The following is a 230,686-nucleotide window of genomic DNA, read 5'->3' as shown; positions in this document are numbered from 1 at the left end:
CCCGCAAACAGGTCAATATTTTACACCCATATCAGGAGAGCCAGTCTGTCCATCATTGCAGAAAGTTGACAACAAAGCATTTGGTTGGCTACCTATAGATTTAACAAATGACATCAACTGGTTATCATCAATCACCAACCATAAAACAATTACTAACAATCAAGTACACTGGAGTAAACTTAACGATTTTGATTTAAATGTGGGTGATATTAAAGCGGTTTGGGAAATGTCCCGCTTTAACTGGTTATTTGCTTTATCCATCGACTATCTCAACACGCATGAACAACAATATCTAGCCCGAATCAACCACCATATTGCTGATTGGCAAGAACAAAACCCAACGAATCAAGGCGTTCATTGGAAATGTGGGCAAGAGGCTTCAATTAGACTTATGCATTTAGCAGCAAGTGCCCATCTTTTACAACAAGACTTAACCCTTGCTCCAGCCCTGAAAGAAATGCTATTTGCCCATTTACAACGAATCGCGCCTACGATGAGTTATGCAATAGCACAAGATAACAATCATGGAACCAGTGAAGGTGCTGCACTTTTTATTGGCAGCGCGATGTTATTACAGCAAGCAAATATTCGTCAGAAAAAACAGCTCAAAAAGTGGTTGGCATTAGCAGTAAAAACGATAGAAAATCGTTGCGATAAATTAATAGCTGATGATGGCTGCTTTAGTCAATACTCAACAAATTACCATCGATTAATGTTAGATAGCCTGTCACTTGTAGAGTTTTTCAGACAAAAATATCAGCTTCCTACTTTTAGTAAAAACTGTTATAAGAAATTGCAATTAGCCACATTATGGTTACAAGCAACAACTTGCCAAAAAACAGGCAAAACCCCCATATTAGGGCTTAACGACGGTGCTCAACTTCTCACTGTTACTTCATGCGATTATTTGGATTTTCGTCCATCCGTACAATGGGCATTTCAGCTTTTTTTTGCACAAACATGTTACAGCATTGACGGTACCTTTAATCAGTTAGCAAGGCTTTTCCCCGCTCAACACAGTGACAAGCCTGCAGCGAGAGTCGCTCCGGCAATATTATGCAGTGATTACCATTTATTGCATAACGATGAATGGTGTATTTTTATTAGAACACCAACTGCGAAATTTAGACCCTCTCAATGTGATGCATTACACATTGATCTATGGCATAAACAATACAATATTTTCATTGGTTCTGGCAGTTACAGTTACAACTGCGAGCCTAAATGGCAAGATTATTTTCCTAGCGTCAAAGCACAAAACACTGTTAGTTTTGATAATGATGAGCAAATGCCAAAACTTTCACGCTTTCTATATACGCAATGGATTAAGGCAAACACGAGAATATATAAAAGCAATGAGCTTAACGCCAGCTATCAAAATAAAAAAGGGCATTTTCATCATAGAAAATTAGTCATAAGCAACACATGCATTACGATTGAAGATCGCCTTAAAGGCTTTAAAAAGCAAGCGACTTTACGCTGGCATATACCAAATGACAATTGGCAGCTCACAGGTAATACCTTACAAAATAAACATTTCATCGTGCGTTTTAGCAGTAATGTTAACATTGAGCAACTTGCGCTTGTTGATGGCTGGCAGTCACGCTACTATCTGAAAAAAGACCCAATTAACATCTTGGAATTAACCATTGTTGAGCCTGGGATAATAACAACGACAGTAAGCAAAGTTGAATGAAAATTCTGTATTTACACCAACATTTTTCCACACCTAAAGGGGCAACAGGCATTCGTTCCTTTGAAATGGCAAAAGCACTTATCGCTAATGGCCACCAAGTTACCATGATTTGTGGTTCGTATAGCGGTGGCAATACAGGTTTACATAGCTCTTTTGTTAGCGGGCAACGCAGCGGTTCAGTTAACAACATCCATGTCATTGAATTTGAATTGAATTACGCTAACGCACAATCTTTCATGCAACGAAGCATTACTTTTCTAAAATTTGCCTATCAATCTATAAAAATGGTAATGAAGCAGGACTATGATCTCGTTATAGCGACTTCAACTCCACTTACCGCCGCAATTCCAGGATTGGTCGCTCGGTGGTTAAAGCGCAAAACATTTATATTTGAAGTAAGGGACTTATGGCCAGAACTACCTAAAGCTATGGGTGTTATTAAAAACCCCCTTATTTTATCTGCAATGTCATGCCTAGAATGGCTGGCTTATCGCTCAGCGCACGGCCATATAGGTTTATCTCCTGGTATTGTCAACGGTATTAAACGTCACTTACCAAATAAGAGCCACACTGTTGCACTTATACCTAATGGCTGTGACCTGAATATATTTTCACCTACAGAATCTTGGCAACCCGAAGGTATTGCTGATGATGATTTTGTCGCGGTATTTTCTGGTACTCATGGTCAAGCAAATGGGTTATCCGCGGTGATAAATGTTGCTGAAGAGTTACAAGAAAAGACAAAAAAAGTTAAATTTATACTTATAGGTCAAGGAAAGCTCAAATCAGATCTGATCGCTCAGGCGCACTATAAGAAACTAACTAATGTGATATTTATTGACCCTGTAGAAAAAGAAACACTCGCAAAGTTATTTGTACGCGCTAACGTAGGGCTACAAGTTCTTGCTAATATTCCAGCATTCTACGATGGTACATCGCCAAATAAGTTTTTTGATTATATCGCCGCTGGGTTACCTGTGATCAATAACTATCCGGGGTGGTTAGCTAAAGAAATTACCACAAAGCAATGTGGTATTGCAGTTCCCCCTGAGAACAGCAATGCCTTTTCACAAGCCATTTTACAATTAGTCAATAATCCAGAACAGTGCAAAGCAATGTCAAGAAACGCGAAACAGTTGGCAATGGAGAAATACGCGCGTGATATATTATCAACGCAATTTGTCGACTATATTGAAAAGGTATTTAAAACACATGATTAAACGCCTATTAGACATTCTACTCTCAGGGTTCGCACTCATACTTTTATCGCCGCTAATCGGTTACATTGCATGGAAAGTATCGAAAAACTTGGGTAAACCCGTGTTATTCAAACAACCAAGACCTGGACTAAATGGCAAAGTGTTTAATATGCTTAAATTTAGATCTATGCGCGATATAACTGATACAGATGGCAATGTATTATCTGACGATGCACGTTTAACAACCTTTGGTAAAAAGCTGCGCGCAAGTAGCTTAGATGAACTACCAGGTTTGTGGAATGTGTTTGTTGGTCACATGAGTTTGGTTGGCCCGAGGCCGCTTTTAGTTGAATATTTACCGCTTTATTCTCCTGAACAGGCACGGAGACACCTTGTAAAACCGGGCATCACAGGTTGGGCACAAGTTAATGGTCGAAATGCTATTAGTTGGGAAGAGAAATTTTCACTTGATGTTTGGTACGTTGATCATCAATCATTAGGGTTAGATATAAAAATCTTATTATTAACAGTAAAGAAGGTTTTTTCTAAAGCTGATATAAATGCCGAAGGACAAGCCACCATGAGTAAATTCAAGGGGAGTCAACATGAGTAAATTATTAATTATTGGTGCCGGTGGCCACGGTAAAGTTATTGCTGATTGCGCTGAAGCAAGTAGTCAATACTCTGACATTGCTTTTTTAGATGACACCTTTCCAGAAAGAGGCTCAAACCTTAATTGGCCTATCATTGATAAGTCATCACAATGGAAGTGCTATCAAGATGAATATGATTTTGCTTTAGCCATTGGTAATAATAAAGCACGTCTTGCAATGTATCGTGCGTTATCAAGTTCGAGCGCCAGATTACCCAATATCATTCATCCAAGCGCCGTGATAAGTAAGCATGTTAGTTTAGGTGCCGGTAATGTTATCTTTGCAAATGCGGTAATCAACCCAGGTAGCCAAATAGGTAATGCTTGTATTATCAATACTGCGGCAACCATTGATCATGACTGCCTTCTAGCAGATGCAGTGCATATATCCCCTGGCGTTCACTTAGCCGGCATAGTAAGTGTGGCTAAAGCCAGTTGGTTTGGCGTCGGCAGCTGTTCAGTACAAAACATTGAGATAGCCGAAAATACACAAGTTGGCGCAGGCGCTGCCGTCACTCAATCCACCACAGCAAATGGCCTTTATGTTGGTGTACCGGCTAAACGCATTAAAGATATTGATTAAGGAAGTCATGTGTTAAATACCACTATGTCACCGTGGCCAAGTTTCAGCCAAGAAGAAGCCGATGCCGTCTCAAAAGTCTTATTATCTAATAAGGTGAACTACTGGACAGGTAACGAAGGTCGGCTGTTTGAAAAAGAATTTGCACAATTTTCTGACAGTAAATACGCAGTGGCTGTGGCAAATGGAACGCTCGCGATTGACTTAGCTCTTCGTAGTTTAGACATTGGTCAAGGTGATGAGGTGATCGTTACCTCAAGAACCTTTATTGCATCTGTAAGTTGTATTATTAACGCTGGCGCAACACCTGTATTTGCCGATATAGATCTAGATTCGCAAAACATTACAGCTAGCACTATTCAAGCTGTGTTATCTCAGCGAACAAAAGCGATCATCTGCGTGCATTTAGCTGGGTGGCCATGTGATATGGATTCCATTATGTCATTGGCTAAAAAGCATCAGCTTTATGTAATAGAAGATTGCGCACAAGCACACGGCACTAAATATAAAGGTAAAAGTGTTGGCAGTATTGGTGATGTTGGCGCTTGGTCTTTTTGCCAAGACAAAATCATGACCACAGGTGGCGAAGGCGGTATGCTAACCACCAATAATGAAAAACTATGGCGAACTGCTTGGGCATTTAAAGATCATGGTAAATCTTATGCTGCGGTGTACGAAAAATCACACCCTCCTGGGTATCGTTGGTTACATGAGTCTTTTGGCACAAACTGGCGTTTAACTGAAATGCAATCCGCTATTGGCAGGCTACAATTAACGAAAATGCCAGAGTGGCATCGCTTAAGAACACAATATGCCCTGAAAATTCTTTCTACTTGTCGGCAATTTTCATTTTTACATGTACCCGAAATCCCCCAAGATATTGAGCACGCTTTTTATAAATGTTATGTGTTTGTAAAGCCTGATTTATTACCGAAACCATGGTCACGTGATCAGATAATTGACGCGATAAATGAGCAAGGTATACCGTGTTTTTCAGGCAGTTGCTCTGAGGTATATTTAGAGAAAGCATTTGATAATAAATCATACAAACCCAAGCAACCGTTAAAAAATGCCCAGCAACTTGGTGCCACTAGCTTAATGTTTTTAGTGCATCCAACATTAACCGCTGAAGAGATAAATAAAACTTGTCAGGTTATTGAACAAATTTGCAACAAAATTGCAGACAGTTGAAAATATCCTGTTAATATAACAAAAAGTTAACATGTTTATTGATGGAACACAGTAAGATGGCATCAAAGTGTTAATTTAAGTTTGTATACACACAGGGTTTAACCCGATGATAAGAAAAATAGATTTAATTCCAAGTTCAGCAAAGCTTTTACTTGCGCTTACTTATGATATAACCGCTTTAGGCGTAGCGTTTTTTCTTGCCTATTTATTACGATTAGGCGCGTCTAATATTTCCTTCGATTGGCCAGAATGGGCGGTATTCATTCAAGTGGGCATTGGCACCATGTTAGCCTTTTATTTCATGGGTGTTTATCGTTCTGTGGTGCGTTATTTTAACGCTCGTTCAACGCTAAAAGTGATTGGTATTCTTGGCATTTCAACCCTACTTTTTTATTTATCAGGGTTGTTTTATGACGCCTTTGTACCGCGCTCTGTGCCCATTGTATTCTTTGTACTTGCTGCCATGTTTATCGCCGGTGCTAGAGCCATTATAGGCGTGATCACCAATCACAAATTGTTTGATGAACGTGAAGCCGTAGTTATATACGGCGCAGGCAGTACTGGCCGGCAACTAGCAAATACACTATTAGCTGGTCATCAGTATCAACCGGTTGCTTTTATCGACGAAAAAAGCCGCTACCATGGTAGAGAAGTAGTTGGGTTAAACATTTTCTCATTAAACCATATTGAAAAACTAATAAAACAATACGGACAATTTAAAGTATTAATTGCTGTGTCTAATGTTGGACAAGCGCGCATGCAAGAAATTGTTGGTGCGATTGAGCCTCACGCCTTAGAACTGCTAGCGATTCCAGCAATGGCTGATATTGTTTCTGGTAAACGAAAAATAGATCAACTTCGTGAAGTATCCATTACTGAATTATTGGGCAGAGAGCCAGTAGAGCCTATCCCTGAATTACTTAGCGCCAATATTTGCAATAAAGTGGTAATGGTCTCTGGTGCTGGTGGCTCAATCGGTAAAGAACTCTGTAGACAAATAATCCACCAACAACCCAAAAAATTAATTCTACTTGATGTCAGCGAAGCCTTTTTATACGAGATAAACCAAGAACTCACTGTCTATTTACAAGAGATAAGCAGTGATATCCCATTAATTCCTCTTATTGGAAATGTACAAAATGGCATGTTAATGAGCAGCATTTTTCACAGTGAAAAAGTACAAACTATTTATCATGCCGCCGCATATAAGCATGTGCCATTAGTTGAGCATAATGTTATGGCTGGTATTTCAAATAATGTATTAGGCACTTATGAAATCGCGCAAGCGGCAATTTACTGCGACGTTGAAACCTTCGTTTTAATATCAACAGATAAAGCTGTTAGACCAACCAATGTCATGGGAGCGACAAAGCGATTAGCAGAGTTAATTTTGCAATCTCTCGCGCCACGAGATCATAATACTCGGTTTGTCATGGTACGTTTTGGCAATGTATTAGGCTCATCGGGCTCAGTAGTGCCTTTATTTAAAAAACAAATACGTGCGGGCGGTCCAATTACTATTACCCACCCTGACATTATTCGTTATTTTATGACCATACCAGAAGCTGCTCAGTTAGTGATCCAAGCAGGTGCTATGGGTGCCGGTGGTGATGTTTTTGTATTAGATATGGGTGAGCCAGTAAAAATTGTTGATTTAGCGTATAACATCACTCATTTAATGGGCTTAACTATTCAAGATGAGCAAAATCCTCACGGCGATATCCCCATCCAATATAGTGGTTTAAGACCCGGCGAAAAACTTTATGAAGAATTGCTCATTGATGATCATGCTAAACCCACACAGCATCAACGTATTTTAACAGCAAATGAGCGTTCAATTTGTTGGCCAGATGTTAATCGAATATTAAATGATATTAATGATGCAATGCGCGCTGAAGATACCGCTAAACTTCGTGAAATTTTACTTGCTGCACCGTTAGATTACACCCCTGAACTAAAAGCAGAGCAACTCGAAGGAAACTCAAATAGCCCCATGTTTAACCACCAAAATAATACCGCATCTGAGCCATTAGCTACAAAGACTAAGCAGCATTCAGTGGCAATATAATCATCAACAGAATTTGCCCTAATTGTGGTTAAGTCAATCTTGATATGGCAAAAGCAGTAAATCATCACTCTTGTTTTTTAAGTAAAATCCAGGCGTGAGCATAATCAGCATAAACTTTATTTTCTTGGTAATAGTCTTGCCAACCATAATAACTACCTTTTAACCAATCCAGTTGGAATAAGTTATCATCAAAGGCACCACCCTGATCGGCTAAAACACCGAGTTGCAGCTGTTGTGTGTCATCATTAGCCACTTGAATTAAAAAGAGTTTCCCTAAACCTAACTGCTTAACGTTTCCAGCAAAAGCAACATTTTTATCGATAACAATTTTATTCTTAATTGTGGTGCCATAACCCAAAACACTCGGTACTTCAGCAAAATACCAGTAACGTGCTTGTTCTCGTTTACCTAAGGTATAATCATAGCTAATGCCATTGTTTCGGTGCACATTAAAGTAACGACGTTGACCGTCAACATCTACTACGCCAGTGCCTTGTAACAACACATCATGTAATGCTTCCTCTGTTAGCCATACGAGTGGCTTCGCTAGCTTTTTCTCACGTAAAACGCCAGCAATAATGTCTTGTCGTGTATAAGCAAAGCGCGTCAATTCACCGTGCTTTTCTTGTGCTTGTTCTTCCGTTAGGCCTTGCTCGTCATAAGGTAAAGCATATAACGCTTGGTCATAAACCTCTGTAGCGCTTTCGCTGGCATCAAGCAGTTTCGTATAATACTTAGTCAACAAAATTTGATCTTTAGGAATATTCGTTAACAACCGTTTTTTAACCGAATTTGTACTTTTATTCGCTAAAAGATCTGCGGTTTTTTTATCTGGGATCCATTGGTAAAAGTCAAAATGATGCTTTAAAAACTGAGCATTAAGAGGCTTATTTTTTAGCTGGCAAACGAACGCTAACGTCTCTTTAACTCGTGATAAATTCGCTTGCGGTAAAACATGATTACCCGCGTGAACAGCGAATGCATCATTTGGCTGCTGCTTCATATACGTTAAAGTATTCGTAGCAACTTGGCACAGCGCATTAGCAGATACAGAGAACTCTCCGGAAAGCTTTGGTTGCTTGTCTAATATAAATTGTGCATGCGCTGATAGAGACATACATAGCAAGATGAAAAGATACTTCAATGTTACTTTCACTTATTAAAACGGAATGTCATGACGGTAATCGACAATGTTCTATAATCACGAACATTGTCGGTGGTTAATCCTTATAACATTACTCTGCAGATAACGTTGCTTCAAGCGCAGTAATAAACTCTTTACTATCGGGCGCTACTTTCGGACTAAACGCTTTCACTGTTTTTCCGTTAGCATCTACAAGATACTTATAAAAATTCCACTTTGGCGATGTTGATTTTTCAGTTAAATATTGGAATACATCATTAGCATCACTACCTCTTACCGGACTTGTCGATAACATAGTAAAGGTAACACCATAATTAATATAACAAACTTTAGCAGTGTCTTTTTCGTCATCTTCTTCTTGGAAAAAATCGTCAGAAGGAAAACCAATCACAACCAACCCTTGTTTTTGATACTTTTGATGAATTGCTTCAAGCTTCTTAAAGTGGGGGGTGTAACCACAATTACTCGCCGTATTCACGATAAGCACAGGCTTGCCTTGGGTTAACTCACAAAGATTAACTGATTTCGAGGAATGTAATTTTTGTTTAGTCGTTTTAAGGTAATCAGGACAACTAGCCGCTTCTACCTTGGCTTCTGTCGCATTAGCATTTACCCCAATACATAGTAAAAACACCAGAACTAAATTTTTCATCACACAACTCCATTCCAACAAACATTAACTTGCCAAACCATTTTTTAACATTGCACAGTAGCACACCGCTAACAAAGGAAAAAATAAGTATTAGCCACACAATAAGATTTATCTAAATTACGATGCTTTTTTACTAAAAGATCAAGTACAATCATATTATCTTCAATCATTTATGGAAAATTATTGTGGGATCTAAACACTTGTTAGCCGCTGCACTAATAACGGTATCGCTATCGGCCATTGCAAATAACGAAAATAAAAGTGAAGTCTATCAATATCTTGAACTAATATCTGGCACTAAAGGCATAGGGGCAAGAGAAGCAGGCACTGCCGAAGAGAAAAAAACCGCTGACTTTATTGTTAATACTTTCCGCTCCATGGGGTATCACCCCATAAAACAAACCTTCACCTTTGGCTTATTGCAAGATTCAGCCAATATCATTGTTGATAGCGCACCTGACGCTAAAAAAACTATTATATTAGCTGCGCATTACGACTCTACTGCGGCAAATAAAGGCTCATTAGGTGCGATTGATAACGGCGCGGGTGTAGCTGCTATGTTAGCGATTGCTAAAAATATTGCACAACTGAATACTCAACCAAGCATTAATATTCGTTTTATTGCCTTTGGTGCAGAAGAAAATGGCTTAAAAGGTTCAAAGCATTATGTGAAACAATTAACACAGCAACCTGAAGAACGGTCACAAGTGATCGGAATGATCAATTTTGACACCATTGCAGGAGGTGATATTACTTATGTGCACAGTGCGCATACCTCACCTTATAAATGCGCTACCGATGATATAACCTTTAATAGTGAAACCATCATTCGAGATGCATTGTTAACAGCTTCAGAAAAGAAACTAGGAAATCAGCATAAGTATACAATTCATCCTGCTTACCCTGGCTACCCTGAAGGCGTAACAGGCGAATGGTCAGATCATGCCCCTTTTGCTTGTGCTGGTATTCCAATCGCCTACGTTGAATCAACAAATTTTACGATAAACGGTGAAGACGGCTTTGATGGTTATTCGCAAACCACACATAGCGAAACCTGGGATTGTTTTGAACAATCAACTAAAACCGCCTGTCAGCGAGAAGATGAAAAACAATGGGGTAAAATGTGGCACACGAAATTTGACCAGCTTGATACTATCAACCGCTTGTTTCCAGGTAGACTCGCGCGACAATTATCACAAAATGTTACGGTTTTAACTGAAGTTCTCAGTAAACCTGAGCTATACTTAACGCGATAAATTGCGTGCTAAACCATGAGTTTTTAACATGCCAAATACGTTTAATAACCAACATATTTGGCATCGCACGGTAAGATGAAATTATTAGCAAAACGAACATTTGAACGAATTTCATCGATAGGGACATAATTTTAACGATGTTAGCCACCATCATCGTGCTAACAATAACGAATGAGTTGTCATTAACAATGAATTTTTTTCACTTTTCTAAAGTACTCACTGGTGGGCTTTTACTACCATTAATTTTTCTTTCTTCTTCATCTCAAGCTTTTCAGGGACGCGCTGCCAATGTCAACGTAACAGAAGTAAAAAGCACAACATTATCCCCTGTGGCTTGGGTGTCAGGCTCTGTGGTAAGTAGGAATAATTCTAATATTGCTGCCAATGTATCAGGCAGATTATTACAGCTTGCCGATTTAGGTGCTGAAGTAAAACAAGGTGATGTCATTGCACAACTTGACGACAAGCCCTTAAAGCTACAGCGACAAGAAGCTAAAGCAAACGTAGAAGATGCAAAAGCAACGCTTGAGTTTCAACAGTCAGAAAGCACGCGAAAAGAGTCTCTTGTAAAACAAAAATTAATTGCACAACAATCTTTAGAAGAAACCAACGCGAGTTTCAGCCAAGCTAAAGCCCGTTTAGCGGCAGCAAAAGCCCGGTTATCGCAAATCGAACAAGACCTTGCCTATACAAAATTACGTGCCCCCTTCGATGGCATTGTTGCCAAACGCTTAAGCAACCAAGGTGAGTTTGTTAATAATGGTAATGCCATTATACAACTCGTTGAAACCGCTAATGTTGAAGCCTCGTTATTTGCTCCCTTAACCGCGTATCGTTTTTTAAAACAAAGCAGTGCTCTGGCAGTAAAATCTCCGTTAGGTGAAGGCCAAGCACCTATCAAATCACTCATTCCTGTTGCCGACTCTCGCTCACACTTGATGGAAGTTCGTTTAGATATGACCCATTTAGATTGGCCAATAGGACTAGATATAAAGGCCGCTGTTGCAACAGGCGACAGCAAAGAAACTCTTGCCGTACCACGAGATGCATTAATATTAAGACGCAATCAAACCTCTATTTTTATTGTTGATGATAATAACACGGCTCGACAAGTACCTGTCACTATTGGTATCAGTCAAAACGAATTATTAGAGGTCATTGGCGATGTTAAAGCAGGTGATTTAGTGATCATTCGTGGCGCTGAACGTTTACAGCCAGGCCAAGCCGTTAACATTAAAGATAATAATCATGCACTTGTTTCAGGCACAGCCGTTGCGGAGAAATAGTCATGACATTAACCTCTGCTTCACTTAGAAACCCAACAGCTGTTGTTGTAGCTGTGTTACTGATAGCTTTATTTGGCGCCATCAGTTTATTTAAATTACCAATACAATTAACACCAGAAATTAGTCAGCCACAGATTGTTATTTCTACCAGCTGGCGAGCAGCTGCGCCAGAAGAAATAGAAGCTGAGATCATTGAGCGCCAAGAAGACGTATTAAAAGGCTTACAAGGGCTAGAGTTGCTTGAATCAAGCTCCAATCAAAGCCAAGGTAGTATTACCCTACGTTACAAAACGGGTATCAACTTAGAGCGTGCGTTAATTGATGTCATGAATGCGCTTAATCAAGTGCCCTTTTATCCGCCAGATGCTAATGAGCCTACGATTGCTGTAGGTGGCGCAAGTACTTTCGAAGCGATTGCTTGGTTTGCGGTAAAACCTACCGATGGTAATACCCGTGATATTGTCTCGTACCAAGATTATGTTGAAGAAATCATACAAACACGTTTAGAACGCGTAGAAGGTATTTCTCAAACGAATGCCTTTGGCGGCTTGCCAACAGAGTTACGCATCACTTTTGATCCCTATAAAGCGGCGAATTTAGGACTTAACATTCCAGAGATTGCCTCAACACTAACAAACAACAGTGATACATCAGGCGGTTTTAATGATATTGGCCGCCGTAAATACACATTACGCTTTTCAGGTAAGTACGGTGTAGAACAACTACAAAATATGGTATTAGATTGGCGCGATGGCCAGCCTATCTTATTAAAAGATGTTGCTGATGTGGCATTAACGCTATCAGATCGCACCGGTATTCTCACACTTGACGGTGAACCTGCTATTGCCATGAATGCGCAAGTTGAGCAAGGCGTAAATGTTATTCAGGTCATGGATGGCTTGCAAGCTGCCATGAAAGAACTTAACGAAGGGCCATTAAAGCGAGCAAATTTAGAATTAATCCAAATGTATGATGAAACCATCTACATTGGCCGCTCAATGAGTTTGGTAAAGAACAATTTATTACTCGGTATTTTCTTAGCTGTTATCGTGTTGTGGTGGTTCTTACGTAAGTTCAGAGCAACATTAATTGTTGCTATTGCTATTCCTATCTCGTTAATTGTTACTCTTGTGGTCATGTATAGTGCAGGTCGCACATTAAACATTATTTCAATGGCAGGTTTGGCGTTTGCTGTTGGTATGGTACTTGACGCCGCAATAGTCGTACTGGAAAATATCGTACGACTGCGTGAAAAAGGGGAAGATGCGCACCAAGCGTCTTTTAAAGGCACCACCCAAGTGTGGGGAGCGTTAATGTCGTCAACGGCAACGACTGTGGCGATTTTCTTACCTATCGTTTTTTTAGAAGAAGTGTCCGGCCAACTGTTCGCAGATCTCGCTATTACTATTGCTGTGGCCATAGTAGCGTCACTCTTAATTGCCGTAACGGTATTACCCACCGCCGCACGCCGACTTCTAAAAGAAGTAAATTCTGACGACCCCCATGAGCGATGGTGGCAAGACATTACCCAAACGATCATGAACATTACTTCAACCCCCAAAAAGCGCTATGCGTGGGTGTTTGGTTTAATGTTATTTTCATTTGCTGGCAGCTACTTACTTTTCCCGAAAGTGGATTACTTACCTAAAGGTAATCAAAACTCTTTCAATGCCTTTTTACTACCACCACCTGGGCAAAGTTATGCTGCGGCTCGTGAAGAAATGAGCGATGAAATCAACCGCCGCTTAATGCCTTATTTGACCGGTGAAAAAACACCTAAAATTGAACATTCATGGCTTGGATTTTTTGGTAACTTTGGCTTTATGGGTGGGCGTGCTGCTGAATCTGATAGCATTAAAGACATCATTAATATCATCAATGGCGAAGTACTTGCTGGTTTTCCAGATACTATTGCTTTTGCTTCTCAAGAAGAGTTATTTGGCAACCTAGGCGGGGGGCGCCGTATTGATATTGATATTCAAGGCAATGAAGTAGACGAACTACTCAACGCTGCTCGTGTTGGTTTTGGTGCCGTGAGTCAAGCACTTCCCGGCGCTCAGATACAACCAACACCAGGCTTGTCATTAGCAGAGCCCGAACTTCGTATGCTACCCAATGAACGAAGAGTAGCTGAAGCGGGTTGGACACGTCAGCAAGTTGCTTCTATTTCACGAGCATTAGGCACTGGTATGTATGTGGGTGATTACTTTAATGGTCAAAAGCGTCTTGATGTTTTTCTGCGTTCTACTGACTGGGATTCTCCTGAAGAACTCGCGGGCATTCCACTATACACGCCAGAAGCAGGTATTCAGCCTGTAGGCGAATTAGTCGAAATAGTAAGAACCGCAGGGCCAAGTTCTATTCGCCGTGTTGATCGCAGACGTACTATTACTTTACAAGTAACGCCGCCAGATAACATTAGCTTGGAAGAAGCTATCGCGATGATAAAAACGAATGCTGAACCTGCAATTATGGCGCAACTGTCGCAAGATGGCGCCGTTAGCTATCGAGGTTCAGCAGAAGCTCTTACCGAAGCGCTGTCAAGCATGAGTCAAAGCTTTTTGTTGGCACTGGCAATTCTATACTTATTGATGTCAGCGCTGTTCAGATCGTTTAAAGACAGCTTATTAGTAGTACTGACCATCCCTCTTGCCACGGTTGGTGGCATTGCATTATTACAAATAACCAATCTATTTATCTTTCAGCCATTAGATTTATTAACCATGATTGGCTTTGTTATCTTACTTGGCCTCGTAGTAAACAACGCGATTTTATTAGTCTATCAAACACGTATAGGTGAAGGAGAAGGATTGTCTCGACATGATGCTGTTCAACAAGCCGTTAGATTACGTTTACGACCAATATTAATGAGCACACTCACGAGTATATGTGGCATGTTACCATTGCTGATGATCCCCGGCGCTGGTGCAGAACTTTATCGAGGTATAGCTGCGGTTATTGTTGGTGGAATGTGTGTAAGCACCGTCTTCACGCTTATATTCTTGCCAAGCTTATTACAAATGGGTAAAGCAAGTGAAACTCAATTAGCACCAGAGCTAGGTGCTGTGAGTAAATAACCGCTTTAATAAACACGGTGTTGTATAAGCTTCAACCTGGGTTAATTGCTGTTCAGCATGTTTCAAAAAAGTCGCCTTTTGTGGCGACTTTTTTGCTTTTGCAATAAACCAAAGCGCGTTGATTAATGCACAATAAGGGATGTATGTATTAACAAGCTGTGAAGACAATCTTTTACCCGAGCATTGCTGATATGTTTGTAGCATTGTAGAAACCGCGTTGTCATTTAATTGGTTGATCGCAATGCACATAGCAATATCAAACTCAGCATCGGTAAAAATACTACACTCGAAATCAATCAACCAATGTCTGTAAGTATCATCGACTAATACATTGCTAAAGTTAGCATCTCCATGGCAAATCACCGGCGTAATGCTACGTTCAATAGCAGGTAGTTGCGCTATAACATGATTAACATCATTTAAATGTGCAGAGTTAAAATGACAATCAGCTTTTAATGAGGATAATAGTGCCAAGATATCAAAAGGCTCTACCATGTTACTAGCAGGCAATTGATGCAACTGAGCTACCAAGGAAACCGTTTGCTCTACTGCTGATGATAACTGTGATGGTTGCTTTAATAATATGCTTTGCAGGGTTTCCCCTTGAACAAAGTCAGTGACAAGGTACTCTTCAGATGAATAGATCACCATAGGTGCAAGGCCATATTGCATTGCAAGTCTGGCAATTGCAACTTCACCTCTAGCTGCTTGCTCTGCACCGCTAAACCATTTTACAAAGTATTGAGCAGTTACTTGTTGCTGAGGATCAAAGGTAGTTACTTTTACGTTATTACTGCTTAAACCTTGGTCGAGAAAGTCAATATCGCATGAAAGCGAGGCAAAACAGCTTAACTGTTTAATATCAGCGAGCACTTCCTTTTTATCGATATCAACATTCTTCATCGTTAACGTGAAGAAGGTATAGAGTCACGCTCAAGAGCGTTATCATTCATATTCATACGCTTAGACCATTGAATGTAACCATAAATAGCCATGAAGACATACAATACAAAAAGTACCGCTGTTGGCGTTAATTGTTTTTCGATATATAAATAAATGGATACCGCATCAATCGCAATCCAATAAATCCAATTTTCTAATACTTTTTTTGCCACCAAGTAGGTCGAAAATACCGCAAACACCGTGGTAGCCGCGTCAATATACGGAAAATGCGTGGGTGTATAGTTTGCCATCACCCAGCCAACCAATAAAGATAACGCACTTAACAGCACAATCGCTTTTGCATGCCAACTCATTGGCCATTGTTGAATGGCCAGCGCTTTCTTACCCACCACGTTATTCCAACAATACCAACCGTAAATGGCCATCGCAAAGTAATACACTTGTAATAGGCCGTCCATCCATAAGTACACATCATAAAATATTACGGTGTAAATTACGGTACTTATTAATGCAGCTGGCCAGCACCAAATATTTTCTTTAGCCGCAAGTACCACGTACAATAACGCGGTAAATACGGCAATTAATTCCCAAAAAGGTAAGGTAGTGTAATACTCAACAATGGCTTGCATTAGCTTTCTGCTTCCACTTGTGAACGATCGCCGCCAATAAATTTACAAACAAATACTGCAGCGTCTACCGTTTCATGCACATGTTTAATTTCAGCCATTACCGTTTGTACGGCTAAATCGTACTCACCAAAGACCTGAGTGCTCATACCATTGGTTACAACCTTTAAACCATCAACAGCTCTTAATTTATGAATAAAAGCCCATATTTCAGGTTTAAACTTTTCTTGTGCTAATGGATAAAGACTAATTTCAATTGAAATATCCATAAAGTCTCCTTCTATAGGTTATCGTGTTTAAAATTGGTAATCTAAGGTTACACCAAATACCGCGGGTTCACCGAGTTGATAATATGCTTTTGGCGTATAACCGTCACGTGGATCATTTCCAAAATAAAAGCCACGTGTTTCGTAGGTTTTATCGAATACATTACGCACCCATAGTTTTGCTTGCCAATTTGGCTGTACATAACGAATTGCACCATGCAATAACGCAACATTCTGTGATTTTTGATCATGGCTATCAGAAAAATAGAAACTGTCTTTGCCATCAACGCTCACATTGACATGCCATTGTTCACTAGGATAATAATTAACGCCGAAGCTAAACTGATAATTTGGCGCATGCGCTTGTTCTCGACCTGTTTCAATGCTGCCATCTTCATATGAAAAGCCTTGATATTCAGTTTCTAGTAAACCCGCACTACCATAAATATTCACGGTATCTAATACATCCCACGAGAACTCTGCTTCTACACCGTAGTTTTTGCCGCTGGCTGCATTCGTCCAATAACTGATAAACTCTGCGCTACCGTCGCTGCGTTCATCTAGGTGATAGCTGCTGATCTGTATATCATCGCGATCCATATAAAAGACTGCAGTACGCACAAAAGCTTTGTCATTTAAAAATGACGTTTTATAGCCAAGTTCGTAATTCCATAAAAATTCTGGTTCAAAACTACGCAAATGTTCTGACAAGCTGCCATCGCTATTCACACTACCTGCTTTAAAACCACGATTAATGGATGCATAAGTCATAGACCTTGAATCAATTTGATAAGCAAGTACTAACTTACCACCTAACACTGAATCACTTGGAGAAAAAGCAACATTGTCACTATTATGATATTGTGTTTTACGCTGTTCAAAGCGTAAACCAGAGGTAAGTGACCACTTATCGTTTAATTGACTGTCTAATTGTCCGTATACGGCATAGTTATCAGCGTCGAAGCTTGAGGTAAAATCACCAGTTAAGTAAGTGTATTCTCGGGTTAATGCTTCTTGATCATTTTTTACGTATAAACCAAACACCCAATCTGAATGACCGAATAGCTTTGCACTGTCTTTTGATACAAAACGTATTTCGGCGGTGGTGTTTTCTCGTTCACGGAAGTAATAATCCTTAGATACATATGACCCAGGATGAATATCAGCATAGCTCCAATCTTCGTCAAATCCATATGCTAAATCAGAATTTGCATGAGTGACAATCGTTAACATATCCATGTTATCAAAACCACTGTATGTAAACTTACTGCTCACTGCGCGTGTTTTTTGTTGATCAAAACCTGGTTCATCAGACAACGTGGTACGATTATTATCCAATGAAAACGCATCATAGCCATTGTCAAAATCTGCATACAGTACAGTTAAGTCAACTTGTAAGTTATCTGTTGCAGTAATCGCTAACTTACCTCGTAAGGTCAATTCATCACGGTTATTTGTGTCATCAACACCTAAATATTGATTCTCCATGTATCCATCACTGATATTCTTTTCAGCCACAAATCGATAATTAACCGAATCTGAAGCCGGGCCTGATAACATTAAAGATGTACCGTATGTACCATAGTTACCGATACTTGCGCGTACCGCACCTTCAAAATCGTCGCTCGGCGCGTTAGATGTCATATAAATTAGACCTGCAAGCGCGTTTGCACCAAATCTTGTCCCTTGTGGGCCACGGAAAAACTCTACTTGTTCCATATCAAAGGTAGATGAAATACTGGCAATACCTGCTAAATCAATATCATCAACCAACACACCTACTGACTGGTTTATCGGCTCTTTAAATTGACTTCGTTCACCAATACCACGAATTTGATAATAACGTGCTCGTTGAGAGCCACTCGCAAAATTAACATTCGCTACGGCACCAATAATATCTTCTAGGTTTTGTGCATGACGATTACTGATGTCTTGTGTTGATAAAATAGATAACGAAGCGGGCGTTTTCTGTAAATTTCTCGCTCGGTAGTCCCCATGAACTGTCAACACTTCAACATCTGAAACTTGGTTTTCTGACAATTGATTTTCAATTTTTTGCTCACTAGCAATAACACTATGGGCAAAAAATAAGGAGGTAATAGCAAGTGATATTTGTGATAACTTCATTCAACTCTCGACTTAGCCGGAAAGGAGGAAGCAATTGAGATGAAATATACAGCAGAGTGCATAAAGGTCATTCAATTAACCATCCCTACATCGGCATTATCCGCATCAGGTAATAAGGGTAAATTCTCTCAGCAAATGCTCGTAAAAGCATTGCACCCCTTGGCTTGGCGGCGATACTAACAAGTTATAACAAAAAGTACAGTATTAAATAGTCACTTCGACATAGGTAAAGTTATATAACGCTGTAATCAACTGATTTTACTCTACTAAAAAAGGTGGTGTTTTTTTATTATCAGTAGGGAAGTAGAATCGGGCTGGCGGTGGTAACAAAACGCTAAGGTGCACACGATATAATCCTGTGCACCTTATGTGTAACTACATTTGACTACGTAACTTAGAAATATCACGTTGAACATCTGCATTTTTCACGGCGATATTATCTAAAACTAATTTAGCTTTATCGTGATCACCCTTGCGAATTAACACTTCAGCATAAGCTAATTGAGTTTTAACATCAGTGCTGCCAGCATTTACCGCTTGCTTCAAAATGTCTTCGCTTTTCTCATCTTGTAACGCATGTAATATAACGCCATACGTTTCCAAAACGGGTAAGTAATCAGACTTAACGTCATACGCTTTTGAAATATATTGCTTCGCTTTAGCTAGATTATTTTGCGTATAATGGGCCCACGCCAGATTATTTAAGATAATTAAATTATCTGGTGATTCTTGCAAAGCTAATTCATATTGATCGATTTTCTTATCAGCGCTGTTTTCAGTATATAAACTCGCTAATAACATGCGCATTTTCACATTTGGCTCTGTTGCTAAATGTTTTTCAAGCACGGTTTCCGCTTCTTTCTGTTTACCGGTAAATCGTAACGCCCTCGCTAAATAGATTGCATTTTGCGCACTATTTTCTAACGAATAGGCTTCAGAAAAGTGTTCCACCGCCGCTTCATAATCTTTCTCAAGTACTGCTACTTGCCCGGCAATGGCATTAATAAACGGGTGTTCAACACCTTTATCGGCTAATTTAGTTAAATATTTTTTACTGCCTCGTTCATTTTTGTTACGTGCCTCATAATAAGCAATCAACATTTCTATTCTTGTATTGCCAGGAAACACTTGATAAGCATCTTCTGCCGCTTGTAAGGCAAGATCAAACGATTGCTCTATTTCTAAGACGCCTATATAGCGTAAATGCAAGATAAAGTTCTTTGGAAACTGTTCAATTGCTTTAGAAAACGTAGCTTTCGCAGCAGATAAGTTCTTATTTTGAAGATAACTATCACCTAATATGATCCAATAAGCATCGGGTAAATCATCTCTGTTTTCAATATTCGTTAACGTTTCAATGGCTTTTGGTAAATCATTATTAAGGCGATAATTTTGCGCTAATCCTAACATTAAATTAATGTTGTCTTTTTCTTCTGTTATTAGCCTTTCTAAAAAAGTGATCGATTCAGCAGAGTTGTTTTGCCCTTGTTGCAATAAACTATATCGGTTCAGCCCTCCTAAGTGACTAGGAGACAATACGATTAACTTTTCGTATAACGTTTTTGCTTTAGCAACATCGTCTTTTTCATTTAACCTTGCAAGGTTGTATAACGCGGAAATATTCTCTGGTTCTAACGTTAATACTGTTTCGAAGTCTTCTTTAGCGTCATTAGTAGCGCCTTTTTTAGTATTAATAATACCTTGCAGTAAATGACCTGTTGATTTTTTATCGGTACTTGCGATCCATTCCGTTGCAATTGATTGTGCTTTTTCAACTTGATCAAAACGTAAATATTGTAAAGCTAATGAAAATTCAACATCGGCTAATGATGGATCTATGCTCAAAGCTTGCTCTAAAGAGCTTAACCCTGAAACATCTTGCTGAGATAACAACATTGCCCCTTTCTGTGCTGCCACATTCGCATTTTCAGGATCTAGTTGTTGTGCTTTTTCTAATAAATCTTTAGCGGTATTAAAATCATTAGAATCAACCAGAGCGGCACTTGTTTCTTGTAAAAAAGCGACATCAGCCTCCGTTAAACCTTCCATTAAATTAAAGGTTTCGGCCGCTTCATCGGTATATCCTAACTTCACACGTACAATTGCTAATAATTTTTGTACGGGATGTGTTAACGGCAATGCATCTTCTACCATTTTTAAGTTGGCATATGACTGTTCAATTTCATTTAATTGATAAGCGCTCACCCCAGCAATCATACGCGCCACTGCAAATTCTAAACTACCTTTGTTCGCCTCTTCAGCATGAAATAAAGCATCACGATAGTTTTGCTTATGATATTCGATTTGCGATTTATATTGATGTGCCAACGATAAACTTTTGAAACGTGACATCACTTTATCTAATAGCGGCTCAGCTTCGGTAAATTTTTCAGCGTGTAATAATGAGTTAATTTGAAAAAGTAAAACGGGATAATCTTCTGGAACCATTTTTACGTGTTTTGCAAAAGTATCATTAGCGTCTGAGAAGTTCTTTTGGGCAAAGTAAGTATGACCTAATATAACCAGTGCTTCCGCATCTTTTGGCGACTTTTCTAATAATGCTTTGGTGATTTGTTCACTTTCAGCATATGATTTTTCTACATAAGATAAGTACGCCTTTGATAGCTGACCAAAACGACTTTCTGGTGCAATAGAGATTGCTTGGCCTAGTAAGTCTTGGCCAGTCGCTAAATCGTTTTCATCTAAAGCCGCAGTGCCCGCATAATAAAGCACCCCTTGATAGGTTTCATCACTCATGTTGCTGTTATTGTCGATAAGTAATTGCAACCCGGTATGATCTTCTAGCTTACCTCTGGCAAGTGCTAAGTTCACCACCACACTGTCATCACTTGCCCCAAGTTCGAGTGCTCTTTCTAATTCCTTTTCAGCATTAGCGTATGCACCTTGTTTAACGTAGGCTAGGCCTAAGTGCGTTCTGGCCGCAACACTTTTAGGCTCGACCCTTACCGCGTTTTTAAATTGTACAATAGCCTCAGCAGTATTTGCGTTCTCAATCGATTTTTCACCCATCTGGATGTATTCTTGCGAAGATTTATCACCGCATGCTGATAAACCTAGTGCAACTGCTACCGCAATAGAAAGGGTTAATTTTTTATTATTATTCATGATCGTTCCTTCAATACTAGATTTTATTTAACAACTCAGTGGTTTTCGTTTTTTGTGCTTCTGTTACTGGTTTTACTTTTAATAGTACAGATTTCGCTTCATTCTTACGGCTATTTTCAAGTAAGTGTTCAACGTAATTTAACGAAATGTCTACGTCTTGTCCTTTAGATAAATCATAAGCTTCTTTCGATTTATTTAGCGCTTCACGCTTATCACCAGATGCCCACAATACTTTTGCATATGTGTCGGCAATATTAGGCACATTGGGTGCGAGTTCATATGCTTTCTTCGCATAAGTTTCCGCTTTATCTAGTTGGTTATTTTCTAATGACAACCACGCCAAATTATTTAACGCGACGACGTTTAAAGGTTGCTTACTCACTAACTGCTCATATTGAGCAATAGCTTTTGAACTGCTTTGTTTCACATAATAATTGGCAAGCAGATTACGTGCGGGTAAATCATTTTCATGAGTTTCTAAGTGTTTTTCTAGCCCAGCTATCGCCTTTTCTTGATCACCAGAGCGACTTCGAGCAATTGCAAGTAATACCGCATTTTGACTACTTGGATAACCTTTATAGTACTTTGTTAACCCTTTTACCGCCTCAGGTAATTTATTGTCAAGCAGTGCAATACGTCCGTGAATGCCGGCAAGCAAGTTTTCATTTAATGCGTCAGTATCCATCTCATTCAACAACCTTTTAGCCAGTGCTGCATCACGATTATCGAGTAACAATTGCATTTTAACTAATTGAACATTCGTATTATTTTCGTGAGGGCCAGCTAATGCATTATTGATAACCGTTAATGCGCGACCAGCATCTTTTGCTTTCACATAATAATCAGCTAATAAAAACACCGGTTCAACATGATAAGGGTTTGCCGTTATCCACTTATCTAGGGTTGCTTTTATTTTCGCGCCTTTTTTCAACTTGTGATATGCAAAAATTTGTAACTGCCACACTTTTTTCGGTGTTTTAAAATCAAGCGTTAGCTTATCTGCAACGTTTAAAAGGGCTTGTATGTCGTCGGCATCAAGCAACGCTTGCATGTATAACGGGGCATAAGTATTTTTATTTTCAGCGGCTTCAAATGCCATTTTTATTGCGGCTAACGCTTCTGCATTTCGTTTTAATGCATAATTGTTATGTAAAGCTTTCAGGTTATTTGGGTGTTCTTGAATAGCTTGTTGCGCGATTTTTTCTGCGTCGGCTTTTTTATCAAGCTTCATTAACACTGACGTTATTTCAGTTAATGCGAATGCATTATTTGGCACAACGTCTAAGCTTTTTTTCAACATATCATGTGCTTGTTCAAATTCATTTTGGCGTATATGAACAGCTGCTAACATGTTATAGCCATCAGCTTTTTCAGGATTTTTTTCTTGCCATTGCCTTGCAATATCGGCGGCTTCTTCATAGTTTTCACGATCTAAAGCAACGTAAGCCAGTGCTAATTCAGCGCCAATTAAATCCGGGTTTTTCTCAAGGGCGGTTTTTAAATCATCAACACCTGAGAAATCGTCCATCAATAGTTTTAACAACCCTTTACGGCCAGACGACTTAGCAGAAGAAAGTTCAGAATCAGCTACTCGTTGAGCAATAATTTTAGCTTCTTCTTTTGCCCCCATACTAAATAAGCTAAAACTAAGCGAGGATAAGAATTCCTGATCTTTTTCAGAAACAGGTGTATAGCCCTGTAAAGAATCAGTAATATTTTCAATAGCACCTAAATGAAACTGGCTAACCGCGTACATTTTACGGGCCGAATGCTCAGGAATTAACTGATGAACAATAGCCCCTAAATGTAAGTTGGCCTGTTCATATTTTGCTAAATAAAAAGCACTTGCGCCAGCAACTAAGCGTAAATGAGGCTTCATATATTGGCTATTGAGGCCAACCTCAGCATATTTTAAAGCTTCTTCATAATCTTTTTCAGCAAAGCGAACTAGCGATTTAACATAGTTGGCTACAGGCTGTTGAGACATTGCCGATAAAATTAAATCTGCATACCTTTCTGCTTCTAGGTATCTATCGGTTTTCACTAACGTGTCGGCGAGTAATAAGTAAACTAATTTTGATTGTGGTTGCAATGCTAAATATTGTTCAAAATGTTGAGCAGCGGTTTCATAATCAGCTTTTGCTATCGCAATTTGCCCTTGCAACATCACCGCTTCTGGAATGTCAGCTGTTAAATTTAAACTTTTATTCACTAATGCAGAGGCTCTATCGAGCTCTTCATCTAACATTGCTACATACGCATTAGCTAAGATGGCATAAGGGTTAGCAGGTAAACGTTTATCAGCTTCTTTTGCTGCTTGTTTCGCTAAATCAGGCTGTTGTGTTTTAATTAGCGCTAAAGTTTTATATGACAAATATTCAACTTGCTGTTCATCTGGAAGTGCTGTTGATGCTTCGGATAAGCCAATCACACCCTCGTTATCATCAGCAATAAGGTATGCTCTGGCTAACGATGGCACTAAATCTCGCCCGGTAAATTTCAAAGATTGTGCTTTTTCTAATTCTTTTATTGCGCCAGCACTTTCACCTTGCGACAAGTAAAGCTTACCTAAGCTAAACCTTGCTTGTGGGTTTTTCATGTCTAATTGAATGGCATTTTTTAGCGCTATTTCAGTTTCTTTTAATTTATTTTCCGACTGATATTGTTTTGCTTGCGCAAGATGATCTTCAACAGTAAGGGTTTCACCACAGCCAGCCAGTGCGACCATAACGGCTAATGATATTGCTGCTTTTTTATTTAACATGAGAATTCCCTCTTTCGTTCTATTTATTTTTATATTGTGTACTTGGCGTCTAACAGCGAAGGTAGCCTGTTGATAATTTACTCTATTTGTATAGCAATTACCGTAAAACTGCTAGTCTAAACCTTTTTTAATTTTGCTTTAATGTCATTACTTAACTTATAGAAAAGCTCACATTACGTGAGCTTTATTATGGTTAACCGCGAGTATTAAGCAGCGGAATATTGACCTCTAATTTACTGTAACAGGTATGGTCTGTTACGAGAATGAGCACATCAGCCCACGCTTCAATATCAGCAATGCTATCTTTTCTAGGGCAGTCCCACTTAGGAACAAACGGGTCATGGTAACAAACGTCAACACCGGCTTTATTAAAGCAGTCTAAAATAGCGTCAGCGGGTGTTTCTCTACAATCATCAACATTCGCCTTATACGCGACACCTAAAATACCAATACGTTTTCCCTTAACGGCAGAAAGCATTTCTAACGCTTTTTCACCAATCACATAAGGTCTTTCATCATTGATCTTTCTTGCTAATCGAACAAAATCACCTGATTTAGTGTTTTCAACTAAGAACCATGGATCGATCGGTATACAATGACCACCCACTCCAGGCCCTGGTGTTAAAACATTCACACGCGGATGGCGATTTGCCAGTTTTATCACTTCGTACACATTTACATCTAATTCTTCAGCAATTTGTGCAAGTTCGTTCGCAAAGGCAATGCCCACATCTCTTGAGGTATTTTCAACTAATTTAACGCATTCGGCTGTTGTCAGGTCAGTTAAGAATACTTCACCATTCACAAAACTCTGGTAAATGCGTTTTACTTTTTGTTGCGCTTCACTGCTTGATGCACCAATGATTCGATCATTGTTAACTAACTCATGCAATGTTTGGCCAGGTATTGCGCGTTCAGGGCAGTGCACTACATCAATTTGCAATCCCGCATCAGCAAAGCGTTGCTCAACCGCTAAACTGGTTTGCGGCGAAATAGTAGATTCAACAATAACCGTTTGACCATCTTTGGCTACCTTTGCAATGGCGTCAGCAGCACTGAACACATAGCTACGATCACAAGCATTGTCTTTGTGGGGAGTGGGTACTGCCACTAAGTATGTATCAGAAGAAGGAATAGACGTTGATGCTTTTAAAAAACCTTGTTCTACGACTTTCTTAATCAGTTCAGGCATGCCTACTTCATCAAACGGACATTCACCACGATTAATTGAATCTACTTTGTCTTGGCTTAAATCAATACCGGTTACCGAGTATCCAGCTTGTGCGATTAAACTCGCAATGGGTAAGCCCATATAGCCCATACCGACAACAGCAAGTGTTTCATTCTTAGCAACAATCTTCTCTTGCAAGTCGACTTGTTCAGTACCGGTAATAATATCTAGAATCGTTTCGGCTACATGGCCATCGCCAAAAGGGTTTTCCCAAGAAAAATCACCTTTTGCTAACCATTTTTCTGCTGCTGCTAATGCTTTATCGCCATCTAAACCGACTAATACATTAGCGCCAACTTCAATTGACTCTGGTCGTTCTGTATTTTCACGTAAGGTAATACATGGCACGCCTAATAAACAGGCTTCTTCTTGTATACCGCCTGAATCGGTAAGAATTAATAGTGCATGTTTTTGTAATTGAATAAAGTCTAAATAACCAATAGGTGGTAATAGTTTTAAGTAACTTGGAACTTCAATGCTAAATTCTTTTAACTTGGCCTGCGTTCTAGGATGAATAGGCCATACGATAGGTTGGCTATATTTAGCGTGTAGCTTATCAAATAAAGCGAGTAGCGCTTGTAAACTTGCAGGTGTGTCAACATTAGATGCACGATGAGCGGTAACTAAAAAATAGTTTTTATCGGTAACACCTAGGTCGGCTAAAATCTTACTTTTTTCCGCTGAAATTTCTAAATGTTGAAATAGTGAATCTGAAACCGTGTTACCCACAGTGAAAATATTGTCAGCATTAATCCCCTCTTTAGACAATATCTTATGTTGATTAGGCCCAACTGCGAATAAATAATCACTGATGTGATCCGTCATGATACGGTTGGTTTCTTCAGGCATGGTACGATCATAACTACGTAAGCCTGCTTCAATATGTCCGACTTTAATACCTAATTTTGATGCCGCTAAGGCACCAGCAAGAACCGTATTGGTGTCACCTTGTACAAGAACAACATCTGGCTTTTCATCCAGTAAAATCGGTTCCATTTTAATTAAAATATTACCGGTTTGATTACTATGTAAACCAGAACCTACACCTAAATTGTAATTGGGCTGTGGTAAGTTCAACTCTTTAAAAAAGATGCTATCCATTTCTTCTGAATAATGCTGGTTTGAATGAATAATAAAGTAAGCCACACCACGCTTTTGACACTCACGAATTACTGGTGCCATTTTGATAATTTCTGGGCGTGTCCCAACAACAATCCCTACTTTCATGCTTCAATCCTTACTAATAAGCTTATCTTTGACTTAAAAATGTTATTTAACATTGTTTAGATACCAAGGCATCGCTTCTAAGATGCCCTGTTGAATTTTATACCCTGGCGCATAGCCTAATTTCGTTGCTGCTTTTGATATATCAGCTTGCGAATGTCTTACATCACCAGCACGAAAGTCTCGATATTCTGGCGCTTGCTCTACATTCACCCCGTTATCGATTAACGCGGTTTTAATTGATGCAAATAAATCATTTAATGTAGTGCGGTCACCTACAGCAACATTATACACTTCATTTTTCGCATCTTTCGCTGCCGTTGCTGCTAAGATGTTCATTTGCACCGTATTTTCAATGTAACAAAAATCACGGCTGGTTAAACCATCGCCGTTAATAAATACTTGCTCGTTTTTAATCATCGCAGCCGTCCACTTGGGGATCACCGCTGCATAGGCACCGTCTGGGTCTTGACGCTTTCCAAAGACATTAAAATAACGCAAACCTATGCAGTTAAAATCATAGGTTCTCGCATACACACTTGCGTATAACTCGTTAACATACTTAGTCACAGCATAAGGAGACAATGGGTTTCCGATATTTTCTTCAACCTTCGGTAATGCTGGGTGGTCGCCATAGGTAGAACTACTGGCTGCATAAACAAAACTAGTGACCGAATGCTGTTTCGCGGCTTCGAGCATATTGAGAAAGCCGGTAATATTAGCTGCGTTAGTAGTAATAGGGTCAGCAATGGACCGAGGCACTGAACCTAATGCCGCTTGATGTAAAACATAATCAACGCTATTGGCAGCATTTTGGCATGTTTCAAAATCTCGAATATCACCCTTAATAAAGTGAAAGTTTTGCCATTGCTCACTGCTAACGCTTTGTTGGACTTCGTCTAAGTTTTTCTGATAACCGGTGGCAAAATTATCTAACCCGATCACTTTCTGGTTCAGTTTTAATAACGCTTCTAATAAATTAGAGCCAATAAACCCTGCAACACCGGTAACTAGCCAGGTTTTAGGACTGGCTAATAATTGCGTTTTTACTGTTTCAAATGATGACACTGTTTAATCCTTTGTACGTTTACAGACGCATATCTACGTGTGATTTATCCAACACACATTTTAAGTCATACAACACATGGTTTTCTCGGCCAAGTGCTTTAATTTCATTAATATCCATGTCTTTAAATTCGCTGTGTGCGACCGCAAGAATAACACCGTCGTATTTACCTTTTTCAGGCGTTTTAGTGAGCGAAATACCGTATTCTTTTTGTGCTTCTTCACTTTCACATAGCGGATCTACAACATCAACGTTAATATTGTATTCTTTTAGCTCATGAATAATATCGATTATCTTTGTATTACGTAAATCAGGACAGTTTTCTTTAAAAGTTAACCCCATAACGAGCACATTTGATTGATCAACCTGAATACGCTTTTGCAACATACCTTTAACTAATTGCGAAACCACATATTGCCCCATGCCATCGTTAAGGCGTCGGCCAGCAAGTATCATTTCAGGGTGATACCCTACCGCTTGCGCCTTATGGGTAAGGTAGTATGGATCAACGCCAATACAGTGGCCACCAACCAAACCAGGACGAAATGGCAAAAAGTTCCATTTTGTACCCGCCGCTTCAAGCACTTCTAACGTATCAATACCTAAGCGATTAAAAATAATCGATAGCTCATTAATAAGTGCGATATTGACATCACGCTGGGTGTTTTCAATGACTTTCGCTGCCTCAGCAACACGAATAGATGATGCTTTGTAAGTACCGGCAGTAATAATACTGCGATATAAGGCATCGACTTTTTCAGCAACTTCAGGCGTAGAGCCTGAAGTAACTTTTAAAATTGAGGGTAAACGGTGTGTTTTATCACCCGGATTTATACGCTCTGGAGAGTAACCTACGAAAAAGTCTTGATTGTACGTTAAGCCAGATACTTGCGCTAAAATAGGCACGCAATCTTCTTCTGTGGCCCCAGGATAAACCGTTGATTCATATATCACTGTCGCATTTTTTGCGATAACACTACCAAGCATTTCTGACGCTTTAATCAGCGGAGTTAAATCAGGTTGCTTGTGTTGATCAATCGGCGTTGGGACGGTAACGATATAATAATCGCAACCAATAATATCTTGAGTGTTAGATGAGCAAGTAAGTTGCGTTGCTTCATTTAGCTCTTCTCGATTTACTTCGAGTGTACGGTCAATACCTTGATTGAGTTCTTGAACACGAGGACCATTGATATCAAAACCAATAGTTTGAAACTTTTTACCAAATTCGACCGCTAAGGGTAAACCGACATATCCTAAGCCAATAATTGCAATTTTAGGCTGAAAAACTGATTCCATATTCTTTACCAAGCAAAATGTGATTCTTTTTTGTTTTATCTATCCGAAACAAAACCGCTGTTTACTTACGTTAATAAGTTGCTACAAAATATTAACACCTTCACCATTGTAGCGATAATGATTAAAATTAACTAGATATAATCGCATTAAAGGTTTGTTCTGCCACTTGTTGTTTCCAACGGGGCGACGCAAAGGTGTGATTAGCACCCGCAATAGTGATTTCACTACTGAAAGTTAGCGTTTTCCACTGAGCGTTATGCTGCCTTAGCTGGCAAAACTCTTGTGCCGTTAAGTCTTGCTCTGCCAAAATGAGATGAGATTGACCAGTATACTGTTGTAACCCCGCTAACATGCCATCAACAAATGAGTCTTCCTGCTGTTGATTGGCCAATGCTTTTTGCTGTGCGATACCTTGTGCACTTCGAAATATATTTAACTTACCCGTGATAAGCTTTTTCCAAAAACTGATATCACGCAGTCGATGCCAATAATAATGTGTTAAATACGCTTGGGCTTCAGTCGCTGGCTGTTTTACCCATGGGTTTAGTAACACCACATGATTAATCGAAGTTACTTGCTCTGTTTTTAAAAATAAAGCGATAGCAGATGCTGCATCACACAAACCCCACAGGGCGATGTTTGTTTTGGGGTATTGGGTCTTAAAAAAGGTTACTGCCGCTGAAATATCAGCAACAGTATGTTCAAAAGATTGTATTTCACCTTCGCTATCACCAGCACCACGATAATCAAATCGTAAGACACTTAAACCTTGGCGAGTCAAATGTCGCGCAATTTGAACAAACATTCGATGGCTGCCAACCCGCGTTTGTGGGCCCCCAACAACCATGATCACGCCCTGTTTAGCATGTTCTACCTGATGTAAAATACCCTGTAGTTGGGCTTCACCACATTTAAAATTAACAGGAGTTTCTTGACTATTTTTCATCATCAAGCCATTGCATTGTTTGTTTGAGTAAATCAAGAGGTAGAGTCAATTCAGAGGCCTGCCAAAACTTTGCTTGTTGAAACACTTCAAGCGAAAAATTGCGATTTTGCTCTACTGATTGATATAAGCGGCTACGTGCTGCTGATACGGGCACTTGCATGGAAAACTCGCCCCAGAAAATATTTGTATTTATTGGTAAACTTATATTGATCGCAGCTAATTCGTTCAATAACAACGCTGATAATTCATACCCGGCAATAAGTGATAGCGATGCTTCACCAATGTATTGGTCATCATAAGGTTGCAATTTAGCCATACGCTTTAATTGGTTAAGGTATTTTTTACCATTAAGCTCTGGGTGCCACAGTATAATTTCGTGAGCACATTCAAACAGTGTTTCATTTAGCACCAGCGCAGCAGAACAACAGGCGAGTAAGGTAACATTCACGTTAGGATACTGTTGTTTAATACTGGAAATTTGTTGAGTAAGTTCAGAACGCCACGTAGCAATGGAAGCCTCTGCCAACTCTCCTTGACTATCTCCTGTGCCGGAATAATCAAAAATAACTGACGCGATTCGCTCAGTTGCTAATTGCTGTGCAAATTTACTATAGACGTGACGAGTGTTATTCGCGTCTTCAAACAATGGCGGACAAAACATCACTAAACGGTCAAATAACGCAGGTAAACGAACAAAGCGATATAATTCAGTTGAGTGTGTTGAATAAAAATGTGCGCCAGATTGAAGCATTAACGTTCGCTACTGACAAGCGCAACAATAGTATCGACAGATTCAAAGTTTTCAGCCGTTACATCGTCATCATCTAAGGTTAAATCAAACTGATCTTCTAATTCACCGATAAGATTTACGATGGTCATGGAGTCAAACTCGGGCACCACGCCAATAAGTTCAGGATTGCTTTGCCAATACTGTTGGTTATAACTCGGCATTAAGCCAGATAAAATTTCTATGAGTTGTTGTTTAATATCACGTTGAGTCATCCGAGTTTTTTCCTAACCATCCTGTTAAAGTTTTTTTAAAGCTAGCCATTACGCTATATCTTAACCACGCCAGTATGCCAATAATCGACTTGGTATTAAACACCAAATAACAATAACGGTACTGCTTTTCACTCATCCAATCTTGTTTATAGCGCTCATCACCCATACCAAATTCTATGTGACGCATACCACAATGCCTTAACACATGTTTTGTCATATATTCAGATAATAAACTCCCTACTGACAATGATGAAAATTGCGGGTCGTAGGCTAATTTAAAAATAGAAACCTGATCTTGTTGCGTAAACCATATTTGAGACGCTGCTGGAGTGTCATCAATGTATAAGGTTGCAAAGCATAATTTTTGTTGTGCTTGTGCTTGCAAGCAAAGGTCAAGAATAAAATCATCACTAAATTCTTGCCCTTTCCAGCTTTGTTGATAAATTGCTTGATAGTCAGTAAACATTTGCTTAACGCTTGTTGGATCTTGTGCAATTTGAAAACGATAATTATGTTTAGTTAGTTGCTTATTTTTACGTTTAAGCGTGTTTTTTAATCGACTTGGCCTTGCTGAAAAATAGGCTTCTTCAGAATCAACATCGCGAATAAACCAATTCGTTTGCTGTGCAACCACCGTATTGAAATAATGAAGTTTAAGACGATTGTTAACGATGGGGCCAAGTTCAAAAAAATGCCAACGATTAGCTTCAATAATGTGGTCATATAGTAATTGCCCACTTTCTGGAAAGTCACTGTGAGTTAATAAGCTGATTTCTGTTGAATAAAAGCTCATTAAATTTTTAAACACCTTTGCGCCTAAAAAGCCTTGCTCTTGATAAAGTGGTAGTGCCGCAACCAGTTGTTCATCACACCATAAGGTATGTAACTTACAGCGCTTTTTCGTTACATATTGCTCGGTAGCTTGCAACCAAACAAGCGAATGTTCAAACAGTTGCGGTGATAAGCGCTGTTGCCAATATTCTTCACTTAAGTCACTCAGCGATAGAATACGATATTCCATGTTCATTACTATTGTCGTAATAATTGAAGTACTTCATCAGTTTTTATTTGCATCAACGCAAGATCTCCCTTGGTTTCTACATTTAATCTGACGACTGGCTCAGTATTGCTTGAACGTAGATTAAAGCGCCAGTTATCAAATGACACACTTATACCGTCTACGTACTCAATCTCAACTGCTTGTGCTTGGTAATACTCAAGCACGCGAGCAATGGCCTTTTTCGGTTCAGCAATGGTGCTATTAATTTCGCCTGGGGAAGGATATTTAGCAATGCGATCTTGCACTAAAGCAGAGAGTGGTTGTTTTTTAATACACAGTAACTCCGCCACTAAAAGCCAAGGGATCATACCGCTGTCACAATAGGCGAAATCTCGAAAGTAATGATGTGCACTCATTTCACCACCGTATATTGCATCTTCCTCGCGCATACGCTCTTTGATAAAAGCATGGCCGGTTTTACTCTGTATTGCTTGACCACCACTTTGTTCAACAATATCGATGGTATTCCACGTTAAACGCGGATCATGAATAATTTTCCCGCCTGGCTGCTTAGCTAAAAAGTTTTCGGCGAGTAACCCAACAATATAATAACCTTCAATAAAGCTACCGTTTTCATCGAACAGAAAACAGCGATCAAAGTCACCATCCCATGCAATGCCCATATCTGCTTGATGAGTTTTTACAGCATTTGACGTAACTGGTTGGTTTTCATGCAGTAAAGGATTAGGTATTCCATTGGGAAAGGTACCGTCAGGCTGATGATGAACCTTGATAAACTCAATTGGAATATTGCGTGTGTTAAATGCTTGTTCTATGCAGTCTAACGCGGGGCCAGCTGTCCCATTACCAGCATTCACGACAATTTTTAACGGTTTGATATTCTCAAGTTCAATATAACTTAACAAGTGTTCAGTATAAGCGTCAGAGATATCATGAGGCGTTATCGTTCCTTTTAAAACAGGAGTAACAAACTCACCACTTTCTGCTAGCGCTTTAATATCAAATAACCCAGTATCACCAGAAATTGGCTTAGAATGCTCTCTGACTAATTTCATACCGTTGTAATCAATAGGGTTATGACTCGCTGTCACTACAATACCGCCATCACATTTTAAATGGCTGGTGGCGAAATAAATGTGTTCAGTACCGCTAAGACCTAGATCAATGACGTCAGTGCCACCATCCATCAAGCCATTCGCCAGCGCTAACTTTAATTCTTCACTGGTTAATCGAACATCACCACCAACCACAACAGTTTTCGCTTTGGTGTGTTGAGCAAACGCTCGGCCAATACGATAAGCAATATCAGCATTAAGCTCTTCGCCTAACTTGCCACGAATATCATAAGCTTTAAAACAGGTTAAATTTTCTTTTGTCATCATGATTTATCTACTATTAACTACGTCCGTATCTATCTTCAAAGCGTACAATATCATCTTCACCAAGGTAACTACCTGATTGTACTTCAATCATTTCTAAGGGGAGCTTTCCAGGGTTTTCTAGTGCGTGAACTTCACCAATCGGAATATAAGTAGACATATTTTCACTCAAAAGCGATGTGGTTTCACCAATCGTCACTTTTGCTGTACCTGAGACAACAATCCAATGTTCAGCACGGTGGTGATGCATTTGTACTGAAAGTTTTGCCCCTGGTTTCACGGTAATGCGTTTTACTTGGAAGCGCTCACCCATGTCGATAGAGTCATACTTACCCCATGGTCGATACACTTCACGCTGAAATGACACTTCGCTTCTGCTTTGTTGCTTTAATTGTTCAACAATGGCTTTAACATCTTGTGCTTTATCTTTATTAGCCACTAATACCGCATCTGGCGTATCTACAATAACCAGATTTTCGACACCAACAGTAGCAACCAATTTATGTTGGCTGTTGATATAACACTCCGAGGTTTCATGCGTTAATACATCACCAACGAATACATTCGATTTCTCGTCACTTTTATCAAGTACATCAGCTAACGCCCCGTATGAACCCACATCGCTCCAACCCGCATTTAGAGGTACAACCGCGGCATTTGACGTTTTTTCCATAACCGCATAATCAATTGATTCACTGACACAAGATAAAAAGGCAGACTTTTCTGGTCGAATAAAATCTAAATCTTGTTCAGCACCACTGAAAGCTTGCTGACATGCAACTAATATTTCTGGACAGTATTTCTCTAATTCATCAATGAAGCATGACGCTTTGAACAAAAACATACCGCTATTCCACAAGTAATCACCAGAAGCGACGTATTGTTTAGCGACATCAAGCGCTGGCTTTTCAACAAACTGTTTTACTGAATGAAATTGTTCGCCATCGTTGCCATGTTGAATGTAGCCATACCCTGTTTCAGGTTTATCCGGCACAATACCAAAGGTGGTTAATTTATCTTGCAACGCTGCTGCTGTTGCATGTTCAATCGCTTGATGAAATGCGCCATGATCAGAGATTACATGATCTGCTGCTAGCACTAATAACATCGCATGCGGATTATCTTTCATTGCCTGCAAAGCAGCTAAAGCGACTGCAGGTGCAGTGTTTCGACCTTCGGGCTCAAGCAAAATTGTGCTGTTATTGGCATCAATTTTCCTTAATTGCTCAGCAAGCATAAAGCGATGTTCTTCATTACAAATAAAAATACCTTGGTTAATCGTTTTAGGTAATCGAAGAACTGTTTCTTGCAACATTGAGTAAGAAGAGGTTAACGGTAAAAATTGTTTCGGGGTATAGGTACGTGATAATGGCCAAAGTCGAGTACCACTTCCACCACACAACACCACAGGAGTAATGACAGGTTGATCCATTTGTCTTCCATAAACGATGAATTTAATTATAATGTCATCATAAGTGATTTATTAATGCTTCGAAAGTACATTTACTAAATGTATTATCAATCATAAGCAGATAGTTAAATTGCAATCACGAAACATAATACGAAACGCAAGGAAGTTAGGTGTTATTTAATTCGGTTGAATTTCTTTTCTTTTTTTTACCATTAACCATTTTGTTGTTTTTACAAATAGCAAAGCGTTACGGCAATGAGCCTGCAATTGCGGTGCTGGTGGCGTGCTCTTTATTTTTTTACGGTTGGTGGAATCCGGTTTATCTTTTATTGTTACTTGCCTCTATGGGGTTTAATTACCTATTAGGCGGTATGTTGGGTGGTCGCTCAAAACATAAAGGGTTACTCATTTTCGGTATCGCGGTAAATTTGTCCGCTATCGCGTATTTTAAGTACGCTGGATTTATACTCAATAATGTTAATAGTGTATTTGATGTTGATTACTCTATTGGCAATATTATTCTGCCACTGGCAATTTCATTTTTCACCTTCCAACAAATTGCCTATTTAGTTGATTCATACAAAGGTATCACCAAAGAATACAGCTTTTTACACTATGCGTTATTTGTGTCATTTTTTCCGCAACTTATTGCTGGCCCCATCGTTCACCACAAAGATATGTTGCCGCAATTTGAACGAAATAAAGCCTTTCAGTTAAACGCGAACGATGTCGCCATTGGCTTGTCTATTTTTGCCATTGGCTTATTCAAAAAAACGGTGATTGCTGATGGCATTGCCATTTATGCTACCCCAATATTCTCAATGGCGGATGCTGGTGAAAGTATCGATTTTTTTACTGCTTGGGGAGGTGCACTAGCCTATACTTTTCAATTATATTTTGATTTTTCTGGTTATTCAGATATGGCCGTCGGGCTTGCAAGAATATTTGGCATTGTGCTGCCGCTGAACTTTTATTCCCCCTATAAAGCGGCCAATATTTCAGAGTTTTGGCGGCGATGGCATATGACCTTATCTAAATTTTTACGCGATTATGTGTATATTGCCTTAGGCGGTAACCGAAAAGGCCAAGTTTCTCGCTATACCAATTTATTAATTACCATGTTACTCGGTGGCTTATGGCATGGCGCAGGTTGGAATTTTGTCATTTGGGGCGGTTTACACGGTTCATACTTAATTATTAACCACAGCTGGCAACACATGATAAAGTCTAGTGGGGTTTCTTTTGTAAACAGTATGTTATACCGGTATTTGGCCTGGTTTATCACGATTATTGCCGTGATCATCGGTTGGGTATTTTTTAGAGCCGTTACATTAGATGGTGCACTAAACATGTTATCTGGTATGGCTGGGTTGAACGGCATATCCATGCCAAACGCGATTTATGTTAAATTATCTCCGCTTCATCAAGTATTAGATTCTTTAGCTATTACTCCTACGCTCGGCGGCGGTGCAGTTTTTGTTAAAACTTGGCTATGGATAATCACATTAACGCTCGTGGTATTAGTACTGCCTAATATACAAGATATGTTTGCCAAACATAAAGCGACTTTAAGCACGCTACAGTTTGATACTACGAATGCTATTTGGCCCGCAAAAAAAATAGCACAGCAGCTTCAATTTTCGTATTCAACAAAATTTGCTTTTCTTTCTGCGTTAGCGTTTGTTTTAGGGTTATTGACGCTCAACCAGGTAAGTGAATTTCTATACTTTCAATTTTAACTATGACTTATTTAAAGAAATTCAGCTTCATTACCATTCTTTTGCTCATTGGGGTTGGCGGTATTAATTGGTTTATTGATCCCTTTGGTATGTATTGGTCACCAACGATTTCAAATATCAATAAAGTGAAACCAGAAGCAAGCAACCGAGTGCGCATCAGTAAACCTTATCGCGTTGAACACGTTAAGCCTGATGTATTATTGATGGGTAATTCCCGAGTTGAAATGGGACTGTCGCCCTACCACCCTGCTTTTGAAGGTAAAAAAGTCTATAACCTAGGGTTAGCTGGCGCTACGCTGCATTCACAAATTGATCACATCTATCACGCAATTAATACCAGTCCCAACCTTGAAACCATTGTATTTGGTTTAGATTTTTTTGATTTTCTGGTTACCCCCACAGGCAATGAAACCAATGCCACAAAAACGAGTTACGGACACCGTTTATTTTCAGCCGAAGGTTTTAAGCACGCCAAACAACGTTATACAGAACGTTTAGCATTAGTCTATTCAGTCGATGCGCTCATCTCATCGCTTTTTACCATGAGCCAGCAAAATTCTGTTGTGGACAGTATTGGACCTTTCGGTCTCAACAGTGCCCAATCGTATATTAATATTGTTAAATCTGAAGGGAAAAAGCCTCTTTTTAAACAAAAGCTGGGGTTTGTAAAAGAAAAGTTAAGCCAAAAGCCATGGCAGTTAACCAGTAACGAAGGCACACCTATAAGCCCTAAATTTGAAAAGTTACTTGAATTAATAAACGTGGTGCAGAGTAAAAAAATCACCCTGCATCTTTTTATTAATCCCTACCATTACAGCTACTTACACGCTATTAATCAACAAGGTTACTTTGAGCTCTATTTACAATGGAAAACAACTCTTGCAAATGTGGTTCGAGATCATCAATCTCAATACATAACGTTGTGGGATTTTAGTGGTTTTAATCAATATACGTTAGAACCCGAAAAACTAATGCAGCCACATCAAGCAATGCAATGGTATTGGGAACCTGCTCATTATAATGTGGAGCTTGGTAATATACTGATAAGTAGTATCTTTTCAGGTAGCTCATCTGATTTTGGTCAGCGCCTTGATAATCAAGCACTAGCGCCTAATTTCAATACAGAAATTCAGGCTCTAAAAAACTCAGTTCATCATTGGCATCAACTGCGTGAGCAACTACAATTAATAGTTATACAGTGACGTACATTTTTCAGCAATTTTAGGATATATTTTTTATGTTTTTTATTCGGCAACAATTGTCTCGAATACTCTCTATTTTCATCACCTGTACACTCGCTGCTTGTGGAGGAGGAGGTGACAGCGATTCAAAAGCCATTATTACGCCAATTGACGACTACTCAATTAATATTCAGTTTGTTGGCGATGGCGAAGGCAAAGTTGACATCGTTGAATTAAACCAAAGCTGCTCCCAAGATTGTACGATTAACGCTAAAGCACACTCAACCGTTACGTTGATTGCCACACCTAATACAGATGACTTCCAATTTAATGGTTGGCAAGGTTGTCAGCAGCAAGAATGTAAACTTACCCTAAACAGTAATAAAAACGTTAAAGCAGAATTCACACCAAAGGAAGCGACTCAACTTCTCGTATTAGCATTGGGTAACGGCAGCGTATCGATTCCTCAGCTTGCTGAAACATGTGATATTGAGTGCGAATATGATCTTGCGCCTGACACTGTCGTCACTGTGATTGCACAACCAGATGAAGGGGCAGAATTTTCCGGCTGGAGTGAGGGCTGTACTACCACTGAACTAACCTGCAATGTCACTGTAAATGGTTACACCATTGTTCGCGCTGACTTTGAAACATTAAGTCAGAATGAAGTTGATGTAAGGCTTAATGTGAGCGGTAATGGTAGTGTGTATATTGAACAGTTAGATGAAACCTGTACCAATTACTGCCAATACTCTGTCGAAAAAAACACACAATTAACCTTTGAAAGTACAGGCGATAACGGCTTTGATTTTTTGTCTTGGGAAAATTGTCCTGCTTCAGCAGCAACATGCACAATAAATATTTCTGACGTACTGACCATTTCAGCATTTTTTGAAGAAGAACCTATTGAGCCTACTACCAATACGATAATCATCAAAGAACCTATTAATAAACAGAGGACAAATTTACCGATTCAAATTGCACGCCCTTTTATTAAAGGGGAAATTGCTGATAGTCCAACAATTAGAATTAATGGTCAAAATGTTTCAGCTCAAGCTACAGTCAAACAACGCTATGATGATGGCTCCGTCAAACACGCAATTCTTAGCTTTGTAATAGGCTCATTAGAAGAGAATACAGACGTGACTGCTAATATTGTTAACGATAGCCCTGAGTCTTTCACTCCTTTTTCTAAAAGCCAGTTACTCGCTGATGGTGTTGGGTTTGATGCAAGGTTTACTTATAATTTTGATGGCGTTGAACATACAATATCTGCACGTAGCTTATTAACTAATAATCATTATACGTTATGGCAGGATGGTCCTGTGGCGACAACATTGTTACTCGCAGACCATTCAACGCAGAGAAATTATGACATTGGCAGCGATGAGTATAAATCTATTAGGCCGTTATTTTATGTAACCTATTGGAAAAGCTTAGGCGAATACTCTGTACGTTTTGTAAGTGAAAATATCAACACAACAACATTACAAGATCAGCTTTACGATGTAACGTTACATTTAGGTACTGAACAGGCTTTAGTTTACCAAAAAGATGATATCAACCATCAAGCAAGAACAAGATGGACAAAGAGTTTTTCTACCTATGACGACTCACCTATTTCCATTGATCATAATCTAGCGTACCTAGTACAAACACCGTCAGTACCACACTTTGATACCAGTAAAGAGATCCCAGCCAATAAGATAACCGCCTACTGGAATGAATGGCAGTCGAGGGATACCGACATTTATCAAAAAGGCTTCTGGCAACCGGCTATGGCAACTGCCGGTGGTAGACCTGATATTGGCTTATACCCTTCTTGGACAGTAAAGTGGTTATATACAGGTGATTGGCGTTTAGCGGATATTGCTTTTACTCAGGCAGATCTATCTGGAAATTGGCCAATGCACTACCGTGAGGGTGATGACGAAAGAACCTTTGACTTTGAAAAGGAAGTATCAGGTTTAGGACGTATAGTGTCGATGGCGCCAGGTGCTCGCCCAACACATTGGACGTACCGACCCACTTGGCATGAAATTGATGACGACGATAAAATACCTTATGTCGGTGAGGTTGATTCAACACCTTGGCGACCAGATACTGCGCACCACCCTGATATTTCGTCATTACAATACTTATTAACTGGCGATTATTACTACCTAGAACAAATGCTATTTTCTGCTGCATTTGTTAGTGGTGACAGCAATGCAAAAGCCTATAAACGTAGTTATGGTCGAGGCCCAACAGGCAGTGAAGGAGCAATGTATTCTGGCGAAGTGCGCGCTCAAGCATGGCATTTACGCACCCGTGTTCATACATACGATATTATTCCTGACGGCTTTCACGAAAAAGCATACTTTGGCCAGTTAATTTCAAATGGTATTGCTCTTTGGGAAGGTAAGTACCGCGTAGGTAATAGCCAACCAGCTTTACAAGATTTATATGATTTTTCTTTTGACAACATATCAACCTCGTTTGTAGGTAACGGCGAACCTTCTGAACTAGGTTATTGGGGTTCTGGGATCACTAGTGCCTCATATGTTAGTGATAAATTTGTTAAGACTGAGAATGTATCACGCGCAACCGCACCATGGATGCAAAACTTTATTGTCAGCGCGATGGGTCGCGCTGCTGAGTTAGGTTGGCCAACTGAGAAATTGCTAGAATATTCATCACGCCCAATAAGAGGCATTTTTTCATACGACATAGAGCCTAACTTATTATTTGCTTACGTTTTACCGACACACGATAATCAGACGAACTGGTTTACTAATTGGCAAAACGTTTTTGGTAATTACCAAGCGTCATACGTAACACAACTGATAAAAAACGTTGCTGCCGGACAAGATACAGAACACGGTTATTATTCAATCGCAATGTGTGCAGCATCTTATGTTAAAGATCAAGAAAATGGTTTACCGTTGTGGCGATTTATCCAAAACAATATTGCGATTAAGGAAAGCTATCATTCAAATCCTAAATGGGCTTTAACACCAAGATAAATAACTTTGAAATTTTAATTATGGAAGATAATATGAAAAAAAAGCTCGTGAGTATTTTACCTGATAATATTTACCTTAGATTGTTACGATTCGCTTATAAAAAACACAACCCCAAAATATTCGACTCGTTGCAAACTAAGAGAAAAATTGAAACAAATGACGGTTATTCTTACAAACCTTTTGATGATAATAAGGCAATATTTGTTCACATTCCAAAATGTGCAGGCGTTTCTGTCTGTAAAAAGTTATTTGGAAACCTAGCTGGGGGACATACATCAATAAATGAGTACTTAGTGATATTTGAGCCCAAAAATATTAAAAACTATTATAAGTTTACTTTTGTTAGAAACCCTTGGGATAGATTGGTTTCTGCCTACTTTTTTCTTAAAAAAGGTGGTTTTGGCGAAAAAGACAAAGCATGGTTTGAAAAAGAGTTGTCTATGTTTTCTAGCTTTGAGCAATTTGTAACTGAATGGGTTAATAAAGAGAACATTCAAAAATGGCACCACTTTCGCCCTCAAACACACTACATTATTGATAGACACGAAAAGGTGTCATTAGACTTTATTGGTTTCTTAGAAAATATGGATGATGACTTTCAATTCATATCAAATAAACTCAACATCGATGCGGAAATCTCTATTCAAAATAAAAGCCAACATAATAATTATATGACTTATTACACAGAAAAAACAAAAAAGATAGTTGAGCAAGTCTACGAACAAGACATAAAAACGTTAGGCTACAACTTCGACAATAGTTCTATAAGTGAACAGGTAAAAAATAGAGCATAACTTTTAAATTAACTTCAAAAAGCTTGTTTTAATAAAATGAAAAAATTACAAAATGATTATTACCCTCATTTTTCCGCCGAAGATTATTGTTTAGTTGTTAATGATCACATTGTTTACAAATATATCTATAACACTGAAAAATTTGAACGTTATTTCCAAATTCCGCCAAACGGTGAAGGTCTTGTAGCAACAATTAAAGATAAAATCGCCAGAAGTGCATTGGTACGAAAACTCAATAAAGGAATGGGGCTAGGTCATGTCATTGAGCTGCCATCAAAAGTCGTGCTGGTGATTTATGACAAAGTGTATCGATTTGACCCTGCGAAAGATAAAAATGTCGCAACGCCAATCTTCGATTTTTCCAACAGCAATATACTTCCACCCCTTAGAAACGGTATCGCAATTACGCCAGATGGAAATGTATATTTTGGCGAGTATGCTAATCAAAAAGGCAGAGAAATCAATATTATCGGTATTGTGAACAATGGTACTGAACTACAAATAGAACACACGTTTTCTGGCGAAGAAATAAAGCATATTCACGGAGTTTATTGGGATGAATTCCGTGAAAGAATTTGGATCACCACCGGTGATTCTGATCAACAATCATGGTTTTATTATACTGAAGATAACTTTACCTCAATAGAAAAGTTTAACGGCGGTAGTCAAACTTGGCGCGCAGTATCACTGATGTTTTTTAACGATGCTCTAGTTTGGGGGATGGATGCAGGAAAAGACGCTGCCGCAGACGACATTAATTATATCTATCGGTTTGATTTACACACGAATGAATTAGCGCAAGTCGCCAAGATTGACGCTCCCGCATATCACTGCACGAAAACACAATCTGGTGGTTATTATCTCGGTGTTAATTACGAGCCGGGCTGCCAACAAGCAATCGCTGAAGAGGCTGCAATTTGGTTCAGCGCCGATGGGAAAAATTGGCGTAAAATAAAAGCTTTTCCCTATCAAGCATCACCTGAAATTAATGGTTCTAAGTATGCGTATGTTTACCAACCTATTGGCACTGTACCCGACGATAAGTTTTTATTTACTACAACCAATACAGCGCACTTTAGTGGGAAGCTTTTTACCCTAGAGAAACATTAATGCTTCATCGGTCACCTATCCTTAAAAACATTGGACTTATAATGAACGAAAAACAAAAGTCTTCCAGAAAGCTAATCAACGTTATAGCCGTTATTTTACTTAGATAACGGCTACCTTTTGAGTTACTTAAAACTCCCTATTATCACATGTCGGGTGTATAAGACATACTGACAGAAGCCTTTCCATGTTTTCATCGACGCAAAATGCGTTTTCCAGCTTTTATACATTTTACCTTCACTAAGGTAATGAACCGACAGAACATGGCATGTATCAATCAATTTATCGTTAAATAATGGCATCACTCTAGCGGGTAATTGCATACTCTTTAATGCCTCAAGCAAAGCCATTTGCCCTTCTAAATACGCACTATGACTAGACAGTGAACCAGGTTGAATATTAACGCGATGACAAGGCTTATTAACAAACCCTACTTGATGGTTTAGCGCAATTTTAAAGGCTAAATAACTCCACTCTGCGTATTTTATATAGTCAGAAAAATATTCAGTTGGAATTGCAGATGTTCTAAAAAGACCCGCGCAACTTGATAACCACGTACCGCTTTTTCCAAATAACGCAAGCATGGGGTCTTGTTGGTAATCATCAAAATAAGGGTGTGAAATCACTTCTTCTTTTGTTTGCGTATCACATCTAACACCATTACCAACAACCACGTCTAGCGAGTTGTCGAAACCATCTAGCCGGTATGATAAAGAGTTAGGTAACAGCTCATCATCATCATCAAGAAAACAGAAATAGTCTGTATCGATCACTTGCCTAGCGTAAATTAAGGCTTTTGGTAAGTGCCCTTCCTCACGATAAAAACAGGTGAATCGTTGATCTTGTTCTAATTGTGCACGAAACGTCTTGTCGAAACGATTACCGTTAATAATGATGTGTAATTTAAATGAACACCCTTCCTGAGACAACACACTCGCTATTGCCCGTTCAAGTTGATGTTTACGCTTTCCTTCCGCGGTTGTCGCGATACTTACCGTTATATCCTGTTTCACGTTTACTCTCTTTAAATCACGTCTAATTTGAATAGGCGAACTCGCACAATGTTCAAGAATTTTTTTTCTATTCCGTCAGGGCAACCATTTAAACGCCATAAGAGTGCAATCATGCCAATATAAGTAATACCACCTGTTATCACCAATATCGCCAATAACAAGGTCTGATTAATCCCCGATAATTGTATATGAGCAAGTGTGGCCGTGGCGAACATCACCACAACAGAAACAAGTGGATTAAAAACACTGCGGATCATTGCCACTATACTTAGTTTTAAGTAGACCCAAACAAATATATACGAAAAAACAAAGCCAATAACAGAAGCAATTAGCAGTCCTGCTGCCGCACCAATCACACCATGCAGTTGGCTTAAGGTAATGACGGCTCCTAACATACAAGCAGCGCGAATAAACCCTATCAGCGTTGATATCTGGGGTTTTCCTAATGCCATCATTAAATAACCATTAGTAGATTGTAACCCTAGAAACAAGCTGGCGATTGATATAGCCTGAATTAAAGGGATAGTTTCTAACCATTTATCGCCCAACAAAACAGGTACTAATAATGGCGCGGTTAAATAAATACCGATGACCGCAGGTAAAACAATCAATGAAACCATATTTAATGATTCCAAATATAACTTTGTTAATCGCGCTATATTTTCTGCTGCTCGTGCGTAGGCTGGATAAGCTGCTTTATTAATGGGGGCAACCATTTCTGTCACAGGGAAAGAGGCCATTTCAACACTGAGCCCCATTAAACCGGCGGCTCTTGAAGATATTGTTTTACCTACAATAAGAGAAATTGAAAAATTATTAAAAAAGTAAAGCAGTTGGTTCAGTATGATCCACTTTGAAAAAGTAAATAATCGCCTAAAGCCTTTCAAAGTAAAATAAGGGCGAAATTTATGCATCACGTAACTGGTGATCAAGGTTAGCATTTGATGAAATAACATGCCTATCACTAGCGCCCAATATGACCGAAGCGTAAACGCTAATCCAAGTGTTATAAAAAACGACAATAGTTTAGGTAACACCTGAAAGTAAAACTCTTGCCTAAAGTTTTGACTTTGTTGAAAGTGAACAACGCCGGTATTATAAAAACCTTGTAATAAAAATGATGCGGCAACCGCGTACATAATATTTTCTAAGCGTGCATCTTCATAGTAAGTCGCAACAAAGTCAGCCGATACGATAAAAAGAATAAATGCCGATACTGAAAACAGCACACTTGTCGTCCAAACCGTACTATAGGCTTGAGGGTCAAACTCTTTCCGTTGAATCAATGCAGAATTAAAACCCGCGGCACTAAAGATATTAAAAAAAGCATATATGGCCATTACCACTGCTACTAAACCAAAGTCTTCAGGCACAAGTAATCTGGCAAGCACCACAGAGCTAACAATACCTAGGGACTTTATAATCATTCTAGTGACTAACATCCATACGGCACCGCTAATAAGCTTTTGACTATCTTGTGACATTATTGTTTTCCACGGCTTTTTCGTTAGTTAGGTGTTTGGAGTACTGTTGACAAACAGCACATATTTTTTGAACATCTGCAGTAGAGATATCCTGTAAAGGCAATTCAAGCAACCCTGAATCAGCGTTACCATTGTACAATTTCGAACCCTTTAAGTAAGTCAGTTTTGATGCAACACCATGTTCTTTAAGGAACTGACGAAACGCTATCGGCGGATCTGATTTAAGCCTGACAATAAAACGAGATAAATATCGCGTTTCATTAGATATTTGCGGTAAAGATAGAAATGGCAGCAGGGAGAGTTCTCGACGATAGATAGCCAAACGATGCAAAGTTTGGCTATAACGATGATCAAAAGAATCAACTTGGTTCAATGCAATGGCAGCATCCATATAGGCTATTTTACGTGGTTCATAGTCATCAGTTGGTTTATTCACGTGCAATAACGTTTTAATTCTTGTGAGATAATAATGTGCAGTTTCAAATATGCCTCGCCATTTATAGACACATAAAAACTCAACGATACGTGAAAATCTGACACGATTACGTTCATAAGATGCAACTTGACCGTCAACAAACCTTTTTAATTCTGGGTCAGATATAAGTAATGCACCACCAGAGCCTTTTATGCCCGTCACGATAGATTTTGCTTGTGCAAAACTTAGTACACCTGCATTTCCAAAAGTACCTAATGGTTTGCCTGCATGCTTTACACCAAAAACCTGTGCAGCATCATCTATCAAAAAAATATTTCTCTCTCGCGATAGTGAAGCTATCGCTTCAATGTTTGCACTACAACTATACATATGCGGCGCAATAATAGCCGCTGTACGGTCAGAAATAAGCGCTGGTAAAGCCGTTATATCTAGATTTAATTCATCGTCAACAGGAGCATGTATCGCCTGAAGGCCGCACTTTTCCACAGTATCAATCACACTTGTGCAAATATATTGAGGGATAATAACTTCCGTTTTACCTTTTTTTGTCTGACGTACAAACTGTAAACACAACGCAATTGCTGCTCGTCCAGAGTTAAGTAGCACGACATCGCGTTGAAAATACCGAGTAAGACTACCTTTCAAGCGTTCAGGTGCTTTTTTATGAGATGACACTAAAGCGGTGAACAATATCCACCATTCTTTATAGCTCCATTGGCATACACGTACTTTTATCATTAGGATAGTTTCAGCCGTCTTTTTACTTTTTGTTTAAAAGCAAAAAAGTAAGGGCCTAAGTCAGTAAAGCGAAAAAGTGCGCCAAATTTTTTATTAGGTTCATCGGCCATTGTTACCCCACCATGCGCTAATGCATTAGCGTCGGAGATTTCATCGAACCAAAGTACTTCTTTATAACTTGAGGGGCTTACAAGATCTTTGATGCTGCCGCCCAGATGAAAATCAACAATTGCTTTCAATATGTTGCAATCCGATAAAGCAGCTATTTCATGTTGATAATCTGTGCGACCAACCGTGGGTTCTATCATGTAAAAACCTTTTCGGTTAACATCAAATTTATATTCCATTCCTATTAAACCAACATATCCTATGCTATCGACAAACTTTTTCGTCTGCTGATGTAAGGTATTATGATGTTCTTTTGTAGAAGTACAGCTTGCCGTTCCTCCAACATTAAGCGGCCAAGAGCGAACTTTTCTGCCGGAAAAGCTGGTCACAACTTCACCACTTTCGGCGACATACATTAAATTGAAATAAATATCGCTGTCTTCACCTTCAATCCACTCTTGTAGAATCATATCCGGCATGATCGGTGAAATATCAGCATATAATGCTTTTACATCAGCCCAGTTATGCATTTTGTATGCTTTTTTGAATCGCTGACTATATGCTTTATCTTGATACAGAGGTTTGAATACGCAGGGAAACGTTAAGGTCTTAGCTTCAACATCGGTCGCTTCTGTCATAATTAACGCTTTGGGGATCAAACTACCTGATTTTTCTGCCATTAATTGAAAGTCAGACTTTGATTGCAATCCAAGTAGCTGTGTATGCGTTGGCAAGAGAAATTGAAAAAATTCTGCGAGTATTTCTCGATTCTCACTGACAAGGGCGACTGTTTTCTCTTCTGTTAATAGCAATAACGGACGGCCACTTATTTGAGCGCCTAACTGCTTAAGTTGATCAATAATCACGTTATCAGTTGTTGATGATACAAAATGCTTCTTACCAAACTTAGTATAACGCGCCGCAACATTTTCTTGCGTCACTAATATCGACTGAACATCATGGCCTAATGAACGCATAACACCTAAGGCATTTAAACCTGAGCCTACAACTACTACTTCTACTGTCATTATTAAATTTCCATTTTACACATCATTAAGGCGAATTTTTTGACACAAACGGCCAGCGGTTCAGCAAACGGTTCGCTAAGCCTGCACTTGATAATAAATCCCGTAAGTAATACAGATCTTTACGCCTAAAGAACACAATCCATACAAAGTAACTCAATGCACCTAAAATCACTTGTATGATAAGTGAAGTTATCTCCAACAATGGCCAGAGAGATAATACCATCGTTTTCGTTAAAATTAATACAATCGACATCACAATAGCACCTGATACAGGCGTTTTAAGCAGGAATAAATATTGCGATATTGATAACCCTAAATGGCGTTTCGCACAAAATAACAAATAGCTAAATAACAAAAGATAGGTAGCACTTAGTGCAAATGCAGCACCATTAATTTGATAAAAGTAACTGCCAATAAAAATCGTGATTGGAATAACAACCGCACATATTGACGTGTAATGTGCCGCAACACTTGCTCGACCTGACGAAATTAAGGCTTGCGTAATAAGGGGGTCAATCGCTTTACAAAAGCCCATTACGCAAAGAAATTGCAAAGGTATAACAGCACTTGCCCATTTATCACCTAATAAAACAATAACGAGTTCTGGCGCAGTTACAATAACGCCAGCAAGCATTGGAAACGTTAAAAATGCAATGCCCGCGGTTAGGCGACATAATGCGTTAGTTAGCGAAGTAAGGTTTCCTTGCACTTTAGAAAATAATGGTGAGGCTACTTGTACGACTAAGTTGGTACAATGCTCTGTAGGAAGGTTCGCTAAAGACTGAGACATTGAAAATATCCCCGTCTGTTTTTCTCCATTCATTTTGCCTAAAATCAAAATTGAAATATTAGTATACACAAACCACGTTACTCGCGAGTAAGTGACTGAAACGCCGTATCTCAATAACGAAAAGGCGGCACTTACCCCCTCAAAACCACATGGTCGCCACTTTGACAACATAAAAAACAACAGCAGTTTAATCACACTTGCCGCCATCGTGCCAATAACTAACGCCCATACTTGATAATCATAAATAGCTAACATTAAAGTAATCGCGCATTGCAATATAATCGTAATGAATTCAACAAATGAAATCAGTTTAAACTGCATTTCTTTAGCTAACAGTGATTCAGGTACTACAAACATCGCATTTGTGATCATCAACCATGCCATCGTAGCAAGAATAGGTGCAAGCGCTTCACTTTCCATCCATGATGCAATATACCCAGACATTAAAAACAATAAGGTAGCTAGCAGCACACTGTTTACAATGGCTAAATAAAAAACGGCAGTCGTCTGCTTTTTGGTAACATCACTTTTTTGGATAATGGCCATACCCAGGCCCATATCGCTGAAAAAGCCAAGAATACCGATAAATACCATCGCCATGGCAAGCAAGCCATAATCTTCTGGTGCTAAGATCCTAGCCAAGATCAATGTGTTAACGAATGAAATCAACTTACCGGCACCTTTGCCTAGCGACAAAAATGCGACACCACTAATCGTCTTTCGTTTTAATTCAGACATTAGCTGTTTAATTCATTCAGTAATGTTACTAATTGACGTGTTTTTTCATAACGAGAATATGTTTGGTAATTTTCTCTTGCTTTAGTGCCTAATTGTTGAATTTTTCTAATACCATCGACCAGCTCGTTCGAAAACTCACCCGAGTAAGCCATATCTACGTTTTGCAATAAATCAGCCGTTGCACCTGTTTTCGATGTTAAAGCTAATATCGGTAATGTAGAGCGAATATATTCAAATAGCTTACCTGGAATTTGATTTCTAAAAAGTGGCCCCTGAATTACCAGCAATGCATCTGCAGCCATCATTTCTTTCAGTGATTCCATATAACTAATTGAAGGTTTAAATAAAATCAAATCAGTTATATTTAACTCAGTAATTCTTGACTGGTAACTTGCGCCATCAATACCTCGAAAGACCAACTCAAAATTGTCGGAAGATATTTCATCTTTTTGCTTTAATGCTGCTAAGGCTTTAAATATTTCATCGGGATCCCTGCCATTCACATAAACGGCACCACTGTGAAGCAAGGTTAATTTTGATGTTTTGTTTTCACGACCTGATTTAACTTCATCTAATTGAAAGTTTCCTTCATCATAGCCGTTCTCAATCACATGAAATTTTTTAAGGGGTAAGTCAGGATATAACGATTGATACAATATTGAAGCTCTATCGGTAGTAAACACAACCGCGGAAGCATTATTAATGGTTTTTTCTTCAATCGTGCGGGAAATATTCAATACAGGCTTAATGGTATCATCATAACGGCTTTGTACAGGATCACGGTAATCAGCAACCCACGGCAAACCGCTATGTTTTGCTAAGTAATACGCAATATTATGAGCGGTTGATACCGGGTAAGTAGACCAAATCACATCAGGTTGATATTGTTCAATAAGCTTTTTACCTAATGGAACGGCCGTAAAGCGCCAAGTCCACCAGCGATCAGGCTCTTTCATGACACTTAAATACTTACCTCGAAAAGAAAAGTCACGCGAAGCGTTATAGCTAAAACTTCGGTGAACGTGTTTTATTTTTTCAGAGACTATTTGGCTTGTATCTATTTGCTCATGTGCGCTTTCTTCTACCGTTAATATGATAGGCTCCCAGCCAAAGTCGAGTAAGTACTCGGCAAATTTCAATGTACGTTGTACACCGGCACTTTTACAAGGAGGAAAGTCTAAGGCCACCATTAAAATTCTTTTCATGGAATTAATTATTCTCCTTAATAATTGTTATTTTACCTAAACATTGCCGATTCATCGCGCCAACTGCACTGAACTTACCACGATTATCGCCGCATAAGTCATGAGTGGCTTCACTTTTCGTCAACGGAATCTCTTCAACATTAACCTCTCTAATAACAACATCTTCGTGGCTGATTAACTGCCCGCCATCACGCTCTCGAATTGCTGCAGTGGTTAAGTTGGCGCGACTGACAACATCACTCGCGCTAAAGCGTACATCAACGCCAAGATTATTGATGATGGTATTATGAATTAATTGACTGTTGTTGGCTTTGTTTAGATACACTCCAACATCTCTTTGACAGTTGAGGATCAAATTATTGCGCATAACACCGTTTCGATGTTCTGCGGCGCAATTTGCATCACGACAATAAGCTGTACCGGTACCGCCGCCACCGAAAGACAAACCTATTCGAGTAGAACCATCTTGCTCTAGGCTTTTATCGCAATCAACAATATTTCGTTCAAATAAGCCATTTGAAGAATTGCCTTTAAGGAAAGCTGCATAACTGGTGCGATCACTGCCATTTTTACTATTTCCAGCGATAATATTTTTACGAACTAACCAGTTATCTCCAGCAACCACATCAATCAACGTCACTGCGGTATGGGTATTTCGTCTACTGGTGTTATAAAAACTGTTTTGCTCAATTAAGATATCATCAGGGTATAAGCGTTGATTCGACTTACCTCGACCATTCGCTTTAATAATTGAATTAAAATTAGTGATTTCATTATTGCGAACGATAATGTTTTGACCACCAACAATATGTAAGGCGTGTTCACATGATAGGTGTTTTTTACATTCACCATTAATTTTTAAATTTTCAATCGACCAATAATTACCTTGCATCACAAAGCCTTCATAAGATGACAAGCTGATGGTCACATCGCCAAAACGCTCTGCTCGTATGCGAATCGGTTTGTATTGTTCACCATTTACAGTGAGGTAAATACGTGGTTGTTTAATAAAATAATCGCCCCGAGCAATAACAATATCGTCACCTGGTTGTACTGCTTTTATCGCTTTTAATAAAGCTTTAGTAGAATTGACATGAACAGTTCGAGCGTAGCTGCTAGCAGCTAGCTGCTGATAGTGTGGGTATAGTCGTTCTTCTTTGCCGCGATAGTCAGGTACATGTGAATGTAGTTCATGAGCGCCGATAATTTGCTCATGACCGCTAACTGATAAGCGCTTGCTATCACTGATCGGAGACAACCACTTTGATAATACACCCGCTGGCAACGCTAATTTATTTAATAATGGCGACTGGTTGTTCGCTAAGCTTTGTTCTGCTTTTTCAAAAAAAACATAGGCCGGAAGTTGGTATGAGCGATAAATATAAATACTAGAAAATACGCCTATCACTGCCGCTAAAACTAAACCAACATTAAATAATATACCGACAATATATAAATAACGTATCACTGCACGCTTGATATAATGAATAAACTTATTCATACAAATGCTCTTGTCGATCAAAAACTGCACAACCCTGCTCAGTGGTTTCAGTTGCAATATCACATTGATAAATGGCTGTGATTGATTTATCGAGGCTCTTGACAATATTCGGTTCAATTTCACCGAAAAACACAGCGGTATTCTCTACTTGTAACCAACGCTTTCCATTCTCTAAAGTATGTAAAGTGCTACGTTCATTACTGAACGTTTGTAGTGAAGGTCGGTGAATTGTAAAGACCTCTTGCTTGGCATGACTTTTTGGCAGGATTATTTCAAAGCGCCATTTCGGTGCTGAATCCATAGTATTAATAGAAAGACCTTCATTTTTATTTTCACCAACACTGGTTAAATAGAATTGAAAATCTTTGCCGCCCACTAATTGAATATGTTCAACATCTCCCATCACTTCAGTAACCAATTTTCCCTTACCATTTTCTATGAACAACTCTTTATTATCAGTGCTTATGACGCCATTATTAATATCGCCTTTGACTAAAGCTTGATGTTCAACAATCGGTTTATTAACTGTATGATATAAAAGCTTTGCTTGTTGTTCATTATTACCAGTATGTATTTTGTCTCTGACAATAAGTACATCAAGTTCACGTAAATATAAAACTTCTCGCTTGATACTATTTACGAGATCGTTTGTGCTTGTATTAGGTAGCCAAGCACTATGGTAAGCCTTTGTTAAATCAGAGTTAATATAAGCATAAGTTGCCGCATTGAAAAATTGCTTTATCTCCCCACCAATGAGGTATTGGCCTTTATTACGATTATTAAGCCAATGTTTAGGACTCAAAATGGCACTACCCGTTGGTAAAACAACTCGCTGACCTCCATCAACTTCTGTCAGGTCATCACCAGAAATGACGATCGAATTTTTAGCAATAGTTCGAATGGAGTAATCGAGTCTATTTGCTTTTTGAAAGCCTTGATATTGGCTACTATTAACCAACAGAGGTGCACCTTTAAACAAGGATATATGACCACTGTCATAATGACCATGATGGGTAAAACTACTACCACTACGATAAGACATAAAACTTGCGTCAGACTGCCAATGTTGACGTATATAAGCCTGACCAAAGTAAGGTAACCCAAACACCTCAGCTTTAGGTAACTCAGCAATAAGTTGTCCTTTATCGTAAATCGGTAAATACCATTGGTTGAACAAGCTAAAGCCCCAACGATAGCCTCGATAATAGCTTTCCCGCCCATGCACCCCTTCAAGTTGCAACGAAAACTCATGAAACACAGGATTGTTAGTCGTTTGTGCAATAATATCTATGACTCGACGTGTTTCGTCTTTTAGATCTAACCGAGGGCCTTCATCACCAAGAGGTTCAACGCGATTATCTGGCCGTGTCGCATAGATATGCCAAAGGCCAACCTTGTTCATAATCGCTTGAATTTTGTTATGCCATTTATCTGGCTGTGTGCCCTGTATATAAGCTGAAAGTGCTAAGGTTATTGGATACGCTCGCGAATTTATCCAGTAATTATAACCTTCTGGCCATGCTTCCGTTAATTCCATTGCGCTAACTAACGCATACAAATGTGGAGCGGTGTTGCTTAATTCTTCAGCTGTGGGTTGATCGAGCGCTAAAACACAAAGCCACATCTCGGCAATTAAACTTGCACGTCCGTGCCACATCGAAGCGCTTTTATCATTAAGCAATAACAAATAATGGTTTATCGCAACCCGTAATTTTTCATTGATGATACCTCGCTGTTCAGCGTTAATATTTATGGTGTTTTTTACTGAGCTATATATAAACGCTAATTGCCAACCATTGCCATAATGGCCTGATGCGTTAGGGGTGGTAAGCGTAAACTGCTGCAAACTATTGACCACTAACGGAGACAATGATTGATCTTTGGTTGTTAAATAGCAGGCAAGGTTCCAAAACATGCCAGAAAATAAACAGGGGTCATAATGTTTAAATTGAGGGGTTTTTAAACGACTAACCGCTAAGCCATTCGCTTGTAATTGCGCTATTTGCGGTAAGTATGTTCGTGGTACTTTGAGTTCAGGTATGTCAAATGTTGTTAAATGCTGCTCAATAAAACCTTTATTTAGCAACACATCATCAACAAGTTGACTCTGTGCGCCTGACCGTTCAAATAACTTAAACACAAACTGCCTTGGCGACAAATCATAAAACTTAGCCACCAAAATAATGAAAATCACAATGCTAATATGCGCAATGATTCCAGAACTGACAAAATAGGCGTGTTTGAGCCTCATAATAGGATTAATTCCTATAGTTAAATGCTAATCGAATACAGAACCGCCACTTGGTATCATCCCATGGGGTAAACCGTTTAATTCTATATCGGTCTTCCGTCAGGTTTTCTAATGTTCCCCAATCAGTGGAAAGTGCAGCTTTAATGCCTATATTTTTTAATAAGTGACTATGCTCTTCACGAAAATCAATACCAAGTTTGCCGTTGGGGAAAGCAAAATATTTCACTTTCTCCCCAATAATACTTTCTAAAATACCATGACATTGCATTATTTGTTGATCGACAACCTCGTTATTTTCCACCGCTAATATTGGGTGATTATGGGTATGTCCGCCGATAATCATGCCATTGTCGTGCATTTCTTTAATTTGCTCTTTAGACAAAAAGCTATGTTGTGGCTTAGTTGCACCCGTTTGCTTATATAGTGCGTCAATCATCACATCACGTTCTTGCAAGGTCATATACTTAATTTTTTCAATAATGACATCTCTACTTTTCAATCGTTGATTAAACGTAGAAATATCAAATATTTGATTATTTAGACTGAGTTCAGTCAGTGACACTGGTGCTTTGGCAAAGGCATGACGAATGAATTCATCCCACAACGCTCCACTTTCTATACCGCCCGTGGCAATAAAGAAGTTAGCAACGAGCCCTTCTTCTTTTAGTAGCCTGAAAATATGGTGATAACTATCATTGTAACCATCATCTATGGTTAAACACACAGCACCAAATGGCAATTTACCCACTTCCATTAAGCTAAGTGCTTCGTCGATAGACAACACAACGAAATGTTTTTTTAACCACTTTAATTGATTGTGGAAATCTTTGACGGATAATACCGTTGGATTAAGCGGATCTTCAAATTCATCAACACGGTGATAAGTCAAAATATTTAATTTATTACCGTGACGTCCTTTGCTGTAATGTTTTATTATTGTTTTTAGCAGCCAATTCAACACTTAAACCCTCCGTCCATCGAGTGTGAATGTTCTCTTTTTTTCTTTTTTAATAATTCTATGTTCTATAGCAAACAATATCGCAAGTATGGCGTAGAGCATATCAAAATATGCCAAACTCACGGCAGCTCCACCGGCACAATAAGCAATAAGTGATACTTTGATCATGCGACACAATAACTGCATATCTTCATTATCTTTTGTTTTCTTTAAGTGTTGTACAATTTTCGATGCTTTCCTATAGGCAACAAAAATCAACAACATAAAGATAAAAAAGCCAATATAGCCATGATCACCTAATACCTGAAAATAAATACTATGTGCAGCTTTAAACCGCACATGTGACAAATGAGACGTATCAACAATGTTATTGAAATAAGCATAACCTTCATAACCATCCCACACTATTGAATATTGTCCAGATTTAAAGCCGCCACCCGTGATAAAATTATCATTGGCAATAAGCACCGCTGTTTTCCAAGCTAAAACCCGGCCTAAAAATGAATTATCTTCTGTTGCCGTTTCAATCGTATTCATACGATTCATCCAATCGTCTGGTATATATTTACTGCCTAAACCAAGCGATACAGTCAACAATAAAGCATAGAGAACTTTACGATTACTTTGCCACCAAAAATACCCGCCAACCACTATTAAAGCCAAAAGGCCGCCTCGTGAATGCGTTCCAATAATAGCAACGACACAAAGTACTATTACGCAATTAATACCAAACTTAAAAAGCTTGGATTTACTTATTTTCACTAAATAAAACATTAATGGCAGCAACATATTAAATGCTAAAGCCAATTCATTTCGATCACCTAACACATGACCAATAAAGCCATGTATTCGGTGCCCACCACCTGAAGAAATATATTTAAGGCCCTCAAGCGCTCCATAAAAGCCAATTGAGAGCATCAGTGCCCATATCATAACGTTGATATGGAGCTCTTTTTTAATCACTAAAATACAAAAATAAAACAATAAGGTTATTTTTAGAAACTCAACCCATTCAGTCCAAACAACAGCCGATATGGAAATAGTAAATATACTGGTGATGAGTGTCCAAAGTAGGAACATGAATACTAGAATAGTTAAACCGTCGGACGGCAGTTTACCCTTTTTCTCTTTGCTAACAATATAAGAGACAAATGCCAAAATAACGACGATCAAATTATATCTGAATGAACCAGCAAAACCATATACCCAACCTTTAGGGAAAAACATGGCGACCCAAAGCCACATGGCAGCTCCGATAAAAGGCTTACGTAACACAGCAATGAAAATGGCAAGCATTACGCAAACCATTAATAGATCTCTCATCGACGAGTATCCTTCTTGTCTTCTTCGTCAGTCTCTGTCGTTTTGTTATCTTCTTTTATTGCCCAAAAGCAAAGGTAAACAACAGCAGCAAGGTTACACGCCCATAGAAAGCTTTCCACGTTATGCCTCTACTTTACTGATAACGTAACGAAATTTACCTGACTTTTCAGCATCAATTTTCGTTACTAATTCTATTTCAATGGTGACTTGCTCACCTAAGCGCTTTTTAAAGTCGGTTATGATTTTAGACGATAACTCTTCGCTTAAATCGCCGGTGTCTGTCACTATTTGTACTTTCGTTAATGTTTTAGTTTCTTGAATTATTTTAAATTCACCAACGCCTTCAAGCTCTCTCAACACATAAATTAATGCAAGTCCGTGCATAATGGTGCCATCGTAAGCGACGATGAAATCAGTGGTTCTTCCTTCGATATCCATCAAACATGGTAGCCCACGTCCACATGTACATGGCTCAGGGTCAATGGCTGCCACATCGCCTGTACGATAACGAATAAAAGGGAAGTCAGATGTCGCCATATGGGTTACCACTATTTCCCCCTTTTCACCATCAGGTACTGGGTTACCCTCACGATCGATGATTTCAACCACAATATCTTCAGCACTTAAATGCATTTTACCGTCAGGGCATTGATGCGCAATAAACCCCGCATCTCTACCACCATAACCGTTGGCTACAGGCGCACCAAACGTTGTTTCAATGGTTTCCCTTTGATAGGGATATAAACGTTCAGATGTCACAAACACCACTTCTATGCCAAGGTTGTCTACCCGTATATTATGTTTTTGCGCTGTTTTTGCGATCAAACTAAACACCGACGGGTAACCAAATAGCATTTTGGGTTTTTCAGCTTTTATCGTGTCAATAAAATTCAACAGCTTAGTGTCATTCATATCAAAAGCTGGTACTAAGGTGGAACGGAATAATTTGTCGCGAAACAATCTAACTTTATCTTGAGCGCCCAATTCAATTGGCGAGCCCCATGCAACAATTTCTTTATCACCTATATCGACTCCCCACCAACGAGTTGCACGCCACTTTTCAGCGACATCATGACTTACGCGTTCATTACTCAGCAAAAACGTTAACGGTGTACCGCTAGAACCACCCGTAGTGAAGGGGCTGACAGGGCCAGCACTATCAGCCTTTAATTGTTCGAAATGCTCACGTATAACAGGCTTATCTAAAAAAGGTAGCTTTGTTAAATCAGCTTTACTCTTGATATCCTGCGCACTAAGGCCCAAACGTGTAAACAACTGACGATAGTAAGGCACTTGCTCAACAGCTGTCTTTAGGAAGCTATGTAAGCGCTTTTCCTGTTGCGCTAAAATTTCTGTTTTGCTCTGCCATTGCGATTTCTCTAAGGCGTTTTTTATCGTCACCGTATCATGCTTTTTTAATTTTTCATGCAATGGAAACAACAATGACGAAACAATTTTAGTATACATAACGAGGCGCTTATCCTTTTTCTGCAATAGCCTTTAAATAATGCTGTTGTAAGTTACGCCAGACATTTTCCCAGTAAAATTTACTGATCGTGTTTTGACCATTTTTAATCAGTGTCACGCGAAATGCGTCATCTTGCAAGAGCTTAATCACACCATCAGCAATGGCTTGTTCATTTTCTATACCTACCAGAATTGCATCGTGCTGATCTGTTACTAAGGTTGGTATACCGCCTACATTTGTTGATACAACGGGTGTGCCACACGCTAACGATTCAATAATCGAGTTTGGCGAATTATCAACAATACTGGTATTGACCATCACATCTGCTGCGCGATATAAATCTGCAATCTCATTTGGAGATAGTCTTCCGACAAAAGTTACCTGACTTTCAATACCTAGCTGTAACACTAACGCTTGTAAATTGTTAAGTTCTGGCCCGGTCCCCGCAACAGATAATCTTGCTTGCGGAAAGTACTCTTGAACAAGCGCAAAGCCCTTAATAGCCGTAGCCACATCGTAAATGTCTTCTAGGTTCCGGGTCACAATAATATGCGGCTGTTCATTAACAACCTTTTGTTCCATTGGATAAAACTTCGTTTGATCCAATACGTTCGGTACAATGTCAGCGTGTAATTCAAACTGTTCAAAGACTTGCTGTAAAAAAGCAGAAGGAACTAATATTTTTTGGCATTTACGAAGACTTGGTTTGACCCAAAACCATGATTTTTCGAAAAACGTTTGCGCATATCCACCACGGTAATTTAACACTACTGGTTTGTTTAAGCGATGAGCAACCCAAATTGCTGGTGCGGCAAATAAATGCCAAGACCAACCAGAATTCGCCATTATATGTACGACATCTACGTGTTTAAGTTGTCGTTTCAGTGAAACAAGATACTGAATTAACCGAAAACCAGCGCGAATAACAGGTACTTTGCCAATGAACGCTGGAAAATAAGCAGGGTTGACTTGAATAATATCAACCTCAAGCCCTTCTTCGGTTAAAAACTCACCAAGCTTTCTTGTTTGGTTCGCCATCCCGCCAGCAGGTGGCGGTAAAGGCCCAACAATCGCTACGCGCTTTAATGTACTCACTTAACTAACTGCCCTGTTAATTTTTGATAAATGTCAATATAGTTTTCAACACTATTCTGCCAGTTCCTGACTTGCTCTACATAGCGCCTTCCTTCGGCAATCACTTCTGGCCATTGTGCTTTTTCTGTTAATACTTGTTGTATTTTTTCAACCAAGTTATCGACATTATCCGCTTTGAACAAATAACCATTGCTATGATCTGTGATCAATTCATGGTGACCACCGACATCAGACGCTAACAACAGCTTTCCTTGAGCCATTGCCTCTAATGGCTTTAACGGAGTTACAAGTTCAGTTAAACGCATCGATTTACGCGGGTATACCAACAGGTCAACTAAGCTGTAATAACGCCCAACTTCACTGTGTGGCACTCGGCCAGTAAAAGTCACATAATCAGTTAGTCCTAATTCTGCTACTTGCGCCTTTAAGTTGTCTTCTTGTGGACCACCACCAACCAACAGTAAATGTATATCTTGTCGTTGTTTTACCACTTCCGCTAATGCATTGATGGCTAAATCTAACCCTTCATAAGCGTAAAAAGAACCTAGAAAGCCTAGCACCGTTTTATTCGTTAATGATAACGCTTGTTCTAATGCTTGATTTTTCTCGGTAATCACATCAAATTGCTCAACATTTACCGCATTAGCAATAACGGTAAACTTATCCTCGTTAAACCCTCTACCGATTAAGTCTTTTCTTAACCCTTGGCAAATTGTTGTTACCGCATCTGCATGCTTTACCACGTGTGTTTCCATTGCACGGGTTAACTTGTAACGTAAATCATCTTCTTTGCACGTACCATGATCAACGGCAGCATCTTCCCAAAAGGCACGAATTTCATAAACCACAGGCAAGCCCGATTTTTTACCGGCTTTTAGCGCTGCTAAACCGTTTAAGGCTGGTGAATGAGCGTGAATTACATCGGGCTTCTCTATCGCTATTACTTCTAATATGCGCTCAACCATGGGTTCGATAAATGCTAACTGATTCAATACAGGTAATTTTGACAACACGCCACTTGGTGGCGCACTACGATAAAACACTAGATCATCGACCGTTTCTATTTCTTTTACGCTATTACCATGTTTGGGGCTAGTGACATGACAAGTTTCAATCCCTAACTGGTGTTGTTTTTTTAAGATCGAACGTGTACGAAAGGTATACCCGCTATGTAAGGGTATTGAGTGGTCTAATACGTGTAATGCTTTCATACAATTAACTCGTTGCTTGACGATAAAAAGAGGCAAACATTAGTAAGGTCCAAAGTGGAGCGCTGTATTCTTTTCTGCCTGACTGGTGATCATCTATCCATTGACGAATAGTATCCATATTAAATAATCCTGATTCGTGCATTTCTTCACTTAATAATGCGTCTCTTAGTTTTTGCTTCAACGGGCCTCTAAACCAATCGGTAAGAGGCACTCTAAACCCCATTTTACTGCGATACAGTACATCGTGCGGCAAGTGATCTTCCATGGCTTTTTTCAACACGTATTTCCCTTGCCCTGCTTTTAATCGCATCCGTGGTGGAACTTTCGCCGACCACTCGACAAATTCGTGATCTAAAAAGGGTACCCGTACCTCTAGACTATGCGCCATACTCGCGCGGTCTACTTTGGTTAAAATATCCCCTACTAAATAGGTTTTAATATCTAGGTATTGGATTAAAGAGAGTGGGTCATCACCATCAAAATTAGCTTCATGTTCTCTAAATACTTCAAGTGCATGATAGCCCGCTAATTGTTCGTGAACTTGTGGAGAAAACAACGCCTTACGTTGTTCATCATTCATAATCGAAACACCATGGAAATAACCTTCTACAATATCCATGGCAAGCGATTGAAAAGTGGTTTTCGCCCGAAGAAAGCGCGGAGCCCAATCAAGCTTAGGGTATAACTTCCCTAATGGTTTAAAAATGGCCTTACGCACTGCCGCTGGTATTTTATCGCGAACTTTTTGTTCATTCATCATTAATGCGTAGCGACGATAGCCCGCTAAAAGTTCATCAGCACCATCACCTGACATACAAACGGTGACTTTTTTACGAGCGAGTTCACATACGCGATATGTTGGCATTGCTGAGCTGTCTGCGTAGGGTTCATCATAAAGCTCGGCCAACATATCTAACAGATCAAAATCATCACTTTTTACGATATTTTCTTGATGATCGGTGTTGTAGCGCTTAGCAACCATACGCGCAAAATCAGTTTCATTATAATCTTTTACATCAAAACCGATTGAACAAGTTTTTACTTTTTGTTCGCTGACTTGCGACATCATTGCTACCACAGCGCTTGAGTCAACCCCACCTGATAAAAACGAACCTAAAGGTACTTCTGCCATCATATGACTATCAACAGATTTCTTTAACTGCGTCACCGCTTGTTCGATATATTCTTGTTCAGATAGATCAGTTTGTTTGGCATAGCTCACATCCCAATATTGATTAATCTTCATTGGGCTTTGCGGCGTTTCAAAATAGATAGTATGACCAGGCTGTAGTTTTTGAACAGATTGATAAATGGTACTTGGTTCAGCAACGTAGCCAAATGCAAAGTATTGCTCTAGCGCTTTTACATCAACTGTTTTATCAAGATTAGGGATGAGTTTTAAACTTTTCAGCTCTGATGCAAAATAAAAAACTTGATCAATCACCGTATAGAAAAGCGGTTTAATACCAAGGCGATCACGGGTGATAAAAAAAGCATTTGTCGATTTTTGCCAGATCACATAAGAAAACATACCGTTAAGTCGTTCAACGCTTTGTGGCCCCCACTCTATGTAGGCATTTAAAATAACTTCTGTGTCGGAATGCGTATTAAAGGTATAACCAAGCGAGATGAGTTGTGCTCTTATTTCAAGGAAATTATACACTTCACCATTAAACACAATAACATAATCACCACAATTACTCTTCATCGGTTGTTGGCCAGATGATAAATCAATAATCGATAAACGTCGGTGTGCTAGACCAACATACTCGTCAACATATTGATCTCCTTCATCAGGTCCACGATGAAACTGCGCTTGGTTCATTTTAGCGAGTAATGCATCATCAACTTGTGCTTGCTTATCTAATTTTAAATAACCCGTAATACCACACATTCTTCGTTTACCTTTTCTATAGCAGCTGCTCGTAGCATGCTAAATAATCTTTCACCATGCGTTGTTCGTTATATGAATTCAACACTTTATCGCGTGCTTGTTTCCCATGCTCTTTTGCTTTTTCTACATTTTTTAGATAAAACGCCATCGCTTGCGCAAGCGCGATTGCATCTTGTTTTTCCACGAGAATCCCTTCTTTGTGCTGCTCAATGACTTGAGGTATACCGCCAACTTCCGTTGCAATAATGGCGGTTGACGCTGACATAGCTTCTAAAATAGTCATGGGGATCCCTTCGGCAATTGATGATAAGACAAACACATCAACTTCCGTTAAAAGCTCGGCAATATCATCACGTGCACCAAGAAAATTTACCCGTTCGTTAAGCTGATATTCTTGCGTTAATAAGGCGAGCTCTTCACGAAGCGGTCCATCACCAATGATTGTCAGCGTCCATGGCATTTCGTCATGCTCTTTTTGAAGTAACTGGCAGGCTTGTAGCAAGTTTTTATGGTCTTTAATCGGTGACAAACGGGCTATATTAGCAAAACGTATATTTTCGCTAGGTTGTTTAGGTAGATTGAAAAACTCGGTATTGATCCCGTTTGTGATCAACTGCGTTTTAGTCTTTGAAATGCCCACGGTTGTATTCAACCATTGAAACAATTCATCACTGACTGCAACATATCGATGAATAAAAAAGGACATCAGCTTTCGCAAAAAATTATGCTTTTTATTTAAACCTTTTGGATCATTTATATCTCGTCCGTGCTCTGCATGTATTCTGCCTTTCACGCCCGCTAACATCGCAATTGGGTGATATTCAATAGTCGACAAGTTGTAGGTATGTAAGATATCAGGCTTAATTTCTTTTAATAGCTGAAACAAGCGAAAATGTAACTTCCAGTCGTTGCCAGCTTTTTTATTTAAACAATGAACAGCCACCTTTTCGCGCAGGTCATCTTGAGAAAAGTCATTCGCCGTAGTCAATGAGATAATGACATGCTTAACATCGCTTTGTTGCTGCATCCGACGAATGCAATTTAGCATGACACGTTCTAGCCCGCCTATATCAAGCTGTAAAATGAAATGCGCGATGATCTTTGGTTTACTCACAAAGGCAATCCCAAGCGACTTTTCTCGACACTCAGTTTTTCGATCAGTTTTTGCTTATCTTGCTCTGTTTCATTGCTTGGTGCTAACGATACTGCAATAACATAACTGACATGAGCGCTACCGGTTAACGACGACATTACCTGATACAACTTCGCCCACATTGAAGACACACTTGAATACTGACCAATAACATATTGGTAAACATAACTACGCGTTTTGCCCGAGGTGTTACGTAACAACACAAATTGCAATTGCCCTAGTTCATTCTTAATTTCTTGCTGTTCAATAACAGTCCAACGTTCTGCATCGTGCAATTTATTAGTGAATGAAATCAACTCACCTTCGGTTTGTTTATTGGCATATTTTGCGGCAAATACTTCAAACGTGCCGTCAGTAATAAACGAATGGGCAATGGGTTTTGAAAAGGTGATACCCCAATTAGATTGCTTAACAACAGTACCATTTAGCATAGGTTGTGGGGTGTTTGGTGTTTCAGCCACTGGAATTTGTCTTAATAATAAAACTGCAATGATCATCAAAACACTTGCACTGATGATACTTGTCATTTGGTAACTACCGGTTTGTGTTGGCAAGTCAGTCTTATTTTTTTGTTCTTCATCAACAAATTTACCGCCAACCCAAAACATCATCATGATGACAAAACCAAAGAACAACCAACCATACACAAGATGATCGGCGCCTGTAGCGTATTTCATATCGGAATAATGGGCGATCGCCACAATCAAATATGCACGAATGCCATTCGCTAATATCGGTAAGATCAACGCGAACAAGAAGAAAATAATTTGTTTTTTAAGTTTGGTGTAATTTAAGTAAGCAAATAAAGCGCCAACAGCTGCTGAGGCGATTAAATAACGAATACCTGAGCAAGCTACAGCAACTTCAAAAAGACCAGACGGCGTTTGAATATAAAGACCATCTCGAAATACAGGTACGCCAGTTAACTGCAGAAAAAATACGGTAAACCATGCCGTTACGTCTTGCAGCCATGGGATCAAGTTCTCTCCCATCGGCACGAGAAATAAAAGGTAAATCAGTGGAAACTTATAAACACGAGCTAACTTATTACCAATCACTAACCAGAAAATAGCAATTAAGGCAACAACCGCTGCAAGTTGGCTGACCACATTAACGTCGGCTACGGCAGCTATTAACCCTAAACCTACAGACCCTAACAATACAACGAGTGCTTGCCAACTCGTACTTAACGGAACAGTTAATAAAGGCGCTCTATTACGCCATACTAACCACATGGCAATCGGTAAAATAAAATAGCCATGTGCAAATGTGTCAGAACGTCGCCATATTGCTTCCATGCCCATTAACGCGTCAGCAAAAAGCCAACCCCAACATAACATCAGTAGACTAAAACTCAGCAAAACCTTCGCATTTCTACTTTGCATTTCTCTCGTCCTAATTACTTACCGCTAAAATAGTCTGGCAAATTTGCCAGTGTTGCTTGCCATGTAAAGTTATCAATCACCCACTGTCTATTCGCCGGCTGGGCTTTATCCGCCAAGAAATTAACACATGCATTAGTAAACTCAACGGGATCATCTGAAATAACTAAATGTTCATTACTTGGCGCGTTAATGCCTTCCATGCCCATCGTTGTAGTAACAATAGGTTTATTTAAAGACATCGCCTCTAATACTTTATTTTGTATGCCCCTAGCGATTTGCATCGGTGCAACGACACACGCCGCGTGAGCAATATAGGGTCGAATATCATGTACTCGTCCGGTCACAATAATACCTGATTGCTCTGCAAGCTTTTCTACTTCTGCGGAAGGGTTACCACCAACGATGTAGAATAAACAATGAGGTGCTTGTTCTTGTATTTTTGGCCACACGTGTTCAGCAAACCACAGCACTGAGTCAACATTCGCCCAATAATCCATTGCGCCTGTAAAAGAAATGAAAGGACCTTCTGGTAAAGATTCATTAGCCATTTCAGCTTCTGGATCAAAAAACTCGACATCAACGCCATTGAGTACACCATGTATTTTGTTTTGTACATGTTCGGCTTGCAGGGATTTAAAGAGTGCCGCTTCGTCAGGTGATACAAATAAACTATGAGTAAACGTTTCTGTTACTTCAGCTTCATATTGTGCGAGCTTTTCATGTTCCCGTTGAAAAACCCACTTAGCAATTCCTGATTTTTTCTCAGCATATTGACGCCACTTGTCGGAATCTACGTCAACAAAGTCAATCACCCGTGTTGCTAACGAAAACGCATCATCTTGGCAATATTGCGCCATAGATGACGAGTAGACAAAAATATTCTTAATGTTTTGTTGGTGGAAAGTGCGATTAACCCAATGCTTCATGGCCGTATCAGCATAATAAGGTAATGTAATGGCTTGCCCGGTAAAAAAAGCTTTTAGCCCTTTAATTTTAGATAGGGTTTTATTTTGAACAATGGCACACACATCTACACAATACTTATTGAGTGCCGATACATATTGCTTATCGAAGGGGTCATCAATAAAACAGCCTAAGTACACATCATAACTTTCACTCAATTTTTTTAAAATATTAAACGAGCGGATCTTATCGCCTTTATTTGGCGGATAAGGAATACGATGGCAAAGATAAAGTAACGGTTCCTTGTTCATAATTGCTTATCCTAAGTATTTTGAAAGAAATGGGCCTAAATATTGGCTGACCTTTAACGGCAGCTTCTGCCAAAGATTAATAAACACTTTATATTTAGGATTATTAGGACTTAAGTTAGGTAATTCTTTAGCATTAACTAAGTGATAATAATAATGGAGAGGCTCTGGCGCCATCCCCCAATTTTTCTTATATTTATAAGGGCCACTATCATGTTTACTGCGGCCAAAGTCATACCATTTGCTCGCTTTATTTTCGTTGGCATGACACATCACTTGATAATACATATAGTCAGCACTTTTAATGGCACGAGCAGCACTATTACCCCCGCCGTAATAAGGTAAAACTTGATCGTTAAAGTAAAAGTTCATTACTGCATTTGATGGATTACCTTCACTATCACTTACGATAAGTATGTCGGCATGTTGGGAAAATTCATTTATTAAGTGTTCAAAGTACTGTTTACTGAAAATCGGTGTACCAAGATTTCGATAACTTTCTGAAAGCAGCTGATAAAACTGATCAATATCTTGCGTCACCTGATGCTGCAATTCATTTTTTAATGAGTGCCGAATAACAGCACGTTGCTTTTTCTTCACGTTAGCAAGTATTTTTTCGCTATCTTCCGCTAATTCACAACCAAACGTACTGTGTTGTTGTTTCAGTAATAAGCCATTGTTTTGAGCATGACGGTAGCGTAATTCAAGGTAATCAACCTGTAGCGATTCACTTAACTGTTTCGCATGTGACTCTAGTTCACGAAGCACATCATCGTTATCAGCAATTGCTCCGCCATAAACACAGAAAGGTGTTGAAATAAGCGCATGACCAAATAATGCGCTTTTAACTTCTACTAAAGGTAATATCCCTAATACCTGCTTGTCATCTTCCGCCATTAAGTAATAGCAAGGATGGCTAAAGCTTTTCGAAATAACTGACATCCAACCAGATAAATGAAAAAATGAGCCTTGTTTATGCGCTCTTACATAGTTATCCCATCGGGTAAAATCTTGCTCTGTTATTGTTATTACGCGTGCAACCAATTTTCAATCCTCGTTATTGAGTGCGATTTCCTTTTAGATATACATTTTCCATGGTATCCCACTGGTAATCTTGTAAAAGACGCTCAATTTTACCTGCCATACGTGACAAATTAATGTAGTGCCTTACTTTCGATTTAAAAGATGCGCCCGCCACTTTGGGCTGTTGCGCATCTATTTCCCAAGGGTGGAAATAAAAACTATAAGGTTGTTGTTCTACCGATAAATATTTTTCAATGCGTTTTTTCGACATCCAATACGGATAAAGCCTGAAATAACCGCCGCCGCCAATGCCTGTATTGGCGCCATTTTGTCGAATTGTCGGAATAGGAATTTCCGTAATACCTTCAGGCCGCTGATAAATAAACCTGGGCCAATCAGGTACGCCATACAAATCATGTTCAATGGGGTAGGTGCTTGAACTGTATTGAAAACCAAGCTCAACTAATACATCGTATACCCAGGTATTTTGGTCTTTGACTGAGAAACTTGGCGCGCGATAGCCTTTAATTGCTGTCCCCGAAATATCTTCTAATGCTTTTTTAGAACGGTCTACGTCTTGAAAAAATTCCTCTTTCGTCATTTCTAATGCACGTTTGTGTGCATATCCATGACTTGCCAGTTCATGCCCTTGTGCGACTATTTCTTTAATCAGGTTCGGGCATTGTTCAGCAACCCATCCCAAAGTAAAAAATGTAGATTTAGCATCATACTTGGCAAATAACTCCAATAATTTAAAGGTATTTTGTTCAACCCGCATTTCATATTGCGACCAGTTATCTTTAGTAATGATGTTTTCAAAAGCAGAGACATGAAAATAGTCTTCTACGTCAACCGTCATCGCGTTTACATTGTTAAGTTGTGTCAAAATTAACGGCCTTTTCCAAACAATACGATTTCCACAGTGCGGATTAAAATTAATAAATCTAACATGAAACTGCGATGTTTAATGTAATAAAGATCGTATTTCAATTTTTCTAATGAATCTTCTTCCGTAGACCCATATGGATATTTTAATTGTGCCCAACCGGTTAAGCCCGGTTTTACATTATGACGTTCATTATAATAAGGAATCGTTTTAATTAATTGCTGCACAAATTCAGGACGTTCAGGGCGAGGACCTACAAAGCCCATATCACCACGCATCACATTATATACTTGCGGTAATTCATCGATACGATATTTACGAATAAATTTACCAATACGTGTCGTTCTATCGTCATTTTCTGATGCCATTTGCGCACCATTTTTTTCAGCATCTACACGCATACTTCTAAATTTGTATATTTTAAATGCTTGGCCATCTAAACCGACTCTTTCTTGAAAGTAAAAAACAGGTGCTTTAAAGCCTTCGTCAAGTTTTATCAATAAGGTTGTAATCAACATAACCGGCCAAGTAATTAAGAAGAGTACAAACGCAATACTCGCATTAAATACCCAATCTAACGTATTACGTAAATGGTTGCTGCTGGCAAAGCCGTTTGAATATATAACCCAGCTTGGATAAATTAAATTTACCGCTATTTGCCCCGTTTCACGTTCAATAAAATCTAAAATTTCAGTGACTTCAATACCGCGAATTTTACAGGCAAAAAGTTCGTCAACGGGCAAGTTATCGCGTCGCTCATCACTAGCAACCACTATTTCATCAATTTCATGCTCTATAGCATAGGTGACTAACGCACCATCGAGCTCAATACGATTTTCATTCACGATACCGTTTACATCAGCATCACCATTCATGACCAAAAAGCCATGCATAGAAAAACCTTGCCTGTCTACATCACGGCGCATACGCTTTTCAATAATAGAAGCTCTTTCACCTGCACCAAGTACTAACACTTTGCGCTTATTTAGACCAAAAAAGTCTATCTTCAAGGTGTAATAACGGAAAATACAGCTAAAAATAAAACTAATAATAGACGCGATTGCTAATAATTCAGTGGCAATGCCGCCATTAGGATAAAAAGGGTTAAGCAAAGTAACCACAAAAAAACCAATGGCGACTGACATTAGTATGCGTCTAACTAAACCACGAAAACTTTCTCGTAATTTGGTGTTATAAAGCCCTAATGCGAGAAAGGAAAGTTGGATGACGAGTGCATACACAATGGCATAAATAAACATGATATTACTTTCTAACGGATAGTGACTCACGATAGAAAAGTACTGGTTTAGCGTATAAGCACTGAGAAAAGCACCAGCAAAAAGTATTAGTTCAATAATAACTAATGATTTACTTCCCGTTGATAAATTACGAAAATTACTATTAGACATAAAGTAAAAACAATCCCTGAAAAAAGCGCTTTAAATAGCTAAAAATATCTGTGTTTTTTGTTATTAACAATGTAATTTCTTTTGTATTAAAATCAACAAATACAATAGAAGACGAGAATATACCAAAATTCATTATTTTATGACAGATGTTAAAATTAAATTTACAGTCTGTAAAAAGTGTTAAAAATCTGTTAGCTTAGCAATTAACTTAAGTATCGACTAACCCTAACTCAAGGTTGAAGCCATGGAAAACAAAGCCTTCGTGAAAATAAAAGCAATATTAGTATTAAGTGCGATGTATATTTTAAATGGATGTAGCTCTACTTCGCTCCCTCCTGCAACATTACATCAATCTGAAACAAGTGACGTAGCCTCTTATAAATACCTTATTGGTTCAGGTGATGTGCTAAACATTTTTGTTTGGCGTAACCCTGAAGTTTCGGGTTCATTTGTTGTGAGACCAGACGGTATGATCACTACCTCGTTAGTGGAAGATATTCCGGTTTCAGGTAAAACACCAACTGAACTGGCCCGCTCTATCGAAGAAATTCTTTCAACCTATTTGAGAGATCCCGTTGTTACGGTGACTGTAAACAATTTTGTTGGACCATTTAGCGAACAAATTCGTGTAATTGGTGAAGCAACGCAGCCGCAATCGGTTAACTATAAAAAGAATATGACCTTACTTGATGTGATGATTCAAGTGGGTGGCTTAACTGAGTTTGCAGACGGAAACGATGCAAAACTAGTCCGCATTGAAAGCGGTCAACAAAAACAGTATCGAATTCAAATTGAAGACTTAATTAAGAATGGTGAAATATCAGCTAACGTTGATGTATTGCCCGGCGATATTATTGTCATCCCTGAAACCTGGTTTTAACTGAACCGTTTTTGATAATTAGTTACCTGTTGTACAGAGGTCAGGAATGCAAGAAATTATAGAACAAGCCTTAGATTACTTAAAAGGAATTTGGCTAAAGCGTCGTTATATTATTGTAGCGACTTGGATGATATGCCCACTCGCATGGGTGATTATCTCTCAAATGGATGATGTTTACGAATCTGAGGCAAAAGTCTATGCAGATACTCAATCTATTTTAGGACCACTTTTACGTGGATTAACCGTACAAACGGATCCAGATAAGCAAATATCTTACATGGTAAGAACCTTGCTTTCTCGAGAAAACCTCGAGCGTATCACGCGTATGACTGATTTAGATGTACAAGTACAAACTTCTGATCAATATGAAGCACTTATAAACACATTAAAAAATGGTATAGAAATCAGAAAAGCTGGGCGTGAAAACTATTTTACTATCTCGTATCAAGATAAAGATCCAGAGATGGCGAAAAATGTTGTGCAATCAGCGTTAACGGTTTTTATCGAAAATACCTTAGGTGAGAATCGAAGCGAATCTGATACCGCACAGAAGTTCTTAGATACCCAAATTAAAGAATATGAAAATCGGTTATTAGCTGATGAAGCAAAGTTAACAGAGTTCAAACAAAAATATAGTGAAGTATTACCCAACCAATATGGCGGGTATTACAGTAAATTGAATAACGCTAAGGAAAGCCTTAAATCAATCGAACTCATTCTTTCTGAAACGCAATCTCAGCTTAAAAACGCAATAGCTCAGCTAGGTAGTAATAAAGCAGACTCTACTGATCGCTCTAACGCGGTTGTTGATTCAAATACCGTAAACACTAGCTACGATGACCGTATAGTTGAACTTGAGTCAATGTTAGATTCATTGTTACTCAAATATACTGAGCAGCATCCAGACGTTAAAGAAGTGCAAAATCGCCTTGCACATTTAAATAAGCAACGCAAAAAAGAAATAGATGAATATTTAACAGCACGTAGTGATTCTTCGTCGCTTTCTTTATCGCAAAACCCCGTTATACAAAATTTGCAAATTCAAATAAACCAGTTGGAAAACCAAATTGCTTCAATAAAAGTGCGTCGAGATAATTACGCACAAGAAGTAAAAGATTTAGAAAATAAAATACATATTCTTCCTGAAATTGAAGCTCAACTAACTGGTTTAAATCGTGGTTATGAAATCACCAAAACTAAATACGAAGAGTTATTAAAACGGAAAGAAACGGCACAACTAGCCAAACAAGCTGATGAAACCACCAGTAAAATAAACTTTCGTGTGATTGACCAACCAAGAGCGCCAAAAGACCCTAGCGGGCCGCCTCGTATTCTGTTTTTAATTGGTAGTACAATTTTAGCCTTTGGTGTTGGGTTAGGGTTATCTTTATTAGTAAGTCAAATAAACCCTGTAGTTACATCACGTAATCAAGTAACGCGTGAAACAGGCATTCCTGTTTTCGGTATTGTTTCTGCAACAGAAAACTTAGGCTTGCAAAAATGGAATAAGAAGAAAACGTTAATTTTTATTGCTTCTAACTCAGTATTGGTTTGTTTATTAATACTTTTCATCTTATATGCGATGTTTCCTGAGCAAATTCAGGCTCCGTTAAAAGGAATGCTATAACATGAGTACCATAGAAAAAGCACTTGCGAAGAAAAAAGACAAAGCACTTGATAATAGCACTCAAGATATTACCAATGAGCAAGTTGAAGCTGAAAAAAAAGCAGGTGATAAAACAGCACCGAAGAGCGTATCAACGACCAACCTATTAAATATTGATAAAAGCGGTCTTACGACCAAAGGTTATTTAATTGATACTGGCGCACGTAAAAGTATTAAAGATGAGTTTCGTCAAATAAAACGTAAGCTATTAAACAATGCTTTTGGTGTAGCTTCTAAAATGCTGAATCACCCTAATCTTGTTATGATTAGTAGTGCAAGACCTAATGAAGGTAAAACTTTTGTCGCCATTAATTTAGCGTTAAGCATAGCATTAGAACAAGATAAAACTGTTTTACTGGTTGATGCTGACGTATTACGCCCAAGTATCAATAGAGAGTTAGGTGTAGAACAAACAGAAGGACTCATAGAGTTTTTATTAGACCCAGATAAAGACGTTAGTGAAGTGATTTTTAATACTAATATCGACAAACTCAAAATCATTCCAGCAGGTAACCCTCATCATTTATCAAATGAATTACTTGCCAGTGAAAAAATGGCAGCGTTAGCGAATGAATTAGCAAACCGTTACCCTGATCGCGTCGTTATTTTCGATTGCCCGCCACTTGTTGGTGTTACTGAAACCTTAGTACTTGCTAATCTCATGGGGCAAGCATTAATTGTTGTAGAAGAATCTAAAACTAGCATTGCTAACATTAAAGAAGCAACTGAATCGCTAAATGAAGATTTAGCGGTAGGTCTAGTACTCAATAAAGCAATAAGATCTCATAAGGATTTGTATGGCTATTATGGCTACGGATACGGTGAAAAAGAATAAGCTCGCCGTTGCGATAACCCTTTGCCTTGCTGCACTTCCGAGTGTTGCAGGTGACTGGCAGTTTACGCCAACATTATCGCTTGATGAAACATACTCAGACAATGTAGAGCTTAACCAAACAAATGAAGTATCGAGTTTAGTTAGCCAAGCTGCGGTGTCTCTAAATTCAACGTATAAAACGCGATTATTGAATTTTGATTTTAAATCAACCAGTACAAATGTTTGGTATAGCCATGATCATGACTTAGATGACGACTTTCATTCACTTAGTTCAAATGTAAACCTAAGATTAGGTTCAAGTGGTTTTAGTGTTTTTGGTGGTGCAAGTATCACTAATCAAGCTCAAAATGGCGCGAGAAACTCCTTAGCAGACATTGTTTCTGGTGATGTTGTTCAAGTTGAACGCTACAATGCAGGTATTAATTACGACGTCAATAATAGCGACTTTTCACTAAGTAGCTCACTTGCAGCTAATACTAGCGAAACAGAAGATCGCATAGGAGAACGGGATGGTTTTTCTGGCAATATCATCACGTCAAATGGTTCTTCTGCACGTCATATTTTTTGGAATGCTAATGGCAGCTATCAAGAGCAAGAAAATAATGACCTTACTAGCCGTATTTACCAAACCGAGATAAAAATTGGTTATATTACCGGCTGGAAATTCAACCCTTTTATTCGCTATTACGATGAAGATAATAAAGGAAGTTTAAACCAAGGTAGAACTAACGAATCAAATTCAGTTGGTGCAGGTTTTCGCTGGGAAGCAACCCCAAGACTAAACATCGATCTTTCATACAACACCCCCATTGGTGATGATCTCGATATTGACGGTAACGAGCAAGAAGAATATATAGACGCTAACATTAATTGGCAGCCAAGCATTAGAACACAATTATCAGCGAATTATTCACAACGCTTTTATGGTGATAGTTACGGGCTTAATCTAACCCATAGCAACCGTAGGTTAACCAACACAATAAGTTATCAAGAACAATTACAAAGTTTTACTCGAGATAACTATAACCTTATTAACTTAGGCTTTTTTTGGTGCCCAGAAGGTGATAACACCGAAATCGCTAATTGTTACTTACCTGGCAGTGGTGATATTTCTTTTGATGACTATCAACTCGTTAATGTATCTGATTACGAATTAATTGAAGATAACGTATTTTCCTTAAATAAAGGTGGAAGTTGGCAGTCAACATTAGCATTGCCGAGAACCACTTTTAATTTTTCATTGCGTGCAAATGAGAGAGAAAATTTAGAAACAAGCGAAATCGACGAAACGTTGTCGACATCTTTTGAGGTGTCTAGAAAAATTGGTGGACGTTCTACAGTAAAGTTTGTGGCTTCTTATACAGAGCGTAAATTCCAAGTAAATAGTGATAACGAGCGTGAAGATAGATACAGAACTATCACCCTAGGGTATAATAAGTCACTCAATAAAACGTTAAATTTATCGGTAGATTTACGTCATTTGAATCGTAGCTCTACATCCCAGTTTAATTATGAAGAAGGTCGAGTGACCTTAAAAATCACCAAGGATTTTTAACCACCATGTACGAAAGTCATTATGGGTTTACGGAAAAGCCCTTTCAGTTAAGCCCTGATCCGCGTTTTTTCTTTGCGTCTAATCATCATCAACGCGCCTTGTCATACTTACAGTACGGCTTGGATCAAGGCGAAGGCTTTATTGTGATCACAGGTCCTATTGGCACAGGGAAAACCACGATTGCACGAAACTTATTAAATCAACTCGGTGATGAAAGCATTGTTGCTGCGCAGTTAGTGACTACTAAATTAGATCCTCACGAATTACTTGCCCTTGTGGTATCTGAATTTCAAATTAAAGCAAAAGGCGAAAGTAAAGCAGACTTAATTCAATCGATTGAAGAGTTTCTTATTTCATTGAATAAGCAAGGAAAACGCGCACTGCTAATTGTTGATGAAGCACAAAACCTGCCTTCAGAAACCGTTGAAGAACTACGCATGTTGTCTAATTTTCAATTAGATAACAAACCGTTAATACAAAGCTTTTTATTAGGTCAAGAAGAGTTAAAACCGATTATTCAAGCGCCTAATATGGAGCAATTTAGACAACGCATTATTGCCTCAGCACATTTAAGACCGCTTTCTGTTGAAGAAGTAAAAGAATATATTAACCACCGTATTCACCAAGCAGGCTGTGAACGAGATGATGTGTTCTCTGATGATGCCTTTGAACTAATTCATGAAAAAACGCTAGGTGTGCCCCGTAAAATAAACATTTTTGTCGACCGTCTTTTGTTATTTGGCTTTTTAGAAGAGCTTGAGGTTATTAACTCAGCTGCCATTTTAGCAGTAGCCGAAGAAATGGACGTTGAGTTAACAGGTTCGTTAAACAATAAAACACTTGCTAGCCAAGAGCCCAACAAACAAGTTGTCGTCAATTCAACAGAAAATGTTGAAAACATGAAAGAAGTACTTAGAGATGTTGAAGAAATTTTAGAGTCATCGATTAAGCAAAAAGTAAAAATGGCCCGTTATGTTGATAAGCTGTTAAAGCAAAAAAGTAAACAATATGCTGAAACAAATACCCCTGAGGAAAAGTAATTAGATAGTTAACTAAGACTAAAATTATTCACTTTTAAGGCATAATTACATTGAGAAGAGATATACAGTTTTTACGGGGCATTGCTGTTCTTTTCGTAGTCCTTTATCACAGTAATATAGGCATTTTATCTCAAGGTTACCTTGGTGTTGATATATTTTTCGTACTTTCTGGCTTTTTAATCACATCGTTAATTTTAAAGCAGTTAGATAAAGAAGAATTTTCATTTTCAGCATTTTATTTAAGACGGGCAAAAAGGCTATTACCGGCACTATATAGCACGCTATTTTTCACCTCTTTATTATCACTGGCTATTTTGACACACCAACAATGGCTCGATTACCTTCAACAATTAATTGGCGCATTAACCTTCAGTGCCAATATGGTTTTACCAACCCAAACAGGTTATTTTGAAAGTACTTCTGAAGGTAAACCATTATTACATATTTGGTCATTATCTTTAGAGGAGCAATATTACTTCCTACTACCCATAACACTATTTCTAATACCAAAAAAATTGCGATTATTCGGTTTATTTGTTCTTTTTATCGTTAGTCTTTATTGGTGTCTAACTTGGGTTTATAACGGAGGTGGAACAGCTCCTATATTGTGGCGATTAGCTGACGCGTCTATGTCTGAATGGGCATTTTATCTCCTTTTTACTAGAGCTTGGGAGCTATTGGCAGGTTCTTTATGTGCATGGTTTGTACTGAATAAACCAAGTATACGCCCTCACGCTATTGTAAAATGTGCATGCTTACTTATTATTTTTATCATTTGCACAGTAAATGTAAACAATGAACACCCAAGTTTAGAATCATTCATTATTGTCATAGCAACTTCATTGATTTTACTCGGTGACAAAGAGTGGTTGCCAGATCTGAATGTTTTTAAATATATTGAAAAAATTGGGGATTGGTCATACTCAATTTACCTCGTCCATTGGCCATTATTTGCATTTGCGTACTTAAGTTATGTCGGCCATGTTCCATTTACGGCGAAAGTTTTACTCATTTTTATATCTATATTTCTTGGTTATGCTCAATTTGTATTCGTAGAAACACCATTTCGATTAGGCCGCTTTAAAAATAATTTTACTACTTGGAGAATGACGTCAATAACAACGGCATTTTTGCTAACTATTCCCCTACTTGCCGGTGTAGTTAGCTCTTCAACAATCGACGAGTACGCACATATCAAACGCAACAATTACGGTCTATCTCAATCATGCAATGGATCTTTTGAACCAGACGGTACTTTAAAAGAAAAGTGTATATCAGGTAAACCAACCATGGCTATTTGGGGTGACAGTTACGCCATGCATCTAGTTCCTGGACTAGCTGTAAATAATAAAAATTTTGTACAACTAACAAAAAGTATGTGCGGCCCAATATCAGGTGTAGCGCCAATTAAAGGTAACTATGACTCTATTTGGGCAAAAGAATGTCTTTATTTTAATGAGCAAGCGCTTAACTACATACTTAATAACAATGATATTACACATGTTGTGCTTAGTTCTACTTTGATTACTTATTTAGATTTTGAGAACGGCCAATATCAAACAACTGATGGTACTATTACTGCTGATTTAACATTTTTTCTTAAAAGCTTCATCGCTACTCTTCGTACATTACAGTCTCATGGAAAAACTACGGTAATTATCTCCCCCCCCCCCAAATCAGGGTTTGATATAGGCGAATGTTTAGAAAGAAAATATGGTGGTGCTCTTTTATTACGAGACTCATGCAAAATCGACTTTAATGAATATGCATCTCATCAAAAACTAGTTAATGAAGTACTCCAGTCTATTGAAAGCCAATCTACCGTTATTTGGTTAAAAGATTATTTATGTAGTGAGAAATCTTGCCGTGTAGATGATCAAAGTACTTTTCTATATCGTGATTCTGGCCACCTATCGGTAGGTGGCTCAATCCTTTTATTAAAGAATATAGACATTAAAACCTATTAATAAATGTTAAGTTCCACCCTGACCAACAGGGAATCTGTTTATATTTACCTAGGAACTTATAGCTAATAAATTCAAAAAGTAGATCATTGTAGCAGTTAATTTGGCCCATTCGGATCCAACGCATGATTAAAGTTTGTTTTTAATAAATATTTCTAATTTTCCACCAAAAGTAATAGCATTCAGCGCTCTAAAAACTTTTGCTTTTTTAAGTAAGCCTTGTAATAGCTAAACACGTTTCTTTATAACTCTACCTAACTTATCAATACATTGCCGTCACGATTTTTTCAATTTACTGAAATATTACTGTCACAAACTCCTAATAGAATGTGTATCAAATAATTGGTCTAGACCAGAAAAGGTTTAGTGAATACATATCATAAAAATTTTAGGGATTAACATGACAAAACTTACACCAATTGCAGCCAGCTTACTTGCCTGCTTTAGTTTAAGTGCTTTTGCCGATGGTTCTGTTTCTGGAACTGTCATGGATAAAACAGGTGCTTTATCCGGAGCTAAAATTACATTAATTGGCGGCGACGGCAAAACAGCCACCAACAATCAGGGGCAATTCACCTTAAACCGTTTACCTGCTGGTGAGCATACAATTCGTGTGGACTACTTAGGCTACCCTTCGGCTGAATTCGGTATCAGTGTGATTGACGATAAGTTAACTCAATTAGGTAACTTAACTTTAAATGTCGATAAAACCACGCTCGAAGAAGTAGTTGCCATTGGCTACATGCGTCGTGGCCAAATGAAGGCAATGAACATGCAAAAAGAGTCAGACAACATTAAAAATGTAATGTCTGCTGATGGAATTGGCAAATTACCTGACCGAAATGCAGCTGAAGCGGTACAGCGTATGCCCGGCGTATCGATTGAACGTGACCAAGGTGAAGGGCGATTTGTTGCTGTTCGTGGCCTTCCTGCTCAATGGAACTCAACATCAATTAACGGCGATCGGTTACCGACAGCAGAAGAGGAAACAACAAGTCGTGCAGTTGCATTTGATTTTTTCCCCACTGATATGATTGAACTGGTAGAAGTATCAAAAGCCATAACACCGGATATGGAAGGCGATGCTATAGGCGGTAATATTAATTTTACTACGCGTCGTGCTCCTGATGAACAGCTACTTTCAGTAAACATTGGGGTTGGTGATTCAGAAAAAGCCGAAGGTGGTAGCCACTCGTTCAATGTACTTTATGGTGATCGTTCAGATGACGGTAAATTTGGTTTCTTAGTCAACGCTACCGCCTGGGAACGAGATTGGGCGACAGACAATTACGAACCTAGACGTGAAATAGATGAAGATGGTGTGGCTGGTATTCACCGATTAGAGCTTAGAGATTATACCGGTACTCGTGCAACGTACGGTCTGAATTTAGCTGGCGAATACCTATTAGATAGCGGTCTTGTGTATGCTAAAGCAATGTACGGCACCTTATCAGACGAAGAAACCCATTATAAACACCGTGTCCGTTACAACAAAAATCGTGTTGAACTTCAACATATCTACGATGAACTGATTACCGAAATGCAAGGATTTGAAGTAGGTGGTGAGCATGATTTTAATATCGACACACGCCTCGAATGGAAATTAAGCACCTACGAAAATACATTTGAATACGGTGATATACCAAATGCCGAAGATAACGCTTACTACGTTGTTAAATTTAAGCAAGGTGTAGATTTTGACGGTGATGTAGGTGTCAGGAATGGTGTCGATACGGGCAGCGGATTAATTTATAACGAGATAGATGGCGGCACTGATCCTGCCTTAGACATTGGTATGCATTTACCTAATAACTGGGTAATGGATCCAACACAAGCAGTGTTAGCAGATGTAGAGCTTTACGGCATTGATATCAAAGAACGAGATAAAATTGTTGCTCAATTTGATATTTATCATCAGGCCAGTGAACAACTCGAAATTAAAGCTGGGGCAAAATACCGAAGTAAAGAACGTAACGCGAGCTTTTATGACAAGTTTTATGGTTGGAATGAAGCAGAATATGGCGCAACACCAACACTAGCAGATGTCGCCAATGAACTAGGGGTAAGCCTTACTGACCAGCCTGGTCGCTCTGATTATTTAAATAATTTTAACATTGATTATCAACAGCACTTTTCGCAGGTGATTCCTGTAAAAGAACTTAAACGTTGGTGGGTTGATAACAAGCACAAACTTACCTTTTTATCAGGCGATTCTGAAGTTGTTGAAAATGGTGGTGGTTTAAGCCGAAATTTTGATCTGGAAGAAACCCACACTTCTTTCTATGGTATGGCTACGTATAAGCCTTCAAACCAATGGACAGTCTTAGGTGGGATCAGAGCAACGCAAACTAAAACCGATGTTAACGGTTATGTTGCGGTTCAAAATGATGACGGCACATCAGTCGAGCAAGAAAAAGGCGGCAAAGATTATTGGTCGGTATTGCCATCTCTACACATTACTTATCATCAAAGTGACTTAAGCAATATTCGATTAGCATTAACACGTAGTTTTGCACGTCCTGATTTTGGCCAACTTTCGCCAGGAGCAACCTATCTAGAAATGGAAAATCAGCTCAAGTCTGGTAACCCTGACTTAGATCCAACCTATGCGAACAACTTAGACTTGATGTATGAATACTATTTTGATGATGCTGGTGTGATTACCTTAGGCTATTTCTACAAACAAATTATTGATCCCGTGTTTTCACAAAGTTATCAAGGTACTTATCGTGGCCAATCAGTGACCGTTAAAAGTCCACTTAATGGTGATGATGCATGGTTACATGGTATTGAATTTGCTACAAATTCAAGCTTAGGTTTCATTGATGATTCACTCGATAATTTTGGCCTTTCATTCAATTTTACCCTGATGGATTCTGAAATGGAGATCCCAGGTCGTGAAGATAACGTTAAAATATCACGACAAGCGGACATGCTGTATAACCTTGCAGTTTATTACGATAATGGAGATTTTGCCGCGCGTGTAGCTGTGAACCATAAAGGCGAATACATTGAAGACCATGGCAGTAATACCAGTTTAGACACTTACTACGGTGATTACACCAGTGTTGATGCCACAGCCTCATACAACATTTCAGACAATGCCATGATTTATCTCGAACTCAATAACTTAACCGATGAACCATTACAATATTTTACCGGTTCAGAGCAGCGACCAAATCAAATTGAATACTACGGTATCCGTGGTCAAATCGGCATTAAGTACGATTTCTTTTAATGTGATTGTCACCTGTGGAGAGTAGTCTTCACGTTAATGTGCCACCTGAACACCTCAGGTGGCTCTATTCAATATTACAGGTAAGTGATCAATGTCTGCTGTACATAATTATCTTCAACGCTGCCATACTCTGTTATTCGTAATTTATGCTTCTTCAGCAGCATTCATGACTTACTTTTGCATGTATGCCTTTCGTAAGCCCTTTTCAGTTGCTACCTACCAAGAAAGCGGCGATATTTTTGGCGCATTAGATTTCAAAGTCGCGATCGTTCTAGCGCAAGTACTAGGGTATATGTTATCTAAATTCATTGGCATAAAAGTAGTATCTGAACTGCCAGCCGCGCGACGCGCCTTTATGTTGCTGAGCTTAGTCATGCTAGCACAATGTGCGCTCATGCTATTTGCAGTGGTACCAGAACCTTGGAAGCCCTTAATGATGTTTGCAAATGGTATACCTCTAGGCATGATTTGGGGGATTGTTTTTAGCTTTTTAGAAGGTCGAAAAACATCTGAAATACTCGGGGCCTTTCTCAGCGTTACTTTCATTGTTGCATCGGGTTTAGTTCGAACGGTTGGACAATGGTTATTAACAGATTTACAAGTAACTGAATACTGGATGCCAGCAGCTACGGGTGCGTTATTTATAATTCCTTTATTTATCTCAGTGTATTTTCTTGCACAAACACCGGCACCTTCGGCAAGTGATAAATTCGCTCGTCAAGCCAGGAAACCAATGACAGGAAAACAGCGTTGGCAGTTTTTTACGCAATACGCCCCTGGTATTTTACTCCTTATTTTCAGCTTTTTATTATTCACTGGACTTCGAGATTTTCGCGATAATTTTTCTGCTGAAATTTGGCATGCACTTGGGTATGGAGAAGAACCTGCCATATTTACTTACGCAGGTATACGAATTGCTGGAGTAGTCTTAGTGGTGTTAGCTGCCATGGTATTAGTAAAAGACAATCGCAAAGCTTTTCTCACTAACCATGGCTTTATTTGCTTTGGTTGCTTGTTACTTGGCGCGACTACTTTTGCGTTTCAACAACAGTGGATCGACGGTAAAAGTTGGATGGTATGGTTAGGTGCAGGCTTATATATTGCCTATATTCCCTATAATTGCTTTTTATTCGACCGCATGATTTCTGCAGTGGGTTCTACCGCCAATGCAGGGTTTCTGATTTATTTAGCTGATTCTGCCGGATACGTTGGCAGTGTTGGCATGCTGCTTTACCGCACCTTTGCGACGCCAGAAATAAGCTGGTTACAATTTTTTATTTTTTTGTGTTACTTCGTTGCCTGTGCAGGTGCATTGTTAGTTATCACTTCATTAATTTATTTTTCATTTCGTTTACGCCAACACAACGCCAAAAAAACAGTGGATGTTGTCATGCAGAGCAATGCAAGCCATTACTCAGTCAACTCAAATGCGTAAATAAACATTTAAACAGAGGAACAAAAAAATGTCTAAGATAGAAGCCGTAGTATTAGATTGGGCTGGCACCGTAGTTGATTATGGTTCAGTTGCACCAACAACCATCTTTGTTGAAGCCTTTAAACAAGCGTTTAATTTTGAGGTGTCGCTTGACGAAGCTCGTGTGCCGATGGGTATGGGGAAATGGGATCATATTAAAACCTTAGGCCAACTATCCAGTGTAGATGCGCGATGGAAAAAGCAATTTGGTCAATCGATGACAGATACCGTTGTTGATGAAATTTATCAAACATTTATGCCCCTACAAAAAGCAAAAGTAGCTGATCATGCACAACCCATCGCGGGTGCTTTACGCACAATTGAATGGTTAAAAACACACGATATCAAAGTGGGTTCTTGCTCTGGTTACCCGCGTGAAGTAATGGAAATATTAGTACCTGTGGCAGCCGATTATGGCTATCAACCCGATGCATGGGTAGCAAGTGACGATCTACCCGCGGGCTCTCGACCTGGCCCATGGATGGCTTTACAGAATGTTATTGAGCTTGGTGTAACAGATGTAGCAAACTGTATTAAGTTTGATGATTCTGCACCAGGTATTACAGAAGGCTTAACCGCAGGTATGTGGACCGTAGGGCTTGCATTAACAGGCAATGCAGTAGGTCTTACAGAGTCAGAATGGCAAGCATTAACAACGCCAGAACAAGCCGCATTAAAACAAAAAGCTTATGATACCTTGTATCAAGCTGGCGCACATTATGTGGTCGACTCTTTAGCTGATGCCATTCCAGTTATTCAAAAAATTACTGCAGCAAGAGTTAGGCATTTACGCCCTTAACATAGTTAAACTAATAGGCGGCAAGCGTGAGCAATCAACACCAAGCATTTTGGTTTAACGATGCATTAACATCATGTGAAATACCCAACATACCTATTTTACAAGGAAAAATCACAGCCGATGTCTGTATTATAGGTGGTGGATATACGGGATTGTGGACAGCAATAAAAATCAAGCAGCAAGACCCTACCTTACAGGTTGTTATTGTTGAAAAAGGGGTATGCGGACAAGGTGCATCTGGCCGTAATGGTGGTTGTATGCTGACTTTTTCAACTAAATTTGCTTCATTAATACAATTATTTGGTATTAATGAAGCAAAGCGCTTGGTACAAGCGTCAGAACAAGCAGTGCTTGATATTGCTAACTTTTGTAAACAGCACCATATTAATGCGGATATACGAACTGATGGTGCCATTTATACAGCAACAAATTCAGCACAACAATCAATAGTGACACAACCACTTCCTCTACTAAAAGCCCACAATATAAACCAATGGCAACAGAAAACAAAAGACTACTTATCCCAAGTAACAGGATCAAAACATGCCATTAGTGGCATTGAATCACCTGCTGCTGGTAGTCTTCACCCAGGGAAACTTGTATTAGGGCTGGTTAAACATGCCTTATCGATGGGTATTTTCATCTATCAACAAAGCCCTTATTTATCGCATAAAGCTACAGAACAGAACATTCAGGTAAAAACCCCTCAAGGGGAAATAATATCTGAAAAATTAGTGTTTGCTGTTAATGCTTGGATGGGACAATTATTTAACGACTTTAACCGTTATTACACCTTAGTATCTTCTGATATGGTGATCACCAAACCCATGCCTAAATTATTAGCAAATGTGGGACTAGACCATGGTAAAGCGATCGCAGATTCACGTATTTTTGTGCATTATTATCGAAGCACGCCCGATGGCCGTTTAATGTTAGGTAAAGGCGGGAACCTCTTTGCATTTAACAACCGAATGTTGCCGGCGTTTGATCAACCAAGCCGTTACCAACAACAATTAACCAATGCATTTAAACAGTTTTTCCCTCGTTTGCCTTGTGATTTCACCACAAGTTGGACTGGTGCATCTGATCGTTCCACCACAGGCTTACCTTTTTTTGGCACTCTGGCAGGTCAAAAAAATGTGTATTATGGGTTAGGTTATTCAGGTAATGGCGTTGTGCAAAGTTATCTTGGCGGTGATATTTTATCCTCTATGGTATTAGGTATCGATAATGAATGGACCCGTTCACCGATGGCGAAAGGCCCTATTTCTAAATTTCCACCAGAACCCATCCGTTATCTAGGAGCACAATTAGTCAAGCGCTCGATTATGCGTAAAGAACAAGCAGAAGCGCTAGAACAGCAGCCAACGTGGTTTGATATTCAGTTAGCAAAATTCGCTGCAGCTGCAGGCAAAGCTGATAAATAAGGGCAGATGATGAACGAGCGTAAAATAATGTCGACTATTCACGACATTGAACAATTATTCACAGAGTATGGGCATTTACACTATGGTGAACAATGCAGTCAACTCATCCATGCGGTAAGCTGCGCATGGCATGCACAGCAAGATAATGCCAGTGCCACTTTAATCACCGCAGCACTACTGCATGACATTGGTCATTTTATCGCAGACAAGCAGAAATTTACGGGTGTTGATGACTTCGGTCATAAAGAGCATGCCAGCATAGGGGCAAACTGGCTTAAAGATCGCGGTTTTCCTGCTAGCGTTTATCAGCCAATTCGTTATCATGTTCAAGCGAAACGATATTTAGTGACGTTAATTAACCAAAACGAAAAAACGGCTCACTTGTCTTTAGCAAGTCAACACACATTGCAGCAACAAGGTGGAAAAATGTCGAACGACGAACTGAAAGACTTTGAACGTCTCGCTTGTTTTTCTACGGCATTGACGTTAAGACAATATGACGATTTAGGTAAACCAAACTTGCATGTTTCACTAAAAAGCTTCACCACGCTTAAGCCTTGGCTACCTTTGATCATCCAAGTTCTTAAAGAAGAAGTAGGCACAAGTTCAACATTGGAGTACAACAGGTAAATGTTACTTTACCAAGAAATTCGCGATTATTTGTTTACATTAATTGCACAAGACAAAACCTTGAAGAAATTACCTTCAGAGCGTGAATTACAGGAGCATTTTAATTCAACGCGAATTACCGTTAGAGAAGCACTCATGCGGTTAGAAGTGGAAGGCATAATTTATCGACAAAACAGAAAAGGCTGGTTTATTTGCCCTCCCAGATTAGAATGGAACCCAGTTAATAAAGTAAATTTTTATCAATTAGCCAAAGAACAAAGCTTTGATGCAGATACTCGTTTAGTATCCATTGATTGCTCTGCGCTTGTCGGTGAAAAATCTCAAGCCATAACGTCGGCATTTTCCTTAAATAGTCATGCTGAATTTTATCAAATTTGTCGTGTTCGCTCTTTAGATGATCGACCTGTGATGGTGGAAGAAATTTATTGCCAAGCTGAGCATTTCCATGGTTTAGCAGAAAAAGAGTTAACAGGTTCAATTACTGCTATATTCAAGGATGATTACAATGTAAATGTGACTGCTGAACGTAGCAGTATCCATGTAACCGCCTTACCTGAAAGCGTCGCCAAATTATTACATTTAAACAGTGGCGCATCATGTTTAAAAATAATTCGCCAACGCTTTTCACAGCACAAAGCGTTAGTAGACTATAACATTGAATATTGGGTACATGGCGCCATAGAAATTAAAGTTGATAGTTATTAAAAATCAGCGATAAGGTGAAATTTTCGCCTTATCGTGAATAATAATTACCAATACATAGCTTTTTCTATTGCATTAAGTAGTTTGGAAATATCCTCAGGATACACCTCTCCAATATTACCGATTCTAAAGCAATCAGCATTTGAAACTTTACCAGGATAAATAACAAACCCTTCTGCCTTTAATCGTTGATAAAACGATTTAAAATTGTAACGTTCAGACGTTGGCGAGATGAACGAAGTGATAATCGGTGATTGCATTTCATCAGGTAGTAAGGTACTAAAGCCCAACTTGCGCATACCATCAACTAATACTCTCTGATTTTTTTCATACCTTTCAGCTCGTTGATTAATTCCACCTTCTTGTTGAAGTTCAAGCAAAGCTTGATAAAAGGCTCTGACAACATGGGTAGGAGAGGTAAAACGCCATTTACCATTTGAGGTTTGCATGGTGTGCCATTGATCATACAGATCTAAACTGAGTGAATGTGCCTTTCCTTTGCACTGTTCCATCAGTGTTTGTTTTGCAATAATAAACCCAAAGCCTGGCACACCTTGAATACATTTATTTGCAGAACTGATCATAAAGCCAATATCTAATTCACCAATGTCAAATGTTAAGCCTCCAAAGCTAGACATGGCATCCAAAATAAACACCAGATTCTGTTCTTGGCACAATTGCGCAACTTGCTTTATAGGATTCAACATACCTGTAGTTGTTTCACAATGCACCATTGCTAAATGCGTAACATTACCATCTTCGATGATTCGTTTTTTAATGTCAGCTACATCAGGCATTTCTGTTTCTGAAAAGGAAACCACGGTATGATTTATACCCGCTAACGTGCAAATTTCCGCCATACGAAGGCCGTAAGCGCCATTGTCAATAATAAGCACTTTGTCATGCTCACTAATTGCGCTTCCAAGCACCGATTCAACTGATGCGGTACCACTTCCTTGCATTAAAGTACAAGTATAACCTGCTTTCTTAGTTGCTAGTTCAACTAAGCTTTTTCTGATACTTTCAACAATTTCAATATTGTAATCATCGTCCCAAGTACACCAGTCTCTCAGCATAGCCTGCTTAACTGACGTAGATGTAGTCAAGGGGCCCGGTGTCAGAAGTAAATAATGTTCCATCTTTAGATCTCAAGGTTGTTTGTTTTGGTCTAGACCAGATAATAATGGAGCGTTATAGAGGAAACAAGCTGTGTAGGATAAATTTCATTAAATTGTCATATACAGACCGACTTACACCTACGTGTAACAATCTCAGTAATGGAAAAATTAATGCTTTGAGCATGAGAAATCGGTTCAACAGACCTTAGTTAATAGAGGCTTCAGTACGTAATAGTAATGTGTATATTTTTTTAAGCTCTGTTGGTGTGTACCCTGTCCACTTTTTGATCGCGCGACGAAAGTTCGTTGGATCTGAAATATCCATAACCGATGCGCTTTGCTCATTATTTAAGTCTCGTACTAATAAACATTCAATCGCTAAATGTTTACGCATTTCATGATGTAATTGCCTATAGCTCACAGTCAATTCGTTAAGTTTACGTTTAACCGTAGCAGGACTTGTATTTAATGTACGTGCGATATCTGGCAAGGTGATATCCGGTGTTGATTTAAATTGAAGGCGAATAAGTTCTAGTAGTGTCGGTTGAAATACATATTCAGCTTTTGCTTGGTGAACGGCATGCCACTTCCGTAGATCATTACGTTGTTTATTTTGCAGTTTCAACCACGATAGGTCGAACGCAATAAATGCGGTAGGTTGTGAAAATTGAATGTCAAAACCGAGGTTTTCTTCATATTCTTGTATATAGCTAGGTTGCGGCCACTCAAAACCAAAATGGAAAGGAAGTTTACGCCCAATTAACTGCTGGCTAAGGCTGACAAGGGCTGTTATGAATATTTCAGTAATAAAAGGTGTGAGTTTATTAAGGCCAAATTTTTGTCTTAGTAAAAAATACCCCCTACTTTTTTCTTTGATAAAGCTGGCACCGATAAAAGGGGTGAAAATATGCTCAAATATCCCTATTAAACGGAAAACTTCTTCAATATTTCGGCTATATTGAATCGCCTGCAAAACACTATTTTGCTGGTTCGCGATTAACTGATGGCCAATTTGAAATGCACAATCATAACCTGGTGTCATCTTTTGGGCGTGAGCGAATAGAAGCAATAATTGTTTTGCGCTGGCTTGTCGCCCTTCGACAATATCAGCAATAAAAATTCCTGTCCCCCTTAGCAATTTTTGTGGATCCACGCCTCTGGCACCACAAACTTCAATAATAGGCGTCGCAAAATGCTGTAAGGGAAAACACTTATCTTGATAACTTAAATAAGTCGTTTTACTCATGCTGCATCAACCACCTGATGCATAGAGCCACTCTTCTGATCTAGTTGAGTATTTATTTTTTTCAGTTGTACCTGTAAATCATCCGTGGGGGTTAAAATTAACGAAGCAGTTCTAATGCTTTGAAAAATTGCCATATTATGTTCATTACAGCGAAACGCAACATGCTCAATACTGCGTTCAACTTGCTGAGCTATATCTTCAGCGAAAGCATTATCTGCATCAGGTAAAAGTGCAATAAAACGGTCGCCAGCATAACGACATACTAAATCAGAAGGTCGTAAATTCATTAAAATCAGATGTGCGATTTCATGTAAAAAACGATCACCTTCTCGATTTCCTAACTGTGTATTCAATTGCGTGAAATTATTAATATCAAGCGCAATAATCGCAGCCGTTTGTTTTTGTTGTTGAAGGTCTAAAACACGTTCACGCCAATAATCCGCTCGATATAATTGTGTAATAATGTCTATTTTTTCTACCGCACGGTATTGCAGCTCTCGACGTTGTAATTGTTTATTTAAAGCCACCTGTTCTAAGTGCCAATAATAAAGAGCGGCCGTCATTATAATCATACCGACAGCAGCAGGAAATGACTCTACCACTGAAAGCCAATTCGCACTTGGATGGTATGCAAAAAATTCATCGAGTACGTCCAATAAACTAGAAAACATAAAACAAGCAAGACCAAGCACAAGTAAACGAGTGACCTTACCAGGTGGTCTACTCACTAAAGCAGCAACAAGCCAAAAGGTCGTCAGCAATGTTACGCTACCTTCACCAATAATATCGGTCCATTTATAATCAGATTCTACTTTAGGCTCACCTAAATATAGGCTCAACCATATTGGAATCATTAAACATATGAAAAAAAAGGCCAGTAAGCCTCGATGACGAAAAATCAAAGAAACATTCATTTCGTTCACTTTATTCTTGGTTGATAAAAGTTCGAGTGTAAACGCTGTTAACATGAACCACTCACTTTTTGCAGGTCAGTTTAGCTCACACAAATAAAGAAAACGGTTAAAGTTTAATGACAACAACATAGTTAGTTGTTAATACACCATAAAAATCAATAGATTACTCAAAGGTACAATTGGCTCTAAAAAGTATTAAACAGGCCTAAATTATGCGGTATTGAGTTAAATTCAGCGGCCTTCCGAAAGGTCCGTAACCAAACTGTCATTTTCACTTCCTATATTGTCGGCAACTTAAAAACAACACAATAACTGGGAACATACAATGAAAGCCAAACTTTCTGTTTTAGCGTTTGCCTGTGCAGCAGCGCTTTCAACGAATGCTTTTGCTGAGCAATTATCATCAACCATTGTTGGTAAGGTGACAGACTCAGCCAATAGCCGAGTTTTTGCTGGCGCAAGCATCGAAATTGAAGAACTTAACGTAAAAACTCAAACCAACTTAAGTGGTAGTTTTAATTTTAAACAATTACCCGTTGGCCAGTACACACTAAAAGTGACTTATGTCGGCGCAAAACCGTTAATTAAAGTGATTAATGTAACAGCCGGCGACAATGCACCACTAACACTAACCTTATCAAATACAGGTATAGAAGAAGTGTACGTGCGAGCACAACGTTCAGGTCAAGCAAGTGCTATTAACCAAAAGCGTGTGGCTGACAGCATTCGTTCGATCGTGTCAGCAGACGCTATCGGTCAATTTCCCGATCAAAATGCCGCTGAATCTTTACAACGTTTACCAGGCTTGTCAATTGAAAGAGATCAAGGTGAAGGACGCTTTGTCGGTATTCGCGGTATAGACCCTAATCTGAATAATGTCACAATTAATGGTTTGAATGTTCCTTCACCTGAGGGTGGCGTTCGTTCAGTAGCACTTGATGTTATTCCATCAGAGCTAATCCAAACACTGGCTGTTTCGAAATCTGTTACTGCCGATATGGACGGCGACGCTATAGGTGGTACCGTGGAAGTGCGTAGTGTTAGTGCCTTTGATCGTAATGGCGATAGCGCTACCATCAGCGGCCAACTCAGCCAAAATAACTTACGTGATGACAATAGCCCCAAATTATCTGGCAGTTTCACTCGTCTTTTCAATGATACGCTAGGTGTTGCAGCTGCAGTGTCTTGGCAAAATCGCGAGTTTGGATCTGACAATATCGAGTCGAATGGTGAAGATGAAGTAGAACAACGTTTTTATGATATCACACGTGAACGCCTTGGCAGTGCCGTCAATATTGATTATCGCCCAGATTTTAATCATTCTTACTTTCTTCGCACTATGTACAGCAAATTCTCAGACGATGAATTTCGCTTAGCGAATACTTTTACCTTCGACGGAGAAGACTCTGAAATTGTCGCAGGTACTAAAGATAGAAAAGAAACTCAAACCATATTAAGTGTCGCCGCTGGCGGTGAACATATTATTGATTTATGGAACGTAGATTATCAATTTGGCTATGCAAAGTCTGATGAAAATGAACCTAGTGCACTTTATTATGACTTTGTAACTGAAAACAGCAGCATAAGTGCCGACTTAGAGACACAAATTCCCATCGTGACTCAAGATAGCTCAGCGACAGATTTGTCACTTTATGAATTAGATGAAGTCGCATTTGAAGATAATCAAGCAGAAGATACAGAAGTAAGCTTCAAGTTTGACCTTAGCCGCCAAGTCTCTTTTGGCCAATATATTGGTGAAGTCAAAACGGGTGCTAAATACCGTCGTCGTGAAAAAACAGCAGATGCAAACATTGCTATTTTTGATGGCGACTTTGATGACCTGTTAGGTAGTGACTTTCAAGGAAAATCACCCGATTGGGGTTTAGGTCAATTTGGCCCGGCTCTTAGTCGTGAAGCGTTACGCCTTTATTTTAACGATAATCGTAGCTCATTATCACGAGCTGAACTCGACTCTGAATTAGAATCTAACGGCGCCTCTTATGTCTCAAATGAAGATATTTTTGCCGCCTATTTAATGACAAAAGTCGATATAGATAAATTGCGCATTGTTGCGGGTTTACGTTACGAAAATACCGATTTCAGTACTCAAGGGATGCGTGTAGAACTCATTGAAGATGAAATATCAGATATTGAACAAGTGGTTAATACCGATTGGCACGTCGACAAAGATTATTCACATTTACTGCCTAGCATAAACTTACGTTATGAGTTTTCAGATAAGCTCATCGCACGGGCGGCCTTTAGCGAAACAATTTCTCGTCCTAATTTTGAAGATGCAGCAGCCTTTCAAATTATTGAAAGTAAAACAGAAGAAGACGATGGTGACATCGTAACTGAGCGCGAAGCAGAGGTGGGTAACCCTGACTTAAAGCCATACGAATCAACCAACCTTGATTTCACTGTCGAATACTACCCAGGCCATATTGGCATTATGTCGGCAGGAATATTCTATAAAGAAATTGATAACTTCGTTGTATTCGCAGATGTATCTGACACACCTGCATGGCAAGGTTTTGACGAAGTAATACAGCCAATAAATGGTGAAAGCGCCAACTTAAAAGGTATTGAGTTATCTTGGGTAAAAGCCTTTGACAATGGCTTATTACTGGCTGCAAACGGTACATTTTCTGATTCCGATGCGGTTACTTTTTTAAATGGCGAACGTTACGAAACACGTTTACCTAATCAATCAGACACTATCATGAATTTCACTTTGGGTTATGAAACTGACACAGTAAATCTACGCTTAACCATGGCACATAAAAGTGAAAATTTTGAAGAAATTGATGGTGAAATGTTGCGTATGGAAGACGAACATCAACAACTTGATTTCACTTCAAAATATTATCTAAACGAACAAATCACACTGTATTTTAATATTGTTAATTTAACCAATGAACCATTCTATCACTATTTTGATAAACGAAATAGAAATGCGCAATATGAAGAATATGGCCGAACTTTAGAGCTTGGTTTCCGTTGGCAAATGTAATTGTTAACTGTTTATAAAATTCTAGGATCTGTTGATTTTTCGTGTTTATTTTTGCAGCAGTTTATGGGTATTTAGACAAGGCATTGCGATTAAAAGTGTGGTTATTCCACATGAGAGAGCAATAACGACGTATAAATGACATAAAACGCTGCCCTCGGGGTTCAACTAAATTTAATCTCGAAAGATCAACAGACCCTAAAGGGCTTAGCCCCTTTTTACTTTTTGAGAGAAGAAATGAAAAACGTTATTTTTAGTGTATTGTTCCTATTAAGCCTTAGTGCCTATGCCGATGTGTATAACAGTGAACATTACCAGCGCAACCATATAGCGCAACTTGCTGCATTTGAAAAAGGTCAACACTTTTTTGTGTTAGGCGACTGGGGACGAAACGGCCACTTCTATCAACGTGATGTTGCAAAATGGATGGACATCGCCGCTTATCAAATTGATCCTGATTTTATCACAACGACAGGCGATAATTTTTATGATAATGGTATAGCTTCAATACAGGATCCTTACTGGGTAACCGCCTTTGAAAATATTTATCATGGCCCACATTTATTCGTTGATTGGTATCCAACGCTAGGAAACCATGACTATCGTGGCAACTGGCAAGCACAAATTGATTACTCTGACGTTAGCCGTCGCTGGCAAATGCCTGAGCAATACTACGCGAAAACCACCGTATTGAAGGACGGTACAGAAATCCTTTACTTATTCATTGATACTAGCCCATTGAACCCCGCTTATAAAAACGAAGCTAAGTATGCTGAAACACAGAAGCAGGATGCGGCAAAACAGCTACACTGGATAACCCAACAGCTTGCTACGACGACCGCCGATTGGAAAGTAGTCATCGGCCATCATCCACTCTACTCAAGCGGTAAACGTTTTGGAAAAACCAGTGAAATTCAGCAAGTACTTGAACCAATATTAGAAAAGTATCAGGTAGATGCATATTTCGCAGGTCACGAACATGACATGCAACACAATAAACCACAACACACTACCGTTGATCATTTCATTTCTGGTGGCGGCTCAGAGGTGCGACCCGTTGCGCAACGAAAATTCACTAAATTTGCAAAAGCCACAGGTGGATTTGCTGCTGTAGCCATAAATAAAAAAGCACTTTTAGTCCAGTTTATCGATCATCAAGGCAAAATTATCTACCGTTATAAACGTAATAAGGCACTATAATCATGGCAAGTTACATAAAGTTTTTTTATACGCTATGCATATTATCTTTTGTGCTGTTAATCACGCCTCATTGTTTATCAGCTGAGCAAAATAATTGGGCTAAAAGCTCTCAGTTCTTCACAAAAATTGCTAAATCAAATAGTAACACTCACTACTTTTTAGCCATTAATGAGTCTCAAGGTATTGCTTTATTAGATGAAAACTATCAAGCATTGAGTATTATTTCACGAAACGCTGAACATTTAGATTTTCGATGGTTACCGTCTCAAAATAGCGAGGGTATCATAGCAACACTCGATGTTGATAGCGGTGAGATACTGCTAATAAGTGTTAATCTCAATACCCCGTTGTTAACCATTAAACAACAATTTAAGCCTTTAATGACTTCATTCGAAGCAATGTGTTTACAAAGAAGTCGTTCACAAATCGATTTATTTACTGTCGATTCCCAAGGAATAGCAACACATTACAACGTATATAATAAAAGTCGCTTGTTAGCCCCCATTGAGATAAATCAATTCGCTGTTGGGCCTAATATTAACGCTTGTGCAGTTGATGATCAGCAACAAACACTGCTAATAGCAGAAGAAAATATTGGGGTGTGGCAATACTCCACAGATCCTGAGCATGAAGTTGTACGTGAACTGATAGCCTTACCACAAGGGTTAGAAGTCGAGTATATTGACACTACCTCAGAAGGTGATATTGCTATAGTTTCCCCTGATGTAAATACATTTTGGTATTATCATAGTAGAAACCAAACACTTATCGAAAAGCCTTTACCCAAGGACATTTCACCAAAAACGATACAGCTATATCGTAACGGCGATAAGTTACAGGCATTTATGTTTGATGACAAAAGTAGCTCAATTATTGCATCGCAGTGGCACACTATCATGCCACCTGTTTTACACGAAACAGACGTTATTGAATCATTAACACCTTTCGCACAAACACAACCCGTAAACGCTTATGGTGATGCGGCAGACGACCCCGCAATTTGGGTAAATAGTGAAAATTCAGCGCAAAGTATCATCTTTACAACCGATAAAAAGTTTGGCTTAAATACTTATGATCTAACAGGAAAACGTAAACAAAGCATCCCTATTGGCCGTATTAATAATATTGATATTCGGTACGATATACATTTTGCAGGTAAACGTGTTGATATCGCAGCTGCAAGTAATCGCACTACTAATAGCATCAGCCTTTTTACCATAGATAAAGCGACGGGACACGCTACCTTTATTAACGACATTAAAACTGATTTAACAGATCCTTATGGCTTATGTATGAGCAACATAAATGAACAGATCTCCGTTTGGATTAATGATACTGATGGCCGCTTTCAGCAATATCAACTAAGCTTCGATTCACCTATGATAAAAGGCAAAAAGGTGATGGAGTGGCGTGTACCTTCTCAGCCTGAGGGGTGCGTGGTTGATGATAAAACAGCGCGGTTATTTTATGGTGAAGAAGCAACGGGTATTTGGCTAAAACACATTGATTCAACGCAATCGAGCGAGTTCATTATAGGTTTACATAACGGTGTAAAGGCTGATATTGAAGGTATGGGGCTATATACAGTTGCCAGTAACCATTACTTGATTGTATCTAGCCAAGGAAATAATCGTTACGCTGTTTATGCTATTGATCAAAACAACAGCTTTTTAGGCGTATTTCGTATTTCAGCAGATCTAAACAATCGGATAGATGGTGCATCGGAAACCGATGGATTAGCTGTTACTAGCGTCGCTTTGGGTAGTCAACATCCAGATGGGTTACTTGTCGTGCAAGATGGTCATAATGTTATGCCAAAAAGGCCGCAAAACTTCAAATTTGTAGATGGGTCATTACTTAAAAAGTGGATAAACTCAAAAGTAGCTGCTCAGTAAAACAGGGCTAATACCAACTCAATTAAGTATTTAGTCACTTAGCGAGAGTTAAAAGGGTAGTATCAATATTTGATACTACCCTTTGATAACACGTTTACTTGTTATTCTGCGCCAATAGTTAATGAATATTTTTCAATTAACGAGTACAACGTTGGTCTTGTAACCCCCAACAGTTCTGCGCATTTAGACATATTTCCTTCAGTCAACGCATGTGCTTTTTGAATCGCAATAGATTCTGCTTGTTCACGTACTTTGCGTAAGTTTAAATCTAACTGTAATGCTTGTCCGTCATGATCAAAAAAGCCTAAATCAATTGCGGTGACTTGAGTGCCTGTTGCCATGATCACAGAGCTTTTTACTTTATTTTGTAACTCACGAATATTGCCTGGCCATCTATGATGTCTGATTGCATCTAACGCATCATCAGCAAAGCTTTTTACGTTAGATTTATACTCTTGCGCATAGCGTTGCAAAAAAAACTGAGCCAATATTAAGGTGTCTTCCTCGCGCTCTCTCAATGGCGGAATATTTAAGGTAATTTCACTCACCCGATAAAACAGATCTTCACGAAACTGTTTTTCAGCAACCATTTCTTCAAGGTTTTGATTCGTCGCACATACCACACGTACATCAACGTCTATCTCTTGTCGACCACCTAATCGTTCTATTTTCTTTTCTTGTAGGAACCGCAAGAGTTTCGCTTGCAAGTTAAAGGGCATGTCACCAATTTCGTCTAAAAAGAGGGTGCCGCCTTCTGCACATTCAATTTTACCTTTTGTGGTGCGTACTGCTCCAGTAAAAGCTCCTTTTTCAAAACCAAACAACTCGCTTTCTAGGAGTGTTTCAGGAATTGACGCACAGTTAATCGCAATAAAAGGTTTTTTACTACGTTCGCTAGCAATATGTATCGCGTTGGCGGTGACTTCTTTACCGGTGCCACTTTCACCTAATAATAAGGCCGTAATTTGCGTTGGAGCGATACGTTTAACCATAGTACGTAATCGTTCAATACTGCTGCTATTGCCAACAATACCAATGTCATTACCACCAACAGCCCGCATTAGGCGGTTTTCTTCTTCTATCGACGCCACACTAAATGCGCGAGCGACAATAACATTAATAACTTCTGGCTCTATCGGCTTTTGATAAAAATCATACGCTCCCATTGAAATCGCTTTAAGGGCATTTTCTCGATCATCATTGCCAGTAATAACAATCACTTTAGTATGCGGCGCTATACGCAATATTTCATCTAATGCCGCTAACCCTTCTGATGCATTTGCAGCATCAGGCGGTAGGCCTAAATCTAATGTCACAACTTTAGGTTCATGGCGACGTACAGCTGCTATCGCGCTTTCACGATCCGCTGCTAAAATTGATTCGTAATCAGACAAGCTCCATTTTAATTGTTTTTGTATTCCTTTATCATCATCGACGATTAGTAGCTTTTCCATGAAATAAATCCTTGCTCTTCCTGTTTATTCATTATCTGTTGCATTAATAGGTAATTGAATAGTAAATGTTGTGCCTGAATGTTCGGTACTTTTGACCGCTATCGTGCCAGACACACTCTCAATAAACTGTTTCGCTTCATATACACCAATTCCCATACCAGCATTGCCCTTTGTGGTATCAAACGGCTTAAATAATCGGTACTTTATAAAGTCTTCACTCATACCAGAACCTTGATCAGTGATAGTGATGGTGACAATATTTTTATTATTATTTAGTGATAATTCTACGGTTGTGTCTTCGCTACTTGCTTCTTGCGCATTTTGAACCAAGTGATTTAATACCGAATGTAATTTTTCTTCATTAGTTGCCAGCTTTGTTGGCACCGCCTGTTTAATTATCACTAACGGTTTTTCTACATTACGTTGTTCCACAACTTTTTCAAGTAACTCAACCAGATCAATCTCGGAATCTGTAGATTTTTCTACGCGTTTATTACGCAATTGAGAAAGTACTTTACCTAGCCTATCTGTTGCAGATTCAACCGTTTCAAACACATCGTCAACGAACTCAGGGTTATCTCGGTGTTTTTCCGCATTTGTCGTAATTAACGCTAATTGCGCTTGCACATTTTTTAAATCATGCACTAAAAAGGCTGACATCCGGTTAAATGCGTCAAACTGTTTTGATTCTGCCAGCTCGTCATTTGCTTCATTCAAAGAAATAAAATTGCCTAATTGTTTAGACACGGCAAAAAGCAAGTCTCTGTCTTCCCAATTAAGTTGCTTCATTTCATTGATGTCGCCAATTAAAAACAAACCATAAAAAGCTTTACCAATAAAAATTGGGATAATAAAGCGTACATCAAAGCTTTGGCATAAATCTAAATCAAGGTTCAATTCTGGGTACATTGTCGGGGTAATTTCATACTCTTCAACATCAATAATCCAACCTTTTTTCTGACAAAATTGGCTAATAAACGTCAGTTGTAAGTCAAATGCTTCGGTCAGTTTTAAACCGTGAGAGTATTTATTATCGAAATGTAAATCGCTTTTACGTTTAACAATGGCACCGCTATGGGCATTGAGTTTTGACATCATAATAGATGTTGCCATTTGATAATAACTTTCTGCGTTGGTTGTTTCTATTTTTTCGATGAGATTTAGCCATTCATCACGGTACTCATAACGATTAGCAAAAAAGTTTTTCGCAATAAAAACTTTAAGCTTTCGTCTAAGTGATTCTGTGATCAATAGCGCGACTAATACAATACCACTGAGCATTAAAAAGCCAATACTAACGACACTACCCCATTCGCCACCAACATAATTAATCACATAGCCGGCAAGCGCCATGATCAATAAATATACCCCGGCCATCATTAAAATGGAGCTATAAAAAACGACTTGTCTTGACACAAAAATACGTACAGAGCCATTTTTGATTCTTCTGGTACTTACCAAGAGTAACGGCAACACTGCAACCGCGATATAGCCACGACTAAACCAAAAATCGAAATCAATACTCCCCACCATTGTTGCTTGGGCATACATAACAAAATCAAATATCGCGATACTCGCTAACGCGATAATTAACGGCCATATTGCCCAGCGAATTTGATCATCAGCACTGCGATATAACTGCTCCATCAGTACTAAGCTCCAAAGGTTTAGTACAATGAACAGTAGATAAATGTATTCATAAGAATAGTTTAATAAGAAAGACGCTAACCAACAGACCAACATTAATGCTGACCAAACGCTAACATATTGCCTAATATGGTAATTTGATAATAACTGGCGAATTGAAGTTAGCTCAGTATTACATATCAGCACCAAAATCGCCCAAGAGGCCACTTTTAAGCCGTCAGCTAACAGTACCCACTGTAAACCAAAGCCAAGTTTAATTTGCAAAGCCGCCAAGGCAGAGGCAACCGTGGTCGTTAATACGGAAACAATTGTCCAACGAGCAAGTAGTTGTGTGTTACGTGCCGCAACTAATAGGAAAGTAAAAATAACATAAGCAATAAAGCTTAAGACAAAACCAACAAATCCAATAAATTCCATCTTTATTCTATTCGCAATTGTGGTGAAGAACGTGTAAATATTTCAGTCAATATCGGCACTAATAAGAAGCTCGCAATGGCTGAAACACATAACCCAGAAATTAATACAACACCTAATGGTTGCCATAGACCGCCACCAAATAGCGTTAAAGGAAGTAAGCCACCCACCGTAGTAATCGTGGTGAGTAAAATAGGGGTAAAGCGTACCACAGCAGCTTCTATTATTGCCGTTTGTTTATCGGCATTTTGTGTTAAATTCTTATTCGCAGTATCAATGAGAATTATCGCATTATTTACCACAATACCAAATAAACTGATCAACCCTATAAACGCCATCATCGAAAAAGACAGGTCAAACAAATACAACCCAATAACAGATCCCGCCATAGCGAAAGGAATAGATGTAAAGATGATTAACGGCTGTAAAAAGGATTTAAACTGCAAGACTAACACCGCAAAAATGCCAATGGCGGTAATGATCATAATCTGAAACAAGCCCGCGAAATTTTCTTGTCTCGACTCTTCTTCACCCCCTAACGAATAGTACATGCCTGCTGGCAAGTTATACTGTTCAATATAATCAACAACTTGCTGGGTTAATACCGCCGTTGATTTACCTGTAGCTACATCTGCAGATACTTTCGCCATACGCTGTTTTTGATAATGATAAAATTCTGTATGACCTTTTTGCAATGACACGTTAACAATTTGATTTAGAGGTACTAACGCGCCTTCTCGTGTTGAAATAAAGGCTTGTTCAAACAACGAAATGTCTTGTTTATCCCCTCTGATCACTAATGGATAACTTTCCCCGTTAGCATCACTAAAAACGCCAGCTGTATTACCTGTTACTAACGTTTGTATGGTTAAATCTAACCCTTGAATATCGATATTAAGCATACCTGCTTTTTCATAATCTACTGACAAGGCAAGTTCTGTATTTGCCACTCCAATGGGATTTTCAATATTAATTAAGCCATCAAGTGTTGCCATATACATGGCTAGATCATCTGCTACTTGCGACAAATCATCAAACGATTCACTCATTAAGCGAATGGTCACAGGCTGATCGGTTACCGGGCCTTGGGTAAACTCTTTGACGGTTATTTGTGCTTGCGACCACGAAGAAAACTCTTTGCGAAGTTTATCAATCAGCGCTTGAGCATCGTTTGCATTGTATTCATCAAGTAACACTAACGCTTGGCCAAACGATGCAACCCCACGTTTTGGGATCTCATTGTAGTAAATACGAGGGTTTGAATTACCAATATTTTGCGCAACGTGTGAAACACCTGGTTGCTGCTTTAATAAAACAGTTACCTTATCCATTACTTTTTTTGTATAGGCTAGTGATGAATTAGGCGGCGCTTGAACATCGACTAAAATCATTGGTTTTTCAGCTTTTGGAAATAAGCTTAACCCAACGTTATTAAACAATGAAAACATCGCAATTAATGCGATAACAAAGACTGAAATTAGCAGTGTTTTTTTCGTGATAAACCATGTTAACACCTTCGCATAGACCGTTGATGAAAAACGATTTATCACCACTTGTAAAGTAATAATTTTACTCGGTTTTTGACTAAATAATAGACTCGCCAACAGCGGCGTGAAGGTAAGCGCTAATAGTAGCGAGGCTAGTAATACAAGTACAACGGTAATCGGCATTGAACGAAGAAAATCCCCCGTACTGCTTGCTAGCATCAGCATAGGTAAAAAAGCAAACAAGGTAGTAATTGTACCACTGCTAATCGCCCAGCCTACCGTACTTGCCCCTTGAGCAGCTGCGATTTGCATTGGTTTACTCGGGTCTTTATGTCGGTGAATACTTTCCGTCACAACAATGGCGTTATCAACGAGCAAACCCAGCGCAATAATCAACCCGACAATCGACATTTGTTGCAAACCAAAACCGGCAAAGTCTAACCACCCAATAGCAATCAAAAATGATAATGGGATCACTGCAATAACAACTAACGCTTCTCGCAACCCTAAAAATAATAACGCCATGACACCCACTAAAACTAAACCATACCAAAGGTTGTCAAAAAAGCCATTTACACGGGTTTCAACACTTTCTGCCTGTTTAAAAAAAACATCAAGCTTTATGTTTTCTGGCAGCAACCCTTTAAAATCAACTACCTGCTGTTCTATTGCTTTGGTTAATTCAAAAATATTGGTATCTGCGCGCTGTTCAGCAGTAATGAAAATAACAGGGTGTTCATTGAAATAAGCTAAATAACTTGGTTTAACCCCAGAAAAGCTCACGCGAGCAATGTCAGAAAGTTTGATTGCAGTGTGTTCATTAGCCAATATAACGGTGTCATTTAACTGTGCTAAATCTTTATAATTACCACTCGATTTCACATTAAACCTACGGGTATTAGCATCAATAAAACCAGGGGTAATATTCATCGCACGCTTATTGAGCGTATTTAATACATCGTTAACACCTAAACCAAAATGCTGTAACTTGGCCACATTTAAATCCACCGCGACAATCTGCTGTGGATAACCCCAAATATCAGCTTTTTTAATCGCTGAAATTGCTTCTAAACGTTTCTCAAGTTGTTTCGCATAGAACTCCATTGCTTTATAGTCGGTTGGCTCACTCCACAACGCCATTTGTACTACCGCGACACTGGTTGGTGTTGCTTTGATCACTAAAACATCTTGCACACCAGCCGGTAAATTAGGCTTAACAGAAGCTACAGCGAGTTTTAATTCACTGAAAGCTAAATCAATATTGGTACCATATAAAAACGTAACTTTAACACGCGCACCATCACTTTTAATTTGTGACTCAATAGTCTTGATCCCTTCAATATTATTAAAAGCTTCTTCAAGCGGGTTTACTACTAAGGTTTCAATATCATGTGGTGAGGCACCAGGATAAATCACTTCAATGAGCGTAATCGGTATATCAAATTGCGGATCCTCTGAACGAGGAATAGTAAAATAAGAAATTGTACCTACCAATACCAATAGCAGTACAATCGTTAACGTAAACTGTTTATTGTTAATCGCAACTTTAGGTAAACGCATACCCTATAACTCGCTCAACTCAAATTGTTGCCAGCCTTGGGTTACCACAGAAAGATTTGATGATAAATCGTCAGCATGTAAATAAATAAAATCTCTATCTAGGCCAATAACCATAAACGCTTGACGTTTTAAAGTATCAAGGTGCTTAACAAGTACAACTGCATGACCATTATTATCCATTTCGATTAATGCACTATTAGGCACTGCAAAAACAGCTTCTTGGGTTGATAAGGGCACGCGTACAGTAGCAAGTTGATCAGCAATAGGCTTTAACGTGGACGGTAGATTTGTTAATGCTACCTCTACCAAATACATATTAGCGGCACTATTTGCTTTCACTGGCACTTTGCTAACCATTCCTGCAATACCTTGAACACCCATGACTTCCACCTCAACTGGCTGCCCACGCGTTAAAAACCTAATTTCATCGGTGGTCACTGCCACTTCAACGATGAAATTATTTTCAGTCGATGCCACTTCAAGTACTGGTGTTCCGGGAGATTGCAATTCATTTACCCGTGTAAAGCGTGACAAAACCACCCCGTTGAACGGTGCAACTATTTCAGATTTCTCAAGATTATAATAGGAAATTCGATACCGTTCTCGTGCGCTATCTTCAGCGAACTTTGCCATTTCTAAGGCTTGCTGAGAACTTAAGCCGTTTTTGATTAACTTATTAACTCGGTTAACATCACGTTTTGCCTGCAATAACTCAGTATAGTTAGCATTTTTCAAGGCTTTTAATTCGGTTGTTTCAAGACTCGCTAATACTGATTTAGCAGAAAAACTATCGCCTTCATCAACGGTAAGAGAGGTTAAATAACCCTGACTTTTAAACGATAAAACATGTGTTTTTTTAAAGCGCGTTTTACCAGCTCGCACGATGTTTTTTTCAAACGTAGTCGCGTCAATTTCTTGCGTAGCATATTGCTGCGCATTGGTATTTATCGCACCAAGCAATAGAAAGCTGATGAAAAAGAGGAAAAGTAGCTTCATAAAATTACAAATGTACTGCCTTGTTGTTGCAACCCGCATTAATTATAGTGATACTTTAAGCTGCTAGTCACTGAAAGTACATTAATTTCATCATTTTTACGCGTTTATTCCATCGCTTATTTACCTCTCTATTCCACGTTTTTCGTTTTTAGCGGTAGACAACAAAAACGATAGGTATTAGTATTGCGCCGCCTTAATACTGATACTGTATAGCAGCAAGAAATAGAAAACATTTCGGGTATCGTGTAGTTTGAACAAAACAGTAACATTAAGGCGAAAAAGTTAATCCACCCGTAGCTCAGCTGGATAGAGCGCGCCCCTCCGGAGGGCGAGGCCGCAGGTTCGACTCCTGCCGGGTGGGCCACCATTATTACTTCACGTTTTTTTGCACTACCTTCTATATTTGCAACTATCATCGCATTTACCACGTGACCAAACCGCTTTCTCTACTGCTTACTATTCAAGAATTTAAATCATTTATTCGAGCCCTCATGGATACTTATACCAACTCTATTAAATCAGATTGTTCAGATTAATTTATCGTTAGCGTATTCAAAAATAACAGTAAATTCATCAGCTATTGCCAACTGTTTTAAAATGATCGCCCTCTTGACAAAGCTTAATGATAACAATTGTTATTTGCATTACTATTATTAAGTATTTATACTGCGCTTGTTTTTAACATCAACTATTACGAGAATAATATGAAATCTCCTTACACCTTCGTATTATCGCCAATTATTTTGGCTCTAAGCTCTACTGTTCATTCCGCTGAATTAAGTCACAAAGAAGCACAACGTATTACTGAAAAAGAAATAGAAGTTATTCGCATACTCGGGAACCGTGTACAACGCATTAGCTCTGGGGCAACTGGCCTAGGGCTTAACAGTTTTGATACGCCACAATCATTGTCTATTATCGAAAATGAAACCATTTCAAAATATAATCTCAGTGACATTAATAGCTTGTTTAAACAAGTGACCGGTATAAATATAGATCAAACCGAAACTGACCGAACCTATTTTAATGCTCGTGGCTTCGACATAACCAGTATGCATGTCGATGGCGCAGGTATTCCATTTGGCAATATTTTTGTCGGCGATCTTGATACTGCTATCTATGAAAAAATTGAATTTATCCGAGGCTCTAACGGGCTAATTACTGGCTTAGGTAATCCATCGGGAACAGTCAATTATGTCAGGAAACGTCCAACTAATGATCTACAAGTTAGTACCGCATTTACCTTGGGTCGGTGGTCAAATATGCGTGCCGTGGTTGATGTATCTACACCTATAACAGACTCTGGAAGCTGGGCTGCACGCGCAGTTTTAGTACATCAAGATAAAGAAAGTTGGCTAAACCATTATGGCAACAACCGTACCGTGTTATATGGCGTTGTTGATGGACAACTCAATGATGATGTTACCGTTACTTTTGGTTATACCTATCAAGAAAACAATAGTGATGGGGTAACATGGGGAGCTTCACCGTTAATTTATTCTGATGGCACCCAGACAGATTTTGACGCGTCTGTATCTACCGCGATGAACTGGACTTACTGGGACACACTAAATGAAAATTATTTTGCTGAATTAGGTTGGTATATTACTGATGAAGTTATTTTTACCAGTAAATTAAATTATACAACGTACGAAGATCGCTCAGAACTTTTCTACACTTATTCAAATACTGGATTAGCATCAAATACGGGGTTAGGACTTTTAGGATATCCAGGAAAGTTTGATGCAGATGACAAAACGTTGATATGGGATAATACACTACAAGGTACATTCGAAGCTTGGGGGTTTGAGCATTCTTTCAACCTAGGTTTGAGTTTAGCGGACTCTGAAACGCTTGATCTTGATTATACTGCGTTAAGCGGTTTCGACGTTATGCCTTCCTTCCCTGATTGGTCAGGAACAGAAGTATCACGACCGACTTGGGATACTCCGTTTCAAGCAGGTATAACTGATGTAACCCTAAACCGGTTTTATGGTTCAATACAATTGGCTGCTACCGAAAACTTTGATTTCGTTTTAGGTGCAAGTTTTGTCGATTATGAAAATGAAGGTGATTCTTGGGGAGCATCAACCTCAACCTCTGAAGATGGTTCTAGCCCGTATATAGGTTTTACATGGGAAGCGCTAGACGACTTGAATGTATACGGTAGTTACAGTGACATTTATCAACCCCAATACTATTTAAATGAAGCACTTGAACCACTTGGCTCAGCTGAAGGACGTGGTTATGAAATAGGTATCAAGAAACGCTTTGAAGACAACTTGCTCGTTAGTGTTGCAGCATTTAAAACTGAACAAGAAAATCTATATGACTTCATTGAGTTTGGCGATGGCGACGGTATTGATGACGATGATTATTCGGATGACTTTAATTATTCATTATATCGAGGCGTCACCGTTGACTCTAATGGCTTTGAACTAGAAGTCACCGGTAATATTTCACAGGAGTGGTCAGTACAAGGTGGTTATACATTCTTGACAATGGATGATGAAAACGGTGATGAAGCGCGTACCTTTATTCCACGTAAAACCTTAAAGCTACTTGCAGATTATTCACCTAAATGGCAAGAAAAACTCAATGCTGGAATATCGCTTCGTTGGCAAAGTGAAGTGTATTATGACACAAGTTATGGAAGAGTTAATCAAGACAGTTATGCATTGTTCGGAGGCTATGTTCAATACGATTTCAACGATCAAATATCTTTAAGTCTCAATCTCGATAATATAACGAATGAGAAATACCTGAGCTCTGTTCGAACGGATCAAGCCTTTTACGGTTCGCCAACTGACTTTAGCTTAACATTGCACTGGAAGTTATAACCTTAACTCATGTGAGTGAGTTAGCTTGCTGATTTAAAGCAACTCACTTAACGACTTAACTCGGATCTATGTATGAATACATCATATCTACATTTTTTCAAAAACAGACGTTTCTGGCTTAGTGGTCCAGCAACACTGTTAGTGTCTCTGTTTATCATGTTTGCCATGGCAGTGTGGTTCCCACCTGGGGTAGGTAATGTAAATAATATTATGATGCCGCTTATCATGTTCCCATTAATATGGGCCCTGTTGTTTTTCTATACCTATTTAACAACTGACCTGCGTAAAGCGCAATGGTTACTAGTAATACTGTTTATTATTAATAGCCTTATTTTAACATTTCAATTTTTGGGTTAACTTTTATGGCTGAAAATGCATCTAATATTCGCTCTAAAGCTAAAGCCTTACTTAGCTTACATTCTTGGTCTGGCATTGTCTTAGGTATGTTGCTATATGCAGTTATATTCACCGGAACGGTTGCTGTAATTGCAGATGAGATAGGTGAGTGGTCTAACAGTAATTATCCGAAAAATTTATTAATGACAACTGATGTAAATGAAACAATGAACCACCTAGCAGAAATCACTCCTGATGAATATCTTGATGAAATTTCTGTCTATGAAAATGACCGTCAGCAATTAGTATATTTTTTTCATACTCATAAGCTAAACCCCAGCGGAGATATGGATGAGTTTGGTTTTCAATATAAAGTAAGCCCTGAGGGAGAAATAATAACTCAGCAACAAGGTTTTGGTAGCGATTTATTTGCTCAAGATGATACCTACGCATTAAGTCGTTTTTTAGTGTCTATTCATACAGAATTACATATCCCGTCACCATGGGGGCTTATTCTCACCGGAATTTTAGGGTTAGCAATGTTAATTGCTTCTGTATCAGGTTTCATGATGCACCGTCATTTATTTACCGATATGTTTTCAATTAGAAAACAACGTGACGGTAAATCTCTCAAGCGAGACTCACATACAGTTGCAGGCACTTGGAGCATACCATTTGCTATTTTGCTTGCCTTTACAGGAAGTTTTTTTAGTTTTTCTGATTCATTTGGTTTACCTGCAATGGGAATTGTTGCTTTTGGTGGAGATCAAGAAGCATTAATGCATACGCTTGTTGGTGAACAACAACATAAAAGTGAAGTGCCAAAAGATTCAGCTAACTTAACCCTGATGATAGCAGATGCAGCGAAGCGACAATCAACGGTACCAGCTTTTATTTCGATCTCTCATTTTGCTACTGAATCAGCCAGCCTACTTACTTTTTTCATGCCTAACGAAGGAGAAGTTGGATTTGAGCAATTAGTGTACGATGCAACAAATGGCGACTTTATAGAGTATAAGCCGTTAGTCGGCACAGTGCCTTCTGCAGGGAGTGCTATTTTATCATTGATCTATCCTATTCATTATGGAACGTTTGCAGGCTTGTTCTCAAAAATAATCTGGGTAGGTTTAGGTATTGCAACATGCTATGTCACCATAACAGGGTTACAACTTTATGCTCACAGAAATGAAAAAGGTGAACAACATTGGCGTTGGTTTAGTCGACTATGTACATGGGGGTTTTTAGGTTTGCCACTGTGCTCTTTAAGTAGTGCATCAGGTTTTTTTATTAGTGAAAATTTAGCATTAAATCAAAGTGTTTGGACACCTTTGTCATTTTTAATTGCAGCCGCTGTCGTCACTATACTGACATTAGCGATAAAAAATATTGCTCTGCTTTCAAACGTATTATTAGCCAGCAATGGGTTATTCTGCTTGCTGTTACCTTTTATTCGATTCTTTAGCTCGGGCGTAAGCTGGATAGATGCAATACAATATCATATGGTATCGATGATGTTTATTGAATGCATGTTATTAGCTTGTTCTGCTTTGTGTTTTTATCGCCTGTACAAATCAGTACAAATGACAAAGAAGGATACTGTTATCGATAACCCAACGCTTTCAACACAGGAGGCCGCCCAATGAATCACTTAATGGTGACATTACCTTCCATTATTTTTAGTCTACTCATTATTTTATTACTTGCTTATACAGACCCTAGGCGCAGGAAAATATTTAATAAAGCAGAAATAAAAGGCAATGCCGCATTTGTATTGCGACCTTTAACAAGAAAACTTCTATCATGGTGCTTACTACTGCCATTTATTCCACTCGTGATGATGGCTAATTATGCTGGTATTTTAATGTATTGTGGTGCTCTCACAGTGATAGGCTGGTTGGTATCAGAATTACCTTCAACTATTATTTAAAAAATGATTTAAATTAAACATGCTACTCACTAAAAACGAGTGGCATGTTCTCGCTTTATCGCTTTTGTCATTATACGCCTCTACTCCAAGTAAACCCCGTTCATCCCCTAATTTGGAAATACTCTTTAAAAAATAGACTAATACCAATTCTATTAAATATTTGGTCAACTTAGAATTTCATTAGCGCGTTGAGAACAAGTTAAATAATTTAAGCATAGTCAGTCTATGGTTCGATTATTTAGGGAAGTTATCAGGGCGCTAATGAGTTCCCAAGGGCGAGTTTAAAAGGCTTATAGACTGTGTTATTGATTTTAACAAGGGAGCGACCATTCTTTGCAATCAATGCCTTGTCTCTAATCCTTTTAATTCTCGCTAAGTGACTAAATATTTAATTGATTTGGTATAAATCTACTACCTAATAACAGAATAAACTTGTGATAAGGTGAGGCATCTTATAAATTAATTGAGTTAACTCAATTGTAACGGACTTCAATGAAACACCCGCATACTCATAATCACCTTTGCTCAATAACCCTGTTAGGTAACTTAGTTGCTAAACCAAATATCAGGTATTTAGCAAACCCTGTGGTTGCTATTGCTGAATTCACTATTGCCACTCATCACAAATGGTTCGATAAAAAAACACAGCAGCAAAAAGAATGGACGCATTTTCATATTGTAAAAATGATTGGTGATGTGGTTGAAAAAACGCTTAACTTTGCTGATAAAGGCGATGTGGTATTTATTCAAGGGCATCTTGTGGATAGTCAACAATCTAGCCGTCAAATCATACACGCAACTTATGCTCATACGTACGCTAAAGGCTATGTACCCTCAATGAATCAAGTGAAGCTATCAGGGGCTATCAACAGTGAAATTAAAGTTGTTGAAACTGAAAACAACACACAATTAGCAGAGTGTACAATACTTAGTCATGTCAATGTATATTCTGCTCACCAACAAGCATATCGACAATTTTCAATAGAGCGAACGTTACATGCTTGGGGAAAACAGGCTGAATATTTGGAAAGCCGTGCAAAAAATGGTGATGAAATAATTATTGACGGAAATTTAAGCTATACCAATAATAAAGATAAATCTCAATTAATCGATGTGCACCAACTGGTGTTACCTAAAATATAATTAACGAATCCGTAATAAACGGAATAATTTCAATATGATAGACATTAAAATAATAATAAAATACTTGATCATATCTGTTGGCTTATTGTTGGCTTCATTTGCGAAAGCCAACACGCTTGAATTTACCCAGAAGCCTTTACTTTCTTCAGACTTTAGAGGGGAGATTTCAACAGTAGTGCTGTTACCACACCATCCCCATCAATTTATCAGTTTTTCAACGTTTGGCGATGTTGGGTTAATCAAACAATCAGCATCTACATACCAACCACTATTAAATGCTAAGCATTTTTCAGATGATTTTCAACGACTCACAGCATTAGCTTTACACCCTAACTTTGCTCAAGAAGAGAAAATTGGTTACGCCACCTTTTATAGCGCACATATTGAGTCCGCTTCGTTAACGAACCGATCAATGAAGCTTACCGTTGATGAAGACAAACATATGCCTTTTGAGGCGGTTATTTTTGAATGGCAACTCAGTTTATCATCAGATTCAACTGCAATTTTAACCGATAGCCGGCGGGAAGTGCTCCGCGTCCCCTTACCTGACAGTAGCGTTAGTATACCTTTGCTAAGTTTTAATCCTTATATAAAATCTTGGCAAAAAGGCTATGGACAACTTTTTGCTGTTATTTCAGCAGAAAAACACTACCCAAATCACCCTTTATTTTCTGGTGCACTATTACGCATCAACCCACAAAAATTTGGCCTTCGACAATACACAGTCCCGCCTGATAATATACTGTTTAGTAGTAACGACTCTCCTAGCGAGGTTGTCAGCACAGGGCTCGGCAATGTACTCGATCTAACGTGGTTAAAAGAAGATGAAAATCAATTTGTTTTTGTCGAACAACTTAAAAAAACTACACAATTACGGAAAGCGACATTAGGCGATAACTTTCTTTTACAACCTGCCACTGACGAACACTTGCTTCAACAAGATATCATTTTTAGTAACAGTATTTATTTAAAAAACCCGCAATTAAGTAACGAACATTTCCCATTAATTTTTCTCGAAAAAACATCTGATAATTGGCTTTTAAAAGCCTCCGCAATCACGGCAAATATCAGCAGTAATCCAATAGCAACTATCGATTTTTCATTACTTAACGCCAATGCAAAACCTCAACTACTCATTAATTCGGCAAAACAAATTATTATTGTCGATCTTGCAAACAAAAGCCTACTAGCAACGAATAACACTAGTGATGTTAGCGAGAGTCCAGTGCAAACGACTCCCCTTGAAGAACAAAAAGAACCGTCAAATAGCCTTTACTTTATTGTAATTTTATTAATGATCGCCGGTGCTATTGTGGCAGTACTCTTTCGACAAGATGATAAATATAAGAACGCTAAAAAGCTATTACGTAGCCATTACGCTACGTTTACAATAGATAAAGAAAAAGCAGAATTGTTATTATTTAAACGCCATGAAAAAACAGCAAGTGCCCGTATTGCCATTAACAACATTATGAAGAACGAGCTTTATTTAAATGGTGAATTAATCAGTACAATTGATAAAAACTCCCCCTTTAGTAACAAAGCAGAGGCACGCATAGATCAAACGTTTAAAGAAGAAAAACGTCATAAAATGGTGGATAACAAAGTACGAAAAGTTGTCATGATTATCCACTTACAAAACCAAGAGACAAAACAATTATGTTTATATTTAAGGGAAGGAAATCAACGCTTAACTAAAGCACGCTTTGAACAAGTACAACAACAAGTTATAGACTGGTGCTGGTTGATTTCACATCAATTATGTAAAGGCACTACAGAAAAGCGCGTGATTAAACCAAAGCCCGTAGAGCCCACTCAAAAACAGCGAGTAACACATACATCCATTCAGTCAGCAGCAGCTAAAGCTAACAAGCAAGAGACGACGCCAACGCATGATAGTTCTCAGCATACAGAGAAAGCGATGACTAACCATAAAGCACCAAAACACCAGGATGCAAAACCCGCACAGAAGGTAACCGCGAAAAACGAAGACAATGATGAAGTGTTAATCAACTCGCTGAATAAGTTATTAGAGCTTAAATCGCAGGGTTTTCTAAGTGAAGAAGAGTTTAACCGCAGTAAAGCAAGAATAATCGACAAACTTTCTTCATAGTTGTGCTGCTAACATGCTAGCAAAGTGAACGGCACACCTCGATGTGTGCCGTTAAAATACGCCCTAGTCTAGCGTTAATAAATATTTCACTAATTTATTATAATCTTCGATAAAATTTTCTGGATCTAAGTCATGAGTATCAATCATGTATTTTCCATTTACGACAACACTTGGCACAACTCGTAATTCATTCGCTGACGCTAACATGTTTTGATAAGACTGCATTTTAGATGCTTTTTCATGAACTTCATCACTTGCCATTAAACGGTCAAATTCTTTGCCGTCTGCGCCATTAAGCACAAAGACATTACGCATATCACGCTCAGACGTCGGAACAGCGTTATGTTCATGAATATAATTAAACATAGAAGCCACTTGCTTATCTTCCATGTTTAATAGTTGAGCCGTTATCATTGCTCTAGTCATCATACGTTGCATTTTTTGTGAAGCACCAGGTAAAAAGTCAACGTGGCTTTTCACCAAAGGAACACCTTCAGGTAACTCTGCCTTAATCGATTTAATCATATGTTCGAAGTTATAACAGTGTTTACAATAAAACGAAAAAAACTCTCTCACTTCAGGTGATTCTACAGGAAGTGGTGTTATTTTTTTATAGTGTTTTCCTTCTTCGTAGTCAGCTGCATGAGCACTAAAAATCGAAACCATTAACACCAACATACTGGCTATTCTTCGCATTATTTACCCCTTTTCTTTTATGGAAGCAATGAAAGTGGCGCTTGCTGCAGCGCCGAGTATTGCTCTTTTAACATTAAAATTTGCTCTTCCCAATATTTTTCGGTATTAAACCATGGAAAATTCATCGGAAATGCTGGATCTTGCCAGCGCCTGCACAACCAAGCAATATAATTTATCACTCGCATAGTACGTAAAGATTCAATAAGCGCAAGTTCTTTGCTATCAAACTCAAAAAACTCTTCATAGCCAGAAAGTAATGTATCAAGCTGCAAACATTGCTGCTGACGATCACCTGATAACATCATCCATAAATCTTGAATAGCTGGCCCCATGCGACAATCATCTAAATCAACAAAATGTGGCCCTTCATCTCGCCAAAGAATATTTCCCGCATGGCAATCACCATGTAAACGAATAACATGCTCAGCTTGATATTGATCAATACACAGACTTGCGACTTGCTCTAATATGGTAAAAAACGCGATATGTAGTGTTTTAGGTACGTAATCTGACGCTTTGATCGTAGTAATAGCATCAACAATAAAAGCTTCTGTAGAAATGCTTGGTCGATGTTCAAAGGCTTTTTTAGCTGATATTGCATGGATCCTGCCAACAAATCGCCCCATCCATTCAAGTTGATCTAAATTATCTACCTCAAAGATACGCCCTCCTCGACAAGGATATAACGCAAAATGGAACCCTTGATATTCAAACAACGATTGTCCATCAATTTGAATAGGCGCAACGATGGGTAATTCATGCGCTTGTAATTCTAGTGCAAAGTCGAGCTCTTCTTGAATTTGCACGGGCTGCCAACGTTGCGGCCGATAAAATTTAGTGACAAATTTTTCTTTCGCTTCGTTGTGAAATTGATACACCCTATTCTCATAGCTGTTTAGTGGTAACAGGCCACTGTCTACCATCAAGCCTGTTGATTCAATTCCATCTAAAATAAGATCTGGAGACAGTGAACTAAAATTAAATACTGACATTAACGTTTATCAAAAAAGCGAGATTCATGTTCCAATGATACTTCATCTTCATCAGAAATTAACTCAATAACAAAGATAATATCGGTCATGTACTCTTCCAGCTCATAAGGGTCTACTGAAAGGCTCATCGGTAGCATTTGCACGCTAGCCGCTTTAACAGTCACTTCTTTAGGCCCATGCCATTGAATATTCTCAATGCCTTTTACACTCAGGCGGTACGTGTTATCAGTTTGCGACTTATTCAATACCTTTAGCGTATAAACATTTTCAATGTCACCGTTAAAGTTTTCTTTAGCAAGCTCAGTTCGATCGCGAATAATATCTAACGATACAGGTACTCGGTGGGTAATTTCCCATATTAACAAACTTGTCATTACCAATAAAACCACCGCATAACCCACTAGCTTAGAGCGAATCAAGTGTACTTTTTTACCCTCTAATTCATGCTCTGTGGTGTAACGAATAAGACCTTTGTCATATTTCATTTTTTCCATCACACTATCACAGGCGTCTACACAGGCACCACAATTTATGCACTCATATTGCAGACCATTTCGAATGTCGATACCCGTAGGGCATACCTGAACACACAGGTTACAATCAATACAATCACCTAGCCCTAGCTCTTTTGGGTCTTGCTTACGAGATCTGGGTCCTCTTGTTTCACCACGGTTATAATCATATGAAACTGTTAGCGTGTCCTTATCAAACATTGCTGATTGAAAACGTGCGTATGGGCACATATGTAGGCACATAATTTCACGCATCCAGCCCGCATTACCATAAGTACACAACGCAAAAAACAGCACAACAGACACAATGACAAACGAACTATTAAAGGTAAAAAAGTTGATAAAAACTTGTTCTACTGGGGCAAAATAGCCAACAAACGTTAACGATGTAAGGAGTGAAAAAAATAACCAACAGCTGTGCTTAAGTGTTTTACGCCATAGCTTATTGGCATTAAGTTTTTGGCTATCGAGTTTTTTACGCTGATTTGCCGTACCTTCTATTTTTTCTTCAAACCAAATAAAAATAAACGTCCACACTGTTTGCGGGCACAAATAACCACACCACACACGACCTAAGAACGTTGTGACGAAAAACAACAAGAAGGCGCTGACGATAAATAACCAAGCCAACAACGTTAAATCTTGCGGCCATAATGTTAATCCCCAAAAGGTAAAGCGTTGGTTAGCAATGTCTAATAAAATGGCTTGTTCACCGTTATAAGTTAACCACGGTAATACCGCAAAAAGCCCCAAGAAAAAGAAATTCATCTTTTGTCTTAATTGTTGGAAAAATCCCGTGACCTTTCGCACATAAATTTGATCTCGAGGTTTGTATTCTTGAACCGGATCTGGGCGCTCTACTTTGATATTTTTAACTGGGATATCTAAACGATTGTTAGCGTTGTCTTGCTCTTTGTTCACAATAAGTCCTAATCTAAACGTCGAAAAAGGACAATACCGTAATTTTTATTATGCTTTTATTGGAAAAATACGTGTATTGTTGATGCTTAATTTACTATTCTATCTTTAGGGCTATATTATACGACAAGCTATGAAGAATTTATTGATCTTAATCGTGGCAATTGCAATATTTTTGCACTTTTATCCACAACCAGAACTTGAAAAATGGTATTTAACACAAAAAGAAAATCTGTTAGCGGAATTTAATGATGCAACAGATACTAAAGTGCGATTAAACCCCAGTAAAGTATATCGTGATTTAGAAAGCAAGTTAGATCGTTTTAATGAAAGTGAGCAAGACTACTTAAAGCAAATTACCGCTACCCGCGCTTCAGTTAAAGATTTTTTTGTAGAGTATTGTGAAGGAAAAAAACGCTCGCCGAAACTGCATCAAGAAAATCAAAAAACGGTATGTTCGACTATTTCCAAATATCAATCGCTTTTTTAGCCATAATACTTGTTAAAAAGTGACGGGTTTTACGATAAAAATTATGCCGTTAACTCAAATTGAGAGCGAGATGGCTGCTCATAAGCACTGTGAACATTACTATAGAGACTTTCAATCACAACAGCTGCCTTTTCTACTTTAGCAGGTCTATTAGGTGCAATGTCTTCTTGAGCATTAAGTGTTTGTTGAAGCCGCTGATCAAAATCATTATCTGACACCTCCTCTGCATTGTTATATGCAAAACGCTCACTGGTATCAACAACAACACGCTCACTGCTTGTAGCATTTATCGCTGATTGAGTTATTTCGTACAGTTCAGATTGTGCTTGTGCGATAAGCTGTGCGGCTTTATTTGCTACCCGACTGTCTTGTATAGAAGGGTTTGCCGGCGCTAATGCGGCATTATATACTTTTTGTAGCTTAGCTATCGTAGCTTGTGGATCACCTTTTATTGGCGATAAATCCACGGATACCTCTCCTTCTACCGCATATTTTTTTCCATCAGGACCCACTTCAAAACTATAACTTGGCGCTCCGGTATAAGCACCACCAGCCGTAGCATGTGCCTGTTCGTGCGAACGCACTTCTTTATCACGATTTTGTAATTCTCGAATTAGTTGCTGATCAGCAACATCTGTTTCGGAGGCGTTATCTTCACTGTCATCGGGCGACGTTTGTTGATTATCTGTGTTATTCTTTGATGCTTGATTACCTTGCGGTGAAGAGTCTTGCTGTGAAGAATCTTGCTGTGAAGAGTCTTTGTTATCTGAATCACTCGTGCCATCTTCAGTGATAGTAGAGCTTTCTTTCTCAGCTTGTTTGCGCAGTTGTTCAAAATCAATTTGTTCATTATTTTGGGCTGGTGTTCTTGCGCGTTCTCTCTCCGATGCAGCGCCTTGCTCTCTTGCCGATTGTTGAGCTGCAGCAGGTTGCGTGATAATTTCACGTTGCACATTATCACGACGCAATGCTTCCGTTGGCGGATTGGTAACCGTCGGGACAGGAATATTCGCAGTATGCGTCGTAATGTTCATTCGTTATACGCTAACATCTAGTAACGTGCCAAGGTTTTCATCAGCCGTCTGAATGACATTAGCAGAAGCTTTTGCTTGATGTTCTGCCACTCGCATTTCCACAATAGATTTATTCAAATCAGCTAACTCACCTGAACCAGTATTTTGGTTCATCATGTTGTCATTTTCTTGCTGACCTAAGGTAGGCTCTTCTGGGTTGTATCCCACAGCTCTTGCTATGTCTGATGCAGCCTGATTAGCCGTTTCAGTTGCTTTTTGAAACCCTTGTAAGCCTGAATTAAACGCAGAATCAATGTTCATTTACTTCTCCTTAATATCACATTTACCAAATATTCATGGTAATAAGACCGCTGATACTAGCTCAAATACAATCTGTTTAATTATTAACCAAACAAGCCAAAATGTAAAGCGTTGCGTGGAATATGCGGCATTTAGTCGGTACGTTGTATTACCGTTAATTTGTTACTTTTTCTAACCATGTTTGTAGCTGGTCAGTAAACGACGATAACTCACTGATAAAGGGGGCATGCGATGATTGTTCAAAAATAACTTGCTCACTGGTTGGTGCTAATCTGGCAATATTAGCTATCACCTCTTTGGGGACTAACCCGTCAAGTTTGCCATACATTCGTAAATACGGACATTTAATGTTAATTAACTTATTGCGCTGATCTGTTGTTTCTAACAAAGTTAAAGAATGCATTAGCGTGTTTTTATTCGCCATCGGGTATTGCATAATTAATGTTCGAATTCGTTTGATATCTTGTCGAATATGCGGACTACCCATGGCTTGAATTTTTAAAAAGCTGTCAATGGTTTTCTGCGTATCCTGTGCTAATTGGCGATGAAAGTTTGTTAGCACCGTGGGTTGAATTCCTCGCCAATTATCTTGTTGTAAAAAACATGGCGTACTCGCTACATTCACTAAACCGGTTACAAGACTGGGGTATTCAAGCGCAATTTGATTGGCAACTAAACCACCAAGCGACCAACCTACATACACCGCGGGTTCATTAATAGTTTGGCAAATTTTTTCTGCTATGTTTGTTAATGAATAGGGCGAACACAACTGTTGATGATTTTCTCCATAACCAGGTAAATCAACAGTGATAATACGAAATTTATCCGCTAACGTTTCTGCCAATGGTTGCCAAACCCCTGCATTTAACCCCCAGCCATGAATAAATACAATGGGTACATCTTGTTTTTGACTCGCAAAATCTGATTTATTTGCCATGCTTTTAGCGTAAGCCCTTAACAGTTAAAGGGCATAGTTTACTTAAAGATATCGTTAAATGGAATTTTTACAATATTACAATAACAGCATTATCAATCGTTGCATGCACCATTATCAGCAGCTTTTGCTCTCTCTTGGTAGTTGTGATTTATGTCATCAACAGCCTGTTGCTATCCCCTTACTTTGCCATCATTGTGTCAATGATTTACCGCTATTTAATTACTCATTATCTGGAACAAATTTATTATATTGGCCCGCTATCGATCGTTTATTTCCGAGACGTGATTTTGATCAACTTGTGTGTGTAGCCCCGTATGTTTTTCCATTCAATCAGTGGCTACCGCAACTTAAATTTCATAATAGATTTGAATTAAGCAAACTATTAGCAAAATTGCTTATTACTACTAATAAAACTTGCCAAGTCGTTTCACAAGAAACCACCTTGTTAGTCGTACCCAGCCATATTAAAAAATGGCAGCAACGCGGCTATAATCAAAGTCATTTAATTGCTCGGCGATTTGCCAAACACATTGGCTGTCAATATTTACCCCATGCTTTATATAGAGTAGAACAACAAAAGAGTCAGGTAGGATATTCAGGTAAAGAGCGACGACGGCTAATGGCGCAAGATTTTATGTTTAATGAAGAAGTTTCATTGCCTAAACATATCGTATTATTTGATGATGTGGTAACAACTGGCTCTACCGTAAACACAATAAGCCAGTTGTTAAAGCAACATGGAGTTCAGTCAATTACCATCTTGGCAATCAGCCTATCTTTACCTGAGCATTAATTTGCTGAAGCGCTAAATGCTTTTGAAAAGAACAAGCTATTCGAAATCAATCGAGCACTACCCATCCAATACCCCCTAAAAGCCAATACATTTGGCGTTGCAATAACACGCCCACGCCCTACATTGTGAGCAACTAATGCTGGAGTACGTGCAATTTTATTAACTAAGTTTTTATCGGTATAACCGCTTAATAACGGTGTAGGTGTGTAACTTGCCACCGTATTAAATGCAGCGTCTGCTTGCTCCATAATTAGCGTACTGTTTTTAAATAACGGTAAACCCTCATTATTAAAACCGTAAGTTAATGGGTGACTTAAATCTAATGTTGATTGAAAGATTGCACCTGCTATACGTTTACGTGCCGATAAACTTTCTTTATCTTGATAAGTCAAGCTATCGGTAGTGAATAAATCATTTATCACGCTTTTCTTAACCATTTTCACTTTCAATATTTCTTCTTCGGCTAACCATTGAGCAGCACGTTTTTGAGCAAAAACGGTACCGCCATTTGTTAACCAGCGCTTGAAATTTTCAACAAATTTCTTACTTAAACCTTTATAGTTTCCATCAACTAACAAGATGTGCGTGTAATCTGAAAGATCAATTCTTGATAAACGTGTTTGCTCTACAACCGTTAAAGGAATGTTTAGCATGTCATCAATATAAAAGCGTAATTCAGCAGCTTCGTATTGTGAACTTCCCTTGCCACCAACTAATAAAGGCTTAACCGGTGATAACGCATGCATTGAACGAGAACCTAAATCAATCCCTTGAATAGTCAGACCTGTATCAATATTGAACATGTCAATACCAGTATCTTTACTAAGCTGAGCAACAAGATCACGCCATTGTTTAGCCTGTTGAATTCCTGCTGGAATAACGATAGTACCAGATGAAAACTGCTTTACCTTACCATTAATCGTTGAAGCGAACGGTTTCGTTGCTACTCGTGCTTTAATATTGTTCGTTAATACATTATTAAGCAGCTTAGCTGAATACATATGGTGCCATTCAAATGCATAGGCATAAGCATTTGGATCTACTGGTTTAACAGTATTTTGTGTTTGTTGCCACGTGTTTTCTGCTAATGCTAGGCCTCTGCTTCGTTTAACCGGCGCAAAGTCAATATCCATGGCTAATGGCATAGTCCAACCAGAGACATCATAGAAGGTATTGTCTTGGAAGTTAGTGCCTTGACTAAACAACGCTTGGATAACGCGATACTGTTTTTGTGCTAGCGGCACATAAAAACTTGTATTTTTCGCATAGGTTGTATCATCAAGACGATAATCTTTTGTTAGCGGATAAACATCGATTTGATGTAAAGCTAATTTATCGAGAAAATGTTCTAAACGCTGCGTATCGTGCGCTTCAGAAATAATATAGCCATTAATTTTCTCATCTTTAGCGGCTTGCATTGCCTCGTCATAAAATTTTGCACGATATTTTCTGAAAGTATCTCTGCTTTCCCATGCACCTTGAATCGTAGACAAAGAGGTCAATACTTGATTTTTAACACCATATTCGAAGGTCAGTAAGCCATTTATGCTCTGTTGTTGGTAACCTCGGCTACTTGCTTGTTCAAATAATATACCTACACCGCCATTGATGTCAGGATACGTTGAACCTTTGCCATAATAGAAATCATCAAAATTTTCTTGGCTGTAATAAAGTCTATTTTCAGCGTCTAAGGCGGCACTGTGGAAGGTCGCCATCAATTGCGTCAGCTCTGTATTACGTTTGGGTGTTAGTGGGTGTGTTCTTGTTGGAATACCTGGCTGAAAGAAAAAACTACTGTTTGCACCCATCTCGTGGAAGTCACCTAGCACATGAGGTTGATATTGGTGAAAATATGGAATGCGGTTGCGGCTTTCTTTTTGCGACAGTAACAACCAGTCGCGGTTTAAATCAAAGCCAAAGTGGTTAGTTCTACCAGAACGCCAGTCTTGATGATGTTCAATATGATTAGGATCAGCATTGGGTGTTGTACCACGGTGCATATTTACCCAATTTGTAAACCTGTCCATACCATCAGGGTTCATGCTTGGTTCTAAAACAATCACCGTGTCAGCAAGCATATCTTTAACCGCTTTATTTTGACTAGCCGCTAAATAATACGCCACAGCTAACGATGCATTAGCACCACTAATTTCGTCGCCGTGTACTGAATAACCTAACCAGACAACTACCGGGTCATTTTCACTATCACCTTTAGTTTTTTGTTGTAGCAATGAAGGCAAGTTTTTTAAATTTTCTTCTGATGAAATAGTCACTAACACCTGACGACGCATTTCTTGGGTAAAACCAATATCAGTAAGCAGCACTCGGCTAGATTGTTCCGCTACTTTTGCCATGTATTGCACCAGTTGATCATGACGAATATGGCGCTCGCCCAATTCAAATCCTAAGTGTTTTTCTGGCGTGTCAATCTCTTCCAAAAAAACATGATTCGGTAAATAGCCGGTAACTTTTTTTGCTTGAACGGCAACGCTAAAACATGTAACCAGCACGGCAAGTAATAAAATTTGAATGCGCATTGTAGATAAATTCCCATAATTTTTGACTTCAACAACATAACAAACTCTTCTACGCCCATCCAGTTCATAGCGCCAAAAAGCTTTGATCGTTATCTCTTTTTTAACTCTATTCTTAATTTCATCGATGAAAATATTACCGACAAATAAAACACCACTGGAAGATCGCGTCTATCAAGAGTAAAATGGTGTCATACTTGACTAAATTACTCAGGTATACCGCTATTTCATTTTCCAATTAGTAAGAGTGTACAAAGATTATGATCACCATTTCAGAAAATGCTCAAGCACATTTCGTTAAACTGCTAGAACAACAAGCTGAAGGCACGAGTATTCGGGTATTTGTTGTTAACCCAGGAACTGCCAGCGCAGAATGTGGTGTCTCATATTGTCCTGCTGATGCAGTAGAGCCTGAAGATATTAAGATGTCGTTTGAAGGTTTTTCAGCCTACATTGACGCAGACAGTAAACCTTTTTTAGAAGACGCCGAAATCGACTTCGTATCTGACCAAATGGGCTCGCAACTTACTTTAAAAGCACCTAACGCTAAATTACGAAAGGTCGCTGACGATGCTCCACTTTTCGACCGAATTGATTACTTCATTAAAGCCGAAGTAAATCCTCAATTAGCCGGCCATGGCGGAGAATGTACGTTAATGGAAATTACTGACGACGGTTATGCCGTTTTACAATTTGGCGGCGGCTGTAATGGTTGTAGTCAAATCGACGTTACGGTAAAAGACGGCATTGAAAAACAGCTAATCGACATGATGGGTGACGAAATTAAAGGGGTTAAAGATATGACAGAGCACGAAAGAGGTGAGCACTCATACTACTAACTAACCTGAGCTCAGGTTAAGTATTTATCTACGCCTGTTATTAGCCGAGTACAAGACACTCGGCTTTTTTATGGCTGAAGGTAACGTGCACCTTTGCGATGGTAATCAATAGCTAATGCAATTCCTCTTGCTGCCATAAAGAGCGTAAAAGCTAACCATAAGCCATGATTTCCTAAGTGTTGAAAGATGAACCAGCTCGGAAAAAACACACCAAATGTAGAAAACACCATGCTATTTCGCATTGTTTTTGCTTGTGTTAGCCCAATATAAATTCCGTCATATAAATAGCTCCAACAAGCCACAATGGGTAAGATAATAATCCAGCCAATAAATTGCTCAGCAAAGTTAACCACCGGCTCTATATTTGAAATGAGACGGATCATCCAATGACCCGCGATAAAAAATACTAAACAATAAGCCACAGCAAAGATTAATGTCCATAGTAAGCTCATTTTCACTACATCATTTAGCATTTTTGGTTTATGTGCGCCTTTTGCCTTACCGACTAATACTTCTGCTGCATTCGCTATACCGTCTAAACCAAACGAGATAAACAGTAAAAAGTTCATCAAAATTGCATTAGCTGCAACAACATTATCGCCTAATCGTGCTCCTTGAAAGGTAATAAAAACAAAACAAGCTTGTAAAGATAAAGTACGTATTAAAATATCTCGATTTAGCGCTAAATATTGCTTCAAGGTTACCAAAGATAAATATTGGGAAACTATCTGCCAAGTAAGCTGACGCCAATAAGCTTTTTGATAATAGAATACGATTACCGTAGCAATTAGTAAGGATGAATATTCAGCGATTAGTGTCGCGTAAGCAACGCCTTTGACTTGCCAATCAAAAACCACCACGAATAACAAATCGAGCAGTAAATTAATCATATTGGTAATGATTAATAGCCACATCACCGCTTTAGCTTGATGATTCCCCAGCAGCCACCCTATCAATACAAGATTTATCAACGCTGCTGGCAAACCCCAAATCCTAATCTCTGCGTATTCGCGTGCATAAAAAGCCACTTGTTCACTTGCACCTGCAAGTTCAATCGCGAGGGATATGTAGGCTTGTTGAAAAATTAATACAACCAACGCTATCGCAACGGCTAACACCACTCCTTTGACTAATACTTTACAGCTTTGCGCAACGTCTTGTTTACCATATGCTTGAGCAGAAAGGCCCGTAGTAGACATGCGAAGGAAGCCACACAGCCAAGTGATCACAGTCACTATCATCGCCCCAACGGAGCTACCGCCAAGATAATAAGCATGAGACAAGTGCCCAATAACAGCTGTATCTACTAAGCCTAACAAGGGCACAGTAATATTAGACAGTATCATAGGGATCGCTAACGCAAAAAGTTGGCGGTGAGTAACTGTTGCCATATCAATTCATCGAAAGGTAAAAAGTAAAAGTTATAAACAATGGGTATTCAGTTCGAGACACAGGAAAGATGATGTTAAACTATATCAGTAATTCACCAATAGGTAAGCTAATTATATGAAATCATTTACCTCAATGTTGTTAGGGCTGCTCGCAACTTGTTTATTTACGTACTCTACTAATGCAAGTGTTATTTTACAATATCACCACGTTAGTGACGATACACCAAAAAGCACCAGCATTTCGCCGCAACAGTTTGCTAAACATATGCAATATTTAGCTGACAATGACTTTACCGTACTTCCGCTAAACGAAGTTGTTGATGCGATAAAACAACAACAACCTTTGCCAAATAAAAGCGTTGTTATCACCTTTGATGATGCATATTTAAACATTTTAGAAAATGCCAAACCCATTCTCGATCAACATCAATTTCCGTTTACTATTTTTATTAACCCGGGCATTGTTGATAAAGGTTCGCCGCATTATTTATCGTGGTCACAGTTAAAAGCAATGGCAGATGATGGCGTCATGATCGCCAATCATGGCTTTGAGCATGAATCATGGACGCGCGTTCCAAAAGACACTAACTTCAATACCTGGCTCGCTCAGAAAATCGCTTTACTCAAAAAAGCAGAAGCGAAAATAAAAACTGAAACAGGGCAATCTTGGCAATACTTTGCTTATCCTTACGGTGAATTTTCTCCACGTATCCAACAACTGCTAGAGCAAAATCAATTTATTGCTTTCTCGCAGCAAAGTGGCGCTGTTGGCCAAGATACTGATTTAACCAGCATACCGAGGTTTCCGGCTTCGCAACCATACGACAAGTTATCTAGCTTAAAAGATAAGTTACACTCACTACCACTCTCGGTGACACTATCTGATCAAGATGCACAAACCATTTACACGAAAGGTGCATTAAAAAATGTCACCATGACAATTAATAGCGATGATATTCGAACTGAGCAACTTAATTGTTATGTCACCAGTGTTGGCAAGCAACCCGTTAAATGGTTAGAGGATAAACAATTGTCAATTACCTTTACCGAAACGTTGCCCAGTGGCAGAGTGCGTAGTAACTGTACTGCGCCAAGTATTAGCCAGCCTGGACGTTACTACTGGTATTCTAAACCGTGGTTTATTTTAAACGAAGACGGCAGTTGGTATCCGCATTAAAAACTGTTTCTTTTTAAATCTACAACAAGTTTAAGGTGGCTTACGGTTTACCTTGAGCATAAGTCACCAATTCAGAACGGATACGCTCTATGGCACTAGCCTTCAAGTTCTACGATTTTAGCGAAGTCGCTCACTAATTCATCTCCAGAGATAATCGGTACTTGTCCTAGCTCATGCTTAGGTTTGAAGATTGCCGCAATTTTACCTTGAGGATTAATTAACACAATTGACGCGCTATGATCGACTAAATAACTTGAACTTTGTGCCTCATCTGAAATGGCATACATTAAGCCTAAATTTCGGGCAAATGGAAATAACGATGCATGATCCGCCGTTAACGCAATAAACTCTTGATTAAAATAAGCAATATATTTTGCTAAACGTGCTGCTGAGTCACGCTGCGGATCAACCGACACTAATATTACCTGAGTATTATCAGCGACAGCTTTTAAATCATCATAACGAAAGTTTAGTTCTTGTAGCGTTGTTGGACACACATCAGGGCAGGAAGTATAACCAAAAAACACCCACGACCATTTATTTTTTAATTGTGTATTACTGAATTGTTCACCAGTATGTTTAGTCATTGTAAACGGTTGAATAACTCGAGGGGTTTGATAATACAATGAAAATTCAGGCTGAACCTTATTAAACGCTGATTTATAGATAAATATACCGCTAACCAGCGCGATAACAGCCACAATAACAACCAATAACTTATTCACAACGATGCCCTTTCGCTAAACCGGTAACAGGTAGTGATCTACCAATAAAATAATAAATAATAACATTAAGTGGATGATAGAAAACTTAAAAGTGTCCATTGCCGTATTATCATCAGCATTAAACTTTAATTTCCATGCATACACAAAAAATATCAAGTTAAGCACTATAGCTCCTACCAGATACAGCCAATTACTCATGCCAACAAGATAAGGTAGTAGACCAACAACAAACAATAAAATGGTGTACAACAATATCTGCGTTTTAGTAAAGCTGATGCCATGCGTAACCGGTAACATGGGAATGTTTACTTTGGCATAATCATCTTTACGATGAATAGCTAGTGCCCAAAAATGCGGTGGTGTCCAGGTAAAAATAAGCAACACTAATAATAATGCATGCGGATGAATTTCATTGGTCACCGCTGTCCAGCCAAGTAAAGGAGGAATAGCACCAGCAAGCCCGCCAATGGTTATGTTTTGTGGCGTTGCACGTTTTAAATACATCGTATAAACAAAGCTATAACCCACAAGCCCTGAAAGCGTTAACCAAGCCGTTAATGGATTCACTAAGAAATACAGCATAACAAAACCAGCTAACGCCAATAGCGCGGCAAAAATAGTGGCTTGTGTCGTTGTTAACCGGCCAGTAGCAACAGGCCGATTATGTGTCCGTGCCATGACACTGTCTATTCTTTCATCAACAATATGATTAATTGCCGCTGCTGCAGAAGATAAAAAGCCAATGCCAATTATCGAAGGAATTAGCACTTGCCATGGAATTGCACCCGGCACAGACAAACACATACCAACAAGCGCAGTAAGTACTAACAACGCAACAACACGAGGCTTAGTAATTTCATAGTAATCTCGCCACGACGCCGATGTAGTACGCTCAATGGCATTTTGTGCTGATGTCATATTACTTTCCCCTACGTTTTACGTTTTAAGCTGTATGTCAGCAAAATCAACATTAACATTAGGCAAGCAGCCACAACATTATGACTCACTGCAATAAACAATGGTAATGACAAGACAACATTACTGACACCTAACCCTATTTGCAGCAATAATGTTGCCAATAAACCAAGCGCACAACGTTTAAAAAATTGGCTTTGCGCTTTGGTGAAAATAGTAAAGACTAGCCATAATAAATACACACTAACAAGAATAGCACCAAAGCGATGCATGACATGTATCGTCACTCTTTCATCATGCTGTAAATGACCAAACTCATAGCTTTCTCGTTCAGGTGGTATTAAATCAAATGAGTCTTCAAAGGTTAACTCCTCACTCCAATTTCCCTGACATATAGGTAACTCTGTGCACACGAGTGCCGCATAATTAGACGATGTCCAACCTCCTAACGCTATTTGTCCTGTCAGTAATACCAAGCCAATAATGCCATAACGAGCATATTTTCTAATGGCAGGGTCACCACCAGGTACACGATAGGGTTTTAATCGTAAATAAAGTAAGAACAACAAACATAGCGTGGTAAAACCACCGATTAAATGCCCCATCACCACAATCGGCATTAATTTCATGGTGACAGTCCACATTCCCAGTGCTGCTTGAAAAATGACTACGCATAAAATAAGTGTGGGTAAAAAGACTGGCGCGCCTGCATTTCTCGCTCTAACGCTTAACAATGCTATTGCTAAAATTAATAACCCTAACGTGCCAGCAAAATAGCGATGGATCATTTCATTCCATGCTTTATGCGGTTCAACAGGACGATCAGGAAAGGCGAGTTCAGCTTTCGCGATTTGTGCTTCAGTATTCGGCACATCTAAATGTCCATAGCAACCAGGCCAATCAGGACAGCCAAGTCCAGCATGAGTTAATCGGGTATAAGCACCTAAACTCACAACCAAAATTGCCAACAAAATGCTGATAAAAACAAGCTTCCGAATAGTAACAATATTCTTATCTTGCATAGCGTTACCCCACTCTCGAATATTTTAAAAGCTTTTTCATGTCAGCAAGTAGTTTTTTACCCATCGACACTATCTCACTATCTTCGCTAGGGGTTAAATGCTTCACCACCAAATTTCCTAGCGGATCAACAATAACCACATCGCCTTCACTCAGCTCTAATGCCGCTTCTTTTGTTAACGACCAGTTTTGCCATTTATGGTGAGTGAGTTTATCGCGGTGATTGTCAAAAAATACGGTATCGGTAAGTATAATAGGCGTTACTCGTGGAATTTCTTTCCCCAACAACACATAAGTACTATTAATCGTGGTTAACGCATGTTGGCAAACTTGTTGACAGTTTTTATTCGGATAATACAGTAACAACCATTGTTCTTTGATGGCTTCTTGGTCTAGCGCTAAATCAGTTAACGACTTTTCCGATGCAAATAATTGCCCATAATTGGTGACACCTGAATCAAACCACTGAAAGTGTAGTGCTAATTTTGCGAGTATTACAGGCAAAGCAAAGACTACGATGACTATGATAAAAGCTTGTCGTGCCCTTTTATTTTTTACTGCTGACATTGGGATCCTTTTTATTATTATTGTCGATTTTATTGTTATAAAACCAAATACTGGCACTTAGCATTAACACAAGCCAAGCAAGTGCTAACGAGAACCACTGAAAAGCATAACCCCGATGTTTTTCAGGTGGCATCACGATAGGTTGCCAGTTTTTTTCAAATCCTATGCTCTCTGTTTTATCTAAGTAAATGACAAAGGGCAACAGTTTTTGACCAATTAATTGTGAAAATTTATTCAAATTGACTTGTTGAGCAATTAACGGCCAACTAACGTTTGAAAAAACTTGTTCCGATAAAATAAATCCGGATTCAAGCATTCTGATATGCCCATTGATCTTGTGGGTTCCCTCAACAGGATTAATTATTGGTAACGCTTGCCTACTTCTATCACCTTTTATCCAGCCCAAATTCACTAACACACTACCATATTCGCTGGTTAATACTTGTAAAACGCGGTAACCAACCTGCCCTTGATGGGTTTGATTGTCATGCAAAAAAACGTGCTTACTATCAAAGCGGCCAACAACTGCTACGGGTAAATCATTAATATTTTCATCATCTATCAACGACAATATACTGACTAACGAATGCTGTTCTTTTTGTTGTATGTCAGCGATACGTTCGATACGTTGTTCTTTTTCAACCGCTCTTGATACCTGCCACAAACCAAGCTTGATTAATCCAATAAAGACTAGCAAAGTTAAAGTGACCAATAGCCAATTTAACTGATATAAATAATCTTTTAATTTTGCTACCTTCATACAACACCGATAGATAATTAAATAGAGGGAACAATGATCATCAAGGTAATTATTATAGGCTTACTCATATATATGATTTATAACCTATTTCAAGCACTACGCTTGATGAGTAAAAACGACCCCAATAAGCCCAGTATGTCGAAGTTTATTGGACGTCGCGTGATGACTTCTGTTGTGATTGTGTTGTTATTACTTGTTGGGGTTTTAACAGGTGTGATCACACCAAACCCTCGCCCATATTAAAAATGGCACGCTCAGCGTGCCATTAATTTTAGATAATATAGACAAACACAAACAATATTACCCACACTACATCAACGAAGTGCCAGTACCAACTGGTTGCTTGAAAAGCAAAGTGATTTTTTGGCGTAAAATGCCCCTTCATGATGCGTATAAACATCACGATCAACATCACAGTTCCCAAAGTAACGTGCATACCATGGAATCCGGTCAGTAAATAAAAGGTATTGCCATATATACCGCTGGTTAAGTAGAGCTTCATTTCTTCTGCATAACCATGGGCGTACTCAAGGCCTTGGCAATAAAGGAAAACGACCCCTAATAAAATAGTAAAACCTAACCAAAATTTTAGTTGTCCACGATTATCTTTTTCTAAGGCAACATGTGCAAAATGCGCAGTAACAGATGATGTTAATAGTAAAACCGTATTGATCAGTGGTAAACCATACCAACCCATTGCTGTGGTTGTTGTGCCATCTGGTGTTGCTATGAGTGGCCACTGAGCAGTAAATTCAGGCCACAATACTTCGAAGGTCATGGCATTATTGCCATCACCGCCTAACCAAGGCACGGAATACATACGCGCATAAAAAAGTGCACCAAAAAAGGCGGCGAAAAACATCACTTCTGAAAAAATAAACCAACTCATACCTTGACGAAATGAGGTGTCCATTTGATGGCTATATTTACCTGCCATCGATTCGGTGATCACATTACTAAACCAGCCATAAACCATATAAATAACAAGTGCGATACCCGCTATTAAAATATAGCCGCCGAAACCAGATTGCTCATTTTTAAGGTCAGTGACGTAATTTGCTGCACCAACGGCAATTAAAAATAAAGCTACAGCACCAACAATAGGCCAATGGCTTTTGGCGGGCACATAATAAGATTCATATTCTTTTGTTGTCATCTTTTTTCCCCTGTGATCTCGCGTTAACCGTTATGACTCAATTCGACCAGTAATATCAAATAAAGTATAAGACAAGGTGATGGTACTGACTTCTTTTGGCAGCTCAGTATCAACATAAAACTGTAATGCCATTTCCACATCTTCTTGCGCTTTTAAAGGTTGTTGGTTAAAACAAAAACACTCTATTTTTTGAAAATAAATAGCCGCTCTTCCCGGAGAAACAGAAGGTACTGCTTGTCCGATGATGTCATGAGCGGCTTCATTTTTCGCATAAAATTTAACGAGTTTCATTTCCCCTGGATGCACCTTGATTTCCTTAACCATTGGCTCAAATTTCCATGGGATCCCTTTAGACAAATGACTAATAAACTGCACAGTGATCAAGCGGCTTTTATCAATACCCGCTTGATTCTCTTGTGCAGCAACATTAGACGTTTTGCCATTTAAACCAGTAATATCACAAAACACATCATATAAAGGCACCATAGCAAAGCCAAAACCAAACATTGCAAAAACGATCAGCATAAGCTTTTTCACCGTTTTTTGAATATTTTGATCTGTACCTTTAGACATATTTTCTCCTTACTGTTGCTAAACTATTACTCGTTATCCACTATCGATTAATCAATTTTTGGTGGTGTTTCAAAAGTGTGATAAGGCGCAGGACTTGCAACGGTCCACTCTAAGCCTTCGGTAGCTTCCCAAGGGTTTGCTTCCGCTTTTTTTCCACCGCGAATACACTTAATCACGACCACTAAGAAAATTAGCTGTGATAAGCCAAACGCAAAACCACCAATACTCACCCATTTATTAAAGTCAGCAAATTGCAGCGCGTAATCAGGAATACGTCGAGGCATGCCCGCTAAGCCTAAAAAGTGCATTGGGAAAAACAAAATATTGACTGAAATTAACGAACACCAAAAATGTGCTTTACTCCACTTATCGTTGTACATATGGCCGGTCCATTTAGGTAACCAATAATATGCGCCAGCATAAATTGAAAATAATGAACCTGTTACCAAGACATAATGGAAATGCGCTACTACAAAATACGTATCATGGTATTGGAAATCTACAGGTGTTAATGCCAGCATTAATCCAGAAAAACCACCAATAGTAAATAAAATAACAAACGCCAATGAGAACAACATCGGTATTTCAAACGTCATTGCGCCTCGCCACATCGTGGCTACCCAGTTAAACACTTTAACCCCTGTTGGTACGGCAATCAGCATGGTGCAATACATGAAAAACAGCTCACCAAATAATGGCATACCCGTGGTAAACATGTGATGCGCCCATACAATAAACGATAAAAAGGCAATAGATGCAGTTGCGTATACCATTGAGCTGTAACCAAAGAGCTTTTTACGCGCAAAAGTAGGAATAATCGTAGATACAATACCGAAAGCCGGTAATATCATGATGTATACTTCTGGATGCCCAAAGAACCAAAAGATATGTTGGAACATAACTGGGTCACCACCACCAGCAGCATCAAAAAAGCTAGTACCAAAATAGGTATCGGTTAACACCATGGTTACCACGCCGGCTAGTACTGGCATTACGGCTATCAATAGATAGGCGGTGATAAAGAATGTCCACACAAATAGCGGCATCTTCATATATGTCATACCAGGCGCTCTCATATTCATAATAGTGACGATCACATTGATTGCCCCCATAATGGATGACACACCCATGATATGAACCGCAAATACAAAGAATGCTGTACTGCCATTTGAAAATGTCGTCGAAAGCGGAGCGTAGAATGTCCAACCAAAGTTTGGTGCGCCAGATTCCATAAAAAATGATGACAGCAAAATAGCAAAAGCAAAAGGTAGAATCCAAAAGCTCCAGTTATTCATACGAGGTAATGCCATATCTGGCGCCCCTACCATCATTGGGATCATCCAGTTAGCAAACCCTGTAAAGGCTGGCATAATGGCACCAAATACCATGATTAAACCATGTACGGTGGTTAATTGGTTAAAAAAGTCTGGTTCAACAAACTGTAAACCTGGTTGGAACAACTCTAAGCGAATTAACATCGCTAAAGCGCCACCGACTAATAACATAATAAAAGAGAACCATAGATACAATGTACCTATGTCTTTATGGTTTGTTGTATAAAGCCAGCGTTTAATACCCGTCATTTTATGATCATGATGATCGTGCCCATGCGAGTCGTGAATAGTATCAGTAGTCATTATTCGTCCTCCTTACTTAGCACTTGCCGCATCAACATCGGCGGGTTGCACAAGATCACCAGAATCATTACCCCAAGCATTTCGCTCATAAGTAATAACAGCGGCTATTTCTGTTTTCGTTAACTGACTGCTAAAAGCTGCCATCGCTGGGTTTTTCTTGCTGCCATTAACAACAATATCAATATGGGCAGACACATCACCTGTGATAATAGGGCTACCAATTAAGGAAGGAAATGCTGGTGGTAAGCCTTCACCTGTCGCTTTGTGGCACGCCGCACATCGCGTTGCATATACTTCTTCACCTTTTGTCATTAGCTCTTCTAGTGAATAAGTTTTACTCAGATCTTCTTCCGGCGGTGCAACTTGCTCAACTGTTTCAGTGACATCAGATTCAACAGGTGTAGTTTCGGTCGTGGTTTCTGAACCACTTGACGCTGCTTGTACATCACTGGCTTGTACTGTATCGCCAGTATTATTATCCCAAGCATTACGCTCATAAGTTACTACCGCAGCTATTTCTTTCAAACTCAGCTGCTTACCATAACCTTGCATACCAGTTCCTGCTTTACCATTAAACACAATATCAATGTGCGCATTTACATCGCCTTTCGCGATAGCACTATCTTTTAATGCTGGGAATGCTGGTGGTAATCCTAAACCATTTGGTTGATGACATGCTGCACAATAAGCGGTGTATGTAGTTTCACCCAAGGTCATTAATTCATCCATCGACAATGATGCATTTAATGACGCCGCTTCAGCAGCTTTCGCTTCTTCTTTCAGGCGACTTTGTTCTTCAACCCAAGCAAGGTAATCTTGCTCTGTTTTTACTTCAACAACCACAGGCATATAACCATGATCTTTACCGCATAACTCGGCACATTGCCCGCGATAAATACCGGGTTCAGGTACGTTTGCCCATGCTTCGTTGATAAAACCCGGATTGGCATCCTGTTTAACAGCAAATGCCGGTACCCACCAAGAGTGAATTACATCATCAGACGTGATCAGAAAACGTACTTTTTTATTGGCTGGAATTACCAAGTGTTTATCAACTTCTAAAAGATAATTTTCGCCTTTTACGTCACCTAAGCCCGCTCTGTTATCGAACTGTTCACGCGGAGTGGATAATACAGAGTAGAATTCAATGTCTTGATCAAAATACTTATAATGCCATTTCCACTGAGACCCAGTCACTTGAATGGTTAAATCAGAATTATCATTATTTTCCATCGCGATTAACGTATTGGTTGCTGGCCATGCCATTGCGATCAAAATGATAATAGGAATTACTGTCCATAACACTTCAACCTTAGTGCTTTCATGGAACGTTGCAGGTTTAAAGCCTTTCGACTTTCGATGGAAAATCATTGACCAGATCATGGCGCCAAATACAACAACACCTATCCCCGTACAAATATACAAAGCATACATGTGTAGTCCGTATACTTCGTTACTTATCTCTGTGACCCCAGGGGTCATGTTTAACGTTGAATCAGCCCAAGCCATACCGGGAAATAAAATTCCAGATAACAGCCAACCTAGGTTACGTCTTTTCACTCGACATCTCCTTATACCCTTTCTAAGTCAAAAACAAAGCACTTTAGTATTACTTAGCTCTTATTTACTTATGTTTTTGATGCGATTTTATTGTTATTTTTTATGGCGATTTTTTAAACAGGTGAAAGTTCGCCTTATTATTAGTGTTGTTTACTTTCTGTTCTAGAATTACTTAATATTTGATCTGGGTCAATTTTTAATTTGATCGACATAAGCAATAAAAAGATAATAAATACAATTGAGTATAAACTCTAAACGACTGGAGGGTGCATTACACAGGGCATAGCGCAAATGTATACTTTTTAAGCATTTACTCTAAAAAAGTTTTTTCTTCGCTTTATTATAGATGGTGATTATTTAAACAGAAAAGCACTTATACACAGGGTTATTTGGTAGTGAGCACTGGTTAATATGAAGATTTAGCAATTAAAGGTTGATTTTTAATCAAGAGAATGAAAAACAGGTGTTATTCCCCAGAAAAAGCGATAATACCTGTTTACCAGCAATACAATTATTTACATCCAATCGGCAGATCGAATTACACCTACCGCCAAACCTTCAATATTGAAATGTTGGCTGGTTAAATCGACTTTTATCGGTGAGAAGTCTTCGTTCTCAGCATGAAGGTATACAACATTACCATCTCGCTTCAAACGCTTCACCGTTACATCATCTTCAACTCTGGCCACAACAACCTGACCATTTTGTACATCAGTCGTTTGATGAACGGCAAGCAAATCACCGTCGAAGATACCAATGTCTTTCATGCTTTCGCCGTTCACTCGTAATAAGTAATCTGCTGCAGGGTGAAACAAACTACCATCAATTTGGTACCTTTCTTCAACATGCTCTTGTGCAAGAATAGGTTCACCTGCGGCTACTCTACCTATTAAAGGTAAACCTTGTTCTTCAACAAAATCGTCAGCTAACCTAATACCACGAGAGGTACCTGGTAACATTTCAATGTAACCTTTTTTAGCAAGCGCCTTTAAGTGCTCTTCTGCAGCGTTAGCAGATTTAAAACCAAAAAAGGTCGCTATTTCTGCACGGGTAGGCGGCATACCAGTTTCTGATATCTTCTCTTTAATCAGATCAAAAATTTGTTCTTGTCTGTTTGTTAATGGCTTGAACTCGCTCACGATTATTCCCTGTATATATGGACAGTTTCACTGTTAGTATATACAGCCTGTAAATAATCGCAACTGTGTGATTAAAACTTTTAATTTTTTAAACTTTCAACAAAGTTATCGTATGCTTTTAACGCTTTCGGTACTGAAATATAAGGGTTCTCTACATGGCCTGCATCGGCACTATAACTAGACTGCCAATGTAAGTTTTCAGGAGCTTTTGTGTTCAACGCTGCAAGTAGCCCTTCAAATGAGCCTGTTATAATGTCATTCTCTTTTGCTCCTAAACTTAGGTATAAAAACAATGGTCTCCCTGAAGTGTTCGCTAACTGTTCACTAAAATTTTTTACCACCACGGAGTCGTCATACCATGCCGCGGGACTGAAGGCGAAATATCCCGTAAATAGCTCTGGTTTGTTTACCAGGGTGTATAACACGAAACTTCCTCCCGCTGAAAAGCCGCTTAATATTCTGTTTTGATTAATATTAAATTGGTTTTCAATATGCGGTAGAAGCTCTTTTTCTATAAAGGCTAAAAACAAATCTGCTTTACCAAATATTTCTGGGTTTCTTTCTGTAACTGGTCGAGCTTCTATATTCACATCTTTTCGTGCATAAGGCGGAACTAAGTCACGATTGCGGGTATCTTGCCAAAATTGATTAGGTATCGAGACTAGAATTGCATCTTCTGCTAATTGTTGTTCACTTAATGAATGCAACGACTCATCCCAACGTTTTAAATTAAAATTCCCGTCTGATCTTATAATGAGCGGATACTGTTTGTTCTGATCATACGTTTTAGGTAAACGAATAAAAACTTTTCTATGTTCATCAAGTGTTTCAGAATAAATGGTTTGATCAATATAACTAGAGGTGTATTCCTGCCTATATTGTTGACTGATGTTATATCCCATAACTATTAACAAGATGCTGATCACACCCGCTGTTACTTTACTCTTTATTTTTCGCACAGTGATTCCTTGGGTCTGTTGATCTTCCGAAATTAAATTTTGTTCGAACAAAACGCGAAGGGCAACAGACCTTTACATGATTAACGATTATAATCCCACAACAAATTCTTAATTTGCCATTTACCCTTCAATTTAACTAAATGCAGGTACTCAATCCAGTTATCTGAAACCATTTTCACCGTGGCTATATTGTTGTGCTGATCTAATACAGTGACTTGATTCGTCATAATAGGCGGAAAGCGTATACCGCTCCGGTTCCAGTAAGTTGCATGTTCAATCATCCGTTGATAAGTCGTTTCACGCAAAGAAACTTCACCATTTGGGGCAGGAAACGGTGGTACCGTATGTTTTGACAAGTCAGGGTGCATGACTGATTTCATTAACTTAGGGTCTAATTGTTTTAAGGCGTTAAGATAATCAATTGATACTTGTTTAATGGCTTCAATCTCTTTTTTATCATTCAGCACCGCCTTAGGAAATAAATTAGGTATCTTTTCGCTTTGCAAGTCATATTTTGTTCGGCCAGTATATTGTCCTTGGCTATCATAGTGTTTTATTGCGTAAGCAAAGCCCCATGCATTGAGCGTCAATTGGTAGTTCTGATCATAATAAGCATATTTAATATGCAAACCCTGCTCATTGTATGTATCTTCGTAATAAGCAATACCGTCTTTGTTATTAACAATATTAAGCGCCTTATCTAGGTTAAAATGACGGTAAGGATTGCCAGCATCATCATATTCAATCGCAGTGTCATTAAAGGGGAAATAAGGTGATAACGGCTGTTTTACGCCTGCAGTATTAAATCGTTGCTCAATCACCAAGTTGTTATGTTTGCGCCAGCGATACTCAGCAATGTTCCAACGCGATTCCATCGCTTTATCATCTGCATCATAAAAATTGAGCTGTTCAACAAACCCAGTATCATCAATACGATACACTTCTTTAAATACGCCGCGAATATTTGGCATTCTTTTATTGTTGATATCGTAAAAGGTAAGTGTTTTTTTGCCTGTAGAATAGTCAATTTTTACGCGCTTTACTGCAAAATGCGTTAACGGATGAAGTTTTGCATTTTGATAAGTATTGTTAATTATCTCTACCAGCTTTTCCGCCTCATTGTACTTAAAAACATAGTGCGGTTGCTTTGCAGCCTGTTGTGGTGAAATAGGTAAAATACCTTTAGTTTCTGCATGTAAAGAGACATGATTATAACGAAGCGAAGCATAGTATTTTTCTTCATTTGCATTAGCTTGATGGGGTGAAAAAACGATCATCCCTAATAGCAACCATATCAACCAAGAACCTTTTAATATCATCGTCATAACTAACCCTCATCGTGTTTATACATTAAATGACATAACAACAAACAACATCACACAATTTGTGTGTAATGTTGTGAAAACTTAGGGAAAAAAGCTGAATTAAAAGTGAATTTTTAGTTTATTGCGCATTTTATAACGATTTTGAAGGTGATTAATTTCAACTCTGTGTGAAACTCTGACAGAATAAAGTACCTCAACCATTAGTGTTCAAAGCAGTAATTAATCAATGATCAAATTAGGTCAATTTTGTGTCGATATCACGCACGGCAAACTTATTCATCAAGGAACAGAAATAGCCATTGAGCCTAAACTCTTTCAATTATTACTGCTTTTTATTGAACGTCCTAATCAAGTGTTAACACGAGAAGCCATCATTGAGCGTTTATGGTTGGGTCGTTATGTCACTGATAATGCTATGAACAAGCAAATCGCAAATCTGAGAAAAATACTCAATGACGACCCTAAAAATGCGACTTATATACAAACAGTACCCAAAATAGGTTATCGGTTAATTTGTCCTATAGAAGCGTTCGAAAAAGAAATAGCTTCCGCCGAACACACCAATAACTCAAAAAATAGTCAAACATTGCTATTCAGCACCATATTTTCCTTGATATTGCTAAGCATCTTGTTATTCACACTATTAAAGCGTGATAATGGCCAGCTTGATAAACCTAGCCACACCTTGGAGATCACTAGGCAAGCTGGTCAAGAGCATTCACCCAGAATCATTCCTTCAACTAACCAGTTACTGTATTTAAGAGAGCAACTAAATCAAAAGAACACAGAACTGTGGCTTAAAGATTTAACCTCAGGACAAGCAAGCAAAATTGCGCTTAATGACGTGTCAATGTTTAAACTGATTGCAGGGATACAGGATGATAGCACTAAGCAAGTATCAGTGTATTTTGCTCATCAGGCGCAGAAACAATGTTATGTCGTCAAAGCACAGGTGATACACCAGAAACTGGAAAATTTAACCCCGTTATTTGATTGCTCTGAAATGGTCTTGGGTAATATTTATTTTGATAATAATAAAAACCACCTTTTTTATAGTGCTCGTTTACCCGAGCAAACGAGCTTTCAATTGTATGAATACGATTTAAACACCAACCAAATATCGTTACTGTTTCAACCTTCACCTTTGGGCATGGGAAACCATGCTTTTGATGTATCACCAGATGGTGAAAGAATGTTAATCATGAACACGAATTCCAAACGGAATACGCAATTTTATGTTTTGCACTTAACAACAAATCAATTAGTTAAACATCAACAGTTGGATTATTTTGTGTCGGAAGCAATATGGCATCATGATGGTCAACATGTTTATTATTTTGCTCCGCCGCCATCCCATCAAATATTATTAGCAGATCTTGAGGGTAAAACTGCCCACTCTGTCGTCAGTGTTTCTGACTTTTTATCACGTGATATGATTAGACACAATGATAATAAGTCGATCCTATTTTCTACTCGCTCACCAAATTTTAGTAATCAGTGGTTAACCAATAGCAATGATAAGCTAATAATCAATAATTCAACGGTATACGATATTATCCCTGCGTTATTTCATCATGAAAATCGTTATATCTTTTCGTCTAAACGCTCTGGAAAAAGCCAACTCTATTTGGGAAATCTAGCTAATGGTAACGCGGTTGTTTTATCTAACTTCGAACAATATTATGTCTTCCAATTTATACAGCTAAGCCCTGATGATCAAACGCTATTAATAGCGACGCAAAATAACGTATGGAAAATTTCTCGTGCAGCACTAAATCGCGAAAATCCTACACTCTCTTTAACTGAAGAAGAGAAAATTTTCACTAGTCAGTCTCCAATCACAAATATCGATTGGATAGATAATCATACCGTGGCAGTCACTTCACTGAATCAGAAATCACCTGCTATTATCACCACATATTCGAACAATAACCAAACATTAGACTTACGCTGGAAACAACTCTTACTTGATCATAAAAACCCTGAACAAGTGTATTTAATTGAGCAAACAACAAATCGGCTTTTCAAAGCGAAACTCGAAGAATTCAAACAACAATTGACTGCAGAAAAGTTACCCGTCATAGATACAGGTTTTATTATGCCTCGCGGATATATCCACCTTAAAATATTCAATAAAAACTTATACTATGCAACCCGACAGCAAGGCGATTATTTCATAGTTAAAACACCATTGAATAGCAATGGGCAATCCAGTAAACACTTGCTACAAGGTTACTATGGCTATGATGTAGCGGAACACGGCGTCATGGTTAGTCATTTAGAAAGCCTAGGTGGTGATATTCACAGAACCGTTGGCACTGATGATTAGCATTAAAAGCAACACCCGCGTAAGCAAAGACAACACATCTTCATAATGCTACAATTCTTGTTCACACAATAATGAGTAAATAAGATGTCAGCGTTGAGAAGTTTTTTTTATCTTCTATTAAAATTTCCAATATTTCTTTGGGTAAAATGTCGAATCGTCGCCGACGAGCTATCAGAAAAACTCACCGATAGTGAGAGCAAGCCAATCTTTTATATTGTCAGGCATCGTTCTGCTAGCGACTTGCTGGCGTTGCAAAAAGCCTGCAAAAAACTCGCACTGCCTGATCCATTATCTACTGTCATGATCAAAGGGCAAGCTTTTCCCCGTACCATATGTATAGATACACCCAGTTCATTGTTATTTAGCAGAAAAGCATCGAGTGCAATGCAGCAAAGCTTAGCAATTCTTAACGCGCACGAACAAGATGAAAACCTTGCCGCACAACTGATACCGGCAAGCTTAGTGTGGGGGCGTAAACCTACCATAGAAAAACATAATACCGGTGTACGAGAAGTACTTGCAGAACAAGAATCACCAAGTTGGCTAAAAAAATTCTTTATTGTCTTATTTCTAGGGCGAAATACGTTAGTAAGGCTCAGCGAGCCGTTATCTATCCGCTATATGACCGATAAATTTGGTAGTGACGAAAGTAACGCACATAAGCTGTTACGTGTTGCTCGTTTCCATTTTCATCGCCAAAAAGTAGCAGCAACCGGCCCGCGCTTAATGCACCGGCAGCAGATGTTTAAAACCTTATTAAAAAACCCTTCAATCGTGCGATTAATGGAAGATGAAAGACAGGCTAAAGGTTTATCGAAAGAGGCAATTGAAAAACAAGCCCTGATCATTATGGATGAAATCGCCGGTGATTATCGCGAAGGCATGATCCGCATTGGCGAACGGGTATTACATTGGCTGTGGAATAGGTTATATAGCGGTATCAATGTTAATAATGCTAATACCTTGCGGGAGCTTGCTGATGACGGTCAGGAAATTATTTATGTGCCGTGTCATCGTAGCCACATGGACTACTTATTACTCACCTATATTATTTACCAACAAGGATTGGTTACACCCAGAATTGCCGCCGGTATTAACTTAAACTTTTGGCCAGCAGGCCCTATTTTTAGAAAAGCGGGCGCATTCTTTATTCGTCGTAGTTTTAAAGGTAATAGGATGTATTCCGCTATTTTCCGCGAATACTTAGGGTTATTATTTGAACGCGGGTATTCAGTAAAGTATTACTCGGAAGGTGGTCGCAGCAGAACCGGTAAATTACTTGAGCCGAAAACAGGCATGCTTGCGATGACCATTCAAAGCTTGTTACGCGGCATTAATAGACCACTTACATTAGTACCGGTGTACCTTGGATACGAACATGTTATGGAAGTAGGCACTTACTATAAGGAATTGAGCGGTAGTAAGAAACAAAATGAATCTATTTTTGGCGTGTTAAAAGCGATCAAAAATTTACGCAATTACGGTAAAGGTTTTGTCAATTTTGGTACCCCAATCAACATCAACCAATTTTTAAATCAACATGTTGAAAATTGGAAAGACGATGTTGACCCAATAGATCCGCAAAAACCAAGTTGGTTAACACCAAGCGTGAATTTACTTGCGAACCAAGTGATGGTGGCTATTAATAAATGTGCTGCCCTAAATGGTGTCTCGCTTGTAGCTATGGTTTTGCATGCTACGGAAAATAAGGCGCTACCACGCAGTGAACTTGAATATTTACTTAACTTTTTTCTATCTTTACAAAAAGCAGTACCTTATAGCGATGAGTTAACCATTCCAGAGGTATCTGGCAGCGCTTTATTAGCTGATGTTATTGCACTGAAAAAAGTGATTGTTGATAAAGACAGCTGTGGTGACATTATTTCTCTTGGCGATTTTGCCGCATTAGAAATGCGCTATTACCGCAATAACGTTTTACATGCTTACATTTTACCCGCGTTAATTTGTCGCTTACTTGATAGAACTGCCAAAATAAGCAGTGAAAATATACACACACAGATCCAACAATTTATTGTGCTGTTGAGAAATGATTTGTTTTTATGGCAATGTCCAACAGAAGTGACCAAGCAAGTCGACAATATTTTGCACTTTCTAAGCCAAGAAAATATCGCCAAACAAAGCAAAGCAGGTTTTTGGAGCTTGGTTGAAAATACCGAAACGCAAAATTATGTACAAGTGTTAGGTGAAGTTGCTGATGAGACTTTACAGCGTTTCGCTATTATAACTTCCCTTGCAACTCGTTTAACACCAATTAGTAAAAATGAGTTGAGTGAAAAAGCGGTATCGATCGCAAAACGTTTATCGGTGGTAAATAATATTAATGCACCTGAGTTTATTGATAAGAAAGCTCAGTCAACCCTGATTAACAGCATGAAAGAACAAGAAATATTCGCACAAGATGACAGTGGTAAATTAACGCCGAATAGTACGCTAATTACCTTAAAAGAAAACGTGAACAACTTAGTCGATATTTCAGTTTTACAAAGTATTGCACGATAAAGACATAGCCCTAGTGACGAATAAGTCACTAGGGAGCACAATCGGTTCTATAAATGTTCGATGATGATGCCAATGAAAATCACTAGCCCTACCCAATGATTGTGTAAGAATGCTTTAAAGCAGGCATCTCGTTGGCGATTAACAATAAGCATTTGCTGATAACTAAACAACGCAGCCGCTATTACCAGTGATAAATAAAACGGCCAACCAAACGCAAGCATATCTGCAACAACCATCAACATTAATAGCGTTGTTATCTGCAACGCCCCAATGATTTTTTTATCATATTTCCCAAACAACACCGCTGTAGATTTTATTCCTACTTTAAGATCGTCATCACGATCAACCATGGCATACATAGTATCGTATGAAACCGTCCACAATAAATTGGCACCAAACAGTAGCCAAGCAACAGTAGGGATTTCACCCGTTGCTTCAGCAAAAGCCATGATCATCCCCCAGCTAAAGGCAGCACCGAGTACAACTTGTGGGAAGTGGGTATATCGTTTCATAAACGGATAGCTCGCCGCTAATAATAAAGCCACCAACGATAACGAAATAGTGTACCAAGACAAGGTGAGCACTAAAGCAAACGCTGCACCAATGAAAAAACCAAATAAACACAGTGCTTGTTCTTCGGTAAGGGCTCCCGTAACTAACGGTCGATTTGTCGTGCGTTTTACATGACCATCTACCTTTCTATCTGCATAATCATTGATCACACAACCTGCACAGCGCATCACATAAACACCTAAGGTGAACACCGCTAATAAATGCAATGAAGGCCAACCATCAACAGCGACCCATAACGCCCACAATGTTGGCCACAATAATAAATAAGTACCAATCGGCTTATCCATACGGGTAATGTCTTTAACGGCTTGCCATTTTTCTTTTAGGGTTATCGTTTGGCTCATGAATCAATCACCGCCTGTTGGTATGCAAACGCTTTTGGTAAAAAAACTTCAGCAACCATTAACGGCTTTTGCTCAACGAGAAATATTGAACGTCGCCCCCAGATGGGTAATTCACTGAATAAATGATATGAACGTGCTAACTGAGCCACTTTAGTAGATGAGTCAAAGCACGCGACCTCTATTTCTTTCCGTTGCAATTTAGGGTTGGTAAATAACACATGCCCTAGCGACTGTGTACCTAGGTGCGCTAATTTTTGTTCATCACCAGTGAGAGACGTTAATGGCAATAGGCTTCTGGCAAATACTTGAGGCACGTTATCGCAACATAATAGCACTTCACGCACTAAAACTTGTTCGCCTTCAATAATATCAGCATTTGCTTCAAGGGCAGAGCATGGCTCAACCTGTTGCCCAAGTACATGCACCTTAAACTGCTGACAATGCTGCTTTAAACGTTGTGTTAAAGAGCCTGGGTCAAGCAACCAATCACGCAATAGTGGTGTTAGCGTTGCTGTGTGTGCGGCGCACCATGTTGCCGGTAAAGTAATTGGAAATGTCACCATTTCTTGCTGCTGTTCGATCATTACCTCAAAAACTCTGATAAAAACTGCCGGACGTATGATATCAGGATTATTCTGACAAGATCGATAATTAATGGTGAAAAACTACAATAACAAGGCTACAATAATGAACAATATTGATTAAGATATTACTGAATTACAGGTTGTTTTTTATGAAATTTTTGCTTTTTACCCTGTTACTGCTAAGTACTTTTGCGCCAAAAACACTTGCCGCTGACTACGCATACTATGGCTTCGAACCCCAGATTGTGACCAACTACGTCGCCGTTAAAAAGAAAATGGGCTACGTGCGTTTATCAGTAGAATTAATGATCGAAGATTCCGCTAATTATGAAGCAGTAGAGCATAATGCTCCCCTTTTAAGAGACGCGATTATTAGTATTATTGGTCAACAACCTGAAGCCAAAATAAAATCGATTAATGGTCGTCATGAAATTCAAAAGCTGTGTGAAGAAAAAGTAAAAAGCCTGCTTACTCAGGAAACAGGTCAACCATTAATTAAAAAGTTACTGTTTACTCAATGGCTTGATAACTAAAATCTATTATTAATTGAAGTCAGCGCACTAGTGTTAACGCCGGCTCCATTTTCCAAAACGCATCCACGCCAAAAAACACCCTGATAACAAGCCTACTGTATGTGCAGTATTCGCGACATTAATTGGCAATAAGTCTGCAAAACCTAACAATAAGAAAAACAACATAAAACCGATGATAGGCTTGGCAAGGTGTAAGCCTTTTTCTGGCGCTAGCCAACCCGCTATCCAAACATAACCAAAAACAGCATACACCACACCTGATAAGCCGCCAAAGTTAGGACCTGAAACGATATATTGGCCGAAATTGGATAAAATAGCGGAGACAAAAAAGACATTGAGTAATTCAGTTTTACCCATCATTTTTTCAATGGCGCCGCCAAGTTGCCACCACCACATAGTATTAAACACAATATGCAGTAATGAAAAATGAAAAAAAGCCGCCCCTACTAATCGCCAAGGTTCACTGACCAAGTTCGCTAAGGATAATTGTGTAAAAAAGCGAAGCTCAAAGAACAATGATTGTTTCCAGCCCAATGCTGATGCAATAAAAACTAGCCAGCATAAAACAAAAATAACTAAGGTAACTAAGCCTGCATGCGATAAAAATTGCTGTTTAAAGCTAGCTGTTAACGCTGATTTTTCAACGTGTACCGCTTCACCACTTTGCCAAGCCGCTTGCTGGTATTTTTCCGCATAAGGGTTTTGTACAAACTCTTGAAAATAGTCTTTTGCTTGCTCAACAAGTTGTTGATCACAAAGTACAACAAATTCACCTTCATGCGGGCGAACATCGCTCGAAATCTGCTGAGCGCGTAAATAATTTGCAAATAACAACGCTATTGAATGCTCTTTAACCACAGCTAACGGCGAAAGCTGAATATCAGACATAAAACGAACCTAGCTAATAGAAAAGATTTACGCGGTTTCAACCGTCTCAGGGTAAGACTGTTGCCACGCTACAAAGCCGCCATCAAGCGAGTACACATCTGTAAAGTCTTGGCTCGCTAAGAATTGTGCGGCTTGTTGGCTTGAATGACCATGGTAACAACATACGACTAGAGGAGCGTCCAGGTCTGCTTCACGTACAAAGTCGCTGATATTGTCATTGGTTAAATGCAATGCGCCTGGAATTCGCCCCGATTGGAATGAAGCAGGATCGCGAATATCAACAACTACGTGGCTTTTATCTGCAAGTACCTGATGCAGATCGCTAATATTCATATGTTTAAACCCTACTTCACTCACAATACTGTTACTCCCAGTTTAAAATCACTTTGCCTGATTGGCCTGAACGCATGATATCAAATCCTTGCTGAAAGTCATCAATATCGAAGTGATGAGTAATGATCGGCGTTAAATCTAAGCCAGACTGAATAAGGCTTGCCATTTTATACCAAGTCTCAAACATTTCGCGACCATAAATCCCTTTTATGATTAGGCCTTTAAATATGACCTTTGACCAATCAATCGCCATATCACTACCAGGAATACCTAACATGGCAATTTTACCGCCATTGTTCATGTTATCGAGCATGTCAGTAAATGCCATGGGCACTCCCGACATTTCCATACCAACATCAAAGCCTTCTGACATACCAAGCTCATTCATAACATCTGCAAGCTTTTCAGTAGCAACATTTACGGCACGAGTTGCGCCCATTTTTCTCGCTAAATCTAAGCGGTATTCATTAACATCCGTGATCACAACGTGACGAGCACCCACATGTTTTGCGACTGCAGCAGCCATAATGCCGATAGGCCCGGCACCTGTTATAAGTACATCTTCGCCAACAAGATCAAAAGATAACGCAGTATGTACAGCGTTACCAAACGGGTCAAATATAGCAGCGAGATCATCCGAAATTTCATCCGGTAATTTAAAGGCATTAAAAGCTGGGATCACTAAGTATTCGGCAAAACTCCCCTCACGATCAACACCAACACCAACAGTATTACGACACAAATGCGTACGACCACCTCGACAGTTTCGGCAATGGCCACACGTTATATGCCCTTCGCCCGATACTCTATCGCCTATCGCAAAACCTTTTACCTCTTCACCAATACCAACAACTTCTCCGGCATATTCATGGCCAACAACCATTGGAACAGGAATCGTTTTCTGTGACCATTCGTCCCAGTTATATATATGAATATCTGTACCACATATCGCTGTTTTTTTTATCTTGATCAGTAAATCATTATGCCCAAGCGTTGGCTCAGGCGAATCTGTCATCCAAATGCCTTCTTTTGCATGTAGCTTAGCTAATGATTTCATTATGAAATGACTCCCATTTCTTTGCCTATACGAATAAATGCTTCGATGGCTTTATCTAATTGCTCTTGCGTATGTGCCGCTGAAATTTGGGTACGAATACGTGCTTGTCCTTTTGGCACAACAGGGAATGAAAAGCCAATCACATAAATGCCTTCCGCTAATAGTCTATCAGCCATAGCGCTAGCCACTTTCGCATCTCCAAGCATAACTGGTACAATTGCATGGTCTGCACCGGCACATGTAAAGCCTGCCGCTTCCATGCTATTTCTGAAATAGCTGGCATTTTCTCTTAACTTTTTACGTAAATCGTCACCATCTGCCAATAATTCAAGTACTTTAATCGACGCATTCACAATGGCAGGAGCTAGTGAGTTTGAAAATAAATAGGGACGTGAACGTTGACGTAACCAGTCAATAACTTCTTTCTTACCTGACGTATAGCCGCCAGAAGCACCACCCATGGCTTTACCTAATGTACCAGTGATAATATCTACACGGCCCATTACGTCACAATATTCATGGCTACCTCGACCTTGTTCACCCACAAAACCTACTGCGTGTGAATCATCTACCATCACCAATGCACCATATTTATCGGCTAAATCACATACCGCTTTTAAATTGGCGATCACGCCATCCATTGAAAATACACCGTCGGTTGCAATTAACTTAAATCGAGCACCGGCAGCATCTGCTTCTTGTAAGCGCGACTCTAATTCATTCATGTCGTTGTTCGCGTAACGAAAACGTTTTGCTTTACACAACCTAACGCCATCAATGATAGACGCATGATTTAATGCATCAGAAATAATCGCGTCTTCAGGGCCTAATAAAGTTTCAAATAATCCCGCATTTGCGTCAAAACAAGAAGAATATAAAATGGTGTCTTCCATGCCAAGAAATGTTGAAAGCTCGGTTTCTAAGGTTTTATGAATATCTTGTGTGCCACAGATAAAACGAACAGACGCCATACCAAAACCGTGCTCCGATAAACCTGTTTTTGCCGCTTCAATCAAGGTTGGGTGATTCGCTAAGCCAAGATAATTGTTAGCACAGAAATTAATCACTTCTTCACCGGTATTAACGGCAATCTTTGCCTGTTGTGCGGTAGTAATCACACGCTCGCTTTTATATAAGCCATCTTGTTTTACTTGTTCAATTTGCTCTGCTAAATGATGATAAAACGTCGTTGTTGATGCTGAATTTGTCACAGTAATTCCTTGGTTATTAAGTGATCTGTTATGTGCAATATTATCAGCCTAGACGAATTTACAAAGAAAGTGACATAAATTATCAAATTGCATTTATTTTTAGTCATATTGACAGGTAAAGTAGTCAATATGTAACATGGTGGGTATATATGAGTTAAATTGAAGGCTGAAATGGTGTTATCAGAAAAAGATGAAGAGCTTTTATCAATTTTACGCTGTAATGCACGGGCGAGTGTTTCTGATATTGCCAGGGCAACAGGCGTTTCACGCACAGCGGTTCAAAATCGCATCAATAAGCTAGAAAACAACGGTATTATTAAAGCCTATAGCATTGTGTTAGGCAGTGAATACAACAATAAAATGATTTCGGCCAATGTGTCGCTGAAAGTACACCCCAATTTACGTAAGAACATCAGTATTACCTTGCGAAAAATGCATCAAATCAGCCACATTTATTCCATCAGTGGTGAATTTGATTTATTGGTAACGGTACAAGCAGCAACACTTGAAAAGCTCAGTGATACGTTAAATATTGTTTGTGCATTGGATGGCGTTGAAAGAACAAATTCTTCAATTATTTTAGATACTATCTTTGAACGTTAACCCGACAAAGAGTTTTCATCGGTTAATGATCAAGTGTATCTTCTAACCATGATGCTACATTTTTGATGATAAAACGACGACCATTTAATAATGAGTCACCATGCTTTGCGCCTTTAAATACTTGCGACAGGGAACGAGAATCACCATTCCAATCAAAAAGCTCTTTAACGGTTAAAAAAGTATTCGCGTGATACACTGAGCTGAGAAAATATATAGGCATGTCGATCAAATTTTTAAAGCTTTCTTTCTGCATGTACGTTAATTCTGGCGTAATCATAACAAAAGCATTTATTCGCATTTTTTCCGCTAACTCAATCGCTTGTACCGCAGAACAGCCGGAAGATACCACTGCCATTTCGGCATTATTATTTAATCTTTCCCGTAAAAATTGATGCGCTGCTAATACATCACTTGGCCAAAATGCAGTTAATCGCGCCACTTCTAATTGGTAGGTAGCAAAATCTTTAGTGCTACTTCTTATGGTTGCGTGAGAAAATTTTTCAGACGTGCTTTTCCCATAACCGCGAAAATCAACGGCAAGTGCATGTAAACCTAATGAAGATAAGGTCGTTAGTAATGTTTGATAACTTTTACTCTCGTGGTGACAATCATGTAATAACAATACGCCTGAAGCATCAGATTTTCCGGGATAATATTGCGCGACCAGTTCAAAACCATCATTCGCGGTGATCGTCACTTGATGCATTGGGATTTCATTTTCAGAAGTTTCAGTGGCTAACAATTCTTCACTTTGCCAAGCATTCACGGAAAATACACTTAAGACTAAAGAGAATATAACGCAATACCGGCACATTGCTTTTAAATACTGCATAGACACCTTGATTAAACGCACTGTCATCCCCTTTTCTTTATGCTTATTTAACAGATTATCTTATTTTTTCTCACTAAACTACCAAACACAGATTATTTAACGACAACATTTCCAGTATACTGAGTACTTTATTGCAAAATATTTAAAGAATTGTGCGTACTTTTTTGAGCTTATTACTTTACCGTATTATTTTTTTATTATTGTCACCCTTGCTTTTACTAGCGCTGTTGATACGTTCACGTGATAACGTTGCCTACCGCCAACGATTATTTGAGCGCTTAGGCTGGGTACCAAAAAACTTTAAACAAAATACGATTGTGATCCATGCCGCGAGTGTGGGTGAAGTAATCGCCTTAAAACCGTTAGTACAACAATTAATTGCACAAGCTAACTGCCCTCAAATCACCTTAACAACATTTACTCCCACAGGCTCTGCCCAGGTTAGTAAAATATTTGGTGAGAGCGTACAACATTGTTACTTTCCATTAGATCTTTGGCCTTGTAGTACGTTATTTTTAAACAAGCTCAAGCCAGCTGCACTCATTTTGATGGAAACCGAACTATGGCCGAACGTCATCGCTCAGTGTGCTAATCGATCTATCCCACTATTATTAATTAATGGTCGATTATCTGACAATTCAATGAACGGTTATCGTAAGCTTTCATGGCTAATAAAGCCCAGCCTACAAAACTTTGAACAAATATTAACGCAAAGCGCTGACAATCAAGAGAACTTCATTACCTTAGGCAGTAAAGCCGACAACACCGTTATTACCGGAAACTTAAAGTACGACATCAGTATAACTGAAGAAACAACCGCTAAAACGAATGAGCTTAATCAGTATATTGAAAATGAACGGCCGGTATGGCTAGTAGCCAGTACACATCCTGGTGATGAAGAAATTATACTTGCTGCCTTCACAAGAATTAAAAAAGCGTTACCCAACTTGTTAATGATTTTAGTTCCGAGACACCCTGAACGATTCTCGATGGTGAAACAAAGCTGTCTCGATCATCGCTGGCAGTTAGTTTCTCGCAGCGAAAAAATGTCGGTAACACAACATCATGATATCTGGTTGATTGATACGCTTGGTGAACTATTACCCTGCTGTGCTTTCGCCAATATCGTTACAATGGGGGGAAGCTTTAGTAATATTGGTGGGCACAATCCTTTAGAGCCTGCATTATTTGAAAAGCCAATTATTGTCGGCCATGACATGGCTAATTTTAAAGAGGTTACCCAACAATTACTCAGCGCTAGTGGTTTATGTCAACTTGAATATAATGCTGGCTCATCTGTAGAAATCATCAGTCAACAATTAGCAGAGAAGACTATCTCGCTGCTAAATAACGCCGAGCAATGCCAACACATGGGTAAGGCGGCATTAAGCGTGGTTAAACAGAATCAAGGGGCGAGTTGTAAAACTCAACAAGCGATACTTACCCTACTTAATAACAGTAAATCTAGAGTCTGTTGATCGCTATTCACTTCCTACCATTTCTGGGTAATGATCAGCGATTAATTGTCTAATTTTATCTTTTACTTGTGCCACCGAAATACCATTCATTAATAACTTACCTTTTGCTCGAATACCCCAAGGTAGTTTTGCTAAAGGTTTGCCATATTGTTGCTGTACATTATGCTGATAACAGCTAACAACATAATGCTGATAATAATAAGGCCCTGTTCGATGTGGGTTAGAGTGTGCGTAAAGCCCTATCACAGGTGTGCCAACAGTAACCGCCATATGAGCTGGACCAGTATCTGGCGCGATCACTAAATGTGCTAATTTTAAAACGGATAACAATTGTGTTAATGTGGTTTGCCCTACCAAATTACATAGCGTGTGTTGGCTTTGACTTTCTATTTGTTGTGCCAATAACGTTTCAACCGTAGTAGGCCCGCCACATAACACCACTTGAAAACCTAATGCTGATAAATGATCTGCCGTTTTACTATAACCTTCAACATGCCAATTTCGTTCTACTTTACTGGCTGCAGGTGAAATCACCGCAATGGGTTTATCCGTCGCTATTTTTTCACTTACCCATAATAAATCTTCGTCGCTAAGCGGCATGTTCCACGTCGGTTTTTCAACATTTACCCCTATTGCTTGAGCAAAACCTAAAAAACCATCTAACACATGTGGTTGTTCAAGCGGCTCAACACGTTTATTTGTAAATAACCACTGCCCTTCTTTCGCGCGCTGGCGGTCAAAACCTATTTTAGTTGTTGCCGGAATACATAAACTAGCAAGACTGGCTCTTAATGCTACTTGCATATGTAAAAGCACATCAAATTTTCGTCCTTTAAATGCCTGTGAAAGCTGACGATAGCCACTCAATCCTGCTGATTTATCAAAAACAACAAACTCTACGCCTGGTAATTTATCAAGTAACATTGCCTCAACTTTGCCAATGACCCATGTGATCTTAATATCTGGATACTGCTTTTGGATTTGTTGAACCATCGCAACAGCATGGCAAGCATCACCGATCGCTGAAAGACGTAAAATACATAAAGTTTTTGGTGCTGCTAATTGACCCGGCATAAAGGAATCACCACAATAGTAGATAGAATGTTTATATTAGGCGCTATTATCTTGAACCCTTCCACAATTGTAAAACCCTGTGATGAAAAACCTTTCCAGCAAGGTAATATTTTTTGCCTGTACGATGCAAATAAAATTGAGACTTTCTCCCCTACAATGCTTACTCCAAGCTATTGGCAAGAGCAAAACGCTGTAATTGGCACAGCACAAGGTAGAGGTACAACATATTTTGTGCAACATCATAAAGATCAGTGGGTATTAAAACACTATTATCGTGGTGGTTTAATTGGCAAGCTAATTCATGACAGCTATTTCTTTACTGGTCATCAAAATACCCGTGCGGCACGTGAATTTTCATTACTGAAAAAACTGCAAGCATTATCATTACCTGCTCCTAGACCAGTCGCCATCCAGGTCAAAAAGCATGGGTTGCTTTACCAAGCAGACATCTTGACAGAACGCATAGCACAAGCAAAAGACTTAGTTGCAATATTGAAGTGCGAAGCAATAAGCCATCTGCAATGGCAAAAGATTGGCAGCTGCCTCAGACAGTTTCATCATCATGGTATTTATCATCATGACTTAAACGCACACAACATCTTAATCGATAACAACGATAAAATTTGGTTAATCGATTTTGACCGCGGTGAACAAAGAACGCCAGAGCGCAAATGGCAGCAAGCAAATATGAATCGTTTACTCAGATCATTCAATAAAGAAAAACAATTAAACAGCAGTTTTAATTGGCAGAATGAATTCTGGAAGGCGCTATTAACCGGCTATTTAGCGTAATAAATCTAAATATAGCGGTAACTTCACGTGTTAAGCTACCGCTAACGCATCTCTATGTCGTTTCTGATACATAGCTTTAGCCGTTAAAAAGTCATTCATCGCTGATTCTGTAATATACGGCCTGATCATGACTAATATTTTTAAAACACCATCTAAAAATACAGAATCATTTATTTCAGTGTTTTCATTTTGCGTTTGATAAAAACTTAACCAAAAGGTATTTATCAAACGTAAAATACTAACAATATCAGCCAATTCATCATCGGCAAAAGTCATCATATCAGCATCACGTAACGCGATAAGCATCTCGCTTAACCGTTGCGAAATGGTATGTTGAACTTCTACATACTTTTCATGAAGCTGTGGACTTTTTGCCAAAAGTACCGGTAGGTTTGCATAAAAGAAGCGAAACTTCATTAACGCCTGAAATACGGCATCCATATATAAAATAATAGTATCAAGCGGCTTAGTATTCGGGTTGACTTGTGGAAAGGTTTCAAGAAGCAAGTTACGAGCATATTCTTCATAAATCGACAAAATAATGTCTTCTTTATTGCGAAAATGATAATAAAGATTACCTGGACTAATACCTAAATGAGCAGCAATATGGTTGGTGGTTACGTTTCGCTCTCCTTGCTCATTAAATAACTCGATACTGGCTTGAATTATTTTATCACGGGTTTTCATGCTCATTAGATTGCTTTGTTAATTGCTCAATTTTAACATCATACTATCAAAAATTACTCGAGGTAAAGATATTCGAGTAAATACTTTAAGTTGTACTTGTCATAGTCAAGACAGATAATGCATAAGCCTGTGTTGTCTTCCATGTAATTGCTGACTAAAATAAACATTACCTTTGAAAAATCAGAATTTTTATGAACGTTAAAGCAATTTACCCAGGTACATTTGACCCTGTCACTAATGGTCACGTTGATCTTATTGAACGCGCGAGCAAATTATTTGCGTCAGTTACTGTAGGCGTAGCTGCAAGCCCTAGCAAACAACCGATGTTTGATTTATCGCAACGCGTTGAGTTAATACAAGAGGTTACGCAACACCTTAGCAATGTTACCGTTGTCGGCTTTACGGGTTTATTGGTTAACTTTGCAAAAGAACACCAAGCTACCGTATTAATCCGGGGTTTGCGTGCAGTGTCTGATTTTGAATACGAATTTCAATTAGCCAATATGAATCGACGACTTTCACCTGAACTTGAAAGTATTTTTCTTACACCCGCGGAAGAAAATTCATTTATATCTTCATCACTGGTTAAAGAAGTCGCCATTCATCAAGGTGATGTAAGCGAATTTGTTCACCCTGCTGTAAAAAAAGCCCTAGAAACTAAATTATTGAACAATTAACGATTCCCTAAAGGAGAATTTATATGTTTAAGCACAGTGTCATTCTTTTGTTATTAACAGTAATCACTGCTTGTGCCAATCGTTCAACCAATCTAACACAGATGAATACCGATATACGCCACTATATTACGGCTAATGACATGACCGCTGTTGATCGCGTTACATCATTTCGTTTTCATGGTTGGAATAGTATTTCTGATGAGTTTCTTGTATTAACTTCATCGCCAAAACGTAAATACTTAATAGAGTTATTAGGTTATTGTTCAGATATTCGTTGGGCACATACCATCAAATTAGAGCGCTCAATGGACTCTTCACTGCACGCAAAATTTGATTCTATAGGAATACCGGGGCAACCAGCATTAAATTGTCGCATTGAAAAAATTTACCCGATCACATCAGAACAAGAAGATGTAATATTTGCGATAAAAAACCCACCGGAAGAAGAAACCTCTAACCAGTAAACTGATTATACGCTCACTACTGGCTGGCATTGAGGACAAAATACCGAGCTGCGATTAGATTGCCTGACTTCATGTAAAGGCGTTTGGCAATTTACGCAAGGCTTACCGCTTCGGCCATAAACCAACAATTTTTGCGCAAAATAGCCCGGTCTTCCGTCAGCTTGGGTAAAGTCTTTGAGCGTGGTACCACCTTGCTCAATGGCTGCTGCGAGTACCTGCTTGATGATATCAGTTAATCGGTCATAATGTTGCTCGCTAATATCACCTGCGATTGTCAGCGGCGATATACCTGCTAAAAACAACGCTTCATTGGCATAAATGTTCCCCACACCCACAACAACATGGTTATTCATTAAAAATGATTTTATTGCCACTCGTTTGTTTTTTGCTTTTTCGAATAAATACCCCGATGCAAACGCATCACTTAAGGGCTCTGGCCCTAAACGAGTAAAAAGCCCTTGTTCATCCTGATGATCAGCCAACCATAATACCGCGCCAAACCGCCTTGGATCATTTAATCGTAATACCTTGCCATGTGTAAAAGCTAGGTCGAAGTGATCATGTTTTGCCACAGGAGTATGTTCATCAATAACACGTATGGTTCCTGACATTCCCAGGTGTAATACTAAGGTTCCTGTAGTAAATTCTATTAATAAATATTTAGACCGTCGATTAACCGCCAATACAGTTAACCCGTTGAGCAATAATACTTCTTCGGGGATCGGCCAGCGCAGCTGTTTATGACGAACAGTCACCTTTTTCACGGTTTGACCATCAATATGTGGGCTGATCCCTAAACGACATACTTCTACTTCGGGTAATTCAGGCATAGTAACTTCTTATAAGGTTAACTGGTGCATACGTTCAACAAACGCATCAGCGAAACGTTTTGCGGCCTGTTGATCCATATTAAAATATAAAGAGGGTTCGATAAGTTCTGCTTCCATTAATGCAAACCCGTGCTGATGACGAACAAAATCGACACGAGCATACAAGGGCATAACATGCAGCTTATCTATAGCAGCCATGCACGTTTGTGCCGCTTTAAGCAACGCTGGCTCAGGGGTTATTTGTGTTAACCGACTGCCAAATTCTTCCTGAACACGAAAATCATGCTCTTTTGGTGTTTTTAAAATGGCGTGACTATATTGCCCGTTAAAATAAAATAATGAATATTCACCTTCATTTAAAATATGCTCCATAAAAGGCTGCACCATAAAGTCACGATTACTGAAGGTTTTATTTAGTTGAATTAACCGCGCTTTTGCGGAATCTCTATCGAGCCAAAAGGTATTATCCGCATTAGCACTAATTCTCGGTTTAATAATCAATTGCGCGCAGGAAAAATGTGCAAAAAAATCATCAACCATTTGTTCTGTTAAAGATTGTTCTGCTAATCGTGAATGCCACAACGTAGGCACTAAGGTTGCACCGAGCAGTTCTAACGATTGCAAATAAATTTTATCAATATTCCAACGCACAATCTCTAACGGGTTCTCTAAATGTGCGCTCGATTGCTCTATTTCAGCTAGCACGTTTAAAAAAGCTTGTTCGTCTTGCTGGTAATCCCACGGCGTTCTAATGATCACTGCTTCATAGTCTGACCAATTCACCTGTTTTTTTCGCCATGAAATGGTATCCAATTGCCAGCCTAAAGCATTCAAATGGGGTTCAACGAGGTGATCGTAAGACTCAAAGTCATCTAACGAATCCATGGATAAAAAAGCACATTTACGCATTATCATTTAATAACTTTGACCCGAAAATTTCTTGTGGAACAAGCTGATCATACATCGCTAAGGGTAATACATACCAACGTTCTTTTTGTTGATGATAAATGAGCAACTGATCAGTTTGTGCGTTTAATCGTAAGTTTATTGCTTCATCTTGACCTGATATCTCGATACTCACTAATAACGATAATTGCGGATCAACATTATTATTGGGGGTAGTGGGCTCGACTGACAATTGCTGCCATGAGCGCATCATTTGCGCCAACGCTTGTCCCTCAATGACCGCAGGAGTAGCACGCCATGTTTTTCCTATACGCTCGATGGTGACTTGTTGATTTAACGACATGGTTAAGATAACCGCAGAGTTTGGGAAAAAGCTGTCATCTTTTTGTAGCGCTTGCTCGTCTGTAAAGACATTTTCATGGGTGGCATTAATTAATAAAATAAAAGCCAAAACCCCAAAAATAATGACGTTGTTCCAACCTGCACGAGATAATTTAAGCATAATGCTCCTTTATATAAACTTGCAAACTTTAAGTTGTTATCGCCAATGAATACTGCTTATTATACCTAGGTATTTTATGCTTTATAATAAATCGTGATACCTATTAATCAGGATAATAAGATGAATAATAAAAATAAGCTTGTTGTTGCAAGTGTAATCGCCTTTGGCATAAGTGTCACGGCAACAGCACAAACTGCCTCTCAATCCTTTACGCAACTACTCAACGATCATTGGAAAACAGCAAACCAAGAACAAATTTTCTTCAGAAAAGACCCTGACGCATTCCGCATGAATGGCAAATTGCCTGAAATGTCGAAAGCGGGCAGAGATCGCCGTGAAAAATATAACGCACAATTGCTGAAACGTTTAGCTAAAATTGACCAAGACGCCTTAACTTCTGACGAGCAAGTGACCTATCGACTCTTTGAGTATGAACGCCAAACAGAAGCCAAAAGTTATCAACAACTTGATCATTTTTATCCGTTAAATTATTACTCAGGGTTCCACAGTTATTTCGCAGGTGCGCCAGCAAACATGTCGTTCTTAACCAAGGAAGATTATCAACAGTATTTAATTAGCCTTGCTGATTTTCCACGTTACAATCAAGAACATATTAACACTCTCACCCAAGCAATTAAGCAAGGTCACGTGCATTATTGCCAATCTTTTGAAGGTTATGACCAATCGATCAGTAAACATGTTGTTGAGCAAGCGAAAGACAGTGTTTTTTATGGGCCAATAACGAACATGCCTGCTTCATTTTCAGCACAAGACAAGGCTTATTTTACCAAAAAAACCAGTCAACTCATTACTGAAAAAGTCATCCCTGAATATAAGAAATTCCATCAATTTTTTATTAAAAAATACATGGCAAACTGTCGTAAAACCGTCGGTATTAGCGATTTACCTGGGGGTAAAGATTACTATCAATATTTAATTGAGTTTTATACCACAACTAACATGAAAGCGGATGATATTCATCAACTTGGCTTAGATGAAGTTAAACGTATTCGTGGTGAAATGGAGACAATTATTTCGCAAGTGGGTTTTGATGGCAACTTCAAAGACTTTATTGCCTATTTAAGAACAGACGAAAAATTTTATACTGATACAGAACGAGATTTAATCGAAAAAGCCAGTTATATCACCCGTAAAATGGCGGCTCAACTGCCAAAATGGTTTTCGGTGCTACCACGTCAAACGTTTGATATTAAGCCAGCACCAAACGGCGGAGCTTATTATGTTGCTTCAGATGGTAGTGGCACAACGTCTGGCACTTACTTTATTGACACTAAAGATTTAAAAAGTCAGCCACTTTACACACTTGAAGCGTTGACCTTTCATGAAGCTGAGCCAGGACATCATTTACAAAGTGCCATTGCACAAGAAGTTGATATGCCTGAGTTTCGTAAAACCCTCTATCATGCGGCTTATGGTGAAGGTTGGGGATTATATTCAGAACGACTTGGTAAAGAAATAGGCTTTTACCAAGACCCATACAGCGATTTTGGCCGTTTAACCTATGAAGCATGGCGTGCTTGTCGATTAGTAGTTGATACAGGTATGCATGCCAAAGGCTGGAGCAGACAACAAGCCATCGATTATTTAGCTGAGAATACGGCATTAAGTATGGCAGATGTAATCGCCCAAATTGATCGTTATATTAGCTGGCCAGCTCAAGCTCTCGCTTACAAAATTGGTGAAATAAAAATCCGTGAATTACGTGCATTAGCAGAGCAAACACTTGGTGATAAATTCGACATTCGCGCTTTCCATGACCAACTGTTAAAAAATGGTAGCTTGCCAATGGCACTACTTGAAGAATTAACAATAGACTGGATTAACCAACAAAAACAAAGTGCTTAAATATATCGATGAGCATATTTCGTTACGGCGAATATGCTCGCATAAGAGTTGCTTAACTTAAACAGGGTTACGATGCTTCATCTTTGTCAACGGTAAAATGAATCGCTTCTCCTGATGCAGTTAACGTATTTACCTGAACAATATGTTCATCATGTGTTAATCGTATTTCACCTATGCCACTCGCATTGACTAAAGTGAGCCCTTTTTTACTGTTACTTGGTTTACGCACTCTCACTTTCATATTCCGTCGCTTAGTAAACCAGTTAAGCGGCGAATATGGTCCATATAAAGCACGGTTTAATCTATCTAAGGCATTTAATAACTTATCAGGAAACTTATTCTTAATACCGCTACTGGTTATTTGTACAATTTTAGATTGGCTACGCTGAAAACGATGGCTAACATCATAAACAAACGAATAATGTACATCGCCAGATAAAATAATAAACTCCGGCGGTGTTTTAACATGCCTAAAAATATTTAGCATGACATTAGCAGTGCCTTTATGTGCCATCCAGTTTTCTGCGTCAACCATTAACGGTTGACCAAAAAACGTAAAAATACGTTGAATAGTTTCAATCATCTTGACGCCGTATATTGGTGCTGCTGACACGAGTATCACTTGAGGCTCATTAATGAGCTCTTGTTGCATTTCTGACAAAGCCTCCCAATCCATTAAACCAGAAGGTTTAGAAGAGCGGCTTTCTGAACGCCAACGTTGCGTACGAGTATCTAACACCACTATTTTGGGTGTAGTTTGTAAACTATAGTGCCAGTCTTGCCAATCAAGCACGCGTTCAACCAGTTCGTCGAGTTGTAAGTATCCCTGAGCAAAATATTTATTTGCCTCTTTATTTAACGCGGTAAATTTTTTCGGTGCATTCCCCCAACCTTGGCACAACCAATAGGCGATTAATGAGTTTCCAATAATTCGCTTAGAAAAAGGATGACCGTATGCCGCTTCTTCCCAGCCACGGGTTAAATTCCAATCATCAGTAATATCATGATCATCAAAAATCATATACGTTGGAATATGAGCTAGTGCCCTAGCCACTTGTGGTAATGTTTGTTGAAAACCAGTGAGTATTTGCTGTTCTTGGGTAAACTTTGCTAAATCGTCAGCTGATAAGTCAGGCGTATTAAATTCCACTAAGCGCCACATTGCCGGCGACCAAACCAATAAATACATCGCAAAACATTCAGCTAAGGTGACTAAGTGATTCTTAGCATTCACCGAGGTAAAAATGGGCTTTTTACTTGCAGCAAAAAACTTATCATAAAGTGCTTCATTGGCTCGCGTATGAGGCAGTAAACGTTCACGATGATAATAACAGAACTCACTGTCATACAGTTGCTGACTGTGGTTAATCACTGCCCCTTGCCATGTTTCATCATATAAGCCAAGCAAAGCTATGACCTGATGTATTGCCGATAGCATTGGACCTGCAACATCATCAGCATACACCTGATCACCTGACATCATGAGTAATGCAGGTCGTTCTGTTGGTGTTGAAATTGTTTGCTCAATCACCGCGTCTACTTGCGCTAATCCATCATCTGAAGGAAAGTGCGGTTTACGGCATGAGCCATGTAGCATACGCTCTACTTTATCAGGTACAGTAAAGCTACAATATTGCTGCGATTGATATAATAAAGCGGGTGCTATTTCACTGAGTTTTTCGTTCTGCGTTTGATAATGAAAAGTAAAGTCATAATAATAGTTTTGTTCAGTTTTAAGCGCTACATCTGTTAACGTCACTAGGTGTATATAGGCATGCTTACCAATATCAATCGTTTGGTGTTGCTCTTGCGTTAATTGTTGTTCAAATACTTGTTCAGTCTCGGTAAATAACGATAATGACAAACAACACGGTGTAGATGTTACCAACCAAAGCGTGATTTCTGTAGAAGATACATGCCTTAAAATTGGGCCAGCAATTAACATAGGCAATGATTTATTATTAGAATGTTGCATGTATATATCACTTAGAACAGATGGTGGTTAATCAGCGCTTTGCACGTTACTTTACCTTACTCAGAAAACCCTGTCAGCTTATCAGCCAAACACAATGGCGCAGCTGATAATTAGACTACTGGCAATAACTGCATAAACTAAAATATGATTGCTTTTTCGTTGTTGTTGTTTAATTTGCTTTAACAATTCAACCTGTTGTAGTTGCGCGTGTTTACCCTCTTTTAAATACTGATAAACCAAATCAGGCATTTCAGGTAGTTTTTCATTCCAAAAAGGTAAATTTTCTTTCACTTTGGCAAAAACCGCTTTAACGCCCATTTGTTCCTTTACCCAGTTTTCAAGGAAGGGTTTTGCGGTTTGCCATAAGTCTAATTGCGGGTATAACTGACGCCCTAACCCTTCAACATATAACAAGGTTTTTTGTAATAACACCAACTGAGGCTGCACTTCCATATTAAAGCGCCGCGCGGTATTAAACAGGTTTACCAACACTTGGCCAAATGATATTTCAGCCAATGGTTTATTAAAAATAGGCTCACATACTGTACGTATAGCGAATTCAAATTCATCAACACTTGTTTGTGGCGGCACCCACCCTGAATCGACATGTAGTTGCGCTACTTTACGATAATCTCGATTAAAAAATGCAACAAAGTTCTCTGCCAAATAGCGTTTATCTTCACGGTTTAACGTACCAACAATGCCACAATCTATTGCGATCCAAGTAGGGTTTGCAGGATCGGTTGCATCAACAAAAACATTACCCGGATGCATATCAGCGTGAAAGAAACTATCACGATATACTTGCGTAAAAAATACGTCTAAGCCACGTTCAGCTAACAGTTTCATATCTACGCCAAGGCCAGTAAGCGTTTCCACCTCACCGACACTTACGCCGTAGATACGCTCCATTACCAGTACATTTTTATGACAAAATTGGCTATAAACCTCAGGTACATAGAGAATATGGTCGTTTTCTCTTCCTAAACTAAAATTGCGTTTTAATTGAATCGCATTTGCCGACTCTCGTTGTAAATCAAGCTCATCTAAAATTGTTTTCTTATATTCAGCTACGACTTCTGTTGGTCTTAATCGTTTACCATCAGGCAGCCACCTTGACACAACCTTAGCCAGCTTCGCCATCATGCTCACATCAGCTTTGATAATTTTATCTATGCCTGGGCGCAATACTTTGATCACCACATTCTGTTGTTGACCATCTTGTAACAATGTTGCGGTATGTACTTGGGCGATGGAGGCTGAGGCTAAAGGCAGGGTTTCAAAGTGGGAAAATGACTGCTCAAATACCTCTTTGCCTATCGCATTGATAATCACTTTTCTAGCATATTCGCCATCAAAAGCCGGTACTTGATCTTGTAATAAGGCTAACTCATTTGCAAAGTCATCGGGTAGTAAATCACGTCTGGTAGAAAGCATTTGACCAAACTTAATAAACACGGGGCCTAACGATTCGATCGCTAATCGAAACCGAACAGCTCTTGGTTTTTCTGTATGCTTATTGCGAAGCCAAAACAGTGACCAACGCATTATTTTGACATACCAAGGGATCAACTTCGGTGGGATCAATTCATCTAAACCGTAGTGGAAAAACGTTGCGGTAATTCGATATAACCGTCGTGTACTCTTCAAGACAATGACTCCTGATGTGATGCGTTAATCGCATCATCCAGTTGTGAAATACGTTGTTCTATTTGTTGAACCGCTTGCTGAGCCTGTTGAATTTGACCATAGAATTGCTGAAGTTCACCGTTTGACACTAACACACGCTTTTCATGTAATAACCATTCGCTCGCATCAGCTGAAACTTGCTGTTTAGCAAATGTCACTTTAGCCAAAAGCCATTGATGAAAGCGTCCTAACTTGTATGTAGGCACATCACCTATATAGTTTGCTATTTCTGACTGCCAATCTATGTCTAACTGTTGAAAAACATCAGAAAATTGCTGTGCGACTTTAACATCACCAACAATATTCAATTTATCTTGTTTAATTAACTCGGTAAGTTGCTGCTCTTCTTTTAGTGTTTTCAGTGTTGCAAGGCTCGTATCAATTTGACAATCATTGCGCTCAGTAATGCAAGTGACAAGGAGTTGTTTATCACTAACCGTTAACGATAATGGAAAATTAAGCTCAGCTAACGAGACCACAAGGTTTTTTTGTTCTAGCGCTACAAGCGATGCGTTACTAGATAAGTTCATGCTAAGGAGTGCGTTAACCACTTTTTCAATAAAGCCGCACAACATTTGATGATGCATAATAGTAGACATGCGAATTAAAACTTAAAACCTTTGTGTAGTGCGACAATACCGTCGGTTAAATTTTTATAACTGGTTTGCTCAAAACCGGCAGCGTCCATCATTTGCTTTAAAGTTTCTTGATCGGGATGCATACGAATCGATTCCGCTAAATATTGATAACTATCACCATCTTTCGCAATTAACTCACCCATTTTAGGCAATATATTAAACGAATAAAAATCGTATGCTTTATTCATGATCTCATGTTCAGGTTTTGAAAACTCTAATACCAGTAAACGGCCACCCGGTTTTAACACACGGTACATAGAGCGTAATGCTCGATCTTTATGAGTAACGTTACGCAAACCAAAAGCGATAGTAATGATGTCAAAGGTATTGTCTTCAAATGGCAAGTATTCGGCGTTAGCTTGTACATATTCAATATTTTGCACTAAGCCTTTATCACGCAATTTATCACGGCCAACATTGAGCATGGAGCTGTTAATATCAGCCAATATAACACGACCTTCTCGGCCGACAAGTTTTGAAAATTTCGCGGTTAAGTCACCTGTTCCACCAGCTAAATCAAGTACGTTGTTACCTGGCCTTACACCACTAGCGTCAATAGTGAATCGTTTCCATAATCGATGAATGCCAAATGACATTAAATCGTTCATCACATCGTATTGTTGTGCAACAGAGTGAAAGACGCCGGCAACTTTAGACTCTTTTACTTCGGTATCTACGGTTTGATACCCAAAATGTGTTGATGAAGCATTTTGCTCATCAACGGGTTGTTTTTCTTCACTCATGGTAACGTTCAATGGTTGAATAATAAAAGTGCTGCTAGTTTAGCGCAGTTTGTGGTAATAATTAATACCCATTTATTACCCTGTCTGACAATCTACCGCTTTATCTGTATTCGTTAACCATTTACGTTTCAAGATCACAGACAAGCGCTTTCCTATTTCTACTTCTACTAATTGATGTACTAACCACGCAAGTATTGCCATGACTAAAACGGTCAAAACAACTAACCAGGTAATATTGTTCTCAGTACCAAAATAATTAAACGCCATGTAACCTATATGTTGATGTACTAAATAGATAGGATAAGTAAAAACCCCTAAATAGTAACACCAGGCTTTGCGCAGGGGGTTCTCTTTCACTAAGGCTGTCACCATCAACAAAGCAAAGAATGCACTATTAATCCAAACGATTACCTCCAAGTCAAAAGTAATACTGAACCATTGCCCCATAAGTCCCCCAAACAATGTTGATTGTTTAATGATATAAAAATAGGCAAGTGCCAACAGTAAAGTGCGATAGAAGTTAATGCCATCACGACGAATGAGATAAAAAATACAGCCCGCAGCGAAATAACCACTCCAATGGGGAAACATTGCCGTAAACATATTGATATTAACAGCCCAAGGAAAAAATAACACAACTGTCGAGCCGACTAATACGAGTGCAATAATAGATTGAAAGTACTTCATTACACCTGTTGCTAGAATAAACAGCATAAATAGATAGAACTTTAATTCGATATACAATGTCCAGTATGCGCCGTCTATTGGCTTATAGTCCATTGTTTCATTAATCATGGTTACATTGGCCCAGAACTGTGGCCAATTGATAGAAAATACCTCACCACCAAAATATACTGTCGCGATACTGGTCATAATAAGTGCAGCCCAATAGGCTGGATATAATCGTACAAAACGTGAAATGAGAAACTTTCTCACACTGCCGTCAGCAACACTCATAAAGATGACGAAACCAGAGATCACAAAAAAGAAATTAATGCCCATGTAAAAGTAGCGCGTTACTTCTCTTAACTCAGGAAAATTAGCGATAGGTGCATAACCTTCCATAAAGGCAGTGTAGGTATAATGAAAAATAACCACACCAATAGCGGCTAAAAAACGATAAAGGTCAATCTCATAAAAACGGGGATTTACATCCATTTGATTTTTCCGTCTGCAAGGCTATTAAAATGATTTGTAGTGAAATTTATTTTCATACAAATCAAAGTTTATTTCGTGTTTATTAACAACAAAAGCAAATCATCGTTATCACGCATTAGAATAATGCTCACGGCTACCGAGCCAACGATCGATTAACGCCATCGCTTTGTCAGGCGATTGTTGCCACAGTAAATACGCATGTTGCTGCACTTGAGGAATAAGATCTGCGTCACGCATTAAATCAGCAATTTTCAGATCCGCCAACCCAGTTTGTTTTGTGCCCAGTAGTTCACCAGGACCACGTATTTCCAAATCTTTTTGTGCTATAACGAAACCATCGTTACTTTCTCGTAAAACAGCTAATCGTTTAGTAGCCGTTTTTGATAGTGGGCTTTTATACATTAAGACGCAGTGAGAGGCCACAGAACCTCGGCCTACACGTCCTCTTAATTGATGCAGTTGCGCTAAACCTAGGCGTTCAGGATTTTCAATCACCATCAAGCTTGCATTGGGTACATCAACGCCAACTTCAATAACGGTTGTTGCCACTAATAAGTTAACGTCTCCAGCTTTGAAAGCTTCCATCACCGTTTGTTTTTCTTGCGCTTTCATACGACCATGCACTAAACCAACGCGTAATTCAGGCAAATGTTCTTGTATATAAATAGCCGTATCTTCAGCCGCCTGGCATTGCAGTACTTCTGATTCTTCAATCAAGGTACATACCCAGTAAGCTTGTCTGTTTTCACCAATACATGCTTGATGAATACGCTCTATTACATCATCACGTCGGCTATCAGGTAACGCTACAGTTGTTATCGGTGTTCTTCCTGGTGGTAATTCATCGATGACTGACGTATCTAAGTCAGCATATGCTGTCATCGCAAGCGTTCTTGGGATCGGTGTAGCGGTCATAATTAATTGATGCGGATAATAACCATCAAACGCACCCTTTTCACGAAGCGATAAACGTTGGTGTACGCCAAAACGATGTTGTTCATCAATAATGATCAGCGCGAGCTGATTAAATATCACGTCATCTTGAAACAAGGCATGCGTACCCACGACCATTTTTGCACTACCATCAGCAATATGCGCTAATGCTTCACGGCGTGCTTTTGCTTTTGTTTTTCCGGCTAACCAACTAACGGCAATATCTAAGGGCTGAAACCATTTCTGAAAATTAATTGCATGTTGTTCAGCCAAAATTTCAGTTGGCGCCATTAATGCCACTTGAAAGCCTTGCCCAATGGCAGTTAACGCAGCTAAGGCCGCCACCAAGGTTTTACCTGAACCAACATCACCTTGCACTAATCGCATCATAGGCTGAGACTTTGATAAGTCATCTCGTGCTTCATTGACCACACGAGCTTGGGCGTTAGTGGGTGAAAATGGCAGTGTAGTTAGAAACTTATCTTCCAACGTTTTATCAATAGTTAACGGCACTGCTTGAAATTTCTCTACCGACTGTCGAAGCTTTAACATACTCAAATTATGTGCGAGTAATTCTTCTTTGATCAGCCGCAATTGTGCTGGGTGTTTACCTTCTTCAAGTTGAATAACTGAAGTATCTGGTGTTGGCCGGTGAATAAAACTTAAAGCTTGTTTGAGCGAGTAAGGTTCATGGATAAAACTATCGGGAACAATGTCTTCAATATCACCGCGCTGTAAGCGTACAATGGCTTGGTCGGTTAAATTACGTAAGGTAATTTGTCTAAGCCCATCGGTTGTAGGATATACCGGCGTAAGCGTCTCTTCTACCGGTGTTGGTGCGCTGTCTTGTTCTAAAAATTTATATTCAGGATGAATAATTTCAAGGCCACGCCCGCCACGGGTCATTTCACCGTAGCAGCGTATTTCACGGCCAATAGATAAGTTATTTTTTTGTGCCGCCGTAAAGTTGAAAAACCGTAAATTCACACCGCCTGTACCATCATTTACCGATACTACCAGCATACGTCGACGGCCCTGCACCACTTGGCTATGGGTAATTTCACCAATAATATTAGTAAACATCCCAGGGAAACAATCGCGTATTGTCGTGATACGTGTTCTATCTTCGTATCGATTGGGTAGGTGGAACAATAAGTCTTGCACTGACTCAATGCCAATTTTGGCGAGTTTTTCCGCCATGCTAGGGCCAACGCCCTTTAGCGATGAAACCGCAATACGAGCGAGGTTACCAAGTCCTATTGCGGATGACGCCATTGAAAATCCTTTTTACTGAATTAGTTGTCGAGTTGTTGCCACGCTTCTTGGGTCATCTGCATTTGTTGCCACCATTCATCTGACGCAACAATTTGCCCCTCTTCATCTATGTTTGGATAAGGCAAACCTTTTCGTTGACATGCTTGAGCAAAAATAGGATGTCCCCCCTCAAACAAAAAGCGTTGACGACGGGCTTCTTCAATTCGTGGAGTATCATACAAGCCCGCAGCTTTTCGTTGCCTTTGCGCTTCATACAACACGACTGAATTTGCTACTGAAACATTTAACGATTGCACCATGCCTACCATGGGAATAACAATATCTTGATCGGCCATTGCTAATGCTTGCTCAGATGCGCCAAACTTTTCTTGTCCTAAAATAATCGCCGTTGGCTTTGTGTAATCAATGTCACGAAAATCAACCGAAGTATCTGACAAATGAGTTACTAACACTTGCATGTTTTGCTTTTTTAACTCAACAATTGCCTCTTTAGTGCTTGAATAATTGTGCACATCAACCCAATGTTGGCTACCCGCAGCACTACCACCTGATACACGCATACGTTCATTTTTCCAAACTGCGTGTACATCACTAATACCTATAGCATCTGCGGTTCTCACGACCGCTGCAAGATTATGGGTTTTATGCACCCCTTCCATACATACGGTAAGATCTGGCTGGCGCATATCCAGCATTGCGTTAATTCGGCGTAAGCGTTCCGGTGTCATTTTCTTTATACGTCTTGTTATAAACTGTTATTAATCAACGTTTGGCAATTCTAAAACGCCATCAATTTCAATGGCTACGTCTTTTGGCAAACGGGCAACTTGCACGGCAGCACGTGCTGGATATGGTTGCGAAAAGTACTCTGACATAATGTCATTAACGGTTGAAAACTGTGATAAATCCATTAAAAAGATATTCACTTTCACCATATCATTTAATGTGCCGCCGGCAGCTTCACATACTGCTGATAAGTTCTTAAACACTTGATGAGCCTGTGTGGCGAAATCATCAGCGACGACTTCCATGGTTTCAGGCACTAATGGTATTTGGCCCGACAAGTAAACAGTATTTTTAATTTTTACGGCTTGGCTATAAGTACCAATGGCACTAGGTGCATTTTCCGTACGAATAATTGATTTCATAATTGTCCTTGTTGTTTATCTCAAGATAAACCTTAATAAATGATTATTTATTACGCACTACTTTTTGTACGTCTATCATCACTTTGATTTTTCTAATAATATCCGCTAAATGGATACGATCTCGACAGGTTAATTCTAAGTCGATAACGTATAAACCGGTGTCTTTTTCACCGGAATTCAAGGTATGCACATTAGAGTCACATTTGGCCACCACATTGGTTAATTTTGCTAACGCACCTTGATGGTTGATAATTTCAATACGTAACTTTGCAATAAAGTCTCGATCTATTTCTGAGTCCCACCTTACGGGGAATAAATGCTGCTCTTGCGTGCCTTTAATATTTCGACAACCTGCTTGGTGAACCATCAAGCCCTTTCCAGGGCTTAAATAAGCCATAATGCTATCACCCGGTATAGGACGACAACACTTACCGTAATTAACGAGCATGCCTTCAGTGCCTTTAATCGGCATTTTTGTTTTACTGGTTGGCGGATTTAACTCACTATCTTCAGTAAATTCATCGGTTAACCGACGTGCGATACCGATACTTAGCGCGTTGCCCAAGCCAATATTGATCAATAAGTCGTCAAAGCTTTTATTACTAGTTTCTTGCAAAACTTGTTGGATTTTTTCTGGTGGTATATCGTCTAGCTTTACTTTACCTAATGCATGACTGAGTAAACGTTTACCGAGCATGTGTGAATGATTTTTTTCTTGTGAACGTAAATAGGTGCGTATTTGTAAACGCGCCTTAGCTGTTACCACAAAGTTTAACCATGTTGCATTAGGGTGTGCCGCAGGCGAGGTGACGATTTCAATAGTTTGGCCTGAGTCAATCGCTTGGCTTAACGGATAAGGCTTACGATCGACTTTAGCCCCAACACAAGAATTACCAACATCAGTATGTACTGCATAGGCAAAATCAACGGGCGTTGCTCCCATCGGGAGCTCAATAATGCGACCATCCGGGGTAAACACGTAAATTTCTTCTGGGAATAAATCAGTTTTTACATTTTCAATAAATTCGAAGGAACTGCCAGCACTTTGTTGCAGTTCTAATAGGCTCTGCATCCAGCGACGGGCTTTCATTTGAGCAGTTGTACCGCCATCATCACCGTCTTGTTTATATAGCCAATGAGCAGCAACTCCTTTGTCTGCCATTTGATCCATATCTTTTGTACGAATTTGTATTTCTACCGGTATACCGTGCGGGCCCACTAGTGAAGTATGCAATGATTGATAACCGTTCGTTTTAGGGATAGCAATATAATCTTTAAAGCGGCTTTCTATTGGTTTAAAGAGGTTATGCACGGCACCTAACGCACGGTAACACTCATCAAGTTTGTTATCAACGATGACGCGAAATGCATAGATGTCCATCACTTCATTAAACATTAGTTCTTTGTTTTTCATTTTTCGATAAATAGAAAACAAATGCTTTTCACGCCCTGACACTTCTGCATTGATGCCGTGTTCTGCCAGACGTTGCCCGACTTCTTCACGAATATTATTAATAATTTCTTTGCGATTACCGCGTGCTTTTTTAACCTCGGATTTCAGGGCTCGAGCACGCATTGGGTATAACGCTTCAAAACCCAACACTTCTAATTCGTTTTTAATATCATGAATACCGAGCCGATTAGCAATAGGCGCGTAAATTTCAAGCGTTTCACGCGCTATTCTACGGCGTTTGTCTGGGCGCAGAGCATCTAGTGTTCGCATGTTATGGGTGCGATCAGCCAATTTGATCAAAATAACGCGAATATCTTGCGTCATGGCCAAGACCATCTTGCGAAAATTTTCCGCCTGCATTTCTTCTTTGTTATCAAATTTAAGTTTATCTAACTTGCTCACCCCTTCAACAAGTTCAGCAACGGTATGACCAAATAATTCTGCTAATTCGTCTTTGGTTACTGGCGTATCTTCAATCACATCATGCAGTAGTGCTGCCATTAAGGTTTCGTGATCTAGGTGCATTTTTGCTAAATTATGCGCAACCGCTACGGGGTGGGTAATATAGGGTTCACCACTTGAACGCATTTGTCCTTCATGCGCATCGCGTGCCACGATGTATGCCTGTTTTAACAGATCAATTTGTACTTTCGATAAGTAGCTCGATACATACTCTTTAAGTGGTTCAAAAAGATACACTCAATACTTCCTTCAATGCAGATTAGAAGACACGTTGTTTTTGTGATTGATCATCGTTTGTATTGTAGGCTAGCGAAACGTTTAATCATCTCAACATTAGAATACGTTGATTTAACCCGCTTGCCAATGCAATTACCACGAACAGAAACGAAAAACGCGCAATCATGGGAAGCACAATTGCGCGTTTTAAACGTTTTTCAAACAGTTTTATTGTTGGTTTTGGCCACCAACAATTGCTGCTACTGCTGCTAACTCAACAGATTCCTGTTGCACAGCTTCATGACGATCATGTTGATCCATCACATCTGTTGTGATCAAGCCTTGTTCAATTTCACGTAATGCTAAAACGGTTGGCTTGTCATTTTCTAATTCAACCAAAGGTTCTTTACCCCCAGTAGCAATTTGACGAGCACGACGTGTCGCAATAAGTACTAGGTCAAAACGGTTACCAACTTGTTCTACGGCATCTTCTACGGTTACGCGAGCCATTTGGTCACTCCAGAATTCAATAAATTTACAAAATAGCAGACTATTTTACTAAATGCTTAATCGTTAGCCAATAGCTGTGTGAATAAAAGTTTATAATTTTCGATTTGTTGGCTACGTTTTAAGCGTTGATTGGTGACAATCGTGGTTAAATCTTGTAATGCCTGCGTAAAGTCATCGTTGACAATAATGTAGTCAAACTCTTGATAATGCGAACATTCTGATTGTGCTTGTGCCATTCGCTCCGCGATTATTTCTTCACTGTCTTGCCCTCTACCACGTAATCGATTTTCTAACTCTTTTTTTGACGGTGGGCTTATAAAAATGGTGGTAACATCGGGTTTTTTCATCCGTACTTGCTGTGCGCCCTGCCAATCAATATCTAAAAACACATCGATTCCTTTCGCTAATTGATCGTCAATGGCGAGCGCCGAAGTACCATAATAATTACCAAATACTTCTGCCCATTCATAAAAATGCTTTTGTGTAATTTGATGTTTAAATGCTTCAACAGAAACAAAGTGATAATGCTGACCGTCAACTTCACCCGGGCGAGGAGTTCTTGTGGTATGAGACACAGATACTTGCATTGGACGTGTACTTTCTTGCTTTAGCAATGCGGAAATCAAGCTAGATTTTCCAGCACCACTTGGCGCAGATAGGATGAATAAATTTCCTTTGGCAGCCATTTAATTCTCTTCTCAATAACGATAATGCCGAACTATACCTGAAAGCACTGACTGTCGGCAATAATTCCTATGGTATTTGCGAAAAGTGTACCGCATTTCGCGTGGTATTTTTAACTCGATAAAGTTTTTCATCGGCAATTCCAAGCATGCTATCAACTGAATGCTCATCTTTTGGCTGTACTTCCACGGCGCCTAAACTGGCGGTTAATATTGATGATGCTAAAGAGGATTGATGTTGAATTTCTAGGCTGCTAACAGCTTCTAAGCATTGGGCCAATATTTCTTCAATATTAGTGCGCTTTTCAGAAGGAAAATAAAAATAAAATTCTTCGCCGCCACAACGATAAATCGCACCGTCATGTTCAAACAACACTCGCCGAATAGCATTGGCAACTTTTCTCAACACAATATCACCTTGTTGGTGCCCGTAGGAGTCATTATATTTTTTGAAAAAGTCTATATCAACAATCCCTAATACCAATCGTTTGTTGTTCGCCTTAGCAAATTCCCACTGATTAGCACTGTCATCTTGCCATTTCCGCCGATTGGGCAGTTCAGTTAAACTATCAATATGCGCGAAGGACTCTAATAGCTTGCGCTGACGAATAATTTCCATATGCGTGTTAACACGCACCCTAACAATTCCGTAATTAAAAGGCTTTTGTATGTAATCACACGCGCCAAGCACTAAGCCTTTTTCTTCATCTTCTGCACTTTGTAAGCCCGTAATAAAAATAATAGGGATATGTTTAACTTCAGGTTGTTCCTTGAATTGCTCGTATAATTCAAAGCCATTAATATCTGGCATGACCACATCAAGTAATATTAAATCGGGTAGCACATCTAACGCGATGGCTAATGCCTGAGTTGGTTGTTTGCACGCCACGACTTTATAAGTATCTTTGAAAATAGACGCTAATATTTTTAAGTTAGCACTTTCATCGTCAATACAAAGTAGGGTAAATTGCTTATCCGTTGCACGCCGATTTGTATCAAGGTACTGGTCAGTCATGTTCAATACCTGTCTGAGGGGTCAGCGAAACTTCAAAGTCGTCTATTAATGATAAAGCTTGCTCAAACTCAAAATCAGCAATTAACTGATGAAACGTTTTTACGTCTTGATACACCGTTGTATGGCTTGCCAGCATCAGCAACTCCTTCGAAACATCTTCAGCCATTATATCAGCAGCACTTACTAAACGCTTTAAAGAAGAGATGAGTATTTGAGCTTGAGCAATATCGAGTTGCTCTTCACCTAATGTTTCTTCTTTATGTTGGTATATTCTATTTAATTGAGCAATAAGAAAGTCTAATTGAGTGGTGACTTCGTTTAAGGTTAATTCAATATAGCTGCCTTGCTGTTTCACTTCGCTTTCGAGTGATAATGCAGACTTTGATAAATCAAAAGCACCAATATATTGCGCAGTTGATTTGAGCGAATGCGCAGCACGATAGAGTTCTTCGCTAGCATTATCATGATAGAGTGACATTAAGCTATCAGATAATGTTTGGTACTTATGCCAAAAATCATGCACTAATTGTAAGTACAACGTTTGTTTTCCTTGTACCTTATCTAAAGCATGCTCAACCTTTAACAAAGTATGATTTTTTAACGTGTTTAATTGTATTGCTTCTTGCGTCATTTGTTGCTCACCCTCACTGTCATTAATCGCAACAGTTTCAGTAATCAACCTATTAGTTAGCAAGTACTTACATAGAGTATCGTAGAGTATTTGTGGTTCAATGGGCTTAGTCAGATGATGGTTCATCCCAGCAATGACGCTTTTTTCTACATCGCCTTCCATTGCATGTGCTGTCATCGCTATTATGGGTAAATCATGAATTTTCAGCGTATTTCTTATTTCAGATGTTGCTGTTAAGCCATCCATTTCTGGCATCTGAATATCCATTAGCACAATATCAAATGCTTGTTTTGCAAGTAAATCAAGCGCGATAACGCCGTTCTCTGCACAGGTGATTTTTATTTTCGTATCCGATAAAAACTCTAAAGCGACCTGTTGATTTATCATATTATCTTCAACTAATAACACATGAAAACGGCTTAAATCAGGAATATCAATAGTCACTTCTTCTTCATTGACCGTTGTCATGCGATCGCTTTCTTTACTTAAGGTTTCTAGCACAGCATCAATGAGTAACGAGGCGGTCACAGGCTTTTCAAGAAACTTATCGAAAACGTGTTGCTCCGCGAGCTTTTTCGCCTCGTCTTTATCATACGCTGACATCATTAAAATATGAGGTAATGACCCACGGGTATGTTGATGAATTTGTGTTGCTGCGGCAATACCATCCATTTCAGGCATTTTCCAATCCATGAAAACTAAATCAAATGGCTCTTTGTTACGGTCGGCTGCGAGTACTGCATCTAATGCTGCTTTTCCATCAGATACACCTGTTGCTTTAATATCAGCTTGTAGTAAAGCGTCTAGTACGACATTGCGCGCTATGTCAATATCGTCAGCCACAAGCACCTTTAACGATGACAAATATTGTTTATCAATCGCTACGGTTTCTATCATATCTGGTTCAGCACGCTCAAAGGTTGAGGTGAAATAAAAGGTAGAACCTTCGCCTTCAGTGCTTTCAAGCCAAATTTCTCCTCCCATAAGCTCGGTTAATTGTTTACTAATCGCTAACCCTAACCCTGTTCCGCCATATTTTCGGGTTACAGAGCTATCAGCTTGTGAAAACGATTGAAACAGCGTTTCTTGCTGCTGTGCTGACATGCCAATACCTGTATCATGCACAGCAAAAGCTAACTGGCTAGTTATCTCATCACTGTGTAGGTGCTTAACATTAATATGGATTATTCCTTGTTCAGTAAACTTAACCGCATTATTAGCCAAATTTACAATGATTTGCTGTAACCGTAATGGATCACCGACCAACGTTTTAGGCACATCATGGGCAATATCAACAACTAGCTCTAACCCTTTTTCATGTACTTTAAATGTACATACGTTGACGACTCTTTGCAGAATGTCGTGTAATGAAAAAGACACCTGCTCTAAGGTAAGTTTCTGCGCTTCTATTTTAGAAAAATCTAAAATATCGTTAATTAAGCCGAGTAGTGAACGAGAAGAATCTTGAATTTTAGTTAAGTAGTCATGTTGCACGGAGCTCAGGTCGGTACGTAGTGCTAACTGACTTAACCCGATAACCGCATTCATCGGTGTTCTTATTTCATGACTCATGTTTGCCAAGAAGTCTGATTTTGCTTGGTTCGCTTGTTCCGCCTTTATTTTTTCCGCTGCAAGTTCTTTTGTTCGTTCATGAATTTGTTGTTCTAAGTTCCGATTGTATGACACAACCTGTTGATACAACGTTGCATTATCAAAAGAAATTGCCGTTTGATTAGCTAACATTTGCAGCACGTTTATGCGATCTATACTAAACACATTTTCAACCGCTAGATGCTCTAAATACAAGACACCTTTAAGCTCGCCTTTAACGATGATGGGAGCACATAAAATCGATTTTGCATGATGGTGTTTAAAATAAATATCATGAGAAAATTGAGGATGATCAGCAGAAATAATTTGCGGCTTTAAGGTACGAGATACATAGTTAATTAAGCTTAGCGGCAACTGAACATTTTCTTGTGTACTACCATCTATAGACACCGAAATTTCGGTATTAAGCATGCCTTCAGTGATCAACAGTAAACTGCCTTTTTGAGCGCCGGCATTTTCCATAATAATCACCATCATGCGATGTAAAAAAGCATGTAAATCTATTTCACCACTTAACGTTTCTGAAGCTTTTAATACCGAAGCGAAATCTAATTCATTGTTTGACGCAAGGCTGTTTGGCTGCTGCGGTAAAGTACTTTGACGGATATGATTATCATTGGTTGTTAAATAGTTATCCGCTAACGTCTTCGCTTTAGTATTGGCTCCCCAGTCTACATAGCTTTGATAAGCTTGTTGAAAATAGTCTTTCGCCATAGATGCTTTTTCTTGGCGGCGCCAATAATGGCCGGCAAGCTCTTGCGACAATGCTTGATGCTCAATAAAACCGCTATTAGAAGACAAATCAATCGCTTGTTGATATAAATGCCATGCATTGTTTTGCTCGCCGAGTGCTGCGAGTTCTGCTGCGACAAGTTTCACTTTATGGTGGTGATTTTCAGCGGCGTTTTCTGACCACAAACTCAGTTGTTCATGGAAGTGATTAACCTTATCAAACAACACCGAATCGTCTGCATTTGCACACCTTAATCGTTCGATTAACACTAATGCTGCGTAAAACGAAAACTCAGTATAATTATATAAAGATAATGCCGTATTCATTAACGGCTCGGCTTGTTCAAAGTGTGAAAAAGCGTGCGTTTGATCACCAAATAAAAACGCTAACTTCATTTTCACCAAATGGTAACTAAATTGAATGGTTACGTTGTTGGTTTCAAGCAATATGGGCAACTCTTTATGCTCGTCGAAAGCGGAACCATGAAGCGCTATTGGATTTATCGTTGGTTCACTGATATTCAGGATAAATTGGTGCCATAATTGAATAAAGGTTAAATGATACGTTTGTTTTTTTTCTATTACGGTTGGTAAAATCACCTTATATTTCGATTTAACCACGGGTAGTGGCGTTCCCGAGAACAGTAAATGCTTACAATAAAATAATGCAGAGTGGAAAGCATATTCAATGTTTCCCACTTCAATACCTCGGTAAAAGTTATCTTCAAGTGGCTTTAAAGAGGACGCTAGCGGAGCATTCCAATGCTCTATCGACACATGCTTAGCAAATTCAACTTCAATATACAGATGCGCAGATGGGTATTTTTCAATGCATCGAGATGCTAAATCAGCATATGCTTTTCCTCGTGTGAATTGTGAAAACGCACCACAGAGTAACAAACCGTGCGTGACAAATACTTTATTGCTGCCAGGGCTTAAACCTTCGTGTAAACATAATGACAAGCTGGCATACGCGACTCGCATATAATCGATAGGATTAAGTAAATATGCCGGCGTTTGAATGGCGTTTAATATTTCTATTGCCATTAAGTATCGAGGTTCGGTCATTACCGGTAAGTCAATTAACGCGGCGATTTCATCAGGCCTTTTTTTGTTATCAAGTGCGATATAGTTTTCTGCTATGTTTTCTGCACTAATAAGGTTTACCTTTAATTTTTCAAGTGTTTTTACACCAAGCTCATACGCTTGAAGCATCTCGTTTTGTGCTATTAATGCTAATACTTGAGTTCGCGCTAAATAGCCAAATTCGATATCACCTTTGATACAAGATACTGCTTTATCGAAACGCTGGTTGCCTTGTTCAAAGTCTAAATTTAGATAACAGGCTTTTGCCATTGCAAGAGTAATATCTACACTTTGTTGATAATAACTTTGCCAATGATCTTTAGGTAGATACTGCTCTGCTTGCTCAAGATAATACATTGCATCTGCACTGGCATTGCTTTCTAAGCCTTTTTTAGCTGCAGATAAGTTACCGTCTGCCAACAACAAAAAATCACCGCGCTCAATAAATATGCTCGACGCTGCATTCAAATGTTCAATATATTTAAAAATAGTCGTCGGTTGGTGCAGCAAGTAGTACTGTGCGATGCGAAAATGAATATTGGTTTTACTGAGTGGCCGATTAAGCTGATAGGCCGCCTGCTGCACTTTATCGTGAATAAAGCGCAGTGTATCTATTTGTGAGTTTTCTACACTACTTTCAAAGGCATACAAAAACCCTTCTTCAACCAAGACGGTAATGGCATCAGTTAAATCGTCTTGACTGCAATTAAGCACATAACTCAATACAGGCAAGTGAGTATTCACACCTATATAAGCGGCGATATGTAACACGTCTTGTTGTTGGTCATTTAAACGGCGAATACGGTTAGCCATTAAGTCTACAACGTTATCTGTTACACTAATACGTTCGATGTCTTCTACACTACATTGCCATTCACCATGTTCATGTTGATATAAAAAACCTTTATCTACCAGCGACTTAATGAATTCTTTAATAAAAAATGGGTTACCTTGTGTTTTATCTATCAAGGTATCTGCTAAACCACTCAACATTTTGTTATTACCACCAAGTGATGCTTTTAAAAAATCTTTTACCGCCTCTACGGTCAACGGCTGCAATTGTTGATGACTATGAAATGATGGTGCAACATCAATGGAATTAAGTAGCGCGTTTAATGGATGCTCTTTAACAATTTCATTGTCCCTATATGAAATAATAAAATATAAGTGACCAAGATCAGGGTGCTCTACAATATGTTCTAATAGTTTTATGGTTGCGTGATCTGCCCACTGCACATCATCAAGAAAAATCACGACCGTTTTACTGGTCGCGCCTAAGGCTTTTAAGAAAGCAATAAACACATTATTAAAGCGTGTTTTTTCTTCACTGGGTGCCATTGATGGCACCACCGGCTGAGGACCAATAATCAAGGCTAATTCAGGGATCAAATCTACCAATAATTGCCCGTTACCCGCTAACGCACTTTCTAACGTAATACGCCATTTGGCAAGTGACTCATTACTTTCGCATAATAATTGATCTACCCAATCTTTTAAGGCCATTACAAGGGCAAAATATGCTGTGCTATTTTGATATTGTTCAAACTTTCCTAAAGCGAAGTAATTTTCATCAGTCACGATGCTTTGTTGTATTTCTTTAATTAATCGAGATTTACCTACGCCAGCATAACCGCTAATCACACTTAATTGACACTGGCCTTGTTCTTTAGCGGTTTGATAGCCGTTTAATAGAATGTTTAATTCTTGCTCTCGACCAAACAACGTACGAGAAAAGTGCAACTGATTGTTACTATCTTTTTGGGCCAGTTTGAAAGTAGAAATGCTCTGATGTTCTTGCCATAGTAATAAACAACGTTGCAAGTCGTGTAGCAGTCCTTCTGCTGAGCGGTACCGCGATTCAGGGTTTTTACGTAGCAATTTATCGATAATCGACGATACCGTTTTTGGCACCGTTTTATCTATTCGGCAAGCTTTAGGGGTCGATTTGGCAATATGTGCATGGATCATTTCCATGTCGTCTTCAATATTAAAAGGAAATCGACCACTAAAAAGTTTAAACAAACACGCGCCTAAAGAATATAAATCGGCAAAGCGCTGAACCGGCCAATTAATTCTTCCTGTAGACTCTGGTGCTAGTGTTTTTAAACGCTGTTTATCAAACATGATGCGTTTAGATTTTTTATGTAAAACCGCAACTGAACTAGCGAAACTTAAATCAATAAGAAAGCATTCAAAAGTAGTGTTATCAATGAGAATACTATAGGGAGATAAACCGTTGAGAAATATTTTTTTATCATGAATGCGTTGAACTAACCGGGTAAGATTTGTCGATATAGTTAGTTTCTGTTCAGTACTGAGCTCTGTCTCATCACATAATTGTTGTAATGTTAGCCAATTTTTTTGATATGGGTATACGCAATAACAGGCTTGTTGATCTTGTTGTTGCTGTTGATGGGGAATTACTTGCGATATATTGAGCTTATTTGCCAGTTTCGCGCGCTCGAAAAACTGTGATGTAGAACGGCTTCTGTCATCTTTGATAAACTGCTTTATTAGCACTAATTGTTGTTTATTATCTTTGGCTAAATACACTTTTATGGCGTTTGAAATGCTAAAAAAGTGGCGTTGTATTTCATAGCCTTGAAGCGCAATCATGAGAGCTGTACATCCTTATTCATTCCCCTATAGTTATAAGCGTTTAGCCATAAAAATTCAATGATAGTACAAGATAATCGCAATTACATTGATAGATTCTTCAACATAGGTGATGTAACAAGCTTTATTCATTCATCAAAAAAAAATACATATAACTAAACGAATATAGACCCCTTCATATTCCGCGTTAAACGAAGCCGTGCTATGCTTCACTGTAAAATAGCAGCAATAAATAAAGCTGTTTATTCAGCGTGAAAATTGCACAAAAATCAAACTTATGAGCAATTTCTGTAAACACAAGCTATAACTTAATAAGCTAGGGGTTGTTGACCATTCACACTTGGTTTTTACAACTGTTTTTTGGTATTTATAATTAGGCGGAGCCTGTTTCGTGAGAAGGTTGTACATGATCAATACGCATCAATTTGGTCGATATATACGCTGTTGTTTTATCTCTTTGTTTATCATTTCCTCGACGACGGTCATGAGTAAAGAAAGCCTACAACAAGTTGAAGTAATAGAAGTATATGCGCAAAAACGTGCGCAAAAACTACAAGATGTTTCGGTTGCGGTTACGGTAGTAAGTGAAGACGCTCTTCAACGACAACAGATCAAAGATACTTCGCAGCTTGCTAAATTCACTCCAAACATGAAAATCACCAACAATGCTGGCGAAGGTACACCGCCGGCATTTAACATTCGCGGCATCGGTATGATTGATTACAATACATCAACCATATCACCCATTGCGGTATATAGTGATGGTATTGTCAGCGGTAGTGCCAATAATTTAGCAACAAATATTTTTGATCTTGAGCAAGTCGAAGTTTTAAGGGGCCCTCAAGGCACGTTATTTGGCCGAAATACTACTGGCGGTGCTATTTTATTGCGTTCAAAGATGCCAGAGCAGCAATTTGGTGGGTATATAAATGCTGGCATAGCTGAATATCAAACTACGTCTATTGATGGCGCGATCAATCTCCCTTTTAGCGATACAACGGCCGCTCGAATAGCCTTTGATCACGACGACTATCAATTTTCTACCAATAATTTAATGCCTGAACAGCCTGATGGCGGTTTAAAGCAAACTAATGTTAGGCTCATTGTTCGCTCTCAATTTGATGATTTAACTGCAACTATAAAACTGCATAAAGAAAGATCAACGGGTAAACCAAAACCTATTGCAAGTAATGGTATTTATCGAAAAGATAACAGCGGTCAATGTACACCAAGTATCGTTGGTAGTAATGACTGCGTTGATGCTTATGACCAGCAAGTGGGGGGGGATGATTTCTGGGATGTTCGCGCAGATACTGCCGATAGAAAACATAATACCGATAGCTGGGGTAGCGCCTTAATCCTTGATTGGCAACTAACGGAGCACAGCCAGTTAACGTCAATCACAGGAGTGAGAAAACTAACACGTTTTCATTCTTTTGATTCTGATGGAGCAAGAAACTTAATTGAGGGTACATTTGATACCAATAACAACTTGTATTCACAAGAAGTGAACTTGAGTATCACACAGCAAAATTATTTTTGGCAAACAGGTATTTTTTATTTAAAAGAAACCATTGAACAAAACAATAGCTTTGACTTATTTCGAGATTTTAGAAGCATACCTTCACTGGCTGATGTACCAGCAACCTTCTTCTATGACAACTCATTAGAAAATGCCTCGACTGCACTCTATAGTCAACTTGACTATACGTTAACAAAAGACACTACACTAATCACCGGTATTCGCTTTACGAAGGAAGAAACTGATTACAAGGCAAAGGCTGACCTTAATACTGTGCATGGTAATGTACCTAAATTATGGGATTTAGCAGGTAACATATCCGACAACGAGTTTTCAGGTAAACTGGCGATTAACCACGCACTCGCGAATGATATAAATCTATTCGCCAGCTATACCCGTGGTTATAAAAGCGGTGGCTACAATGCGGGTTACTCCACCTCTCCAGAGCAAGCGATGAATTCTGAATATGCACCTGAAACACTAAACGCTTATGAAGCTGGTGCAAAAGTGCAATGGTTAGATCATAATGCTCGTTGGCATTTAGCCGCATTCTATTATGACTATCAAGATCAGCAAGTATTCATTAATATTCAAGATAGCGCTGTCCCTTATCACGTGTTAAAAAACGCAGGGGCTTCAGAAATTTACGGTTTAGATAGCGAATTCTATTATGCACCCACTAACCAACTGGAATTTGTGTTAAATATTGGTTATTTACCTGAAGCATCGATAGGTAAATTTCAACAAGAAAATCTATTTGTTAACGATAACCGTCTACCATTCTCTTCGAAGTGGAATGTATCAGGTTATCTATTAACTGAGTTTCAATTTTTTACCAACCCACTAACCATGCAATTAGGGTTTGATTATCAATCTGAATTTTATTTTGATCAAAACGAGAACCCCTACACAAAACAGAACGGCTATACAGTATTTAATGGCAGTATACATTATGCCTTTCATCCTGATTTTTCATTGACGTTATGGGGAAAAAACCTGACCAAAACGGAATTTGCCGAGTTACGCTTTGACTCTATAGCGGCATTGGGTGCGGTGACTGAACTTAAAGGTGAAGCCAGACAGTTTGGGGCAACCTTGCAATATCGCTTTTAACCCTTTAACTTCCATTTGCACACTTTATAGACAGAAAATCATAAAGTCGCTAAAGTGAGCAAAGCATGCTGGTTAATGCGCAAAAAATAACAATGATAATAACAATACAGGACGTTTACTTATGCAAAAAGTTACACCATGGCAGCTATTATGGCCAATATTACTCACTTTATTAGTCCCTCTGGTGGTCGCTTGGTTTGTATACCCTAACCACCTTCCACCAGGCTTTGGTGAATTTCCCCCCACTTTCGCCGGAAAAGTACCAGGGTTTAGTTTAACCTACTTTTTAATCATGGCAGCCAGTGCGCTTTTTATTACTGGCCTGATTTTATTTCCAAAGCTATTCGGTTTTAAGGGCGCAACCGCAAAACCTCGTCAACCTTCAATGGTATCTCTACCGTGGTGGTTTTGGTGTGGTGGCGTTGTAATGGGCTTTTTCTGGTGGTTAATGTGGACCCGCGTTACCCCCTTTGGCGATCTGGTTTTTTGGGCGTTTACACCACTTTGGTGGGGGTTTATCTTCCTTCTAGACGGCATTGTATATCAGCGGAATAACGGGGCATCCTTATTTTCAGAAAAACCAAAAACATTGTTCATCAGTGCGTTGGTTTCAATCGTTGGCTGGGCGTACTTTGAATACTACGATTATTTCGTATTAGGTAACTGGTTTTACCCTAACGCGAATCAAGTAGGTTGGTCTAGAGCAACTATCGTTATTGAATTTCTCATTACCTACTCAACTGTCACCCCGGTAATTCTTACTTGGTATAATTTGTTAAACACTTTTCCTAAACTAGTCGCACGATACCAAAACGGCCCCAAAATGCCATTAAACGGTAATTATATGATCTTTATCGGCGCATTACTTATTGCCGCTATGGTTTACTGGCCGTATGCGTTGTTTTGGGTTGTATGGATCGGCCCTTACGCAGTTATGACTGGTATACTTATGCGCTTAAACATTTGGAACCCCTTCACCGATATCGCCAAAGGAAACTGGAGTGCAGGCGTACTGATTGGTGTATCCTCATTATTGAACGGTTTATTTTGGGAAATGTGGAACTTTGGTTCTAGTAATCCTAACCCAGAGCCGATCACAAACCCAAATTACTGGGTTTATAATATTCCGTATGTCGATGTCATCCATATATTCTCGGAAATGCCGTTATTAGGCTACTTTGGATATATTCCTTTTGGTGTTTTAGTGTGGCAAGTATTTATTTGGAGCGGAAAGTTATTTAACTTCGATACGAACATTCTAATCCCTCCTAAAATTAATTAATCACATCATGGGTAATATCATCGATCCCTTGCCGTCGTGGCACGATGGCAAGGTTAAACAAGGCATCATTTCATTTGTCGAACAGGTTTGCGACCAACACTCTCCTCATTTTGTACCAATAGAAAATCGCATTGCAACGTTCGATAACGACGGTACTTTGATCGTTGAAAAACCAGTGATGGCGCAAGTAGCCTACTTTAAACGAAAGTTTTTTAATCAACACGTATTGAACACGACTAGTCATTCAAAACGTATATGTCACTGGTGCAAAACCGCTATTGTTGATTTTTTTAATATCATGAAAGTTGGCTGTTACTTTTTGCGTAAAGGCATGACCACAGAAGAGTATCGCGCATCTGTTGCTAGGTGGATCAGCCAAGCTGAACACCCAAGGTTTAACACTCAGTATACCAACCTAACCTATCAGCCCATGTTAGAAGTGCTTGCTTACTTTCAACAAAATAATTTTAGCAATTATATCGTCACAGGAAGTACAGCAAACTTCGTTAGACCTTGGTCACAAGAAACTTATCAGGTATCGGTAAATCGCGTTATTGGTAGCAGCTTAAAAACGAAGCTATCAAAGAGAAACAACAATCTCACCGTTAAATTAGAGCCGATTCCCTTTTCCATTGAGAGCCGTGCGCGAAAAGTATTAAGTATTGAAAGACGAATTTCAATTAGACCCATTGCTGCTTTTGGCAATAGTTATGGTGATGTCGACATGTTACGTTGGACATCCAACAAACATTCTCTTTGTGTGCTAATACATCATACTGATAGCGTTAGAGAGTACAAATACAGCCCTAATTGTCGCTTTAGGTTTTGGGGTAAAAATACCCTATGTTATGCCAAGGCGTTAAACTGGCACGTGGTAGACATGAAAAATGATTGGAAAACTATTTTTCGCTCTCCTACCTAAGTCATAAACAACGCTATGTTCAACATAATTGTCGATTGCTTTTCACACGTTTTTTGATTGTTTTTTAATTAAGAGCTATTACTCTAATTTCTTTTTATGATATGATAGCGCTGTCATTTTGCATTATAGTTATAAATAAAGGACTTACAACGTGAACGGGTTTAAAGCTTTTACTACTGCTATTTTTTACGTGTTTCTTATGAACAATGCACAAGCCGATCTGATCGACTTAGGCGTAGATCTTGGTGTTGCTGATAAATACACCATTGGTGTGGGGCAATGGGACTTTCACGGTTCGCCTGTTGATGGCTCATTAGTGCTAGGCAGTGAGGCCTACATTTATGGTAATGTTGCTGCCAGTAAAGATATCGGTTTTGCATCAGGGTCGATCGTTTACGGCAATGCTTGTTCAAACACATTTATCCTGGGGTCAGCAAGTAAAGTTACTGGTACGCAAAGTATTTGTACCGATGTACAGAAAAATGACAGTCGTCAATTTGATCAGTTATCAAGGGATATTGCCTCCGCAAGCGAAGCAGCTAAGAACTTAGCGGGTGTTGCTCAAGGGGCTATTAGCCAGTCAACCACCTTAGATGCTAGTCAACTTAATGTTGTAAATGTAGATTCAATCACACTGAGTTCATCAGATATTTTACAAATAAATGGTAGCAGTAATGATAACTTAATTATCAACATTTTAGGCAACGCACAAATTGCCTCGGGTGCGCAAATATTATTATCGGATGGTTTAACGTCTGCAAATGTTTTGTTTAATTTTATTGATGATAACTTTTCATCATTAAATTTTGGTGGTGCAAATATTAGTGGCACATTTTTAGCGACTAAAGGTGCTTTTAATGCAGGCGATGGTGCAACGCTAGATGACGTTAGATTTTATACCAATCACGCACTTGTTGGTAATTTCCAAACCGTTCGTACTGCCACACCATCAATTGAAGTACCGGAGCCTTCTACCCTATTAATTATCATAGCAGGCATATTTATTCTGTTAATGCGCTCTAATCATAAGCATCAGTAGATAACGATGATATTCAATGGCTTTTCTAGATAGAAAAGCATCCAACCAATCCTTGTCGCTCTCTAGCACCAACCATAAAAAAGCCGAGTAAATAGACTCGGCTCTTAAAGTGACTCAACAAAATAAAGGTTTCAATTACAGTACTTTTGCAATTGATTGTGCCAAGTAATCTACATTACTCTTTGCAATGCCAGCGATGCTCATACGGCTAGAGCCAACCATATAGATACTGAATTCGTCTTGTAAACGTTGTACTTGTTCAGGGGTAATACCTAAGAACGAAAACATACCATTTTGACGAGTAATAAAACTAAAATCTCTTTGAACGCCGTTTTCTATTAGTTTATCAACAATGATCTGGCGATTACCGTTAATTCTATTACGCATTTCAGCCAATTCTTGATGCCATTGCGAACGTAATTCATCAGAAGATAAAATTGTTTCAACCAATGCTGCACCGTGTGCGGGTGGCATTGAATAAATAACTCGTACTACCGAAAGTAATACAGAATAAGCAACATCAACGGCAGTAGAAGACTTACCTATAATGGTAGTTGCACCAATACGCTCACGATATAAACCGAAGTTTTTTGAACATGAACTACATACAATCATTTCTTCAACATTGTTAGCTAAAAGACGTAAACCAGCAGCATCTTCATCTAAACCTGTACCAAAGCCTTGGTATGCCATATCAACAACCGGTAGAAAGCCAACATCTTTAGCAACTTCAGTTACTTGCTGCCATTGTTCTTGATTTAAATCCATACCGCTCGGGTTATGACAACATGCGTGTAGTAAAACCGCATCATCAGCACTGACTTCTTTCAGTGCTGCTAACATACCATCAAAGTCTAAACACTTATTCTCGTGATCATAATAAGGATAGGTTTTTACTGTAAGACCTGCGGCTTCAAATAAGCCAGTATGATTTGCCCATGTAGGATTTGAAACCCAAATGGTTGCGCCTGCTTTACATGATTTAATAAATTCAGCTGCTACACGTAATGCACCCGTACCACCTGGGGTAGAAACGGTCCGGGCACGGTTTTCACTCAGTACTTTATGATCACCGAAAATAAGCTTCGACATTTCATCATTAAATAAAGGAGAGCCCGTTGGGCCAATATACACCTTGGTATCTTCGGTATCGTTACGATGCTTTTCAGCGGTTTTCACACACTTTAAAATAGCCGTATGACCAGCTTCATCTTTGTAAACACCCACGCCTAAATCAATTTTTTGTGGATTTGAATCTTCACGATATTTAGCCAATAAACCTAAAATAGGATCGGCAGGCAATGCCTTTAAGCTACCAAACATGTCTCCATTTACCTTATAGATAGAGTGAGATTTTGCATTGCGGTGCGCCATCGCACGTAATGCCAATAAAATCCCGATTTGAAAGGGCTAGCATAGCGACTATCTAGTGATAATTAAAGCAATTTGACAGAAAAATCAGTTACCTTTTAGTACAAAAGGCACTAACGAAAATAATCACCTATTAATTAAGGAGGTTACCCTCGCAGACAAATGAATTGGTAAGCCCACTTTACCTATACTAATGATTAAAAATTACCCGTAAGTGCGGCAATTAAACCAATAGTACCGCCGAAAATGCCCCCCCAAACAACTAACCAACCTAAATGCTGGCGAATCATTTCTTGGACAATCTCTTTTACTAATTTAGGGGTTAATTCGTTCAATCGTTTTTCAATAATGTTACTCACTTTTTCGCGCATTTCAGCAATAACATTGGGTTGCTCTAACTGCGCCCGCAATGCTTCGTTAAATTGTTCACTTTGCGAAATATCCCCTACCGTTTCTTTCATTTTCAAGATGAAAGGTTCACGCATCGGTTCAAGTGCTTCTTTACCGCCTACCATGGCTAACATCCCCCCAAAAGAAGAGCTCTCAATCACCTTTACTAAATTATCAAAAGCAGGCGATAAATCTATTTTGTCAATCACAGGTACTAAATCAAAGGTACTCGCTTTACCGGCATTGTCAGATAAAAACCGATCAATGTTATCTTCGGTAAAAAATTGCTCCATCATCAAATGACGAATAGCAGCTTTAAACTCTTCAAAACGCGCAGGTATAACGCCAGAACCATACAAAAAAGGCACCTTTTCAAAGAGCATATGCACAGCAAGCCAATTAGTAATCGCACCCGATAAGGCAAAAATCCCCATGGCATAAACAACATTCATAGAAAAATAATAACCGCTAATGGTTACTAACAGCGCTAATACATTGGTTATTAAACTTTTATTCAATGTTGTCTCCAATTAGATACGTTGGCAAATTTTATGTTATTTTATCAAGCTATCTTGATCACGCCAAGCCAGTTGAGTTACCGTGAAACACTAACATTACATAGGAATTTATGATGATTAAAGCCATATTAACGTGTTTATTAATAATTTGCTTTACGACTAGTGCAAAGGAAAAACGAGATAATAATTGGCGTATTCTCTCACCGGAAAATACCGTGATTATGACGTTGCCGCAAGGTGATGTGGTTTTAGAGTTATCGCCTGAATTCGCCCCAAATCATGTAAAACGTTTCAAAAAATTAGTAAGAGATGGATTCTATCAAGGTGAAAGCTTCTATCGTGTGATTGACGGCTTTGTTGCTCAAGCGGGGCCACAAGATGGTTCAGATAAAGACAAGGGCATTACACCGCTAACTATTGAAGAAGAAATAACCACTGACGAACACTGGTCGTTTACCCAAGTTCAACAACACGATATGTTTGCACCACAAACGGGCTTTAGAAAAGGTTTTGCCGTTGGTTATTCACAGAAAGAACAAAAGGCGTGGTTGTTACATTGTCCAGGCGTCATTGCCATGGCAAGAGAATCAGCACCGAATACTGGCACCAGTCACTTTTATATTACCAATGGCCAAGCGCCACGTTATTTAGACCGCATTATGACCATTTTTGGCAGAGTTGTACTCGGTATGCAGCATGTTCAGTCAATTCAACGTACAGCTGTTATAGAAGGTATGCCAGAAATATTACCTGAGCAGTTTACTCCCATAAAAAGTATGACCGTAATGGCAGATTTACCCAAAGCACAACAACTCAAAATCGCCATCGAAAATACCGATAACTCACTTTATGAAAATAAAATTAATAAAAAACGATTACGCGATAATCCTTTCTTTTATAAAAAACCAATACCTGTGCTAGATATTTGCCAATCAAAAGTAGACGTTAAAGTAATACCACAGTAATTGTTACAAAAGAGACCAGCTAAGTTATTTGTGTCAATAGTCAGATGACTGTCATCTGAAGGGTGTATTCACCGTATATACACCCTATTTTTTATACCAAATTTTTACCACATCTAAAATACGCTCACCCTCTGGTGTTTTCACGACCACTTCGTCATCAACTTGTTTACCGATTAATGCACGTGCCACAGGAGAATCTATACTGATTTCACCTTTGGATACATCCCATTCATCTGAACCCACAATACGATAGGTAAATGTTTTATCATGCTCATCAATCACTTCTACCCATGCACCGAAGAATACTTTGCCTTCTTGCTGTTTTTCAGGGTAAACAATGGTTAATTCATCTAAACGTTTTGACAAAAACCGTACACGACGATCAATTTCTCTTAAACGTTTTTTCCCGTAAATATATTCTGCATTTTCACTTCGATCGCCTAATGCTGCAGCCTCAGACACCGACTTTGTAACGCGAGGACGTTCATCTTTCCATAAATACTTTAATTCACGATCGAGCATATCCCAGCCTTGTCGTGTGATGTAATGACTACGTTTCATGATAATTAACCATTGTTTTAACGTTGATAAGATACATTATTCAGTCTTGCTACATTAATCGCGGTGCGAGGTGTTTAACTTACCCGCAAGGTAATAACGATAATAGCCAATTGCACCGCTACCCACAAAAATAACCTCGACAAGAATTCCAACTGGTGACCACAATATAGCGTTATGCGTTAACCATAGAGAACCACCTAAGATCATCATCAAGCGTAGAAATTTATCATTTTTGCTAAAGGAACCAGTAGTAATAAAAACGGTTGCAATAAAGCCCAATATACTTAATAAACCCGTGTACGTGTAGATTGTGATGAACAAGCTAACACACAATGAAGCCGCAGCCATCCATTGAAACTTCCATTTAATAGACAACAAGAAACGGATACTTGAAAACAGAAAAATATAGCCGGCCGTTGGCTGATCTAATAACAAATAATGCAGACCATTAAACAAACAACTTAATGATAACAACGCCAAGATACGATCTTTATCTTTAAGCTGCATAGCAAAGCATTCAATAACTAAGGTAAACGTCACTAATATTTGGGAGAGTAGAAAATCTGGCATATTGCCCCTGAAAATAAGAAATATGAAGAAAAGGCTGAATAGCCTAAAGTGGCGATTATACCTGTTGTGAGATGTGATGTACCAGCGTAATTTTTATCATCATGCCGACATATTAGGTTACAGCGAAGGCTTTACTTCAGCCAATTTATTTCCTTCATTTAAGTAGGCATAAAAAAAACCTCTCTCATTGGTTCACCCAACGAAAGAGGTTATTTACAATATAATTTTCTACACGTATTTAACGCTTATTTTGCATTACGACGCTTTGAAGCACCTAGGGCAAACATTCCTAAAGCTAACAATGCAAGTGGTGCCGGCTCTGGTATTTCAGCAGCTAATGGTTCACCTGGCGTACCAAAAATACTTAATGAAGCACTATTTAAAGTAAAACTATCACTGCCCATTGACTCTTCCGCAAACATTAATGAAAAGTTTTGGTTAGTGATCATATTTTGAAAAATTTGCGCATCAACTGTATTGGCATCAATGGTGATTGTAGTGGCAATATCTTGATCATGGCTATAGTCATAACCAGAATTTAAAGATGCCGAAGCACCTGGTCTTACATTCCAGTTCTCATTATTCCAGACAGGGATAAAACCAAAAAGCCAATCTAAGTTCCTATCAGATACATTCGAAAAGTCTAACGACAATTCAAAACTATCAATGGTGTTAAAATTCACAGTAGAGAAGTCAAAGTAGTCATAAAAACGACCACAACCATTTGAGTTATCGGTAATCGTGACTGAATCTGCATTTAACGTATCACAACTATTATTAGATGCTAAACTGTTAGGCGTATATTGTTGTTGACCGTAGTCATGCGTGATTGTTGTGATCAAATCTGCGTTTGAAAATGTAGACACTACACTCAATGTTACGACAGCAGTTAGTTTGCTAATAAATTTTTTCATTTGAACATCCATCTTAAAGTTACAACGTCAATATCATTCCAATATTGTACTAATATACAACAAAGCAATCATCAGACCAGATCGTAAGACTTCATCAACACCTCGCGTAATATACTGTAATATACTGTAATATATACAATTAAAATTTAATCAACTTTTAATCGTCAAGAAGAAATTGAGGTATCTGTAAAAAAAACTGACATGTATTTTCAAAAAATTTAAATATAATGTAAATTTTTTGTGAGTAAAAAATTAATTTTTTTCACACCACGATGATAAAATTTAACAAGCTTTACACGATTAATGAGTTAAAAATGAGAATGTTGCCCACGTTGATCTATTTGTATCTATCGCATTTTTAGGATAGGTAAAACTAGCTCCATATTTACCGTTTTGATAAATACCACTAATTTCAACCATCATCTGCCACGCATCACCGGAAAACTTTTTCTTTAACACTTGAATTTCTCTCGCTGACCCAGTGAGAAATTTTGTTCGTTTCCCATCTTCAGAAGATTCTTCACCGGCATAAGGCACCCAAAATCCAGCCCATTCTTTATGATTCCAAAAATCAGATTGGCTCCACTGTTGTTCAATTAATCTTCGCTCTAGAAGCTGAGCTGAGGCGTGTAAATTATATAGTGTTTTCGTGTCAAAATGCTCTATATACAAATCGAGAACAGTGTAATCTTCAGCTTTTCCTTGTGCGCATATAAATACCGAATGCTCATTCTGCATTAAATGAATATTAATATTTGCAGGTAGTTGCAACAACGTTGCTCCTCGCCATTCAGTACTATCACAGTGGCCATCTAAAAGTGGAATATTGGCTGTTTTATTTATGGTAACAGGACTTACATCATTAGCTGTAGCCGTTAATGATAGCGTACAAGCGATCAGGAAAGATAGAATAGGTAACGTATGCATTTTATATTCATCAATTTGTAGATTTATTTCATCAGAAAATAGCTTTTGACAGGATAAACGGCAACTATTATGTTATTACAGGCATTGTTAATGTGATGATTCTCAATCTAATTTGAAAATGGATGCACGTTTGGGATTATGCTCAACTTAACAGCGTTGCAGAAACAGACAAATAAAGTACATTATACCAATTCGCATAAATATTCGGTCATTCAGCGAGAATTAAACGCTTTGGTATTACAATCTAACAATGAATGCTTAAAGTCTTTACGTTACCTCATTCGTTGAAAAACTAGATAACGTAAAGTTTTCTATAATCTGATAGATTTGCTTACCGTTTAATACCGTGCTTTTCTAAAAAAGGTTGCACACGTTCCATAAGCTTAACTTGTTTAGATTGTGCCTCTTGCATACCTATTTGAGCGCCAAGTTGCATTAATTTCGGTGATGTTTCTAAAAATTTTTGACCGATAGGCGTCTTATAAAAACTGATAATTTCGCTAAGTTCATCGGCGGTAAATGCTTGTGAATACAGTTTCTTCATTTCATTTATCATCTTTGTACGATCAATATCTTCGTTATACCAAGTACGAAATATTTCTTTAAGCTCTGCCTTGCCTTTACTATCTAATTTAAATTTAGCAGTCATTTGATCAATCACAGGTAGCATTGCTTCAAACCCACCCGCCATTTGCTTTTCCATTGCCATAACACTGAAAAGTTCATCGATGGGTTTTTCTTGTGCCATGGTAGGTAATGACAATGTAGATAATATTAATGGTAGTATTAAACGTTTTTTCACTTGATATCCTTATAAAACACCGCGACAGCGGGTCAGTATGTGCTTACATTGTATGCGTAAAAAGCGAAGCCGAGTAAGCGTTTATCAGCTCCGCCAACAAATAGATCGGTCAATTAAGAATAGAAATTAACACGTTACGATAGTATTGCAAGTAGAGCAATATCTTGAATAGAATGGTTTGAATATTGATAGCAAATAATAACTCCCTTAAGAATCGACAAGGATGCGCTTAACGCTTTGGCTTCTTTAAGCAGATTCAAACCTCAATATCTATCGCGCCATTCACTCTATATCATCCATTCCTGCTAGTTTTTATGAACAGCCCTTTTCTTAATAAAATCAAATAGCTTTAATTGATAAGCCTATTTGTATTGATACTTCACCCATGTACATCAATTTTGGCTGCTGAGGTTGCATGGTATAATTGCTTCTAAGTGCGATTAACAAACGCTAAATGTATATCTTCTAGGCGACGTCCGCGGGTATCTATCCCATTTTTAGTAAGAACGATAGCGCACAATACTAATGGAACTGCAATCGTGAAAGCAGATACCCCTAATTGTTCAAATAATCCCAGAACACCGAGTAATGCGCCAACTATTCCGCCAAATTTAGAGCTTGCTGCAATTAGACCTGCCCCTATACCGCGGTGCTGTACAGGATAAATTTCCGCTGCGTAGGGAATTAACATGGCGATAACGCCGCTACTGCTGATTAATAGCAACACTGTTGAAGTAATGATCACGGTACTATTAAGTTGATCAAGTATATCGCCAATGATAAACAAACTTAAACTGAGTGCCGTTAACGTAACAAAAAGTACTAACGTTTTGATACTGCTCCATCGGTGATAAAGCCATACAACCATCAGAATACCTGGTAGCGCAAATAAACCTGATTGTGCTAACAACTGATTAGTCGCTTGAGCACTCATACCCATTTCACGCAAATTCGTCGGTAACCATAACAAAAAGCCAAAATTGGCAACCCCCCACGCTACGCCAGTGCCAATAAGTGCTAGTGTAATTAAAGCATATGGTCCTCTCATCATTTGAGATAAGGTACTTGATTCAATTTCTTCACTTTTTACCGACAACGTTTTCTTAGGTTTGGGCTCATCAAGTTCGCCATTGTATTTAGTTAATACCGCTTTTGCTTGATTGATCAAACCCATATTTGCTAAAAAACGTGGGGATTCTGGGATGTATTTATTGAAAATAATAACAATAAGCCCTGTTGGTAAACCTAAAAGCCAAAGTGCTCGCCAACTAAATAATGGTTCAAGTAATGCAGCAGCACCTGACGCGAGCAAATAACCTGCAGAAGTACCAATACCGCCCAGTGCAACAAGTAACCAACCTCGATGATGAGCAGGTACCATTTCAGCCATTAAGGTGAATGTTATAGGTAATAAGCCACCTGCAGATAAACCCATTAAAAAACACATAATAAGGTTCCACTGAAAACTCGGCATCGCACCACAAATGGCTGTACCTATAAACATTAATGCTGAGAGTAGAATAGCAGCACGACGACCCAATAGATCTGCCATTCTGCCCCACAAAACTGAACCAATAGCTGTTCCTGTCAAGGCAACAAGTGCTAAGGTTCCCACGGTCTCACTGTTTATTTGGTATTCATCAGTCATGCCTGGCATAACAAACCCTAATGTAGCAGGCTTCATTACATCAACAATTACTGCGACTAATAGCGCTATCACTAATTTAATATGTTCTGCATTGAGTGGGCTATTATCAGCAACATGAAACTGAATTTCCTCAGTGCTGTTATTTACCCTTAATGTTGCTAAGCGAGGCATTAAGCCATAACAAGCCAATGCTAAACCAAATGGAATCAATGCCATGCCAATCAGCATGGTGCTATCCATCATCATGCCAGCCATCTGGTAATTCATGTGGGCCGCATGAATAAACATTGGAATATGAGAAAGTACGCCTAAAGTAATCAACAAACACCCTAGCCAAAAAGCAACCGGATGGTGAAATAAGTACTCTTTAGCGCGCATTTTTATTACCTTCATGCCACTTGTGTAAGATAACACTGTGTGATTATTAATCGCTTGATTATACCCATATTTGGGGTGTTTTCTAGTGAATAGTGTAATTGCTCAAATTATACATATATCGTCTTTATATGAATTATTTAATAAAGGAACGCGATGCAATAGCGCAAAATATAAAACACAAAAATGTTCATTAACGTTTAAATACGCTTGAAACCTGTCCCGCCGAAAGCGCATGAAGATGCTAAGATAATTTAAGTCATAGTATGCTTTTGCTGATTTTTACAATAAATTTGCAGCGTAATTATTGAAATAGGCCATAGAACTGAGAAGTGTTCTAGTGCTATAGATCACTTCTCTTACCCTCCCTTAAAAACTCACTCTAGTTTCAATATTCGACAAAGCTCTCGCCTCATTATTCGCTAATACTCGATTAAAAATTAACAAATCAGCCATTGATATATCTATGATGGAATTGAGGTTATAATCGCCATCACCACCCTCAGCTATGTTCAACGGAAACTCTGAGGCTAACGATGCAACATTAGATGAAGAAGATTTACTTTCTTGAAACCCTAAATTTGGATCTTGAATATATAACGCTATTTCATTGTTTATCAGATCAAAGCTTGCAACAACAAATATCCATGTATCTTTGGTATAAGGTAATGAAATATCAGATCGGTTTACACCGTCACCTATATTCAATTTTAAACTGGAATTTGTAATGGCAATTGTAAATCCTGGATTACTACCACTATCCCAGTTTTTATTTGAAATCACGTTAGGATCACTTGTAATTTCACCGTTTACTTTCAACCAAAATCCCAAGGTTCTCTGTGTAACATCCTGGAATGAAATTGGAGTTGTCAAATAGCCATCATCTCTATTGATACGGAGCGCTTTGCCTGAATCAAAAGGGCCTTTTTCATAAATCACAGAATCTGCATTGTTTGAAATAAAACTAAATGGAGAAATACTCTCTTGAAAGCTAACATGTTCCGCAACATCTTCAAGCACAGTATCAACAGATGCTGCCTCACCTATTGCAAACTTTGTCCAAGCCGTAATGCTATTCCCAGTATTTGGCTTTAATGTATAAGCAAGATGATGATCTCCTTCAGGTAAAATATCCAAGGTGATTATATCTTCAAATGATTCGTCACTAGCAGAAACTTCTGCTATTTTCTCATCTCCCCTAAAAATACTAACCGTATTAACATCGGATGTTGCACGCCAACTTATTTTATTCGTAACACTTGTTGAAAGTGGTTGTTCTGTTTGTATGTAACTATTTTTTAAACCAACGTTTCCAATCAACGAAGGACTAGAAAATTGATGTTCAGCGTTGAGTTCATAGCCTAAATAATGCAACACAGTCGGAACTATCGCAGTTATTCCAGGGTATCCCATCAGTACATTTTGCTCTTCACTAGCTAGTGAAAATACGCTCGAGTTATTGGCAAACAGTTCATTCATTAAATCTGGTTTATTTGTTCCGATAACCGAAGTACGTTCTTCAATAGAATCCCCACCATGACCACCAGTTTTAACATGACCATGATCAGAAACAACTAAAACTAACCATTGTTCATTTAGGTTTGATTCTCTGTATTCAACAGCGTCTAAAACTTGACCTAATAAGTTATCAATTTTAGACAGTACTTCCTCATATGACGTACACCATCCACACGTATGCCCAGCACCATCAATTTCATCTAGGTGAGTGAAGATAAAATCTAAATTTGAATCTTCATCCTTTAGTTCGTTTACTAATTTTGTGGCGATAAACTCATCAACTGACATATTACTTGGTCTTGCGCTACCATCAGCGCGTTGCTTAAGTAACGGCATTCCATTAGCAGCATGGCCTGTATTTATTGGAGACCATGCTGCAAAACTTGCCATATCAATAGTGCTATCGGCGTTGTGAAGATATTCAAAAACAGTCTTCGTTTTGGCTGGCTGGTTATTATTCGAACTTATTGAGTGTCCATCAACCCATGTCCCAGTTAAAATTGTTGACCAAGATGGTCCCGACGAGCTAGCTTGGTGGCTCTGAGTACCTAGGTAACCTCCAGCAAGTGCTTTTGAAATGCTTAATCGTGGAAAGTGCTGTAGCACCGGTTCATTCATATCAACATTATCTATATCATCAATATAGTCATACATCAGACCATCAATACCAATAACTAGCACCCTTTTCTCTGGATCTTTATCCGCTGTAATAATTGAAGTTTGCTGAGTCTCACTATCATTACAACCTACCAACACAAGAGCTGATAAGCCCCAAATGCAAGCAATTGCTTTCTTAAGTTCTTTCTTTGTAAAGTTCATAATTTCCTCTATATAAAAACACAACTGGTCTAGACCAGATATATTTTTATATTTTTTGATGACACTAGAAAGATAAAAACGTGACAATTTCATGACAATTAAATGAAGACACAAAGTATTACCTATCAACAACGCGATATCTGCCTTTTTTTCTTTCATCTTCTTCAGTGGTCATCTCGACCCTAGAAATGTCATTAACATAGAAACACCACTAAAATAACTCATGGATACGCTATTAATTCTTGTGTATTTTTCATACACTTCATATTAATTATTTTATAAGGATATTTACCATGAAACTCTTACTCCCATTACTACTTTGTACAATCACATTAAACACAATGGCGAATGATGAAGATCCAGCAAAGCTTTGCAAAAATGCAGCTAGCTTATTTGAAAGCGGAGATATTGAAGGCGCACTAGAAGAGGCTCGTTGGTGTGTTACACAGCTTGAGCAATTAAAAAACAATCAAATCAGTAGTTTTTTCAAAGATAAAATTAACAATTTTTCTGGTAATGAGCTTTCCCACCAATCAGCCATGGGAATGAATATTATTGAACGTGAATATCATCATAACGATCAATACATACAAGTCACATTAACAACAGGAAACACTGGCGCTGCCGCATCTGCCTTTGCTGCTCTGGCACAATTTGGTATGACCTCTAGTAACAACAAAGTTCGTATTCAAAGGCGCAACGCAAGCTTAGAGCACACTGATGGCTCTACAAAGCTAACCGTTTCATTAAAAAGCGGTGGCATGTTAGCGTTTGAATCAAATTCAGCAAATAAAGATGCTGTGCTAGCCTTTGCAAAAAGCTTCCCCGTGAAAGCACTTGATAATAATATGATGGAATAATTGCTAGATTTATAGCCTAATAGTTATCGATTAGAAGCGCTATTAGGCTTTATCACATCGCATGTACGACATTTAAAAATTCACTGATATTTACTCAATAGCCTAGAAATTGTTATTTGCACCCATATATATAGAAAAAAGCGCTAATTACCCTATAGGACAACTCATAATGTCTGCAATTGCTGCAAAAATTGCCCAAGAACTCAATGTAAAAACAGACCAAGTAACGGCCGCAATATCGTTACTTGATGATGGTTCAACCGTCCCCTTCATTGCTCGATATAGAAAAGAAGCAACCAAAGGGCTTGATGATGGACACCTTAGAACCTTATCACAACGCCTTGAATATTTACGAGAGCTCGAAGAACGCAGACACGTTATATTAACCAATATTGAACAACAAGATAAGTTAACACCACCACTGCGACAGGCGATTCTTGATGCAGATAACAAAACACGTCTTGAAGATTTGTACCTCCCTTATCGACCAAAACGAAGAACTAAAGGACAAATCGCCATAGAAGCCGGCCTCGAACCTTTAGCTAGTGCATTGTTTCAGCAATGGCAACTCGTCCCTGAAATAGAGGCAGAGCAGTACATTAATATTCCAGCAGGTTTTGAAAATACCGATAAGGTGTTAGAGGGAGCTATATACATTCTAATCGAGCGCTTCGCCGAAGACGCAGCACTACTGGCAAAACTACGTAGATTAATTGCCAAACAAGCGCACTTAAAAAGTAAGGTGCTAAAGAAAAAAGAAAAAGAAGGTGCTAAATACCGTGATTATTTCGAATATTCTGAAAAAATTGTAAAAATTCCCTCACATCGAGCATTAGCATTATTACGAGGTAGAAACGAAGGCTTTTTAAGCTTATCGCTTGACGTAGACCCACAGCAAGAGAGCAGCCACTATTCTTCAGCAGAACACATTATTACCGAGCATTATCAGCTCAACTTATCTTCGCAGCCAGCAGCTAAATTTCTTACCAAAGTGGTACATATGGCATGGAAAGTAAAATTTAGTCAATCACTAGAAACTGAGTTTTTAGGCACCTTACGTGAAAAAGCAGAGCAAGAAGCCATTCTTGTTTTTGCTAAAAACCTGAAAGACTTATTAATGGCTGCGCCTGCTGGGCCAAAAGTAACAATGGGGATCGACCCAGGCTTTAGAACTGGCTGTAAAATAGCGGTGGTAGACGCAACGGGAAAATTACTAAAAACCGCTACTATTTTCCCACATGAGCCCCAAAATAACTGGGATAAATCCATTCGCACTCTGGTTAATTTAGCGCGACAATATAAAGTTGATCTGATTGCCATCGGCAATGGCACTGCCTCTAGAGAAAGCGATAAATTAGCAGGTGAAGTTGTAAAAGCATGCGATGGAAAAATCAAAAAAATTATTGTCAGCGAAGCAGGTGCTTCTGTTTATTCAGCCTCTGAACTTGCCGCGACAGAATTTCCTGATATTGATGTGTCTATTCGTGGGGCGGTATCCATTGCTCGTCGGTTACAAGATCCTTTGGCTGAATTAGTTAAAATTGACCCTAAAGCTATTGGCGTAGGGCAATATCAACATGATGTGAGCCAAAGTAAGCTGAGTAAAGCCCTTGATAATGTTATAGAAGACTGTGTAAACGCAGTTGGTGTTGATATTAACAGCGCCTCTGCGGCATTACTTACCAGAGTGGCTGGGTTAAATAAAACCATTGCTAATAATGTTATTCGATACCGAGATACACACGGTCGTTTTAACAGTAGAAAAGATATCAAATCGGTTGAACGTTTAGGCCCTAAGGCCTTCGAACAAGCCGCTGGATTTTTACGAATTTCTGATGGTATTAATCCATTAGATGCATCTGGCGTTCACCCTGAAACCTACCCTATTGTAGATAAAATTGTAGCTCAGCTAAATACCTCGATAGACCAAGTACTTAATGAAGAAGCATTAGCGAATAAAGTTGATTTTCAGTCGCTCGTTGATGATAAATTCGGTGATATTACCGTCAAAGATGTGGTGCAAGAACTGGCAAAGCCAGCTCGAGATCCTCGTCCTGAATTTAAAACAGCCACCTTTACCGAAGGCGTCGAATCAATCAAAGATTTGAACGTAGGTATGGTGCTTGAAGGCGTAGTGTCTAATGTGGCAAATTTTGGTGCATTTGTTGATTTAGGCGTTCACCAAGACGGCTTAGTGCATATTTCTGCAATCACAAATAAGTTTATTTCTGACCCACGCGATGTGGTAAAAGCAGGCGATATTGTCAAAGTTAAGGTAACGGAAGTAGATGTTGAACGAAAACGGATTAGTCTTACTATGCGACTGACAGATGAAGCATCTGCGCCTACAAAACAAAAATATCAGCCAACTCATACACCGAAGAGTAACACGAAAAGTAAACACCAAGCGAAACAACAGCATCACAACAAAAAACCGAAACCGGTAGAAAATGCCGCCATGGGAAATGCCTTTGCTGATGCCTTTGCCAAGCTAAAAAAATAAGGCCTTCTAGGCTGTATTATTCTAATCTAAGGAGAGAAAATGAATCTTGCACAGCTCAATATTGCAAAAGCAAAATACGCACTAGACGCACCAGAAATAGCAGAATTCATCAATAATTTAGAACCGATCAATGCTATTGCAGAAATCAGCGATGGCTTTGTTTGGCGCTTAAAAGATGACAGTGGTGACGCAACAGATATCAAGGTAATGGATGATCCAGATATCATCGTAAACATATCTGTGTGGCAAGATATTGAATCATTAAAGAATTTTATGTTCAGAACTCATCACATTGATTTTCTCAAAAGAAAACAAGAGTGGTTTCATCGCATACCCGAAGACTCGTACGTATTATGGTGGATACCCGTTAATCATAGACCTACAATAGAAGAGGCGATTGAACGATTGATGCATTTAAGAAAACAAGGGGATTCACCCTACGCATTTACCTTTAAAAGTAACTTCACTGAAGCAGATTTAAATCAGATTAATTGAAACCATAACGGTGTATTTTTGGTATAATAAAGCATCTTATTTCATGATCAATAAGATGCTTTACACTTTTACATTATCGGAACGTTGAGCTTAGCGACTCTAACGTTTCGGCACTTTTATTCACCTCAATACCGTAACGGTTAACTTGTTCAGCAATTTCAGTGTTTTCTTTTGAAATACCATCGATACTATGCACGCTTTGGGTCATTTCTGCAGCGACAGCACTTTGTTGTTCAGTAGCTGTTGCTATTTGCCCCGCAATATCTGTTACTTCATCCATCATACCTTTGATGCGATCCATACCAGCTTTTGCTTCTGTTGCATCTTCTACGCATGATTCAGCTTCACCTTGACTTGAGACCATGGTTGCGCTCCATTGTTGAAGCGTTTGCTGGAGCTCGACCACTGAACCTTGTATTTGCTCGGTAGCAGATTGCGTTCTACCAGCAAGGGTTCGTACTTCATCTGCGACAACAGCAAAACCTCGTCCTTGTTCACCAGCACGAGCAGCCTCTATAGCTGCATTTAAAGCTAATAAGTTCGTTTGATCAGCAATGCCTTGAATTTCAGTCATGATATCTGAAATACGGGTGATATCAGTAACAAGGTTAGTTGCAGTATTTGCCGCAGATTCTACCTCACCGGATAATACGGTGATTTTCTTCTGACTATGATCAATAACACTAATTGCTTGATTACATTCAGACTGCATTACCACGACCTTATCGTAAGCATCTGTAGTACTTTGGCTGACATCTTGAACGGTGGCAGACATTTCTGTCATTGCCGTTGCCAATTGATCTAACTGCGAGTTCTCATTAAATAGACCTTCCAAAGAACGAGCAGAGGTATCTTTTAATTTCACACCAAGATTAACAAGCCCTTCACCTGAATCACGGCTTCTTCCTAAAATTGTTCTTATTTTTGCCTGCTGCATTAAATACGGGTATCGCATTAACGCGGCAATGCCTTTACCACTAAACACCAACCTAGATGGACTATCGAACTCTTGTTTATATTGTGAAATTTGATCAGGTATAGCAATAAACTCATCTTTAAAAATTATAACCAGTAACGCGACAGTCAGTAATAATGCCCCTGCCGCGTACATAGAGATAAACCACGCTAGTAATAGTGTGATTGATAAAACAAGTGCAGCTGCCAGACTACGCTTTAAAGACACATTCGTAGAAAATTCATTTATCGATTTCCCTTGATTGATCTGTTGATACAGCGCCTGTGCCTTTTGTTTTTGTTCAGCCGTAGGACAACAACGAACAGATTGGTAGCCAACAATATTATTTCCCTCGTATAAAGGGGTAACGTAGGCATCTACCCAATAAAAGTCACCGTTTTTACAACGGTTTTTTACCATGCCTCGCCAAGAATCACCTCGTTTAAGTTTTTGCCATAAGTCAGCAAAAGCCGCTTTTGGCATATCAGGGTGACGAACAATATTATGATGCTGCCCTTCTAGTTCAGATTGTGAATATCCTGCTATTCGACAAAAATTTTCATTGGCATATAAAATCACACCTTGAGTGTCAGTAATCGAAACAAGCTGCTCAGAAGGTGAAAAAGTAACTTCATTCGTTGTGATATTCATTAAGGTTTTAAATTCCGTATTGAAGTTGTTGTAAATGGTTTATCTAAGTAAAGATTATATCGGCAAAAAATCCAAATTGTTAAAAAAATATAAAATTTTTAAAGGTTTACTTAATAGCCACAATAAGTTTACGGAATAATAACAAGCTCAAAGTTACACAAAAAAAGGGAAGCAATGCTTCCCTATAAAGATAACCTCAGTGAGGCTAACTAACGCAAAGACGTGTTAACACAGTAACGTTATAGAACATATTTCACAGAAAGTTGTGCGTAATTAGAATCTGCAGCGAGATCTTCTGCATCAAAATTACCAAACTCAACACCGTACGAAAGTTTTGGCGTAATGTTTTTAAACAGGTTTACGCCCCAGTGTGTACGCTCGCGATCAGATTCTTCTGTTTCAGTTCTACCGTAAAATACATTCGTTCTTAAGGTTTCAGTCCAGAAATGGCGATAAGCAACAGAAATAGATGTTGTTTCCTCGACTTCTTCACCGACAAGGTCAGTCGCGGCAGCAGCTCCTACATAACGACCGGTATTGCCACCATGAAGTTGAAACCTAAAATCATCTTTACCCACCGTTTTGATTCTACCGGCAATACCATAGCCAAACCCTGATTCTGATTCGCCACTGACTGTTTCTAATTGTTTGGCGACACCCGCAACTGAAACATTACCCCAATCACCTGAGAAGGTATATTTAGCAATAACATCAGGCACTGAATCTTGTGAACCATAACCACCTGCCCCCGTATAGCCACCGTATGATTCTGGATTTTCAATCGCAATCTGAAAGTTACCGTTGGTATAACGGATCAAGTCTTGACGAATAAATGCCGCAGCAACTAAAGGTCCGCCGAAGTCGGCAGCTTCAGCTAAAGCGCTAGTATTGACGAACGTTGACCAAGTTTGACCTACAGTCCAATTTTTGTATTTAATAAACGCATGACGTAAGCGCGGGTGGCGAGAATTCGTTAAGCGCTCGTTACCGTCACCGCCATAAAAATCCATCTCAATGAAACCGGTGATATCACCATGTTGATATTTTGTATTGAAGCGTGTTGAACTGGCAGAAAAGCGGGTGTTTGAAATATCATCATTAACCACATGACCAATCCAAAAATCATCATTGGTTAACGTTGAAGATGCATTACCATCAATGTAACGAATATCACCTTGTATAAACCCTCCGAAGGTAATTTTATCTTCTTCCGTTAATTGAATTTCATATCCTGCATGTGCTGAACTTGCAATCGTTAATAAGCCTGTCGCCAGTATACCGGCTTTATCAATTTTCATCTCTACTTTCCCCATATTTCGTGTATAGCCTGAGAAAGAAAACTTAACAATCTGTCAGCTATTTATCGTTTTTTTAAACTGTTATTTTTTTTCTGGGTATAACCGTAGAGGCTAAACAGCCATTTAGAAATTAGACCTAAGTCTATAAGAGTGACATTTATCATTAGACTTTAGTCGTATTCCAAAGATATTTACTCGCTAACAAAAGATTGTTAATCGATAAAAGCATGGGACTTTTTATCGTATATTCATGACCTTTGGTCGAGTGTGCCAGCTTTTTTCTTACGAATGTATGCTAAGCTCTTTGTCAGCGACAATTACGCTTAACTAGCGTGATTTATAACAACTAAAATGCAGGTTTCTTCACCATGAACAAATATTTGTCTTTGGCTGCAACGATGATATCGGTTTCAGGCGTTGCACACGCTGACGTAACAAAAGCCGATTATCAACGCGCAGAACAACAATTATCAAGCACCACCACAAAACTGGTGACTGGTACCGTCGACTATCCAAAATGGTCTAACAACAATACCTTAATTTATCGCAGCCAAACCCCTGAAGGGTTACGATTTTTTAAAGTAGATGCTAGCAAGCAAACTAAAGCACCTGCCTTTGATCATCAAAAACTTGCTGAGTCACTTGCACGTATTTCCGAAAGTGAAGTAAACCAAAATAAATTACCCTTTTATCAAGTCACTATTAGTGACAATAACGTACTCAACGTCAACTACAAAGGTACTAATTACCAGTGTCCATTAAGTAATTACCTTTGTAAAAAAGATGAAACATCAATAAAGCGTAGTGAATTTGTTTCGCCTGATGGTAATAAGTCAGTATTTATTCGTGAGCATAACTTATGGTTACGAAATCTTGCTGATAATACAGAAACGCAACTGACCACTGATGGCATTGAAGATTTCGGCTATGCAACAAACAATGCTGGCTGGGTACGTAGTAGCAAACCTGTTGTGACCTGGTCACCTGATTCAAGCAAGCTAACCACCTTTAAGCATGACGGCCGAAAAGTTGGCGACATGGGTATTGTATCCACGGCTGTTGGCCACCCAAAAATTGATGTTTGGAAATATCCATTACCCGGCGATGAGCATATTTTTAAAATTCATCGTGTTGTTATCGACGTAGATAAAGCGAAGGTTATTCCATTAGATATGGCGCCTGATGAGCATCGCTCTACTATCACTGACCATGTTGCCGCACGCGATGGCAGTTTACTTGATATTGATTGGTCAACAGATAGTTCGCACTTTGCTTTTGTCTCTTCTTCTCGTGACCATAAAAAAGCAACGTTACGTTTTGCTGATGCCAAATCAGGTAAAGTAACAACAGTTTTCACAGAAACCGAAGAAACCTTTTTTGAGTCCGGTGTTCAAGGGGTTAGTTGGCAGTATCTTGATAAAACCGATGAAATATTATGGTTTTCTCAACGTTCAAATTGGGGACACTTTTACTTAATAGACGCAAAAACGGGTAAGGTAAAAAAACAAATTACCCAAGGTGACTGGACGGTCATTTCATTACTTCATGTTGACCAAGAAAGCGGCACTATTTTATTTACCGGTGCAGGGCGTGAAGGCGGTGATCCATATTTTCATTACCTTTATCGCGTAAATCTTGATGGCTCAAATTTAACGCTGTTAACGCCAGAAAAACAACACCACCGCATTACCTTAAGTGAAGATGGTAAATATTTTGTCGATCGCGTTTCAACGTATATTACACCAGAAAAAAGTTACGTTCGAAGCACCAACACTGGTAAAGGTTTTGCCATTGAAACCATGAATATCGAACAGTTAAAAGCGAAAAACTGGGTCGCACCAGAGCCGTTTATTGTCAAAGATAGAAACGGTGAACATGATATTTACGGTTTAATGTATAAACCAAGCAATTTTGATCCTAAGCAATCATACCCTGTCGTAAACTATTTATATCCTGGCCCGCAAGTAGGTTCAATTCGTGGCCGTAACTTTCGTGCATCACGAGGTGACAACCAAGCCATTGCTGAACTAGGTTTTATTGTCATTGAGATTGATGCGTTAGGTACACCGGGTCGTTCAAAAGCATTTCATGAATTTTATTATGGCAACATGGGCGATAGTGGCATTCCCGACCAAGTAGCAGCGATTAAACAACTTGCAAGTAAACACAGTTGGATAGATGACAGTAAAGTAGGTATTTGGGGACATTCAGGTGGTGGTTTTGCCTCTACTCGCGCGTTATTAATGTACCCAGATTTCTATAGTGTTGCAGTGTCTCAAGCAGGTAATCATGACAACCGTAACTATGCGGATGAATGGGGTGAAAAATGGCATGGTATGTTAGTGAACAATGAAGACGGTACAACCAACTACGACAGCCAAGCGAATCAACTTATTGCCGATCGTTTAAAAGGTAAGTTATTAATTGCACACGGCACGACAGATACTAACGTACCACCTTACAACACGTTAGTTGTAGTAGAAGCGTTAATTGACGCCAATAAAGATTTCGACATGATCATGCTACCGAATCGCGGTCACGGTTTTGCACGTGAACCGTTTATGTTGCGTAAACGCTGGGACTATTTCGTTGAACATTTAAAAGGGGTAACACCACCTAAAGAGTTTACCTTTGAAACACTAAAAAAATAATATGCTAGTAAATAGCAAGTTTTAACAGTAAAAAAGCCGTTTCGTGTTACGCACAAAACGGCTTTTTACTGTATTGAATTCAACTTCACGAAGATAGTTAAAAACAGCTATTTTTGTCGCTCAGGTTCAAACGCTTCATACCGAGGAAGCTTTGCATCCATCTCTTCCCAATTGGCTTTAGAGGTCACAAAGTTATGTGACATTGGCCTTTCAATTATCGGTGTATCTAATAGCCCTAAGCGTAATCTAATTCGTTGAATATCTTCTAAGTTTTCACTATAAACAGGAGAGCCACAATGTTTGCAAAAGTGGCGCACTCGATTAGCTTTATATGAAAATTGACTGAGTTCATGCTCACCAGAAACAAGGGTAAAGTCTTCTCGCTCAACAAAGCCATTGGTGGCATAAGCTGTGCCACTATTTTTGCGACACAAAGAACAATGACAATGAATAATATCGCTTATAGCACCATCAATCGCTATTTGTACTTTGCCACAGAGGCAACTGCCTTTATACATCTTTTCCTCTACTATGTTTGATATATTTCAATGGGTAACTCGTCGGGATCACTAAAAAAGGTAAATGACTTCCCAGTAAATTCATCAACGCGAATCGGCTCTACTTCAATACCTTTTTTGGTCAATAATAATGCTGTTTGTTCAACAGAATCTACTTGAAAAGCCAAATGCCTTAATCCTTGAGCCTCTGGGTAACTAGGGCGTTTCGGCGCATTGGAAAATGAGAATATTTCGAGTTGGCTACCGTCAGGTAGCGCTAGATCTAATTTATATGATTGGCGCTCTGCTCGATAATTTTCCGCAATAATTTCAAGCCCAAGTATATCTACATAAAAGGCTTTAGTACGTTGATAATCAGCGCAAATAATCGCTACGTGATGAATACCTTTTAAAACAATTTTATTATTCATACTTTGATAAGTTTTTACTTTTTTTAATATTACAGCGTCGAAAATCATTATAGAAAGTGACAAGATCTCATTATTCTTTAATCAACGTGTAATAATCGCCCTCTGGTGGCTTGCCAAAAAGCGGCATAGCAGCTTGCATCTTATCCGCAGGATATTGATTTAACGATGCCTGATGAGCTTCTTTCGTTTGCCATTGTTCTAAGATCACAAAATGTGAGTCATCTTGCTCATCTTGTAAAAGTTGGCAACCCATACATCCTTCACTATTGTTAATGTAATCAACAAGCTCTTGAAAAAACTCTTTTAATGATTGTGCTTGGTTATCTGCGGCATAAAACTGATTAACGCGATGTATCATGGTATTTCCCTGCTAATTAAGTTGGTGCACATTATAATATCTTTACCTGAGCTACCAACACAACAAGAACAACGCGCCTTTAAGATTTTTTATCAGATTATTTAATCGTTTAGCTAAGTCGCCGTGCGTTCATTGCTAGTTTCTACTAGACTAACAGCAGCAAGACTTTTTGAGTAATGAATGTATGACTAAGTCGCTTTGTAAATGGAAGAAAAAAGACATAGAAAAAAACATACACATTATTACTCAAATTGTGGTGCAGCCACGCTTTGCATGTAAAGACTGTGCGCGTGCTGCACACTCAAAAGGTTTTTTATGTAAACCAACAAAGCTCTCTTTTACTCAAGTCGATAAGGAAAATTATGATTAACGTAAATCAAAAAATGCCGAGCGGACAACTTCATCAACGTACAGATAGCGATACTATCACCCATCAATTACCTGATTTATTCGCGGGCAAAAAAGTCGTGCTATTTGCTGTGCCAGGTGCGTTTACTCCAACGTGTTCTGACAACCACTTACCCAGTTATATCGCCTTAGCCGATCAAATTAAAGCTAAAGGAGTTGATGACATTATCTGTATTGCTGTTAATGATGTGTTTGTAATGAAGGCTTGGCAAGACGCTAAAAACGCTGAACATATTACCATGCTCTCAGATGCTGACGGTAGCTATACTCGTTCATTAGGATTAGGTCTAGACATGGAGCCATTGGGTGGTTACCGCTCTAGACGTTATGCGATGATTATCGACAACGGTACAGTTATTCATTTAGCTGCTGAAGAAGCAGGTGAACTGTCTGTTAGTGACGGAGAATCAATATTACAAAACTTATAACAAACACAAACGCAAACAATTATCATTGTTATGATATTGATTTTATTAGGTTTTACTTGCAATAGCACTACTTGATACGTAATAATGCGCAAACTTTTTTATCGAGGTGTAATATGTTGAAATCAGACATGATCATGAAGCTTAATGAGCAAATCAACTTAGAGTTTTACTCTTCTAACTTATATTTACAAATGAGTGCTTGGTGTGAGGAGCAAGGCTTTGAAGGCGCAGCTGAGTTTATGCGTAAACACGCTGCTGAAGAAATGGATCATATGACGCGATTATTTACCTATGTGAGTGAAACCGGTGCTTTGCCAATTTTAGGGGCCATTGATGCGCCACCACATGAGTTTGAGTCTCTTGCCGATGTATTTGAAAAAACCTATCAGCATGAATGTGAAATTACTGAACGCATTAACTCACTCGCACATCAAGCCTTTACTAACCAAGATTATTCTACCTTTAATTTCTTACAATGGTATGTGGCTGAACAGCATGAAGAAGAAACTTTATTTAAAAGTGTTTTAGATAAAATTAACTTAGTTGGCCATGATGGCCACGCACTATTTTTTGTTGATAAAGATTTAGCAGAGCTAGCAAAAACAGGCTCTTCTAGCATAATGACAAATTCGCCCACCGCATAATCATTATATTCGTATATGTTAAAGGGGCTACAAAGCCCCTTTTTTATAAAAAAGTTAATCGGTATTTAAGCTATAACTGTTCTTCTGTTGTAACCCGATAACCGCTAGCGGCGGTGTCATCTTGTTCAATGATTAAAAACAACTCATCACTGTTTTCATCTAAAGTTAACTCAAAGTTAGCCAGCACTATTTCACTACTGTTATGTTTTGCCACCGCAAAAACTTGGTAGGTATTATTTCTCAAAATGATTGATTCGGCATTTGCGTAAGAAACAGCACTTGAATAATAAGCCGTTGCGATTGTTTCATCACTACGTACAAAATAAAACTCAACTACCCCAAAGTCATCACTATCAACTAAATTAACGAGTTGTAATTGATGATCATAAATACTTTCTCTGACACTATTATCAACGACCAACGAGTTAATAGAAATTTCAATTTCATCAACAATGCCGTCACCATTCTCGTCAACATCACCATCGCCATCATGATCAACATTATCTTCTGTTAAATATAAAAAGAGTGTTTTATTGGCATTTTCAGGTAGTGATAATAAATGATTATTGAGTAAAATGGTTTCGCTATCACTGACCGTCACCTTAACGCTAAAGTCGCCATTTTCTTTTACGATTTCATCACTAAACGTTCCGCGTTCAAGTGATGATAAAGAAGATGTTGTATTGCCACCCGTTATTTCAACATCAATAGCATCATTGTAGTCTGCAATCAGCTCATGCTGGTCAATGGCATTAAATACGCGAAAATGAGCTTCTGCGTTGTAATCAAGAAAGGTTTCAGTGTACGAAGACGACACCTTATCGATAATATAAGGTGAATCACTATTTCCTATGTTTTCACGAATAACCATGACATATTGTGACGGGTATAAAAAACTTACATTGTTCGATTGAAACAACACCTCATCTTCACCTGCGTGGGTAATATAAAACACATATTGATCTTGATCGAACTTTTGGTTTTCCGAAAGCTCTTGAAACGAATAGCTACCAATCATTGTTGCTTCATTAAACGTTTCATCGGTTTGAGAAAGATATATATCTAACGCTTGATTAGAGCCGTGCATATTCAACACCCGAAGATTAAATAACGATAGCGTTGAGTCATCTTCATCATCTACTAATGAAATATCATACACATTTACTTGAGGTTGACTGATATCACCACTAGCCACTACGAACTTGATAGTGTCTTGTTCAATCGAGATTTGATCTTGAAATATCATTTCTAAATCAGCACGTGCAGCACTATCTTCATCTTGCCACGCTAACTCATAGAAATAATCACCTGTTGGCAACTCTCTGCGCGTATCAGCAGTACCATATGCTGTACCGCTAAAAGTAATTTCAACTTCATCGTCTTCATCTTCATCTAGATTTTCATCAACAGTCAAAAACAGTGACGGTGCATTCGTAGAAGAATTATAAAATTTTAAATAACCAACTTTATTATCACTGCTATCACTAGAGCCACAGCCGGCCATAATTAACACCACACTTGATAATAAAAAAATCATTAAGGTGCTATAGGAAAATTTTTCATTACGTTGTTTCGTACAATTCAGCATTTTTCATCTCATTTTTATACATCGTTAATCGATACCAAGCTGATATCAAAAGTCTGCATATAGAGAAGCCATTTTTATGTTCGTTCAACGATTTACTCAATCTTTGCACTTCTTTACTTAAGCTTTGCGTTTATTTACTGAATCTTTGTATTTCCTTACAAAATGCTGACACTTTTTCGTTACTCAAAGAAGTCTGTGACTCAGTCCGCAGTAAATACACTGGTGATAAAAGCAAAATATTTTTATAATGCTTGCCTGATTTAATCTAAGGCTTATAACTTGATACATACTGACGTATTAATCATTGGCGCCGGCGCAGCAGGTTTAATGTGCGCAGCAACAGCTGGCTATCGGGGCAAAAAGGTAACGGTAGTTGATATGGGGAAAAAGCCAGGACGTAAAATTCTGATCTCAGGCGGTGGCCGTTGTAATTTTACTAATGAAAATGCCACCCCAGATAATTATCTCTGTGAAAACCCTCATTTTCTAAAATCAGCGTTAAGTCGTTATCAAGCACAAGACTTTATTGAATTAGTGGAACGACACGGCCTTGAATTTCACCATAAAACACTTGGTCAGTTATTTTGTGATAACAGCGCACAAGATCTCGTTGATATTTTGATGACCGAATGTGATTGGGCCGGCGTAAATATCAATCTTCGTAATGAAGTAGTAAGTGTAGAAAAACAAGCTGAGCATTTTATGGTGAATACTTCTACTAACCAATATCAATGCCAGTCATTGGTGGTAGCATCTGGTGGACTCACTATGCCTAAATTGGGCGCTACACCTATTGGCTATAACATCGCTAAACAGTTTGGTTTGCAAGTATTGCCTACCATGGCCGCACTGGTACCTTTTACTCTACAACCGCAAGATAAAGAACGTTTTGAAGGTTTATCAGGCATTAGTGTTCCCACAATGGTCAGCAGCGAAGGTGGCACAAATTTCAAAGAGAATATTTTGTTCACCCACCGTGGCTTATCTGGCCCAGCCATATTACAAATTTCATCATTTTGGCGCGCAGGACAGTCGATCTCAATCAATTTGCTACCCGACATCACCGTCGAAGACTTGATAACACAATGGCGTGAGCTTCACCCGAAGAAATCATTAAAGAACTTACTCTGCACGGTATTGCCAAAAAGCTTTATTGAAGCAATGATCAGCCAGCAAGAAATTACCGACAAAGTGATTAACCAACTTTCTAACGCAGAAATCAGTCAATTGAGTACTTATCTACACCATTGGCAAATCAAACCTAATGGCACTGAAGGCTACCGCACCGCCGAGGTTACGCTAGGTGGCGTTGCTACCGATGAATTATCGTCAAAAACCTATGAAAGCAACAAAGTGAAAAATCTGTACTTTATTGGTGAAGTGATCGATGTTACCGGTTGGCTCGGAGGCTATAATTTTCAAGCCTGCTGGAGCCAAGGCATGGCTTGTGGGCAAGCGGTTAAGTAATGGAAACTAAACTAAATACATTTTCCGGGATACCAAAGTTTTGCAAAATATCACAAAGATCTTGATGCTATTATCATTGAATTTTACAGCACAACTGATCGTAAATTGCACTATTCGAATTTATCAGAAATTATAAATAGCAGGATTGTGAAAATACTAGAAAAGCAAAAAAATTCATAACAAGCCAGTGTGAAATTCACACTTGTAATGGTTACCAATATCATAAATACTAAGTGTTAACTTCACTATGGCGCATTGATGCTGAGTGAAGAGTCCATATCATACGTTATAAGTAGGTGGATAGCATGGAGACTTCCCCATATCAGGGTTTGAAACTTACAATCTTAGAATTTTTGAGCCTTTCAAAAGATGCGATACATATACATATAGGCTTGCTGGTTTTCTTCCTAGCCGTATTGCTGTGGCGTCGTGGTCGCCCTGATATTTTGGCTTTGCTCCCAGTGTTTGTGATAGCAGGAGGAATGGAGGTTTTGGACCTGCAAGATGATTGGGCCTCACTAGGCTATATGCGTTGGTCGGCAAGCCTTCATGATCTAATTAACACAATTTTCTGGCCTACATTCGTCGTAGTATCAAATATGTATTTGAACAAACGGGAAAACTTATAACAACACTATGCGCCAGCAAGCAAACCTGGGTTTCTCTGGCGTTTAATGCAAAGGAATGCTGATGAACTATTTTAAAACTTATTATTTTATCAAGGTTCTAGCCTTAATTGCTCTAACCTTAATAAATTATGAATATTGGGACGGTAGATTTTTGTGGACATTAGTTATCTCGGTACCGTATATAATCATTTTTACCATTGCACACAAAGATAGATACAAAGGTAGCTTAAGGTATTTTATCAGAACATTAGCAGGCATTGTTGTTTTCCTTTTAGCTTTAGGAATATTATATAATGAATCAGCTATCGGATCGATGTATGCCATTGTAATTCAATACAGTGTTATTTTCGCAAGCGAGGCAATTATTGCTCTGTTCACTTACGATAAAGATTACACATAGATAGAGATATCCTCTTAGCAAATAAGCACAAGTTCATCATCGAACACAACATTCTTATACCTTTAATAATCAAAAATCACTTTTCCTACAATAAATAAATTTGTTGGCTCAAGAATTATCTAATGGCTTTACTCAGACATTGTGCTACGAAGACAACGATTACTTTGTTTATAACCAAACTATTGCTTAGCCTGCTTATTTTAGTATTTCAGCAATTGTTAATCAGATTACATGTGAATTAAGAGAAAGCGGCTTGGGAGATCTAAAATAAAGGAATTAATGATAAAACTTGATCACCCTAAAGCCAAGGTGTGGCTTGCGGGCAAGCAGTTTATAATAAACCACAATTGACAGCTCACCCATAAACGTTATATCAATATAATAAGAGACTGATATAAGGCTTAAAAATGTTTGGCATTGACTTAGATGTTAATTTAATTATGTTTAACTTTATGCAAATGAGTATCGCATTTGTATTATCTCTACCGATAGCCCTAAATCGTGAATTAAATGATCGTGGCGCAGGGTTACGCACTTTCCCTTTAGTGACGATTGCATCATGTGCATTTATGCTTGTAGGTATGAGTGTTTACGAAGGTTCTGATGCAGAGGCTCGCGTGATGTACGCTATCATTACCGGCATGGGTTTTATTGGTGGTGGTGCTATTTTCAAAAATAATGATGGAGTAAAAGGTACAGCAACGGCCGCAGGCTTATGGAATACTGGAGCCATTGGTGTTTCAGTGGCTTATAGTCGTTATGAAATCGCTATTGTATTATCAACTATTGGCTTTTTAATTTTTCAGTTCTCAGCAGCAATGAAGCCAAAGAAAACATAAGTTAGCACTTACGCTTTCGATTCATCCATTGTGTTTTCAGCTAGCACTTGCTTTTCTCGTTCCGCTTTAGAAATATATTTTGGTTTATTGCTCTTTTGTTTCTTTGCGTTTGCTTTTTTCTGCTTAGCAAGCAATGTTGATTTTACTTTTTTCTTTCTGTTCATATAATACCGCCTCTTGTTAACCTTGCTATTATAGCAATTGCTTACAAGTAAACGTAGTTATGACACTAGTTTTCATTGAACTTGTTACTTCCAAATGTTAATCACTCATAATTAACGACAAACTCTTTCATAAAATACCGGTTGATATGAAAAAAATTACCCTTTACACCATGAAAAATTGTCCGCATTGTAAAACGGCACAACAATACTTAGACAAACGCAATTTGCCCTATCGTTTATGCAATGTTAAAACACCATCGGGTCAGAAAGAGCTTGCAAGGTTAGGCTATAGAGCAGTTCCTGTCTTAAAAATAGGCGATGCTATCTTAAATGGCTTTTCGATTAAACTATTTGAACGCATACTAAAAAGTGAGTAACCATTAAACCGATGCTCATCTTCGCTTCAAATTTATATAACTTAGCCTTATTTAAATTGATGCCAGTAAGACATGTTTATCCGACTAATTCGCGTGATATATTTACCGAATAAACTCGATTTAATGGTAATTTCATTTTTTCCTTTTTCTTGTAACATTCTGACTACCCTCCTAATAAAACTGAGGTAAGTGTGAATAACCTTGGTTTACTTAGCCAACGATAAGAACTAATATCTTACATAAGTTTAACTTATATATGATTTATAATGGATGCTCGTTTAAAACACCTTAACGCGCTCAATACTTTTGTCACTTCTGCTAGGCTTACTAGCTATAGCATGGCTGCAGAAGAATTATTTGTGTCTCAAGCAGCTGTTAGCCAACAAATTCGTCTGCTAGAACAAAGTTTAGGCGTTAAGTTGTTTATTAGAAGTGGCCGAAACATGCTATTAACACAACAAGGTCAAGAGCTTTACCACGCTTGTAGTCAAGGCTTCAAGTATATAATTGATGGATTAAATAAAGTAAAACAAGACGGCATAGCGGGTGAACTCACTATTACGTCAACACAGGCCTTTTGTTCTTTATGGCTCATGCCTCGTTTATATAAGTTCTCGTTATTACATCCTGATATTAACATTCGCATTCTTGCTTCAAATACCTTAGAAGACATGGCGAAAAAGCATATTGATGTTGCGATACGGTTTGGCCTAGATAAAAGCAGACTACAAGCAGAGCATTTGACTATTGAGCAATGTGGTACCATTAAAGCTTTTCCCGTTTGTTCACCAAAGTTAATCTCATCAAATAACATCACAACACCTAAAGACTTACTCAATTGCCAACTCATTTATTTAGCGAATCAAGGAAAGGTGACTTGGCAACGTTGGTTTGAAGAGGCTGGTGTAACGGGCTATGAGCAACATAAAATGAAAACCGAAGTATCATCTACTGATATGGCGCTAAGTGCTGTATTAGGAGGGTATGGGGTTACTCTTGCAGCAACTGAGTTATTTTCAACTTATTTTGCGAGTAAACAAGTTGTAATACCGTTTAATATTCAACACCCTGTACAATGGTATCGTTTTCTTTTATATGATCAGCATTCATCTAAGTTGGCGCGTATTAATATTTTCATCGATTGGCTAAAGAATGAAATAATGAACAACCCAGATAAAACCAATTAACATAATGACTCACAATTGCCGCAACCTGGCTCGACAATTGCTGTAGTTAAATCGATGACATTGAACAGATACATATTTAGGTAACTCATGGTAGAAATTTTAGTTGTAGATGATAGAGCTGATATCCGATTAAGTCTTGTTGTACTTCTAGAGCAACATGGCTATTCAGTAAGAGAGGCCGACAGCCCACAACAGGCACAAGTACTGTTAAAAGAGCACGATATCGCCTTAATTTTGCTCGACATGAATTTCAATTTAGACACAACCTCTGGCGATGAAGGTTTACAGTTCTTAAATTGGATGCAACAAAGCAACATTGCATTACCGGTAATAGCCATGACAGCCTGGAGCAATGTTGATCTAGTCGTACAAGCAATGCGATTAGGTGCAACAGATTTCATCGACAAACCTTGGAAAAACCGGCAACTACTCAATGCCATCAAACAACAACTATCATTGCAAATATTAAGTAAAGAAAACGCTGGCTTTAAACAGCAACGTGACGACAAGCAACAACACCAATATCAGTGGCAGTCTTCATGTATGTTACAACTTTTTGATGAACTCGAAACGGTGGCTGCTACCAATGCTAATATTTTACTGACCGGTGAAAATGGCACAGGTAAAAGCGATCTCGCTCTTTGGATTCACAATCATTCAGAGCAGCGTGATGCGCCTATGGTATCAGTTAATATGGGCGCTATTTCAACCAATTTATTTGAAAGTGAAATGTTTGGTCACATTAAAGGTGCGTTTACTGATGCTAAAGCTAACCGTTTAGGTCGATTTGAATTAGCTGAAAACAGCACGCTTTTCCTTGATGAAATAGCTAACACTCCAATAGAACAACAAGCCAAAATATTGCGAGTATTAGAATCAGGGGAATATGAAGTGTTAGGCAGTAGCAAAACTAAGTTTGCTAAATGCCGAATCATTAGTGCTACCAATGCTGAATTTTCAGTTCTTATTCAACAAGAAAAATTCCGTGAAGATTTATATTACCGTTTAAACACTATTGAATTGCGTGTTCCATCACTTAAGGAAAGAAATATCGATATTGTGCCACTTAGCCGATATTATATTGCCAACTTCTGTCAAAAATATAAAAAGCCACATTGTGAACTTTCAACTTCCGCCGAGAATGCATTGGTTGGTTATCATTGGCCTGGTAATTTGCGTGAATTAAGTCACTTAATAGAACGCGCGGTTTTATTAAATAAAACCGGCGTGATAGATGATACCGAATTACGTTTAACCGCAAGCGCCCCTTCGATAGATCTTCCGTTAATGACCTTAAAAGAAGCTGAAATTTCCCTCATAAATAAAGCGCTTTCGCAAACAGACGGTAATATACCAAAAGCCGCTGTATTAATAGGGTTAACTAAATCATCAATGTATCGCCGCATTGAAAAATACGGGTTAAATTAATATGCGTTCACTAGAAAACTTTCTGACCTTACGTATTGTTTTGCTTGCATTACCAGGGGCAATTTTTATTTGGCTTTACCTTAATAAACTTGAAGTGCTATGGCATTGGCATGCCATAGCACTTTTCTGTTATATACTTTTTATCGCCTTATTAATGGTCACGATTAAGTTTCAAGTGTTTCGATCATATAACCGAGCTGCTTTACACCTTGACGCCATCAAACAAGAAGACTTTAATCAATTTGCAAAATCTCCCTTTCCTGAAGGTAAAGTAAAAGATTTTCATCAGCAACTCAGCCAATTGAGCACCACACTTCAAGCAAATAAATCACGCTATGATCAACATATTTTTTTAGTTTATAAGTTAATCTCTGAATTAACCTCACCTATTTTAGTGTTTAATCAAAAGCAACAATTAACCTTTGCCAATGAAGCTTTTCATCAACTATACGACCAACCTTGGCAAATGCAACGACTCGCCACTCCTGAACTACTTGATTTAAGCTTCAAAGGAAATCATTGGGTATTCAATAAAGCAGTATCTAAGTGGCAAATTAAACACAGTGAATTTATCGATAACGAAGAACAATATTTATTACTTGTTTTTATCGACATCGAAACAGCACTGCGTGAAAACCAACTTAAAGCGTGGCAACAGATCATCCGTGTGTTAAGTCACGAAATCAGAAATTCACTAACGCCGGTTTCATCAATGGCAGAAACCCTCGCCGAAAAAGCATTGGTTGATAGGGATAAACAAATATTATCTGTTATTACCGATCGCTGTGCCCATTTACAAAGTTTTGTTGACCGTTACTCTACAATTTCTAAACAAATAGAGCTTAAAAGAAATGATGTAAGTATTGATTACCTTACTAACCTTTTACATAAATTTTTCGAGGGCAAGAATGTTTCTTTACAGAGCTCATTAACAACGATTTGGGTCGACATTAGCTTTTTTGAACAAGTGCTTATTAATTTAACTAAAAACGCATTTGAAGCAAATGCTTCAACAGTCAATATTAACATTGAAGAAGTTGATCTACATATCATCATAGAAGTAGCAGATGATGGTCATGGCTTTAACAATTTAGATAATTTATTCGTGCCGCTTTACACAACTAAACCTGATGGCCAGGGGATCGGTTTAAGTTTTTGTAGAAATATTATTGAACAGCATGATGGCATCATAGAATTGTACAATAATACAAATAAAGGTGTTACCGTAATGATTATTCTGCCTGTTAAAAAGTAGCGGAATCTATAAGCAGACAAGTTCGATTATGGGATAAAAAAGTTCGATTTCGAACCAGTAAAAAATAACCACATGAACTATAACACTATTTTTTATTTTCCTACCAATTCAACACTGTTGTTTTTTCCAACAAACAGAAATTCAATTAGCGTAAAACACTATTCATTTAAAGTTTCACAAGTAAAACTTTCATTATGATTTTATATAAAATCAACATTTATAACGACTTATAAAAATTTACTTTTCGCCAAATAGCAGATCCGTTAAGATGAAAAGACTAGGCATATCGTCGTAAATCGTTAAGATAGAGGGGTAAATAAATACATTCATGCGTAAGGGCATATCATGAAACTAATGACAAAAATAGCAGTATCAAGTGCATTAACTTTATCGGTTTTATCGGTAAATGCACAGGTAGCTAAATCTGAAAAACAAGCAAGTCGCGCGGCTGAAACACGACAAGCCGTATTTAAGTTATTGGGCGCCAATATGTCTCCACTAGGGGCAATGGCTAAAGGAAAAATTGCATTTGACGCAGCTGCCGTAGAAAAACATGCCACTAGGATTAATCAATTATCATTAATGATTAACGATCATACTAGCCTAGATACATCTGGTTTTGATGTAACAACGGAAGCTTTAGATAAGGTATGGCAAGACCGAGTAGGTTTTAAAAAAGCGATTGAAAAATTAACCAAAAATTCAGCGCAGCTAATAACAATTTCAGCATCAGGTAATGAAGCTGCTATCAAGAAAGCCATTAGCGGTGTAGGAAAAAGCTGTGGTGGTTGTCACGATAACTTCAAAATGGATTAATCACACCATTAACTACCATCTAACCTAATACATACATAGGTTAGATGGTCTGATAACACTCGAGAATGTTCTTTTCATGAATATCTTAGCGCGTGTTGATCTTTTTAGTACACTTTTTCAGCATTAAATTTGGTGTTTATAAAAGGTTGAACGTATGTAATCGATAAATCGTGAAACACCGTAGAAAAATCAACAAGCCTTAATAATAAAACTCTTCTATTACCGGCGCATTTAACACCACAAGCCAATAAATAAAAAAACCAACGATTGTAGCGGCAACAATAAAAGTAATAATTTTAGAGTGTGCGATTCCGTCTTTTTCGTTGACATCATTATCTGGCTTCTTACCTGTTAACATCGGCTTGATTAAATCACGCTTTTTTACCACTCGATAATAGGCTATAGCTGCAATATGTATTGCTGAAGCAATCAAAATAAAATCAAAGCCGTTATGGTGAATAGTATTCATGATTTTTTCTAGTTCACTACTTAATACACCGTAATAAGGACCCGAGGAAAAAACGTCATCATCTATAAACAAACCCGAAGTAGCCTGTAATCCAATAAGCACTAACATTAGAATGATCATTAAAGCACCTAGTGGATTATGGCCGGGTGGCTCTCGCTTATCTATCAGGAATTTCTTTAATCGAGATGGTGTTGGAAAAAACGCGGTAAATTTAGCATGTCGTGTTCCGACAACCCCCCAAACAATTCTAAACACAATCAGACTAAGCGCAAAGTAACCGCACTTGATGTGATTTTCGATTAAACCATTCTCAGATGTATACCATAGGGCTAATAAAGTGCACACTAGCAACCAATGAAAAAGTCGAATGGGTAAATCCCAAATTAAATATTGCTTCATATCTATCCTCATTAACATTCACTAAATCATAGTGCAGTTAAAAATGCGAAAGGGCAATATTATAAATCAGTCTGATTTTGAAATTAAGTCGTCCGATTTCGGACTTTTTGTCTTAAAAATTCGAACAACATGGCTTATACCCCCTGATTTTATGAATATTTTGACTGGCACGGTTTTCGCTATATAACGTCGTGATTCAATTTTTTTATAGTTATATTATGGATGTTGTAAAACAAAAGTCTTTTAACAACAAATCAGTAAAACGAATAGCCATGGCTATAATCGTTTTACTTGGCTTGTTATCAATGTATTTAATTAAACAAAATGTTAATCAAGTTACTTTAAACAAAAAAGATTTAGTGATCGGCCAAGTTACTCAAGGTGAATTAAGAGTGACAGTGGATGGTTATGGCAAACTCATTTCTCATAAACAAGAGTTAATCACTTCGTTAACTCGAGCAACGGTGAAACAGATCGTATTAAAACCTGGTGCCGTCGTAGAGAAAGGTAGCTTGATTGTGAAACTTGAAAACCCTGAACTTGGCTATCAACTTTCTAGCGCGCAACAACAACTTGTTAGTTTACAAGCTAACTCTCGACAATTAGCGCTTAACCAACAAAGAGAAGTAATTGCTGAACAGTCAAAAATTTCCGAATACTCTGCAAAACTCGAATCTGCTAGTTTAAAAAGGAAAGCTGAAGAAAAACTTTTTAAACAAGGTATCGTTTCTGGCCTTAAATTTCGAGAATCTCAGCTGAATGAAAAACAATTAAAAACAACAATTACCCTAGCTAATCAAAGCTTAAAACATTTGCAAGATGTACATCAGGAAGCTTTGCTGATTCAACAAGAGCGCATCAACCAGCAATTAAATACGGTCAAGAATGCTCAAGATCGCTTAGATGCATTACATGTTGTCGCAAAATTTGATGGAATTTTGCAGAGGCTACCGGTAAGCCTTGGTCAAAGTATTAATCCAGGGCAAGAAATAGCGTTAATTGGCAGCACTAGCGATCTAATTGCAGAAATTAAAATCCCACAATCACAAGCTAACGCAATACGCATAGGCCAACAAGTAGAAATAGATACACGTCAATCTATCTTATTAGGCAAAGTATCGCGTATTGACCCGATAGTCCAAGATAACTCAGTTTTGATTGATGTCACATTTACTCAACCTCTTGATAACAACATGCGCCCAGAACAAAATGTTGATGCTGAAATCATTACTGATACTTTATCAAATGTCGCTTATATCGAACGACCAGCCAATATTCAGGCTAAAAGCCAACAAGCCATGTATCGATTAGAAAAAGGTAACAACAAGGCAACACGCGTTGAAATTACCTTTGGTCAAAAAACGTCACGCTACGTTGCCATTATAAAAGGTGCAGTACCTGGCGACAGCTTTATATTAACTGATTTAACCAACTACCAAGCCTCAGAAATTGCATTAAATTAAGGACCCCACATGAACGAAATATTAAAATTAGAGCAAATAACAAAAATATTTGAAACTGAAGAATTAGAAACGCACGCTTTATCAGGCATTAGCTTAACGATACATCAAGGAGAATACGTATCAATTTCTGGACCTTCGGGGTGTGGTAAGTCAACCTTGTTATCCATTATGGGGCTTTTAGATTTTGCAACGAAAGGTCAGTACTTTATTGAGGGTCAAGATGCGACCTCGTTAACACTTAATCAAGCTGCAACAATGAGAAACGAAAAAATTGGTTTCATATTTCAATCATTTAATTTGATCGATGAATTAAGTGTTTTTGACAACGTCGCTTTGCCATTACGCTATCACAGCCAGAAATTTAGCAGTAAAGAGATAGAAAAACGTGTAGTCGCACGCTTAGAACAAGTTGGCCTATCACATCGAATTAGTCATAAACCGAACCAATTGTCAGGTGGTCAGCAACAACGTGTTGCCATCGCCCGTGCTTTAATCGCCAATCCAAGCATTTTATTAGTCGATGAGCCAACCGGAAACCTTGATTCAAAAGCCGGAGATCAAGTCATGGACTTACTTGAAGAACTGAACAATCAAGGTACTACTATTTGTATGGTGACGCATGATCCAAGATATGCAGATATGGCAAAAATTAAAGTACAACTGCTTGACGGTAAGGTCTTACACGCCCCTGTAACAAAAGCCTCTATTTAATTGAAACTAACAAAACAAGGGTTCTGTGATGAAATTATTTCTATTTCACCTGACTTTAGCACTTAAAAATCTTAAACATAATAAAAGCTATGGCTTTGCTGTTATTTCCACATTGGCGTTAACCTTAGGTGCATTAATTTGTGCACTCACGTTAGCTTTTGTCATGCTATACAAACCTTTACCTTATCCTGATCAGCAGCAATTAACCTATGTAGAACACCAGTTGATCAATAATGAACAAAAAATTGATGGGCGGGCATTTACGTACCCCAATTTAATGCATCTGTATAAACAGCATGACATTTTTTCTCAAGTCGCCATGCAATATCTCGACGCTGACATTTTGACCTCTGAGCCTTCCAAACCTTTTGTCGAAATTTCATTTGTGACTCCTGAGTGGTTTGACATTTTTGCCGCGCCTATGCAGTTAGGTCGTCAATTCGAGCAAAGTGAAAAAGTAGATAGCTATAATCCGGTCGCTATTTTAAGCCATCAAATGTGGCAAGATATGTTTGGTGCGCGTGAAGATATCATTGGCTACAGTATTAGTTTTGGTGGAAAATCGTTTGAAGTTATTGGTGTGTTAGCCCCTGACTTCAATGAACTTAACTTAGCCGCTCCAGGGGTTAAATCAGCAATGTTTATTCCTTGGGATTTCAATTCTGTGTCAGATTCAGAAAGGGTTCGCTGGGGGAACGACGACGGTTCATTAACCTTTGTTGGTAAGTTACCGAAAAACATAAGCCACACACAAGCATCACAGCGTTTGTCACAGTTGATTAATGATAATTGGCGATTAAATGTTGCAGAGCATAACTTTTTCGATAACTGGTCAATTAATATCGTAACAACTCCGTTGAGTGAACTATTAATTCAAGATAACGAGCAGCTACTATTCTTACTGGTACTAGGTACATTAGGGTTAGCCATCATTGCTATAGCTAACATCGCAAACCTTTATCTAGCACGAACGGTACAACAACAGCACACCCTTGCCATAAACGCTGCTGTAGGAGCACCAACATCTGGCATAATTGCGATGGTTGTCGCTGAAGCTGTTATTTTACTGACATCAGCGTTAATGCTAAGTCTTTTGGTGGCTGAATTGGGCTTCAGCTTAATGCGAACTTACCTTGATAGCTATTTACCTCGCGCTGCTGAGTTAAGCTTAAACCTGTTTTCTGTTGGCGCCGCACTCGCTATTTTATTTTTTCTTATCGGTCTCTTTATTGCACTTAATTTACGCATTACCAATTATCGCCAGCTGATCACAAACCTAAGAAGTAGCGGTAAAGGGACCAAAGTACAAGTCTCAAAAAAAATGCGCAACGTATTGATCACTAGTCAAATATCTATCGCGATATTCCTCGTTTTTGCTAATAGTATTTTATTGACCGATGCTTACAAGGTCATGAAGAAGCCTTTAGGGTATCAAACTGACAATATTCATTCATTGGTCATGGCTTTACCAAGTGCTAATCAAGGAATGAGCGAAGACACAATGCAAAACTTGATTCGTGAATTATCAGCCCATCCAAGTGTTGACGGTGTTAGCCAGTCACAAAGACCATCAGCATTCTTTATGTTAGCTTTTACTGAGCAACAATCCGGGCGAAAATATTCAGAGCGTGCCAAAGATATTGATGAAAATTATTTTTCTTTGATTGGTCAGCCTTTAATTTCAGGGGAAAATATACAAAACAAACATCGTAATGAAGAACTACGTGGCATTGTAGTAAATGATCTATTAGCGCATAAAATGGCGCCTGACGGTGATGTGATCGGACTTAGAATCAACAATTCAACTTTCGTTTCCGGTGTAGTAAAGAGTATCAATGTACCTGGCCAAAAAGCACCTGAGCCTCGATTTTACTTTTTATCACGAGCTTCGCGTAACGCCCTATTGATCAAAACTAAACCAAATCAAACATTGTCTCGTGATGCCATTCTAACAATTGTGTCTGACATAAGCCCACAGCTGAATATTTTTAGTTATCAGCCAATTCAGCATTATAAAGATGCTCGTTTATTTGCCAGTAAAACGACAACCATCACGACCTTAACACTTATCGTTATCACGTTACTATTATGTTCAATTGGCCTTTATGGCATTTTAAAATATAACAGCGAGATGCGTCGTTTTGAAATAGGTACACGTATTGCGATAGGCGCTAAAGCAAGTGATATCATAAAAATGGTATGTGGTGAAAACATCAAGCCACTCATTTTAGGTGTAATTATCAACTTGGTCATCATAAGCGCGGGATTTTATATTTATAGTGTTCTACTCAATGAATATATTAATCAACACCTTATATGGACTTTCCTCATAAGCCTGATTATTGTTAGCGCTATTGTGCTAATCGCTAGTTACTTACCGGTGAAAAAGTATATAAATCAACCCGCAATACTTAGTCTTAGGGTGGGATAAATAGTGATGGCTTCATCAATGACATATCACATGAAACAAGCATGGCAATCGATAACAAGACACCCGATGTTTGGTGCCAATGTGGTTGCAACAATTGCGATCACATTAGGCGCATTATTATGTGCGACCACCCTAATTTATCTCATGTTGATAAAACCTTTACCTTACCCAGAAATGGAAAAACTATATCTTGCTAAGCAAGCAATGGTAAATCAAGAGGGTAATTTTATCGGTGAAGGATTTTCTTATCCGGCGGCAAAACAACTATATAAAAACCAAGGTGAGAATGAAAACGTAGCACTTAGCTACTTGATAACCGATGTTATCACCTCATTGGCAGAGCCAGTTACCATTGAAAGTGGTTATGTCACCAATGAATGGTTTGATTTATTAGGCGCAACATTCATTGTTGGCGGTAATTTTTCCCATCAACAAAAAATAGAGAGCTTTACCCCTGGCGCTATTCTCAGTTATCAACTTTGGCAAGAGCAATTTGGTAGCGATCCAAATATACAATCAAAAAGCATTGATATCCGAGGTATTTCTCATCCCATTATTGGAGTGTTGTCGCCAAGTTTTGTTGAGCCAGAAATCAAAGGTATTGGCCGAAAAACACAGCTTTGGTTAGCTTGGGATTTTAACTGGGCAGAACAAATGGGCTGGGGTGAGCTATCTTCAATAGACGGCGCTGTTCACACGTTATTTAAACTACATGAAAATCAGAATGTTAATAACTTAAAACAGCAATTGAATAATCAGCAGCGTGATTTATGGCAACAAACTTTTGCTAATCAGCCAAGTTTTCAAGATTGGCAGGTATCCATCGAACTCATTGAACTGAGTAATGCCATCTATCAAGGACAATCAGAGCTTATTTATTACGTGTTTTTTGCTTGTTTAGGCATTTTTTTCATCGCAATGACAAACATCACTAATTTGTTTATGTCGAGAACAGTTGAACAACAGCGTAATTTAGCGATTCATGCCGCCATAGGTGCTAAAAAGTTTAACCTGTTTACATTGTTGTTCATAGAATATGGTATGTTGTTATTGATTGCGCTCCCTTTTGTATTGGCTTTTGCCTATTTGGGTTTCTATCTGCTACAACAACATCTAACCTCAGTGTTACCTAGAGCTGAAGAGCTGTCTTTATCTTGGTTTTCATTAGCATTTAGCACCTGCGTACTATTGTTGCTCAATACGATTTTTACCCTAGTATGTCGACAACTAGTACCATATCATCGGCTTAACAATGCTTTGAACCAAAGTGGTAAAGGTAGTGGAATACAAATTAAAGCATCCGTTAGATCAAGTTTAATTGCTATTCAAATCACCATTGCCGCCACATTAATTTTTATTAATCTTGCTATGTTTAATCAGGCATATAAGACAATTAATCAACCAATGGGGATATCAGTAGATAACCTATGGCAATTAAGGTTAATGGAGAAAAACCCCACAGAGACGCCAACGGAAACACTTCGCAATGATTTAATCCAAATCAATCGTGCGTTAAATCAACACCCAGAAATTGCTCAATCGACAATTTCGTTATCACCATTAATATGGTTTGGTAACTACCCAATATTCGATCCAGAGCAAAATACGCAATTTACGCCAGAAGTAAAATTAATTGATGACGGGTATTTTCCCATGCTTAGTCAAACGTTTATCACGGGTGAAAACTTTACCGAACAACAAGTTTTAGATGGTGAATTTGTGATGGTGATCAATGAAAAAATGGCCCATTTACTCGCGTCAACAGAGACGGTGATAAACAAAAAAGTTCGCTTTTGGGGGCGTGATTATAACGTTATTGGTGTTGTACAAGGTTTGCAGCTGCCAAACGATCTTGATGTCCCTCCTAGGGCATACGTTCCCGATAGCAGAAAGCGCGCCAATATCATGTTGAAACCAATAGTATCTACCCCGCTTAAAAAGGCGGATTTGCTTAGCGTGGTAGAGTCTGTATCCATTCACTATACCATTCGAGAAATTAAACCGTTTGATGATGATAAGCACCGTTTGTTATTTATGCAGTATACAACCATCGCGGTCACAGGTTGTTTAACAATACTGACGCTTTTTTTAGCAATAATAGGTCTATATGGCATTTTAAGTTACTCAAGCCAACTTCGACGTCATGAAATTGGTACACGTTTGGCGATAGGTGCCAAAGGTTCTGATATATTATCAATGATGTTTAAAGAAAACGTGAAGGCTTTATTCTGTGGCCTAATTGGCAGTGTATTTACAAGTTCCTGCTTGTTTTTCATGTTTGCTGAACAACTCAATGATCTCATTAATGCTAGTGCAATTATTTGGTTGTCTGTCACACTGGTTATAGTGGTTAGTGTTACACTTATAGGGTGTTACTTACCCATCAGGCAATATGTTGCAAATCCTGTGATTAAATGCCTTAGAGCGACAGAAGAATAGCAGTGTACCTTCTCAAGATGACAGAGAAGGTACAAAAAAACTCTCAATGTGGTGACGAATATATCTTTATACGTTTTTCCATAAGCTTATCTACTACGCCACATTGATATGTCATCAACTCAACCAAGAGAATAGTCGATCGAATAGTCCGCTTTGCTTTTCATTTATTTCGTCAACTGAGATATTGTATTCTAAGACTTTTAGCCTTAGAGAATAGGTGCCTCCATGACCCCATGGCCACCAAAATGCAACTATCGCAGGTGAATTTTTTTTCTTTGGCGTTAACAATAATTTTTGTTTTTTTCCAATGCGAGCCAAATCTTTTAATTCATTCTTTAACACATTAGGTAGTTTTTTCGCCGCTTTATGATCCCACTGAAACGGGAATATGGGCACAAGCCTCTCAAATACATCATCAGATTTGTTTTGCGCAAATTCGCTCAACATTACCCCATAACGATCTTCATATTTCCATATAATATTGTCACCCAACCTTGAGCGTAGCTCAGCGGTTAAATGTTCGATTTGCTTTTGTGTATACACCTTGTTTACCTTTTTACTAAAAAAGGCTCTACCTGAGCCTTTTTAATTCTCATCCTGAACAGTAAAAAACTAAATACCAGCCTCTTCTACTTGTTCATCCTTTTTGTCTTCACCTAGCCAAGCGGCTTTAAATTCTGCTTGTTGATCGGTGATATCATCATCTTGTACAGACACTTTAACCGCTGGATCAGCAATAAACGTGATCGATTTTTTCACTGTTTCACCACGTTGAATATATTCAATGGTGGTAGTATCTCCAGGTTTAAATTGCGCGAGTGCTTTATGCCAAAGTTTTTGTGAACGAATCGTTCTACGGCCTAATTTTACGATTTGATCGCCATATTCTACGCCCGCTTGATATAACGGAGAGTTAACTAACATGGTATTACTTACCATGGCATCTTTACCTACGAAATTAAAGTTAACTTTACCTAGAAATGCACTCTCATCATCTTTTTGCTCGATGGTTAAGCCAGCCGTTGACAATAATGCAGAAAAATCGACTTTAGTGCGACCATATATATGCTCCGCAAAAAACGTATCAGCAAATTGCTGATCACCCGTTACTTTACCTAAAGTTAAGCGGGCATCATCACGGGTATATGGCGTTTCTGTTTTACCAAAGTCATTCCATAATTGTTTCATATAATCATCTAGTGACTTGCCAGGAAACGACGTACGAATCATAAGATCTAACGCTAACCCCATAGCTCTACCGTATGTATAATAACTAAAGTAATTATTACTGTAGTTGGTACGATCTACGGATACGCCAGCATCAACAAACGTTGCCATTTGACTGGCACCTTCAGGTGACAAATATAAACGTCCACGCTGATAATATGCTTGATTCACTATACTACTTAAGTGCGTCAAAAATTTCTCTTCATCCCACTCATTAGCGCGCTTTATCAATAATTTGTCGTAGTATGTTGTAAAGCCTTCAGCAAGCCATAGGTTTGATGTCATGTTTGCACCAATGAAGTTAAAAGGCTCAAGTTCTGCGGGACGAATACGTTCAACATTCCATGCATGAAAAAACTCATGAGACAAGGTGCCTAACTGGCTAAACTCAGCTTCATCTAACGAAGTAGCATTAGTGAGTATGGTAGAATTTCTATGTTCCATACCGTCACCTTTTGCGTGTGGTAGGTAACAAGCAATAAAGGTGTATTCGCCGTAATCAAATGTTGGTAACTCACCAAATACTTTTATTTGTTCAGCGACAACCGCTTTTGCCATATTGGCAAATTTATCAAGATCTTCATCTGTACCATTGTGATGAACCGCTAAGTGAATTGTTTGACTCTCGCCGTTTGACTCTACTTGCCAAGAACGTACCTGATGATCGCTCAACTCTACTGGACTATCAAGAAAATAAGCTAAATTGGGTGCAGTAAACGCATAACTACCCTTACCTTTTGGCAATTGTGTTGCTACTTTCCATCGAGGATTAAACGGCGTAAATTCTAAATCGATTGCACGGTCTTCATGGCCTGTAGCCCACACAAAAGTAGCTGGCATATTCAGGTGAGCATGCGTTCTATCGATTTGAGAATATGTGCCGTCTGCTCTATCACCAAATAATGTATAAGTTAACGTTACCTCGCCATCATGGCCTTCTATATTCCATTGATACGGATTAACGCGTTTAATATTTATTGGTTGCCCAACACTATTAACCGCCGATACGTTATACACATTTTTAATAAATTCATGCATTGCGTATCGTCCAGGTGACGCACGACTCATTTGCACTTCTAAGACTTGATTTTCAACCTCGGTAAATGTCGCGCTAATTTGCGCTTCATGGTGTACGGCATTGTCAAATGACACTTGATAGAAGGTTTCACCATTAGCAAAGCATGTGTGAGTAAACATTGCCAAACTAAGCATTAAAAACTTTTTCATGATTTGTTCCATTAGTTATTTTTCTCTGTTATCACAAATATATAATCTTAAGCATTTGTAATGACGGGTCGTTAGAATTGTATACACTTTAATAAAACTTGTCTGGACTTTTAGTAACTTTTTCATTTCATCTCTTCTCTTGACCATCTTGCTTTATTCGTAAAAATAAACAACACTAATTGTCATATTAAGATCATTATTAACTTAGTGTAGATATTATGACAATGCATATTCAGCAAAATAACGCTGTTTACAATGTTAAACATTTAAATATCCCCGCCCAAGCTGGAGTTGAGTTTTATCAGCATCCGCAAAGCCAATTTTTATATATAAAATCTGGCGTACTTGCTGTCATTACTAGGTCTGGTCGTTATTTTATACCCGCGTGTCATGGTTTTATGATCCCAGCGAATATTAGACATGAGTTACTCGCAAAAACTGATGTCGCATTAACTGCGGTTTATATAACGGATGACATCTTTGAAACTACCATTGATCAACCTTTTGTCGCACATGCTTCAACATTTTTTAAAGCATTAATGAATGAGCTTCTCACCCTACCTTCCTCTAACAAACAAACCTTAATACATCACCGGCTTATTGCTGTTTTCCAAGATTATTTACCACAATTAACCAAACGTGATATGTTTTTACCTTATCCACAAGATGAACGTTTACTCGCAATCATAGAAAAGTTACAAAAATACCCTTCCATGAAAAGTGATCTATTATCATGGGGTAAATTTGTTCAAACTTCTGCAAGAACATTAACTAGAAATTTTAAAAAGGAAACCGGATTAACCTATAGTCAATGGCGACAACGGTTAAATATACAAATAGCAATCAAGCATTTAGCGCAAAAAGATGAAATCGCCAGTATAGCGGCATTGTTAGGTTACCAATCTAGTTCATCCTTTATTTATATGTTTAGGCAACAGATAGGTATTTCACCTAAGCAGTTCTTAAAAACTTTAATTTAAACATCAACAGTAACGGAACCATTATGAAAGCAATAATCCTATGTACACTACTTTTTAGTTTTCAAGCAATTAGCGGTACACAGTACCACGGGGACACATCACAAAAAGATGCAGTAGAAAAAGCGGTCAATTATTACTTAGAAGGAAGTAAACTTGGTGACCCTGATATTGTCGCAAAAGCGTTTCACCCTGATGCCAAAATTCAAGGAGTAACCGACGGCAAGCACAATGTTTACGAATTACAGACCTTTTTAGGCTTTTTTAGTAAAGATAAACCCGGCAAACATACCACGAGTATTATCGCTATGGATATTGAAAATTCCGCCGCTTCAGTGCGGGCTGAGTGGGATATGGGCAGCTGGAAGTATGTCGACTACTTGTCATTATTGAAACATAACGGCGAATGGAAAATCGTCAATAAAATATATACTGTGGTAAAAAAGTAAACAGCTGACAAAGTCAGTAGATAAAACTTATCGTATTATTTCACTTGCTGTGCTAAATCTAGATGATATTTTTCAATACATTTAGCACAGATACATACCCTATTTTTTTTCTTCTTTGGCACGTTCGCTAACAATGCCTTAGGTATGTTAGTGCTCACACACCAACATGGTTCGTTACCATCAACATTGCAGCGATTATGTTGCTGACACAACGGACAAATACTCGCACTACCTTCCAACATAATTGCTCCACTTGATCTTTTTATAGGTCATTTTAATAAATATATCGATCATTTCCTAATCTTGATATATGCCTACGCTTGAGAAGTCGATATGAAAGCACTACGGAAAACTTCCATACGCTACCGGTTAGCGATCATTTTAGCTATTACGTTATCAGGTTTGTTATTGCTTGGTGCAAAACTACTTTCACCTCAATACAGCATTTTATATCAACAATAAAAAGTTGTGCAATCTGCTGTCAGTATCGCTGAGCACTACTATGCCTTATATCAACAGGGTGAACTTACTGAACAATAATTAGACGCCGCTGATAAAGTGAACCTTCGAATAAATAAATTAGCGAACATGGCGGATGAATCGGTGCAGATGACAGAGCAACTGAACCAATCAAGCAATGTCTTGAAATTAAATAGTGATCAATTAGCTAGGGTCTGTTGATTTAAATTACGTTAAATCAGCGATTGAATCTCTATTGATTAACGTTGGTGAATAAAAGTGTTGTATCACGTCTTGCTGTTGCTTATAGACATCACGCAAAATTATTTTAGCCGCCATTTGCCCCATCTGATCAACGGGATTTTCAATTGTGGTTAACTTAGGATATAAATGAGAAGCAAATACAACGTTATCAAAGCCTATAACTGATAAATCATCAGGCAGGTGTAAACCATGCTCCCGAGCATAGGTCATGACACCAGAAGCAATTTCATCATTAGCACAAACAATTGCGGTGAAATTATCGTTAGACTTAATAAATTTTTCTAACCCTAACACACCACCTATTTCTTTAAACTCACCTTCATATATTAACGACTCTTTAATGGGTAAGTTATGCTCTGCCATTGCACGTTTATGACCTGCAAGCCTAGCAACTGCGTCTGCTTTTGATTGTGGCCCGGCAATACAGGCGATTTCTTTATGCCCATGTTTGATCATGGTCGACGTTGCCAAGTAACCACCATATTCATTATTTAAGCTGATACACTTATCGGCAAGACTTGCTACATAACGACTAATAAAAATCATCGGTGTTTTTTCTTTTGCAATGCTTTCAATATACTCATCACTCACCGCCTCTACATGAGCGATGATAGCATCACAATTTCGGCTGATTAAAAACTCAATGCCATCTTTTTCTTTTTCCTCATCACTATGGCCTGCAGTGATGATGACATGCTTGCCCGCTGCACGTAGTTCAGTTTCCACCGCACTCATCATTTGCCCAAAGAAAGGCCCATGAATTTCAGAAACAAGCAAGCCAACACAGTTGCTGCGATTAGAAGCTAACGATTGAGCGGTTAAGTTTGGACGATAGCCGAGTTCTTTCATTGCCGCTAACACTTTCTCGCGTGTTTTATCACTCACACGAGGATTACCGTTCATCACACGAGATACGGTTGCAAGCGAGACTTTGGCAAGTTCTGATACCTGATAAATGGTGGTCATAAGTTTCTGTAAACCAACTGGTTACCTGTAATATAATGGTGCCAAGGCTAACACATTACAGGTAATAATGGTACGAGGTGCCACTAATACCAATTCGCATAAATATTCGGTCATTCAGCGAGAATTAAACGCTTTAGAGGCACGGCGTTGATTGCAGAGAATGGTTATTCAGGAGAAC

188 protein-coding genes, 1 tRNA gene and 1 riboswitch (1 of these 190 cut by a window edge) are annotated in these 230,686 nt (G+C 38.7%); of the genes, 78 read left to right on the top strand and 111 right to left on the bottom strand.

Going from position 1 to position 230,686, the window contains the following annotated elements:
* The 6 genes from BI291_RS07215 to BI291_RS07190 form a co-directional block, all read left to right on the top strand.
* On the top strand, positions 1-1,696 hold the 3' portion of the coding sequence (locus BI291_RS07215; protein WP_074497738.1) for a heparinase II/III family protein. The gene continues 119 nt to the left of window position 1, outside the view; only the last 1,696 of its 1,815 coding nucleotides appear in the window; its start codon lies off the left edge, out of view; its stop codon occupies positions 1,694-1,696.
* Positions 1,693-2,916: a glycosyltransferase family 4 protein gene (locus BI291_RS07210; RefSeq protein WP_074497736.1), complete on the top strand. Its 1,224-nt coding sequence runs from the start codon at positions 1,693-1,695 to the stop codon at positions 2,914-2,916. The genes BI291_RS07215 and BI291_RS07210 overlap by 4 nt, the downstream gene beginning before the upstream one ends.
* Positions 2,909-3,508, top strand: coding sequence for a sugar transferase (locus BI291_RS07205; RefSeq protein ID WP_074497733.1), 600 nt, complete (start codon positions 2,909-2,911; stop codon positions 3,506-3,508). Before BI291_RS07210 ends, BI291_RS07205 begins: the two co-directional genes overlap by 8 nt.
* The gene (locus BI291_RS07200) at positions 3,501-4,130 is read left to right on the top strand and encodes an acetyltransferase (RefSeq protein ID WP_074497731.1); all 630 of its coding nucleotides are present in this window, start codon (positions 3,501-3,503) and stop codon (positions 4,128-4,130) included. The genes BI291_RS07205 and BI291_RS07200 overlap by 8 nt, the downstream gene beginning before the upstream one ends.
* Positions 4,131-4,139: 9 nt before the next feature.
* Positions 4,140-5,318: a DegT/DnrJ/EryC1/StrS aminotransferase family protein gene (locus tag BI291_RS07195; protein ID WP_074497728.1), complete on the top strand. Its 1,179-nt coding sequence runs from the start codon at positions 4,140-4,142 to the stop codon at positions 5,316-5,318.
* Positions 5,319-5,424: 106 nt separating this feature from the next.
* On the top strand, positions 5,425-7,386 hold the full coding sequence (locus tag BI291_RS07190; protein ID WP_074497726.1) for a nucleoside-diphosphate sugar epimerase/dehydratase: 1,962 nt from the start codon (positions 5,425-5,427) through the stop codon (positions 7,384-7,386).
* 64 nt (positions 7,387-7,450) lie between these two features.
* Here the strand turns inward: BI291_RS07190 and BI291_RS07185 are convergent, their stop codons facing one another.
* Both BI291_RS07185 and BI291_RS07180 read right to left on the bottom strand, forming a co-directional pair.
* Complete coding sequence (locus tag BI291_RS07185; protein ID WP_074497723.1) at positions 7,451-8,503, bottom strand: MltA domain-containing protein; 1,053 nt, start codon at positions 8,501-8,503, stop codon at positions 7,451-7,453.
* A gap of 118 nt (positions 8,504-8,621) precedes the next feature.
* Positions 8,622-9,182 carry a glutathione peroxidase gene (locus BI291_RS07180; RefSeq protein ID WP_074497721.1) on the bottom strand — a complete coding sequence of 187 codons (561 nt, stop codon included), beginning with the start codon at positions 9,180-9,182 and terminating at the stop codon, positions 8,622-8,624.
* Positions 9,183-9,367: 185 nt separating this feature from the next.
* Between BI291_RS07180 and BI291_RS07175 the strand changes: the two genes are divergently transcribed.
* The 3 genes from BI291_RS07175 to BI291_RS07165 all read left to right on the top strand — a co-directional run bounded on the left by BI291_RS07175 (position 9,368) and on the right by BI291_RS07165 (position 14,801).
* On the top strand, positions 9,368-10,438 hold the full coding sequence (locus BI291_RS07175) for a M28 family metallopeptidase (protein WP_139302579.1): 1,071 nt from the start codon (positions 9,368-9,370) through the stop codon (positions 10,436-10,438).
* Between the two features lie 137 nt (positions 10,439-10,575).
* The gene (locus BI291_RS07170; RefSeq protein ID WP_074497716.1) at positions 10,576-11,724 is read left to right on the top strand and encodes an efflux RND transporter periplasmic adaptor subunit; all 1,149 of its coding nucleotides are present in this window, start codon (positions 10,576-10,578) and stop codon (positions 11,722-11,724) included.
* 2 nt (positions 11,725-11,726) lie between these two features.
* Complete coding sequence (locus BI291_RS07165; RefSeq protein WP_074497713.1) at positions 11,727-14,801, top strand: efflux RND transporter permease subunit; 3,075 nt, start codon at positions 11,727-11,729, stop codon at positions 14,799-14,801.
* On the opposite strand, the gene BI291_RS07160 is transcribed toward BI291_RS07165, so the two are convergent.
* From BI291_RS07160 to BI291_RS07090, 15 genes are all read right to left on the bottom strand, one after another.
* The gene (locus tag BI291_RS07160; RefSeq protein WP_074497711.1) at positions 14,781-15,704 is read right to left on the bottom strand and encodes a phosphotransferase; all 924 of its coding nucleotides are present in this window, start codon (positions 15,702-15,704) and stop codon (positions 14,781-14,783) included. The two genes, BI291_RS07165 and BI291_RS07160, sit on opposite strands and share 21 nt — an antisense overlap.
* A 2-nt stretch (positions 15,705-15,706) precedes the next feature.
* Positions 15,707-16,333, bottom strand: a complete 627-nt coding sequence (gene pnuC, locus BI291_RS07155) for a nicotinamide riboside transporter PnuC (protein ID WP_074497708.1) — start codon at positions 16,331-16,333, stop codon at positions 15,707-15,709.
* On the bottom strand, positions 16,333-16,599 hold the full coding sequence (locus tag BI291_RS07150; protein ID WP_074497706.1) for a hypothetical protein: 267 nt from the start codon (positions 16,597-16,599) through the stop codon (positions 16,333-16,335). The genes pnuC and BI291_RS07150 overlap by 1 nt, the downstream gene beginning before the upstream one ends.
* 27 nt (positions 16,600-16,626) lie before the next feature.
* Positions 16,627-18,723, bottom strand: coding sequence for a TonB-dependent receptor (locus BI291_RS07145; protein WP_074497704.1), 2,097 nt, complete (start codon positions 18,721-18,723; stop codon positions 16,627-16,629).
* A 65-nt stretch (positions 18,724-18,788) separates the two neighbouring features.
* Positions 18,789-18,893: riboswitch (TPP riboswitch) on the bottom strand.
* A 205-nt stretch (positions 18,894-19,098) separates the two neighbouring features.
* Positions 19,099-21,849, bottom strand: coding sequence for an XrtA/PEP-CTERM system TPR-repeat protein PrsT (prsT, locus tag BI291_RS07140; protein WP_074497701.1), 2,751 nt, complete (start codon positions 21,847-21,849; stop codon positions 19,099-19,101).
* Positions 21,850-21,865: 16 nt separating this feature from the next.
* On the bottom strand, positions 21,866-24,613 hold the full coding sequence (gene prsT, locus BI291_RS07135) for an XrtA/PEP-CTERM system TPR-repeat protein PrsT (RefSeq protein WP_074497698.1): 2,748 nt from the start codon (positions 24,611-24,613) through the stop codon (positions 21,866-21,868).
* 193 nt (positions 24,614-24,806) lie between these two features.
* Positions 24,807-27,071 carry a non-hydrolyzing UDP-N-acetylglucosamine 2-epimerase gene (gene wecB, locus BI291_RS07130; protein WP_074497695.1) on the bottom strand — a complete coding sequence of 755 codons (2,265 nt, stop codon included), beginning with the start codon at positions 27,069-27,071 and terminating at the stop codon, positions 24,807-24,809.
* 42 nt (positions 27,072-27,113) lie between these two features.
* Entirely contained in the window at positions 27,114-28,136 is a 1,023-nt protein-coding gene (locus tag BI291_RS07125) for an NAD-dependent epimerase/dehydratase family protein (protein WP_074497693.1), read from the bottom strand.
* Positions 28,137-28,155: 19 nt separating this feature from the next.
* The gene (gene tviB, locus BI291_RS07120) at positions 28,156-29,433 is read right to left on the bottom strand and encodes a Vi polysaccharide biosynthesis UDP-N-acetylglucosamine C-6 dehydrogenase TviB (RefSeq protein WP_074497690.1); all 1,278 of its coding nucleotides are present in this window, start codon (positions 29,431-29,433) and stop codon (positions 28,156-28,158) included.
* Positions 29,434-29,560: 127 nt separating this feature from the next.
* On the bottom strand, positions 29,561-30,382 hold the full coding sequence (locus tag BI291_RS07115; RefSeq protein ID WP_083601947.1) for a hydrolase 1, exosortase A system-associated: 822 nt from the start codon (positions 30,380-30,382) through the stop codon (positions 29,561-29,563).
* Positions 30,369-31,130, bottom strand: coding sequence for a hypothetical protein (locus BI291_RS07110; RefSeq protein ID WP_074497685.1), 762 nt, complete (start codon positions 31,128-31,130; stop codon positions 30,369-30,371). The genes BI291_RS07115 and BI291_RS07110 overlap by 14 nt, the downstream gene beginning before the upstream one ends.
* Positions 31,130-31,381, bottom strand: a complete 252-nt coding sequence (locus BI291_RS07105; protein ID WP_074497682.1) for a phosphopantetheine-binding protein — start codon at positions 31,379-31,381, stop codon at positions 31,130-31,132. The genes BI291_RS07110 and BI291_RS07105 overlap by 1 nt, the downstream gene beginning before the upstream one ends.
* Positions 31,368-32,402, bottom strand: coding sequence for a GNAT family N-acetyltransferase (locus BI291_RS07100; protein WP_175573089.1), 1,035 nt, complete (start codon positions 32,400-32,402; stop codon positions 31,368-31,370). The genes BI291_RS07105 and BI291_RS07100 overlap by 14 nt, the downstream gene beginning before the upstream one ends.
* Positions 32,403-32,410: 8 nt before the next feature.
* A complete protein-coding gene (locus BI291_RS07095; protein ID WP_303046028.1) occupies positions 32,411-33,784 on the bottom strand; it encodes a phosphomannomutase CpsG in 1,374 nt (457 codons plus the stop codon).
* Positions 33,785-33,797: 13 nt separating this feature from the next.
* Positions 33,798-35,213 carry a mannose-1-phosphate guanylyltransferase/mannose-6-phosphate isomerase gene (locus BI291_RS07090; protein ID WP_074497678.1) on the bottom strand — a complete coding sequence of 472 codons (1,416 nt, stop codon included), beginning with the start codon at positions 35,211-35,213 and terminating at the stop codon, positions 33,798-33,800.
* A 149-nt stretch (positions 35,214-35,362) separates the two neighbouring features.
* Here BI291_RS07090 and BI291_RS07085 point away from each other — a divergent pair, with 149 nt between their 5' ends.
* Genes BI291_RS07085 through BI291_RS07065 form a run of 5 tightly spaced genes read left to right on the top strand, consistent with a single transcriptional unit; the run spans position 35,363 to position 43,021 of the window.
* Positions 35,363-36,931, top strand: a complete 1,569-nt coding sequence (locus tag BI291_RS07085) for an MBOAT family protein (protein ID WP_074497676.1) — start codon at positions 35,363-35,365, stop codon at positions 36,929-36,931.
* Between the two features lie 2 nt (positions 36,932-36,933).
* On the top strand, positions 36,934-38,133 hold the full coding sequence (locus BI291_RS07080) for a hypothetical protein (protein ID WP_074497674.1): 1,200 nt from the start codon (positions 36,934-36,936) through the stop codon (positions 38,131-38,133).
* 35 nt (positions 38,134-38,168) lie between these two features.
* Positions 38,169-41,117: a hypothetical protein gene (locus BI291_RS07075; RefSeq protein WP_074497672.1), complete on the top strand. Its 2,949-nt coding sequence runs from the start codon at positions 38,169-38,171 to the stop codon at positions 41,115-41,117.
* Between the two features lie 47 nt (positions 41,118-41,164).
* Positions 41,165-41,911: a sulfotransferase family 2 domain-containing protein gene (locus BI291_RS07070; RefSeq protein ID WP_254849544.1), complete on the top strand. Its 747-nt coding sequence runs from the start codon at positions 41,165-41,167 to the stop codon at positions 41,909-41,911.
* Between the two features lie 36 nt (positions 41,912-41,947).
* On the top strand, positions 41,948-43,021 hold the full coding sequence (locus BI291_RS07065; RefSeq protein ID WP_074497670.1) for a hypothetical protein: 1,074 nt from the start codon (positions 41,948-41,950) through the stop codon (positions 43,019-43,021).
* Positions 43,022-43,143: 122 nt separating this feature from the next.
* Here the strand turns inward: BI291_RS07065 and BI291_RS07060 are convergent, their stop codons facing one another.
* Genes BI291_RS07060 through BI291_RS06965 form a run of 21 tightly spaced genes read right to left on the bottom strand, consistent with a single transcriptional unit; the run spans position 43,144 to position 69,326 of the window.
* The gene (locus tag BI291_RS07060) at positions 43,144-44,031 is read right to left on the bottom strand and encodes a glycosyltransferase family A protein (RefSeq protein ID WP_074497668.1); all 888 of its coding nucleotides are present in this window, start codon (positions 44,029-44,031) and stop codon (positions 43,144-43,146) included.
* Between the two features lie 11 nt (positions 44,032-44,042).
* The gene (locus BI291_RS07055) at positions 44,043-45,515 is read right to left on the bottom strand and encodes a lipopolysaccharide biosynthesis protein (RefSeq protein ID WP_074497665.1); all 1,473 of its coding nucleotides are present in this window, start codon (positions 45,513-45,515) and stop codon (positions 44,043-44,045) included.
* Positions 45,502-46,689 (bottom strand): aminotransferase class V-fold PLP-dependent enzyme, encoded by a 1,188-nt coding sequence (locus tag BI291_RS07050; RefSeq protein WP_074497663.1) that lies wholly within the window; start codon positions 46,687-46,689, stop codon positions 45,502-45,504. The genes BI291_RS07055 and BI291_RS07050 overlap by 14 nt, the downstream gene beginning before the upstream one ends.
* The gene (locus BI291_RS07045) at positions 46,689-47,825 is read right to left on the bottom strand and encodes a hypothetical protein (RefSeq protein WP_074497661.1); all 1,137 of its coding nucleotides are present in this window, start codon (positions 47,823-47,825) and stop codon (positions 46,689-46,691) included. The genes BI291_RS07050 and BI291_RS07045 overlap by 1 nt, the downstream gene beginning before the upstream one ends.
* Before the next feature lie 25 nt (positions 47,826-47,850).
* Positions 47,851-49,353: a lipopolysaccharide biosynthesis protein gene (locus BI291_RS07040; protein WP_074497659.1), complete on the bottom strand. Its 1,503-nt coding sequence runs from the start codon at positions 49,351-49,353 to the stop codon at positions 47,851-47,853.
* Positions 49,353-50,558 (bottom strand): glycosyltransferase, encoded by a 1,206-nt coding sequence (locus BI291_RS07035; protein WP_074497657.1) that lies wholly within the window; start codon positions 50,556-50,558, stop codon positions 49,353-49,355. The genes BI291_RS07040 and BI291_RS07035 overlap by 1 nt, the downstream gene beginning before the upstream one ends.
* A 4-nt stretch (positions 50,559-50,562) precedes the next feature.
* Positions 50,563-52,059, bottom strand: a complete 1,497-nt coding sequence (locus tag BI291_RS07030) for a chondroitinase-B domain-containing protein (protein ID WP_074497654.1) — start codon at positions 52,057-52,059, stop codon at positions 50,563-50,565.
* Positions 52,052-54,310 carry a heparinase II/III family protein gene (locus BI291_RS07025; RefSeq protein WP_074497652.1) on the bottom strand — a complete coding sequence of 753 codons (2,259 nt, stop codon included), beginning with the start codon at positions 54,308-54,310 and terminating at the stop codon, positions 52,052-52,054. Before BI291_RS07025 ends, BI291_RS07030 begins: the two co-directional genes overlap by 8 nt.
* A 7-nt stretch (positions 54,311-54,317) precedes the next feature.
* On the bottom strand, positions 54,318-55,271 hold the full coding sequence (locus tag BI291_RS07020; RefSeq protein WP_074497641.1) for a polysaccharide deacetylase family protein: 954 nt from the start codon (positions 55,269-55,271) through the stop codon (positions 54,318-54,320).
* Entirely contained in the window at positions 55,272-56,591 is a 1,320-nt protein-coding gene (locus BI291_RS07015) for a putative O-glycosylation ligase, exosortase A system-associated (RefSeq protein ID WP_074497639.1), read from the bottom strand.
* Positions 56,588-56,710: a hypothetical protein gene (locus BI291_RS18675; RefSeq protein WP_303046027.1), complete on the bottom strand. Its 123-nt coding sequence runs from the start codon at positions 56,708-56,710 to the stop codon at positions 56,588-56,590. The genes BI291_RS07015 and BI291_RS18675 overlap by 4 nt, the downstream gene beginning before the upstream one ends.
* Before the next feature lies 1 nt (position 56,711).
* Positions 56,712-58,058: a phenylacetate--CoA ligase family protein gene (locus BI291_RS07010; protein WP_074497637.1), complete on the bottom strand. Its 1,347-nt coding sequence runs from the start codon at positions 58,056-58,058 to the stop codon at positions 56,712-56,714.
* 10 nt (positions 58,059-58,068) lie between these two features.
* Entirely contained in the window at positions 58,069-59,154 is a 1,086-nt protein-coding gene (locus BI291_RS07005; protein WP_074497635.1) for a glycosyltransferase family 4 protein, read from the bottom strand.
* The gene (locus tag BI291_RS07000) at positions 59,151-60,365 is read right to left on the bottom strand and encodes a TIGR04063 family PEP-CTERM/XrtA system glycosyltransferase (RefSeq protein WP_074497633.1); all 1,215 of its coding nucleotides are present in this window, start codon (positions 60,363-60,365) and stop codon (positions 59,151-59,153) included. Before BI291_RS07000 ends, BI291_RS07005 begins: the two co-directional genes overlap by 4 nt.
* Before the next feature lie 4 nt (positions 60,366-60,369).
* Positions 60,370-62,259 carry an XrtA/PEP-CTERM system amidotransferase gene (locus tag BI291_RS06995; RefSeq protein ID WP_074497631.1) on the bottom strand — a complete coding sequence of 630 codons (1,890 nt, stop codon included), beginning with the start codon at positions 62,257-62,259 and terminating at the stop codon, positions 60,370-60,372.
* Between the two features lie 16 nt (positions 62,260-62,275).
* Positions 62,276-63,373, bottom strand: a complete 1,098-nt coding sequence (locus BI291_RS06990) for a glycosyltransferase (RefSeq protein WP_083601945.1) — start codon at positions 63,371-63,373, stop codon at positions 62,276-62,278.
* Positions 63,370-64,797 (bottom strand): exosortase A, encoded by a 1,428-nt coding sequence (gene xrtA / locus BI291_RS06985; protein ID WP_074497627.1) that lies wholly within the window; start codon positions 64,795-64,797, stop codon positions 63,370-63,372. The genes BI291_RS06990 and xrtA overlap by 4 nt, the downstream gene beginning before the upstream one ends.
* Before the next feature lie 14 nt (positions 64,798-64,811).
* The gene (locus tag BI291_RS06980; protein WP_074497623.1) at positions 64,812-66,011 is read right to left on the bottom strand and encodes a TIGR03087 family PEP-CTERM/XrtA system glycosyltransferase; all 1,200 of its coding nucleotides are present in this window, start codon (positions 66,009-66,011) and stop codon (positions 64,812-64,814) included.
* Between the two features lie 6 nt (positions 66,012-66,017).
* A complete protein-coding gene (locus BI291_RS06975) occupies positions 66,018-67,052 on the bottom strand; it encodes a FemAB family XrtA/PEP-CTERM system-associated protein (RefSeq protein WP_074497619.1) in 1,035 nt (344 codons plus the stop codon).
* Positions 67,053-67,065: 13 nt separating this feature from the next.
* Complete coding sequence (locus BI291_RS06970; RefSeq protein WP_254849543.1) at positions 67,066-67,917, bottom strand: XrtA system polysaccharide deacetylase; 852 nt, start codon at positions 67,915-67,917, stop codon at positions 67,066-67,068.
* 2 nt (positions 67,918-67,919) lie between these two features.
* On the bottom strand, positions 67,920-69,326 hold the full coding sequence (locus BI291_RS06965; RefSeq protein ID WP_074497615.1) for a TIGR03013 family XrtA/PEP-CTERM system glycosyltransferase: 1,407 nt from the start codon (positions 69,324-69,326) through the stop codon (positions 67,920-67,922).
* Positions 69,327-69,570: 244 nt separating this feature from the next.
* On the opposite strand from BI291_RS06965, the gene BI291_RS06960 reads away from it, so the two are divergent.
* From BI291_RS06960 to BI291_RS06905, 12 genes are all read left to right on the top strand, one after another.
* Complete coding sequence (locus tag BI291_RS06960; RefSeq protein WP_074497612.1) at positions 69,571-70,206, top strand: XrtA/PEP-CTERM system exopolysaccharide export protein; 636 nt, start codon at positions 69,571-69,573, stop codon at positions 70,204-70,206.
* A gap of 46 nt (positions 70,207-70,252) precedes the next feature.
* Positions 70,253-71,833: an XrtA system polysaccharide chain length determinant gene (locus BI291_RS06955; protein WP_074497608.1), complete on the top strand. Its 1,581-nt coding sequence runs from the start codon at positions 70,253-70,255 to the stop codon at positions 71,831-71,833.
* A 1-nt stretch (position 71,834) separates the two neighbouring features.
* The gene (locus tag BI291_RS06950) at positions 71,835-72,707 is read left to right on the top strand and encodes an XrtA-associated tyrosine autokinase (protein WP_074497604.1); all 873 of its coding nucleotides are present in this window, start codon (positions 71,835-71,837) and stop codon (positions 72,705-72,707) included.
* Positions 72,670-74,262 (top strand): TIGR03016 family PEP-CTERM system-associated outer membrane protein, encoded by a 1,593-nt coding sequence (locus tag BI291_RS06945; protein WP_074497601.1) that lies wholly within the window; start codon positions 72,670-72,672, stop codon positions 74,260-74,262. Before BI291_RS06950 ends, BI291_RS06945 begins: the two co-directional genes overlap by 38 nt.
* 5 nt (positions 74,263-74,267) lie before the next feature.
* On the top strand, positions 74,268-75,302 hold the full coding sequence (locus BI291_RS06940; protein WP_074497598.1) for an XrtA/PEP-CTERM system-associated ATPase: 1,035 nt from the start codon (positions 74,268-74,270) through the stop codon (positions 75,300-75,302).
* A 50-nt stretch (positions 75,303-75,352) separates the two neighbouring features.
* Positions 75,353-77,269 (top strand): acyltransferase family protein, encoded by a 1,917-nt coding sequence (locus tag BI291_RS06935; protein ID WP_074497595.1) that lies wholly within the window; start codon positions 75,353-75,355, stop codon positions 77,267-77,269.
* A gap of 397 nt (positions 77,270-77,666) precedes the next feature.
* The gene (locus BI291_RS06930; RefSeq protein ID WP_074497591.1) at positions 77,667-80,504 is read left to right on the top strand and encodes a TonB-dependent receptor; all 2,838 of its coding nucleotides are present in this window, start codon (positions 77,667-77,669) and stop codon (positions 80,502-80,504) included.
* A gap of 166 nt (positions 80,505-80,670) precedes the next feature.
* The gene (locus BI291_RS06925; RefSeq protein WP_254849542.1) at positions 80,671-81,939 is read left to right on the top strand and encodes a DUF5690 family protein; all 1,269 of its coding nucleotides are present in this window, start codon (positions 80,671-80,673) and stop codon (positions 81,937-81,939) included.
* Positions 81,940-81,967: 28 nt separating this feature from the next.
* Entirely contained in the window at positions 81,968-82,777 is an 810-nt protein-coding gene (phnX, locus tag BI291_RS06920; protein ID WP_074497583.1) for a phosphonoacetaldehyde hydrolase, read from the top strand.
* A 26-nt stretch (positions 82,778-82,803) separates the two neighbouring features.
* Positions 82,804-84,204, top strand: coding sequence for an FAD-dependent oxidoreductase (locus BI291_RS06915; protein WP_074497580.1), 1,401 nt, complete (start codon positions 82,804-82,806; stop codon positions 84,202-84,204).
* A gap of 27 nt (positions 84,205-84,231) precedes the next feature.
* A complete protein-coding gene (locus tag BI291_RS06910; RefSeq protein ID WP_175573088.1) occupies positions 84,232-84,834 on the top strand; it encodes an HD domain-containing protein in 603 nt (200 codons plus the stop codon).
* On the top strand, positions 84,835-85,539 hold the full coding sequence (locus BI291_RS06905; protein WP_074497574.1) for a UTRA domain-containing protein: 705 nt from the start codon (positions 84,835-84,837) through the stop codon (positions 85,537-85,539).
* A gap of 44 nt (positions 85,540-85,583) precedes the next feature.
* Here BI291_RS06905 and phnW read toward each other — a convergent pair whose 3' ends face one another.
* The 3 genes from phnW to BI291_RS06890 all read right to left on the bottom strand — a co-directional run bounded on the left by phnW (position 85,584) and on the right by BI291_RS06890 (position 88,868).
* On the bottom strand, positions 85,584-86,675 hold the full coding sequence (gene phnW / locus BI291_RS06900; RefSeq protein ID WP_074497571.1) for a 2-aminoethylphosphonate--pyruvate transaminase: 1,092 nt from the start codon (positions 86,673-86,675) through the stop codon (positions 85,584-85,586).
* A 184-nt stretch (positions 86,676-86,859) separates the two neighbouring features.
* Complete coding sequence (locus BI291_RS06895; protein WP_074497568.1) at positions 86,860-87,900, bottom strand: AraC family transcriptional regulator; 1,041 nt, start codon at positions 87,898-87,900, stop codon at positions 86,860-86,862.
* Positions 87,897-88,868 (bottom strand): diguanylate cyclase, encoded by a 972-nt coding sequence (locus BI291_RS06890; RefSeq protein ID WP_139302578.1) that lies wholly within the window; start codon positions 88,866-88,868, stop codon positions 87,897-87,899. The genes BI291_RS06895 and BI291_RS06890 overlap by 4 nt, the downstream gene beginning before the upstream one ends.
* A 271-nt stretch (positions 88,869-89,139) precedes the next feature.
* Here BI291_RS06890 and BI291_RS06885 point away from each other — a divergent pair, with 271 nt between their 5' ends.
* The 3 genes from BI291_RS06885 to BI291_RS06875 all read left to right on the top strand — a co-directional run bounded on the left by BI291_RS06885 (position 89,140) and on the right by BI291_RS06875 (position 94,919).
* The gene (locus BI291_RS06885; RefSeq protein WP_074497565.1) at positions 89,140-91,827 is read left to right on the top strand and encodes a TonB-dependent receptor; all 2,688 of its coding nucleotides are present in this window, start codon (positions 89,140-89,142) and stop codon (positions 91,825-91,827) included.
* A gap of 234 nt (positions 91,828-92,061) precedes the next feature.
* Positions 92,062-93,024, top strand: a complete 963-nt coding sequence (locus BI291_RS06880; protein WP_074497561.1) for a tartrate-resistant acid phosphatase type 5 family protein — start codon at positions 92,062-92,064, stop codon at positions 93,022-93,024.
* A 2-nt stretch (positions 93,025-93,026) separates the two neighbouring features.
* Complete coding sequence (locus tag BI291_RS06875) at positions 93,027-94,919, top strand: phytase (protein ID WP_074497558.1); 1,893 nt, start codon at positions 93,027-93,029, stop codon at positions 94,917-94,919.
* Positions 94,920-95,020: 101 nt separating this feature from the next.
* Here BI291_RS06875 and prsR read toward each other — a convergent pair whose 3' ends face one another.
* The 4 genes from prsR to BI291_RS06855 are packed head-to-tail and all read right to left on the bottom strand — an operon-like array spanning position 95,021 to position 102,477.
* Positions 95,021-96,373, bottom strand: a complete 1,353-nt coding sequence (gene prsR / locus BI291_RS06870; RefSeq protein WP_074497555.1) for a PEP-CTERM-box response regulator transcription factor — start codon at positions 96,371-96,373, stop codon at positions 95,021-95,023.
* 24 nt (positions 96,374-96,397) lie between these two features.
* Positions 96,398-98,437 (bottom strand): XrtA/PEP-CTERM system histidine kinase PrsK, encoded by a 2,040-nt coding sequence (gene prsK / locus BI291_RS06865; protein WP_074497550.1) that lies wholly within the window; start codon positions 98,435-98,437, stop codon positions 96,398-96,400.
* A 2-nt stretch (positions 98,438-98,439) separates the two neighbouring features.
* Complete coding sequence (locus tag BI291_RS06860) at positions 98,440-101,481, bottom strand: efflux RND transporter permease subunit (protein ID WP_074497547.1); 3,042 nt, start codon at positions 101,479-101,481, stop codon at positions 98,440-98,442.
* 3 nt (positions 101,482-101,484) lie between these two features.
* A complete protein-coding gene (locus BI291_RS06855; RefSeq protein WP_074497543.1) occupies positions 101,485-102,477 on the bottom strand; it encodes an efflux RND transporter periplasmic adaptor subunit in 993 nt (330 codons plus the stop codon).
* A 287-nt stretch (positions 102,478-102,764) separates the two neighbouring features.
* Here BI291_RS06855 and BI291_RS06850 point away from each other — a divergent pair.
* The 7 genes from BI291_RS06850 (at position 102,765) to BI291_RS06820 (ending at position 110,836) form a co-directional block, all read left to right on the top strand.
* Positions 102,765-102,841: transfer RNA gene (locus tag BI291_RS06850), tRNA-Arg, on the top strand.
* A gap of 340 nt (positions 102,842-103,181) precedes the next feature.
* Positions 103,182-105,317, top strand: coding sequence for a TonB-dependent siderophore receptor (locus BI291_RS06845; RefSeq protein ID WP_074497540.1), 2,136 nt, complete (start codon positions 103,182-103,184; stop codon positions 105,315-105,317).
* Positions 105,318-105,389: 72 nt separating this feature from the next.
* Complete coding sequence (locus BI291_RS06840; protein ID WP_074497536.1) at positions 105,390-105,674, top strand: hypothetical protein; 285 nt, start codon at positions 105,390-105,392, stop codon at positions 105,672-105,674.
* Between the two features lie 5 nt (positions 105,675-105,679).
* Positions 105,680-107,296, top strand: a complete 1,617-nt coding sequence (locus BI291_RS06835; RefSeq protein WP_074497532.1) for a PepSY domain-containing protein — start codon at positions 105,680-105,682, stop codon at positions 107,294-107,296.
* Positions 107,293-107,580, top strand: coding sequence for a hypothetical protein (locus BI291_RS06830; protein WP_074497530.1), 288 nt, complete (start codon positions 107,293-107,295; stop codon positions 107,578-107,580). Before BI291_RS06835 ends, BI291_RS06830 begins: the two co-directional genes overlap by 4 nt.
* Positions 107,581-108,072: 492 nt before the next feature.
* Positions 108,073-108,723, top strand: coding sequence for a single-stranded DNA-binding protein (locus BI291_RS06825; RefSeq protein ID WP_074497525.1), 651 nt, complete (start codon positions 108,073-108,075; stop codon positions 108,721-108,723).
* A gap of 34 nt (positions 108,724-108,757) precedes the next feature.
* Complete coding sequence (locus BI291_RS06820; protein WP_074497521.1) at positions 108,758-110,836, top strand: hypothetical protein; 2,079 nt, start codon at positions 108,758-108,760, stop codon at positions 110,834-110,836.
* Between the two features lie 63 nt (positions 110,837-110,899).
* Here the strand turns inward: BI291_RS06820 and BI291_RS06815 are convergent, their stop codons facing one another.
* Genes BI291_RS06815 through ccoG form a run of 3 tightly spaced genes read right to left on the bottom strand, consistent with a single transcriptional unit; the run spans position 110,900 to position 113,957 of the window.
* Positions 110,900-111,532 (bottom strand): thiol:disulfide interchange protein DsbA/DsbL, encoded by a 633-nt coding sequence (locus BI291_RS06815; RefSeq protein WP_074497516.1) that lies wholly within the window; start codon positions 111,530-111,532, stop codon positions 110,900-110,902.
* Between the two features lie 17 nt (positions 111,533-111,549).
* Positions 111,550-112,524 carry a serine/threonine protein kinase gene (locus tag BI291_RS06810; RefSeq protein WP_074497512.1) on the bottom strand — a complete coding sequence of 325 codons (975 nt, stop codon included), beginning with the start codon at positions 112,522-112,524 and terminating at the stop codon, positions 111,550-111,552.
* Positions 112,524-113,957, bottom strand: coding sequence for a cytochrome c oxidase accessory protein CcoG (ccoG, locus tag BI291_RS06805; protein WP_074497508.1), 1,434 nt, complete (start codon positions 113,955-113,957; stop codon positions 112,524-112,526). Before ccoG ends, BI291_RS06810 begins: the two co-directional genes overlap by 1 nt.
* A gap of 130 nt (positions 113,958-114,087) precedes the next feature.
* Between ccoG and BI291_RS06800 the strand changes: the two genes are divergently transcribed.
* A complete protein-coding gene (locus BI291_RS06800) occupies positions 114,088-114,444 on the top strand; it encodes a hypothetical protein (RefSeq protein WP_074497504.1) in 357 nt (118 codons plus the stop codon).
* 41 nt (positions 114,445-114,485) lie between these two features.
* Here the strand turns inward: BI291_RS06800 and BI291_RS06795 are convergent, their stop codons facing one another.
* The 3 genes from BI291_RS06795 to bioH all read right to left on the bottom strand — a co-directional run bounded on the left by BI291_RS06795 (position 114,486) and on the right by bioH (position 116,715).
* Positions 114,486-115,478 carry a putative metalloprotease CJM1_0395 family protein gene (locus BI291_RS06795; RefSeq protein ID WP_074497500.1) on the bottom strand — a complete coding sequence of 331 codons (993 nt, stop codon included), beginning with the start codon at positions 115,476-115,478 and terminating at the stop codon, positions 114,486-114,488.
* Positions 115,479-115,481: 3 nt separating this feature from the next.
* Entirely contained in the window at positions 115,482-115,778 is a 297-nt protein-coding gene (locus tag BI291_RS06790; protein WP_074497496.1) for a hypothetical protein, read from the bottom strand.
* 154 nt (positions 115,779-115,932) lie between these two features.
* On the bottom strand, positions 115,933-116,715 hold the full coding sequence (bioH, locus tag BI291_RS06785; RefSeq protein WP_074497492.1) for a pimeloyl-ACP methyl ester esterase BioH: 783 nt from the start codon (positions 116,713-116,715) through the stop codon (positions 115,933-115,935).
* Positions 116,716-116,773: 58 nt separating this feature from the next.
* On the opposite strand from bioH, the gene BI291_RS06780 reads away from it, so the two are divergent.
* Positions 116,774-117,508 (top strand): ComF family protein, encoded by a 735-nt coding sequence (locus BI291_RS06780; RefSeq protein WP_083601940.1) that lies wholly within the window; start codon positions 116,774-116,776, stop codon positions 117,506-117,508.
* On the opposite strand, the gene BI291_RS06775 is transcribed toward BI291_RS06780, so the two are convergent.
* Complete coding sequence (locus BI291_RS06775) at positions 117,505-120,045, bottom strand: M14 family zinc carboxypeptidase (protein WP_074497488.1); 2,541 nt, start codon at positions 120,043-120,045, stop codon at positions 117,505-117,507. The two genes, BI291_RS06780 and BI291_RS06775, sit on opposite strands and share 4 nt — an antisense overlap.
* Positions 120,046-120,302: 257 nt before the next feature.
* Between BI291_RS06775 and nfuA the strand changes: the two genes are divergently transcribed.
* Positions 120,303-120,881, top strand: a complete 579-nt coding sequence (nfuA, locus tag BI291_RS06770; RefSeq protein ID WP_074497484.1) for a Fe-S biogenesis protein NfuA — start codon at positions 120,303-120,305, stop codon at positions 120,879-120,881.
* Positions 120,882-120,949: 68 nt separating this feature from the next.
* Here the strand turns inward: nfuA and BI291_RS06765 are convergent, their stop codons facing one another.
* On the bottom strand, positions 120,950-122,272 hold the full coding sequence (locus BI291_RS06765) for an MATE family efflux transporter (protein WP_074497479.1): 1,323 nt from the start codon (positions 122,270-122,272) through the stop codon (positions 120,950-120,952).
* A 115-nt stretch (positions 122,273-122,387) separates the two neighbouring features.
* Between BI291_RS06765 and BI291_RS06760 the strand changes: the two genes are divergently transcribed.
* Positions 122,388-123,449, top strand: coding sequence for a polysaccharide deacetylase family protein (locus BI291_RS06760; protein WP_074497474.1), 1,062 nt, complete (start codon positions 122,388-122,390; stop codon positions 123,447-123,449).
* Positions 123,450-123,544: 95 nt separating this feature from the next.
* Here BI291_RS06760 and BI291_RS06755 read toward each other — a convergent pair whose 3' ends face one another.
* From BI291_RS06755 to BI291_RS06735, 5 genes are read right to left on the bottom strand one after another with little or no spacing between them, the layout of a single operon-like run.
* Positions 123,545-124,174 carry an SCO family protein gene (locus BI291_RS06755; protein ID WP_074497470.1) on the bottom strand — a complete coding sequence of 210 codons (630 nt, stop codon included), beginning with the start codon at positions 124,172-124,174 and terminating at the stop codon, positions 123,545-123,547.
* 15 nt (positions 124,175-124,189) lie between these two features.
* A complete protein-coding gene (gene cyoE, locus BI291_RS06750; protein ID WP_074497466.1) occupies positions 124,190-125,092 on the bottom strand; it encodes a heme o synthase in 903 nt (300 codons plus the stop codon).
* Between the two features lie 11 nt (positions 125,093-125,103).
* Positions 125,104-126,111, bottom strand: coding sequence for a heme A synthase (locus tag BI291_RS06745; RefSeq protein ID WP_254849541.1), 1,008 nt, complete (start codon positions 126,109-126,111; stop codon positions 125,104-125,106).
* A gap of 4 nt (positions 126,112-126,115) precedes the next feature.
* Complete coding sequence (locus BI291_RS06740) at positions 126,116-126,676, bottom strand: hypothetical protein (RefSeq protein ID WP_074497461.1); 561 nt, start codon at positions 126,674-126,676, stop codon at positions 126,116-126,118.
* Positions 126,657-127,436, bottom strand: a complete 780-nt coding sequence (locus BI291_RS06735; RefSeq protein ID WP_074497458.1) for an SURF1 family protein — start codon at positions 127,434-127,436, stop codon at positions 126,657-126,659. The genes BI291_RS06740 and BI291_RS06735 overlap by 20 nt, the downstream gene beginning before the upstream one ends.
* Before the next feature lie 33 nt (positions 127,437-127,469).
* Here BI291_RS06735 and BI291_RS06730 point away from each other — a divergent pair, with 33 nt between their 5' ends.
* Positions 127,470-127,679 (top strand): DUF2909 domain-containing protein, encoded by a 210-nt coding sequence (locus tag BI291_RS06730; protein ID WP_074497455.1) that lies wholly within the window; start codon positions 127,470-127,472, stop codon positions 127,677-127,679.
* Positions 127,680-127,707: 28 nt separating this feature from the next.
* Here BI291_RS06730 and BI291_RS06725 read toward each other — a convergent pair whose 3' ends face one another.
* The 7 genes from BI291_RS06725 to BI291_RS06695 all read right to left on the bottom strand — a co-directional run bounded on the left by BI291_RS06725 (position 127,708) and on the right by BI291_RS06695 (position 135,785).
* A complete protein-coding gene (locus BI291_RS06725; RefSeq protein ID WP_074497451.1) occupies positions 127,708-128,592 on the bottom strand; it encodes a cytochrome c oxidase subunit 3 in 885 nt (294 codons plus the stop codon).
* Positions 128,593-128,622: 30 nt separating this feature from the next.
* Entirely contained in the window at positions 128,623-129,165 is a 543-nt protein-coding gene (locus tag BI291_RS06720; protein ID WP_074497447.1) for a cytochrome c oxidase assembly protein, read from the bottom strand.
* Between the two features lie 47 nt (positions 129,166-129,212).
* Positions 129,213-130,802 (bottom strand): cytochrome c oxidase subunit I, encoded by a 1,590-nt coding sequence (ctaD, locus tag BI291_RS06715; RefSeq protein ID WP_074497444.1) that lies wholly within the window; start codon positions 130,800-130,802, stop codon positions 129,213-129,215.
* 12 nt (positions 130,803-130,814) lie between these two features.
* The gene (gene coxB / locus BI291_RS06710; protein ID WP_074497999.1) at positions 130,815-132,311 is read right to left on the bottom strand and encodes a cytochrome c oxidase subunit II; all 1,497 of its coding nucleotides are present in this window, start codon (positions 132,309-132,311) and stop codon (positions 130,815-130,817) included.
* Positions 132,312-132,877: 566 nt separating this feature from the next.
* The gene (gene lexA / locus BI291_RS06705) at positions 132,878-133,501 is read right to left on the bottom strand and encodes a transcriptional repressor LexA (RefSeq protein ID WP_074497440.1); all 624 of its coding nucleotides are present in this window, start codon (positions 133,499-133,501) and stop codon (positions 132,878-132,880) included.
* 80 nt (positions 133,502-133,581) lie between these two features.
* Entirely contained in the window at positions 133,582-134,403 is an 822-nt protein-coding gene (locus BI291_RS06700; RefSeq protein WP_083601956.1) for an alpha/beta hydrolase, read from the bottom strand.
* 137 nt (positions 134,404-134,540) lie between these two features.
* The gene (locus BI291_RS06695) at positions 134,541-135,785 is read right to left on the bottom strand and encodes a nuclear transport factor 2 family protein (protein WP_074497436.1); all 1,245 of its coding nucleotides are present in this window, start codon (positions 135,783-135,785) and stop codon (positions 134,541-134,543) included.
* A gap of 226 nt (positions 135,786-136,011) precedes the next feature.
* Between BI291_RS06695 and BI291_RS06690 the strand changes: the two genes are divergently transcribed.
* Both BI291_RS06690 and plsB read left to right on the top strand, forming a co-directional pair.
* Entirely contained in the window at positions 136,012-138,114 is a 2,103-nt protein-coding gene (locus BI291_RS06690) for a winged helix-turn-helix domain-containing protein (protein WP_074497432.1), read from the top strand.
* Positions 138,115-138,198: 84 nt separating this feature from the next.
* Positions 138,199-140,634 (top strand): glycerol-3-phosphate 1-O-acyltransferase PlsB, encoded by a 2,436-nt coding sequence (plsB, locus tag BI291_RS06685; RefSeq protein WP_083601938.1) that lies wholly within the window; start codon positions 138,199-138,201, stop codon positions 140,632-140,634.
* A 47-nt stretch (positions 140,635-140,681) separates the two neighbouring features.
* Here plsB and ubiA read toward each other — a convergent pair whose 3' ends face one another.
* Entirely contained in the window at positions 140,682-141,551 is an 870-nt protein-coding gene (gene ubiA, locus BI291_RS06680) for a 4-hydroxybenzoate octaprenyltransferase (RefSeq protein WP_074497428.1), read from the bottom strand.
* Positions 141,548-142,135: a chorismate lyase gene (locus tag BI291_RS06675; protein ID WP_083601937.1), complete on the bottom strand. Its 588-nt coding sequence runs from the start codon at positions 142,133-142,135 to the stop codon at positions 141,548-141,550. Before BI291_RS06675 ends, ubiA begins: the two co-directional genes overlap by 4 nt.
* Positions 142,136-142,284: 149 nt before the next feature.
* Here BI291_RS06675 and BI291_RS06670 point away from each other — a divergent pair, with 149 nt between their 5' ends.
* On the top strand, positions 142,285-142,668 hold the full coding sequence (locus tag BI291_RS06670; RefSeq protein ID WP_074497423.1) for a flagellar basal body-associated FliL family protein: 384 nt from the start codon (positions 142,285-142,287) through the stop codon (positions 142,666-142,668).
* Positions 142,669-142,701: 33 nt separating this feature from the next.
* Here BI291_RS06670 and glpG read toward each other — a convergent pair whose 3' ends face one another.
* Genes glpG through BI291_RS06650 form a run of 4 tightly spaced genes read right to left on the bottom strand, consistent with a single transcriptional unit; the run spans position 142,702 to position 146,157 of the window.
* The gene (gene glpG, locus BI291_RS06665; RefSeq protein WP_074497420.1) at positions 142,702-143,556 is read right to left on the bottom strand and encodes a rhomboid family intramembrane serine protease GlpG; all 855 of its coding nucleotides are present in this window, start codon (positions 143,554-143,556) and stop codon (positions 142,702-142,704) included.
* Between the two features lie 27 nt (positions 143,557-143,583).
* Complete coding sequence (glpE, locus tag BI291_RS06660) at positions 143,584-143,889, bottom strand: thiosulfate sulfurtransferase GlpE (RefSeq protein WP_175573087.1); 306 nt, start codon at positions 143,887-143,889, stop codon at positions 143,584-143,586.
* Between the two features lie 31 nt (positions 143,890-143,920).
* Positions 143,921-144,946: an L-threonine 3-dehydrogenase gene (gene tdh, locus BI291_RS06655; RefSeq protein ID WP_074497412.1), complete on the bottom strand. Its 1,026-nt coding sequence runs from the start codon at positions 144,944-144,946 to the stop codon at positions 143,921-143,923.
* Positions 144,946-146,157, bottom strand: coding sequence for a glycine C-acetyltransferase (locus tag BI291_RS06650; protein ID WP_074497407.1), 1,212 nt, complete (start codon positions 146,155-146,157; stop codon positions 144,946-144,948). The genes tdh and BI291_RS06650 overlap by 1 nt, the downstream gene beginning before the upstream one ends.
* A gap of 174 nt (positions 146,158-146,331) precedes the next feature.
* Between BI291_RS06650 and BI291_RS06645 the strand changes: the two genes are divergently transcribed.
* Entirely contained in the window at positions 146,332-146,760 is a 429-nt protein-coding gene (locus BI291_RS06645) for an Lrp/AsnC family transcriptional regulator (RefSeq protein WP_074497990.1), read from the top strand.
* Positions 146,761-146,782: 22 nt separating this feature from the next.
* Here BI291_RS06645 and BI291_RS06640 read toward each other — a convergent pair whose 3' ends face one another.
* The gene (locus tag BI291_RS06640; RefSeq protein ID WP_175573086.1) at positions 146,783-147,592 is read right to left on the bottom strand and encodes a hypothetical protein; all 810 of its coding nucleotides are present in this window, start codon (positions 147,590-147,592) and stop codon (positions 146,783-146,785) included.
* A 152-nt stretch (positions 147,593-147,744) separates the two neighbouring features.
* On the opposite strand from BI291_RS06640, the gene waaA reads away from it, so the two are divergent.
* Positions 147,745-149,070, top strand: coding sequence for a lipid IV(A) 3-deoxy-D-manno-octulosonic acid transferase (gene waaA, locus BI291_RS06635; protein ID WP_083601936.1), 1,326 nt, complete (start codon positions 147,745-147,747; stop codon positions 149,068-149,070).
* A 3-nt stretch (positions 149,071-149,073) separates the two neighbouring features.
* Here waaA and BI291_RS06630 read toward each other — a convergent pair whose 3' ends face one another.
* Complete coding sequence (locus BI291_RS06630) at positions 149,074-150,144, bottom strand: glycosyltransferase family 9 protein (RefSeq protein WP_074497402.1); 1,071 nt, start codon at positions 150,142-150,144, stop codon at positions 149,074-149,076.
* Between the two features lie 27 nt (positions 150,145-150,171).
* Here BI291_RS06630 and BI291_RS06625 point away from each other — a divergent pair, with 27 nt between their 5' ends.
* The gene (locus BI291_RS06625; RefSeq protein ID WP_083601935.1) at positions 150,172-150,936 is read left to right on the top strand and encodes a 3-deoxy-D-manno-octulosonic acid kinase; all 765 of its coding nucleotides are present in this window, start codon (positions 150,172-150,174) and stop codon (positions 150,934-150,936) included.
* A 30-nt stretch (positions 150,937-150,966) separates the two neighbouring features.
* Here BI291_RS06625 and BI291_RS06620 read toward each other — a convergent pair whose 3' ends face one another.
* Positions 150,967-151,629, bottom strand: coding sequence for a TetR/AcrR family transcriptional regulator (locus BI291_RS06620; RefSeq protein WP_254849540.1), 663 nt, complete (start codon positions 151,627-151,629; stop codon positions 150,967-150,969).
* 185 nt (positions 151,630-151,814) lie between these two features.
* Between BI291_RS06620 and coaD the strand changes: the two genes are divergently transcribed.
* The gene (coaD, locus tag BI291_RS06615) at positions 151,815-152,300 is read left to right on the top strand and encodes a pantetheine-phosphate adenylyltransferase (RefSeq protein WP_074497398.1); all 486 of its coding nucleotides are present in this window, start codon (positions 151,815-151,817) and stop codon (positions 152,298-152,300) included.
* Between the two features lie 23 nt (positions 152,301-152,323).
* Positions 152,324-152,764 (top strand): DUF6491 family protein, encoded by a 441-nt coding sequence (locus BI291_RS06610; protein ID WP_074497394.1) that lies wholly within the window; start codon positions 152,324-152,326, stop codon positions 152,762-152,764.
* A gap of 5 nt (positions 152,765-152,769) precedes the next feature.
* Here the strand turns inward: BI291_RS06610 and mutM are convergent, their stop codons facing one another.
* The 3 genes from mutM to BI291_RS06595 are packed head-to-tail and all read right to left on the bottom strand — an operon-like array spanning position 152,770 to position 155,002.
* Positions 152,770-153,594: a bifunctional DNA-formamidopyrimidine glycosylase/DNA-(apurinic or apyrimidinic site) lyase gene (gene mutM / locus BI291_RS06605; protein ID WP_074497389.1), complete on the bottom strand. Its 825-nt coding sequence runs from the start codon at positions 153,592-153,594 to the stop codon at positions 152,770-152,772.
* Positions 153,595-153,603: 9 nt separating this feature from the next.
* Positions 153,604-154,509 (bottom strand): RimK family alpha-L-glutamate ligase, encoded by a 906-nt coding sequence (locus tag BI291_RS06600; protein WP_254849539.1) that lies wholly within the window; start codon positions 154,507-154,509, stop codon positions 153,604-153,606.
* A complete protein-coding gene (locus BI291_RS06595) occupies positions 154,496-155,002 on the bottom strand; it encodes a hypothetical protein (protein WP_074497384.1) in 507 nt (168 codons plus the stop codon). The genes BI291_RS06600 and BI291_RS06595 overlap by 14 nt, the downstream gene beginning before the upstream one ends.
* 120 nt (positions 155,003-155,122) lie before the next feature.
* Between BI291_RS06595 and BI291_RS06590 the strand changes: the two genes are divergently transcribed.
* Entirely contained in the window at positions 155,123-156,868 is a 1,746-nt protein-coding gene (locus BI291_RS06590) for a DUF885 family protein (protein ID WP_074497381.1), read from the top strand.
* A gap of 67 nt (positions 156,869-156,935) precedes the next feature.
* On the opposite strand, the gene BI291_RS06585 is transcribed toward BI291_RS06590, so the two are convergent.
* The 13 genes from BI291_RS06585 to BI291_RS06525 all read right to left on the bottom strand — a co-directional run bounded on the left by BI291_RS06585 (position 156,936) and on the right by BI291_RS06525 (position 177,442).
* Positions 156,936-158,843, bottom strand: a complete 1,908-nt coding sequence (locus BI291_RS06585) for a hypothetical protein (RefSeq protein WP_074497377.1) — start codon at positions 158,841-158,843, stop codon at positions 156,936-156,938.
* A gap of 81 nt (positions 158,844-158,924) precedes the next feature.
* A complete protein-coding gene (gene ubiB / locus BI291_RS06580) occupies positions 158,925-160,493 on the bottom strand; it encodes a ubiquinone biosynthesis regulatory protein kinase UbiB (protein ID WP_074497374.1) in 1,569 nt (522 codons plus the stop codon).
* Positions 160,490-161,131 (bottom strand): SCP2 domain-containing protein, encoded by a 642-nt coding sequence (locus tag BI291_RS06575; RefSeq protein ID WP_083601934.1) that lies wholly within the window; start codon positions 161,129-161,131, stop codon positions 160,490-160,492. Before BI291_RS06575 ends, ubiB begins: the two co-directional genes overlap by 4 nt.
* Before the next feature lie 5 nt (positions 161,132-161,136).
* Complete coding sequence (gene ubiE, locus BI291_RS06570; protein ID WP_074497369.1) at positions 161,137-161,913, bottom strand: bifunctional demethylmenaquinone methyltransferase/2-methoxy-6-polyprenyl-1,4-benzoquinol methylase UbiE; 777 nt, start codon at positions 161,911-161,913, stop codon at positions 161,137-161,139.
* Between the two features lie 75 nt (positions 161,914-161,988).
* Positions 161,989-163,071 carry an acyltransferase gene (locus tag BI291_RS06565; protein ID WP_074497366.1) on the bottom strand — a complete coding sequence of 361 codons (1,083 nt, stop codon included), beginning with the start codon at positions 163,069-163,071 and terminating at the stop codon, positions 161,989-161,991.
* A gap of 108 nt (positions 163,072-163,179) precedes the next feature.
* On the bottom strand, positions 163,180-165,279 hold the full coding sequence (gene recG / locus BI291_RS06560; protein ID WP_074497364.1) for an ATP-dependent DNA helicase RecG: 2,100 nt from the start codon (positions 165,277-165,279) through the stop codon (positions 163,180-163,182).
* 20 nt (positions 165,280-165,299) lie between these two features.
* A complete protein-coding gene (gene trmH, locus BI291_RS06555) occupies positions 165,300-166,007 on the bottom strand; it encodes a tRNA (guanosine(18)-2'-O)-methyltransferase TrmH (protein WP_074497362.1) in 708 nt (235 codons plus the stop codon).
* Between the two features lie 30 nt (positions 166,008-166,037).
* The gene (locus BI291_RS06550) at positions 166,038-166,430 is read right to left on the bottom strand and encodes a RidA family protein (protein WP_074497359.1); all 393 of its coding nucleotides are present in this window, start codon (positions 166,428-166,430) and stop codon (positions 166,038-166,040) included.
* A gap of 40 nt (positions 166,431-166,470) precedes the next feature.
* Positions 166,471-168,579, bottom strand: a complete 2,109-nt coding sequence (gene spoT, locus BI291_RS06545; RefSeq protein ID WP_074497357.1) for a bifunctional GTP diphosphokinase/guanosine-3',5'-bis pyrophosphate 3'-pyrophosphohydrolase — start codon at positions 168,577-168,579, stop codon at positions 166,471-166,473.
* Positions 168,580-168,786: 207 nt separating this feature from the next.
* Positions 168,787-169,068 (bottom strand): DNA-directed RNA polymerase subunit omega, encoded by a 282-nt coding sequence (gene rpoZ / locus BI291_RS06540; RefSeq protein ID WP_074497354.1) that lies wholly within the window; start codon positions 169,066-169,068, stop codon positions 168,787-168,789.
* 56 nt (positions 169,069-169,124) lie between these two features.
* A complete protein-coding gene (gene gmk, locus BI291_RS06535; RefSeq protein ID WP_074497351.1) occupies positions 169,125-169,754 on the bottom strand; it encodes a guanylate kinase in 630 nt (209 codons plus the stop codon).
* A 67-nt stretch (positions 169,755-169,821) separates the two neighbouring features.
* A complete protein-coding gene (locus tag BI291_RS06530; protein WP_074497349.1) occupies positions 169,822-170,766 on the bottom strand; it encodes a diguanylate cyclase in 945 nt (314 codons plus the stop codon).
* Positions 170,759-177,442 (bottom strand): response regulator, encoded by a 6,684-nt coding sequence (locus tag BI291_RS06525; RefSeq protein WP_074497346.1) that lies wholly within the window; start codon positions 177,440-177,442, stop codon positions 170,759-170,761. The genes BI291_RS06530 and BI291_RS06525 overlap by 8 nt, the downstream gene beginning before the upstream one ends.
* A 406-nt stretch (positions 177,443-177,848) precedes the next feature.
* On the opposite strand from BI291_RS06525, the gene BI291_RS06520 reads away from it, so the two are divergent.
* The 4 genes from BI291_RS06520 (at position 177,849) to BI291_RS06505 (ending at position 183,320) form a co-directional block, all read left to right on the top strand.
* Complete coding sequence (locus tag BI291_RS06520) at positions 177,849-180,077, top strand: TonB-dependent receptor (RefSeq protein WP_074497343.1); 2,229 nt, start codon at positions 177,849-177,851, stop codon at positions 180,075-180,077.
* A gap of 121 nt (positions 180,078-180,198) precedes the next feature.
* Complete coding sequence (locus BI291_RS06515; RefSeq protein ID WP_074497340.1) at positions 180,199-181,359, top strand: mechanosensitive ion channel protein MscS; 1,161 nt, start codon at positions 180,199-180,201, stop codon at positions 181,357-181,359.
* A gap of 7 nt (positions 181,360-181,366) precedes the next feature.
* Positions 181,367-182,281, top strand: coding sequence for an HAD family phosphatase (locus tag BI291_RS06510; protein ID WP_074497337.1), 915 nt, complete (start codon positions 181,367-181,369; stop codon positions 182,279-182,281).
* A gap of 199 nt (positions 182,282-182,480) precedes the next feature.
* The gene (locus BI291_RS06505) at positions 182,481-183,320 is read left to right on the top strand and encodes a choice-of-anchor A family protein (RefSeq protein WP_139302582.1); all 840 of its coding nucleotides are present in this window, start codon (positions 182,481-182,483) and stop codon (positions 183,318-183,320) included.
* 135 nt (positions 183,321-183,455) lie between these two features.
* Here BI291_RS06505 and BI291_RS06500 read toward each other — a convergent pair whose 3' ends face one another.
* Together BI291_RS06500 and BI291_RS06495 are read right to left on the bottom strand one after the other, a co-directional pair.
* Positions 183,456-184,643 (bottom strand): amino acid aminotransferase, encoded by a 1,188-nt coding sequence (locus BI291_RS06500; RefSeq protein WP_074497332.1) that lies wholly within the window; start codon positions 184,641-184,643, stop codon positions 183,456-183,458.
* Positions 184,644-184,888: 245 nt separating this feature from the next.
* Positions 184,889-185,599, bottom strand: coding sequence for a DUF445 domain-containing protein (locus BI291_RS06495; protein ID WP_074497330.1), 711 nt, complete (start codon positions 185,597-185,599; stop codon positions 184,889-184,891).
* A 110-nt stretch (positions 185,600-185,709) separates the two neighbouring features.
* Here BI291_RS06495 and BI291_RS06490 point away from each other — a divergent pair, with 110 nt between their 5' ends.
* Entirely contained in the window at positions 185,710-186,564 is an 855-nt protein-coding gene (locus BI291_RS06490; protein WP_083601932.1) for a peptidylprolyl isomerase, read from the top strand.
* A gap of 84 nt (positions 186,565-186,648) precedes the next feature.
* Here the strand turns inward: BI291_RS06490 and greB are convergent, their stop codons facing one another.
* The 7 genes from greB to BI291_RS06455 all read right to left on the bottom strand — a co-directional run bounded on the left by greB (position 186,649) and on the right by BI291_RS06455 (position 194,698).
* Positions 186,649-187,125 carry a transcription elongation factor GreB gene (gene greB, locus BI291_RS06485; protein WP_074497325.1) on the bottom strand — a complete coding sequence of 159 codons (477 nt, stop codon included), beginning with the start codon at positions 187,123-187,125 and terminating at the stop codon, positions 186,649-186,651.
* 54 nt (positions 187,126-187,179) lie between these two features.
* Positions 187,180-187,695 (bottom strand): YgjV family protein, encoded by a 516-nt coding sequence (locus BI291_RS06480; RefSeq protein ID WP_074497322.1) that lies wholly within the window; start codon positions 187,693-187,695, stop codon positions 187,180-187,182.
* A 245-nt stretch (positions 187,696-187,940) separates the two neighbouring features.
* Positions 187,941-188,609 carry a PEP-CTERM sorting domain-containing protein gene (locus BI291_RS06475; RefSeq protein WP_175573085.1) on the bottom strand — a complete coding sequence of 223 codons (669 nt, stop codon included), beginning with the start codon at positions 188,607-188,609 and terminating at the stop codon, positions 187,941-187,943.
* Positions 188,610-188,909: 300 nt separating this feature from the next.
* Complete coding sequence (locus tag BI291_RS06470; RefSeq protein ID WP_074497318.1) at positions 188,910-189,536, bottom strand: hypothetical protein; 627 nt, start codon at positions 189,534-189,536, stop codon at positions 188,910-188,912.
* 331 nt (positions 189,537-189,867) lie between these two features.
* A complete protein-coding gene (locus BI291_RS06465; protein ID WP_254849538.1) occupies positions 189,868-190,338 on the bottom strand; it encodes a DUF2059 domain-containing protein in 471 nt (156 codons plus the stop codon).
* Between the two features lie 430 nt (positions 190,339-190,768).
* A complete protein-coding gene (locus BI291_RS06460) occupies positions 190,769-192,364 on the bottom strand; it encodes an MFS transporter (protein ID WP_074497316.1) in 1,596 nt (531 codons plus the stop codon).
* A 366-nt stretch (positions 192,365-192,730) separates the two neighbouring features.
* A complete protein-coding gene (locus BI291_RS06455) occupies positions 192,731-194,698 on the bottom strand; it encodes an alkaline phosphatase family protein (protein ID WP_074497313.1) in 1,968 nt (655 codons plus the stop codon).
* Between the two features lie 293 nt (positions 194,699-194,991).
* Here BI291_RS06455 and BI291_RS06450 point away from each other — a divergent pair, with 293 nt between their 5' ends.
* From BI291_RS06450 to BI291_RS06440, 3 genes are all read left to right on the top strand, one after another.
* Entirely contained in the window at positions 194,992-195,558 is a 567-nt protein-coding gene (locus tag BI291_RS06450; protein WP_074497311.1) for a hypothetical protein, read from the top strand.
* Between the two features lie 169 nt (positions 195,559-195,727).
* Positions 195,728-198,061: a Tex family protein gene (locus BI291_RS06445; RefSeq protein WP_074497308.1), complete on the top strand. Its 2,334-nt coding sequence runs from the start codon at positions 195,728-195,730 to the stop codon at positions 198,059-198,061.
* Between the two features lie 39 nt (positions 198,062-198,100).
* Positions 198,101-198,556, top strand: a complete 456-nt coding sequence (locus tag BI291_RS06440) for a DUF3291 domain-containing protein (protein WP_074497305.1) — start codon at positions 198,101-198,103, stop codon at positions 198,554-198,556.
* A 73-nt stretch (positions 198,557-198,629) separates the two neighbouring features.
* Here the strand turns inward: BI291_RS06440 and BI291_RS06435 are convergent, their stop codons facing one another.
* Both BI291_RS06435 and BI291_RS06430 read right to left on the bottom strand, forming a co-directional pair.
* A complete protein-coding gene (locus BI291_RS06435) occupies positions 198,630-200,162 on the bottom strand; it encodes a PAS domain-containing methyl-accepting chemotaxis protein (protein ID WP_074497302.1) in 1,533 nt (510 codons plus the stop codon).
* 239 nt (positions 200,163-200,401) lie between these two features.
* Positions 200,402-201,460 carry a DcaP family trimeric outer membrane transporter gene (locus BI291_RS06430; RefSeq protein WP_074497300.1) on the bottom strand — a complete coding sequence of 353 codons (1,059 nt, stop codon included), beginning with the start codon at positions 201,458-201,460 and terminating at the stop codon, positions 200,402-200,404.
* A gap of 368 nt (positions 201,461-201,828) precedes the next feature.
* On the opposite strand from BI291_RS06430, the gene BI291_RS06425 reads away from it, so the two are divergent.
* The gene (locus tag BI291_RS06425) at positions 201,829-204,111 is read left to right on the top strand and encodes a DPP IV N-terminal domain-containing protein (RefSeq protein WP_074497298.1); all 2,283 of its coding nucleotides are present in this window, start codon (positions 201,829-201,831) and stop codon (positions 204,109-204,111) included.
* A 107-nt stretch (positions 204,112-204,218) separates the two neighbouring features.
* On the opposite strand, the gene BI291_RS06420 is transcribed toward BI291_RS06425, so the two are convergent.
* The 3 genes from BI291_RS06420 to BI291_RS06410 form a co-directional block, all read right to left on the bottom strand.
* Entirely contained in the window at positions 204,219-204,629 is a 411-nt protein-coding gene (locus tag BI291_RS06420) for a GFA family protein (protein ID WP_074497297.1), read from the bottom strand.
* A gap of 11 nt (positions 204,630-204,640) precedes the next feature.
* On the bottom strand, positions 204,641-205,039 hold the full coding sequence (locus BI291_RS06415; protein ID WP_074497981.1) for a VOC family protein: 399 nt from the start codon (positions 205,037-205,039) through the stop codon (positions 204,641-204,643).
* A 70-nt stretch (positions 205,040-205,109) separates the two neighbouring features.
* On the bottom strand, positions 205,110-205,397 hold the full coding sequence (locus BI291_RS06410; RefSeq protein ID WP_074497296.1) for a putative quinol monooxygenase: 288 nt from the start codon (positions 205,395-205,397) through the stop codon (positions 205,110-205,112).
* Positions 205,398-205,581: 184 nt separating this feature from the next.
* Between BI291_RS06410 and BI291_RS06405 the strand changes: the two genes are divergently transcribed.
* From BI291_RS06405 to ftnA, 3 genes are all read left to right on the top strand, one after another.
* Positions 205,582-205,767 carry a hypothetical protein gene (locus BI291_RS06405; RefSeq protein ID WP_074497295.1) on the top strand — a complete coding sequence of 62 codons (186 nt, stop codon included), beginning with the start codon at positions 205,582-205,584 and terminating at the stop codon, positions 205,765-205,767.
* On the top strand, positions 205,760-206,233 hold the full coding sequence (locus BI291_RS06400; protein WP_074497294.1) for a peroxiredoxin: 474 nt from the start codon (positions 205,760-205,762) through the stop codon (positions 206,231-206,233). Before BI291_RS06405 ends, BI291_RS06400 begins: the two co-directional genes overlap by 8 nt.
* Positions 206,234-206,346: 113 nt before the next feature.
* Positions 206,347-206,877 carry a non-heme ferritin gene (gene ftnA, locus BI291_RS06395; protein ID WP_074497292.1) on the top strand — a complete coding sequence of 177 codons (531 nt, stop codon included), beginning with the start codon at positions 206,347-206,349 and terminating at the stop codon, positions 206,875-206,877.
* Positions 206,878-206,947: 70 nt separating this feature from the next.
* Here ftnA and BI291_RS06390 read toward each other — a convergent pair whose 3' ends face one another.
* Entirely contained in the window at positions 206,948-208,465 is a 1,518-nt protein-coding gene (locus tag BI291_RS06390) for a hypothetical protein (RefSeq protein WP_074497289.1), read from the bottom strand.
* A gap of 279 nt (positions 208,466-208,744) precedes the next feature.
* On the opposite strand from BI291_RS06390, the gene BI291_RS06385 reads away from it, so the two are divergent.
* The 4 genes from BI291_RS06385 to BI291_RS06370 all read left to right on the top strand — a co-directional run bounded on the left by BI291_RS06385 (position 208,745) and on the right by BI291_RS06370 (position 211,800).
* On the top strand, positions 208,745-209,932 hold the full coding sequence (locus BI291_RS06385) for an NAD(P)/FAD-dependent oxidoreductase (RefSeq protein ID WP_074497287.1): 1,188 nt from the start codon (positions 208,745-208,747) through the stop codon (positions 209,930-209,932).
* A gap of 305 nt (positions 209,933-210,237) precedes the next feature.
* Positions 210,238-210,561: a hypothetical protein gene (locus BI291_RS06380; RefSeq protein WP_074497284.1), complete on the top strand. Its 324-nt coding sequence runs from the start codon at positions 210,238-210,240 to the stop codon at positions 210,559-210,561.
* A 61-nt stretch (positions 210,562-210,622) separates the two neighbouring features.
* Positions 210,623-210,961, top strand: a complete 339-nt coding sequence (locus BI291_RS06375; RefSeq protein WP_074497282.1) for a hypothetical protein — start codon at positions 210,623-210,625, stop codon at positions 210,959-210,961.
* Positions 210,962-211,368: 407 nt separating this feature from the next.
* A complete protein-coding gene (locus BI291_RS06370; protein ID WP_074497279.1) occupies positions 211,369-211,800 on the top strand; it encodes an MgtC/SapB family protein in 432 nt (143 codons plus the stop codon).
* 8 nt (positions 211,801-211,808) lie between these two features.
* On the opposite strand, the gene BI291_RS06365 is transcribed toward BI291_RS06370, so the two are convergent.
* Positions 211,809-211,964 (bottom strand): DUF2986 domain-containing protein, encoded by a 156-nt coding sequence (locus tag BI291_RS06365; RefSeq protein ID WP_074497276.1) that lies wholly within the window; start codon positions 211,962-211,964, stop codon positions 211,809-211,811.
* Positions 211,965-212,110: 146 nt separating this feature from the next.
* On the opposite strand from BI291_RS06365, the gene BI291_RS06360 reads away from it, so the two are divergent.
* From BI291_RS06360 to BI291_RS06340, 5 genes are all read left to right on the top strand, one after another.
* The gene (locus BI291_RS06360) at positions 212,111-212,341 is read left to right on the top strand and encodes a glutaredoxin family protein (RefSeq protein ID WP_074497274.1); all 231 of its coding nucleotides are present in this window, start codon (positions 212,111-212,113) and stop codon (positions 212,339-212,341) included.
* Between the two features lie 266 nt (positions 212,342-212,607).
* Positions 212,608-213,528: a LysR substrate-binding domain-containing protein gene (locus BI291_RS06355; protein WP_074497271.1), complete on the top strand. Its 921-nt coding sequence runs from the start codon at positions 212,608-212,610 to the stop codon at positions 213,526-213,528.
* An 87-nt stretch (positions 213,529-213,615) separates the two neighbouring features.
* Positions 213,616-214,956: a sigma-54 dependent transcriptional regulator gene (locus tag BI291_RS06350; RefSeq protein ID WP_074497268.1), complete on the top strand. Its 1,341-nt coding sequence runs from the start codon at positions 213,616-213,618 to the stop codon at positions 214,954-214,956.
* Between the two features lies 1 nt (position 214,957).
* Complete coding sequence (locus tag BI291_RS06345) at positions 214,958-216,211, top strand: PAS domain-containing sensor histidine kinase (protein ID WP_074497266.1); 1,254 nt, start codon at positions 214,958-214,960, stop codon at positions 216,209-216,211.
* A gap of 345 nt (positions 216,212-216,556) precedes the next feature.
* The gene (locus BI291_RS06340; protein ID WP_074497264.1) at positions 216,557-217,027 is read left to right on the top strand and encodes a cytochrome c; all 471 of its coding nucleotides are present in this window, start codon (positions 216,557-216,559) and stop codon (positions 217,025-217,027) included.
* Between the two features lie 199 nt (positions 217,028-217,226).
* Here the strand turns inward: BI291_RS06340 and BI291_RS06335 are convergent, their stop codons facing one another.
* The gene (locus BI291_RS06335) at positions 217,227-217,895 is read right to left on the bottom strand and encodes a cytochrome b/b6 domain-containing protein (RefSeq protein ID WP_074497263.1); all 669 of its coding nucleotides are present in this window, start codon (positions 217,893-217,895) and stop codon (positions 217,227-217,229) included.
* Between the two features lie 272 nt (positions 217,896-218,167).
* Here BI291_RS06335 and BI291_RS06330 point away from each other — a divergent pair, with 272 nt between their 5' ends.
* From BI291_RS06330 to BI291_RS06315, 4 genes are read left to right on the top strand one after another with little or no spacing between them, the layout of a single operon-like run.
* The gene (locus BI291_RS06330) at positions 218,168-219,358 is read left to right on the top strand and encodes an efflux RND transporter periplasmic adaptor subunit (RefSeq protein WP_175573084.1); all 1,191 of its coding nucleotides are present in this window, start codon (positions 218,168-218,170) and stop codon (positions 219,356-219,358) included.
* A 9-nt stretch (positions 219,359-219,367) separates the two neighbouring features.
* Complete coding sequence (locus BI291_RS06325; protein ID WP_074497257.1) at positions 219,368-220,069, top strand: ABC transporter ATP-binding protein; 702 nt, start codon at positions 219,368-219,370, stop codon at positions 220,067-220,069.
* Positions 220,070-220,097: 28 nt separating this feature from the next.
* On the top strand, positions 220,098-222,500 hold the full coding sequence (locus BI291_RS06320; RefSeq protein ID WP_074497255.1) for an ABC transporter permease: 2,403 nt from the start codon (positions 220,098-220,100) through the stop codon (positions 222,498-222,500).
* 6 nt (positions 222,501-222,506) lie between these two features.
* Positions 222,507-224,939: an ABC transporter permease gene (locus BI291_RS06315; protein WP_074497252.1), complete on the top strand. Its 2,433-nt coding sequence runs from the start codon at positions 222,507-222,509 to the stop codon at positions 224,937-224,939.
* Positions 224,940-225,053: 114 nt separating this feature from the next.
* Here the strand turns inward: BI291_RS06315 and BI291_RS06310 are convergent, their stop codons facing one another.
* Positions 225,054-225,482, bottom strand: coding sequence for a hypothetical protein (locus tag BI291_RS06310; RefSeq protein WP_074497250.1), 429 nt, complete (start codon positions 225,480-225,482; stop codon positions 225,054-225,056).
* A gap of 69 nt (positions 225,483-225,551) precedes the next feature.
* The gene (locus tag BI291_RS06305; protein ID WP_074497247.1) at positions 225,552-227,393 is read right to left on the bottom strand and encodes a M61 family metallopeptidase; all 1,842 of its coding nucleotides are present in this window, start codon (positions 227,391-227,393) and stop codon (positions 225,552-225,554) included.
* 218 nt (positions 227,394-227,611) lie between these two features.
* Between BI291_RS06305 and BI291_RS06300 the strand changes: the two genes are divergently transcribed.
* Both BI291_RS06300 and BI291_RS06295 read left to right on the top strand, forming a co-directional pair.
* Entirely contained in the window at positions 227,612-228,373 is a 762-nt protein-coding gene (locus BI291_RS06300; protein ID WP_074497245.1) for an AraC family transcriptional regulator, read from the top strand.
* 23 nt (positions 228,374-228,396) lie between these two features.
* On the top strand, positions 228,397-228,819 hold the full coding sequence (locus BI291_RS06295; protein WP_074497243.1) for a nuclear transport factor 2 family protein: 423 nt from the start codon (positions 228,397-228,399) through the stop codon (positions 228,817-228,819).
* Between the two features lie 35 nt (positions 228,820-228,854).
* Here the strand turns inward: BI291_RS06295 and BI291_RS06290 are convergent, their stop codons facing one another.
* Positions 228,855-229,061 (bottom strand): cysteine-rich CWC family protein, encoded by a 207-nt coding sequence (locus tag BI291_RS06290; RefSeq protein ID WP_074497240.1) that lies wholly within the window; start codon positions 229,059-229,061, stop codon positions 228,855-228,857.
* A 91-nt stretch (positions 229,062-229,152) separates the two neighbouring features.
* Here BI291_RS06290 and BI291_RS18670 point away from each other — a divergent pair, with 91 nt between their 5' ends.
* The gene (locus BI291_RS18670; protein ID WP_303046026.1) at positions 229,153-229,281 is read left to right on the top strand and encodes a hypothetical protein; all 129 of its coding nucleotides are present in this window, start codon (positions 229,153-229,155) and stop codon (positions 229,279-229,281) included.
* 225 nt (positions 229,282-229,506) lie between these two features.
* On the opposite strand, the gene BI291_RS06285 is transcribed toward BI291_RS18670, so the two are convergent.
* A complete protein-coding gene (locus BI291_RS06285) occupies positions 229,507-230,508 on the bottom strand; it encodes a LacI family DNA-binding transcriptional regulator (protein WP_074497238.1) in 1,002 nt (333 codons plus the stop codon).
* Positions 230,509-230,686 lie beyond the last annotated feature (178 nt).

Origin of the sequence: Thalassotalea sp. PP2-459, from assembly GCF_001913705.1 — a bacterium.
GTDB classification, from domain to species: Bacteria; Pseudomonadota; Gammaproteobacteria; order Enterobacterales; family Alteromonadaceae; genus Thalassotalea_C; species Thalassotalea_C hakodatensis.
Note: the sequence above shows the minus strand (reverse complement) of the source record. Positions and strands in the feature narration are given on the sequence as shown.

Coding starts and splice junctions, on each gene's coding strand:
- BI291_RS07210 (WP_074497736.1), top strand. CDS start 1,693: ATGAAAATTCTGTATTTACACCAACATTTTTCCACACCTAAAGGGGCA.
- BI291_RS07205 (WP_074497733.1), top strand. CDS start 2,909: ATGATTAAACGCCTATTAGACATTCTACTCTCAGGGTTCGCACTCATA.
- BI291_RS07200 (WP_074497731.1), top strand. CDS start 3,501: ATGAGTAAATTATTAATTATTGGTGCCGGTGGCCACGGTAAAGTTATT.
- BI291_RS07190 (WP_074497726.1), top strand. CDS start 5,425: ATGATAAGAAAAATAGATTTAATTCCAAGTTCAGCAAAGCTTTTACTT.
- BI291_RS07185 (WP_074497723.1), bottom strand. CDS start 8,503: ATGTCTCTATCAGCGCATGCACAATTTATATTAGACAAGCAACCAAAG.
- BI291_RS07180 (WP_074497721.1), bottom strand. CDS start 9,182: ATGAAAAATTTAGTTCTGGTGTTTTTACTATGTATTGGGGTAAATGCT.
- BI291_RS07170 (WP_074497716.1), top strand. CDS start 10,576: ATGTTAGCCACCATCATCGTGCTAACAATAACGAATGAGTTGTCATTA.
- BI291_RS07165 (WP_074497713.1), top strand. CDS start 11,727: ATGACATTAACCTCTGCTTCACTTAGAAACCCAACAGCTGTTGTTGTA.
- BI291_RS07160 (WP_074497711.1), bottom strand. CDS start 15,704: ATGAAGAATGTTGATATCGATAAAAAGGAAGTGCTCGCTGATATTAAA.
- pnuC (WP_074497708.1), bottom strand. CDS start 16,333: ATGCAAGCCATTGTTGAGTATTACACTACCTTACCTTTTTGGGAATTA.
- BI291_RS07150 (WP_074497706.1), bottom strand. CDS start 16,599: ATGGATATTTCAATTGAAATTAGTCTTTATCCATTAGCACAAGAAAAG.
- BI291_RS07145 (WP_074497704.1), bottom strand. CDS start 18,723: ATGAAGTTATCACAAATATCACTTGCTATTACCTCCTTATTTTTTGCC.
- prsT (WP_074497701.1), bottom strand. CDS start 21,849: ATGAATAATAATAAAAAATTAACCCTTTCTATTGCGGTAGCAGTTGCA.
- prsT (WP_074497698.1), bottom strand. CDS start 24,613: ATGTTAAATAAAAAAGCAGCAATATCATTAGCCGTTATGGTCGCACTG.
- wecB (WP_074497695.1), bottom strand. CDS start 27,071: ATGAAAGTAGGGATTGTTGTTGGGACACGCCCAGAAATTATCAAAATG.
- tviB (WP_074497690.1), bottom strand. CDS start 29,433: ATGGAATCAGTTTTTCAGCCTAAAATTGCAATTATTGGCTTAGGATAT.
- BI291_RS07115 (WP_083601947.1), bottom strand. CDS start 30,382: ATGATGAAAAATAGTCAAGAAACTCCTGTTAATTTTAAATGTGGTGAA.
- BI291_RS07110 (WP_074497685.1), bottom strand. CDS start 31,130: ATGCTTCAATCTGGCGCACATTTTTATTCAACACACTCAACTGAATTA.
- BI291_RS07105 (WP_074497682.1), bottom strand. CDS start 31,381: ATGACTCAACGTGATATTAAACAACAACTCATAGAAATTTTATCTGGC.
- BI291_RS07100 (WP_175573089.1), bottom strand. CDS start 32,402: ATGGAATATCGTATTCTATCGCTGAGTGACTTAAGTGAAGAATATTGG.
- BI291_RS07095 (WP_303046028.1), bottom strand. CDS start 33,784: ATGATGACAAAAGAAAATTTAACCTGTTTTAAAGCTTATGATATTCGT.
- BI291_RS07090 (WP_074497678.1), bottom strand. CDS start 35,213: ATGGATCAACCTGTCATTACTCCTGTGGTGTTGTGTGGTGGAAGTGGT.
- BI291_RS07080 (WP_074497674.1), top strand. CDS start 36,934: ATGACTTATTTAAAGAAATTCAGCTTCATTACCATTCTTTTGCTCATT.
- BI291_RS07075 (WP_074497672.1), top strand. CDS start 38,169: ATGTTTTTTATTCGGCAACAATTGTCTCGAATACTCTCTATTTTCATC.
- BI291_RS07065 (WP_074497670.1), top strand. CDS start 41,948: ATGAAAAAATTACAAAATGATTATTACCCTCATTTTTCCGCCGAAGAT.
- BI291_RS07055 (WP_074497665.1), bottom strand. CDS start 45,515: ATGTCACAAGATAGTCAAAAGCTTATTAGCGGTGCCGTATGGATGTTA.
- BI291_RS07050 (WP_074497663.1), bottom strand. CDS start 46,689: ATGATAAAAGTACGTGTATGCCAATGGAGCTATAAAGAATGGTGGATA.
- BI291_RS07045 (WP_074497661.1), bottom strand. CDS start 47,825: ATGACAGTAGAAGTAGTAGTTGTAGGCTCAGGTTTAAATGCCTTAGGT.
- BI291_RS07040 (WP_074497659.1), bottom strand. CDS start 49,353: ATGTCTGAATTAAAACGAAAGACGATTAGTGGTGTCGCATTTTTGTCG.
- BI291_RS07035 (WP_074497657.1), bottom strand. CDS start 50,558: ATGAAAAGAATTTTAATGGTGGCCTTAGACTTTCCTCCTTGTAAAAGT.
- BI291_RS07030 (WP_074497654.1), bottom strand. CDS start 52,059: ATGAATAAGTTTATTCATTATATCAAGCGTGCAGTGATACGTTATTTA.
- BI291_RS07025 (WP_074497652.1), bottom strand. CDS start 54,310: ATGAGGCTCAAACACGCCTATTTTGTCAGTTCTGGAATCATTGCGCAT.
- BI291_RS07015 (WP_074497639.1), bottom strand. CDS start 56,591: ATGAGAGATCTATTAATGGTTTGCGTAATGCTTGCCATTTTCATTGCT.
- BI291_RS07010 (WP_074497637.1), bottom strand. CDS start 58,058: ATGTATACTAAAATTGTTTCGTCATTGTTGTTTCCATTGCATGAAAAA.
- BI291_RS07000 (WP_074497633.1), bottom strand. CDS start 60,365: ATGAAAGCATTACACGTATTAGACCACTCAATACCCTTACATAGCGGG.
- BI291_RS06995 (WP_074497631.1), bottom strand. CDS start 62,259: ATGTGTGGTATTACGGGTTATTTAAAATTAGATAAGCAAGCACAAGTT.
- xrtA (WP_074497627.1), bottom strand. CDS start 64,797: ATGCAAAGTAGAAATGCGAAGGTTTTGCTGAGTTTTAGTCTACTGATG.
- BI291_RS06980 (WP_074497623.1), bottom strand. CDS start 66,011: ATGAACAAGGAACCGTTACTTTATCTTTGCCATCGTATTCCTTATCCG.
- BI291_RS06965 (WP_074497615.1), bottom strand. CDS start 69,326: ATGTCTAATAGTAATTTTCGTAATTTATCAACGGGAAGTAAATCATTA.
- BI291_RS06960 (WP_074497612.1), top strand. CDS start 69,571: ATGGAAAACAAAGCCTTCGTGAAAATAAAAGCAATATTAGTATTAAGT.
- BI291_RS06955 (WP_074497608.1), top strand. CDS start 70,253: ATGCAAGAAATTATAGAACAAGCCTTAGATTACTTAAAAGGAATTTGG.
- BI291_RS06950 (WP_074497604.1), top strand. CDS start 71,835: ATGAGTACCATAGAAAAAGCACTTGCGAAGAAAAAAGACAAAGCACTT.
- BI291_RS06945 (WP_074497601.1), top strand. CDS start 72,670: ATGGCTATTATGGCTACGGATACGGTGAAAAAGAATAAGCTCGCCGTT.
- BI291_RS06940 (WP_074497598.1), top strand. CDS start 74,268: ATGTACGAAAGTCATTATGGGTTTACGGAAAAGCCCTTTCAGTTAAGC.
- BI291_RS06930 (WP_074497591.1), top strand. CDS start 77,667: ATGACAAAACTTACACCAATTGCAGCCAGCTTACTTGCCTGCTTTAGT.
- BI291_RS06925 (WP_254849542.1), top strand. CDS start 80,671: ATGACTTACTTTTGCATGTATGCCTTTCGTAAGCCCTTTTCAGTTGCT.
- phnX (WP_074497583.1), top strand. CDS start 81,968: ATGTCTAAGATAGAAGCCGTAGTATTAGATTGGGCTGGCACCGTAGTT.
- BI291_RS06910 (WP_175573088.1), top strand. CDS start 84,232: ATGTCGACTATTCACGACATTGAACAATTATTCACAGAGTATGGGCAT.
- BI291_RS06905 (WP_074497574.1), top strand. CDS start 84,835: ATGTTACTTTACCAAGAAATTCGCGATTATTTGTTTACATTAATTGCA.
- phnW (WP_074497571.1), bottom strand. CDS start 86,675: ATGGAACATTATTTACTTCTGACACCGGGCCCCTTGACTACATCTACG.
- BI291_RS06895 (WP_074497568.1), bottom strand. CDS start 87,900: ATGAGTAAAACGACTTATTTAAGTTATCAAGATAAGTGTTTTCCCTTA.
- BI291_RS06890 (WP_139302578.1), bottom strand. CDS start 88,868: ATGTTAACAGCGTTTACACTCGAACTTTTATCAACCAAGAATAAAGTG.
- BI291_RS06885 (WP_074497565.1), top strand. CDS start 89,140: ATGAAAGCCAAACTTTCTGTTTTAGCGTTTGCCTGTGCAGCAGCGCTT.
- BI291_RS06880 (WP_074497561.1), top strand. CDS start 92,062: ATGAAAAACGTTATTTTTAGTGTATTGTTCCTATTAAGCCTTAGTGCC.
- BI291_RS06875 (WP_074497558.1), top strand. CDS start 93,027: ATGGCAAGTTACATAAAGTTTTTTTATACGCTATGCATATTATCTTTT.
- prsR (WP_074497555.1), bottom strand. CDS start 96,373: ATGGAAAAGCTACTAATCGTCGATGATGATAAAGGAATACAAAAACAA.
- prsK (WP_074497550.1), bottom strand. CDS start 98,437: ATGGAATTTATTGGATTTGTTGGTTTTGTCTTAAGCTTTATTGCTTAT.
- BI291_RS06860 (WP_074497547.1), bottom strand. CDS start 101,481: ATGCGTTTACCTAAAGTTGCGATTAACAATAAACAGTTTACGTTAACG.
- BI291_RS06855 (WP_074497543.1), bottom strand. CDS start 102,477: ATGAAGCTACTTTTCCTCTTTTTCATCAGCTTTCTATTGCTTGGTGCG.
- BI291_RS06845 (WP_074497540.1), top strand. CDS start 103,182: ATGAAATCTCCTTACACCTTCGTATTATCGCCAATTATTTTGGCTCTA.
- BI291_RS06840 (WP_074497536.1), top strand. CDS start 105,390: ATGAATACATCATATCTACATTTTTTCAAAAACAGACGTTTCTGGCTT.
- BI291_RS06835 (WP_074497532.1), top strand. CDS start 105,680: ATGGCTGAAAATGCATCTAATATTCGCTCTAAAGCTAAAGCCTTACTT.
- BI291_RS06830 (WP_074497530.1), top strand. CDS start 107,293: ATGAATCACTTAATGGTGACATTACCTTCCATTATTTTTAGTCTACTC.
- BI291_RS06825 (WP_074497525.1), top strand. CDS start 108,073: ATGAAACACCCGCATACTCATAATCACCTTTGCTCAATAACCCTGTTA.
- BI291_RS06820 (WP_074497521.1), top strand. CDS start 108,758: ATGATAGACATTAAAATAATAATAAAATACTTGATCATATCTGTTGGC.
- BI291_RS06815 (WP_074497516.1), bottom strand. CDS start 111,532: ATGCGAAGAATAGCCAGTATGTTGGTGTTAATGGTTTCGATTTTTAGT.
- BI291_RS06810 (WP_074497512.1), bottom strand. CDS start 112,524: ATGTCAGTATTTAATTTTAGTTCACTGTCTCCAGATCTTATTTTAGAT.
- BI291_RS06800 (WP_074497504.1), top strand. CDS start 114,088: ATGAAGAATTTATTGATCTTAATCGTGGCAATTGCAATATTTTTGCAC.
- BI291_RS06795 (WP_074497500.1), bottom strand. CDS start 115,478: ATGAACATTACGACGCATACTGCGAATATTCCTGTCCCGACGGTTACC.
- BI291_RS06790 (WP_074497496.1), bottom strand. CDS start 115,778: ATGAACATTGATTCTGCGTTTAATTCAGGCTTACAAGGGTTTCAAAAA.
- bioH (WP_074497492.1), bottom strand. CDS start 116,715: ATGGCAAATAAATCAGATTTTGCGAGTCAAAAACAAGATGTACCCATT.
- BI291_RS06780 (WP_083601940.1), top strand. CDS start 116,774: ATGGAATTTTTACAATATTACAATAACAGCATTATCAATCGTTGCATG.
- BI291_RS06775 (WP_074497488.1), bottom strand. CDS start 120,045: ATGCGCATTCAAATTTTATTACTTGCCGTGCTGGTTACATGTTTTAGC.
- nfuA (WP_074497484.1), top strand. CDS start 120,303: ATGATCACCATTTCAGAAAATGCTCAAGCACATTTCGTTAAACTGCTA.
- BI291_RS06765 (WP_074497479.1), bottom strand. CDS start 122,272: ATGGCAACAGTTACTCACCGCCAACTTTTTGCGTTAGCGATCCCTATG.
- BI291_RS06760 (WP_074497474.1), top strand. CDS start 122,388: ATGAAATCATTTACCTCAATGTTGTTAGGGCTGCTCGCAACTTGTTTA.
- cyoE (WP_074497466.1), bottom strand. CDS start 125,092: ATGACATCAGCACAAAATGCCATTGAGCGTACTACATCGGCGTCGTGG.
- BI291_RS06745 (WP_254849541.1), bottom strand. CDS start 126,111: ATGCAAGATAAGAATATTGTTACTATTCGGAAGCTTGTTTTTATCAGC.
- BI291_RS06740 (WP_074497461.1), bottom strand. CDS start 126,676: ATGTCAGCAGTAAAAAATAAAAGGGCACGACAAGCTTTTATCATAGTC.
- BI291_RS06735 (WP_074497458.1), bottom strand. CDS start 127,436: ATGAAGGTAGCAAAATTAAAAGATTATTTATATCAGTTAAATTGGCTA.
- BI291_RS06730 (WP_074497455.1), top strand. CDS start 127,470: ATGATCATCAAGGTAATTATTATAGGCTTACTCATATATATGATTTAT.
- BI291_RS06725 (WP_074497451.1), bottom strand. CDS start 128,592: ATGACAACAAAAGAATATGAATCTTATTATGTGCCCGCCAAAAGCCAT.
- BI291_RS06720 (WP_074497447.1), bottom strand. CDS start 129,165: ATGTCTAAAGGTACAGATCAAAATATTCAAAAAACGGTGAAAAAGCTT.
- ctaD (WP_074497444.1), bottom strand. CDS start 130,802: ATGACTACTGATACTATTCACGACTCGCATGGGCACGATCATCATGAT.
- coxB (WP_074497999.1), bottom strand. CDS start 132,311: ATGGCTTGGGCTGATTCAACGTTAAACATGACCCCTGGGGTCACAGAG.
- BI291_RS06700 (WP_083601956.1), bottom strand. CDS start 134,403: ATGGGATATAACATCAGTCAACAATATAGGCAGGAATACACCTCTAGT.
- BI291_RS06695 (WP_074497436.1), bottom strand. CDS start 135,785: ATGACGATGATATTAAAAGGTTCTTGGTTGATATGGTTGCTATTAGGG.
- BI291_RS06690 (WP_074497432.1), top strand. CDS start 136,012: ATGATCAAATTAGGTCAATTTTGTGTCGATATCACGCACGGCAAACTT.
- plsB (WP_083601938.1), top strand. CDS start 138,199: ATGTCAGCGTTGAGAAGTTTTTTTTATCTTCTATTAAAATTTCCAATA.
- ubiA (WP_074497428.1), bottom strand. CDS start 141,551: ATGAGCCAAACGATAACCCTAAAAGAAAAATGGCAAGCCGTTAAAGAC.
- BI291_RS06675 (WP_083601937.1), bottom strand. CDS start 142,135: ATGATCGAACAGCAGCAAGAAATGGTGACATTTCCAATTACTTTACCG.
- BI291_RS06670 (WP_074497423.1), top strand. CDS start 142,285: ATGAAATTTTTGCTTTTTACCCTGTTACTGCTAAGTACTTTTGCGCCA.
- glpG (WP_074497420.1), bottom strand. CDS start 143,556: ATGTCTGATATTCAGCTTTCGCCGTTAGCTGTGGTTAAAGAGCATTCA.
- glpE (WP_175573087.1), bottom strand. CDS start 143,889: ATGAATATTAGCGATCTGCATCAGGTACTTGCAGATAAAAGCCACGTA.
- tdh (WP_074497412.1), bottom strand. CDS start 144,946: ATGAAATCATTAGCTAAGCTACATGCAAAAGAAGGCATTTGGATGACA.
- BI291_RS06640 (WP_175573086.1), bottom strand. CDS start 147,592: ATGCAGTATTTAAAAGCAATGTGCCGGTATTGCGTTATATTCTCTTTA.
- BI291_RS06630 (WP_074497402.1), bottom strand. CDS start 150,144: ATGCCGGGTCAATTAGCAGCACCAAAAACTTTATGTATTTTACGTCTT.
- BI291_RS06625 (WP_083601935.1), top strand. CDS start 150,172: ATGTTTATATTAGGCGCTATTATCTTGAACCCTTCCACAATTGTAAAA.
- BI291_RS06620 (WP_254849540.1), bottom strand. CDS start 151,629: ATGAGCATGAAAACCCGTGATAAAATAATTCAAGCCAGTATCGAGTTA.
- coaD (WP_074497398.1), top strand. CDS start 151,815: ATGAACGTTAAAGCAATTTACCCAGGTACATTTGACCCTGTCACTAAT.
- BI291_RS06610 (WP_074497394.1), top strand. CDS start 152,324: ATGTTTAAGCACAGTGTCATTCTTTTGTTATTAACAGTAATCACTGCT.
- mutM (WP_074497389.1), bottom strand. CDS start 153,594: ATGCCTGAATTACCCGAAGTAGAAGTATGTCGTTTAGGGATCAGCCCA.
- BI291_RS06600 (WP_254849539.1), bottom strand. CDS start 154,509: ATGATAATGCGTAAATGTGCTTTTTTATCCATGGATTCGTTAGATGAC.
- BI291_RS06595 (WP_074497384.1), bottom strand. CDS start 155,002: ATGCTTAAATTATCTCGTGCAGGTTGGAACAACGTCATTATTTTTGGG.
- BI291_RS06590 (WP_074497381.1), top strand. CDS start 155,123: ATGAATAATAAAAATAAGCTTGTTGTTGCAAGTGTAATCGCCTTTGGC.
- BI291_RS06585 (WP_074497377.1), bottom strand. CDS start 158,843: ATGCAACATTCTAATAATAAATCATTGCCTATGTTAATTGCTGGCCCA.
- BI291_RS06575 (WP_083601934.1), bottom strand. CDS start 161,131: ATGTCTACTATTATGCATCATCAAATGTTGTGCGGCTTTATTGAAAAA.
- ubiE (WP_074497369.1), bottom strand. CDS start 161,913: ATGAGTGAAGAAAAACAACCCGTTGATGAGCAAAATGCTTCATCAACA.
- BI291_RS06565 (WP_074497366.1), bottom strand. CDS start 163,071: ATGGATGTAAATCCCCGTTTTTATGAGATTGACCTTTATCGTTTTTTA.
- recG (WP_074497364.1), bottom strand. CDS start 165,279: ATGGCGTCATCCGCAATAGGACTTGGTAACCTCGCTCGTATTGCGGTT.
- trmH (WP_074497362.1), bottom strand. CDS start 166,007: ATGACACCGGAACGCTTACGCCGAATTAACGCAATGCTGGATATGCGC.
- rpoZ (WP_074497354.1), bottom strand. CDS start 169,068: ATGGCTCGCGTAACCGTAGAAGATGCCGTAGAACAAGTTGGTAACCGT.
- gmk (WP_074497351.1), bottom strand. CDS start 169,754: ATGGCTGCCAAAGGAAATTTATTCATCCTATCTGCGCCAAGTGGTGCT.
- BI291_RS06530 (WP_074497349.1), bottom strand. CDS start 170,766: ATGACTGACCAGTACCTTGATACAAATCGGCGTGCAACGGATAAGCAA.
- BI291_RS06525 (WP_074497346.1), bottom strand. CDS start 177,442: ATGATTGCGCTTCAAGGCTATGAAATACAACGCCACTTTTTTAGCATT.
- BI291_RS06520 (WP_074497343.1), top strand. CDS start 177,849: ATGATCAATACGCATCAATTTGGTCGATATATACGCTGTTGTTTTATC.
- BI291_RS06515 (WP_074497340.1), top strand. CDS start 180,199: ATGCAAAAAGTTACACCATGGCAGCTATTATGGCCAATATTACTCACT.
- BI291_RS06510 (WP_074497337.1), top strand. CDS start 181,367: ATGGGTAATATCATCGATCCCTTGCCGTCGTGGCACGATGGCAAGGTT.
- BI291_RS06505 (WP_139302582.1), top strand. CDS start 182,481: ATGAACAATGCACAAGCCGATCTGATCGACTTAGGCGTAGATCTTGGT.
- BI291_RS06500 (WP_074497332.1), bottom strand. CDS start 184,643: ATGTTTGGTAGCTTAAAGGCATTGCCTGCCGATCCTATTTTAGGTTTA.
- BI291_RS06490 (WP_083601932.1), top strand. CDS start 185,710: ATGATGATTAAAGCCATATTAACGTGTTTATTAATAATTTGCTTTACG.
- greB (WP_074497325.1), bottom strand. CDS start 187,125: ATGAAACGTAGTCATTACATCACACGACAAGGCTGGGATATGCTCGAT.
- BI291_RS06480 (WP_074497322.1), bottom strand. CDS start 187,695: ATGCCAGATTTTCTACTCTCCCAAATATTAGTGACGTTTACCTTAGTT.
- BI291_RS06475 (WP_175573085.1), bottom strand. CDS start 188,609: ATGAAAAAATTTATTAGCAAACTAACTGCTGTCGTAACATTGAGTGTA.
- BI291_RS06470 (WP_074497318.1), bottom strand. CDS start 189,536: ATGCATACGTTACCTATTCTATCTTTCCTGATCGCTTGTACGCTATCA.
- BI291_RS06460 (WP_074497316.1), bottom strand. CDS start 192,364: ATGCGCGCTAAAGAGTACTTATTTCACCATCCGGTTGCTTTTTGGCTA.
- BI291_RS06455 (WP_074497313.1), bottom strand. CDS start 194,698: ATGAACTTTACAAAGAAAGAACTTAAGAAAGCAATTGCTTGCATTTGG.
- BI291_RS06450 (WP_074497311.1), top strand. CDS start 194,992: ATGAAACTCTTACTCCCATTACTACTTTGTACAATCACATTAAACACA.
- BI291_RS06445 (WP_074497308.1), top strand. CDS start 195,728: ATGTCTGCAATTGCTGCAAAAATTGCCCAAGAACTCAATGTAAAAACA.
- BI291_RS06440 (WP_074497305.1), top strand. CDS start 198,101: ATGAATCTTGCACAGCTCAATATTGCAAAAGCAAAATACGCACTAGAC.
- BI291_RS06435 (WP_074497302.1), bottom strand. CDS start 200,162: ATGAATATCACAACGAATGAAGTTACTTTTTCACCTTCTGAGCAGCTT.
- BI291_RS06430 (WP_074497300.1), bottom strand. CDS start 201,460: ATGAAAATTGATAAAGCCGGTATACTGGCGACAGGCTTATTAACGATT.
- BI291_RS06425 (WP_074497298.1), top strand. CDS start 201,829: ATGAACAAATATTTGTCTTTGGCTGCAACGATGATATCGGTTTCAGGC.
- BI291_RS06420 (WP_074497297.1), bottom strand. CDS start 204,629: ATGTATAAAGGCAGTTGCCTCTGTGGCAAAGTACAAATAGCGATTGAT.
- BI291_RS06415 (WP_074497981.1), bottom strand. CDS start 205,039: ATGAATAATAAAATTGTTTTAAAAGGTATTCATCACGTAGCGATTATT.
- BI291_RS06410 (WP_074497296.1), bottom strand. CDS start 205,397: ATGATACATCGCGTTAATCAGTTTTATGCCGCAGATAACCAAGCACAA.
- BI291_RS06405 (WP_074497295.1), top strand. CDS start 205,582: ATGACTAAGTCGCTTTGTAAATGGAAGAAAAAAGACATAGAAAAAAAC.
- BI291_RS06400 (WP_074497294.1), top strand. CDS start 205,760: ATGATTAACGTAAATCAAAAAATGCCGAGCGGACAACTTCATCAACGT.
- ftnA (WP_074497292.1), top strand. CDS start 206,347: ATGTTGAAATCAGACATGATCATGAAGCTTAATGAGCAAATCAACTTA.
- BI291_RS06390 (WP_074497289.1), bottom strand. CDS start 208,465: ATGCTGAATTGTACGAAACAACGTAATGAAAAATTTTCCTATAGCACC.
- BI291_RS06380 (WP_074497284.1), top strand. CDS start 210,238: ATGGAGACTTCCCCATATCAGGGTTTGAAACTTACAATCTTAGAATTT.
- BI291_RS06375 (WP_074497282.1), top strand. CDS start 210,623: ATGAACTATTTTAAAACTTATTATTTTATCAAGGTTCTAGCCTTAATT.
- BI291_RS06370 (WP_074497279.1), top strand. CDS start 211,369: ATGTTTGGCATTGACTTAGATGTTAATTTAATTATGTTTAACTTTATG.
- BI291_RS06365 (WP_074497276.1), bottom strand. CDS start 211,964: ATGAACAGAAAGAAAAAAGTAAAATCAACATTGCTTGCTAAGCAGAAA.
- BI291_RS06360 (WP_074497274.1), top strand. CDS start 212,111: ATGAAAAAAATTACCCTTTACACCATGAAAAATTGTCCGCATTGTAAA.
- BI291_RS06355 (WP_074497271.1), top strand. CDS start 212,608: ATGGATGCTCGTTTAAAACACCTTAACGCGCTCAATACTTTTGTCACT.
- BI291_RS06350 (WP_074497268.1), top strand. CDS start 213,616: ATGGTAGAAATTTTAGTTGTAGATGATAGAGCTGATATCCGATTAAGT.
- BI291_RS06345 (WP_074497266.1), top strand. CDS start 214,958: ATGCGTTCACTAGAAAACTTTCTGACCTTACGTATTGTTTTGCTTGCA.
- BI291_RS06340 (WP_074497264.1), top strand. CDS start 216,557: ATGAAACTAATGACAAAAATAGCAGTATCAAGTGCATTAACTTTATCG.
- BI291_RS06335 (WP_074497263.1), bottom strand. CDS start 217,895: ATGAAGCAATATTTAATTTGGGATTTACCCATTCGACTTTTTCATTGG.
- BI291_RS06330 (WP_175573084.1), top strand. CDS start 218,168: ATGGCTATAATCGTTTTACTTGGCTTGTTATCAATGTATTTAATTAAA.
- BI291_RS06325 (WP_074497257.1), top strand. CDS start 219,368: ATGAACGAAATATTAAAATTAGAGCAAATAACAAAAATATTTGAAACT.
- BI291_RS06320 (WP_074497255.1), top strand. CDS start 220,098: ATGAAATTATTTCTATTTCACCTGACTTTAGCACTTAAAAATCTTAAA.
- BI291_RS06315 (WP_074497252.1), top strand. CDS start 222,507: ATGGCTTCATCAATGACATATCACATGAAACAAGCATGGCAATCGATA.
- BI291_RS06305 (WP_074497247.1), bottom strand. CDS start 227,393: ATGAAAAAGTTTTTAATGCTTAGTTTGGCAATGTTTACTCACACATGC.
- BI291_RS06300 (WP_074497245.1), top strand. CDS start 227,612: ATGACAATGCATATTCAGCAAAATAACGCTGTTTACAATGTTAAACAT.
- BI291_RS06295 (WP_074497243.1), top strand. CDS start 228,397: ATGAAAGCAATAATCCTATGTACACTACTTTTTAGTTTTCAAGCAATT.
- BI291_RS06290 (WP_074497240.1), bottom strand. CDS start 229,061: ATGTTGGAAGGTAGTGCGAGTATTTGTCCGTTGTGTCAGCAACATAAT.
- BI291_RS18670 (WP_303046026.1), top strand. CDS start 229,153: ATGAAAGCACTACGGAAAACTTCCATACGCTACCGGTTAGCGATCATT.
- BI291_RS06285 (WP_074497238.1), bottom strand. CDS start 230,508: ATGACCACCATTTATCAGGTATCAGAACTTGCCAAAGTCTCGCTTGCA.